Source organism: Leptotrichia sp. SK-5, from assembly GCF_055387215.1.
Genome location: NZ_AP028931.1, coordinates 403,701 through 634,386, shown reverse-complemented (window position 1 = coordinate 634,386; position 230,686 = coordinate 403,701). Strand labels below are relative to the sequence as shown.

251 protein-coding genes, 2 tRNA genes, 3 rRNA genes and 1 pseudogene (1 of these 257 running past the window's edge) are annotated in these 230,686 nt (G+C 30.0%); 85 read left to right on the top strand and 172 right to left on the bottom strand.

Annotated elements, in window-relative coordinates:
- A protein-coding gene (locus tag ACZ5B9_RS03315; RefSeq protein WP_464423349.1) for an OmpA family protein crosses the window boundary here: on the bottom strand, positions 1 to 110 show its 5' end (the start). It extends 343 nt beyond the left edge of the window; 110 of the gene's 453 nt are visible here — the first part of the coding sequence; it begins with the start codon at positions 108 to 110; its stop codon lies off the left edge, out of view.
- Positions 111 to 218: 108 nt separating this feature from the next.
- Positions 219 to 1,229, bottom strand: coding sequence for a YiiG family protein (locus ACZ5B9_RS03310; protein WP_464423348.1), 1,011 nt, complete (start codon positions 1,227 to 1,229; stop codon positions 219 to 221).
- A gap of 244 nt (positions 1,230 to 1,473) precedes the next feature.
- Here ACZ5B9_RS03310 and ACZ5B9_RS03305 point away from each other — a divergent pair, with 244 nt between their 5' ends.
- Positions 1,474 to 1,974 (top strand): TlpA family protein disulfide reductase, encoded by a 501-nt coding sequence (locus ACZ5B9_RS03305; RefSeq protein ID WP_464423347.1) that lies wholly within the window; start codon positions 1,474 to 1,476, stop codon positions 1,972 to 1,974.
- Between the two features lie 364 nt (positions 1,975 to 2,338).
- Here the strand turns inward: ACZ5B9_RS03305 and ACZ5B9_RS03300 are convergent, their stop codons facing one another.
- Genes ACZ5B9_RS03300 through ACZ5B9_RS03290 form a run of 3 tightly spaced genes read right to left on the bottom strand, consistent with a single transcriptional unit; the run spans position 2,339 to position 5,094 of the window.
- Entirely contained in the window at positions 2,339 to 3,304 is a 966-nt protein-coding gene (locus ACZ5B9_RS03300) for an SPFH domain-containing protein (RefSeq protein ID WP_464423346.1), read from the bottom strand.
- A 20-nt stretch (positions 3,305 to 3,324) separates the two neighbouring features.
- Positions 3,325 to 4,011, bottom strand: coding sequence for a PspA/IM30 family protein (locus ACZ5B9_RS03295; protein WP_464423345.1), 687 nt, complete (start codon positions 4,009 to 4,011; stop codon positions 3,325 to 3,327).
- 30 nt (positions 4,012 to 4,041) lie between these two features.
- Entirely contained in the window at positions 4,042 to 5,094 is a 1,053-nt protein-coding gene (locus tag ACZ5B9_RS03290) for a TFIIB-type zinc ribbon-containing protein (RefSeq protein WP_464423344.1), read from the bottom strand.
- Positions 5,095 to 5,428: 334 nt separating this feature from the next.
- On the opposite strand from ACZ5B9_RS03290, the gene ACZ5B9_RS03285 reads away from it, so the two are divergent.
- Positions 5,429 to 5,794, top strand: coding sequence for a hypothetical protein (locus tag ACZ5B9_RS03285; protein WP_036072034.1), 366 nt, complete (start codon positions 5,429 to 5,431; stop codon positions 5,792 to 5,794).
- 169 nt (positions 5,795 to 5,963) lie between these two features.
- Here the strand turns inward: ACZ5B9_RS03285 and queA are convergent, their stop codons facing one another.
- From queA to ACZ5B9_RS03235, 10 genes are all read right to left on the bottom strand, one after another.
- Positions 5,964 to 6,986, bottom strand: a complete 1,023-nt coding sequence (queA, locus tag ACZ5B9_RS03280) for a tRNA preQ1(34) S-adenosylmethionine ribosyltransferase-isomerase QueA (protein ID WP_464423343.1) — start codon at positions 6,984 to 6,986, stop codon at positions 5,964 to 5,966.
- Between the two features lie 99 nt (positions 6,987 to 7,085).
- Positions 7,086 to 8,171, bottom strand: a complete 1,086-nt coding sequence (locus tag ACZ5B9_RS03275; RefSeq protein WP_464423342.1) for a hypothetical protein — start codon at positions 8,169 to 8,171, stop codon at positions 7,086 to 7,088.
- 121 nt (positions 8,172 to 8,292) lie between these two features.
- Entirely contained in the window at positions 8,293 to 9,429 is a 1,137-nt protein-coding gene (prmC, locus tag ACZ5B9_RS03270) for a peptide chain release factor N(5)-glutamine methyltransferase (RefSeq protein ID WP_464423341.1), read from the bottom strand.
- Positions 9,422 to 10,504, bottom strand: coding sequence for a peptide chain release factor 1 (prfA, locus tag ACZ5B9_RS03265; RefSeq protein WP_464423340.1), 1,083 nt, complete (start codon positions 10,502 to 10,504; stop codon positions 9,422 to 9,424). The genes prmC and prfA overlap by 8 nt, the downstream gene beginning before the upstream one ends.
- A gap of 858 nt (positions 10,505 to 11,362) precedes the next feature.
- Positions 11,363 to 11,542 (bottom strand): hypothetical protein, encoded by a 180-nt coding sequence (locus ACZ5B9_RS03260; RefSeq protein WP_464423339.1) that lies wholly within the window; start codon positions 11,540 to 11,542, stop codon positions 11,363 to 11,365.
- A gap of 95 nt (positions 11,543 to 11,637) precedes the next feature.
- A complete protein-coding gene (locus ACZ5B9_RS03255; protein ID WP_464423338.1) occupies positions 11,638 to 12,495 on the bottom strand; it encodes a diacylglycerol kinase in 858 nt (285 codons plus the stop codon).
- 18 nt (positions 12,496 to 12,513) lie between these two features.
- Positions 12,514 to 12,975 (bottom strand): rRNA maturation RNase YbeY, encoded by a 462-nt coding sequence (gene ybeY / locus ACZ5B9_RS03250; RefSeq protein WP_464423337.1) that lies wholly within the window; start codon positions 12,973 to 12,975, stop codon positions 12,514 to 12,516.
- Between the two features lie 19 nt (positions 12,976 to 12,994).
- The gene (locus ACZ5B9_RS03245; protein ID WP_464423336.1) at positions 12,995 to 15,043 is read right to left on the bottom strand and encodes an HD family phosphohydrolase; all 2,049 of its coding nucleotides are present in this window, start codon (positions 15,041 to 15,043) and stop codon (positions 12,995 to 12,997) included.
- Between the two features lie 50 nt (positions 15,044 to 15,093).
- Positions 15,094 to 17,562 (bottom strand): ATP-dependent DNA helicase, encoded by a 2,469-nt coding sequence (locus tag ACZ5B9_RS03240; protein WP_464423335.1) that lies wholly within the window; start codon positions 17,560 to 17,562, stop codon positions 15,094 to 15,096.
- Between the two features lie 154 nt (positions 17,563 to 17,716).
- On the bottom strand, positions 17,717 to 18,340 hold the full coding sequence (locus ACZ5B9_RS03235; protein ID WP_036072021.1) for an MliC family protein: 624 nt from the start codon (positions 18,338 to 18,340) through the stop codon (positions 17,717 to 17,719).
- Positions 18,341 to 18,792: 452 nt separating this feature from the next.
- Here ACZ5B9_RS03235 and ACZ5B9_RS03230 point away from each other — a divergent pair, with 452 nt between their 5' ends.
- Positions 18,793 to 19,650 (top strand): YitT family protein, encoded by an 858-nt coding sequence (locus ACZ5B9_RS03230; protein ID WP_021769295.1) that lies wholly within the window; start codon positions 18,793 to 18,795, stop codon positions 19,648 to 19,650.
- Between the two features lie 115 nt (positions 19,651 to 19,765).
- Here the strand turns inward: ACZ5B9_RS03230 and ACZ5B9_RS03225 are convergent, their stop codons facing one another.
- From ACZ5B9_RS03225 to ACZ5B9_RS03195, 7 genes and pseudogenes are all read right to left on the bottom strand, one after another.
- Positions 19,766 to 19,939 carry a hypothetical protein gene (locus ACZ5B9_RS03225; RefSeq protein ID WP_464423334.1) on the bottom strand — a complete coding sequence of 58 codons (174 nt, stop codon included), beginning with the start codon at positions 19,937 to 19,939 and terminating at the stop codon, positions 19,766 to 19,768.
- Positions 19,940 to 20,636: 697 nt separating this feature from the next.
- Positions 20,637 to 20,711: transfer RNA gene (locus tag ACZ5B9_RS03220), tRNA-Cys, on the bottom strand.
- A gap of 17 nt (positions 20,712 to 20,728) precedes the next feature.
- Positions 20,729 to 21,834, bottom strand: a pseudogene (mnmA, locus tag ACZ5B9_RS03215) (tRNA 2-thiouridine(34) synthase MnmA).
- Positions 21,835 to 21,891: 57 nt separating this feature from the next.
- Positions 21,892 to 22,770 (bottom strand): glycosyltransferase family 2 protein, encoded by an 879-nt coding sequence (locus ACZ5B9_RS03210; RefSeq protein WP_464423333.1) that lies wholly within the window; start codon positions 22,768 to 22,770, stop codon positions 21,892 to 21,894.
- 35 nt (positions 22,771 to 22,805) lie between these two features.
- Positions 22,806 to 24,266, bottom strand: coding sequence for a lipopolysaccharide biosynthesis protein (locus ACZ5B9_RS03205; protein ID WP_464423332.1), 1,461 nt, complete (start codon positions 24,264 to 24,266; stop codon positions 22,806 to 22,808).
- 15 nt (positions 24,267 to 24,281) lie between these two features.
- The gene (locus ACZ5B9_RS03200) at positions 24,282 to 25,262 is read right to left on the bottom strand and encodes a KpsF/GutQ family sugar-phosphate isomerase (RefSeq protein WP_464423331.1); all 981 of its coding nucleotides are present in this window, start codon (positions 25,260 to 25,262) and stop codon (positions 24,282 to 24,284) included.
- A gap of 207 nt (positions 25,263 to 25,469) precedes the next feature.
- Positions 25,470 to 26,813 (bottom strand): ISLre2 family transposase, encoded by a 1,344-nt coding sequence (locus ACZ5B9_RS03195; RefSeq protein ID WP_464422392.1) that lies wholly within the window; start codon positions 26,811 to 26,813, stop codon positions 25,470 to 25,472.
- A gap of 216 nt (positions 26,814 to 27,029) precedes the next feature.
- On the opposite strand from ACZ5B9_RS03195, the gene hisS reads away from it, so the two are divergent.
- From hisS to sufU, 21 genes are all read left to right on the top strand, one after another.
- A complete protein-coding gene (gene hisS / locus ACZ5B9_RS03190; protein WP_464423330.1) occupies positions 27,030 to 28,265 on the top strand; it encodes a histidine--tRNA ligase in 1,236 nt (411 codons plus the stop codon).
- A 26-nt stretch (positions 28,266 to 28,291) separates the two neighbouring features.
- Positions 28,292 to 28,879, top strand: a complete 588-nt coding sequence (locus ACZ5B9_RS03185) for a DarT ssDNA thymidine ADP-ribosyltransferase family protein (protein WP_464423329.1) — start codon at positions 28,292 to 28,294, stop codon at positions 28,877 to 28,879.
- Positions 28,880 to 28,890: 11 nt separating this feature from the next.
- Entirely contained in the window at positions 28,891 to 29,922 is a 1,032-nt protein-coding gene (locus ACZ5B9_RS03180; protein WP_464423328.1) for a macro domain-containing protein, read from the top strand.
- A 31-nt stretch (positions 29,923 to 29,953) separates the two neighbouring features.
- On the top strand, positions 29,954 to 31,735 hold the full coding sequence (gene aspS / locus ACZ5B9_RS03175) for an aspartate--tRNA ligase (RefSeq protein ID WP_464423327.1): 1,782 nt from the start codon (positions 29,954 to 29,956) through the stop codon (positions 31,733 to 31,735).
- 53 nt (positions 31,736 to 31,788) lie between these two features.
- Positions 31,789 to 32,001, top strand: coding sequence for a zinc-ribbon domain-containing protein (locus tag ACZ5B9_RS03170; protein WP_464423326.1), 213 nt, complete (start codon positions 31,789 to 31,791; stop codon positions 31,999 to 32,001).
- Between the two features lie 208 nt (positions 32,002 to 32,209).
- The gene (locus ACZ5B9_RS03165; RefSeq protein ID WP_464423325.1) at positions 32,210 to 32,614 is read left to right on the top strand and encodes a MarR family transcriptional regulator; all 405 of its coding nucleotides are present in this window, start codon (positions 32,210 to 32,212) and stop codon (positions 32,612 to 32,614) included.
- Between the two features lie 353 nt (positions 32,615 to 32,967).
- Entirely contained in the window at positions 32,968 to 33,363 is a 396-nt protein-coding gene (locus ACZ5B9_RS03160) for a YbgA family protein (RefSeq protein ID WP_155282433.1), read from the top strand.
- Positions 33,347 to 33,715, top strand: a complete 369-nt coding sequence (locus tag ACZ5B9_RS03155) for a TIGR02328 family protein (RefSeq protein WP_464423324.1) — start codon at positions 33,347 to 33,349, stop codon at positions 33,713 to 33,715. Before ACZ5B9_RS03160 ends, ACZ5B9_RS03155 begins: the two co-directional genes overlap by 17 nt.
- Before the next feature lie 231 nt (positions 33,716 to 33,946).
- Entirely contained in the window at positions 33,947 to 34,546 is a 600-nt protein-coding gene (locus tag ACZ5B9_RS03150; protein ID WP_455037209.1) for a peptidylprolyl isomerase, read from the top strand.
- Positions 34,547 to 34,564: 18 nt separating this feature from the next.
- A complete protein-coding gene (locus ACZ5B9_RS03145; protein WP_455037208.1) occupies positions 34,565 to 35,767 on the top strand; it encodes an argininosuccinate synthase in 1,203 nt (400 codons plus the stop codon).
- Positions 35,768 to 36,082: 315 nt separating this feature from the next.
- Entirely contained in the window at positions 36,083 to 37,426 is a 1,344-nt protein-coding gene (locus ACZ5B9_RS03140) for an ISLre2 family transposase (protein WP_464422392.1), read from the top strand.
- 188 nt (positions 37,427 to 37,614) lie between these two features.
- Positions 37,615 to 38,490, top strand: a complete 876-nt coding sequence (gene metF, locus ACZ5B9_RS03135; RefSeq protein ID WP_455037207.1) for a methylenetetrahydrofolate reductase [NAD(P)H] — start codon at positions 37,615 to 37,617, stop codon at positions 38,488 to 38,490.
- A gap of 141 nt (positions 38,491 to 38,631) precedes the next feature.
- Positions 38,632 to 39,444: a pyridoxine/pyridoxal/pyridoxamine kinase gene (gene pdxK / locus ACZ5B9_RS03130; RefSeq protein ID WP_464423323.1), complete on the top strand. Its 813-nt coding sequence runs from the start codon at positions 38,632 to 38,634 to the stop codon at positions 39,442 to 39,444.
- Positions 39,445 to 40,083: 639 nt separating this feature from the next.
- Positions 40,084 to 40,974 (top strand): immunity 49 family protein, encoded by an 891-nt coding sequence (locus tag ACZ5B9_RS03125; protein ID WP_464423322.1) that lies wholly within the window; start codon positions 40,084 to 40,086, stop codon positions 40,972 to 40,974.
- A 241-nt stretch (positions 40,975 to 41,215) separates the two neighbouring features.
- A complete protein-coding gene (gene sufC / locus ACZ5B9_RS03120; RefSeq protein ID WP_021768329.1) occupies positions 41,216 to 41,962 on the top strand; it encodes a Fe-S cluster assembly ATPase SufC in 747 nt (248 codons plus the stop codon).
- A gap of 28 nt (positions 41,963 to 41,990) precedes the next feature.
- Complete coding sequence (gene sufB / locus ACZ5B9_RS03115; protein ID WP_455042333.1) at positions 41,991 to 43,403, top strand: Fe-S cluster assembly protein SufB; 1,413 nt, start codon at positions 41,991 to 41,993, stop codon at positions 43,401 to 43,403.
- Positions 43,404 to 43,439: 36 nt separating this feature from the next.
- The gene (gene sufD, locus ACZ5B9_RS03110; RefSeq protein ID WP_464423321.1) at positions 43,440 to 44,567 is read left to right on the top strand and encodes a Fe-S cluster assembly protein SufD; all 1,128 of its coding nucleotides are present in this window, start codon (positions 43,440 to 43,442) and stop codon (positions 44,565 to 44,567) included.
- 89 nt (positions 44,568 to 44,656) lie between these two features.
- Positions 44,657 to 45,739, top strand: a complete 1,083-nt coding sequence (locus tag ACZ5B9_RS03105) for a DNA-methyltransferase (protein WP_464423320.1) — start codon at positions 44,657 to 44,659, stop codon at positions 45,737 to 45,739.
- On the top strand, positions 45,729 to 46,529 hold the full coding sequence (locus tag ACZ5B9_RS03100) for a HinfI family type II restriction enzyme (RefSeq protein WP_464423319.1): 801 nt from the start codon (positions 45,729 to 45,731) through the stop codon (positions 46,527 to 46,529). Before ACZ5B9_RS03105 ends, ACZ5B9_RS03100 begins: the two co-directional genes overlap by 11 nt.
- A 10-nt stretch (positions 46,530 to 46,539) precedes the next feature.
- Positions 46,540 to 47,745, top strand: a complete 1,206-nt coding sequence (locus ACZ5B9_RS03095) for a cysteine desulfurase (RefSeq protein ID WP_464423318.1) — start codon at positions 46,540 to 46,542, stop codon at positions 47,743 to 47,745.
- 43 nt (positions 47,746 to 47,788) lie between these two features.
- Complete coding sequence (gene sufU / locus ACZ5B9_RS03090; protein WP_315289736.1) at positions 47,789 to 48,229, top strand: Fe-S cluster assembly sulfur transfer protein SufU; 441 nt, start codon at positions 47,789 to 47,791, stop codon at positions 48,227 to 48,229.
- A 416-nt stretch (positions 48,230 to 48,645) separates the two neighbouring features.
- Here sufU and ACZ5B9_RS03085 read toward each other — a convergent pair.
- From ACZ5B9_RS03085 to ACZ5B9_RS03055, 7 genes are all read right to left on the bottom strand, one after another.
- Positions 48,646 to 48,722 (bottom strand) — tRNA-Asn (locus tag ACZ5B9_RS03085).
- Between the two features lie 15 nt (positions 48,723 to 48,737).
- Positions 48,738 to 48,850, bottom strand: a 5S ribosomal RNA gene (rrf, locus tag ACZ5B9_RS03080).
- A 62-nt stretch (positions 48,851 to 48,912) separates the two neighbouring features.
- Positions 48,913 to 51,818: ribosomal RNA gene (locus tag ACZ5B9_RS03075) — 23S ribosomal RNA — on the bottom strand.
- Positions 51,819 to 51,933: 115 nt separating this feature from the next.
- Positions 51,934 to 53,445 (bottom strand): 16S ribosomal RNA (locus ACZ5B9_RS03070).
- The 16S, 23S and 5S rRNA genes sit together here with 1 tRNA gene alongside, the layout of an rRNA operon.
- A 331-nt stretch (positions 53,446 to 53,776) precedes the next feature.
- Positions 53,777 to 54,412, bottom strand: coding sequence for a Holliday junction branch migration protein RuvA (gene ruvA, locus ACZ5B9_RS03065; RefSeq protein ID WP_464423317.1), 636 nt, complete (start codon positions 54,410 to 54,412; stop codon positions 53,777 to 53,779).
- Between the two features lie 57 nt (positions 54,413 to 54,469).
- Entirely contained in the window at positions 54,470 to 55,255 is a 786-nt protein-coding gene (murI, locus tag ACZ5B9_RS03060; RefSeq protein ID WP_464423316.1) for a glutamate racemase, read from the bottom strand.
- A 90-nt stretch (positions 55,256 to 55,345) separates the two neighbouring features.
- Positions 55,346 to 56,587, bottom strand: coding sequence for a D-alanyl-D-alanine carboxypeptidase family protein (locus ACZ5B9_RS03055; RefSeq protein WP_464423315.1), 1,242 nt, complete (start codon positions 56,585 to 56,587; stop codon positions 55,346 to 55,348).
- Between the two features lie 508 nt (positions 56,588 to 57,095).
- On the opposite strand from ACZ5B9_RS03055, the gene ACZ5B9_RS03050 reads away from it, so the two are divergent.
- The 5 genes from ACZ5B9_RS03050 to cobJ all read left to right on the top strand — a co-directional run bounded on the left by ACZ5B9_RS03050 (position 57,096) and on the right by cobJ (position 61,948).
- Positions 57,096 to 57,863, top strand: a complete 768-nt coding sequence (locus ACZ5B9_RS03050) for an NUDIX hydrolase (RefSeq protein WP_464423314.1) — start codon at positions 57,096 to 57,098, stop codon at positions 57,861 to 57,863.
- The gene (locus ACZ5B9_RS03045) at positions 57,841 to 58,881 is read left to right on the top strand and encodes a hypothetical protein (protein WP_464423313.1); all 1,041 of its coding nucleotides are present in this window, start codon (positions 57,841 to 57,843) and stop codon (positions 58,879 to 58,881) included. Before ACZ5B9_RS03050 ends, ACZ5B9_RS03045 begins: the two co-directional genes overlap by 23 nt.
- A gap of 49 nt (positions 58,882 to 58,930) precedes the next feature.
- The gene (gene cbiG / locus ACZ5B9_RS03040; RefSeq protein ID WP_464423312.1) at positions 58,931 to 59,950 is read left to right on the top strand and encodes a cobalt-precorrin 5A hydrolase; all 1,020 of its coding nucleotides are present in this window, start codon (positions 58,931 to 58,933) and stop codon (positions 59,948 to 59,950) included.
- Between the two features lie 14 nt (positions 59,951 to 59,964).
- On the top strand, positions 59,965 to 61,032 hold the full coding sequence (locus ACZ5B9_RS03035; protein ID WP_464423311.1) for a hypothetical protein: 1,068 nt from the start codon (positions 59,965 to 59,967) through the stop codon (positions 61,030 to 61,032).
- Positions 61,033 to 61,198: 166 nt separating this feature from the next.
- Positions 61,199 to 61,948: a precorrin-3B C(17)-methyltransferase gene (gene cobJ, locus ACZ5B9_RS03030; RefSeq protein ID WP_021770084.1), complete on the top strand. Its 750-nt coding sequence runs from the start codon at positions 61,199 to 61,201 to the stop codon at positions 61,946 to 61,948.
- 115 nt (positions 61,949 to 62,063) lie between these two features.
- On the opposite strand, the gene ACZ5B9_RS03025 is transcribed toward cobJ, so the two are convergent.
- The 5 genes from ACZ5B9_RS03025 to ACZ5B9_RS03005 form a co-directional block, all read right to left on the bottom strand.
- Positions 62,064 to 62,438, bottom strand: coding sequence for a DUF956 family protein (locus ACZ5B9_RS03025; protein ID WP_315288685.1), 375 nt, complete (start codon positions 62,436 to 62,438; stop codon positions 62,064 to 62,066).
- Positions 62,439 to 62,633: 195 nt separating this feature from the next.
- On the bottom strand, positions 62,634 to 63,551 hold the full coding sequence (locus tag ACZ5B9_RS03020) for a PTS system mannose/fructose/sorbose family transporter subunit IID (RefSeq protein ID WP_464423310.1): 918 nt from the start codon (positions 63,549 to 63,551) through the stop codon (positions 62,634 to 62,636).
- A gap of 18 nt (positions 63,552 to 63,569) precedes the next feature.
- Positions 63,570 to 64,376, bottom strand: a complete 807-nt coding sequence (locus ACZ5B9_RS03015) for a PTS mannose/fructose/sorbose transporter subunit IIC (RefSeq protein WP_021770087.1) — start codon at positions 64,374 to 64,376, stop codon at positions 63,570 to 63,572.
- A 15-nt stretch (positions 64,377 to 64,391) separates the two neighbouring features.
- A complete protein-coding gene (locus ACZ5B9_RS03010; protein ID WP_464423309.1) occupies positions 64,392 to 65,381 on the bottom strand; it encodes a PTS sugar transporter subunit IIB in 990 nt (329 codons plus the stop codon).
- A gap of 249 nt (positions 65,382 to 65,630) precedes the next feature.
- Positions 65,631 to 66,551, bottom strand: coding sequence for a DDE-type integrase/transposase/recombinase (locus ACZ5B9_RS03005; RefSeq protein WP_464422173.1), 921 nt, complete (start codon positions 66,549 to 66,551; stop codon positions 65,631 to 65,633).
- Positions 66,552 to 67,091: 540 nt separating this feature from the next.
- Here ACZ5B9_RS03005 and ACZ5B9_RS03000 point away from each other — a divergent pair.
- From ACZ5B9_RS03000 to ACZ5B9_RS02990, 3 genes are all read left to right on the top strand, one after another.
- Positions 67,092 to 67,310, top strand: coding sequence for a FeoA family protein (locus ACZ5B9_RS03000; RefSeq protein WP_006805216.1), 219 nt, complete (start codon positions 67,092 to 67,094; stop codon positions 67,308 to 67,310).
- A complete protein-coding gene (gene feoB, locus ACZ5B9_RS02995; protein ID WP_464423308.1) occupies positions 67,307 to 69,499 on the top strand; it encodes a ferrous iron transport protein B in 2,193 nt (730 codons plus the stop codon). The genes ACZ5B9_RS03000 and feoB overlap by 4 nt, the downstream gene beginning before the upstream one ends.
- Before the next feature lie 119 nt (positions 69,500 to 69,618).
- Positions 69,619 to 69,792 (top strand): FeoB-associated Cys-rich membrane protein, encoded by a 174-nt coding sequence (locus ACZ5B9_RS02990; protein WP_464423307.1) that lies wholly within the window; start codon positions 69,619 to 69,621, stop codon positions 69,790 to 69,792.
- 354 nt (positions 69,793 to 70,146) lie between these two features.
- On the opposite strand, the gene ACZ5B9_RS02985 is transcribed toward ACZ5B9_RS02990, so the two are convergent.
- From ACZ5B9_RS02985 to ACZ5B9_RS02910, 16 genes are all read right to left on the bottom strand, one after another.
- On the bottom strand, positions 70,147 to 71,205 hold the full coding sequence (locus ACZ5B9_RS02985; RefSeq protein WP_464423306.1) for a tyrosine-type recombinase/integrase: 1,059 nt from the start codon (positions 71,203 to 71,205) through the stop codon (positions 70,147 to 70,149).
- Between the two features lie 53 nt (positions 71,206 to 71,258).
- The gene (locus ACZ5B9_RS02980; protein WP_464423305.1) at positions 71,259 to 71,498 is read right to left on the bottom strand and encodes a helix-turn-helix domain-containing protein; all 240 of its coding nucleotides are present in this window, start codon (positions 71,496 to 71,498) and stop codon (positions 71,259 to 71,261) included.
- 18 nt (positions 71,499 to 71,516) lie between these two features.
- Positions 71,517 to 72,269: a protein rep gene (locus ACZ5B9_RS02975; protein WP_464423304.1), complete on the bottom strand. Its 753-nt coding sequence runs from the start codon at positions 72,267 to 72,269 to the stop codon at positions 71,517 to 71,519.
- A 540-nt stretch (positions 72,270 to 72,809) separates the two neighbouring features.
- The gene (locus tag ACZ5B9_RS02970) at positions 72,810 to 72,962 is read right to left on the bottom strand and encodes a hypothetical protein (RefSeq protein WP_021770117.1); all 153 of its coding nucleotides are present in this window, start codon (positions 72,960 to 72,962) and stop codon (positions 72,810 to 72,812) included.
- 17 nt (positions 72,963 to 72,979) lie between these two features.
- Complete coding sequence (locus ACZ5B9_RS02965) at positions 72,980 to 73,270, bottom strand: hypothetical protein (protein WP_464423303.1); 291 nt, start codon at positions 73,268 to 73,270, stop codon at positions 72,980 to 72,982.
- A gap of 10 nt (positions 73,271 to 73,280) precedes the next feature.
- Complete coding sequence (locus ACZ5B9_RS02960) at positions 73,281 to 73,487, bottom strand: hypothetical protein (protein WP_464423302.1); 207 nt, start codon at positions 73,485 to 73,487, stop codon at positions 73,281 to 73,283.
- Complete coding sequence (locus ACZ5B9_RS02955) at positions 73,453 to 73,620, bottom strand: hypothetical protein (protein ID WP_464423301.1); 168 nt, start codon at positions 73,618 to 73,620, stop codon at positions 73,453 to 73,455. The genes ACZ5B9_RS02960 and ACZ5B9_RS02955 overlap by 35 nt, the downstream gene beginning before the upstream one ends.
- Positions 73,621 to 73,695: 75 nt before the next feature.
- Complete coding sequence (locus ACZ5B9_RS02950; protein WP_464423300.1) at positions 73,696 to 74,496, bottom strand: hypothetical protein; 801 nt, start codon at positions 74,494 to 74,496, stop codon at positions 73,696 to 73,698.
- A 6-nt stretch (positions 74,497 to 74,502) separates the two neighbouring features.
- Positions 74,503 to 74,721: a hypothetical protein gene (locus ACZ5B9_RS02945; RefSeq protein ID WP_464423299.1), complete on the bottom strand. Its 219-nt coding sequence runs from the start codon at positions 74,719 to 74,721 to the stop codon at positions 74,503 to 74,505.
- A gap of 14 nt (positions 74,722 to 74,735) precedes the next feature.
- Positions 74,736 to 75,059, bottom strand: coding sequence for a hypothetical protein (locus tag ACZ5B9_RS02940; protein WP_464423298.1), 324 nt, complete (start codon positions 75,057 to 75,059; stop codon positions 74,736 to 74,738).
- A 20-nt stretch (positions 75,060 to 75,079) separates the two neighbouring features.
- Positions 75,080 to 75,601 (bottom strand): hypothetical protein, encoded by a 522-nt coding sequence (locus ACZ5B9_RS02935; RefSeq protein ID WP_464423297.1) that lies wholly within the window; start codon positions 75,599 to 75,601, stop codon positions 75,080 to 75,082.
- 101 nt (positions 75,602 to 75,702) lie between these two features.
- On the bottom strand, positions 75,703 to 75,864 hold the full coding sequence (locus ACZ5B9_RS02930) for a hypothetical protein (protein ID WP_464423296.1): 162 nt from the start codon (positions 75,862 to 75,864) through the stop codon (positions 75,703 to 75,705).
- A 449-nt stretch (positions 75,865 to 76,313) separates the two neighbouring features.
- Positions 76,314 to 76,487, bottom strand: a complete 174-nt coding sequence (locus ACZ5B9_RS02925; RefSeq protein ID WP_464423295.1) for a hypothetical protein — start codon at positions 76,485 to 76,487, stop codon at positions 76,314 to 76,316.
- A gap of 145 nt (positions 76,488 to 76,632) precedes the next feature.
- Complete coding sequence (locus ACZ5B9_RS02920) at positions 76,633 to 77,379, bottom strand: Rha family transcriptional regulator (RefSeq protein ID WP_464423294.1); 747 nt, start codon at positions 77,377 to 77,379, stop codon at positions 76,633 to 76,635.
- Positions 77,380 to 77,509: 130 nt separating this feature from the next.
- Positions 77,510 to 78,343 (bottom strand): ORF6N domain-containing protein, encoded by an 834-nt coding sequence (locus ACZ5B9_RS02915; RefSeq protein WP_464423293.1) that lies wholly within the window; start codon positions 78,341 to 78,343, stop codon positions 77,510 to 77,512.
- Positions 78,344 to 78,355: 12 nt separating this feature from the next.
- Positions 78,356 to 78,556: a DUF739 family protein gene (locus tag ACZ5B9_RS02910; RefSeq protein WP_018498210.1), complete on the bottom strand. Its 201-nt coding sequence runs from the start codon at positions 78,554 to 78,556 to the stop codon at positions 78,356 to 78,358.
- Positions 78,557 to 78,725: 169 nt separating this feature from the next.
- Here ACZ5B9_RS02910 and ACZ5B9_RS02905 point away from each other — a divergent pair, with 169 nt between their 5' ends.
- A complete protein-coding gene (locus tag ACZ5B9_RS02905; RefSeq protein ID WP_464423292.1) occupies positions 78,726 to 79,376 on the top strand; it encodes a helix-turn-helix domain-containing protein in 651 nt (216 codons plus the stop codon).
- Positions 79,377 to 81,184: 1,808 nt separating this feature from the next.
- On the opposite strand, the gene ACZ5B9_RS02900 is transcribed toward ACZ5B9_RS02905, so the two are convergent.
- The 6 genes from ACZ5B9_RS02900 to ACZ5B9_RS02875 form a co-directional block, all read right to left on the bottom strand.
- A complete protein-coding gene (locus ACZ5B9_RS02900; protein WP_464423291.1) occupies positions 81,185 to 81,472 on the bottom strand; it encodes a type II toxin-antitoxin system YafQ family toxin in 288 nt (95 codons plus the stop codon).
- Positions 81,465 to 81,731: a type II toxin-antitoxin system RelB/DinJ family antitoxin gene (locus tag ACZ5B9_RS02895; protein WP_464423290.1), complete on the bottom strand. Its 267-nt coding sequence runs from the start codon at positions 81,729 to 81,731 to the stop codon at positions 81,465 to 81,467. The genes ACZ5B9_RS02900 and ACZ5B9_RS02895 overlap by 8 nt, the downstream gene beginning before the upstream one ends.
- Before the next feature lie 1,355 nt (positions 81,732 to 83,086).
- Positions 83,087 to 84,157 (bottom strand): tyrosine-type recombinase/integrase, encoded by a 1,071-nt coding sequence (locus ACZ5B9_RS02890; protein WP_464423289.1) that lies wholly within the window; start codon positions 84,155 to 84,157, stop codon positions 83,087 to 83,089.
- An 89-nt stretch (positions 84,158 to 84,246) separates the two neighbouring features.
- A complete protein-coding gene (locus ACZ5B9_RS02885) occupies positions 84,247 to 84,465 on the bottom strand; it encodes a helix-turn-helix domain-containing protein (RefSeq protein WP_464423288.1) in 219 nt (72 codons plus the stop codon).
- A gap of 281 nt (positions 84,466 to 84,746) precedes the next feature.
- Positions 84,747 to 84,896: a hypothetical protein gene (locus ACZ5B9_RS02880; protein ID WP_464423287.1), complete on the bottom strand. Its 150-nt coding sequence runs from the start codon at positions 84,894 to 84,896 to the stop codon at positions 84,747 to 84,749.
- A gap of 123 nt (positions 84,897 to 85,019) precedes the next feature.
- Positions 85,020 to 85,664 (bottom strand): protein rep, encoded by a 645-nt coding sequence (locus ACZ5B9_RS02875; RefSeq protein ID WP_464423286.1) that lies wholly within the window; start codon positions 85,662 to 85,664, stop codon positions 85,020 to 85,022.
- 518 nt (positions 85,665 to 86,182) lie between these two features.
- Between ACZ5B9_RS02875 and ACZ5B9_RS02870 the strand changes: the two genes are divergently transcribed.
- Positions 86,183 to 86,869, top strand: coding sequence for a helix-turn-helix domain-containing protein (locus ACZ5B9_RS02870; RefSeq protein ID WP_464423284.1), 687 nt, complete (start codon positions 86,183 to 86,185; stop codon positions 86,867 to 86,869).
- Between the two features lie 238 nt (positions 86,870 to 87,107).
- Here the strand turns inward: ACZ5B9_RS02870 and ACZ5B9_RS02865 are convergent, their stop codons facing one another.
- From ACZ5B9_RS02865 to ACZ5B9_RS02830, 8 genes are all read right to left on the bottom strand, one after another.
- Complete coding sequence (locus ACZ5B9_RS02865) at positions 87,108 to 88,112, bottom strand: tetratricopeptide repeat protein (protein ID WP_464423283.1); 1,005 nt, start codon at positions 88,110 to 88,112, stop codon at positions 87,108 to 87,110.
- A 176-nt stretch (positions 88,113 to 88,288) separates the two neighbouring features.
- Positions 88,289 to 88,453, bottom strand: coding sequence for a hypothetical protein (locus tag ACZ5B9_RS02860; RefSeq protein WP_464423282.1), 165 nt, complete (start codon positions 88,451 to 88,453; stop codon positions 88,289 to 88,291).
- Between the two features lie 20 nt (positions 88,454 to 88,473).
- Complete coding sequence (locus tag ACZ5B9_RS02855; protein WP_464423281.1) at positions 88,474 to 88,782, bottom strand: hypothetical protein; 309 nt, start codon at positions 88,780 to 88,782, stop codon at positions 88,474 to 88,476.
- Between the two features lie 36 nt (positions 88,783 to 88,818).
- Positions 88,819 to 89,187: a hypothetical protein gene (locus tag ACZ5B9_RS02850; RefSeq protein WP_464423280.1), complete on the bottom strand. Its 369-nt coding sequence runs from the start codon at positions 89,185 to 89,187 to the stop codon at positions 88,819 to 88,821.
- Positions 89,188 to 89,202: 15 nt separating this feature from the next.
- Positions 89,203 to 89,631 (bottom strand): hypothetical protein, encoded by a 429-nt coding sequence (locus ACZ5B9_RS02845; protein ID WP_464423278.1) that lies wholly within the window; start codon positions 89,629 to 89,631, stop codon positions 89,203 to 89,205.
- A gap of 25 nt (positions 89,632 to 89,656) precedes the next feature.
- Positions 89,657 to 90,292, bottom strand: coding sequence for a lysozyme inhibitor LprI family protein (locus ACZ5B9_RS02840; protein ID WP_464423276.1), 636 nt, complete (start codon positions 90,290 to 90,292; stop codon positions 89,657 to 89,659).
- A gap of 57 nt (positions 90,293 to 90,349) precedes the next feature.
- A complete protein-coding gene (locus ACZ5B9_RS02835; RefSeq protein WP_464423274.1) occupies positions 90,350 to 92,398 on the bottom strand; it encodes a DUF262 domain-containing protein in 2,049 nt (682 codons plus the stop codon).
- A 107-nt stretch (positions 92,399 to 92,505) separates the two neighbouring features.
- Entirely contained in the window at positions 92,506 to 92,724 is a 219-nt protein-coding gene (locus ACZ5B9_RS02830; protein WP_464423273.1) for an XRE family transcriptional regulator, read from the bottom strand.
- Positions 92,725 to 92,857: 133 nt separating this feature from the next.
- On the opposite strand from ACZ5B9_RS02830, the gene ACZ5B9_RS02825 reads away from it, so the two are divergent.
- Entirely contained in the window at positions 92,858 to 93,184 is a 327-nt protein-coding gene (locus ACZ5B9_RS02825) for a helix-turn-helix domain-containing protein (protein ID WP_006805233.1), read from the top strand.
- Positions 93,185 to 93,466: 282 nt separating this feature from the next.
- On the opposite strand, the gene ACZ5B9_RS02820 is transcribed toward ACZ5B9_RS02825, so the two are convergent.
- From ACZ5B9_RS02820 to ACZ5B9_RS02785, 8 genes are all read right to left on the bottom strand, one after another.
- On the bottom strand, positions 93,467 to 94,510 hold the full coding sequence (locus ACZ5B9_RS02820; RefSeq protein WP_464423272.1) for a hypothetical protein: 1,044 nt from the start codon (positions 94,508 to 94,510) through the stop codon (positions 93,467 to 93,469).
- A gap of 478 nt (positions 94,511 to 94,988) precedes the next feature.
- The gene (relB, locus tag ACZ5B9_RS02815) at positions 94,989 to 95,144 is read right to left on the bottom strand and encodes a type II toxin-antitoxin system RelB family antitoxin (RefSeq protein ID WP_464423270.1); all 156 of its coding nucleotides are present in this window, start codon (positions 95,142 to 95,144) and stop codon (positions 94,989 to 94,991) included.
- Between the two features lie 95 nt (positions 95,145 to 95,239).
- Positions 95,240 to 95,524: a type II toxin-antitoxin system YafQ family toxin gene (locus ACZ5B9_RS02810; RefSeq protein WP_369715399.1), complete on the bottom strand. Its 285-nt coding sequence runs from the start codon at positions 95,522 to 95,524 to the stop codon at positions 95,240 to 95,242.
- Entirely contained in the window at positions 95,517 to 95,789 is a 273-nt protein-coding gene (locus tag ACZ5B9_RS02805; protein ID WP_464423269.1) for a type II toxin-antitoxin system RelB/DinJ family antitoxin, read from the bottom strand. Before ACZ5B9_RS02805 ends, ACZ5B9_RS02810 begins: the two co-directional genes overlap by 8 nt.
- Positions 95,790 to 95,859: 70 nt before the next feature.
- Positions 95,860 to 97,134, bottom strand: a complete 1,275-nt coding sequence (locus tag ACZ5B9_RS02800; protein ID WP_464423268.1) for an RNA-binding domain-containing protein — start codon at positions 97,132 to 97,134, stop codon at positions 95,860 to 95,862.
- 751 nt (positions 97,135 to 97,885) lie between these two features.
- Positions 97,886 to 98,569 carry a DUF6320 domain-containing protein gene (locus tag ACZ5B9_RS02795; protein WP_464423266.1) on the bottom strand — a complete coding sequence of 228 codons (684 nt, stop codon included), beginning with the start codon at positions 98,567 to 98,569 and terminating at the stop codon, positions 97,886 to 97,888.
- Positions 98,570 to 98,685: 116 nt separating this feature from the next.
- A complete protein-coding gene (locus tag ACZ5B9_RS02790) occupies positions 98,686 to 100,095 on the bottom strand; it encodes an alcohol acetyltransferase (RefSeq protein ID WP_464423265.1) in 1,410 nt (469 codons plus the stop codon).
- 124 nt (positions 100,096 to 100,219) lie between these two features.
- Complete coding sequence (locus ACZ5B9_RS02785; RefSeq protein WP_464423264.1) at positions 100,220 to 101,071, bottom strand: patatin-like phospholipase family protein; 852 nt, start codon at positions 101,069 to 101,071, stop codon at positions 100,220 to 100,222.
- A 283-nt stretch (positions 101,072 to 101,354) separates the two neighbouring features.
- Between ACZ5B9_RS02785 and ACZ5B9_RS02780 the strand changes: the two genes are divergently transcribed.
- Entirely contained in the window at positions 101,355 to 101,792 is a 438-nt protein-coding gene (locus ACZ5B9_RS02780; protein WP_464423263.1) for a Dps family protein, read from the top strand.
- A 153-nt stretch (positions 101,793 to 101,945) separates the two neighbouring features.
- Positions 101,946 to 103,466, top strand: a complete 1,521-nt coding sequence (locus ACZ5B9_RS02775) for a YifB family Mg chelatase-like AAA ATPase (RefSeq protein ID WP_464423262.1) — start codon at positions 101,946 to 101,948, stop codon at positions 103,464 to 103,466.
- Between the two features lie 116 nt (positions 103,467 to 103,582).
- Here the strand turns inward: ACZ5B9_RS02775 and yihA are convergent, their stop codons facing one another.
- The 3 genes from yihA to coaE form a co-directional block, all read right to left on the bottom strand.
- Complete coding sequence (gene yihA / locus ACZ5B9_RS02770) at positions 103,583 to 104,173, bottom strand: ribosome biogenesis GTP-binding protein YihA/YsxC (RefSeq protein WP_464423260.1); 591 nt, start codon at positions 104,171 to 104,173, stop codon at positions 103,583 to 103,585.
- A gap of 26 nt (positions 104,174 to 104,199) precedes the next feature.
- Positions 104,200 to 104,997: an LCP family protein gene (locus tag ACZ5B9_RS02765; protein ID WP_464423259.1), complete on the bottom strand. Its 798-nt coding sequence runs from the start codon at positions 104,995 to 104,997 to the stop codon at positions 104,200 to 104,202.
- Positions 104,998 to 105,535: 538 nt separating this feature from the next.
- A complete protein-coding gene (gene coaE / locus ACZ5B9_RS02760) occupies positions 105,536 to 106,144 on the bottom strand; it encodes a dephospho-CoA kinase (protein ID WP_464423258.1) in 609 nt (202 codons plus the stop codon).
- Positions 106,145 to 106,494: 350 nt separating this feature from the next.
- Here coaE and ACZ5B9_RS02755 point away from each other — a divergent pair, with 350 nt between their 5' ends.
- The 6 genes from ACZ5B9_RS02755 to nadR all read left to right on the top strand — a co-directional run bounded on the left by ACZ5B9_RS02755 (position 106,495) and on the right by nadR (position 111,467).
- Positions 106,495 to 106,896, top strand: coding sequence for an acetyl-CoA carboxylase biotin carboxyl carrier protein (locus ACZ5B9_RS02755; protein WP_464423257.1), 402 nt, complete (start codon positions 106,495 to 106,497; stop codon positions 106,894 to 106,896).
- A 126-nt stretch (positions 106,897 to 107,022) separates the two neighbouring features.
- Positions 107,023 to 108,378 (top strand): acetyl-CoA carboxylase biotin carboxylase subunit, encoded by a 1,356-nt coding sequence (accC, locus tag ACZ5B9_RS02750; protein WP_464423256.1) that lies wholly within the window; start codon positions 107,023 to 107,025, stop codon positions 108,376 to 108,378.
- Between the two features lie 93 nt (positions 108,379 to 108,471).
- Positions 108,472 to 108,867, top strand: a complete 396-nt coding sequence (locus ACZ5B9_RS02745) for an Asp23/Gls24 family envelope stress response protein (protein WP_071123733.1) — start codon at positions 108,472 to 108,474, stop codon at positions 108,865 to 108,867.
- Positions 108,868 to 109,030: 163 nt separating this feature from the next.
- A complete protein-coding gene (gene amaP / locus ACZ5B9_RS02740) occupies positions 109,031 to 109,681 on the top strand; it encodes an alkaline shock response membrane anchor protein AmaP (protein ID WP_021768405.1) in 651 nt (216 codons plus the stop codon).
- Entirely contained in the window at positions 109,681 to 110,091 is a 411-nt protein-coding gene (gene nusB / locus ACZ5B9_RS02735) for a transcription antitermination factor NusB (protein ID WP_021768406.1), read from the top strand. The genes amaP and nusB overlap by 1 nt, the downstream gene beginning before the upstream one ends.
- 263 nt (positions 110,092 to 110,354) lie before the next feature.
- Positions 110,355 to 111,467 (top strand): multifunctional transcriptional regulator/nicotinamide-nucleotide adenylyltransferase/ribosylnicotinamide kinase NadR, encoded by a 1,113-nt coding sequence (nadR, locus tag ACZ5B9_RS02730; RefSeq protein ID WP_464423255.1) that lies wholly within the window; start codon positions 110,355 to 110,357, stop codon positions 111,465 to 111,467.
- Positions 111,468 to 111,681: 214 nt separating this feature from the next.
- Here nadR and ACZ5B9_RS02725 read toward each other — a convergent pair whose 3' ends face one another.
- The 13 genes from ACZ5B9_RS02725 to ACZ5B9_RS02665 all read right to left on the bottom strand — a co-directional run bounded on the left by ACZ5B9_RS02725 (position 111,682) and on the right by ACZ5B9_RS02665 (position 121,243).
- Positions 111,682 to 112,179 carry a ferritin gene (locus ACZ5B9_RS02725; protein WP_464423254.1) on the bottom strand — a complete coding sequence of 166 codons (498 nt, stop codon included), beginning with the start codon at positions 112,177 to 112,179 and terminating at the stop codon, positions 111,682 to 111,684.
- 185 nt (positions 112,180 to 112,364) lie between these two features.
- On the bottom strand, positions 112,365 to 112,862 hold the full coding sequence (locus ACZ5B9_RS02720; RefSeq protein WP_464423253.1) for a ferritin: 498 nt from the start codon (positions 112,860 to 112,862) through the stop codon (positions 112,365 to 112,367).
- Between the two features lie 39 nt (positions 112,863 to 112,901).
- On the bottom strand, positions 112,902 to 113,318 hold the full coding sequence (locus ACZ5B9_RS02715) for a Fur family transcriptional regulator (protein ID WP_021768409.1): 417 nt from the start codon (positions 113,316 to 113,318) through the stop codon (positions 112,902 to 112,904).
- A 206-nt stretch (positions 113,319 to 113,524) separates the two neighbouring features.
- Entirely contained in the window at positions 113,525 to 115,240 is a 1,716-nt protein-coding gene (locus tag ACZ5B9_RS02710) for a sensor histidine kinase (RefSeq protein ID WP_464423252.1), read from the bottom strand.
- 1 nt (position 115,241) lies between these two features.
- Positions 115,242 to 116,831, bottom strand: a complete 1,590-nt coding sequence (locus ACZ5B9_RS02705; protein WP_464423251.1) for a subtype B tannase — start codon at positions 116,829 to 116,831, stop codon at positions 115,242 to 115,244.
- A gap of 219 nt (positions 116,832 to 117,050) precedes the next feature.
- Positions 117,051 to 117,425, bottom strand: coding sequence for a 50S ribosomal protein L17 (rplQ, locus tag ACZ5B9_RS02700; RefSeq protein WP_006805846.1), 375 nt, complete (start codon positions 117,423 to 117,425; stop codon positions 117,051 to 117,053).
- Between the two features lie 53 nt (positions 117,426 to 117,478).
- The gene (locus ACZ5B9_RS02695) at positions 117,479 to 118,453 is read right to left on the bottom strand and encodes a DNA-directed RNA polymerase subunit alpha (protein WP_464423250.1); all 975 of its coding nucleotides are present in this window, start codon (positions 118,451 to 118,453) and stop codon (positions 117,479 to 117,481) included.
- A 30-nt stretch (positions 118,454 to 118,483) separates the two neighbouring features.
- Positions 118,484 to 119,071: a 30S ribosomal protein S4 gene (rpsD, locus tag ACZ5B9_RS02690; RefSeq protein ID WP_464423249.1), complete on the bottom strand. Its 588-nt coding sequence runs from the start codon at positions 119,069 to 119,071 to the stop codon at positions 118,484 to 118,486.
- 28 nt (positions 119,072 to 119,099) lie between these two features.
- Positions 119,100 to 119,489 (bottom strand): 30S ribosomal protein S11, encoded by a 390-nt coding sequence (gene rpsK, locus ACZ5B9_RS02685; protein ID WP_015770205.1) that lies wholly within the window; start codon positions 119,487 to 119,489, stop codon positions 119,100 to 119,102.
- 31 nt (positions 119,490 to 119,520) lie between these two features.
- Entirely contained in the window at positions 119,521 to 119,886 is a 366-nt protein-coding gene (rpsM, locus tag ACZ5B9_RS02680; protein ID WP_021768414.1) for a 30S ribosomal protein S13, read from the bottom strand.
- 193 nt (positions 119,887 to 120,079) lie between these two features.
- Positions 120,080 to 120,193, bottom strand: coding sequence for a 50S ribosomal protein L36 (gene rpmJ / locus ACZ5B9_RS02675; protein WP_015770204.1), 114 nt, complete (start codon positions 120,191 to 120,193; stop codon positions 120,080 to 120,082).
- 21 nt (positions 120,194 to 120,214) lie between these two features.
- On the bottom strand, positions 120,215 to 120,433 hold the full coding sequence (gene infA, locus ACZ5B9_RS02670; RefSeq protein ID WP_006805851.1) for a translation initiation factor IF-1: 219 nt from the start codon (positions 120,431 to 120,433) through the stop codon (positions 120,215 to 120,217).
- A 183-nt stretch (positions 120,434 to 120,616) separates the two neighbouring features.
- Positions 120,617 to 121,243 carry a class I SAM-dependent methyltransferase gene (locus ACZ5B9_RS02665; RefSeq protein WP_464423248.1) on the bottom strand — a complete coding sequence of 209 codons (627 nt, stop codon included), beginning with the start codon at positions 121,241 to 121,243 and terminating at the stop codon, positions 120,617 to 120,619.
- Positions 121,244 to 121,478: 235 nt separating this feature from the next.
- On the opposite strand from ACZ5B9_RS02665, the gene ACZ5B9_RS02660 reads away from it, so the two are divergent.
- Positions 121,479 to 121,703: a heavy-metal-associated domain-containing protein gene (locus ACZ5B9_RS02660; RefSeq protein ID WP_464423247.1), complete on the top strand. Its 225-nt coding sequence runs from the start codon at positions 121,479 to 121,481 to the stop codon at positions 121,701 to 121,703.
- 796 nt (positions 121,704 to 122,499) lie between these two features.
- Here the strand turns inward: ACZ5B9_RS02660 and ACZ5B9_RS02655 are convergent.
- From ACZ5B9_RS02655 to ahpC, 13 genes are all read right to left on the bottom strand, one after another.
- Positions 122,500 to 122,943: a hypothetical protein gene (locus ACZ5B9_RS02655; protein WP_464423246.1), complete on the bottom strand. Its 444-nt coding sequence runs from the start codon at positions 122,941 to 122,943 to the stop codon at positions 122,500 to 122,502.
- 360 nt (positions 122,944 to 123,303) lie between these two features.
- On the bottom strand, positions 123,304 to 124,560 hold the full coding sequence (locus ACZ5B9_RS02650) for a glutamate-5-semialdehyde dehydrogenase (protein ID WP_464423245.1): 1,257 nt from the start codon (positions 124,558 to 124,560) through the stop codon (positions 123,304 to 123,306).
- A 30-nt stretch (positions 124,561 to 124,590) separates the two neighbouring features.
- Positions 124,591 to 125,178: a hypothetical protein gene (locus ACZ5B9_RS02645; RefSeq protein WP_464423244.1), complete on the bottom strand. Its 588-nt coding sequence runs from the start codon at positions 125,176 to 125,178 to the stop codon at positions 124,591 to 124,593.
- A 21-nt stretch (positions 125,179 to 125,199) separates the two neighbouring features.
- Complete coding sequence (locus ACZ5B9_RS02640) at positions 125,200 to 125,985, bottom strand: hypothetical protein (RefSeq protein WP_464423243.1); 786 nt, start codon at positions 125,983 to 125,985, stop codon at positions 125,200 to 125,202.
- A gap of 76 nt (positions 125,986 to 126,061) precedes the next feature.
- Positions 126,062 to 127,204, bottom strand: a complete 1,143-nt coding sequence (proB, locus tag ACZ5B9_RS02635; RefSeq protein WP_464423242.1) for a glutamate 5-kinase — start codon at positions 127,202 to 127,204, stop codon at positions 126,062 to 126,064.
- 83 nt (positions 127,205 to 127,287) lie between these two features.
- The gene (locus tag ACZ5B9_RS02630; RefSeq protein ID WP_464423241.1) at positions 127,288 to 127,431 is read right to left on the bottom strand and encodes a hypothetical protein; all 144 of its coding nucleotides are present in this window, start codon (positions 127,429 to 127,431) and stop codon (positions 127,288 to 127,290) included.
- A 116-nt stretch (positions 127,432 to 127,547) separates the two neighbouring features.
- Positions 127,548 to 128,990, bottom strand: a complete 1,443-nt coding sequence (locus ACZ5B9_RS02625; RefSeq protein WP_464423240.1) for an alpha-amylase — start codon at positions 128,988 to 128,990, stop codon at positions 127,548 to 127,550.
- 27 nt (positions 128,991 to 129,017) lie between these two features.
- Positions 129,018 to 129,770: a 3-deoxy-manno-octulosonate cytidylyltransferase gene (gene kdsB / locus ACZ5B9_RS02620; protein WP_464423239.1), complete on the bottom strand. Its 753-nt coding sequence runs from the start codon at positions 129,768 to 129,770 to the stop codon at positions 129,018 to 129,020.
- Positions 129,771 to 129,992: 222 nt separating this feature from the next.
- A complete protein-coding gene (locus ACZ5B9_RS02615) occupies positions 129,993 to 131,477 on the bottom strand; it encodes a D-alanyl-D-alanine carboxypeptidase family protein (protein WP_464423238.1) in 1,485 nt (494 codons plus the stop codon).
- Positions 131,478 to 131,558: 81 nt separating this feature from the next.
- Positions 131,559 to 132,218 carry an endonuclease III gene (nth, locus tag ACZ5B9_RS02610; protein WP_021769545.1) on the bottom strand — a complete coding sequence of 220 codons (660 nt, stop codon included), beginning with the start codon at positions 132,216 to 132,218 and terminating at the stop codon, positions 131,559 to 131,561.
- 33 nt (positions 132,219 to 132,251) lie between these two features.
- Entirely contained in the window at positions 132,252 to 132,908 is a 657-nt protein-coding gene (locus ACZ5B9_RS02605; protein WP_464423237.1) for a TraX family protein, read from the bottom strand.
- 319 nt (positions 132,909 to 133,227) lie between these two features.
- Positions 133,228 to 133,860 (bottom strand): thioredoxin family protein, encoded by a 633-nt coding sequence (locus tag ACZ5B9_RS02600; RefSeq protein WP_464423236.1) that lies wholly within the window; start codon positions 133,858 to 133,860, stop codon positions 133,228 to 133,230.
- A 34-nt stretch (positions 133,861 to 133,894) separates the two neighbouring features.
- Entirely contained in the window at positions 133,895 to 134,461 is a 567-nt protein-coding gene (gene ahpC / locus ACZ5B9_RS02595) for an alkyl hydroperoxide reductase subunit C (protein WP_021745055.1), read from the bottom strand.
- Positions 134,462 to 134,632: 171 nt separating this feature from the next.
- Between ahpC and ACZ5B9_RS02590 the strand changes: the two genes are divergently transcribed.
- The 4 genes from ACZ5B9_RS02590 to ACZ5B9_RS02575 all read left to right on the top strand — a co-directional run bounded on the left by ACZ5B9_RS02590 (position 134,633) and on the right by ACZ5B9_RS02575 (position 138,117).
- Entirely contained in the window at positions 134,633 to 135,322 is a 690-nt protein-coding gene (locus ACZ5B9_RS02590) for a response regulator transcription factor (protein WP_464423235.1), read from the top strand.
- 85 nt (positions 135,323 to 135,407) lie between these two features.
- Positions 135,408 to 136,097 carry a YoaK family protein gene (locus ACZ5B9_RS02585; protein WP_464423234.1) on the top strand — a complete coding sequence of 230 codons (690 nt, stop codon included), beginning with the start codon at positions 135,408 to 135,410 and terminating at the stop codon, positions 136,095 to 136,097.
- Between the two features lie 20 nt (positions 136,098 to 136,117).
- Positions 136,118 to 137,152, top strand: coding sequence for a Fic family protein (locus ACZ5B9_RS02580; RefSeq protein ID WP_464423233.1), 1,035 nt, complete (start codon positions 136,118 to 136,120; stop codon positions 137,150 to 137,152).
- A gap of 26 nt (positions 137,153 to 137,178) precedes the next feature.
- A complete protein-coding gene (locus ACZ5B9_RS02575) occupies positions 137,179 to 138,117 on the top strand; it encodes an MFS transporter (protein ID WP_464423232.1) in 939 nt (312 codons plus the stop codon).
- A gap of 549 nt (positions 138,118 to 138,666) precedes the next feature.
- On the opposite strand, the gene ACZ5B9_RS02570 is transcribed toward ACZ5B9_RS02575, so the two are convergent.
- The 8 genes from ACZ5B9_RS02570 to ACZ5B9_RS02535 all read right to left on the bottom strand — a co-directional run bounded on the left by ACZ5B9_RS02570 (position 138,667) and on the right by ACZ5B9_RS02535 (position 149,325).
- Positions 138,667 to 139,683, bottom strand: a complete 1,017-nt coding sequence (locus tag ACZ5B9_RS02570; RefSeq protein WP_464423231.1) for an ATP-binding cassette domain-containing protein — start codon at positions 139,681 to 139,683, stop codon at positions 138,667 to 138,669.
- A gap of 34 nt (positions 139,684 to 139,717) precedes the next feature.
- The gene (locus ACZ5B9_RS02565) at positions 139,718 to 140,410 is read right to left on the bottom strand and encodes a GTP-binding protein (protein ID WP_006805894.1); all 693 of its coding nucleotides are present in this window, start codon (positions 140,408 to 140,410) and stop codon (positions 139,718 to 139,720) included.
- A gap of 30 nt (positions 140,411 to 140,440) precedes the next feature.
- Positions 140,441 to 141,667, bottom strand: coding sequence for an ABC transporter substrate-binding protein (locus tag ACZ5B9_RS02560; protein ID WP_464423230.1), 1,227 nt, complete (start codon positions 141,665 to 141,667; stop codon positions 140,441 to 140,443).
- Between the two features lie 240 nt (positions 141,668 to 141,907).
- On the bottom strand, positions 141,908 to 144,535 hold the full coding sequence (adhE, locus tag ACZ5B9_RS02555; protein WP_314292236.1) for a bifunctional acetaldehyde-CoA/alcohol dehydrogenase: 2,628 nt from the start codon (positions 144,533 to 144,535) through the stop codon (positions 141,908 to 141,910).
- 463 nt (positions 144,536 to 144,998) lie between these two features.
- Positions 144,999 to 146,444, bottom strand: a complete 1,446-nt coding sequence (locus ACZ5B9_RS02550; RefSeq protein WP_464423229.1) for a TrkH family potassium uptake protein — start codon at positions 146,442 to 146,444, stop codon at positions 144,999 to 145,001.
- 9 nt (positions 146,445 to 146,453) lie between these two features.
- On the bottom strand, positions 146,454 to 147,812 hold the full coding sequence (gene trkA, locus ACZ5B9_RS02545; RefSeq protein WP_071123757.1) for a Trk system potassium transporter TrkA: 1,359 nt from the start codon (positions 147,810 to 147,812) through the stop codon (positions 146,454 to 146,456).
- Positions 147,813 to 147,838: 26 nt separating this feature from the next.
- Positions 147,839 to 148,807, bottom strand: a complete 969-nt coding sequence (gene hemB / locus ACZ5B9_RS02540; RefSeq protein WP_464423228.1) for a porphobilinogen synthase — start codon at positions 148,805 to 148,807, stop codon at positions 147,839 to 147,841.
- 47 nt (positions 148,808 to 148,854) lie between these two features.
- Entirely contained in the window at positions 148,855 to 149,325 is a 471-nt protein-coding gene (locus ACZ5B9_RS02535) for a precorrin-2 dehydrogenase/sirohydrochlorin ferrochelatase family protein (RefSeq protein WP_464423227.1), read from the bottom strand.
- A 174-nt stretch (positions 149,326 to 149,499) separates the two neighbouring features.
- Between ACZ5B9_RS02535 and cobS the strand changes: the two genes are divergently transcribed.
- Together cobS and ACZ5B9_RS02525 are read left to right on the top strand one after the other, a co-directional pair.
- Positions 149,500 to 150,267 carry an adenosylcobinamide-GDP ribazoletransferase gene (gene cobS / locus ACZ5B9_RS02530; RefSeq protein WP_464423226.1) on the top strand — a complete coding sequence of 256 codons (768 nt, stop codon included), beginning with the start codon at positions 149,500 to 149,502 and terminating at the stop codon, positions 150,265 to 150,267.
- 46 nt (positions 150,268 to 150,313) lie between these two features.
- The gene (locus ACZ5B9_RS02525) at positions 150,314 to 150,913 is read left to right on the top strand and encodes a histidine phosphatase family protein (protein ID WP_464423225.1); all 600 of its coding nucleotides are present in this window, start codon (positions 150,314 to 150,316) and stop codon (positions 150,911 to 150,913) included.
- A gap of 307 nt (positions 150,914 to 151,220) precedes the next feature.
- Here ACZ5B9_RS02525 and ACZ5B9_RS02520 read toward each other — a convergent pair whose 3' ends face one another.
- Positions 151,221 to 153,665, bottom strand: coding sequence for an autotransporter family protein (locus tag ACZ5B9_RS02520; RefSeq protein WP_464423224.1), 2,445 nt, complete (start codon positions 153,663 to 153,665; stop codon positions 151,221 to 151,223).
- Between the two features lie 248 nt (positions 153,666 to 153,913).
- On the opposite strand from ACZ5B9_RS02520, the gene ACZ5B9_RS02515 reads away from it, so the two are divergent.
- The 7 genes from ACZ5B9_RS02515 to gpmA all read left to right on the top strand — a co-directional run bounded on the left by ACZ5B9_RS02515 (position 153,914) and on the right by gpmA (position 160,720).
- The gene (locus ACZ5B9_RS02515) at positions 153,914 to 155,623 is read left to right on the top strand and encodes a DUF262 domain-containing protein (protein ID WP_464423223.1); all 1,710 of its coding nucleotides are present in this window, start codon (positions 153,914 to 153,916) and stop codon (positions 155,621 to 155,623) included.
- Between the two features lie 156 nt (positions 155,624 to 155,779).
- Positions 155,780 to 156,265 carry an HMA2 domain-containing protein gene (locus ACZ5B9_RS02510; RefSeq protein WP_464423222.1) on the top strand — a complete coding sequence of 162 codons (486 nt, stop codon included), beginning with the start codon at positions 155,780 to 155,782 and terminating at the stop codon, positions 156,263 to 156,265.
- Entirely contained in the window at positions 156,265 to 156,636 is a 372-nt protein-coding gene (locus ACZ5B9_RS02505; protein WP_464423221.1) for an HMA2 domain-containing protein, read from the top strand. Before ACZ5B9_RS02510 ends, ACZ5B9_RS02505 begins: the two co-directional genes overlap by 1 nt.
- 33 nt (positions 156,637 to 156,669) lie before the next feature.
- Positions 156,670 to 158,850, top strand: coding sequence for a heavy metal translocating P-type ATPase (locus ACZ5B9_RS02500; protein WP_464423220.1), 2,181 nt, complete (start codon positions 156,670 to 156,672; stop codon positions 158,848 to 158,850).
- Between the two features lie 35 nt (positions 158,851 to 158,885).
- Positions 158,886 to 159,632 carry a hypothetical protein gene (locus ACZ5B9_RS02495; RefSeq protein WP_314114367.1) on the top strand — a complete coding sequence of 249 codons (747 nt, stop codon included), beginning with the start codon at positions 158,886 to 158,888 and terminating at the stop codon, positions 159,630 to 159,632.
- A 50-nt stretch (positions 159,633 to 159,682) separates the two neighbouring features.
- A complete protein-coding gene (locus tag ACZ5B9_RS02490; RefSeq protein WP_464423219.1) occupies positions 159,683 to 159,970 on the top strand; it encodes a hypothetical protein in 288 nt (95 codons plus the stop codon).
- Positions 159,971 to 160,033: 63 nt separating this feature from the next.
- On the top strand, positions 160,034 to 160,720 hold the full coding sequence (gpmA, locus tag ACZ5B9_RS02485; protein ID WP_071123767.1) for a 2,3-diphosphoglycerate-dependent phosphoglycerate mutase: 687 nt from the start codon (positions 160,034 to 160,036) through the stop codon (positions 160,718 to 160,720).
- A 192-nt stretch (positions 160,721 to 160,912) separates the two neighbouring features.
- Here the strand turns inward: gpmA and ACZ5B9_RS02480 are convergent, their stop codons facing one another.
- Complete coding sequence (locus ACZ5B9_RS02480; RefSeq protein WP_464422392.1) at positions 160,913 to 162,256, bottom strand: ISLre2 family transposase; 1,344 nt, start codon at positions 162,254 to 162,256, stop codon at positions 160,913 to 160,915.
- Positions 162,257 to 162,503: 247 nt separating this feature from the next.
- Here ACZ5B9_RS02480 and ACZ5B9_RS02475 point away from each other — a divergent pair, with 247 nt between their 5' ends.
- Positions 162,504 to 163,154, top strand: coding sequence for an RsiV family protein (locus tag ACZ5B9_RS02475; protein ID WP_314292248.1), 651 nt, complete (start codon positions 162,504 to 162,506; stop codon positions 163,152 to 163,154).
- Between the two features lie 77 nt (positions 163,155 to 163,231).
- Here the strand turns inward: ACZ5B9_RS02475 and ACZ5B9_RS02470 are convergent, their stop codons facing one another.
- The 6 genes from ACZ5B9_RS02470 to ACZ5B9_RS02445 all read right to left on the bottom strand — a co-directional run bounded on the left by ACZ5B9_RS02470 (position 163,232) and on the right by ACZ5B9_RS02445 (position 171,320).
- Positions 163,232 to 164,299: a S66 peptidase family protein gene (locus ACZ5B9_RS02470; protein ID WP_464423218.1), complete on the bottom strand. Its 1,068-nt coding sequence runs from the start codon at positions 164,297 to 164,299 to the stop codon at positions 163,232 to 163,234.
- 132 nt (positions 164,300 to 164,431) lie between these two features.
- Positions 164,432 to 165,574 carry a tetratricopeptide repeat protein gene (locus tag ACZ5B9_RS02465; protein ID WP_464423217.1) on the bottom strand — a complete coding sequence of 381 codons (1,143 nt, stop codon included), beginning with the start codon at positions 165,572 to 165,574 and terminating at the stop codon, positions 164,432 to 164,434.
- Positions 165,575 to 165,728: 154 nt separating this feature from the next.
- Positions 165,729 to 166,427: a 2,3,4,5-tetrahydropyridine-2,6-dicarboxylate N-acetyltransferase gene (gene dapD / locus ACZ5B9_RS02460; protein WP_464423216.1), complete on the bottom strand. Its 699-nt coding sequence runs from the start codon at positions 166,425 to 166,427 to the stop codon at positions 165,729 to 165,731.
- A 219-nt stretch (positions 166,428 to 166,646) separates the two neighbouring features.
- The gene (nrdG, locus tag ACZ5B9_RS02455) at positions 166,647 to 167,165 is read right to left on the bottom strand and encodes an anaerobic ribonucleoside-triphosphate reductase activating protein (RefSeq protein WP_464423215.1); all 519 of its coding nucleotides are present in this window, start codon (positions 167,163 to 167,165) and stop codon (positions 166,647 to 166,649) included.
- A gap of 37 nt (positions 167,166 to 167,202) precedes the next feature.
- Positions 167,203 to 169,395: an anaerobic ribonucleoside triphosphate reductase gene (locus ACZ5B9_RS02450; protein ID WP_464423214.1), complete on the bottom strand. Its 2,193-nt coding sequence runs from the start codon at positions 169,393 to 169,395 to the stop codon at positions 167,203 to 167,205.
- A gap of 542 nt (positions 169,396 to 169,937) precedes the next feature.
- Positions 169,938 to 171,320, bottom strand: coding sequence for an MATE family efflux transporter (locus tag ACZ5B9_RS02445; protein ID WP_464423213.1), 1,383 nt, complete (start codon positions 171,318 to 171,320; stop codon positions 169,938 to 169,940).
- Between the two features lie 587 nt (positions 171,321 to 171,907).
- Between ACZ5B9_RS02445 and guaA the strand changes: the two genes are divergently transcribed.
- Positions 171,908 to 173,452 carry a glutamine-hydrolyzing GMP synthase gene (gene guaA, locus ACZ5B9_RS02440; RefSeq protein WP_464423212.1) on the top strand — a complete coding sequence of 515 codons (1,545 nt, stop codon included), beginning with the start codon at positions 171,908 to 171,910 and terminating at the stop codon, positions 173,450 to 173,452.
- Positions 173,453 to 173,606: 154 nt separating this feature from the next.
- Here guaA and ACZ5B9_RS02435 read toward each other — a convergent pair whose 3' ends face one another.
- From ACZ5B9_RS02435 to ACZ5B9_RS02195, 49 genes are all read right to left on the bottom strand, one after another.
- Positions 173,607 to 173,759, bottom strand: a complete 153-nt coding sequence (locus tag ACZ5B9_RS02435; RefSeq protein ID WP_464423211.1) for a hypothetical protein — start codon at positions 173,757 to 173,759, stop codon at positions 173,607 to 173,609.
- 119 nt (positions 173,760 to 173,878) lie between these two features.
- Entirely contained in the window at positions 173,879 to 174,169 is a 291-nt protein-coding gene (locus ACZ5B9_RS02430; RefSeq protein WP_464423210.1) for a hypothetical protein, read from the bottom strand.
- Positions 174,144 to 174,401 (bottom strand): hypothetical protein, encoded by a 258-nt coding sequence (locus tag ACZ5B9_RS02425; RefSeq protein ID WP_464423209.1) that lies wholly within the window; start codon positions 174,399 to 174,401, stop codon positions 174,144 to 174,146. The genes ACZ5B9_RS02430 and ACZ5B9_RS02425 overlap by 26 nt, the downstream gene beginning before the upstream one ends.
- Before the next feature lie 220 nt (positions 174,402 to 174,621).
- Positions 174,622 to 174,975 carry a hypothetical protein gene (locus ACZ5B9_RS02420; protein WP_021770148.1) on the bottom strand — a complete coding sequence of 118 codons (354 nt, stop codon included), beginning with the start codon at positions 174,973 to 174,975 and terminating at the stop codon, positions 174,622 to 174,624.
- Positions 174,944 to 175,294, bottom strand: coding sequence for a hypothetical protein (locus tag ACZ5B9_RS02415; protein ID WP_464423208.1), 351 nt, complete (start codon positions 175,292 to 175,294; stop codon positions 174,944 to 174,946). Before ACZ5B9_RS02415 ends, ACZ5B9_RS02420 begins: the two co-directional genes overlap by 32 nt.
- A gap of 22 nt (positions 175,295 to 175,316) precedes the next feature.
- Positions 175,317 to 175,643: a universal stress protein gene (locus ACZ5B9_RS02410; protein WP_464423207.1), complete on the bottom strand. Its 327-nt coding sequence runs from the start codon at positions 175,641 to 175,643 to the stop codon at positions 175,317 to 175,319.
- Positions 175,644 to 175,787: 144 nt separating this feature from the next.
- Positions 175,788 to 176,780, bottom strand: a complete 993-nt coding sequence (locus ACZ5B9_RS02405; protein ID WP_464423206.1) for a glycosyl hydrolase 108 family protein — start codon at positions 176,778 to 176,780, stop codon at positions 175,788 to 175,790.
- 1 nt (position 176,781) lies between these two features.
- Positions 176,782 to 176,934: a hypothetical protein gene (locus tag ACZ5B9_RS02400; protein ID WP_464423205.1), complete on the bottom strand. Its 153-nt coding sequence runs from the start codon at positions 176,932 to 176,934 to the stop codon at positions 176,782 to 176,784.
- Positions 176,935 to 177,423, bottom strand: coding sequence for a cytoplasmic protein (locus ACZ5B9_RS02395; RefSeq protein ID WP_464423204.1), 489 nt, complete (start codon positions 177,421 to 177,423; stop codon positions 176,935 to 176,937).
- A 9-nt stretch (positions 177,424 to 177,432) separates the two neighbouring features.
- Positions 177,433 to 178,224, bottom strand: coding sequence for a hypothetical protein (locus ACZ5B9_RS02390; RefSeq protein WP_464423203.1), 792 nt, complete (start codon positions 178,222 to 178,224; stop codon positions 177,433 to 177,435).
- Between the two features lie 18 nt (positions 178,225 to 178,242).
- The gene (locus ACZ5B9_RS02385) at positions 178,243 to 179,001 is read right to left on the bottom strand and encodes a hypothetical protein (RefSeq protein ID WP_464423202.1); all 759 of its coding nucleotides are present in this window, start codon (positions 178,999 to 179,001) and stop codon (positions 178,243 to 178,245) included.
- 15 nt (positions 179,002 to 179,016) lie between these two features.
- Positions 179,017 to 179,826 (bottom strand): hypothetical protein, encoded by an 810-nt coding sequence (locus tag ACZ5B9_RS02380; protein WP_464423201.1) that lies wholly within the window; start codon positions 179,824 to 179,826, stop codon positions 179,017 to 179,019.
- Positions 179,826 to 180,134 (bottom strand): phage tail fiber protein, encoded by a 309-nt coding sequence (locus ACZ5B9_RS02375; RefSeq protein ID WP_464423200.1) that lies wholly within the window; start codon positions 180,132 to 180,134, stop codon positions 179,826 to 179,828. The genes ACZ5B9_RS02380 and ACZ5B9_RS02375 overlap by 1 nt, the downstream gene beginning before the upstream one ends.
- Before the next feature lie 86 nt (positions 180,135 to 180,220).
- Positions 180,221 to 181,318, bottom strand: a complete 1,098-nt coding sequence (locus ACZ5B9_RS02370; protein WP_464423199.1) for a baseplate J/gp47 family protein — start codon at positions 181,316 to 181,318, stop codon at positions 180,221 to 180,223.
- A 15-nt stretch (positions 181,319 to 181,333) separates the two neighbouring features.
- Positions 181,334 to 181,813 carry a DUF2634 domain-containing protein gene (locus ACZ5B9_RS02365; protein WP_464423198.1) on the bottom strand — a complete coding sequence of 160 codons (480 nt, stop codon included), beginning with the start codon at positions 181,811 to 181,813 and terminating at the stop codon, positions 181,334 to 181,336.
- Positions 181,814 to 181,815: 2 nt separating this feature from the next.
- Positions 181,816 to 182,280 (bottom strand): DUF2577 family protein, encoded by a 465-nt coding sequence (locus ACZ5B9_RS02360; RefSeq protein ID WP_147002922.1) that lies wholly within the window; start codon positions 182,278 to 182,280, stop codon positions 181,816 to 181,818.
- Between the two features lie 2 nt (positions 182,281 to 182,282).
- On the bottom strand, positions 182,283 to 182,711 hold the full coding sequence (locus ACZ5B9_RS02355) for an XkdQ/YqbQ family protein (RefSeq protein ID WP_464423197.1): 429 nt from the start codon (positions 182,709 to 182,711) through the stop codon (positions 182,283 to 182,285).
- A complete protein-coding gene (locus ACZ5B9_RS02350; protein WP_464423196.1) occupies positions 182,711 to 183,655 on the bottom strand; it encodes an XkdQ/YqbQ family protein in 945 nt (314 codons plus the stop codon). Before ACZ5B9_RS02350 ends, ACZ5B9_RS02355 begins: the two co-directional genes overlap by 1 nt.
- A gap of 3 nt (positions 183,656 to 183,658) precedes the next feature.
- Entirely contained in the window at positions 183,659 to 184,345 is a 687-nt protein-coding gene (locus ACZ5B9_RS02345; RefSeq protein ID WP_464423195.1) for a hypothetical protein, read from the bottom strand.
- 3 nt (positions 184,346 to 184,348) lie between these two features.
- A complete protein-coding gene (locus ACZ5B9_RS02340; RefSeq protein ID WP_464423194.1) occupies positions 184,349 to 187,075 on the bottom strand; it encodes a phage tail tape measure protein in 2,727 nt (908 codons plus the stop codon).
- Positions 187,065 to 187,217, bottom strand: a complete 153-nt coding sequence (locus ACZ5B9_RS02335) for a hypothetical protein (protein WP_156906963.1) — start codon at positions 187,215 to 187,217, stop codon at positions 187,065 to 187,067. Before ACZ5B9_RS02335 ends, ACZ5B9_RS02340 begins: the two co-directional genes overlap by 11 nt.
- Positions 187,218 to 187,261: 44 nt before the next feature.
- Complete coding sequence (locus ACZ5B9_RS02330; RefSeq protein WP_464423193.1) at positions 187,262 to 187,714, bottom strand: hypothetical protein; 453 nt, start codon at positions 187,712 to 187,714, stop codon at positions 187,262 to 187,264.
- A gap of 17 nt (positions 187,715 to 187,731) precedes the next feature.
- A complete protein-coding gene (locus ACZ5B9_RS02325; protein WP_464423192.1) occupies positions 187,732 to 188,160 on the bottom strand; it encodes a phage tail tube protein in 429 nt (142 codons plus the stop codon).
- Between the two features lie 17 nt (positions 188,161 to 188,177).
- On the bottom strand, positions 188,178 to 189,311 hold the full coding sequence (locus ACZ5B9_RS02320) for a phage tail sheath C-terminal domain-containing protein (protein ID WP_464423191.1): 1,134 nt from the start codon (positions 189,309 to 189,311) through the stop codon (positions 188,178 to 188,180).
- Positions 189,312 to 189,362: 51 nt separating this feature from the next.
- On the bottom strand, positions 189,363 to 189,821 hold the full coding sequence (locus ACZ5B9_RS02315) for a hypothetical protein (RefSeq protein WP_464423190.1): 459 nt from the start codon (positions 189,819 to 189,821) through the stop codon (positions 189,363 to 189,365).
- Positions 189,822 to 189,832: 11 nt separating this feature from the next.
- Positions 189,833 to 190,258 carry a hypothetical protein gene (locus ACZ5B9_RS02310; protein WP_464423189.1) on the bottom strand — a complete coding sequence of 142 codons (426 nt, stop codon included), beginning with the start codon at positions 190,256 to 190,258 and terminating at the stop codon, positions 189,833 to 189,835.
- A gap of 12 nt (positions 190,259 to 190,270) precedes the next feature.
- Positions 190,271 to 191,275, bottom strand: a complete 1,005-nt coding sequence (locus tag ACZ5B9_RS02305) for a major capsid protein (RefSeq protein WP_464423188.1) — start codon at positions 191,273 to 191,275, stop codon at positions 190,271 to 190,273.
- Positions 191,276 to 191,295: 20 nt separating this feature from the next.
- A complete protein-coding gene (locus ACZ5B9_RS02300; RefSeq protein WP_464423187.1) occupies positions 191,296 to 191,670 on the bottom strand; it encodes a hypothetical protein in 375 nt (124 codons plus the stop codon).
- A 23-nt stretch (positions 191,671 to 191,693) separates the two neighbouring features.
- Positions 191,694 to 192,644, bottom strand: coding sequence for a hypothetical protein (locus ACZ5B9_RS02295; protein WP_464423186.1), 951 nt, complete (start codon positions 192,642 to 192,644; stop codon positions 191,694 to 191,696).
- Between the two features lie 79 nt (positions 192,645 to 192,723).
- Positions 192,724 to 193,203, bottom strand: a complete 480-nt coding sequence (locus ACZ5B9_RS02290; protein ID WP_464423185.1) for a phage virion morphogenesis family protein — start codon at positions 193,201 to 193,203, stop codon at positions 192,724 to 192,726.
- Positions 193,204 to 193,262: 59 nt separating this feature from the next.
- Positions 193,263 to 193,478 (bottom strand): hypothetical protein, encoded by a 216-nt coding sequence (locus ACZ5B9_RS02285; protein WP_464423184.1) that lies wholly within the window; start codon positions 193,476 to 193,478, stop codon positions 193,263 to 193,265.
- Positions 193,457 to 196,420, bottom strand: a complete 2,964-nt coding sequence (locus ACZ5B9_RS02280; RefSeq protein ID WP_464423183.1) for a phage portal protein family protein — start codon at positions 196,418 to 196,420, stop codon at positions 193,457 to 193,459. Before ACZ5B9_RS02280 ends, ACZ5B9_RS02285 begins: the two co-directional genes overlap by 22 nt.
- 12 nt (positions 196,421 to 196,432) lie before the next feature.
- A complete protein-coding gene (gene terL, locus ACZ5B9_RS02275) occupies positions 196,433 to 197,884 on the bottom strand; it encodes a phage terminase large subunit (protein WP_464423182.1) in 1,452 nt (483 codons plus the stop codon).
- Positions 197,877 to 198,278: a terminase small subunit gene (locus ACZ5B9_RS02270; RefSeq protein WP_147002904.1), complete on the bottom strand. Its 402-nt coding sequence runs from the start codon at positions 198,276 to 198,278 to the stop codon at positions 197,877 to 197,879. The genes terL and ACZ5B9_RS02270 overlap by 8 nt, the downstream gene beginning before the upstream one ends.
- Before the next feature lie 220 nt (positions 198,279 to 198,498).
- Entirely contained in the window at positions 198,499 to 199,026 is a 528-nt protein-coding gene (locus tag ACZ5B9_RS02265) for an RNA polymerase sigma factor (protein WP_464423181.1), read from the bottom strand.
- A 58-nt stretch (positions 199,027 to 199,084) separates the two neighbouring features.
- Positions 199,085 to 199,237, bottom strand: a complete 153-nt coding sequence (locus tag ACZ5B9_RS02260; protein ID WP_464423180.1) for a hypothetical protein — start codon at positions 199,235 to 199,237, stop codon at positions 199,085 to 199,087.
- Entirely contained in the window at positions 199,234 to 200,004 is a 771-nt protein-coding gene (locus ACZ5B9_RS02255; protein WP_464423179.1) for a hypothetical protein, read from the bottom strand. The genes ACZ5B9_RS02260 and ACZ5B9_RS02255 overlap by 4 nt, the downstream gene beginning before the upstream one ends.
- A 160-nt stretch (positions 200,005 to 200,164) precedes the next feature.
- On the bottom strand, positions 200,165 to 200,395 hold the full coding sequence (locus ACZ5B9_RS02250) for a hypothetical protein (protein WP_464423178.1): 231 nt from the start codon (positions 200,393 to 200,395) through the stop codon (positions 200,165 to 200,167).
- A 173-nt stretch (positions 200,396 to 200,568) separates the two neighbouring features.
- Positions 200,569 to 201,378 carry a putative HNHc nuclease gene (locus ACZ5B9_RS02245; protein ID WP_464423177.1) on the bottom strand — a complete coding sequence of 270 codons (810 nt, stop codon included), beginning with the start codon at positions 201,376 to 201,378 and terminating at the stop codon, positions 200,569 to 200,571.
- Positions 201,371 to 201,673 carry a hypothetical protein gene (locus ACZ5B9_RS02240; protein WP_464423176.1) on the bottom strand — a complete coding sequence of 101 codons (303 nt, stop codon included), beginning with the start codon at positions 201,671 to 201,673 and terminating at the stop codon, positions 201,371 to 201,373. Before ACZ5B9_RS02240 ends, ACZ5B9_RS02245 begins: the two co-directional genes overlap by 8 nt.
- 9 nt (positions 201,674 to 201,682) lie before the next feature.
- Positions 201,683 to 202,174 carry a Holliday junction resolvase RecU gene (locus tag ACZ5B9_RS02235; RefSeq protein ID WP_464423175.1) on the bottom strand — a complete coding sequence of 164 codons (492 nt, stop codon included), beginning with the start codon at positions 202,172 to 202,174 and terminating at the stop codon, positions 201,683 to 201,685.
- A complete protein-coding gene (locus ACZ5B9_RS02230; RefSeq protein ID WP_464423174.1) occupies positions 202,174 to 203,238 on the bottom strand; it encodes a nucleoside triphosphate pyrophosphohydrolase family protein in 1,065 nt (354 codons plus the stop codon). Before ACZ5B9_RS02230 ends, ACZ5B9_RS02235 begins: the two co-directional genes overlap by 1 nt.
- 30 nt (positions 203,239 to 203,268) lie before the next feature.
- Positions 203,269 to 203,820 carry an MT-A70 family methyltransferase gene (locus tag ACZ5B9_RS02225; protein WP_464423173.1) on the bottom strand — a complete coding sequence of 184 codons (552 nt, stop codon included), beginning with the start codon at positions 203,818 to 203,820 and terminating at the stop codon, positions 203,269 to 203,271.
- A complete protein-coding gene (locus ACZ5B9_RS02220; protein WP_464423172.1) occupies positions 203,817 to 204,014 on the bottom strand; it encodes a hypothetical protein in 198 nt (65 codons plus the stop codon). The genes ACZ5B9_RS02225 and ACZ5B9_RS02220 overlap by 4 nt, the downstream gene beginning before the upstream one ends.
- On the bottom strand, positions 204,015 to 204,560 hold the full coding sequence (locus ACZ5B9_RS02215) for a hypothetical protein (protein WP_464423171.1): 546 nt from the start codon (positions 204,558 to 204,560) through the stop codon (positions 204,015 to 204,017).
- 8 nt (positions 204,561 to 204,568) lie between these two features.
- Entirely contained in the window at positions 204,569 to 204,793 is a 225-nt protein-coding gene (locus tag ACZ5B9_RS02210; RefSeq protein WP_369713358.1) for a hypothetical protein, read from the bottom strand.
- A gap of 8 nt (positions 204,794 to 204,801) precedes the next feature.
- Entirely contained in the window at positions 204,802 to 205,563 is a 762-nt protein-coding gene (locus ACZ5B9_RS02205; RefSeq protein ID WP_464423170.1) for a P-loop NTPase family protein, read from the bottom strand.
- Positions 205,475 to 206,212 carry a helix-turn-helix domain-containing protein gene (locus ACZ5B9_RS02200; RefSeq protein ID WP_464423169.1) on the bottom strand — a complete coding sequence of 246 codons (738 nt, stop codon included), beginning with the start codon at positions 206,210 to 206,212 and terminating at the stop codon, positions 205,475 to 205,477. Before ACZ5B9_RS02200 ends, ACZ5B9_RS02205 begins: the two co-directional genes overlap by 89 nt.
- Before the next feature lie 107 nt (positions 206,213 to 206,319).
- Positions 206,320 to 206,559: a hypothetical protein gene (locus ACZ5B9_RS02195; protein WP_464423168.1), complete on the bottom strand. Its 240-nt coding sequence runs from the start codon at positions 206,557 to 206,559 to the stop codon at positions 206,320 to 206,322.
- Positions 206,560 to 206,725: 166 nt separating this feature from the next.
- On the opposite strand from ACZ5B9_RS02195, the gene ACZ5B9_RS02190 reads away from it, so the two are divergent.
- Entirely contained in the window at positions 206,726 to 206,983 is a 258-nt protein-coding gene (locus tag ACZ5B9_RS02190; protein WP_464423167.1) for a DUF1883 domain-containing protein, read from the top strand.
- A gap of 16 nt (positions 206,984 to 206,999) precedes the next feature.
- Here ACZ5B9_RS02190 and ACZ5B9_RS02185 read toward each other — a convergent pair whose 3' ends face one another.
- The 5 genes from ACZ5B9_RS02185 to ACZ5B9_RS02165 form a co-directional block, all read right to left on the bottom strand.
- Positions 207,000 to 207,179 (bottom strand): hypothetical protein, encoded by a 180-nt coding sequence (locus ACZ5B9_RS02185; RefSeq protein ID WP_464423166.1) that lies wholly within the window; start codon positions 207,177 to 207,179, stop codon positions 207,000 to 207,002.
- Between the two features lie 189 nt (positions 207,180 to 207,368).
- Entirely contained in the window at positions 207,369 to 207,566 is a 198-nt protein-coding gene (locus ACZ5B9_RS02180; RefSeq protein WP_147002886.1) for a helix-turn-helix domain-containing protein, read from the bottom strand.
- A 107-nt stretch (positions 207,567 to 207,673) separates the two neighbouring features.
- On the bottom strand, positions 207,674 to 207,817 hold the full coding sequence (locus ACZ5B9_RS02175; protein ID WP_464423165.1) for a YHYH domain-containing protein: 144 nt from the start codon (positions 207,815 to 207,817) through the stop codon (positions 207,674 to 207,676).
- Positions 207,818 to 207,887: 70 nt separating this feature from the next.
- Positions 207,888 to 209,477, bottom strand: a complete 1,590-nt coding sequence (locus tag ACZ5B9_RS02170) for a restriction endonuclease (RefSeq protein WP_464423164.1) — start codon at positions 209,475 to 209,477, stop codon at positions 207,888 to 207,890.
- A gap of 14 nt (positions 209,478 to 209,491) precedes the next feature.
- Entirely contained in the window at positions 209,492 to 209,941 is a 450-nt protein-coding gene (locus ACZ5B9_RS02165) for a helix-turn-helix domain-containing protein (protein WP_464423163.1), read from the bottom strand.
- 174 nt (positions 209,942 to 210,115) lie between these two features.
- Between ACZ5B9_RS02165 and ACZ5B9_RS02160 the strand changes: the two genes are divergently transcribed.
- The 21 genes from ACZ5B9_RS02160 to ACZ5B9_RS02060 all read left to right on the top strand — a co-directional run bounded on the left by ACZ5B9_RS02160 (position 210,116) and on the right by ACZ5B9_RS02060 (position 224,789).
- Positions 210,116 to 210,472: a hypothetical protein gene (locus ACZ5B9_RS02160; RefSeq protein ID WP_464423162.1), complete on the top strand. Its 357-nt coding sequence runs from the start codon at positions 210,116 to 210,118 to the stop codon at positions 210,470 to 210,472.
- 1 nt (position 210,473) lies between these two features.
- Positions 210,474 to 210,620, top strand: a complete 147-nt coding sequence (locus tag ACZ5B9_RS02155; protein ID WP_464423161.1) for a hypothetical protein — start codon at positions 210,474 to 210,476, stop codon at positions 210,618 to 210,620.
- A 170-nt stretch (positions 210,621 to 210,790) separates the two neighbouring features.
- Positions 210,791 to 211,039: a hypothetical protein gene (locus ACZ5B9_RS02150; protein ID WP_464423160.1), complete on the top strand. Its 249-nt coding sequence runs from the start codon at positions 210,791 to 210,793 to the stop codon at positions 211,037 to 211,039.
- A gap of 246 nt (positions 211,040 to 211,285) precedes the next feature.
- Entirely contained in the window at positions 211,286 to 211,423 is a 138-nt protein-coding gene (locus ACZ5B9_RS02145; RefSeq protein ID WP_464423159.1) for a hypothetical protein, read from the top strand.
- Positions 211,386 to 211,559, top strand: coding sequence for a hypothetical protein (locus tag ACZ5B9_RS02140; RefSeq protein WP_464423158.1), 174 nt, complete (start codon positions 211,386 to 211,388; stop codon positions 211,557 to 211,559). Before ACZ5B9_RS02145 ends, ACZ5B9_RS02140 begins: the two co-directional genes overlap by 38 nt.
- Positions 211,543 to 211,734: a hypothetical protein gene (locus tag ACZ5B9_RS02135; RefSeq protein ID WP_464423157.1), complete on the top strand. Its 192-nt coding sequence runs from the start codon at positions 211,543 to 211,545 to the stop codon at positions 211,732 to 211,734. The genes ACZ5B9_RS02140 and ACZ5B9_RS02135 overlap by 17 nt, the downstream gene beginning before the upstream one ends.
- The gene (locus tag ACZ5B9_RS02130) at positions 211,724 to 212,374 is read left to right on the top strand and encodes a lambda-exonuclease family protein (protein WP_464423156.1); all 651 of its coding nucleotides are present in this window, start codon (positions 211,724 to 211,726) and stop codon (positions 212,372 to 212,374) included. Before ACZ5B9_RS02135 ends, ACZ5B9_RS02130 begins: the two co-directional genes overlap by 11 nt.
- A gap of 8 nt (positions 212,375 to 212,382) precedes the next feature.
- A complete protein-coding gene (locus ACZ5B9_RS02125) occupies positions 212,383 to 213,324 on the top strand; it encodes a DUF1351 domain-containing protein (protein ID WP_464423155.1) in 942 nt (313 codons plus the stop codon).
- A 12-nt stretch (positions 213,325 to 213,336) separates the two neighbouring features.
- Positions 213,337 to 214,065: a phage recombination protein Bet gene (gene bet / locus ACZ5B9_RS02120; protein ID WP_464423154.1), complete on the top strand. Its 729-nt coding sequence runs from the start codon at positions 213,337 to 213,339 to the stop codon at positions 214,063 to 214,065.
- Positions 214,066 to 214,122: 57 nt separating this feature from the next.
- Positions 214,123 to 214,278: a hypothetical protein gene (locus ACZ5B9_RS02115; RefSeq protein WP_464423153.1), complete on the top strand. Its 156-nt coding sequence runs from the start codon at positions 214,123 to 214,125 to the stop codon at positions 214,276 to 214,278.
- 13 nt (positions 214,279 to 214,291) lie between these two features.
- A complete protein-coding gene (locus ACZ5B9_RS02110; protein WP_464423152.1) occupies positions 214,292 to 214,780 on the top strand; it encodes a hypothetical protein in 489 nt (162 codons plus the stop codon).
- Positions 214,773 to 215,111, top strand: a complete 339-nt coding sequence (locus ACZ5B9_RS02105; RefSeq protein WP_464423151.1) for a YopX family protein — start codon at positions 214,773 to 214,775, stop codon at positions 215,109 to 215,111. The genes ACZ5B9_RS02110 and ACZ5B9_RS02105 overlap by 8 nt, the downstream gene beginning before the upstream one ends.
- Entirely contained in the window at positions 215,108 to 215,302 is a 195-nt protein-coding gene (locus ACZ5B9_RS02100) for a hypothetical protein (RefSeq protein ID WP_464423150.1), read from the top strand. Before ACZ5B9_RS02105 ends, ACZ5B9_RS02100 begins: the two co-directional genes overlap by 4 nt.
- Positions 215,302 to 215,475: a transcriptional regulator gene (locus ACZ5B9_RS02095; protein WP_071124699.1), complete on the top strand. Its 174-nt coding sequence runs from the start codon at positions 215,302 to 215,304 to the stop codon at positions 215,473 to 215,475. Before ACZ5B9_RS02100 ends, ACZ5B9_RS02095 begins: the two co-directional genes overlap by 1 nt.
- Positions 215,476 to 215,483: 8 nt before the next feature.
- Positions 215,484 to 216,533, top strand: coding sequence for a site-specific integrase (locus ACZ5B9_RS02090; protein WP_464423149.1), 1,050 nt, complete (start codon positions 215,484 to 215,486; stop codon positions 216,531 to 216,533).
- 237 nt (positions 216,534 to 216,770) lie between these two features.
- Positions 216,771 to 219,797, top strand: a complete 3,027-nt coding sequence (locus ACZ5B9_RS02085; RefSeq protein WP_464423148.1) for a type I restriction endonuclease subunit R — start codon at positions 216,771 to 216,773, stop codon at positions 219,795 to 219,797.
- Positions 219,790 to 219,972, top strand: a complete 183-nt coding sequence (locus tag ACZ5B9_RS02080; RefSeq protein WP_464423147.1) for a hypothetical protein — start codon at positions 219,790 to 219,792, stop codon at positions 219,970 to 219,972. Before ACZ5B9_RS02085 ends, ACZ5B9_RS02080 begins: the two co-directional genes overlap by 8 nt.
- Positions 219,950 to 221,071 (top strand): restriction endonuclease subunit S, encoded by a 1,122-nt coding sequence (locus ACZ5B9_RS02075; protein ID WP_464423146.1) that lies wholly within the window; start codon positions 219,950 to 219,952, stop codon positions 221,069 to 221,071. Before ACZ5B9_RS02080 ends, ACZ5B9_RS02075 begins: the two co-directional genes overlap by 23 nt.
- Positions 221,071 to 222,180, top strand: a complete 1,110-nt coding sequence (locus ACZ5B9_RS02070) for an AAA family ATPase (RefSeq protein WP_464423145.1) — start codon at positions 221,071 to 221,073, stop codon at positions 222,178 to 222,180. Before ACZ5B9_RS02075 ends, ACZ5B9_RS02070 begins: the two co-directional genes overlap by 1 nt.
- On the top strand, positions 222,173 to 223,969 hold the full coding sequence (locus ACZ5B9_RS02065) for a type I restriction-modification system subunit M (RefSeq protein WP_464423144.1): 1,797 nt from the start codon (positions 222,173 to 222,175) through the stop codon (positions 223,967 to 223,969). Before ACZ5B9_RS02070 ends, ACZ5B9_RS02065 begins: the two co-directional genes overlap by 8 nt.
- 52 nt (positions 223,970 to 224,021) lie before the next feature.
- Positions 224,022 to 224,789 carry an HAD family hydrolase gene (locus tag ACZ5B9_RS02060; RefSeq protein ID WP_464423143.1) on the top strand — a complete coding sequence of 256 codons (768 nt, stop codon included), beginning with the start codon at positions 224,022 to 224,024 and terminating at the stop codon, positions 224,787 to 224,789.
- Between the two features lie 167 nt (positions 224,790 to 224,956).
- Here ACZ5B9_RS02060 and ACZ5B9_RS02055 read toward each other — a convergent pair whose 3' ends face one another.
- Entirely contained in the window at positions 224,957 to 225,364 is a 408-nt protein-coding gene (locus ACZ5B9_RS02055; RefSeq protein ID WP_464423142.1) for a hypothetical protein, read from the bottom strand.
- A 261-nt stretch (positions 225,365 to 225,625) separates the two neighbouring features.
- On the opposite strand from ACZ5B9_RS02055, the gene ACZ5B9_RS02050 reads away from it, so the two are divergent.
- The 4 genes from ACZ5B9_RS02050 (at position 225,626) to ACZ5B9_RS02035 (ending at position 230,603) form a co-directional block, all read left to right on the top strand.
- The gene (locus tag ACZ5B9_RS02050) at positions 225,626 to 226,153 is read left to right on the top strand and encodes a pantothenate kinase (protein ID WP_464423141.1); all 528 of its coding nucleotides are present in this window, start codon (positions 225,626 to 225,628) and stop codon (positions 226,151 to 226,153) included.
- A 156-nt stretch (positions 226,154 to 226,309) separates the two neighbouring features.
- The gene (locus ACZ5B9_RS02045) at positions 226,310 to 226,960 is read left to right on the top strand and encodes an SGNH/GDSL hydrolase family protein (protein ID WP_464423140.1); all 651 of its coding nucleotides are present in this window, start codon (positions 226,310 to 226,312) and stop codon (positions 226,958 to 226,960) included.
- A 132-nt stretch (positions 226,961 to 227,092) separates the two neighbouring features.
- Positions 227,093 to 228,934, top strand: a complete 1,842-nt coding sequence (locus ACZ5B9_RS02040) for an acyltransferase family protein (RefSeq protein ID WP_464423139.1) — start codon at positions 227,093 to 227,095, stop codon at positions 228,932 to 228,934.
- Between the two features lie 1,042 nt (positions 228,935 to 229,976).
- On the top strand, positions 229,977 to 230,603 hold the full coding sequence (locus ACZ5B9_RS02035) for a histidine phosphatase family protein (protein ID WP_464423138.1): 627 nt from the start codon (positions 229,977 to 229,979) through the stop codon (positions 230,601 to 230,603).
- Positions 230,604 to 230,686: the final 83 nt, after the last annotated feature.

The following is a 230,686-nucleotide window of genomic DNA, read 5'->3' as shown; positions in this document are numbered from 1 at the left end:
TTGAATCCTCTTATAACACATTTTTTTTCACTTACAGAACAAGGCCCTCCTAAATGTGCCATTGCATTTATTCCAACTGCCATTACCAAAAATATAATTGCTTTCTTCATTACTATCACTCCTTAATATTTTTTCATTATAATTATAACACATTTTTGCAAAAAAAAAAGAAAAATCTGATAAAATCAAATCTTTCTTTCATAAATTAATTTTAATTATTATTTTTTAGTTTTTTTCGCTAATAATGTATTGTGTTCCTTTATTACTTCATTGAAGTTTGCAAGTACATTTTCTGGTGTTCCTTCCTCAGTCTGTGCAAAGAAACTGTCACTTACAGATGAATGCGAAGCTTTTTCCTTTTTCTCTATTCTTTGGATAAATACATTTACAGATTGCCTAAATTTATTTGCTTTCTGGATAAATTCACTGTGGTCTCCAGGATTATATCCTTCTTTTCCAAGCTGTTTTGTATTTTTTATAGATTTTTCAAATTTATTAAAAAGTTTATCCATTTTTTCTTGAATTTTTTTAAATTTTTTAATATTTCCTTTTACTGTAAAGTCGCTTGCATCAAGTCCTTGCTTATGGATTTCCTTTATAACTTTATCACCTTCTTCAATAAATATAAACTGATTATATGTTATAAATTGTTTTCGTTTATCATAATCTTTTATCATCAGTTTTTTGATTTCATTGGATTTTTTTTCAAAAACTTCTTTATAACTTTTTGTCACTTGATTATATTTATCTAGTGAAGCAAGTAATTCTGTATGCAATGTTTGTGCTTTTGCGTAATTATCTTGTAAATATTGTTTGTTTTTGTAATATGTTTTCATTTCTTCAGCAACTGGTAACATTTTTTCAAGTATTGGAATCATAGCAATCGCCTTTTTATCTAGTTCATCTTTTTTATCCTTGCTTGCTGATAATTCCTTTAATTTATCAATAAAGTTTTTATCTATAGCAATATCTGCTTCAATATCTTCAGTCTGAATATTTTTAAATTGTTTATCCATTCCTGCATCTTCAAAATAATACAACAACCCTTTATCGACATTTAATATCCTGTTGTAAAATCGTATATGTTTATTATATTTATCTTTGTTTTTCTCTAATATGATCTGTTCTTTAGAAACACCACTTAACGATTTTTTCTCTACCTTTCCCGTTTGCCACGATAAAAAAACAATAACCAGCATTATTACTACTATTGCTCCTATTTTTTTCATATACCTTTTTCAATCCTCCTTTATTTTTTAACATCTAATTTATTTTAAAAATTTTTATTAACCATGTTTTAACTTCTTTGAGTTTAATTTCAAATTTATTTCACTACCTATACAATTATAATAATTTTTACAGATAATGTCAAATAAAAATAATATATTTGTAAAAAAAAATTATTTTACATATTCTGAATAATATTATATAATCTAATTAACAATTTTAAATTTATAGAAAGAAGGGATACAAATGAAAAAATTATTAGTTATTATTTCAATGTTTATAGTATTTTTAGTTGGATACGGAAAAACAAAACCTTTTGAGGTAAATATGGAAATTGGAGCAAAGATTCCTAGCTTCGAGTTAAGAGAATTTAGTGGAAAATATATAAAAAGCAGAAAAATATTGAATAATGGTAAACCTACATTATTAGTATTTGCTGCCGAATGGTGTCCACACTGCCACACTGAATTACCAGAAGTTCAAAAATTTTATGATGAAAATAAAGATAGTATAAATGTAGCAGTTATATTTACAAGCAGAAGAACAAATTTAACATCAACAAAGCAATTTGTTGCAGAAAATAAATTTACTTTCCCCGTTTACTACGATGCCAATCAATCACTAATGAAAGGATTTAAAATTAAAAGCGTTCCAACTAACATTGTAATTCAAAATTCAGTTATAGAAAATATTAATGAAGGAATACTGGATTACGATAGTTTAAAACAATTATTCTATATTAATTAGTTTTTTTAATTAAATAATCAAAAAAATAAAAATTAGTAGGTTTTATAAGTTTTTTGAATTCATTATTACAATCATTTTACTATTAAATCTACTAAAATAATTGTAAAACATGATCTAATAACTAGACATAAAAATCAGTTTAAAGATCATGTTTTTTTATGACAAAACAACATAAAATTTATTTTTTTACTTGTATTTAAAACTTTTTAATATCAAACCAATAATAACAAACAATATTATTGTACACTCAAACCTATTTAAAATTAAACTACTAAAATAATCTACATTAATAAAAATATGGACTAATCCTAAAAAATATTAAGAAATATTAGTCCATATAATTTTATGCTCCGAATTATAAAAATCAATACAATTTAGTTCCACATTCTGGGCAGAATTTACTGCCGTTTGTTTTTGTACCGCATTCTGGGCAGAACTTTGGTGCAGCAGCGTTTCCTGCAGATTGTTGACTGTTTTGCATTTGATTTGACTGGTTCATCTGATTTGCCATTTGTTGTCCCATCATCATTCCCATCTGCATACCTGCCATATTTCCAGCCATATTTCCTGCTGCTCCGCCATTTTCCATTGAGTCAGCCATAGACATTTGAGTATATTTATTTACATCTCCAACCATACTTTGTCCTGCCGCCTTTTCCTGCATTCTCTTGACTTCTTCTGGATAACTGAAGCTGGAAATAGAAAAACTAGGAATAGAAAGTCCTATTTTTCGCATTTCAAAGTCCATATCTTCTTTTATGCCATTCCCTATTTCAAATGAATTTACTTGAAGATTGAACATATCTTTTCCTTCTCTTGCTATCCATTTCATAAGAAGCTGATCTAACATTGAAATTACTCTTTCCTTTACATCATCAATGTTAAATTGCTGTTTAATTCCAGCAATTTTATCAATTAATACGTTATGGTTATCAACTTTACAAGCCATTGTACCAAAGGCTCTTATTGGCATTCCTCCTGGAAGTCCTAGAGCTGGAATATTAATGGCGTTTTTAGTTCCCCACTTTACAGTGATTTCTTTTGTATTGACAAAAAGCACTTCTGCTCTCATTCCTGAATTAAATCCAAATTTAAACCCCTTCAATGTTGATAGAAAAGGCACAATTTGAGAGGCAATATCATAACTTCCCTCATTTTCAAACACACCTTCTACTTTTCCATTAAAAAGAAAAATTGCATCCTGTCCAGGTCTTATAATTAATCTTGAACCTTTTTTTATTTCCTTATTTGACCATTTCCAAAAAATCATCTCATCATTAAATTGCTCCCATTCTACTACGTTCGCAAGCTGATTGCCAAATAATCCCATTTTAAACTGCTCCTTTCAATTTATAAACCCATTTCCTTTTTCAATCTTTCCAGTTCTTCATCAACTGCTGATGAACTTTCTGATTCCCCACTGTCATATTTTTTCATAAGATCATCTACTTCATCTTTTTTAGGTGAATTAAGCTCTATAGACGCATTTGCTTCATCTAACATTCTATCTACTTTTTCTTCAATCGAATTAAACGAATCCATTTTTCCACTTATTCCAGTAGAAGATGTCATTGAATTAATTTTTTGTGCAGATTTTGCCATTTTTATTTTGGCTTTTATTTCATTTCTTTTTGCATTAAGTTTTTGTATATCTGATGTAAGTTTATCATGCATTTCTCTCATTTTCAAAGAATTTTCAACCGCAATCATTTTTTCCTTTTCTAAAGACTCCAGCTTTATCCTGATAGACTCCTTCTTTTCCAAGAACATTCTTGCATCTGCTTCATTTCCTGCTTGAAGAGCTTTTTTTGCATAATTTTCCATTTTTTTAATTTCATCTTCACATTCAGCAACTTTTCTCTTCGCAGCACTTTCCTGTGCCATTACAGCAACAGTTTCAGCCTTTACACTACCTAGATCCTTTTCCATATCTCTTAGATACTGATCTATCATTTTTTCAGGATCCTCCATTTTGTCCAATAATGCATTAATATTAGACGACATAATTGTTTTAAATCTTTCTAAAATACCGGCCATTTTTATTCCTCCTAATTATTTTATTAAATTTTATTTATATAAATAGTAAATTATTGCTGCAGCTACAATTATTGCCGCTATCACAGCAAATGCTATCTTAACTGCAGATTTCGGATATTCTCCCACCATTATTCCACTTTCTCCATTTATAAGAACTTGATAGGATTTTCCATTAAAAGAATAAGACATTGTGTATACAGGCAATAATAAAAGTCTATAATATTCATTACTCCAATAAACATCAAATCTTATATTCCTTACTCTGTCATATTTTCTTAAAACATCCGAACTGATAGTATTATAAATTCTATTTTCCATTATTTGCTTAGATTCTTCATATCCTTGCCTCATAGGAACCTTAAAAATTTCAGAATTATAACCTGACAAATATCCTGAAGCAAAATCTATTGTGTCCTCCACATTAAATCCACCTAGATTTCTTATAAGACTGTCCTTTAATGTTCTAGAGGCCCGCATTATTACATTTTCAAATTCATTTTGAACATTTCCTCTTACAAAATACCAGTCTGTAACTATTCTAGTCTTTATCTTCCCATCTTCTTCATAAGTTTCTGTTCTATCAATCCCTCCTTCAGCAGTATACTCACTATCCGCATCAGTATCAAAAGACCAGTATGGAAGATATATGCCTGTAACTTTCCCACTTTGATACAAAGTTTTCAGAACATTTGGGGCAAACCATCTTTTTTTTATCCATTCTGAAAAAAGCTGACCAACTTCTTTTTTATCAATCAAAAAAGGTTTCATTCCATCTGGTTCCAGCACAGATACCGCCTTTTCACTAAGCACAATATTTGAATCGCAGTAAGGACATGTTTGGGAAGTTTCAAAAGTATCCATTTCAATTGTAGCTCCGCAAGAACTACACTCCACAATTGTCTTTCCTTCACTTATTTGATTTTTTATTCTATTTTCATAATTATTTATACCATGTCTTTTGTTTGTAAAATTTTTTAGCAATTCTTCTTCTGTTCCACAATTTTCACATTTCAAATTCCCAGATTTTGGATCAAACCGCATCATTCCGCCACAATTTTTACATCTGAAATCATCACTTTTCATATTAACCACTTCCTTATTTAAATAACACCATTTTTTATTTAAATTTTTCCTAAACAATATAAAAAATTATTTTTTCATTACTTTATATTATACCATAAAAAAATGTAAAAAGTCGTAATAAATAAGACTTAAAAACAAATTATCACTAAATATTTTATTTACGTAAACAATTACAATTTTTAGGAAATAACTCAAAAATTGTATTGTATTTAGCTATTTTGTATGGTACACTTCTATTGAAAGGTAAGCAATATAATTTATGTTAATTAAAAATACATTATATATCTATCTAAAATTAGACTTATTAAATGTTTATTTCAAGGAGGAGTTTATCATGAAAAAATTTAAATTTTTAGCTATATTTTTATTTTCTGCAGTTATTGGATTAGCAGGTATATCTAAATCATCTGCGAGTTCTTCTGATGTAATTAAGAGCCCTGATTCAAAAAATGCAATGTATATACCTAATGGTAATGGATTTACTAAATACATGTCAACTTCAGGATTGTCACAAGATATACTTAATGATATCAAATCTATACTAAATAACATAAAAGGTCAAACAATATATGTAAGAGATTACTCAATGTACCAAAGACTAAAAAGCTTAGGGGCAAGTGATATAACTAATTCATCAGATGAAATAGTCAAAACTGCAAAAGCTAAGTACGGTTATAACATATATATGGTTAGATTTTAGTTATAAGTTGTAATTATTATTTTAGTATTTTAACATAACATTTAATAGTTTATAATTTTAGTAATTTAATTCTACTTAACCAATAACTTTAATTAAATTAAACTGTTTCATTAATTTAGATCTGTAAAGTTTATGAAACAGTTTTTTATTTTTTATCAGAATTAATATTTTAATAAATAAACATCGAATCTCCAAAACTATAAAATCTATACTTTTCTTCAATAGCTTTCTTATAAGCCTCAAAAACAAACTCCTTACCACCAAATGATGAAATTAACATAATTAAAGTAGATTTTGGTAAATGGAAATTTGTAATTATTGCATCAACAATTTTAAAATTATAATCTCCATAAATAAAAATATTTGTATCCCCTTCTGAAGCTATCAGTTTTCCATTTTCGTCAACTGAAGATTCCAATGTTCTTACCGATGTAGTTCCTACTGCAATTACACGATTTCCTTTTTCTTTAGCCTCATTAATAATTCTAACCGTTTCTTCAGGAATACGATACTTTTCACTATGCATTTTATGATCCAGAACGTTTTCCACCTGTACTGGACGAAATGTTCCAAGTCCCACATCCAAAAATACTTCTGTTATAATAACTCCTTTTTCACGAATTTTTTCTAAAAGTTCATTTGTAAAATGAAGACCTGCAGTCGGTGCGGCTACTGATTCCCCCTCTTTAGCATAAACAGTCTGATATCTATCCTTATCCTCCAATTTTTCCATAATATATGGTGGAAGCGGCATTTCTCCCAATTTATCCAAAATTTCCTCAAATCTTCCTTCAAAATTAAATTTTATAATTCTGTTCCCATCTTCCTTTATTTCCAGAAGTTCCGCCTCTAATACTCCCTCCAGAAATATAAGTTTCTGTCCAATTTTTAATTTTTTAGCAGGTTTTAGCAAAACTTCCCACGTATATAAGTCGTATCTTTTTAAAAGAAAACATTCCAGCACAACCCCATTTTCCTTATGCCCAAACAGTCTTGCGGGAATAACTTTCGTACGGTTAATTACTAGAACATCATCTTTTTTTAAATAATCGATAATATTATAAAATTTTTTATGTTCCAATGTTTTTTCTTTTTTATTTAATACTAATAATTTTGAATGATCTCTTGGATTTACCGCATGCTGTGCTATCAGTTCCTCAGGCAGTTCAAAATCAAAATCTGAAATTTTCATTTAATTTATTTCTCCTATTTCTATATTTTCTTTTTTTATTTTTGCTTATTTCAAAGGAAACAGGGAATTTAATAATTCCCTGCCATAATTATTATTCAATTAATATGCTCTTCCAATTTCAAAAGTTTTGTATGTGTCTACTCTATTATACCATCCTTGTAGCCATCTTCTCTCATTTCTTGGAGCATTTCTCACACGTCTTGCCAACACATCTTTAGCAGAGTTGCTAAATTCTACTAATGCACTTTGTCCTACTGCTGTTCCTTTCATATTTTCAAGCACTTGTCTTAATCCCCAAGCTATATTATTGTATGAAGAAACACCTTTCAATCCTTCACCTTTAAAGTTTACGTAATCAATCAACGCATAAAGTCCATTAGGAGTATTTACCATCCTTTCAAATTGATTTCTTAAATTTTCCTTATTGGAAGACGCTTCAATCATTTTATCAAGTGAACCTTTTAACCTGTCATAAATAAACATTACTTGAATATCTCTTGTATTATCAAAAAATGCAATTAATTCTTGAATATCCTTATCACCATTAGCTTTTTTAGCCATTAATTCCGATTTACTGCTCCAAGGCGAATATCTAAATTCCGAAAGTAATTTTGGCAATGTAATACCTTGCTGTTTATAATAAGCAACCATATCAGGCAAGCTATCTCCAAAACCTTTTCTTCCACCACTTGCTTTAAACCAAGTAAAATGTCCTATTCCAAGTGATGGAAAATTTTCTCCATCATTCCAGTCAACTAAATTATTTCTAATCCCGCCTGTTTCATTTTGGAAAATTTTTTCAGCTACAGCTAATAATTGCTCTTTTGATAATTTTACATCAGGCGTACCTTGCTGAGTTTTCCTATTTGCTGTATAAGTAGTATCTACATTTGGACGTTCATAACTTCCACTATCACGCATATTTCTTAAACTTGTATTTACATTTAAGTCAATGCTCTTATTGTTATATTGGTCCTTAATTAATTTTTCCAATTGAGAATTGCTAACATTTGTTCTTGTTGAAGCTACTAATTTTGGTTCAGGTTTTGGCGTATTTACAGTTTCAATTTTTTCTGATGCTGAAACCACATCCTTTATATTCTCACTTCCAAATGATATTATTGAGTATGTTAAGCCTAATAACAATGCTCCTGTCTTTTTAAAAATTCTCCTATCACTAATCATTAATTCATCTCCATTCTTTTTGATTAAATATTTTCTGATGTTTTAAGTTCCTTTTATAAAAATTTTATGGTAAAATAAAAATCTGAAATTATTTAATCCTTTTGTTAATTTTTAATTTTATTTATAATTTCTGCCCCACAACAACTCTATCTAGTCCAGCTAAATCCTCTATAACTTCCACATTTTTAAAGCCTGAACTTGTCATAATTTCAGCAACATTTTTCCCCTGCTTATAGCCAATTTCAAATAATAAATACCCAAAATCAGCCAAATAATCAAGTGCTTTCTGACAAATCTCATAATAAAAATATAATCCGTCATTTTCTGCAAAAAGTGCTTCACTTGGCTCATGCAATAAAGTGTCGTCTGACATAATACCAGCTTCATTAAGGGAAATATACGGTGGATTTGACACTATCATATCAAACTGCTTAAATTCAATATTTTCAAATAAATTTGATTTTAAAAATTTTATATTTGAAACTTTTAGAAGTTCCTTGTTTTTTTCAGCAGTTTCAAGTGCCTTTTCGGAAATATCCACGCCTAATACATAGGAATCCTTTATTTCCAATGCGGCTGTTATTCCTATTATACCACTTCCAACGCCAATATCAAGTATTTTTGGATGAATTTTTAAATTTTTTTCTAAATTTTTATTTTTTAGAATATTATTTTTTAAAATTTCAATCATCTTTTCAACCAAAACTTCAGTATCTTGACGCGGAATTAAAACTCCCTTATCAACGTAAAATTTTCTTCCATAAAATTCCTGTTCATTTAACAAATATTGAACTGGAAATTTTTCACGTCCGATTTTTTGAATAAAATATCTGATTTTTTCGATTTTTTCATCTTCAATTTCATTTCTATACTTTGTAAAAAGCATCATTCTATCGACATTCAAGACATGTGAAAATATAATTTCAGCAATTAGCTTACTTTCATTAATACTATTCTTTTCAAGATATAAAATACTTTTATCAAGCAATAATTTTAACTGCTTTTCAGATTTTTCCATATTTTCAAAATCATTATTGTCAGATATTTTTTTATCATTATTTGTTATATCGTTTAGTTTTTCTCTAATTTTTTTCAAGTCATCTTCTGATAACATACGCTCAAATTCAGCATAAAGCATTATTCTTTCCATTCCCATCACTTCTGAAATTATACTTTCTGCTGTCAACCTGGCGTTTTTTATATTTTTTTTCTCCAAATAATTAACCGATTTATTCAAAATATCCAGTAAATTATTCATTGCTATTTCCAACCTCTTTTAATAATTCTGCCTGTTCATAAGCAATCAGAGCATCTATCATTTCGTCCAAATCCCCATCCAGAACACCTTCAAGTCTATGAAGCGTCAATTTAATCCTGTGATCTGTAACTCTTCCCTGCGGAAAGTTATAAGTTCTTATTTTTTCAGATCTGTCTCCACTTCCAACTTGCGAACGTCTTTCGTTTTCAACTGCGCTTCTTTGTTTTTCGTATTCCATTTCATATAGCTTAGAAGCCAGCACTTTCATTGCAGCCTCTCTATTTTTTATTTGTGAACGTCCATCTTGCGAAGTTACCACAAGTCCAGTTGGCAAGTGAGTAATTCTTACGGCAGAATCAGTAGTATTTACATGCTGTCCTCCTGCTCCGCTTGATCTGTATGTGTCAATCTTTAAATCACTTGGATTAATTTCAACTTCACTTACATCATCTATTTCAGGCAATACTGCAACTGTAATTGTAGATGTGTGAACTCTTCCAGAAGATTCAGTAGCCGGAACCCTTTGTACACGGTGAACTCCGCTTTCAAATTTTAATCTTGAATAAGCTCCATTACCTTTAATCAGGAATGTTACTTCCTTCAGTCCGCCAACCCCAATTTCACTTTTGTCAATGATTTCAGTTTTCCAACGGTTTCTTTCTGCATATCTTGTAAACATTCTGAAAATATCAGCTGCAAATAATGCCGCTTCATCTCCACCCGCTCCAGCACGGATTTCCATGATAACATTTTTATCATCGTTAGGATCTTTGGGAAGTAAAAGTATCTTTAATTCTTCTTCAAGCTGTGGAATTTCTTCTTCGATTGAATGAATTTCTTCAAGCATCATTTCCTTCATTTCTGAATCTTTTTCAGCTTTTAAATCTTCCTTCAGGCTTTCCATTTCCTCTTTACGATTTTTGTAGTATGTATATTTTTGAACAACTTCATCAATACTGTTTAAAGCCTTATTGTACTCCATAATTTTCTTTGGATTTGAAACAACTTCAGGATCCATAAGCATTTCTGTAAGTTCCTTATGCTTTAAGACAACATCGTCTAATTTTTGAAACATAATTGATTTTTCAACTCCTAAATTTTTAAATAATTTTTGAACTTTGTTATGTTGATTTTTTTAATAAAATAACTTTCAACATCAATTATTGTAGCATATTTTTAAATATTTTTCAATTTTTTCTTGTACAAATTTCTATCAATTATTGTATGGTATATTGTATAATCAAATGCAGTACTACTGTAAAATATACTTCTGAAAATACAACTAAAAAATGAAATAAAAAAATTCTATAATAATTAATTCAATCCTTGTTAAAAAAATTTAAATTCAATTTTTAAGTATTTATCTTAAGGACTTTTTATTCAGATTTTGAAAAACTGTTTATTATTAATAAATTTTTTTTTATATTACTATGTTTTTTCTTTTTTATTTTCGTAGGATTGCTCATTGCCGCAAATCCTACAACCTATGGCTAGTCTACGACATTTTTCTGTGCTGACAAAAAACTCGCTATGCTCAGACAGTTTTGCCATCACAGAAAAATGCTCCGACGAATTAATTTATATTAGAATCTGTTTAAAAAATGAAAATTATGTTTTAAGTTTTTAAATTTAGAAAACATTAAATAAAAAATAGAAAAACTATTATTAATCATAGTATTTATAAATAAAATTATAAAAGTCCTTAAGATAAATAATTAATGATTAAAAGGATTTAATTCCATAAATTTTCTCATTTTTACTATTTAAACGGAAAATAGTATCAGATAGAATAGAAATACAATATTTATCCAAAAGAAAAAAGGGCAAGAAATCCTTCTCCTGTATGGAAAGTCCCTGCCCTTTATATCTGTTTTATTCCTTTTTATCCGTCATCATCCATTCTAATATTGTTTCAGTATCTACACTTCATACATTAATATACCCTATTTCCGTATCTATCCTTGCAGTAATACTCACCGTTAGCCCTTTCATAACATTTCTCACCTCTTTCAGCTGCTCTTCGACCTGCATTTTTCCAAATGGCTATATCTTCTGCAGTGCATCCTATAACTGCCACAGCAATAATAACCATCAATAAGATTTTCTTAAACATTGAATATCATCTCCTTTTTATCAATTAAAATATTAAGTTTTATCCTTTAATTAGAAAAATTTTTAATAAATTCGTTATCTAAGACAGAGCTAGTGTTAATTATACAAAATCCCAAATTGCAGCATTACAAACAATATGATAAATGCAACTGAAAATCCAAGCAGTCCACCCACAAGAACTTCCCTTATGCTATGAATTCCAGATTTAACACGGCTCTGTGCTACCAATCCTGCCATAAAAAAACCTAAAATTAATATTCTTATGTCAGATGTCATAAAAAGCAATATTCCAAAAGCTGCAAAAGCTATGGCGCTATGTCCGCTCGGCATACCTCCTTCAAGAGGTGTACCTTTTTGAAAAAAGGATTTTAGGACGATTACTAAAATTCCAACCAGAAGTAATATTAAAAGTGTAATATTACCCTTTCTTCCCGCTATAATATGCAATTTGTTCGTACCATCAAAAACATCTAGCAATTTATCATAAAACAGCAAATATCCAACACAGACTGCATTTATCGCCGCAACCAATACTGCCCCAGCCGCCACATCCTTAGCCAATTTTGCAAGTGGATGCCGTTCAGGAGAAACCAAATCCACAAGCGCTTCAACGGCTGTATTTATAAGCTCCGTAATTATTACAAAGCACACCGACAGCGAAATCACAAGAATCTCCACTTTGCTCGCATTTATCAAAATTGCCAAAATCACGATAACAATTGCCGCAAGTATATGTACTTTCATATGCTTTTCATTCCGTAATGCCGAAATCATACCGTCAATCGCAAAATTAAAGCTGTCCACAAGCCGTTTATCTCTTGCCCGTTCCTTCATTATATCCCAATTATACCTATCTTTCTTATGAAAGAATGAAAATATTGACTTTTTCGCCTTCTTAGTTTCTTTATCTTTATTTTCTCTATTTTTTTCTTCCAATTTTCTACTCCTTTCCATTTCTAATTACAGGTAAATTTATCTGCAATAATTAAATTTACTCAAAATTTCCTCTTCCCGTCTTCTCATAACAACTTTATCTTTATCTTCAATGTGGTCGTATCCGAGTAAATGCAGCATTCCGTGACACAAAACATAATAAAATTCCCGCTCATCAGAATGTCCGTATTCACTAGACTGCTCTTTTACACGCTCGATTGAGATTACAATGTCGCCCAGCATATTCATTGCTCCGAAGTTTTCAGTTTCATTATAAGCAAAAGAAATTACATCGGTTGGAGTGTCTTTTTGACGATATTCACGGTTTATTTCCTGAATTTGCACATTTGTTGTAATTAATAATGATAAATAATATTCATTTTTGTCAAATTCTTCCTTGTATTCATCCTTTAAGATGTAGCTGACAAATTCCTTTATTTTTTCTTCATCAAAAAAATTGTCAATTTGTTCAATATCATAAGTTATATCAATGCTTAACATAATTTTCTCCATTTTAGCTTTAATTTTTTTTCATTTTTTCATCCATTTTTGGATATTTTATTCTTTCATGGTAAACACCTTGCAGTGTATTTATGAATGACTGCACTACAGTTTCTATTTCTCCCAAAGTTAAATCGGAGTCACTTAGCTGCTTGTCTTCAATTTTGGATTTTACTAGATACCTGATAAAGTTTTCAATTCCTTCCTTGCTTTTATTTTCAAGCGTTCTTGTAGCCGCTTCCACCGTATCTGCCAAAAGGATTATTCCTGATTCCTTTGTCTTTGGCTTAGGCCCGCTGTATCGGAAATTGCTTTCCACAACTTCTTCTCCATTTTCTAAAGCCTTGTAGTAAAAATACTGTGTCAGCGTTGTTCCATGATGCTGCAGTATTACATCCAGTATCTCACTTGGCAATTTATTCTCTTTTCCCATAATATATCCATCTTTTGTATGCGAAGTCAATATTAATGCACTTAACGACGGTTTTATCTTATTATGGGGATTGACTCCATCCCGCTGATTTTCCACAAAAAATTCTGGACGTTTCATTTTTCCAATATCGTGATAATATGACGCAATCCTTGCAAACGTGGCATTTGCCCCTATACTTTCAGCCGCTCCTTCCGCAAGAGCCCCAACCATTATACTATGGTGAAAAGTTCCAGGTGCCTTGATAAGTAGCTGTCTAAGTAATGTATGTGAAAAATCACTTAATTCAAGCAATTTCATCGTTGTCAGAATTTCAAAGTAATCTTCAAAATATGGCAACACCGCAAGCGACACCATTCCAGTCAAAATTCCTGAAAATACTGAAAATACTATCATTAACATTATCAAACCAAAGCTTGACTGATTAACTAATCCATAACTAAACGACATCAAAGCTTGAAATATTCCCAAAAAGAAACTAAGTTTTACAATATCACTCCTACTTACAAGACCCGCAGCTTTATAAATTGCAACTAGTGAAACTGCTATTGTTACCAAAAACCATGATTCTTCCCTTGATAGAATGATCATGTTTGAAAATGTCATTATAACTGCATATACTTTGTTTCCTAAAATAGTTGATATAATCGGAAGCATTGCAAATGGAAGTAAATAAATAAAAAATTCATTGTTCAAAAACAAAATATAAATTGTGTTTACAAATATTATTGTAAGAAGCGTCGGATAAAATGCCTTTGATTCCACAACTTTTCTTGCATTTTTTCGTAACAAATAATAAATCAATGTCATAATTAGCGTAAAAGTAGCTACAAGTCCAACAGTTTTTCTAAATTTATCCCCATTTCTTACAAGATTTAATTTTTCGAGTTTCAAAAATGTATCTGAATCAATAATTTCACCTTTTTTTAGAATGATATCTCCTTTGTAAATTTTGATTTCCTTATCTCGTAATGACATCATATTATCTGCAATTTTTTTCTTTGTAGCCGCTTCATTTATAACTAGATTTGGCTTTATAAAGTTTTGCAAGACTTTCATATCAATATTATCTGCTTTTATATCTTTTTTTCTGATGATTTTTGACAAATTCTCCATTTTATAAATTCCGTTGTCATAAATTTCAGATATAATATCTGTCAAATTTACAGAATACTCCACACTTTCTATTCTTATTGCTATTTCCTTAATATCTTCAATTGTAAATGTGTAATTATTTTCTTTTATGTATTTTTCAATTGACGCATCATCAGTCAACTTTCGTATATCACGTAAAAATTTATTAAGCGAAATTATGGTTTGTTTGTTTACATCCTTTATTTTATCAAATTCAGGCTGGGTCGTCTTCATTATCTTTTCTTCAATACTGTCATCCAAAATATCCACAAAATAAGATACATTTTTATACGCTACAATATCCGATTTTGCAACACTTCCAACGACATAATTCACATTTAGCCTTGACATTTCAATAATTATACCAAATATCATAAATGTAATTGTTAAAATAATAAATCTGAACATAAATTTATTTTTGCTAGTGTATTTTATGTCATTATTTTTAGGATTTTTTTCTTTTACTTCAAAAACAAATTCTCGCCCTAATGCACTTACTCTCATTTTCCCTTTCCTTTCCTAAATTTTATAAAACTCCTTTTTATTAAAACTTTCTATTTCATTATTTTTAGAATATCCCTTTTACTTTCAATGACTTTATTTCGTGGTAAAGCTGTCAAAAATTTCTTTCCATACATTTTTTTTATTATTCTATTATCAAGGATTATAATGTTTCCGCTGTCAGTTTTACTTCTTATAAGCCTTCCAACTCCCTGTTTAAACTTAATTACAGCCTGCGGAACCTGATAGTCATTAAACGGATTTTGTCCATTTTTTCTAATATTTTCAATAATCGCCTCAGTTACAGGATCATTTGGCACTTTAAACGGCAATTTTGTGATAATTACTGATTTTAGCTGTTCTCCCTGTACATCGACACCTTCCCAAAAGCTGTCTGTCCCAAATAATATTGGATTTTTAGAATTTTTAAATATTTCTATCATTTCATGCCGTGGAAAATCATTTTGCTTTATAAGCGTATATTCCTTTTCTGAAAAATGTGATTTTAACTGGTTGTACAAAAAGTTCAAAGTACTGTACGAAGTAAATAATAAAAAACAATGTCCTTTTGTACTTTTTATTACCCCTTCAATAAATTCTTCTAAATCTCTTATAAATTCAATGTTTGTTGGATCAAGTGCATCTTCTGGAATATAAACTTTCATTTGTTTTTCATAATCAAATGGAGATTTTACAATTCTTTCATCTATTTTTCTACGATTTTCCTTCATAAGTCCAATACTTTTTTTATAATAGTCAAACTTATTGTCAACAGCAAGTGTCGCTGAAGTAAAAACCATTCTATCCATTTTTGTAAATAAATTATCATTCAGTTCATCTGAAATATCAAAAGGAGTAGCGTATAATTTTACATTTGGACGAATTGTAGTGACATTAGCCCAGTAAACATATCCTTCCTCTTTCCCCTCTAAAATAAACTCAAATTTCTTATAATACTGCTTCAATCTTTCATAGTATCTTGAAAACTCAAATAAAAAGCCTTCTTTGTCTTCTAAATTATAATTACTCACAGTGTTTAAAAACTTGTTAATTCTTATAACTAAATTTCCATAACTTTCCTTAAATTGGCTATTAATTTCAATAACTTCACGAAAAGCCTTATTACTTCGCATTTTCTGCTTATCAATCTTTATCTTGATTTCCCTGTTGTCATTATTTTCTGAAAAAAGATAAATCAATTTATCAAAAATATCTATTCCTTTATCGTAAAATAGGTTCAATTCTGCGATAACATCTTCCTTCAATTCATCAACTTTTTCATATTCTTCACTTGAAAGACTTTGGTTCAGATAAGTCATTAACCTTACAATAGCCCCACCATTGCTGGAATTTATGACACGTCTATTATAAATATTCCCCATAAGCCGTCCAAATGATATTTTCGACGTTTCAAAAGTAAAATAATTTCGAGCCGTATCTTCTATATTGTGAGCCTCATCAAAAACAACAATATCATAATTTGGTAAAATTGAATAATTTGTATAAAATCCTGTCTGATTTCTAATTGCTAAATCTGCAAAGAACATATGATGATTAACAATAAGAAGTGTTGCATCCGCAATATTTTTTCTAGCATTAAAAAAGTGGCATTTTGAATAATACGGACACTTTACTCCTTTACACATATCCACTTCACTATTCACTTTTTCCCAGATACTGTTTGAAATTTCGTATTTTAGCTCATTCCTGTCACCTGTCCTCGTAACATTTTTATCCCAGTCAATAAGATTTCTTATAATATTTTTTTCAGTTTTTTCCTCTTCCGTATCTGTTTCCTTCTCTGTAACATCTATATTGTAAAGTTTTCTCTTGCAAAGATAATTCCCACGTCCTTTCACAATCTGATAATTAAAGTCCTCGTCAATAATTTTCTTTAAAAGCGGAATATCTTTATTAACAAGCTGTTCCTGCAAATTGATGGTATTTGTGGAAACAATTACCTTTAGATTATTTTCAATAGCGTAAAGCAATGTTGGCAATAAATAGGCAATCGTCTTTCCAGTACCAGTACCAGCCTCTACTATAAGTTTCTTATTCTCATTCATGCTATTTTCAATAAACTTAGCCATTTCATACTGCTCACGCCGTACCTCAAATTTTCCAAAATTCTTATGAATAGCACCATTTTCTCCAAAATATTCATCCACATCTATTTTTATAAATTCTTTTAAAGGTACAATCACATAAATATCATCCACAGCATTATTCACAATGTATGAAGCTCCCCCAACTTCTCCATACATGCTGGAAATACTCACATCTTCATCAGAAGGAATTAGCACTCCAGACGGATGATTATGTATTATAACTTCATTTTTTCTCATCATATTTAATAATGCAGCAACAGAACTGGAATTTCCTCTCGCAATAACTTCGACTTCAGAAACTATCCCCTCTCCATTAGGAATCCCACGAAAAAATACTTCATTTCCACCAGATTCACTAATTTCTAGACGCATTTTTTCTATCGTTTTCGCATTAATAAATTCAGCAACTTTCATCTTTCCTCCTATAGTAAAGATTTTACTATATAATAGGCTTTTTTTCAACTTTTCTTTTTAAAAATATAGAAAAAAGCCATTTGATATAATTTTAAAAATTATATAAACAGCTTTTTAAATTAGTTTTTAATTGTTAATTTTAATTTTTTAGGCCTTATTCTTCAATTGAACCATGCCCAGAGTTTTGAAGGCTACAGCTTTTATCTTTTCCATTTTCTGTGTAAACAGCTTCGTTTCCTTTCATATGGATAGAGATATTTCCATTTGAATATCTTTCTCCACTACCAGATGATGCTGAATTTAAAGTGTGAATTCCACCATAACCGTCAGCTACTTTTACTTTGTCTGTTGAAACATTTTCAACTGATATGTCTTGATAACCATCACAGCTGTATTTTCTTAGTAAATTACCGCTAGAACTTTGATTGTTGCTAGTTGAATTATCATTCATTGTCATATAGCAACTTTCATCGCTTCCATTCTTTGTGAAAACTGCATCATTTCCTTTTATGTGAATAGAAACTCCTCCACCTGTATATTCTTCTCCACTACCAGATCTTGTTAATTTCAGATTGTAAACTTTTCCATTTCCATCTGTCAATCTTACTTTGTCTGTAGAAAGATTTTGCACTGTCACATTTCTGCTGCTGCAGCTAAATTTTCTTGTTACATTTGATGCTTTGCTTGAAGATTTTGCTCTTGTTGCTGAAAAACCAATAGAACTAAGAGCCAAAACTCCAACTAAAGCTGTTAAAATCATTTTGTTTGCTGATTTCATAACATCCACTCTCTTTTCTTCAAATTTTTTATTATATGCTCGAACTCCTAAAAATGAAACATATAAATTTTGTTTTAGGAAATAGCCCAAAATTTATTCATTTTAAAGAAATTTGGCTATAACAATTACATTTTTGAAATTTTACAAATCTCTTCTAAAATTTCGAGATTAGTATACCACACTTTTATTTTAATTTCAATTATTTAATAAAAAATTTTTTTAATATTTTTTATCAAAATTTAATTTTAAAGTCCTATAATTTTATTTTTTTCATACACTCAAACTATCTATTTATAATCAAAAATAACACATCAGACTCCAAAGACAAAAATATTTTCAAAATTTGTTCAATAATTAAAGGAAAAAAAAAGTAATATCATGTATAATTCTATACAAAGGGTATACGTTGCCTGAAATTAACGTAAATTTTTTATAAAGGACATTTTATTTTTATGAAAACAAAAACAATTTTTACCTTGATTAAAGAGTATTTTTTAATTGGACTTGGAACTTTTATCCTGGCGTTTGGATTACATTTTTTCTTTTTCCAGAATAAAATAGCAAGTGGCGGAGTAACAGGGCTGGCACTGGTTGTCAATAGTATTTTTAACATTTCAACAGGATTCTTTGTTGCAGTTAGTAATTTTATCCTGTTTACACTTGCGTTTATTGTAATCAGTGGACAGTTTGGTATAAAAAGCATTTATGCTACGGTAATTTTATCCGTTTTTCTTTCGTATTTTGAAAAATTTTACCCTAACTATGCTCTTACTCACGATTTAATTTTAGCAACAATTTTTGGAAGTGCATTATGTGCTTTAGGAATAACAATTATTTATTTTTATGAAGCTTCTACTGGCGGTACTTCAATCATTGCAAGAATTCTTACAAAATATTGCCACATCAGTTACGGAATGTCTAGCTTCATCGTAGATGCAATTGTTACTCTTTTAGCGATTTTCGCCTTTGGAATTGAACTTGGACTTGTGGGACTTTTAAGTGTCTATGTAACAGGATTTATCATTGACAAGTTTATTGAAGGATTTAATTCACGTAAACAGATTATGATTATCACTTCAAACAAGGACATCGTGCTAAACTACATTTTAAAGGACTTTGACAGAGGCTGCACTGTGCTTAAAGCCGTTGGAGGCTATTCTGGAGCTGAAAAGGATATTTTACTCACAATTATCGAAAGAAGACAGTTTATTCAGCTAAGAAAATTCCTAAAAACTCATGATCCAACTTCCTTTGTAACAGTAACTGACACAACAAAAGTTTTTGGAGAAGGTTTCGATCAATTACATTAATTTTTAAATTTTTACATTTTACAAAAAAGAGAAAGCCAATTACAATAATAATTTTATTGCAAGATGGTTTTCTCTAACGCCTATTAACTTTTTTAATAGCTCTTTTTAATTTTCACTATTTGGTATCCTTACAATAAATACTTCCATTTGCTCTTTCATAACATGTTCTACCATGTTCAACACTTCTCCGATGTGCTTCTTTCCACTCATTACTATCAAAAAGGCTACAACTAACAGCACTCATTCCAAAAATTATCATTAATATTACTCTAACTAGTCTTGTTGGCATTTTCAACAGCTCCTTTTTCAATCTTTATTCCCTATTTATTAAAGTATACCTTTAGAATTAATAAAAATTAATTTTTTTCTTTTATACTTCTAAATGTTTTTTCTTATTTTATTTAATAACAGTTTTTTTTAACGCAAGGGCATCAGACGCCATGCCCTTGCATCCCCGCTCTCGAATTTCAATTTTACAGCAAAAGACAAAACTCGCTTTTAACAAAAGTTATTTTAATCTCATAAAGTTATTATTAATTTAAATGAAATAGAAAAGCTCAAACAAATTGTCTTTTACTGAAAAATTAAAATCTCGGAAATTTATAATAAATGTTTTAGTTTCAATAAACCGATTTAGGATTTTTTCTATTAGATTAATTTTTATAATTGAATTAAAATGTCGTGATTTTTTGGGAATAAAAATTATTGTCTGAGCTTTTTCAAAATATTAAAATGGTAATTATTTGAAGAAATAAAAATAACTTTTATTAAAAAGCGAGTTTAATTTTTGTTTTCAAAAAATGTTTAGACGAGCCAGGAGTGCAGAGGAAATGGCGATTGATTTCCTCTGCTTTAGAAAAAAGAAAAAACATTTATTAACCAGTAAAATGTTCAAAATTTATAATATAACTTCTAAAATTTTAAAAATAAAAAAAATAACCACATTGAAGTAGTTATCAAATTAATTATTATCAGTAATTAGTTAATGGAGGCGACAACCGGATTCGAACCGGTGTACAAGGTTTTGCAGACCTCTGCCTAAGCCCCTCGACCATGTCGCCACTTGACTTTGATAAGTTTACCATATTTTTAGAGCTTTGTCAAATATTTTTATTTCTCCACCACCAACAATTTGTCTAAATAAAATACAATGTGCTGTCCTTCTGAATTTTCGTGAGTTTTTTCATCAAACTCAAAAATTATCCTATTTGCATTACTTCCTTCACTTTTCAAAATTTTCAGCTCTCCTGTCAACCCTTTTGAAGAAAATCTTGGACGTGCAGTTAATTTTTTCCCAATTATTTCTTCTAAATCATAATGAAATTTACAATTTATCACTTCTATTTCCTTTATTAGCAATTCCTCAAAATCCCCCACAACAACCTCATTCGTTTCAGGTCGAAGTTCCAGTACAAAAAACGGCTTTCCTAAATTAAGACCCAGTCCACGCCGCTGCCCAACTGTATAAAACTGATAACCTATGTGCTCTCCAATAATTTTACCATTTTTATCCACAAAATTTCCTTTTTTTACATCATTTCCAAGCACTTTTTTCAAAAATGGAATATATCCGTTGGGAGCAAAGCAGATTCCTTGGCTGTCAGGCTTGTTATGAGTATGAATGCCATTTTGTCTTGCAATTTCACGAACTTCTGATTTTTCGTATTCAGCAAGCGGAAACAAAAACCTTTCCACGACATCCTTATCCAGCCGATAAAGCATATAAGTCTGATCTTTTCGGTTATTTTTATCCCATAAAAGCATATTATTCTCGCTAACTTTTGAATAATGCCCTGTTGAAATGTATTTTATCCCCATTTTATCAGCAAATTCTACGAGTTTTTTTATTTTTACCTTTTCATCACAAATTACACAAGGTGAAGGGGTTTTTCCAGCATTGTACATTTTTATAAAATAATCCATTACATCCTTTTTAAATTCTTCCACGACATTTAGGACATAATGAGGGATTCCCAATGTGTAGCAGGTGTATCTGGCATCATTTATATCATCAAGGGAACAGCACGTTTTTCCAGGATTTTCCGAAAGTTCATCAGGCAAATGCTTTAATGTAACCCCTATAACTTCATAGCCTTGCTGTTTCAACAAAAGAGCAGCGACAGAACTGTCTATGCCGCCACTCATTCCAACTACTACTTTTTTATCATCTAATTTTTTGTTCATTTCGTATTTCTTTCTCTTTTCTAAATTTTTAATTTATATATTCCCAAACTCAAAATCTTATTTTTTATTTTTCTCTTTTTGCCACATATATTCCCCAATTCCTAAAGCAAAAATTAAAAATAATTTATTTTTATTTTCTTTAAACATTTTTCCAAATTTATATCCTGCTGCCCTGCAAAATTTGTAATAAACAGCATTATTTAGAACTTTCTGCTTAAAAGATAAATTCTGGGAATTGATTTCGTTATGATAAAGTGCCTGTCCTTTTGGATTTCGCAGCAGTAAATTATTGTATTTTGCTGTCAATCCATCTTCCTGATATTCCTTTATCTCAATTTTTTCATTCACATAAGCCATCTTATATTTTTCACAAATTCTGTTATATACAACAGCTTCTGTAATAAATTTCTCATCATCAAAAACTGGAAATTTATATTTTTTTATAATTTCAGTCCGAAACATAAGCCCTTTGTCGCCCTTAACTCCGTATTTATTGTAAATATCAAACTGTGTTGAAACCATCTCTTTTTCTGGAAAACTAGAGCCTATAACTTCTCCATCTGGATAAGTTGATAAATACCCCATTCCTGCAATATCGCTATTTTTCTCATATTTTTTCCAATATTTCAAAATAGTTTCAAGTCCATTTTCAACATATTCATCATCAGAATCAAGGCATATAAAAAGCTCTCCATTTGCTTTATCAGTTGCAAAATTATACGCTCGCTGTTTACCTCCGTTTTCCTTAAAATAATACTTTATATCCAGCTTTTTTTCACTCAAAAATTCTTCTACTTTTTCTTTAGTTCCATCAGCAGAGCCATCATCTACAATAAGCCATTCAAAGTCTTTAAAAGTCTGTTTTTGAAGTGATTTATACAATTTTTCAAGCAGTTCTTTTCGATTAAAAGTTGGTGTAAAAATCGTAAATTTCATTTTTTATTTCCCCTTATTTTCCAAAACTTTAAAATTTAACGTTTTATAATTTTTCCTTTTATTCCATTTACAAGATTTGCAATTTTAGCGTAAACTTCCCTATTTACAAGCAATTTCGTAACTATCGCCAAATAAACTATTTTCAAGCCAAATTTCATCCACGAAAGCTGATCATTTGACAAATAGAATATTACAGGATTCACAATAATTATGAAATATAAAAACAATTTTTTATAATTAAACGAAATCTTATATTTTTTCCTTATAATTATCATTTCCATTATCGCTCTAAATAAAAAAGCAAGTAATGTTGTCCATGCTGCAATAATAGGCCCAATTTCTGGAAATTTCGGTATAAAAATTATATTTCCAACCAAATTAAATATCATTGCAAACATTGTAAAATAAAAAATGTATATACTGTCTTCGTGAAAATGGAAAAAATAATCAAGGCAAAATAGTGCCTGAACGACAATTCCAGCTAGAATTAAAGGCATATAATTTATCGCCTGATAATAACTTTTTGGAAATATCAATTTTATCCCTTCTGGAGCAAACAACTGTGCGATTACACAGGCAAAGGAAATAATCGCAATAAAGTTTTCCACACTTCGTGTTATTCTCGGATTTGTCCTATCCTCCTTCATCGCCTCATAAAACTCTGGCGTCCAGCTGTTTACAAAAGAACCTGTAACAACCGACAAAACCCTTCCCCCAGTAAATGCGAGCGTATAACCCCCAACTACCGCAAGAGAAACAAATTTTGCCAAAACAAGCCTATCGCTCAAATTCACAACCTGATCCGTAAGCTCAATAAAAATCAGCGGTAATCCATTTCTTAGCGAATATTTCACATAATCAAAATTCAGTTTAAATCTAAATTTCCCAAAATAATCCTTAAAATAGAATAAAAATACTATAAGCAGTGCAATTAAATTTGCAAACTGGTTTCCAAAAACTCCCCATTTTAAGTATTTTATAAAGTAAATTGCCAGAATATAAGTTGTGAAAAGGCTTACAACACTTCCTATCGCCACTTTCATATACATTCTCTTCATTCTGAACAAAGTTGTCGAAAGATTGTTAAAAGCATTCGTTGTAGCAATTAAGACGCTGACAATTATCAAGGGATAATAACTTACCTTGCTTAAATCAACTATGTATGAAAATAGTTTTTTGGCTACGGGTGTAAATAAAAAAATATAAGTAAGTATATTAAAAACTACTATAATCAAAGTTGATGAAAACATATAGCTTCCAAACTCATCTTCACTTTCCTTCAAATCTACATATTTCTTCATCTGAGCATTATAAAGCCCCAGCCCCAGAATTACAGTAAATAATGAAGTAATCGGAGCCAATGTTCCCACAATCCCAAATTCTTCCTGTGTCAATAGCCTCGTTATTATTGGCAAAAATATAAACGACCCCATCTTTGTAACCAAATTCATAAGAGAATAAACCATCGTCCCCTTCAATAAATTCTTATTATCCATTCAAAAAAACTCCCCTTATCTTAATCCTATTAAATCATGTACCCGTATCAAGCCTACAACATTTCCATTTTCTACGACTGGTAATACATTAATCTGGCTTTTTCTATTTTCCATCAGATGAAGCGCATCGAGAGCCATCGCATCCTTTTCAATCGTTACTGGTGTAGAAATCATAATATCAGAGGCAACATAATCAAAAAATTTCTCCTTATGTTCCAATGCACGCCGAATATCTCCTTCTGTTATAATTCCAAGCAGTTTGCCATTTTCAAGTCCTGTGTCCGAAATACACACAGCTCCTAATTTTTTCTTTGTAAGAAGCATTAATACATTCTCAATTTTCTCACCTTCTTTTACAACTGGCAATTCATCTCCAATGTGCATTAAATCTGAAACATGTAATAATAGCCTTTTTCCAAGGCTTCCTCCCGGGTGATATTTGGCAAAGTCGTTCTCTGTAAAATTCTTTAATTTCATAAGGCATACGGCAAGGGCATCTCCTGTTACAAGTGTTGCTGTAGTCGAACTCATCGGAGCCTGCCCTAGCGGACACGCTTCCTTTTCTACTCCAACATTTATCGTAAGTTCTGCATATTTTCCCAACATAGAATCAGGATTTCCAGTAAATGCAACTATTTTTCCTCCAATTTTTTTTATTGGAGCTAAAATGCTTAATACTTCATCAGAATTTCCACTATTTGAAATAGCAATTACCACATCTCCATCACTGATCATTCCCAAATCACCATGAAGTGCTTCTGCTGCGTTTATAAATACTGCTGTTGTACCAGTTGAGGCAAGTGTCGCTGTAATTTTTTTACCAATTATTCCTGACTTTCCAATCCCTGTTACAACAACTTTATTGTTGTTTTTCAATTCTAAAATCATTCGGACTAATTTTTGAAAATCATCTCCTAGCTTGCTTTTTAATTTTTCCAGTTCTGCAATTTCAATATCAAATACATTTTTAGCTTCCTTTAAAATATCTATTTCCATTTTTAGTTCTGCTCCCTTTTTTCAATCAATTTTATTTATTATTCTGCTTTGTTCTTCTTAATTAAAAGTATAACATAATTTATTTGTTTTATCAAAAGGAATATTCACAAAATATTATTTGAATACTTGAAGATAAATTCAAAGACAGAGTAAAAAATATAGGGGCAGTCATTAAATACCACAACAAATCTTTTTTGACTGCTTTTTTTAAAATATTTTACTTTGTGATATTTCTTTCAAAACTTCCCTAATCGGACATTCTCCTCCTCTCAAATATGGCATATTTGTGCTTTTTCCTGTTTCATTAACAATTTCTGGCAAGCATTCCATCTCTATTACCTTTTCTAGTGAACCCATTCTTTTGCCGCTAAAGTACAATTCATACGCCTTTTCCCTATCTTTTCCATAGTTTGCAAAGAAAGTGTGGTATAACGCTCTTGCTTTTATCTTTCTTCTTGAAAATGCTTTTGGCCTGCTTGATAGAAATCTTGAGCATTCGTGGGATACTAGGGCTTCCGTCCTTGAGCCTATGTAGTCCTCCTCCGTATATATTCTTCTTATCTTCTCATACTGATTAAACAGCATCTTCATCTGGTCTTTTCTTCTCTGGCTTACATTCTCCTTTTCCTTGAAATTTTCATAAAAATTCTCAAGTTCTGCAAAGTTATCTTTCTCAAACCACCTGTAAAGATTTTTTGATATTTCCTTGTCCCTTTTAGAAATTTCAGCTATGGCTTTTACTAAATGGAACTTGTCATAGATGTGTATTGGCTTGTAAATTCCAAGTTCTCTTACAAAGCTGTCTATCCATATTCCTCCATCAGAGTTCACAATTAGTTTCTTTTTGTCCATATTGTATCTTTTTTCAAGATAGTTAAGTACATACTCCGACACTTCCTCAAGCGATACGGATGTAGGAAACATTATTGTGTGCTTGTCAATGAGTTTGTTCCTGTCTGTGCAGATTTCCTCAATTCCACGATGTATTACAACCATCCTCATATATGTATTTTTACTTCTTCTACACTTCATATGGTCTTCATCAATCTCCATATATACTGGCGAATTGTTGTCTCTTTCAAATCTTTCAATATCAAGTTTTGGCATTTGAAAAGAATTGACAAGATTATACACGGTAGCCCTTGAAACACCGTAAGTTTTTGCAAGAAATGAAGCTGTAGTATGCTGATATTCAAAAAGTATAGTAAAAATCATCTCCTCAGAAAGCCGTCTATACCGCTTAAGTCCAATTTTCTCATCAATGTAATAGTGAATGCCTGTTTTCTTGTCTACATATTTTCGACGTTCAAAAGTTACATCCCCGAAGGCAGTGGTAACAGTTCTTTTAACAAATCCTTTGCTTTTAAACTTATTTTTTCTTTCGTTAGAATGAAAGAAGTAATCATCAACTCTTTTGACATAAACTCTAAACAGCGTTTCAAAGGCCTTCGAGACAAACAGCTTAAACTGCTGCTCAAACGGAAGTCTGAAAGAAAAAATATTTTTAAAAAAAGTCTTTACAAGTGAAGAAAAATTTGATATTCTAATCATAGAGGGAACCACCTTTCGATAGGATTTAGGGATTATATTGTAACTGGTTTCCTCTTTTTTGTTAATTTGAAATTTAATTAAATTTATTTGCCCCTATATTTTTTACTCTGCCTAAATTCAAAATAAATGTTGATAATAACTTATATTTTTTGATATAATATGAGAAGATAAATTTTTAATTGCTAAAATTGCATGTGATGAAAGGACAAATTAAGAATGATTAGTGTTTTAAAGGGAATGAAAGATAGATATTCTGACGATGTAAAAAAATATGACTTAATTGTTGATACAGCAAAAAATGTATTTGAAAAATATGGATTTGAACGAATTATAACGCCTATTCTGGAAGAAACTGAGCTTTTTAGACGTGGTGTTGGGGATGAAACAGATGTTGTTTCAAAGGAAATGTACGAATTTGTAGATAAAGGTAATAGAAATGTTACGATGCGTCCAGAAGGTACTGCTGGAGTCGTGCGTGCCTATTTGGAAGCTGGTTTCCACAAATCCTCTCCGATTGTAAAATGGTTTTATCATGGTCCAATGTACCGTTACGAAGCCCCACAAAAAGGAAGATTCAGAGAATTTCACCAAATGGGTATTGAAATGTTTGGAGTCTGTTCTGCTTACCTTGATGCAGAAATCATCCGAATGGGATGTGAATTTCTTGAAAAACTTGGAATTAATGGTTTAGTTGTGGAAATAAACAGTCTAGGAAATATTGATTCAAGAAAAAAATACATTGATGATTTAAAAGCATTTATGGAAAAAAGGCTAGATAAACTTAGTGACGACTCAAAACGAAGATACACAACAAATCCTCTAAGAGCCTTGGATTCAAAAGACAAAGGCGATCAGGAACAATTTATCAATGCTCCAAAATTATACGATTATCTTGATGAGGAAAGTAAAAATTATTTTGAAGATACAAAAAAATATCTTGAATTAATGAATATTAATTATGTAGTAAACGACAAACTGGTGCGTGGACTTGACTACTATTCAGACACAGTTTTTGAAATAAAATCTAATAAATTAGGCTCACAGGCAACTGTGCTGGCTGGAGGACGTTACGACAGACTCCTTGAAATACTTGGAAATGCAAAAGTCCCAGGAATAGGCTTTGCCGCTGGAATGGAAAGAATTGCAATGCTTATGGATGAAAATTTAATTGCTAAAGAAGAAAACAAGATTTACGTTATTTATTTTGACGAAACAAAAGAATATTTTGTAAAAATAGTTGAAGAACTACGAAAAAATGGAATAAAAGTCAACTTTGACTACAATCCAAAAAGTTTTGGAGCTCAAATGAAAAAGGCAAACAGAGAAAATGCTGAATTTGTGCTGATTTTAGGAGAAGACGAGCAAAAGGAAAATGTTGTTACGATGAAAAAATTTAGTACTGGAGAGCAGGAAAAATATCGATTGGAAGAAATTATTGAAATAATAAAATAATTTAAATAAAAAAGAAAGGAATGTTTATGTGGATACATCATTTAACACATATAGAAAATTTAAAAAGTATATTGGAAAATGGACTAAAACCTAGAAATGAACTGAAACAAAATGAATTTAAAAATACAGCTAATAATGAAATAATAACTAAAAGAGAAGAATATAAATCATTAAATGATTATATTCCGTTTCATATTAATAAACTCCAAATAACTTATCGAATACCGTATAATTATGTAGTTTGTAAAAATGAAGGAAATGAGAATATGATTTTTTTATCATGCAAAACAGAAAATCTATTTTCTGATGAAATTATATATCAACTTTATCATCCAGTTTCAAATTATAAATGTGAATATGTCAGTAATAATGAAAAAGAATTTATAAAAAAATTGGAAGAAGAAGAAAATAAATTAAAATATGAATATAATTTTAATTATAGTAATCCACGTGTAAAGGAATTTTTAATGTCAGAAATTTTAGTGAAAGGTATTCTTTATTTAGATAATAATTGGAAAATATATGTGTATTCCAATGAAATAAAAAATAAAATAAAAAATCATATAGAAAATAACAAAATCGATGTCCTAGTAAACCCAACTATTTTTTCATAAAGGAGGTTAATATGGAAATTAGAAGAGGAAATATATTTGAAAGCGAGACACAGGCTTTAATAAATCCAGTTAATATAGAAGGAGTTATGGGAAAAGGACTGGCTTATCAATTTAAAATAAAATATCCAGATAATTTTGAAAAATATAAACAAGCCTGTTTAGAAAAAAAAATTGACATTGGAAAAGACTTAATATATACTGAAGAAAAAAATAAAATAATCATTAATTTCCCAACTAAAAGAAGTTGGAGAGAAAATTCAAAAATAGAATATATTGAAGCTGGATTAAAAAAATTAGAAGAATTATTAAGACAATTAGAAATAAAAAGTGTTTCTCTTCCACCAATTGGAGCTGGGAATGGAAAATTAGACTGGAATAATGTTAAAAAGGAAATTGAAAAATTTGATACAAAAGTTTCAAAAGATATTAATATCATTGTTTATGAACCTACTTTAGAAGAAATAGAACTCAATAAAGGACATTATTTAATAACATATACTCTTATTAAATGTAATAAAATGAAATTAAAAAATGAAATTACTGATTTAATATTACAAAAATTAATCTATTTAGGAGATAAAAAAAATTATTTTAAATTTAAAAAAGATTTAAAAGGACCATTTTCAAAGTTAATAAATATACAATATCAGAAATTGAAAGAATACTCTAAAATAAATAATAAGAAACTTACTGAAATTGAAAAAGAATTATTGAAAAGTAAGATAACTGATAGTTTACAGGAAGAAAAAAATAATATAAAAAAAGCTATTAGATTGTATATTAATATGAAAAATTTTTATTTAATATCTTCAAAAGAAAAGGAAAAAATAGAAGATAAAATAGAATTATTGGCAACTATTATTTTTATTTTAAAAAATGAGAGTAGTGGTATAACAATTGAGGAAAGTTATGAAAAACTTAAAAATTGGAATAAAAGAAAGGAAAAGAAATATTCATATGAAGATATAGAAGAAATGTTTATTTTTTTAGAAAAAGAAGAAATTTTAAAAAGAGATATCTTCAATAAATATTTGATTAATTAAAGCGAACAGTAGTAAGAAAGGAATTTTAAAAATGTACAGAAATTATAAATTAAATGAATTAAGAATGGAAAACGTCGGAGAAGAAGTTATCTTATCTGGATGGGTTTCAAAAGTTAGGGATTTGGGGCATTTCACATTCATTGATTTAAGGGATAGATATGGAATTACTCAAATTTTGGTAAATGAAGAAGTTTCAGGAAAAGAGCTTTTTGAAGAAGCTAGAAAATTAAAAAATGAGTGGGTTATAAAAGTTACTGGAAAAGTTGCTGAAAGAAGCAGCAAAAATAAAAATATTCCTACTGGAGATATTGAAGTTGAAGCAAAAAATATTGAAATTTTGAGCCGTTCTAAGCAATTACCGTTTGAAATTGATGAAACAGGAAATCTTAATGAAAATATGCGTCTAACTTACAGATACCTCGATATAAGACGTCCAAAAATGTTAAATAATATTATAAAAAGAAATGATATGCTGTTTTCAATTAGAAAATTTATGAATGAAAATGGATTTTTAGATATTGACACTCCTATTTTAGCGAAAGCCACTCCCGAAGGAGCAAGAGATTTTGTAGTTCCAAGCCGAATAAACAAAGGTGACTTTTACGCTTTGCCACAATCTCCACAGCTATTTAAGCAAATCCTTATGGTATCGGGTGTTGATAAATATTATCAGCTTGCAAAATGTTTTAGAGACGAGGATTTAAGAGCCGACAGACAGCCTGAATTTACACAATTGGACTTGGAAATGTCTTTTATTGAACAGGAAGATATTTTGAATGTAACAGAAGCACTTGCAAAACGAGTATTTAAAGATGTTACAGGCATTGAAATTAATGAAAATTTTGAAAGAATGAGTTATGATGATGCAATGAATTTTTATGGTTCAGATAAGCCTGATTTAAGATTTGACATGAAATTGATTGATTTATCCAAAGAAACACAAAATTGTGGATTTGGAGTATTTGAAAACTCAATAAAAGATGGTGGCAGCATAAAAGCAATTGTTGCTCCAAATGCTGAAAAATTTTCAAGAAAATACATCAAAGATTTAGAAGACTTTGTAAAAACATATTTCAAAGCAAAAGGACTAGCTTATATCAAAATTAATGAAAATGGTGAAATTAATTCTCCAATTGCCAAATTTTTTACAGAAGAAAAATTAACTGAAATGACTCAAAAATTAGGAATCAAAAATAACGAAATCGCTTTAATTTTAGCTGATAAATATAAAATTGTCCACGACGGACTGGGAGCATTAAGACTAAAACTTGGAGAAGAGCTGGAATTAATTAACAAAGATTCTTTCAAATTCCTATGGGTAATTGACTTCCCAATGTTCGAATGGAGCGAAGAGGAAAATAGATATAAGGCTCAACATCATCCATTTACTTCAATAAAACAGGAAGATAGAAAATATCTTGATTCAAATGAACTTGATAAAATAAAGACAGATTCCTACGATATGGTTCTAAACGGTTATGAAATCGGTGGTGGAAGTATCAGAATTCACGAAGAGAAATTACAGGAAAAAGTATTTGAAAAATTGGGGCTTAGCAAAGAAGAACAGCAAGAAAAATTTGGCTTCTTTCTGGAAGTGCTAAAATACGGTGTACCGCCACACGGAGGTCTTGCCTTTGGAATCGACAGATGGCTTATGGCAATGCTAAAAGAAAATTCTATAAAAGAAGTAATCCCATTCCCTAAAACAAATAAAGGACAGGATTTAATGACTGGAGCTCCTGCTGAAATTGAAGAAAATGTACTTGCAGATGATTTAAGATTGAAATTATTAGAAAATGAAAAAGAAGATTAAATCGTACTACAAATAAACATAGATACTTAAACTCGAAAGGAGAATCCTACAAAATGATTATAATATTTGGAACAAAAAATAAAATAAAAAATCTAGGTGTGGTAGGAAGTTATGAATGTTCTCGATGCCACAATGTATCAGATTTACAATTCATAAGCACACAACAATGGTTTACGCTTTTTTGGATACCTGTTTTCCCAATAAGCAAAAAGCAGGAACTTATGCAATGTCCGATTTGTCACCAAGCCTATGAAGTTCCTAAATAACATTACTAATAAATATTTATCCAAAAACTGTTTCAGTACTGTAAATGAAGCAGTTTTTTGTTCCCTAAATATATATTTACTGATTAAGGTTAGATGTCTTTTAATAAAAATTTTTATTTTTTACCTAAAAAATAGAAAAATCAAAGAAAATATGATATAATATTATAGACAAATTATAATAGAAATAAAATCAAGGAGGAAATTTATTATGAAAAAAAGTATGTTTGTATTGTTTATTATGTCTATGGCGGCTTTTGCAGGAGGTACAGAAATAAAAAAAGTACATACTAAAACTGCAAAATTAGAAAAAGATTCATATTGTAATATTCCGAAAGTGTACAGTGATTTTAAAAAAATTAATGAAAAAGATTACCGAGTTGATGTAGATTTTGAAAAATGTGTATTTGATGGGGAAACTTATGAAAATGTAAAAGTTGGCGTGTTAATTCAAAATGTTGAAAAAACTGAAAAATATTTGAAAAAATACAAATACATGCATTTAAAAGCAGGTAAAAACCTAGTTTATAATTCAAATGATAACAGCTACTATTACAATGGTTCTTGGGCATTTAATAATGATAAAACTTATCCAACAGTATTCGATGGTAAATAATTTATAAATAAATTTAGGACGGCAGTTTTATTAAATTGCCGTTTTTGTAATTTTTGAAGTTAGATTTTATAGCAAAACTTCTTTAAAATCAAACTCAAAAGCTATGACTATTTTACTCAAATCCTAAATTTACCAAAATTTTTAGTAGTTCAATTTTAAATGGATTGGAATATACTTAATAAATTATTTTCACGACAAACGCATGAAGATTAGATTAAATTTTTAATACTCGCAAACATAGAAAAAATAGCTATTAAAAAAATTAACTAACGAAAAATTGAAATGAGAACATAGATGAAGTTAATGCTCATATATGATTTGAATATCTTGAAAGAAGGGCTGATGTGAACCACATGAATAAAAAAAAAGAATGCGAAGAGTTATGGGCAAAAAATAAATATTATGTGTTAAGCAAATCGCATAAAGTATACTTGGAAATAAGAAATTATTTGAAAGAAAAAGAAATTGATATTGTATTTATTAATGAAAGAATACAAAAAGTAAGGGATATGAAAGAAAGTAAAAAAGATTTTAGTAATGCAATTCTTCATTTATGGGGATATTTCAAAAAAAAGGCAACGAAGATCGAAAAACAAGGATTATTTAACATACTGGAAGAATATATGGGAGGAAGAAGTAATCAGAAATCGCTAATTGAATATATCAATACTTTACTAAAGAAATATCCAAATAAATATTTGCAAGAATCTACTTTATTAACAGGAGAAAACGATGAGACTATGGCATGAACAAATTATTCATTTATTGCCTAAAAACCAGCTTCTTGGTCAACATAGAGAATGTTGTGCGCTTAGGGGAAATGGATGGAAAAAGAAACATAAAACAGTAGATTATGTGTTTTTATATTCTCCATATTATTTATTTGTTTATCATTCATTGGTTATGGATGAAATGGAAAAAAGAGGGTATAAAGTTTCTAAAGAATGGAGAGATAAGAATTATAGAGGAAAGAAAGCAGAAAATTATAATAATCTTGAAGAAAAAATTATAAATAGCCCAATTTACAAAGAACATGATAATGAATATTTAGTTGAGTGTATCGAAAATTTGCAAAAAAAAGGGATTAAATTAGAACTATAAAAGTTTTGATTGTTTTAACTACTACAACTCATTGTCCTGCAGGGGAGACACAATCTAATGATTCATGTAATAATTTTTAAATAACAAAAACAACTGTGAAAAGAGAATTATTTTAAAATCTTATTCAAAAATCCTCTACAATATGATAAAATGTATTTAGATTTTTAAAGCTAGATTTAAAGCTAATCTTTCTTTAAAACATAAAATATATATTGAAATGAAAGGAGATGTATGATTAAAAGAGTATCATTACTAATGTTATCAATTTTAATGATGATGACTGTTGCTGTGCAATCATACAGTAAAGAGTATAAAATGAAAGTGAAGATTATTACTGCAAAAGGTGATGTTAATATTAATTTATTACCTGACAAATCGCCTGTAACTGTTGCTAATTTTGTAAACTTAGCAAAAAAAGGATATTATGATGGATTGAAATTTCATAGGGTTATTGATAACTTTATGGCACAAGGAGGAGATCCGACTGGAACAGGAATGGGAGGACCAGGATACCGATTTGAAGACGAAGTTAATAATGGACTGAATTTTTCTAAAGCTGGTAAACTAGCTATGGCAAATGCTGGATCAGGAACAAATGGAAGTCAGTTTTTCATTACAACTGTACCAACAGAATGGTTAAACGGTAATCATACAATTTTTGGAGAAGTTGTGTCAGATGCTGATTTAGCTGTTGTAAAAAAATTATCTAATGGAGATATAATGACAAAAGTTGTAGTTGAGGGAGATGTTGACGCTTTCTTAAAAACTCAAAAAACTCGTGTTGACAGCTGGAATAAAACATTAAAACAAAATTTTCCAAATAAATTTTAATTGAAGGGAACAAAAAAAATGGCAAAAGAAAAAGTAGTTTTAGCATATTCAGGTGGACTTGATACATCAATTATAATACCTTGGCTAAAAGAAAATTATGATTTAGAAGTGATTGCATGCTGCGTTGATGTTGGACAGGATGAAGATATGGAAGCTGTAAAAGTAAAAGCTATCGAATCTGGGGCTTCTAAAGTTTATGTAGAAGATAAAAAAGAAGAATTTGTAAAAGATTATGCTTTTCGTGCTTTAAGAGCAGGGGCAGTTTATGAAAATAAATATTTACTGGGAACTTCATTTGCAAGACCATTAATTTCTAAAGCATTGGTGGATGTTGCCCACAAAGAAGGAGCTACGTATATTTGTCACGGATGTACTGGAAAAGGAAATGATCAGGTTAGATTTGAAACTGGCGTATTTTCATTAGATCCAACATTAAAAATTATTGCACCTTGGAGACTTTGGGATATTTCTTCAAGAGAAGATGCAATTGACTATGCACAAAAAAATGATATAAAAATAACTGTAACAAAAGAAAAAATTTACTCAAGAGATCAAAATCTCTGGCATATTTCACACGAAGGCGGAGATATTGAAGGGCTTGAAAATGAACATAAGGAAGATATTGTCTATATGATGACAACTCCACCTGAAAAAGCACCAGACAAGCCAACATACATAGATATTACATTTGAACAAGGCTGGCCAGTAAAAGTTGACGGTGAAGCATTGGAGCCAGTGGAATTATTAAGAAAATTGAATAAAATTGCTGGAGAAAATGGTGTTGGAGTAATTGACATTGTTGAAAATAGATTGGTTGGAATGAAATCAAGAGGAATTTATGAAACACCAGGCGGAACATTGCTGATGGAAGCACTAAAAGAGCTTGAAACTTTAATTTTTGACAAAGATACTTTTGAATTTAAAAAACTTGTTTCTCAAAAATATGCAAGCATAGCTTATTCAGGACAATGGTTTACACCACTTCGTGAAGGGCTTGATGCTTTTGTTGATGAAACTTCTAAAAATGTAAATGGTACAATAAAACTGAAATTATACAAAGGAAGTATAAAAATTGCTGGAAGATTTACTGATTTTGCATTGTATGATGAAGAAATTTCTTCATTTGGTGCAAGTGAACTTTACAGTCACAAAGACGCAGAAGGATTTATAAAATTATTCTCACTTCCAAACAGAATTAGAGCTTATAAAAAACATAAATAAAATTAATTGAAGGATTCCTGAAATAACAATTTTGGGAATTCTTTTTTATTTTCGTAGGATTGTTCATTGCTGAAAATCCTTATCTTGCAGTAAAAGTTTATTAATTTATTTTATTAAAGAAAAATATTTATCATAGATTTCAAATTTTTAAATGGATTGACTATAACTAAAATTTATTACAAATAAGAATTAAAATATATAGTGGCAGAGTAAAAAATATAGGGGCAAATAAATTTAATTAAATTTCAAATTAACAAAAAAGAGGAAACCAGTTACAATATAATCCCTAAATCCTATCGAAAGGTGGTTCCCTCTATGATTAGAATATCAAATTTTTCTTCACTTGTAAAGACTTTTTTTAAAAATATTTTTTCTTTCAGACTTCCGTTTGAGCAGCAGTTTAAGCTGTTTGTCTCGAAGGCCTTTGAAACGCTGTTTAGAGTTTATGTCAAAAGAGTTGATGATTACTTCTTTCATTCTAACGAAAGAAAAAATAAGTTTAAAAGCAAAGGATTTGTTAAAAGAACTGTTACCACTGCCTTCGGGGATGTAACTTTTGAACGTCGAAAATATGTAGACAAGAAAACAGGCATTCACTATTACATTGATGAGAAAATTGGACTTAAGCGGTATAGACGGCTTTCTGAGGAGATGATTTTTACTATACTTTTTGAATATCAGCATACTACAGCTTCATTTCTTGCAAAAACTTACGGTGTTTCAAGGGCTACCGTGTATAATCTTGTCAATTCTTTTCAAATGCCAAAACTTGATATTGAAAGATTTGAAAGAGACAACAATTCGCCAGTATATATGGAGATTGATGAAGACCATATGAAGTGTAGAAGAAGTAAAAATACATATATGAGGATGGTTGTAATACATCGTGGAATTGAGGAAATCTGCACAGACAGGAACAAACTCATTGACAAGCACACAATAATGTTTCCTACATCCGTATCGCTTGAGGAAGTGTCGGAGTATGTACTTAACTATCTTGAAAAAAGATACAATATGGACAAAAAGAAACTAATTGTGAACTCTGATGGAGGAATATGGATAGACAGCTTTGTAAGAGAACTTGGAATTTACAAGCCAATACACATCTATGACAAGTTCCATTTAGTAAAAGCCATAGCTGAAATTTCTAAAAGGGACAAGGAAATATCAAAAAATCTTTACAGGTGGTTTGAGAAAGATAACTTTGCAGAACTTGAGAATTTTTATGAAAATTTCAAGGAAAAGGAGAATGTAAGCCAGAGAAGAAAAGACCAGATGAAGATGCTGTTTAATCAGTATGAGAAGATAAGAAGAATATATACGGAGGAGGACTACATAGGCTCAAGGACGGAAGCCCTAGTATCCCACGAATGCTCAAGATTTCTATCAAGCAGGCCAAAAGCATTTTCAAGAAGAAAGATAAAAGCAAGAGCGTTATACCACACTTTCTTTGCAAACTATGGAAAAGATAGGGAAAAGGCGTATGAATTGTACTTTAGCGGCAAAAGAATGGGTTCACTAGAAAAGGTAATAGAGATGGAATGCTTGCCAGAAATTGTTAATGAAACAGGAAAAAGCACAAATATGCCATATTTGAGAGGAGGAGAATGTCCGATTAGGGAAGTTTTGAAAGAAATATCACAAAGTAAAATATTTTAAAAAAAGCAGTCAAAAAAGATTTGTTGTGGTATTTAATGACTGCCCCTATATTTTTTACTCTGTCATATATAGTTAAAAAATTTACAAAACCAATTTTTTGTAGTACAATATAGAAGAATTGGTTAAAAATAGATAAAATTTGAAAAATAGTAATAAATAGATAAAATTTTTTAATATAGGAGGTTTTAATGAAAATAAAAGATATGTTTGAACAGAAGGAGCATCTTATTTCCTTTGAGATTTTTCCACCAAACAAAAATTTTTCGCAGGAGAAATTAAAAGAGGTGACGGCTGAACTGGTTGAATCCAAGCCTGATTTTATTAGCGTTACATACGGTGCAGGCGGGCAGACTAAAGGTGGAACTATTGAAATGGCTTCTCACATTAAAAATAATTTAAAAACAGAAGTTTTGGCTCATTTAACTTGTGTTGGAAGTAAGAAAAGTGAAATTAACGATTATTTGCAGGAAGCAAAAAGTAAAAATGTAAAAAATATTTTGGCACTTCGTGGAGATGTTCCGCAAGGAGAAACAGAAGATATTTATAACAAGGGAGATTATAAGTATGCTTCTGAACTTATTAGTGACTTGAGAAAAAACAGTGACTTTGATGATTTTTCAATTGGTGGTGCATTTTATCCAGAAACTCACTATGAAAATAATGATTTGGTTGACCTGTTTCATTTAAAGAATAAAGTTGAGGCTGGAACAGATTTTTTAACTTCTCAAATGTTCTTTGATAATGATACTTTTATAAAATTTAAAGAGCAGGCAGAAAAACTAGATATAAAAGTACCTTTAGTTGCAGGAATTATGCCAGTTACAAATGCAAAACAGATAAAAAGAATTATAGAGCTGTCCAAATGCTCTGTACCTCACAAATTAGATAAATTACTGGAAAAATACGGAGATAATCCAGAATCTATGAAAAAGGCTGGAATAATGTACGCAAGTGAGCAAATCATAGAATTATTGGCTTATGGAATCAAAGGAATTCATATTTATACAATGAATAAACCTGAAATAGCAAAAGAAATTATGAAAAATATTGAATTTGCAAGATAAATTTTAAATATTTATTTAACAAATTAATTTTTGAAATGTTTTGATTGTATAGATGTTTTTATCATATTATTTTTTATAAAAACAAGGGTTATTGATAATTTGAAACTGAAATAATTAAAATATAAAACAGGAGGTAACAAAATGTCTATAAAAAAAGTATTAACAATTGCAGGATCTGATACAAGCGGAGGAGCTGGTATACAGGCGGATCTGAAAACGTTTCAGGAAAGAGGAGTGTATGGAATGAACGCTCTGACAGTTATTGTTACAATGGATCCTAAAAATAGCTGGGCTCACAAAGTTTTTCCAATTGAATTGAATGTTATAAAAGAGCAAATTGATACAGTTGTAAATGGAATTGGAGTGGATGCATTAAAAACTGGCATGCTTCCTACAGTTGAAATTATTGAATATGTAGGTTCTATTTTAAAAAATTGTAAAAATCCAGTTGTTATAGATCCCGTTATGGTATGCAAAGTGAGCAGCGGCTCTACTGAAAATCTTTTCCCAGAAAATGTAGTTGCCATGAAAAATCATTTATTGCCTTACGCAACTGTTGTTACTCCAAACTTATTTGAAGCCGCACAGTTAGCTGGAATGGAAAAAATTGACACGCTTGAGGAAGCAAAGGAAGCAGCTAAAAAAATATGTGACTTAGGTGCAAAAAATGTTGTTATAAAAGGAAGAAAATTTTTCGCTGGAGAAAAATCAATTGATTTCTTATACGATGGAAAAGATTTTGAATTTTTTGAATCTGAAAAAATTGATACAGAATGGAATCATGGTGCAGGATGTACTTTCTCTGCCTCAATCACAGCAGAACTGGCAAATGGTTCCACAGTAAGTGAAGCAGTCTCCACTACAAAAAAATTAATCACAGAAGCCTTGAAACAGTCCTTTAAATTAAACGACTATACTGGACCTTTAAATCATAAGGCATTTGCTTTAAAATAATAAATAATAAGAATATATTTTTTAAAAAGTATTCTCTTTGGAGTAGGTGTTTAAGGGGATACTTTTTTTGTAAAATTTTAACTTATCATAAATTGCAATATTAAATGCAACATTTTTTTATCTAAAAATCAAACAGGAGAATATAAATAATGGAAAAAATTAGTCTTGAAGAATTGAAGGATTTGTTATTAATACTAAACTCTTTTGAAAATAGGAATAAATTTTTATAATAGCTATTTCATAGCCATTCAACTAATTACTATGTTTTTGTAGGATTGCTCATTGCCGCAAATCCTACAACCTATGGCTAGTCTACGACATTTTTCTGCACTGCCAAAAAACTCGCTATGCTCAAACAGTTTTGCCAGCACAGAAAAATGCTCCGACGGATTAGTTTATGGTAGACTCTGTTTAAAAAATGAAAATTATATTTTAATTAAAAATATTAGTTTTTTATCCTTTTTTAGAAAAGTTTTTAATAAATTCGCTGTTTAAATGGGGTTTAGTATAAAAAAACAAATAAATGTTCAGCGATTACAAAAGAAGTTTTTTAAAAATGATAAGGAAACATACAATGGAGCGATGTGATTTTTCAGATTAAGAAAATAATAAAAATTAGATTGGAAATGAGGAATATAAGTGAATATTTTAATTGATGAACAAAAGTTCAAAGAAAATTATGAAATTTTATCTGATTATAAATTTGATTTTGAAATGGAAAAAAGATGTATAGATTACATTAAAAATAAAAAGGGAAATCAGTTATCCTGTATGAGAACATTATCATCAGGGTATAAAGTACTTGCTTCAAAAAATTTATTGATAGAAAATAATTTAAATTCTTTTAGGTTAAACTGTCATATTTCAGAAAAATTAAAAATTTTAGGAACTTCTAAAGAATCAAGACTTTATAAGGCTAGCTATAGTTTATTTGGATTAATTATGTCAAATAATAAAGAATGGATAAGTTTTTTAAAAAATAATTTAAACTATATAACTTCAAATGATTTTAATTCAAAAGAGAACACCTATATAAAATCAAAAGATTTACATCGAAATTCTTTTTTATCAAAAACAACTATTTTAGCACTATTAGGAGATTTTGAAGAAGTAGAAAAAAGAAGCAAAAAATATTTGGAAGAACCATTAACTAAAAGTTATTATGCATATACAAAATATGATTTTATGTTTTTTGAAGCATTAGTAAATAAAAATACAGAAAAAATGAAACGAGCAATACATAAATTATTAGAACCTAAAATAGCTAAAAAAATTCTTTTTGATACAGATATTAATTATAGTTTTTATTTGAATATTTATGTATTAATGTATTCTAAAATAGCATTATCACATGGATTTGACTTGGGAATTAATGATAAAACGGCTCCTAAAAATTTAATTGATAATACTTCATTACAAAATTATGAAGAACCATACGATTTTATGAAAAAAATAGATTTGGTAACATTGACACCTGAAAAATGGATAGAATGGACAGAAGATTATTCAATAATTGTACCAATTACTTAATTTAAATATTAAAATATAAATTATCATATAGAAAAATATAAATAAATTATTTTCATAATTGATTTTATTACAATTTTTTGATAAAATATATAAGTACAATTTGATTTGATAAACAAATAAATTTATGATAAAATCAGTTTATGAAATAATTAAAAATTGATATGTTTCACTCAAATTTTTGGTTTGATTAAGTTTAGTGAAATTTAGATATATTTAGAAAAATTTTGGAGGTAAAATTAACATGAGTTTGTTAGAATTGAAAAACGTAAAATCTGAAGTAGAGGGGAAGGAAATCTTAAAAGGACTGAACTTGACTATAAATAAAGGAGAAGTTCATGTAATTATGGGGCCTAATGGAGCAGGAAAATCTACACTTGCAAGTATTCTTGTGGGACATCCAAAACATGAGCTTGTTGATGGGGAAATTATTTTGGATGGAGAAAATATCAATGAAGATGCTGTAGATGAGAGAGCTAAAAAGGGGATTTTCTTATCATTTCAATATCCGGAAGAAATACCGGGACTTACAGTAGAAGACTTTTTGAGAACAGCAAAAGAATCTGTTACTGGTGAAAAACAGTATTTGATGCAATTTCACAATGAACTAGTAGAAAAAATGGAAAAACTTCACATTAATCCCGAATATGCAGATAGACACTTAAATGTCGGATTTTCTGGTGGAGAAAAGAAAAAGAATGAAATTTTACAGATGGCAGTTTTAGAGCCGAAATTGGCTATTCTGGATGAAACTGATTCTGGACTTGATATTGACGCAACAAAAGTTGTATTTGAAGGTGTTCAAAAATTAAAGACTAAAGATACAGCTTTACTTATAATTACACACTATGATAAAGTGCTGGATTATCTAAAGCCTGATTTTGTTCATATTTTGATGAATGGAAAAATTGTTAAGACAGGTGGGCAGGAATTAGTTGAAAGCATTGAAAAAGATGGTTATGCTAAAATGAAGGAAGAATTAGGATTATAATTAATACAGAATAGAAAGTGTGGGAATAATGGAAAATAGAAAAAAAACATATGTTGCAGACATTGAACGTGGTGTCTATGATATAAAAGACGAAGGACGTTATAAATATAAGGCTGAAAAGGGACTTACTCCTGAAATTATCAAAAAAATTTCAGAAAGAAAAAATGAGCCTGAGTGGATGAAAGAATTTAGATTAAAGGCATTAGAAGTTTACAATTCAAAACCTATGACTGACTGGGGTCCAGATTTATCGGATCTTGATGTAAATGATATTGTGCATTATTTGGAACCTGATTCGGCACCTATGAATGAAAACTGGGATGATGTACCAAGTTATATAAGAGATACATTTGACAGACTTGGAATTCCTGAGGCTGAAAAGCAGTCACTTGCAGGAGTAGGAGCACAATATGATTCGGAAGTAGTTTATCACAGCATTCATAAAGAATTGAAAGAACAAGGTGTAATTTATACAGATATTGAAACTGCTATGGTAGAATATGAAGACATGCTGAAGGAATATTTTATGACATTAATTACAGTTAATGATCACAAATTTGCGGCATTACATGGAGCAGTATGGTCTGGAGGATCATTTATCTACGTTCCAAAAGGAGTAAAGGTAAATATGCCTTTACAATCATATTTTAGATTGAATGCACCTGAGGCAGGGCAATTTGAGCATACGCTTATTATTGTGGACGAAGGAGCTGATTTGCACTATATCGAGGGATGTTCTGCTCCAAAATATCAAAAAAATGCATTGCATGCAGGAGCGGTTGAATTATTTGTAAGAAAAGGGGCAAGATTAAGATATTCAACAATTGAGAACTGGTCAAGAAATATGTACAATCTTAATACAAAAAGAGCAATAGTGGAAGATGATGGAGTAGTTGAGTGGATTTCTGGATCATTTGGATCAAGAGTTTCGATGCTTTACCCAATGAGTATTCTAAAAGGCGATCGTTCAAGATGTGAATTTACAGGAGTTACATTTGCAGCAGCTGGACAATATTTGGATACAGGATGTAAAATTATTCATCAAGGAAAACAGACAAGTTCGACAGTTCACTCAAAATCTATTTCAAAAAATGGTGGAACGGCTTTTTACAGAGGACTTTTAAAAGTGTTGCCAGAAGCAACAGGATCAAGATCGACTGTAGAATGTGAATCACTAATGCTGGATAATCTGTCAAGTTCAGACACTATACCAATAATTGATATAAATAACGACAGCGTAGATATTGGGCATGAGGCAAAAATTGGGAGAATAAGCGATGAAGCGATATTTTACCTTATGTCAAGAGGTATCAGCGAGGATGAGGCAAAAGCAATGATTGTAAGAGGATTTGTTGAGCCAATTTCTAAGGAATTGCCACTTGAATATGCTGTAGAGCTTAATAAATTGATAGAGCTGGAACTTGAAGGAACTATTGGATAATTTAAAGACATTGCTTAAAAAACGAGAGGAGTAAAAATGTTAGAAAAATCAAGCATACAAAATCTTGATAACAGTGATTACAGATTAAAAATTTTTGAAGAATATAAAACACTTGAAAAAGTTAATTGGAAAAGGGTTGGCTATAAATATGAGGAGCCTGAAACTTTTAAGGAATTTAATAATCTGGAAGTTAAAAATGAAAATCAAGATGGAGTTGTTATAAAAAATATAAATGATTCCCTGCAAGAACTTGAAAGTTTGAAAAACGATAATGATTATGGATTGGGAGATTTTTTCAAGAAACAGAACTTTGCTTTTTATAATGAAGGGAAATATTTGAAAATAAAAGAGAGAAAAACTGTTGAAAAACCAATTTACTTAAATTATCGTGCAAATAAAGAAAATAATTTCCTAGTCGACTACAATGTTATTGAAGTGGAAGATTTTGCAAAAGTTACAGTAATAATTACTTATGATTCAGAAGACGATACACCAGTTTATCACAATGGAATTATAAAAGTGTTTACAGGGCGAAATGCAGAAGTAAAAATTATAAAAATACAAACTTTAAATACAAGCAGTTCTAATTTTGAATCATCTAAGATAGAAACTTTGGGACAAGGGAAAACACAATATTACAGCGTTGAACTAGGTGGAAAGATTAATGCAATAAGCCATAAATCTTATCTTGAAGAAGATTCAGCAGAAGTTTATGTATGGCCTGCATATCTTGCTGATGAGGATAGAAAACTGGACTTGGAATATTCAGTAGTATTCCGTGGTCGTAGAACTATTGGAGAACTTCAAGGAAGAGGGGCTGTAAAAGATACGGCTAAAAAGGTATTTCGTGGAAATCTTTACTTTAAGCAAGGTTCAAGCAAGTCGGAAGGACGTGAAGGAGAATTTGCAATTCTGTTAAATGACAAAATAAAGGCTGATTCAATTCCAACATTATTCTGTAGCGAAGATGATGTTATTGGAGAACACGCTGCTTCTGTCGGAAAAGTTGATGAATCAAAATTATTTTATTTAATGAGCCGTGGACTTTCTGAAGGAAGAGCAAAAAAATTGATAGTAGAATCTTCATTCCGTCCAATAATGGATAACATTGATGATGAAAAGTTAAGGGAAAAATTATTTGAAGAACTGGAAAGAAGAATTTAAAATAAAAAATATGAATTTGAAAAATTACCCACAAAGTGATATAATTTTTTATTGCTTGTGGGTAAAATTTTAATTAAGGAGAATAATGAATGTATTTAAAAAAAGTATTAAATACTATTATAAAAGGAGATACTGTTGAAGAATTAAAAAAAATTCCAACTGAATCAATAGATTTTATTTTTGCAGATCCTCCCTATTTTATGCAAACAGAAGGAGAGCTGTTAAGAACTGATGGAACAAAGTTTAATGGGGTAGAGGATGAATGGGATAAATTTGATTCGTTTTATGAGTATGATAATTTCTGTAATAACTGGTTAAAAGAATGTAAAAGAATATTAAAAAAAGATGGAAGTATTTGTGTTATAGGATCTTTTCAAAATATATTTAGAATCGGATATTTAATGCAAAATTTAGAATTTTGGATTATAAATGATATTATTTGGAATAAATCAAATCCAGTTCCTAATTTTTCTGGCACAAGATTATGTAATTCACATGAAACAATGATTTGGTGCAGTAAAAATAAAAAAAGTAAAATAACATTTAATTATAAAACAATGAAACACTTAAATGATGGAAAACAGGAAAAAAGTGTGTGGAACATACCTGTTTGTAATGGAAATGAAAGATTAAAAGATACAAATGGAAATAAGCTGCATTCAACTCAAAAACCAGAAAAACTATTGTATAAAATTATTCTAGCATCAACAAAACCAAATGATGTAATACTAGATCCTTTTTTCGGGACTGGAACAACTGGAGCAGTAGCAAAACAACTTGGAAGAAACTATATAGGAATTGAAAAAGAAGAAAAATATATAGAAGGAGCAAAAATTAGAATAAATCAAAAAGAAGTGATAATTGATAAAATTTCTAATTTAGAGTTAGAAACAAAACCTCCAAAAGTTCCTATGAAAAAATTATTAGAAAATGGCTATATTCAAAAAGGACAAAAGCTGTATTCAAGAGATAAAAAACAATTTTGTGAAATTCTTGAAAGTGGAAATGTTTTTGATGGAATAGAAGAATTATCTATACATAAAATGAGTGCAAAATTTTTGAATAAAAAAAATAATAATGGATGGAATTACTTTTTTTTAAATTATAACGGAAAATATACAGAGTTGGATAAATTAAGATATTTATATGTGGAGGAAAATGATGCAAAATAAACTAGATGAATTAATAAACAATTCAATTATAGAAATAATAAATCATTCAAAAAGCAGTAAAAAATTAAAAGAATTGAAAAGTAAACATCTAAAAAAATTACATTTTATTCCACAAAGATATAGAATATTTGGTGGAATACTTCAAAGTATGAACATTCAATTTGGAAATTTTATAGAAGTTTTGATGACTAAATTAATAGAAAATGAAAAAAAGTATGAAATAGTAGAAAAATATAACGGAAAAAGAAATAATAAATTTCAAATTTTATCTGCAAAAGATAGTTTAATTGATGAATATATAACAAAATGTCAAACCGAAGAAATAATTCTAGAAGATGAATTTTATAAATTACAAAAAAAATTAAGCAAAAAATATTTTAACGGAACAATGATACAAGTAAAACATGATATTGACTTAGTATTTAAAGATAAAAAAACAGGGATTATTTATTATGTAGAAATAAAATATAACGATGATCATGATACAGGAAAGTTTGTAGATATTAATAGAAAATTTATAAAAACTTACGCATATTTATTAACAGAATTTAATATAGAAGATTCTTCAAAAATAGTTCCCATCTTATTTTATTTTAATAATAAAAAAATGAAAGGAAATAATTATATTCCAGAAAAAACTAACATAAGAAGAGGAAAAAAATTTTTTAATGAATTCTTATCTATCCCTTATGAGATTCTTGAAAATTATCTATTAGAACTATCTGAAAAACCAGAAAACATAGAAAAATTTGATAACTTATATAACTTTGTTATGACAGAAGATTACTAAGGAGGGAAAAATGGACTACAGAAAAGAATTTCCAATATTTAAGAACAGAAATAATCACTATCTTGATACAGCCGCAACTTCACAAAAGCCAAAAAGAGTGCTGGATAAAATTATGGAATATTATGAAAAATATAACGGCAATCCAGGACGTGGTTCGCATACTTTGTCCATGGAAGCCTCAAACTTGATGACAAATGCACGTAAAACTGTACAGAAGTTTATTAATGCAAAATATCCTGAAGAAGTGATTTTTACAAAAAGTACAACTGAATCAATCAATTTAATCGCCTATTCTTACGGGCTGGAATTTATAAACGAAAATGATGAAATAATTCTAGGAATTTCAAATCATCATGCAAATATTGTCCCTTGGCAGTTTGTGGCTAAAAAGAAAAATGCTAGGATAAAATTTGTTTATCTTACTGAAAATGGACAATTTGATATTGAAGATTTTAAAAATAAATTGTCAGATAAAACAAAACTTGTGGCTATTTCCGCTGTGGTAAATGTTACAGGAGTTATTCAGCCCATAAAGGAAATTATTGAAATTGCACGAAACAAAAATAAAAATATACGCATTCTTGTGGATGCTGCACAATCTATGCTGCATTTTAAACACGATGTTCAAAAATTGGATGCAGATTTTCTTGTATTTTCAGGACATAAATTATTTACGCCAATGGGAATTGGGGTTATGTACGGAAAAAAGGATATTCTTGACAAAATGCCGCCTTTCTTATATGGTGGAGATATGATTGAATTTGTAACAGAGGAGGAATCAACGTTTGCGCCGCTTCCAAATAAATTTGAAGGCGGGACTCAGAATGTGGAAGGGGCAGTAACTCTGGAAGAGGCAATTAATTTTATTGAAGAAATAAGTTATGAGAAAATTAATGAAATTGAAAATTCTCTTACGGAAATTGCTTTAGAAAAATTAAAAAAGCTAGATTTTGTGGAAACATATTTTACAAAAGATGTTGAGCGTGCTGGAATTATTGCCTTTAATGTAAAAAATGTGCATTCTCACGATGTGGCATTTATACTTGACTCGTATAATGTGGCAGTTCGTTCAGGGCATCATTGTGCACAGCCTTTAATGAAGTATTTAGGAGTGCCTTCGTGCTGCCGTGCAAGTTTTAGCATTTACAACAATGAAGAGGATATTGATAAACTTATAGAAGGGCTTTTAAAAGTGAAGGAAGTTTTTGAATTATAGGAAAAATAAATAAAAAGAAAAAAATTTGAAAAGGAGGTTTAATATGAATTTAGAAAAAATATACCAGCAGACAATACTGGAATACAGCAGACGTAAGGAACTAAACCGTGAAATTGAAAATCCGACATTTGCAGAACGTGGGCATAATCCAAACTGTGGAGATGACTTGACGCTTGAAATAAAAACTGATGAAAATGGAGTAATAACAGATGCCGCTTTTATTGGAAGCGGATGTGCAATTTCAACAGCTTCTATGGCTATGCTGATTGACTTAGTAAAAGGGAAGACAATGGAAGAAGCAAAGGAAAAAGTAAATTTGTTTTTCAAAATGATGAAGCAGGAAGAAAAACTGACAAGTGAAGAAAGCAAAAAATTAGGAGATGCTGTTCTTATGGAATATGTGGCTCAAATGCCTGCAAGAGTAAAATGTGCGACACTTAGCTGGCATTCCTTAAAAGTAATTGTAGAGAAAAGTGAAAAATAGAAAAAGGCTGTTAAAACAGCCTTTTTTGTTAGACCAAAAAATTTATAATTATTTCTTTTAGATTTCTACTACTCTTTATTATCTTATCTTGTTCTATAGCTACTCCCGAATATTGCGATGATACATTTGCAAACTTTTCTTTTCCTTTAGATAATTTGAACATTGCGTGGAACTTTATAATTAATCTCTAAAGAGAAACTTTATTTACAGTTTGTAATACTAAATTTCAATTTTTTAAAACATAATATTAATTAAATTTATATTCTAAAACCATTAAATATTAAAATATTTCTTCTAATTTTTTTACCATATTAAAAATGTCAAATAAACACAAAAATTTATTACTAGAAAAAATTAAAAATTAAGCTAAAGTATAGAAAATCTAAATATTTTTAAATATTTTTAACAAAAAAAAATGGCGTCCCCGGTTGGACTCGAACCAACGGCCCTCTGATTAACAGTCAGATGCTCTAACCGGCTGAGCTACGGAGACACGCAAAAGAAAAAAGTTTGGCAACTGCCTATTTTCCCGGGACGAATCCAAGTATCGTAGGCGTAAACAGACTTAACTGCCGGGTTCGAAATGTAACCGGGTGTATCCCTGCTGCTAGCATCACCAAACTTCAAAAAACTAAATTGTCAAGTTAAGACAATGAGAAATAAATAGCAGCAGTAAAAGATTAACTAAAAAGCAGATGTAATATTAGTACCAGTCAGCTGAACGCATTGCTGCGCTTACACCCCTGGCCTATCAACCATGTGTTCTCCATGGATACTGCGAATACTCATCTCAAAGTCGGCTTCTCGCTTAGATGCTTTCAGCGATTATCCGTTCCAGACGTGACTACCCAGCCATGCCACTGGCGTGACAACTGGTACATCAGAGGTCTGTCCAACCCGGTCCTCTCGTACTAAGGTCAGATCTTTTCAGTATTCAGGCGCCTGCAGTGGATAGGGACCGAACTGTCTCACGACGTTCTGAACCCAGCTCGCGTGCCTCTTTAATGGGCGAACAGCCCAACCCTTGGGACCTTCTCCAGCCCCAGGATGAGACGAGCCGACATCGAGGTGCCAAACACTTCCGTCGATATGGACTCTTGGGAAGTATCAGCCTGTTATCCCCGGGGTAGCTTTTATCCGTTGAGCGACGGTCCTTCCATACGGAACCGCCGGATCACTAACTCCCACTTTCGTGCCTGCTCGACCCGTCAGTCTTGCAGTCAAGCTCCCTTATGCGTTTGCACTCTTAGGCTGATTTCCATCCAGCCTGAGGGAACCTTTGAACGCCTCCGTTACTCTTTGGGAGGCGACCGCCCCAGTCAAACTGCCCATCTAGCACTGTCTCCGTTACCGGATTAGAATTTCAACGGCATATGGTTGGTATTCCAACGGCGACTCGGCTGAAACTGACGCCTCAGCTTCACAGTCTCCCAACTATCCTATACACACACAGCCAAAACCCAATGCCAAACTACAGTAAAGCTCCACGGGGTCTTTCCGTCCTACTGCAGGTAGCCGGTATCTTCACCGGCATTACAACTTCACCAGGTCTCCAGCCAAGACAGCTCCCAAATCATTTCACCATTCGTGCAGGTCGGAACTTACCCGACAAGGAATTTCGCTACCTTAGGACCGTTATAGTTACGGCCGCCGTTCACCGGGGCTTCAATTCGGAGCTCTCACTCCTCCTCTTAACCTTCCGGCACTGGGCAGGTGTCAGCCCATATACGTCGCCTTTCAGCTTAGCATAGACCTGTGTTTTTGGTAAACAGTTGCTTGGGACTCTTCACTGCGGCCTGTTTCCCCTTGAGGCGTTTCTCCTCTCAGGTATATCAGGCACCCCTTCTCCCGAAGTTACGGGGCTATTTTGCAGAGTTCCTTAGCTAGAGTTATCCTGTCGGCCTTAAGTTTCTCACTCTGTCCACCTGTGTCGGTTTACAGTACGGGCACTACTTCTCATCGATAGAAGTTTTTCCCGGCAGTGTAGGATCTGTGACTTATGCCAATGCACTTCCCCGTCAGGTCTCACATTTAGACACGCGGATTTTCCTGCGTGTCCATGCTACGCCCTTAGAAAGACTATTCCGTCAGTCTTCTCACATACCTTCCTGCGTCACTCCGTCTCTCAAGCGATAATAGTGGTACAGGAATATTAACCTGTTTTCCATTCGCCATCACAATTTTGCTTATGCTTAGGTCCCGACTTCCCCAGGGCGGACAAACCTTCCCCTGGAAACCTTGGACTTCCGGCCGGCGGGATTCTCGCCCGCCTTCTCGCTACTCATTCCTGCATTCTCACTTCTGATACCTCCAGAATGGCCTTGCGGCATTCCTTCAACGGCCTACAGAACGCTCTCCTACCAGGCGTGCAGGCACGCCTCCGCAGCTTCGGTTTATGTCTTAGCCCCGTTACATCTTCGGCGCAGATACTCTCGACCAGTGAGCTATTACGCACTCTTTTAAGGCATGGCTGCTTCTAAGCCAACCTCCTGGTTGTCTGTGAATATCCACCTCCTTTCCCACTTAGACATAATTAGGGACCTTAGCTGGCGGTCTGGGCTGTTCCCCTCTCGTCCGCGGACCTTGTCATCCGCGGACTCACTCCTGACTATTAATATATGGTATTCGAAGTTTGCTTGATTTCGGTAAGCAGTACGCCCCCTAGACCATACAGAGCTCTACCCCCACATATCTTAACGTCAAGGCTGCACCTAAATGCATTTCGGAGAGAACGAGCTATCTCCTAGTTCGATTGGCTTTTCACCCCTAGACCTGCCTCATCTCCCAACTTTTCAACGGCGGTGAGTTCGGCCCTCCACTGAGTCTTACCTCAGCTTCAGCCTGGACAGGCCTAGATCACTAGGTTTCGCGTCTATGACTAGCGACTTGACGCCCTGTTAAGACTCGGTTTCCCTTCGGCTCCGCTTTATTAACCTTGCCACTAATCATAACTCGCAGGATGATTAACCAAAATCCACGCAGTCACACATAAAGTGCTCCTACCGTTTGTAAGCACACGGTTTCAAATTCTATTTCACTCCCTTGCTCAGGGTTCTTTTCACCTTTCCCTCACGGTACTCTTCACTATCGGTCAACAGCAGTATTTAGCCTTGCGTGATATGGTCCACGCTGATTCACGCCAGATTCCTCGTGCCTGACGCTACTCGGGTGCTTCCAGTCACTATATGTATTTTATGTTCTACAGGACTATCACCTTCTTTGGTTCAGCTTCCCAGCTGATTCTACTTACATACATACAGCTTAAACATTATGACAATCCGTTGATGGAAGTCCCACAACCCCGTGCCAGCAATGCTGTCCGCTTGGCACTGGCACGGTTTAGGCTTTTCCCCGTTCGCTCGCCGCTACTTAGGGAATCGTTTTTACTTTCTTTTCCTCCCGTTACTTAGATGTTTCAGTTCACGGGCTTACCGTTTTCACGCATGCCCTCCAGGCATGCAGGTTTTCCCATTCGGAAATCCGGGGATTAACGATTATGTGCATCTTCTCCCGGCTTATCGCAGCTTATCACGTCCTTCATCGGCTGTTGTTGCCTAGGCATCCTCCGTGTGCCCTTGTTAGCTTTTTATCCAGAATAACTTTTACTCCAGTTTCATTGTAATCTTTTACCTACTATTCATTTCCCATTGTCCTAAAGACTATAAAGATATACGAAGAAGCAGTGTAATGAATTAACTCCTTAGAAAGGAGGTGATCCATCCGCACCTTCCGGTACGGATACCTTGTTACGACTTCACCCCAATCACTGTCCACACCTTAGATGCCTTCCTCCTTGCGGTTAGACCGGCAGCTTCAGGTGCAGACAACTCTCGTGGTGTGACGGGCGGTGTGTACAAGACCCGAGAACGTATTCACCGCAGCATTGCTGATCTGCGATTACTAGCGATTCCAGCTTCATGAAGTCGAGTTGCAGACTTCAATCCGAACTTGGACCGGCTTTAAAGATTCGCTTGGCGTTGCCGCCTTGCAGCTCTCTGTACCGGCCATTGTAGCACGTGTGTAGCCCAGATCATAAGGGGCATGATGACTTGACGTCATCCCCACCTTCCTCCTGCTCTTCGCAGGCAGTCTCGCCAGAGTCCCCAACTTAATGATGGCAACTAACGATAGGGGTTGCGCTCGTTGCGGGACTTAACCCAACATCTCACGACACGAGCTGTCGACAGCCATGCACCACCTGTCTCTACGTTCCCGAAGGCACTGCCTGTTCTCACAGGCATCCGTAGGATGTCAAGATCTGGTAAGGTTCCTCGCGTTGCGTCGAATTAAACCACATGCTCCACCGCTTGTGCGGGTCCCCGTCAATTCCTTTGAGTTTCAGCCTTGCGGCCGTACTCCCCAGGCGGATTACTTATCGCATTTGCTTCGGCACGGACACTCTTCATGCCCACACCCAGTAATCATCGTTTACGGCTGGGACTACCAGGGTATCTAATCCTGTTCGCTCCCCCAGCTTTCGCACTTCAGCGTCAGTTGCCGTCCAGTGAACTATCTTCATCATCGGCATTCCTGCACATATCTACGAATTTCACCTCTACTCGTGCAGTTCCGTCCACCTCTCCAGCACTCTAGCCAAACAGTTTCCAGGGCAGGCTTGCGGTTGAGCCGCAAGTTTTCACCCCAGACTTGTCTGGCCGCCTAGATGCCCTTTATGCCCAATAATTCCGGATAACGCTTGCGACATACGTATTACCGCGGCTGCTGGCACGTATTTAGCCGTCGCTTCTTCTGCAGGTACCGTCACTTTCTTCTTCCCTGCTGAAAGCACTTTACAATCCGAAAACCTTCTTCGTGCACACAGAATTGCTGGATCAGGGTTGCCCCCATTGTCCAATATTCCCCACTGCTGCCTCCCGTAGGAGTAAGGGCCGTATCTCAGTCCCCTTGTGGCCGTTCACCCTCTCAGGCCGGCTACCTATCATCGCCTTGGTGAGCCGTCACCTCACCAACAAGCTAATAGGACGCAAAGCTCTCCCGCAGCATCTCTTTTCATTGCCAGGCACATGCGTGCCGGCAACTGTATCAGGTGTTATCAGTCGTTTCCGTCTGTTATCCCTGTCTGCAGGGCAAGTTCTTTACGCGTTACTCACCCGTCCGCCTTGGCTAGCCTGTGCAAGCACAGATTTGCCAAAGACTTGCATGTGTTAAGCATTCTGTCAGCGTTCATCCTGAGCCAGGATCAAACTCTTCATTCAATATATTTTACATATATTTAAGTTTCACCTTTATCTTGACGAGAATCTTGTTTTACAACAAGAGCTCTTGACTGTTATTTATCTTTTACACATTATTGCTTCTTCTATTCCTATCTCAATTGTCCTGCGACACGATTTCGTATCGACAAGATATATATTATCATAACTGAATTTATTTGTCAACTACTTTTTTTCAAAAAATTTGTGTTTTTGAATATTTTTATTCGTAGTCTATTTTTTATTTCTTAGAAAGTGCTTTAAAATCTAATTTTAATTTGTATTCTGTGAAATATTTTGTACTTTGAAGTTTTACATTCTTTCCAAGTCCTTTTTATTTTTGAATTTTTTGTAAAATCATTTTTATAGCTTCACTTATATCTTTCACTTGGACTAATTCCTTATCTGTTATCCATTTAGAAACATCACTATTTATGTATCCTAAAGATTCTAAAGCTAACTTTAAATCTTCTTTCATTAGTAGTAATTTTGGATTTGAGGTGTTTGATGTTATTAATTTACCTGATGATATATCACTGATTTCTTCTATTGTTTCTGTTAAATCTAGTTTTTTTACTTTATCTTTTAAGTCTAAAATTATTTTTTGGGCTTTTTTTATTCCTAGCCCTGGAACTCTTGTAAAAATCTTTGACTCATTTTCATTTACAATGTCTATAATTTCTCGTGTATTAAATGTCGATAATATTGCAATTCCAAGTTTAGGTCCTACACCGCTTATACTTATTAGTGCCTTGAAAAGTTCTCTTTCATTTTGGGTTTTGAAACCATATAATGAAATATCATCTTCCTTTACATTTGTATAAATGTATAATTTTTCATCATTTCCAATGTTATCTAATTTTTCAAACGTTTTTAAGGATACATATACTTTATACGCCAAACCATTTATATCTAAGGCTACATAATCAATTTTTTTGATTGTTAATTTTCCAGAAATATATTCAAACATTTATTTCCTTTCTTTATAATATATTATAACTATTTCTATATAATATAATTTCTATTATTACAATTTAACGAGCTCTACTTTTTTAATATTTTTTTCTAAAAACATAATACCGATTTCTTTAAATTTTTCCTGTCCATCAGTTACATAATAATTTACTTCTTCATTTTTAAGAGCATCGTTTTTTAAAAATTTATTTTTTTGTAAAATACTTTTTAAATCTAAAGCTGTTTCTTTTGCTGGATCTACTATTTTTATATTAGGATAAATTTTACTAATTGCATCTTTTAACAAAGGATAATGAGTACAACCTAATATTAATGTGTCGATTTTCTCTTCAAAATCATCAAGATATGTTTTTATTATTTGGTTTACTAATTTTCCACTTAAAATCCCTTCTTCTACGGCTGGTACAAAAAGTGGACAAGCTTTCTGAAAAACTTTTACTTTTGGATTAAAAAGCTTTATTTCTTCTATGTATTTTTCTGATTTTATTGTCGCTTTTGTTCCTATCACTCCAATTTCGTTACTTTTCGTAGTGTTTATCGCCGTTCTTGCACCTGCTTCAATTACTCCTATAATAGGAATTTTAAATATTTCCTTCAACTCCTTTAAAGCTAGTGCCGTTGCTGTATTGCAAGCTACTACGATTGCACTCACATCTTTTTCTAGCAAAAATTCAACTATTTCTTTTGAATATCGAATAATTAATTCTTTTGTTTTTTCTCCATATGGAACTCTTGCAGTATCTCCAAAATAATATATTTTTTCATTTGGCAGGACTTTTCTAATTTCTTTTAATACTGTTAGCCCCCCAATTCCAGAATCAAATACACCAATTGACATTGTACTTCCTTTCTTTGTATATTCAAAATTGTTTATCTATTAAAACAATAAAATTGAGCCGTTAAAAAACAGCTCTATTTTTATTTTAGTTTATTTCATAATTAATTCTCCGCTGTAAGTTAATGTTCCATCAGTTGCAACATATGTCCCTACTACTTTTCCTACACTTTTTTTATTAACTCCTGAATTTAAATTTATTGTATAATTTAGATTTGGACGTTGTGTAGCAGTTATTTCAACATCCTTTGTTGGATACAAGTTATATTTACTATCTCCTATTGTTGCTATTGCTACTACATCATTTTTACTTATGATTTTCATTTTCTTAGCTGAATTTTCATTATTGTTATTCTTTTTAAAAATCATATTGAAAAATTGTTCTATTTTATTTCCTTTTGTTTGAGAATGGTTTTCTGTATTGCTATTATTATCGTTTGTTTGATTATTATTGGCATAAGTGTTAGTTGCTATATTTGTTTTTCGTGCATAACCATTTGTATAATAATTATTTATTTCTCTTGCTCCTATGGCGTTTCTATCTTTTGCTCTGTTTGATCCTAAAATAATAGCTATCATTCTATCGTTTCCTCTATTTGCGGTTAGAACAATGTTTGACCCTGCTGCGTTGTGGTATCCTGTTTTTATTCCATCCACTCCTAGTACATTTCCTAAAAGTGCATTTGTTGAAGTTACCTTTGTATTTCCGTTGTCTACATAATCTGTCTTATTTTTTGAGAAGTTCAAGTATTCACTATAATCTTTTAGTGTTATTTGAGCAAGTTTATACAAATCTTTTGCATTTCCTTGATCCATGCATGAACCTGTATAACTAGGTGGCAATCCATGTGGAGAACAATATCTAAGAGAATTTAATCCATAACTTCTAGCTTTTTCATTCATGGAATGTACAAAATTCGAAACATCCCCTCCAACATACTCTGCAAGAGCGTATGCAGCATTATTTGATGATTTTATAATTGTTGCCTTTAACAAATCTCTTACTGTATATTGCTTTCCAGCAGTTAATTTTATTCCATATGGAACTGAAGCAGCTTTTGCTGAAACTGTTACTTTATCATCATATGAAATTTGTCCGTTTTTTATTTTATCCAATGTTAATATTGATGTCATAATTTTTGTTACTGAAGCTAATGGACGAACATCAGAACTATTGTCCTCCTTTATAATATTCCCATTTACATCTCCGATTAACAGCGCTTTATAATCCTGATAATCTTCACCATCAGCAAAAGAAAATGCTGATATAGCCAAAAATACCATAGAAAATAATAACTTTTTACTTTTTCTCCCAATTTTTACTTTTTTTCCCATTTTACTTTTCTTTCCTCTTTTCATTTCTAAATAATTTTACTAAATCGTATTATAACATTTTCATATTAGTTTTTCATTTGTAAATTTTTGAATAAAACTTGTTTAAACTAATTATACCTTACAAATATTTAACTATAAAAACTAAATATTCCTTGTTTAATAGTGATTCAAAGTGTTTTAATATTATTAAATATATATTCGTTAAATTTTTATATATATTGAATTCAGTTTTAAAATGATGTTATTATATATTTTTTATATTAGTATAAAATTTAAGTTATAATTTAGAAAATTTTATTATTAAATTATACAGATTTAATTCGCATTTTCAGATTATTTTGAACAATATAATATTATTTTTTTATAAAGTAATTTGAAATCATTACAAAAATTAAAAGTATTTTTTCAAAAAATATGTTATAATTACAAAAGATATAAATTCAGAAAAGAGAAAGATTATAAAATAAATAGATTTTAATTGAAAAAGAATTTATGAACAGGAGAAAATATGATTACAACATTGTGTTATCTTGAAAAGGATAATAAATATCTGATGTTACATAGAAATAAAAAGGAAATAGATATAAATAAAGGGAAATGGCTTGGTGTAGGAGGAAAGCTGGAAGATGGGGAAACTCCTGAAGAATGTCTGAGAAGGGAAGTCAGGGAAGAAACAGGATATGAACTGAACAGTTTTGAGTACAGGGGACTTGTGATTTTCAACTATAATGCTGATGAGCCACTGTTTATGTATCTTTATACAAGTTCTGATTTTAATGGGATACAGAAGGAATGTGATGAAGGGGATTTAAAATGGATTTCAAAAGATGAAGTTCTTAATCTTAGGCTATGGGAAGGGGATAAGATTTTTCTGAAACTGCTATTTGAAAACTCTCCATTCTTTTATCTGACTTTAGATTATGAAAATGATGATTTAATAGGGTCAAAATTGGAATTTAAGCAGGAATACAGTTCTTTTGAGGTTTTTGTACCGGAAAAATATGTAGGGAAAATTGTGGAAAATCTGCAGAGATATTCTTTATTGACAGAAGGGTTTTATGCTGATGTCTATTCTACATCTGATACGATTGGGCATTGGAAAACTCTGGAAGGTGGAAGTCCTTTTGATGGAGAAGCGGGAAAATCAAGTGTTGCAGATGAAAAAATAATGAAGTTCAGGGTAAAAAGAGAATTTGAGGAACTGGCATATTATCTGTTAAAAGAGGCTCATCCTTATGAAACGGCGGTAATTAATGTGTTTAGGATGGAAGTTTAAAATTTTTTTTAGAAAAATTAAAAAAGTAGGAAGGAAAATTGGCTATGAAAAAAATAATTCTCGCAATTACAGTTTTTTAACAATAAATTTTGGCTTGAATGCGTATACTTTGAGGGAAAATGTTCAGGAAACGCTTTCAAAAAGAGGAGTGAAGCAAAGTATAATTGATGAAACATCGGACTTTTTGTTAGATTCAAGAGGTAAAATGTCTATTGTTCCACAGCAAGATGAAATTGACAGTTTGATTGACAGAGCAGAAACGTTGCTGAAAAAAGATAAAAATAATATCGTGATTAAGCAATATTTATCGTCAATGTATTTGAAAAAAGGTGGAAATAAGAATAATTTAAAGGCACAAAAAATAAATGAAGAAAACTTAAAAGATAAAGGAATTACTGATTTTGATAAATGGAGTTCAACAGGACTGTATTATTACCAAATAGGAGAAAAGAAAAAGGCTCAAGAATATTTTGACAAAATTAAAGAAAAATACAAGGAAAAGCCTGCCGTTTATAATTTAATTGAAATAGTGATGATGGATATTGATGTATTAAGAGATAGCCAAAATTTTAGCCAACTTATCGTAGATACTGCAACTAATGAAAAAAAGATGAAAGAAATTCAGGAAATATCTAAAAAACAAGTTGAAAAAATGAAAATAGTTAAAGATTTCTTTCAATCAGAAGAAAACAAAAGAGAATTTGGTGTTGTAGATGAATTAGTTTACTCTTTTGATTTGTTATTAAATTTTTCGAAAATTAATGAGATAATGCAAAAAGATTTGAAACAGGATGGAGAATTTAAAATAAAAACTATAAAAGAAGCAACTGATTATTATTTAAAAAATGTTGCAAATAATGAAAAAATGACAGAAGATTCAATAAAATACAATATTATATTGGAAAATATGTATTTGAGAATAATGGTAATATTAGTGTCAGATGATGAAAAAGAAAGTGCAGAATTTTCAAAAAAATTAGAAAAAAGTAAACTTTATAGAATATTTGAAAAACTGTAAAAATAAGTATAAAAAATTGCTTAAAAATCAAATATGAAAAGGAGAAAAAATGAGAACAGCGATTTACTGTGTAAGTAAAACTGGTTATAAAACTTGTTTAAAAGTAAAAGAAAATGTATACAATAATTTACATATTTACGTATCAGGAAGAGTAGCTAACTTGCTAAATCTTGAAAATGAAAATAATGAAGATTTAATTATAATAAATGAAAGAGTGCCAATTTTACTGGAAAAGACATTTAATAAATATGATTTACATATATTTGTTGCAGCGACTGGGGCAGTTGTGAGAATTATTGAAGGAAAATTTAAAAGCAAAGATACTGATCCTGCAGTTATAACGATTGATGATCACGCTAATTTTGTGATTTCATTGCTTTCGGGACATCTTGGAGGGGCAAATGAAGAATGTAAAAAGATTGCTAGTGGAATAGGAGCAATTCCAGTAATTACAACAGCATCTGATGTTGGTGGAAAAATAGCAGTCGATACATTATCACAAAAAATCAAAGCCAAATTAAATGATTTAGATGGAGCAAAGAGAGTAACTTCGTTAATTGTAAATGGAGAAAATGTAAGCCTTCATTTACCAAAAAACATTGTAAATCATTATGAAAACAGTGCTGGAGCAATAATTGTGTCAAATAGAAAAAATATTGAAATCTCAAAAATTATTCCGCAGAATATTTTTATTGGTATTGGATGTAAAAGAGGAGTTAGCAAGGAACACATTATCGAAAAACTGAAATATGCAATGGATAAACAGAATTTAGAGCTTTCATCTATAAAAATGGCAGCATCTGCCTGGGTAAAATCTGATGAAATTGGGCTTATTGAAGCGATGAAGGAGCTTGATATCCCAATAAAATTTTTTGAAAAGGAAGAAATTTTGAAACTGGAAAATTTGATTGAAGAAAAATCAGAATACGTAAAAAAAACTATTGGAGTTTATGGAGTTTCTGAGCCTTGTGCATTTCTTGCTTCCAGCGGGAAAGGAACATTTTTAGCAAAAAAAATAAAGCTGAATGGTATGACATTGTCGATTTTTGAAGAGGAAATTGAAAATTAAGAAAGGAAATAACCATGAAAAAAATACTTTTATTATTAACATTATTTTGCATATTAACCCTAAATTTAAATGCTTTAACAATGAAAGAGAAAATTCAGCAGGATTTATCAAAAGTTGGGGTGAAACAGGAAATTATTGATGAAACTGTGAAATTGGATAAAGAAACTGGAGAGGGATTTACAACGAAAAACGAAGATGGGGAAGTATCAACAGAAGATAGAGATAAATGGGAAAAAATTTATTTAAAGGATAAAAGAAATTACGTTGCTTTGGAAAGATTAATAGAATTCTATTTTTTGACTAGAACAGAGAATGATCCTAAAAAAGAGAAGTATATTTCAGAATATTTGAAAACAAATATTTCTGAAGATAGAAAAAATTTCTTTTTGGGAAAGAATTTTTGGATCAGCTCAAAAGAAAAAACTGAGAAAAATAAATATTTTGAAAAAGTTAAAAGTATTAGTAATAATCAGTATTATTTGAAAGTAATAGATTTTTTTGAGTATTTATCAAAGGAATCAAAAAATATAAATCAAGATAATAATTTAAAAACAGTTAAGCCAAAAATAGATGAAATAATGCAAAAAATGGAGGAAATTGATAAAATACTTAATAATAAAGATTTGAGGGAAAAATACAGAATTTCTGATGAAGAGGCGTATTCTGATCAACTAATTTTTTTTATGGCTGGAGGTATTCTAAAAGCAGTAGCAGGTGATACTGAAGGAATGGTCAATGATTTTATAAATAAAATTGCAAATAAAAAGATTTCTAAAGAAGTGGCAGAATATAATAAAAATAAAGAAATGATGACTGTTATGACAATTCAGATGACAATGGCTTTGAAAGGATTTTTTGGAGAAATGTCAGAAAAAGAAATTACAAAACTTGAAAAATTGACAAAAAAACTTCAAGATACTGAAATGTTTAAAAGAATTATGGAAAATTCTGAAAAAGAGGAAACTATTGAAAGCGATATTCATTTAGAAGATAAAAGAAAAAAATTTGAAACATTTTCAGATGATGAGCAAATAAAACGAATTGTTGCTCAAAAAAATTTGACTATATCGAAACAAGAATAGACAAGGAGAAAAAGATTTTTGATTGGACATTTGGATGTAGTGGATTAAATTGTAAACTTATTTTTTTAGGAAAAAATAAGAAATCTTGAAGCATTAGACATATATAATAAGATTGTAAATTAATTTTTTAATTAATTAGATAATAAAATTTAGGAGGAGAGAAAAAATGAACAAAAAAGGAAAAATTTATGTAGTAGGAATTGGGCCAGGAAAAAAGGCAGATATGACTTTTAAGGCTTATGAAGCAATGGAGAAAAGCGATATAATCGTTGGGTATAAAACTTATACTGACTTGATTAAGGAATATTTTCCAAATACGGAAATAAAAAGTTCAAGTATGATGAAGGAAGTTGACAGATGTATTGAAGTTTTGGAACTTGCAAAATCTGGTAAAAATGTTGCTTTGATTAGCAGTGGAGATGCTGGAGTATACGGTATGGCTGGAATAATGTATGAAGTTATTGATGAAAAGGATGATGTGGAAATTGAAGTAATCTCAGGAGTTACAGCAACAAACGCTGCAGCCGCAATCGTTGGAGCACCAATTATGCACGATTATGTAACAATTAGCTTAAGTAATCTTTTAACAGACTGGGAATTAATAAAAAAACGTCTGGAACTGGCAGCACAGGGTGATTTTATTATAAGCTTATACAATCCAAAAAGTAAAGGAAGAACAACACAAATTGTTGAAGCACAAGAAATTATGCTAAAACACAAATCAAAAGATACTCCTGTTGCAATTGTAAGAAATGCTGGACGTGAAACTGAAGAGTATGAAATTACAACGCTTGAGAAAATGCTTGATTCTGAAATAAATATGCTTACAATTGTACTAATTGGAAATTCAAATACCTTTGTGAAAAAAGGGAAAATGATTACACCTAGAGGGTATGAGAAAAAATATGAATATTAATACTTTTTAAAAAACTAGTAACAAAATTTGACAATATTTATAAAATAAAAAAATTGGACTATCGAAAAAATATTAAGTTAGTCCATTTTTATTTTATCTTCTATTCTATTTTCCTTTATTTTTTTTTTAACCATTCAAATACCCTTTTTAGTGATAAGACAGGTTTATTTCTTACAATTTTTTCATTTCCTAAAAAATCACGCATTGTCTTTAATGTTTTTCCAGCATTTTTTACAACGAAATTATATGAGCCAGCACTTTTAGTATCTATAAAAAAACCACGAATATACTTATCTTTAAAAAAAATCTGTGCTCTTACTCTTATAATTTCTTCCCAAGGAATCTGAATATAGTCTTCAGGATTACGGTTATTATAAAATTCAAAAGCTTTATCGCCTACGAGTATGTTTCCATTTTTATTTCCGATCATTCCTGATAAAGAATTTGCCTTTGTTGTGAATAAGACTTTTGTATTCATTGAAATAGCCACTTTTATTCCTCATTTCTATAACTTATTTATTATTAAAACTTCTACAGTCAAACAATAACTATAAATAAACAATCTGTTTTTAAAAAATTTCAAGTGTAAAATTAGAAAAAAGTTGGCTTTTTAGTTCCAACTTATTTCCTCTAAATAGATTTTCTATTTATTTAAAATTGAATTTTTAGTAGTCATTCCTTATTTTTAGAATATTCCAACTAAGTGTCCTAAAATTCCCACTGCAAATAATCCAAAGATAATTACAATTGGACTTACTTTTCTCTTAAGCAGCCACATACATAAGAAAGTCAGTAATAAAGCTGCTAATCCTGGTACTAACTGATTTAAGTTGTCTTGTAAAGTTGTTACTTTTTCAGGAGAAAGAGATAATCCGCCTGCTATATCTCCAAGAATTTTTTGTAACTGAGTACCATCTACAGAGCCTTTTGGAAATTCTATGTAAGCTCCTTTTGCTAAAGGAACTTTTGATACAACCATTGGGAAATTAATTGTTGTCCAACGTTGAACTAGTATTCCCATAACGAACATTCCTAAAATAGATGCTCCTTTAGTAATTGTCTGTAATAAACCACCTGACAAGTCTTTTGTAATTTCAGCACCTTTTTGGTAACCAAATTCTTGAGTATACCATAAGAAAGCCACACGAATTACATTCCATACAATGAAGAAAAATAAAGGAGCTATAAGTGATCCACCTGCCGCCAATGAAGCAGCAATTTCTCCTAAAATAGGACGTACTGTAAACCAGAATACAGGATCTCCAATTCCTGCAAGTGGTCCCATCATTCCAACTTTTACCCCTTGGATAGCTGCATCATCAACTGGAGCTCCATTGGCCCTCTCTTCTTCCAGAGCTAAAGTTACTCCTAAAATAGGTGCAGCAATGTATGGGTGAGTATTAAAGAATTCCAAATGTCTTTTTAGTGCTGCCGAAGCATCATCTTTATTTGGATATAGTTTTTTTAATGCAGGAATTATAGCATAAGCCCATCCTCCATTTTGCATACGTTCATAGTTCCAAGAACCTTGAAGAAATTGTGAACGTAACATTATATTAAAACGATCTGATTTTTCTAATTTTACTTTCTTATTTTCTGCCATTTCGTATTCCTCCTTTAATTAATAGTCATTTAAAATGTCACCTAACGGATCTCCAGAAGAAGATGCTCCTCCGTCTCCTCCACCGTTACCTTTGTTGTTTGTAACATTTAAGTAGATAATAGCCGCAGCAACACCGATAATTCCTGTAGCAATTAATGTAAGCTCTTTTACTGGCGCTAATGCAAAACCTAGGAAGAAGAATGGCCATACTTCTTTATTTGCCATTAAGTTAATAACCATTGCGTACCCTACCGCTACAACAAATCCACCACCAATAGCCATTCCTTCAGTAAACCATTGCGGCAATGAACTCAATGCTCCTTGAATAACATCTGAAGGAACAAATAATAGTAACAAAGCAGGAATAGCAATACGTAAACCTTGACACGCAAGTGCTATCATATGCCATAATTCGACACCTTTGAAGTTACCTTTTTCTGCTTCTCTATCAGCCTGGTGAACAATAACTACTGATAAAGTACGAACAACCATAGTTAAAACTAGTCCCGCAGTTGCAAGAGCGACAGCTGTTCCAATTACGGTACCTTGATCTTTAAAATTATTTTTTGCAAAAATTATAGCTGAAGCTACAGAAGCAAGAGCTGCATCAGGTGCAACAGCTGCTCCTACATTTGCCCAACCTAAAGCCATTAATTGTAAAACTCCACCTAGCATAACACATTCTTTTATGTGTCCTGTCGCAACTCCAATTAACGAACATGCAATAATTGGCTGATGGAATTGGAACTGGTCAAGGATACCTTCCATTCCTGCTAGAAATGCGACGATTAATATTAAAATAATTGATAAAATATTAAAATCCATAATAACCTCCTAAAATTAAAGTTTTAATCCTTCATTTTGTTTTTCTGAAATTAATTTAAATAAATCTGCCTTCTTGTCGGCAGCAACTTTTCTTACATCAAACTGCACACCTAAATCTCTTAATTTTTTGTAGGTGTCAACATCTTTTTGATCCATTGAAAGCACATTGTTTACCATAACTTTTCCAACACTATGTGCCATTGATCCTACATTTAACTCTTTAATATCTACACCTTTTTCGATTACATACAGTGCATCCTGAGGATTTTCAAATAGCAATAATGCTTTTGTATTTCCAAATCTTGGATCTTTTGAAATAGCTACTAATTTATCAAGTGGAATAACGTGTGCACGTACACCTGGAGGTGCCGCCTGTTCGATTAATTTTTTACGTAGTTCATCTTTTGAAACTGTATCTGAAACTACAATTATTCTATTTGGATTTGTCGCTTTTGTCCAGCTTGTTGCAACTTGTCCGTGTAACAGACGTGTGTCAATACGGGCTAGAACAAATTTTATTTTTCCATCTCCGATAACTGTTCCTTCTGGAATTGCTCCTTTTGGCGTGTCATCTTGAGCCGCTGCTTTTGCTGCTGTTTCTTTAGGCTGTAATTCTTCAGGACGAACCTTGACTTGATCTCTTCCTTCCGGAACAATAGCTTTTGCTACTTCGTGAGCTGTATCTAAATCTTCTCTTTCTGATAAAGCTGCTAATAGCATTGGCAAGTTAAGTCCTGCTACAATTGCTCTTTTTTCAGGTGCTTCTTCAAAGAAACGATTTGATTGGTTGAAAGGGCTTCCTCCCCATAAGTCAACTAAAAACAGAACTTCTTCAGTTCCTAGTTTGGCAATGGCATCTTGAATTTTTTTATATAAGTCATCTGGTCCTTCACTTGGCATAAATACAACTGATTCTAGCAATTCCGCCTCACCTAGAATCATTGAAGCCGACTGCTTTATACCAGCCGCAAATTCACCATGACTTGCAACGATAATTCCTACCATTTTGAACCTCCTTTTAGATAAAATATATTTTTTATGTTTTCACTTTATGAAATTTTAATGTTCCTAATTATTTCTAGTAATTGTTTTACTAAAATTAAAAGTGAATAACCTCATAATATGAGTGTACCACATTTTTTTAGATTTGCAAGCATTTTATAAGAAATTTATATAATAAAATTTGTATAGATGTCAAACATTTGTTACAAAAATATATTAAAAAAAATATTTCTTTCCTAATGTATCTTTAACCTACTGATTTTCCTTGTACTCTTTTAATACTTCATTTGGACTCTTAAAGCCCAGTACTTTTCTTGATATGTTGTTGTATCTTGTATTGTATTTCCTTATTGCCCTTAACAGTTCTTCCTTGCTTTTAAATTTCTTGTCCCCATAGTACTTGCTGTCAAGCCTGTGGCTTCTTTCCACTTTTCCATTCTCCCATGGCGAATATGGACGGGTTGTCACGTACTCTATCCCCTTCTCCTCCAGTTTCACCTCAAACAGCGTTTTCTTATCACTTTCAGAATTTGTGAACTCTTTCCCATTGTCTGTCTGAACTTTCTTTATGTCAAATCCCAGCTCCCTTTCCAAGTTCTCTAGAAACTTTGCGGTCTGATAGGTGCTTTTTTCATCTGCTATCCTTAACACTCTTTTTCTTGTATATTCATCTAATGCCGTTATTTGATAATACTTCTGGTCACGTGTGCCAAACTGTATGCATTCTTCCGGAACATATTTTATGTCTATCTGTACTCTTTCCCCAGGGTACTTCGCCTGTTCAGCCTTCTTTTTTCTTTTATGCGGCTTTTTAATGTTTTCTTTGGCATTGCCCTTCATTTTCCTTATTATCCTGCACATTGAATCGTATGTACGGCTGTAGCCTTCCTTTCTCGCTTTGACATAAACTTCTGCCAGCCCTTCATAGCCAAATTTCCTGTATTTTTTCATAACCAGTTCTATTTCTTCCTGCGTGTGCTGGTTTGGGTGGCTTTCAGGTCTTCTGCTTTTTGGCAGAAGAGACTGGACTGTGCCGTCGTATCTGTCTCTCCAACGTTTTATCTGCTGACGTGATGTTTTATATTTCACTGCTGCCTTTGAATTATTATTATGTTTTATTGCATACTCAATTGCCCGTTGACGAACACGGTATATTTCTGATATACTACTCATATGAAAGGTTTCTCCTTAATGTGGTTTTGGTTGGCTTACATTATATCAGAAACCTTTCTTTTTTTGTATATTCTTGTCACATATGTATTATCTCACAACATATAAGAAATTTATATAATAAAATTAATGGATATTGATTTTTAGTAGTTTTTTTTATAATTTATAATATTGAAATCAATATAACTTAATGTCAAAAACATTTTTACTATAAAAAATAACAATTTAAAAAACTTACCTATTTATTCTCCTTATGAATTATTCAATTAAATATAACTTAGCTATATAAATATAGTAAAACTTCCATACCTTTTTTTTATTTATTATAATTTATTTTTTTATTAGAAAAATACTTGCATTATTTTTTAAAAAATTATAAAATGATTTGATAACAAAAATATTCGATTATCACAGTATTCGTTACACTTTTGAAATAATTTTAAAGTGAATCCTTAAAAGTTTATCAAAAAACTTATTTTAAAATTATTTTAAATAAAAAAACTTCAGAAATCAAAAAATAACAATGAGAGGAGATGGACTAAAATGACTCTAGTGGAAGGAAAGATTGGAGAGAAATTTTTGCTAAAAGATATTGATGAGAGGACATTGGATACACGGTTATTAAGTCTGGGAGTTTGCAGAGGCGACGCATGTACAATAGAAAATATTGCAAATGGAAATATTTTAATAAAGACAGTGGAAACAAAAATCGTAATCAGTACAAATTTAGCAAATCATATTCAAATTGAGGTGGTAAAATGATAAATGTAGCATTTGTCGGAAATCCTAACGTAGGAAAAACCGCTTTAATTAATCAAATCTCACATGCAAGTTTAAAAATAGGAAACTGGCCAGGGGTAACAATAGAAAAAAAGGAAGTTTTTTTTAAGATAGGCAATGAGGATATAAAACTTATCGATTTGCCGGGAATTTACAATTTATCAATAAATACTCCTGAAGAGCGTGTTTCAAGAGATTTTTTACTAAATGAAAAAGTTGATGTAATAATCAATGTTATGGATTCGACATCGCTTGAGAAAAATATTTATTTAACAGCTCTATTAAAGGAACTTGGCATTCCAATTGTTATAGCGCTTAACTTTGAGGATGAATTTAAAAGGATTGGCTATAAGCTGGATATGGACAGATTTCAAAAGCAGCTTGGTATCCCAGTAGTCTTTACAAGTGGAAAATCTGGAAATGGCGTAGATAAGCTTATGGAAAAAGTAGTTGAAATTTCAAAACAAACTTCATCAGAACATAAACAGCACAGACTTTTGTTTGAGAAAGAAATTGAAAGTAATATTGAAACTTTGAAAAATAAACTAAAAAATGAGAAATCCTATGAAAAAATGCTGAAAAGATACCCTCTTGACTGGCTTGTTATCAAAATTTTAGAAAACGATACAAATGTAATAGCAAGAATAAAAAATGAATTTGGAATCAACTTGTTAGATGTCGGAAGTCTTGAAAAGAAAAATCTTGAGGAACATTACGGAATTGAGCCTGAAGATGTATTGGCAAGGGTAAGATACGGAATTGTGCGTGGAATTATTTCGGCAAACTTAACAAGAGGTACTGGAAATAAATTTGCATTGACGGATAAAATTGACAAGATACTTTTAAATAAATTTTTTGGTGGAATTGCATTTCTTGCTATAATTTATGCAGTGTTTGTTATTGTATTTGATGGAAGTTCACCATTTATTGACTGGATTGACGGGTTTTTTAGTGATTTTGTAATAAAATATGTAGGACATGCTATTGAAGGAGTACCTGACTGGCTAAGCAGCTTTGTGCTGGAAGGAATTCTTGCTGGAGTAGGTTCAGTCTTGACATTTGTTCCACTTATGTTCTTTATATACTTTTTCATGGCAATTCTTGAAGAAAGTGGTTATATGGCACGTGTAGCGTTTATTCTGAATAAAATGATGACAAAAGTTGGGCTTTCTGGAAAAGCATTTATCCCAATGCTAATTGGATTCGGATGTACAGTTCCTGCAATTTATTCAACAAGAACATTAGAAGATGAGAAAACAAGAAGGCTGACAGGAGTTATTGCCACTTTTATGTCTTGTGGAGCAAGACTTCCTGTTTATTCACTGCTTGCAGCAGCATTTTTCAGTAAACAGGCGGCCTTAGTTGTAGTTTCAATTTATCTTTTCGGAGTATTTATGGCTCTTTTTGTGGCATTTATATTAAAAAGGTTCAATTACTTCAAGGGAAATAATACGGAACTCCTAATAGAACTGCCTCCATATAGATTACCAAGCGCAAAAGTTGTATGGAACAATATGAAATCAAAAACTTTTGCCTATGTAAAAAAAGCAACTACAGTAATTTTAGGAATTCTACTGGTTATCTGGTTTTTCCAATATTTTCCAAATAAAGGAGATGCCGAAAATTCTTATTTAGGACAAGCGGCAAAAGTTGTGCAGCCTGTTTTCAAGCCAACTGGCTTTGGTGACAGATGGGAACCTGTAGCTTCCATTGTACCAAGTATTATAGCAAAGGAAACTGTTGTGGGATTTTTAGGGCAAATTTTGTTGTCGGAGGAAGAAGACGAGCAACAGGAGTATAATTTTGCAAATGATTTAAAAAAGCAAGGAATTGGTCTAGGAAATGCTGTGCTTGATTCTATAAAATCTTTGGGACACATTGCGACTTTCAAAATTTCAACATTGAAAATGAAAAGTCAGGAAGATCTTGATGAAGATGCTGGAGGAAATATCGTTCCAGCAATTAGAAATCTATGGAATGATAAATATGGTCCAATAAGAGCTTATTCATTTATGCTGTATGTTCTTCTTGTAGTGCCGTGTGCTGTAGCAATGGGAGCATTAAAACAGGAATTTGGCTGGAAATTATTAGCATTTCAGGTATCAATGCTATTAATTTTACCTTATGCTGTATCAGTACTGTTTTTTAATGTCGCACGATTATTTGTATAATTTCAGAATCATTGAATTATTATAATTCAAATATATTTTTAGATTAAAATATAATTTTAAAATGATATTTATAAATAAAATTTATTATTAATCATGCAATCTTGAAAGGATGTCAAAACATGGTAAAAACAATCATTGTTGCTGTAATTACAGCTATAATTGTGCTTGCAGTCTTTAGAAAAATATATAAAGATTATAAGAAAAATAAAAATTTTTGTGGAACAGATTGTTGTAGCTGTTCAGGCACTTCAACCTGCAATTCACACAGAGAAACAGAAGATTATAATGAATAATGCAACTCAAGCATCACCATCTCACAAAGATAAAACAAAGTTTTTAAAAACTTTATTATAAGAGTTGTCCTGTATAATCATATCTGACCAATAGAAAAAGTGAAAACTTTTTTCTTCAAAACTCCTTTTTAAATATGCTATCACAAGGGTAGCATATTTTTTTTGCCATTTTTTTACAAAGCAAGGTAATACAGTACCAAAAAGGTATTCAGTTACCTTTTTCATTTTTTAATATTTTTTATTTATTTGTGATTTTTCCAAAAAAGGTACTCATTTACCTTGCCCGTTGGTCTCCCGTTGGTCCCCAAATTCATTGCCTACAAATTATCAGTTTTATTGATTCAATTAATGGTTTTAATTTACATCATTCAAAAATTTGATGTTATCCATTGATACAGTCAATTCCTCGATGTCTGATTGAATATAATATTCATTTGTAGTGCTTATGTCCTCGTGTCCTAGTATATCGGTTATTACAACGCTATTTATTTTCTGATTGTTCATAAAGGTTGCCAATGTCTTTCGGCAATCGTGTGGCTTATGATTCATTTCCAACTCTTCCAGCGTCTTATAAAACTTTTCTCTAAAGTAATTTGTACGTATCGGCTTATTTTCTTTTTTCTTTTTCTCAAATACCCATTTTTTATTATATAACAAATATTCAGTTGGACTGCTCTCATATAGTCCTTTCACTAACTGAAATATATCCTTGTGTATCGGTATTTGTCTATGTCTCCCTTTTTCCGTCTTGTTTCCGCCGTTTATAATTCTACGCAGCAAGTCAACGTTTTCTTTTTTCAGTTCTGTAATTTCGCCTATTCTCATACCTGTGTAAATCATAATTAAAATATAGTCTACCCACTGTATACCAATATTGTTCCATAGCTTTTGAATTTCATAGCCTGTAAACACATTCTTTTGCCTTTTACTGCTTTCCTTTGGCAATCTTATAAACTTCGCTCTGTTCACTGTCATTATTTCAAGTTCCATAGCATAGTTGCCTAGCACTGTCAAAAAGTTTTTTGTGATCTTCTTTGTTGCTACACTGCAATTAAGATTGTTTACAGTGTCTTGCATTTGTGGGCTTTTTATTTCCCTAAATATCAGACTATGTAACGGCTTACATCTTTTAAAGCTGTTCTCGTAGCCCTTTATCGTGCCAACTGCAACCAGTCCTTTTTGATTCTCTATAAATAATCTATACAGCCCCTTAAATGTCATTGTGCTGTTTTCTACATCATAAGGATTGTATAAATATTCATTCAGCACTTCCATTGCCTGTTTTCTTGTTTCATAATAGCCCAGCGATACCCTTTTCTTTGTTTTCCAGTCCGTAACTCTTACCCTGTACGGCTTTCTTTTCGTGGTTTTTGTTATACTTCCAGTACCATTTGCATTTTTTATTCTTTTCATTTCTTCCACCAATCCAAAAATCTAGCTAATAGGCACTACTCTGCCCTATAATTTTAATACCGTTTTTTACAATAGTCAAAAAATATTTTAATCAGTTCATTGTCCGTTAGTTCTAATAACTCTTTTATTCTGTATATTTCCGACTGTGTAAAATAATTTTTTCCGTTTATTTTTTTATTAAGTCCACTTTCCGATATTCTTAATTCCTTAGCTAATTTCTGGTAATTTAATCTTTTCTCCCTTATCTTGTGTTTTAATACAATGTATTCCATTCTTTTTGATTTCAAGTTCAATTAAATCACCCCATTTTGTTATTTGAATATCCCTGAAGCAGTAAACAGCCTTTTCCTGTCGTTTATCATTTCAAAAAAGGCCCGAATTTCCATGTCATCAAGTTTCATTATCCGTTTTTTTCCTACAATTGTTACATATCTTAATATTTTTTCTATGTCCTCATCTGTATCTTTCACTATCTTTACATCAACAGCATTCTTAATTTCCTCCTTTTTCCATTTTTTCCAAGTCTTTTCCAATTTTCCTGTTTCCTTTTTCCTAATCCAATGCTTTTTAAAGTCTTCTCTAACCCCTAATAACAAATGAATATGCGGCAATAACTTTCCTGTATACTTATTATAGGAAATTTCAACTATTTTTATATAGCCCAGCATTATTGCCTGTATGCTCCTTTTTCTTACAATTTTTGCCACTATGTCGTTATTTTCAGTAACTTCATCTCTTAATTTCGATAAGTCGCTTATTTCCCTGCCGTTAAATGTCATTAGGATATATCGGATTCCCTTTTGTTCGTTTATTTTTTCCTTTAGCTTTAAATAGGACTTGAATTTTTTGTTTTCCCTGCATAAAGGGCAAGTTTGACGCTTACACCTTGTTACAAAGTTTATTTCTCCAGCACTGTATAAAAGTTCGTTGTTTATACAGTCTATTATTTCATCAACTTCATTTGTCTTCCTGTATTCCTCTATGATTTCCAATATCTCTATTATCCTGTCCGTTTCTTCTTCCGTGTATCTATATTTTTTTGGATAATTTCCCCTTTCACTCATTAATTTCACTTCCTTACCCAAATGTTAAATTCAGCGTGCATTATCCCTCTCTTTTCTCTATAATTATTTTTCTTTGTGTATGTCTGTATATAATCAATAAATTATCATTGCTTTTCTTTGAATTATATAGATTATTTTGTATTCTAAGCCTTTATTTATGCTATCTAGGTTATATCTTTGAATGAAAAATGATTAAAAATGTAAAATTCATAACCCACATTACTATATATAAGTAAAGGGAAAAATTTTTGCTTATTCAAAATTACGTATTTTTTTTAACCTTGTATTAATCTTACATTTTTGGCTGTTATGGTATCTAACTTTACATTTTTATTTGCTGTTTTTTACTTCAAAAATGTATAATTTGTTATGGTATTTAATATTACATTTTTATTCTCTTATCATTTAAAGATTGGGGCCTAAAATTTTGATTGTTTTAACTGCTGTGATATGGTATAATTGATATATATAAATACACCAAAATAATTATGATTGCTTGTTATAACACTCCCCCCTTTTTTGTGAAATAACAGGCATTTTTTATTTCTTGTTCTTTTTCTTTGGATCATATTCTTGCTGTGATTTTCCATAATTCAGTTTGCCACACTTCTTGCATTTGGCAGCATAATAAATACAACTGTTTTCTATTCCAAATAAGAACGTTCCACAATGCTTGCAATATACTGATTTCATATTTTCTCCTTTCGCTGTTATGATAATGGTTTCTCTGTTTCCTTTTCCATTTCATCAAAGACTTTCATTATTTGTTTGCTTTCGTCAATAAGTGCCTCAAAAACAACATTGTCTATTGACACCTCTAACAAATCGGTTACTTTATCTACTATTTGAATTATTTGTTCACTAGGTATTTGCAATTCGCCTAAAAACTCAACAAATGCCACTGCCTGTATTTTCCGTTCTTTTTGTGTTTCAATCCACTTCTTTTTTCGTTCTTTATTTGCTGTTGTTACGACTTTTCTTAATATATCTATTTTATCCATTCTATCCCCCTTAATTATATGCTAACGCCGTTATTTTTATGCCAAGTTCCATTAATTCGTATATTGATGTCAAATGTCTCTCATATAGCTTATAATCGTCTATTTCCTTATCCAATTTCTTTAATACGCTTTCTATATCCTCGTTATAATTCCTGTGTTCCTTTATTTTTTTTATGTTTTTCTTAACACTCGGCATTTTCTTTTCGTATGCTCCCATTATCCTTGCCCCCTATTCTTTTGTCTGTTAGATTTTTTAACTCAATCAATACTTTTTCCATTTCTTCCACGCTTAATTGTTCAAATGCTTTGATTATCGTCTTTGCTCTTTCGCTACTGTTTGCTTTCTCCATTTTTAATTTTCTCCTATTTTTTAAAATTTAAAGCCTAAAATTACAATTATCTTGAAAAATTAGGCTATTTTTTCATTATAATTGATTCTGATTTTCGGATAGGCCCAGCTGTTCCTGCTCCATTAATTCAAATCCTTTTTGTGTCGCCTTGTCTATTTCGCTTATAAACAAGCTCCGTACTTTCCTAAATACTTCCGTTGCCTTGTCCCTGCAATCTTGATATATCAAGTAATGTGGTACGTTCTTAGATATGTTTTCAATGATTGTAACGTTTATAATCGTTTCCAGTTGCTGTAATAAATTCAATTCCTGTGCATTCATCTCATCCCTTTCAGGCTTTGCCTTATATCCCATTATCCTGTATGCTATCATTGTATAGTTTGCAAAATATAGCTTCCATTTTTCCTTTGGCACGTTTCCATATTCCAGCAATCTCTGTATTGTGCTTGTTTCCAAGTTCCTTAATGCCTTACCCATTACTCTAACTTGTAGCCTTTCACGTTCTAAAGCCTTTTTGAGTTCGTTCTCCAAATGTTCGATATAATCAATAACCTTTTCACGGACTGTGGCACTTTCTCTCAATAATACTTGCTTTGCCTGTGATAAGGTTAATACAAACATTTCTCTTTCACGATTATTTTTATCTAAGTATTTGCTAAGGGAAATATTTCCCTGTGCTATTTTATTCTTAAATTCTTTTCTGATAATTTTTAACAAGTCATTATGCCTTAATTTTGAATATCTGCCACTCAAATTTTCTTTTTTTGTCAATGTTCCTGCTTTTGCTTTCTCCTGGTACTCTTTTTCTCTAAATTCATTAATCTTTTCCAATAATTCCCTGCTTGTTATCATTTCGTTGTTTCCTGTCAATTCCATTTTCTATCACTCCATTTCCATTATTGCCACTTGCTTTCCTAATTTAAAAAACTTTTCTTCTAAATCATTAATCAGTCCTACCAATGTATCACTAGCAGTATTATTATTTTCCAATTCATTAAAAACAATGTCCCATTTTTCCTTATTTTCTAGCTCAAATTTATAATTAGCCCACTCTTTTATTCCCTCTTCCATTGATTCTTTTCTTACTTTCATTTCTTCCATTTAATCCACGCTCCTTAATTTGATTTATCCAATATTTCTTTTATTGTTTTTTCTTCCTCTGTAAATACATCAATTACAACTATGCTTTCACGTATAACATTCTCAATATCCATATTACTGATGTTTTCCCTGTATGCTTTTTGTAGATCTTCCTTGACTGTTATTTCTTCCCTTGCTACCTGTATAGCTGTAAACAGTTCAATTAATTTTTCTTTTACTTTTTCATTCTTAGCAAGTTTTAGGCTTTCACGTTCTGCGTATCTCTCTTTTTGCCATATTTCTTCCCTTATCTCGTCTGCCTTGTCGCCTAATATTTCTTCTCTTATTTTCTTTTCCATTTATTCCGTTCTCCTATTGTCTAATATCCCATTTTCTCCAATATCCCTATTGATATTCTCTCTTTTACTGACGTATCTGTTATATTATCCAGTAGCTTTAATGCTATTTCTATATTGTTGCTATCCTGCTGTAGCCTTGTTTCTATCTCATTGCTTATAAAGTATTCTGTTATTTTGTCCTTAAATTCCCTTAATTCCTTTATTTTTTTGAGTAATTCCTCTAAATTTTTCTGATAGTATATTGCTGTGTATGTTAATTGATTACTTAAAATGGCATTTTCTCTTTTTAATACTTTTATTTCTTCATTTCTTAATACACTTCTACCTTTGACTGTCGATAATTTAAGGCTTATATCATACCCAACCAGCTTGTTTAATTGCCTTGTGATTAATATAGGTACACCGTGATAAGTTAGTTTGTTATCCAGCGTTATTTCGTTTCTTATGCTTTCCATTTTCCTTGTCATCGGTCTTTTGCCCTGCAGTTCTTTTCTCATTCTTTCAAATTCATTGATATATGCAACATTTAAGTAAAATGCCACAGGTACTGAAGCATTATATCCTCCAATTAATTGTGCTATACCTTTTTGTGTGATCAGATAATTTCTATAATCTTTTCCTCTGTTTTTAAAAGTATTTTCTATTAAAATTCGTGGCTTAAAGTTAAGCCGCCAAATTGTTTTACATAATTGTCTATTTTTGTAAGTAAATTTTTATGCTCTACTCCCAGTTCCTCTGCTACTCTGTTACTTGTTGTTACTAAGATTCCTTTTACATTTTCCACGTTTACCTTAATCATTTCCATAATTATTTCACTCCCTTAATCATTCTTTTTATTCTGTTAATCATTCTATTTCGGGCCTTTTCCCTTGCTTTGTCGCTGTTTTTGTTTACCATTCCTATAGCTTCAAATTTGTGTTTCATTCCTTACCACTCCATTTCAATATTAAATTTTCTGTGTATCTCCGTTTTCGATGTATCAAAAAATTATTAAGCCCAACGCTTAACCTAACAATCAAATTTATTCGTGTATTTTCTTATTGCCTAGAAATGTATTTTATATGCCTGTTTACTTGTTTTATGATATGTGTTATAATTGTCTTGAATTTTTTCGATTATAAATTTTAGGTATAAAAAAATACTACAAATTCCTTTGCATTTTTAAGAAGTTTGTAGTATAATCTACTTGCTTAGGGTGGATTATACCACAAAAAACTCTGTAATTGTCTTTTTTTAGATACTTATGGAGTTTTTTTATCTTTTGGTAATGATTATTTGCCCTTTTTCTTCGACAAGTTCAAGCCTTATTTCTCTTTCGTCCTGTGTTACTCCTAAAGCTCTTAAAAATGGTACTGGTATTCTTAATATTGCTCCTGTTCCATTTCCACTTTTACCATAAGACACTTTTAAATCTCTTTTCTTTTCCATTTTCATTCTCCTTTGTAAGTATCTTACAATTATTATACTACGTAAGATACTCATTGTCAAGTTATAATTTACATTTTTTTCATAAATTACATTACAAACTTCTCAAGTATGCTATTTGATTGTGATTGTCCGCGTTAATTGGCTGTTACATCAGGCCCAATTGTTTCTGATTTTCATTGATTTTGTATATATTTGGCATATCCAGTTTCATAAATTGCATTAATTGGTAGCCAAGTGCTTTGCATTTTCCGTAAATATCTTTATAAAACAACTGCTTTTCCATACTCTCAAATATAACTTTTGAAAATAAGTCCTCTAGCTTTTTGATATGTAGCAATGTTTCAACGTCGACCGTTTCCCTTGTTCCGTCCTCTACTCCTGCAAGTCTATTTACAAGCCTCGAATATACGATATAAAGCCTGTCAGCATTGTTGCTCCCTTGTGATTTTGCATAAGGTATTAATACAGCTATTGCGTCCGTTTCCTTTCGCCTTGTGATTTTCCCTTGCTTTCTAGTGAGTAGCCATTCATTATTTTGCCTGTTCCATAATGCCTGCCTTAACATCTGATTTTGTTTTTCCAGCTTTTCAATATAATCAAATACTTTTTCTCTTACTTCTACACTTTCCTTTGTCAAAAGTCTTAACGATTGTTTCAAAGTCAAAATATACATTGGGTAAATTTTCCCCCTAGAAGTCTTATAATTTGACAAGGAAATTTTTCCTTGTGAGATTTTTGTATTAAATTCTTTTCTTATGATTTTTAATAAGTCGTAATGTTCTAGTTTGCTTTTATTTTCTTCTATCCTAAACTTATTGATTAATTCCAATAATTCCAAGCTTGTGATACTTTCCTTAGGCTCTTTGCCTATCCTTGTTACTAATTCATTCATTTTTATTCGCTCCTATATCAATTTTTTTGGACTGTACTGTGTATTCCAGTCATAGCTAAGTAAATTTTCCATCAATTTATTTTCTCCACTTATGGGGAAAAATACGACGGCTAAACTTTCAGCTGTCGGATCAGTTCAATAACAAAACTTCATTATTCCCCAGTCCTGTATTTTGATTGATTCCGTCCATTATAACCCTTACGCTTTCAGGGTATAGCCTTGTTACCACTTTTAATAAGTCCTTGCCATAATCATTCGCTATTGCATAACTAAGGACGCTTTTAAATCTGTTCTTTGGTCTTACTGTATTGTTATAATTTTTCATTCTAGCCTTTAAATCAATGTGATAATGCTCCTTAAATACCCTGTAAATTTCATTGAATTTACTCCCATAATTTCCCCCTCTAACTCTTACGACCCTGTTTATAATGTCCTCTATCTGATAAGGCTGTAAATCTCCGTTAAGCCCTTTGATTATTTCCCTCTGTGCCTCGTTCTCTATTCTTAGCCTTTCGTTTTCAAGCTCTGTTTCAAGTGCCATTTTCAAGGCTTCTATCTTAGTCAGTTGCTTAGGCTGTATCTGCCCAGTTGTTACAATGAAATAACTTTTCACTAGCATTCTTTGAATTTTCCAACTCAAGTCATCTGTAAAACTCTTAACTAGCATTAAATACCCACTTTCTGTAAATATAGGTATTTCTTTCACATTGTTTGGTATAAATTCCTGAACGGAAATTTTTCGTTCAGAAATATCGTTTTTATTTATAAGAAAATAATCTTCATTCAAAATAAACCTATCTCTATTGTTATTAAAATTCTTTGTAACATCATTTACTTCTCTTTCGTGCAATTTCGCCACATCATAGGACGTTATCACTCTTTGCCCTTTGTATTCCTTAGTTTCAATCTCAACTCCATTGATTAAGATTTTGTTGTTTCCTGTCAATACCGCTAATTCTTTCATTTCTTTTCCCCCTTATTCGTTTATAAAGATTTCTACTACTTCATCATTGGTTAAATTAAAGATTTTTTTCATTCTAGCGATTTCCTTATCTTTAAAACCTTTTCCATTGATTTTATTTGTAAATGCTGTTTTTGATAATCCTATAACCTTTGAAAAATTATCATAATTGAAACTGTATTCTTTCAATTTTCCCTTTAATTTGTTGTTTACCATTTTTACCACGCTCCTAAAAGTAATATTTTATGTTACCTAATTCTAAACAATAGTAACATATATTGTTACTTTAGTCAATATATTTTTTATAGTAAATATAAAAAGTTGCTTTTTTTGTTACTTTTTGATATTATATTATTATAAAACTAATAATTAATATGGAGAAGAAATGAAAAAAGAAGAAGAATTTATTGATTTTGAACATTTGGGAAAAGCTGTTAAATTTTTCAGAAAAATAAAGAAAATGACACAAAAAGAACTGGCGGAAAAACTAAATAAAACTCCCTATACAATAAAACGATATGAAAAAGACGGCAAAATACCTTTAGAAGTAGCGAAAGAGCTTGTTGAAATATTACATATTCCCAAGTTATTGCTTGCAGGTTTTATTATTGATATTCCAGGATTATCTAATGAAATTTTAGATACAGAAACACAAAAAGAGCTTTTTTTTGATAACGATAAAGAAAAAATGGAAAAAGAGAATCGTGAAGGTATATTAGAGCAATTAATCACTAGTTTTGGTTATAAAACCTATATGAATGCTGATACTTTGGGAGAAGAAAATGATTTTTATATTAGAAGAAATGAAGAAAAATATGCCACTTCATTAGATAATTTTGGTTGTATTTTAGAAAAAATTATTGATATTGTTGAGTATCATTTTAAATTAGAACTATCAAATTATAAAGTTGAAGAACTTCCACCAGACGATAACGAACCTGTAATACCTGCCGAAAGTTTGAAAAAATTTTTATTTGATAAAATGAATGAGGCTTTATATAGAAGTACTAACAAAAAAGAAAAAGACACCGATTAATCAAACGGCAAAACTTCTGCCATCTCATTGTGATGGCGTCCACCAAAATGACACCATAGTTAAACGACTGGGCAAATCGCCTACCCATATTTAAAGGACTGGGTGAATTGTCTACCCCTATTAATTAAAATGTTAGGGGAGTAGTTAAAAGCGACACCCTTTGAAGTGAATAGATAAAATCTACTGTGTTATCTTGTTAGCCAGTGTATAAAATTTATATATCAGATAACGGGCTATGTTAAATATAGGTCGTGAATAATCATTGAATACAGCCAATAGGGATAAACTCCCCTTTGGTTGTTTTTATTTCGCCACAAGTGGCGAAAATGATTTTATACCAGCAATTTTCCTTGTAACTTTTTACAGCATAAACTAAGTGATAACCCTGATACGAAAATTTTTCGTAGCGTGAATAATAATTTTTTTTGTTACCTAGTGAAACACAACCCCATATAATCCAAATACAAGCCCATACACGCTTTCAATTCAATTCCTTGGTATTTTTCCTTGCCTAACTTATCAAAATACTTCCACAGCTTGTTTTTAAGCTCATGGCATTGTGAAACTTACAGGCAATTAATTTACATTTGGGCCTTTTGAAAACTCTCTATAATTCCCGAATAGCTTGTAAAAATTAAAAAATAAAACATTTTTTTAATGTTGCTAGAAATTAAATTGTTGGCTTTTGTCTAGTTTTTATATACGTACTGCATAAATCTAACTTAGGGAGTTTTTTTATACCCTAATTCAAATTTAGTGTTTCCTAGAATTATTTTTACAACAAATCAGCAAGTTAAGATTATTTCAAATTTTAGTATTTTTTAGTAATTTATATTTTCTATTTCTCAATTTATTCATAAGACGTTCACAGACGAACGTAAAAGGGGTATCACGTTTGTTAAATTAAATTTTGGTATTAATCTATGGCTAGGGTATAAATCTATCTTAAATCGCTTAATTTTCATTAAAAATTTATTTTTATTTTTAATTTTTACAGGCTATTCGCGTTTTTATAGGCTGTTCTAACAATAGGCCCATTTGTTATTAGCTGTTACTTAAATTTAAGTAGTAGCTCCAGCGTTCTTCTTTGTGAAGAACGTAGGTAAAATATTTTACTCACATCATTTTTGAATAGGTCTGCTAAAATTTTAGCCAACCAAAATAAAATTTAAGGCGTCGTATTTATGTAGTAATTTGTAGTATTTTTTACTTCCTGGATCTATTAAGAAAATCAAAATGTTAAGTTTTGTTAAGTTTTTACAATTCCTTATCCAGTGTTATATTTTAAAATCAATTCTACGAGCCATAGAGTACCCACCACGTTCATTTGTAAAACTTTTGGTATTAATTGACTTAAATAATCGCTTATATCGAATATATGAAGTTCATAATTATAATTTTATCTGAAATGTGAAAAGTAATTTGTAAGTTCATTCTTAAAATCAATTTTAAGGTAGCTAGCGTTTCGCTCACGTTCGTTTACAAATTTTTTGATATAAAACTATGGTTAAGACGTAAAATGTTCTCAAATCGCTTTAAATTTATTAATAATCAAAACTATCTTATACTATGTCGTTTTTATGTCCGTTTTTAGTAAATAGTAAAATCACTTATAAGCCTTTAAATAAGCCATTTACAGTTATTTCTTTAAGTTCAAAATCGGACACGACACGGCTTTTAAAAATAGTGCTGTGTGTACGTTTGTTGGGACTCGCCAGACCCACAGGGCAAAAAAATCTCTCCAAAGTACCTTTTCATTTTTGCATAAAAAAATCACAGCTAAATTAATAACTGTGATTCGATTATCTTTATTTAAAAAGGTCGCTGTGAGTTCCTGTATTAGTCAACAATAATATTAATTCCTTGTCGATTATCCTATACACTAGTAACCAATCAGGCGTTATATGGCATTCACGATGACCTATATAGTCGCCTTTTAATGCGTGGTCTTTATTTTTTATAGGCAACTTTTCTCCATTAGATAACATCTTAACTATCTTCTCAAGCAATTTTATATCATACCCACGTTTCTTTATTAGTTTCAAGTCTTTAGAAAACTTGTTTGTATATTTAACAATGTATTTATTTTTATTCATCTCTTAAAATATCCTCAAACATTTCTTCAACATCGTTGTAACCTTTACTTAAATTTTTTCCTTGTTCTGCATCTTTTATTGCTTGATAAACTTCATCTTTATATTTTGCTTGCCCTACATAAAAAGGCAACCCTCGTTCTCTTATTGCCTGTTTTAAAAATATATTTATTGCTGTAGTTAAATTCATTCCTAAGTCCTTGAATAACTCTTGGGCTTCTTTTTTTGTTTCTTCGTCAATATTTATAGTCGTTGCACTCATTTTTATCACTCCTTAAATATTTATATTATATATATATTATACACTTAAAATATATAAAAAGCAATAAAAAAAGTCTGAAATTTTACATCAGGCCCATTTATTCAAGTTAAATTATAATTTTATTTCCAACGTTCGCTCGTTTTTAACGTTCGTTGTCTCATTTTTTGTCATAACCAATCATTATTTACACTATCCTTTAGCCCTTATAATCTCTATCCTACAATGTATTTTGAACGTTCCAACGTTCGTTCGTTTTTGGTTGTATTTTTTCCATATTTTTCCATTTTTTTGTGATACCTTGTTGCCTATCCAAATACTTATAATTTCTGCTTTAGTTTATATCTTGCACCAATTTTATTTTTGGTGCAAATTCCATTGATTTGGTGCAACTTACTGAAAATTTTTGCAATTTACCTTTAGCCAAATTGTTGCAATCTATCCTATTATTTATCTATATTTCAATATTGTTTGCACCATTTTATAATTTGGTGCATTTATTCATTATTTGGTGCAAATTTTTCTCAAAAAATCTCACTAAACTTAATTTTTGGTGCAACGTAATTATGCCATTATCATTATATTTCTGTATGATTTGTAACCATTAAAACTGGTTGCGTTTTCGGTTACTTTTGGTTGCATTTACTGAAAATTTTTGCAAATATTTTCATTTTCGGTTGTTACCTTTAACCCTTATTATTGCTGTATTCTTTAGCATTTTGCAACCATTAAAACTGGTTGTGTTTTTGGTTACTTTTGGTTGCATTTCCAATTCTAAATGGTTGCATTATTAAATTTTTATGGAGTAGTACCATTATGATACACTACTAGCCTTTGGATTGGTAACATAATTATACCATATTTTACACAAAAATTGAATCAGCTGCAAAATAATTTACATCAAAAAAGGACTACTCAAATTTGAATAATCCTTTTTTTATTAGCTAGATTTTTTTGTTTTAAAATTGCAAAAGTAGTGGTATTTTTATTGGTACTCGCAAACCCCCATAAATAGCGACTTCATTTTTTTACTTTTCGAGGTTGGTCTCCCGTTGGACCCCAAATTAAATTTTATACCCATTTTTACTGGCTTTCTCTTAAAAAAGAAGTTTTTTCTTCAACTCCTTTTTAAATATGCTATCACAAGGGTAGCATATTTTTTTATAGCTATTCTTCCTACTAAGACAAATAATACGGTATTTTGAGATAATTTTTTTTGAACTGCTAAACATTACCATATTTTGTTATATTTTTTTAAAAGTTTGGGAAAATAACCATTTACCTTATGCGTTGGTTACCTGTTGGTTACCTTTTTTGATATATTCAAAGTATGATTTTTAGACTTTTAAATAATATTTTTATACTACATCCTTTAGAAAATCTATTTTGTTAATTGATTTTTTTAATTCCTGTTCATCTTCTTTTTTAATATAATAATCTATTGTTGTATTTATACTTTCGTGTCCTAATATATCTGTTATTTGAACTTCATTTAATTGATATTTTCTCATAAAAGTTGCCAGCGTTTTTCTGCAATCGTGAGTTTCGTGTTTTTCTATCCCTAATGTTTCAAGTGTTTTATAAAATTTTTCACGAAAATAATTTTCTCGAATTGGCTTATTTTCATTATTTTTTTTCTTAAATACCCAATTCTTATTGTAAAATAAATAATCTGTAGGACTATCTTTATAAAGATTTTCTATGATTGGGTAAATATCATCACGAATTGGGATTTTTCTATTCATTCCTTTTTCTGTCTTATTTCCACCAAATATGATTCCATTTATCAAGTCAACATTCTCTTTTTTTAAATTGACAGCTTCCCCAATTCGCATTCCTGTATAAATCATAATTAAAATGTATTCTACCCAATCAATTTTAATATTATCCCACAATTTTTTAATATCATAGCCAGTAAATATATTTATTTTTTTAGGTTTGCTTTCTTTTGGTAGTTTTATATGTTCCGCTCTATTTGTAGTTAGTATTTCCATTTCTATAGCATATTTATAAAGTACACTTAAAAACCCTTTAGTAATACTTTTTGTTCCTTTGCTACAATTTAAACTATTTATAAGACTTTGTAATTGTGGAGCTTTTATATCCCTAAATATCAGGTTATATAATGGTTTACATCTCTTATAACTGTTTATATAAGATTTAAAAGTTGCCTTAGCAACATTTTTTTCTTGAGCTTCTTTAAATAAATTGAATATTTCCTCAAATGTCATTGTATGTGTTTCTAAATTGTAAGGATTAAATAAATATTCATCTAATTTTTGCTGTGCTTCCTTTTTCGTTTTATACAGTCCTAACGATACTCGTTTTTTTGTTACTGAGTCTGTAACTCGTACCCAGTAAGGTTTATTCTTTTTAGTTTTTGTTATACTACCTCTACCATTTCCTTTCTTAGTTCTATTTTTTGCCATTTCTTCCCCATTCTAAAATCTAGCTATAGGGCAGTATCATTCTACCCTATAATTTTAATATTATTTTTCTTTCATTGCAATATATTTATTTAAAAAAATATCTGTATTAATTCAGAATTTTTTAATTTCAATATCCTTTTCAACAAAAATATTTCTTCCTGTGTAAAAAAATACTTCCCATTTATTTTCTTATTAAATCCACTCTCTGAAATTCTCATTTTTTCAGATAACTTTTTATAACTCAATTTTTTCTCTCTAATCTTCTCTTTCAAAATATTATACATTTCTTTTTTTAATTCTAAATTCAATTAAATCACTCTCCATTTCATTTTTAAAAAACTTATTTATTTTTTTTGAAGAGTGTGATAGAATAAAAGTGCTTACGAGGGGCTTTTGTTAAGTCCTTCCTTTTATTTTTATCAACACTCATTCTACTTTCAACTCCTAACTAATTTACTTAGTAATTTAAAGCATTTTTTCAATGCTCCTGTCTTGATTTATAACTATTTTTTACTTAATTATCGCGTGTATTACCTAACTTATCTGTGTAAATATCCTTTAAAATTTCATATATAGGTTTCACAATTCTTTACTTTTTCGAATCTTTTAACTCTTTTAGCCTATATTTCCACAAAGGACAATTTTTATAAGGGCAATTTATAACTTTTTGCTTATCATCATCCCAGCACTCAAGACAATGCTTTTCAATGGACTTCTTCATATCATCTTTTTCATCCATTTTTTCCTCCTTTCTCTGATTTTATTCTGTTTTTATCAGTTTTTTTTCTCCAAATAAAAAATCTCTTCTTATTCATAATTTCTAAATGAATTTTCAAAATATTATGATTAGAAAATAAAGTGCCTAATTCTTTTTTTTCGCAATTGTCAAATAATTTATTGTTTTTTCTAGTTTTTTTTGTGTTCCAACTTTCTTTAATTCTACATTAGCATTAAATCCTTTGGATTTTTTCCATTCTTGAGTAATTAGTTGTCTTAATTCGTTTATTTTAAAATGTTTATATACTCCTTTTATAACAAACAAAACAATGTGTATATGTGGAAGTGAATCATAATTAGTATACTTTATTTCAGTTACTTTAAAGTATTCTCTCACAATCCTTTTCATAAAGGGTCTATTTAACAACTTTTTCAAATTTTTGTTGTTATCGTCTATTTCTTTTATTATTTTATTTGCTTCAATCTCAACATTATTACCATTTAAAGTTAAGCAAAACACCTCGTACTCTTTCATCAATTCAAAGGCCCTATCTTTAAAATTATAAAATTTAATTGCTTTATTTTTTAAATTACACACAGGACAAGCTGATTTCTTACATCTGAAAATTCTATGAAGCCATTCAGAATGATTATACCAATATAAATACTCATTATAGCAATTTTTTATGTTCAATAATCTCTTTTCTGAAATAACATCTTTAAACTCTTCTTTTTCATATATTTTAATGCCTTTCTCATAATACTCAATATACTTTTCTTCTTTGTTCAATTATTATCATTCTCCTTTCTAAATTCAATTCTCATTTTTTCTACCCCTTCTACTTACAAAAAACATTGTATTTCATTTATAAAAATGTTTTGTTTTTTCTTTTTCTCTATACTACTATTTAATAATAGAGAAAAAAATAATTTTTAACATCTTATAAAGTCTTAAAATGTCATTTTTTTATAAAAAATACTACTATTTACTCTTGTTGTAAACCTATTATACAATTTTTTTTATGATATTTCAACCTAATTTTTTTAATTTTGTATTTTTTTAGATGTAAAATTTTAAAATATCATTTTTTGTCAAAAAAATGAATAAATTTAATAAAAATAAATGAAAAAACATCAGAAAATCAATGATATTAAAAAATATAAAACATCTTATAAGATGTTTAAATGTACAATTTATTATTGTTAATTTTTTATATTTCTATATTTTATAAAAATAGTACTTTTATCATTGTTTTTAACATAATTATATAGTATAATATGTATAATTAATAAAATAAGAGGTATAATATGGATGAAAAAAATAAAGAATATAATGTAGAAATAGGGACTATAATACGAAATCATAGAAAAAATAAGAAAATTACACAAATAAAGCTTGCTGAAAGAGTAGGATTGGGAAAGGTTAGTATTCAGAAGTATGAATCTGGAGAAAGAGCTGTGCCATTTAATGTTTTGGTCAATATTTTTAAAGAGCTGGATATTGATATAGATGTGTTGAAAAAATTTTTTAAAAATGAGGAAATTAGTGATTTTAAAAATATTCTTTCATCTTTACTATTAGGCGAAGAATCAAAAAAAAAATTAAAACAAATATTACTTTTTATTGATTATTTTGAATCTTTAGGATTTTCATTTTTTATAACAAATACTTTGGATAATGAAAATAACTTAAGGTATGGAACTCTTGAGGATTTTATTAGAAATCCAAAAGTTGCAATAGTTAAAGCTCCAAATAATAATTATTTTAATATTGGCATTAAGGATTTTTTGCGTTTTTTAACTCTGTATTCTACCAATAATATAAAAAATTTGTATAGTTTTTTAGAAATTTATCATTTGGATAGAAGTGATACTATTAATGACCCTTCTGAAATAGATAGAATGCAAGACCTTTTTAGTGAATATCCTTTAACTCAAGAAAGTAATTTTGAAGAAATTTTAGAAAAACTGGATAAAAAAAATAAGGGAGTTTAATTTTGCTCCCTTTTTTATAACCAAGACTTCTTCTAAAAAATATAGACTTTTGATTGTTATTTTTTTTATATTTATATTCAGCTATAATTTTATATTGTGATTCTGAAATAGTAGATAAATCAATAATTCTATTATTATAATGTCTTTTGATTTCAGATTTAAAATCTGAAAATACCAAATTAAAAACTATAAAAGTTGTTACAAATAATATTTTTTTCATAAATTTCTCTTCTATTTTTTAATATCCATTTTGTAACAATTTTCTATAAATTTCTTGAGCGTCTTCATTTCCTAAATCTGCTGCCATTTTGAAATATTTTTTTGCATTCGGATAATCTTTTAATTTAATAGAAAGAAAACCTAAATTTATTATTGCAGGTGTATATCCTCTTTCTATTGCTTTTAAAAAATAAATTTTTGCTTTATCGTATTTATTTTGCGTAAGATATAAAGAACCTAAATTATTGTATGCAAAAGAATCATTTCCCTCAATAGCTTTTAAAAGTAATTTTTCAGCTTCATCATATTTTTTTTGCATTGCATAAATCGCACTTAAATTTGTCATTGCTTCTATATTTCCCTTTTTTGCAGCAATTAAATAATTTTTTTCAGCTTCTCCATAATTCTCTTGTAAATGATACATTTGTGCTAATTTTAATCCAACAAATCCAACTGTATATTCTGCAGCTTTTTCAGATATTGCCTCTTCAGAAATATAATTCAAATATATATTTTTTCCATCAATGCTAGAAGATATAATAAATGTATTATCACTAGAAAAATTAAGTTTAGTAGAATTTTTCATTTTTTGATTTATATTTTTCAGTAAATCTATATTTCCTCTGTTAGCCTTGAGCCATTTTTCAAATGAGTTTTTATCAATATATATATTTGGATAAATTTTCATCTCATCTTTAGTTGGATAACTATTTGGTGTGTATATATTATTTTCTTTATCCGTTAGTTTAAAATCTGAAGCTTTTAAATTTATGATATTGTCTTTCATAGTAATATCAGTTAATGTTAATTCTAAATTCTTGAAATAAGTAGTATCTATACATACTGACATACCAAATTCTTTAAGTGTTACAGAATTATCACAGCCCGTTGTTAAATCTTCCTTTCCAGAAAATGTCCCATCATACCAAGCATACCATACTTCATTAACTACTCCACCTGTGTATTTACCAGCTAAAAGGTTAAAAGACATTAATATTGTTATTATTAGAACTATTTTTTTCATAATTTACCTTCTTTCTTTATTATTTTTGGGTTTTAATGACCTGCTTTTGTTAATTTTATATAATTTTGTTCAGATTTTTTTGTTAGTTTTGTAATATTCTTACATTTTGTCTCATTTTTAATCTATTATATTAAATTCTACCATTCTACAATTTTATATATTTCTTTTGAACTATTTTATTTAATTTTTGAATTTTTTCTATTTCTTATATTTTCATCAGAAACTAAATCACTTTCCAAAACAATTTTCCATTTACCATTAATTTTTTCAAATACTAAATATGAAGGATAATAATTTATTCCTGTTTTTGTTGTAACTTCTTTTATAAACGATGCTCTCACTTGCTTATTTGATATTTGTTCTACTTACCTCTTAATACTTGTCCATAAACTGGATTTCTTTCAAAAAATTTCTTTTGGTCTTTAATATAATAATCTCTTGATACTGTTGTTTGATAATATTCAATTTTATCTGCTAATATTTTTTTTAATGTATCAAAATCTGCATTGCTAGAAGCCTCATTCCAAATGTATACCATTTCTTTAATTTCGTCTTTTATTATTTTAGTTCTTAATTGACTATTTTGATAATAAGAATTTTTTTCATCAAAATATCCTGCCTGTATCACAAATGATAATACAATAATTCCTAGTAAAACAATTTTTTTCATAAATTTCCTCCTAAAATTTTCATTTTTTTAATCAAATTATCTTATATCAACATTTCCAAAATATTGAAAAGACACATAATAACCATCACTTGTATCATAAACATTCATTATTACACGACTTCCAGGCTCAAAATAAATTCTTTTGGAATCGCTAACTGGTTTAGAAAGTCTTAACCTGTCAAATCCGTGATATGTTGTTATTACTCCATAAAAATCTTCTCCATCAATCACACATTTCTCGTGTATTCTCATAATGCCGCCATTTTCTGCTTTTTGTAAAAATCCACCCCTTCCAGAGCACCATCCACTATTTATTATTATCTCTTCACTAGAAACTAAATTTGAATACATAGAAAAACTATTCATTCCTATAGCCAACAACATACTTAAAATAAATTTTTTCATTCTAAATCTTCTCCTTTAATTTATTAACATTCCTAAATTATTCATCAAATTATAAAAATTAATTCTAACTTTATTTGAGTAATAATCATTGTTAGTATTTTTAATATCTCCCATTTTTATTTTATTACATTTGGCTATATAATATGAATTTATATTTTCCATCTCTACAGAAGACTTGCTCCACCCAATATTTCTCAACATTGTATCGGTTACTACTAATCCTTCTGCCACATCGTTAAATAATTCTTCACTATTTTGTCCATACATTTCCATTTCCGTAAATCCTAGAGTATTTAAATAATAATAACCTCCTATAGCTTGACAAATCTCTGTTTCGCCAAAAATTCTATCATCCAGAATTATTCCATTAAGATTCCGTATCTCAGAATATCCAATACTTGATATTGCAAAAATACACAATACTAAAAATACAATTTTTCTCATAAAAGTCTCCTTATAAATATTATTTCTACAATCCATCATACCGTCTCGCCAGTTCAATAGCTCTACTTTTTATCGTATCAATTTCACTATTTACAATTGTTACAGCTGCACCCATACATCCATTCATCTCACTTGCTATAGAATCCATTGATTTCTCACGCTTTTTTATCCAAGCTCTTTCTTCATTACGAAGTGCTATTTTTTGAGATTCTGGATATTTTGACATTAATAATTTGTAAATTTGATTAAGTTCATTATCCCATTTTTTATGTAAAATTTCTCGATATCCGACATATTCTGTACAAGAATTTGTATTATCAAGAGTATATCTATCTAATTTATTTTCAACAGGTCTCATTCTATTTATCATCGCTTTTTCATAAGATGGTTTTGGAGCATTTATTTTTGCTTTAACTACTTTTGGCTCTGTTTTTACTTCTGCTTCTTTTTTTGTATTAGGTTGAGATTGTACTGATTTTACAGAAGCCATATTTTGTGTTTCCACTTGCCTTTTCAGTTGTTCCTCTCGCTCTGTTTCTAATTTTATAATTTTATTTTGCATATTAAGGATATAAAATACTCCACTTAGAAATATAATTGTAGATAATCCAATTATTACTCCAATTAAAATTTTTAATGTTTTGCTATGGTTTTCATCCATTGCTTATATCTCCTTCCTGATTTTTTTGTTTACCTAAAATACTTCATAACTTAATTATCACTTTCTTTTCAAAACAAAATATATTTCATCACTTAATTCAAAATTAGCAGCTATTATATCTGCATAACTTAAAATTGCATTTGCATTTAAATTACTTTCAATATACAAATCATTACTAATTTCTATTGGTTGTCTAAGTTTAGAAATTGAATTTGAGAGTATAACTCTTTCTTTTGTTTGAAAATTAGGATTATAAATTAACTCTTTAAATATATCAGAATCCAAATTATACAGTTCAATACATAATTTTTCTAATAACCCTTTCCACGATTTTACAGGATATGGAATACTGTCAATTATTAGTTTATCAGGTTTTTCTCCTGTTACATTAATACTTGAATTTAATAAATATTCTTTTCCGTACTCTATATTATTTAATTTTTGTATTTTATAACCTGCTGGAATACTCCAAATTTCTTTTGACTTTTCATATAACTGTTCTGCTCTATTTTTAATTTCATTATCTGTCCATACTTGATAATTGTTTATATTTCTTGTTATTTCAATATTTGATTTTTGATAAAATTCTTTTTTAGTTTTAAAATTCTTATTATAACGTAATAAATCATTCTCTATTAGCGATGAATTTCCTATTGTTCCTAGATATTCTAAATGAGTATTTTCAAATTTTTTCTCTCCCAATTCTAATTTCCATTCAGAATTTAAATTTTCAGGCATAATATATTCTATATTTAAACTAGAAGTATCATTAATTACATTATTAGAAACTTTTTGTTCAAGCTCCTTAAGAGTATATTTGAGTAGTTCTTTATTCTTTTCAAAATTATATTTTATAAAATTTAATTTAAATTCTTCATCTCTAGGAAATATAGTTTCTAATCTTCGCTCCATCAAGTTTTTTTCTATTTTAAAATATATATCCTTTTCATTTTGATTTTCTAATATTTTTTTGGGTATACTTGCAAAAACTTTATTAATAGAACTAGTTTTATATCCACAAATTGTCCTTCTAAATATATAAGATATTAGCAAATCTATTATTTTTAAAAGTTTATCCTCGTCTAATTTTTTATAATAATAAGTATCTTCAAATATTGAAAGTAATAGTGGATAAACAGTTGTGTTTTTTAAGTATTTAAAATGCTTTAATTTTTCATTTATTTTTTCATTATTTGAATTTGCATTTAAAAACCAATTATAATATTTTGAATAGGTAACAAGTTCTTCTAAAACAGCCTCTTCATTCAACTCTTTTTGAATCCTCATATATTCTTTAAAATCATCGTAAACTTTATTTTTGTTTGCAATTTTTCCAGTTTTCATTGTTAAAAAATCTCGAATAAAATCAGATATTTTCTTATTTGTCAATTCTATCTCAATTTTTAACCAGAAATTTTTATATAATACTGTCTGTTTTTCGTATTCAGAGTTCATTAATAAATAATTTCGTATTAAATCAGCTTGGGTAAGTGATAATCCTGTCGAATTTAAACTTTCAAATATAAGTTGTGGATTTTCTGATTTTTTATCTTTTTCTAATTTTATAGTTACTAATTCAATTTTATATAATGCTGAGTATATTTGTTCTGCTGAATAGTGAGAATTTTCTAGTAACTCTTTAAAAATTTTATAATTTCTACAAACATTTGAATTTGAGGAATCATCATTATTATCAATTAATTGTTTGTATGATACACTATCACTTTCAATAGGTTTTAAACGTATTCTTATATTATCTGGAGATTTTTTATTTATTAGATATTGTTCCCATATACTTTCTTTTGTATCTTCTGAAATTATTTTTTCTTGTAAGGCTTTTAATAATAATGAAATAGAAGTTATTCTTTGTTGTCCATCTATCAAAACATATTCTTCATAATCCCTTTCTATTTTTGTTAATACATATACAACAGTTCCTAAAAAATGTTCAATTTCTTCATTATGTTTAATTATATTTTCTATATCAGTAAACAATTTTTTACAATTTTCTTCTTGCCAATCATAATTTCTTTGATATACAGGGATATTAAATGTTTTTTTTCCTTTTCCAATAAAATCTAATATTCTTATTTTTTTTGCTTCCAAATTTATCACTCCGTTAATCTATTTTATTTTTATTATTTTTAATTTTAAGTATCTATACGCCAAAACTTATGAGCTTGTATTTTTTTATTTACCTCCTTTAATCTTTTTTACCAAAAAGCAAATAAATTATTAAAAAAAATATCTAAAAACTCAATATCACTCAACCTATACTCTTTCCTAATAAATTTCATTTCCTCAATAGTAAAATTACTACTTCCGTTTATTTTTCGTGAAAATGCTGAAGGAGTTATTTTTAGTTTATGTGCCAATGTTTTATTGTTATCTCCGTGTAAACTCATTTTTGATTTTAAAAGATTTTTTCTCATTTTAAATCTCCTATCTTTTGCTAATTGGTAAAATAATTATACCATAAATTAAAATTTTGTCAATACAACTTCAATTAAATTGATAAAATATCAATTTTATGGTAAAATTTATTGATTTTAAAGGAGAATTACTATGGAAAATGTAGGAAAAAGATTAAAGAGTTTGAGAGAAAAGTACAAATTTTCTTTGGAGGAAGTGGCACAAAAGATAAAATCATCTGCTGGAGCTATTTCACGATATGAAAATAACGAAAGAAAAATAAATAGTGAAAGTTTAATTAGACTATCCAACTTATACAATGTTTCGCCTGAATACATATTATACGGTATAAATAAAGATTCCAGCAATTTAGAATCATCTATTATATCGTTCTTTAATAATGAAAATATAGATTTTAAAGAAAAAGAAGAATTGTTCAATAAGATTCAAAATGCCTTTTTTAAAGAAAAGTTTAAATAAAATTTATTGTATTCAAAGCTATAAAAATAAAATTAAGAAAATAGTGATGTGTTTTCTAAAAATAGATTTTAAATTTGGACCTGCTTTTTTGAGTGAGACCCTTTTGTTATTCGCTCGTATATCCGTGTAACAGCCTTGTAGCGTTCGTTAAAAAATTTTTTGGATAAATACCTTACCTTGAAATGAAAAAGTCTACCAAAACGATACTGTTTGATTTTTTAATTTATAAAAAATAATTTTAAAAAAAATCACAGCTCAATTTATAACCGTGATTTTAATTTTTTATTCCTCTGTATTATTTATATATTTACCTATTGTTGTAACAAATTCTCTTGCGTCTAGGAAATAATTTGGGTACGCTTTTCGTAAGTTCTTTAAGTTCTCAACTGATACTGATACAACGTTATTTGTGTCCTCTTTGTATTCACGTTCATACATCAAATAATCTCGACTTATATTTTCTTCAGGTACTTGAATATATCTTATGCTATTGCCCTTATAATCCAATATCAATATCAAATAGCCTTCTCCTGTGATTTCTTCAAGCCGTTTGGTTATAACTCGTAAACTGCTTAAAGTTTTCAGTATATTAAATTCTCTGTTTAATTCTCTCAACTTATCCAGTTCTTTTGAAATTTCTGAAATATCTTTGTTCAATTCAATGTATTCTATCAGTTTGCTTGATAATTTAAAAAACTCCCTATAATAAATGTCTCCCCCACCTGTCTTTAAAGATTGCTGTTTTATGCTGTCTATTATTTCAACTGAAGTAGCCCATTGATGCTGTAACTTCGTTCTTATCTGCAATTCTATCTGATACCCTTCAAGCCTCTTTTCCTTTTTCCCTTGATACTTAAATATCTGATGTATTGACCTGTAGCCGTCCTCCTTTGGCTCTAAGATATAATTTTTTTCCCTAATAAATAAAAAATTATTCTTGTCTTTTTGTTTATAAACTTTATTTTTTAAATAATTTGCCACTTCCTCTGTATCCTTTATATTAGGCAATATTATTCTTGCTCCTGCCAAGTCCTGCATTCTTCCCAATCGTAGCTCTGGAAATCTTTTAAGTTTCCCTATTATTGATGGCAACCTTTTTAATCTTTGAGAAATAATTATTGAATTTCTATTATTCGATAATTTTATTTTCTTGTTATTTATAATACTTCTCAAGCTCCATACAAAACTTTTTATTATTTTTGAATGTTCAGCCCTAAAATCTGATAATTTCTGCAAATCCGCAATAGTTTCAGTATTTTCAACTATTCTTTTGCTTATCCTGTTTAATTCCTTTTTAGATACTTCCTTATCATTAATATAAACCATAATATACTCCTTTCTTTCATATCATTATTTATATTGATCTCCTTTATGTGTATTAATTTATCCAAAAATTATGTATAAAAAAACACCACTATAATAGTGGCTCTGTGGCTGGCGTTCTTACATAACGCTTAAACTTTCATTCAGTTATCACAGATATACAGCATAAATATTCTTATCTGCAATCTAATTATACATTATTTGTTGTACTTTTACAACAAAAATTTAAAATTTTTTTAACAATTAATAAACAGGTTAAATTAATGGTTGCTAATTTTCTCAAAAAAAATTATTTGTATTTCATAGCCATACTAAGTAGAATCAAGAAAATGGTGCTATGCTTATAGGGAGGCTTATCTAATACAGCTTTATCTATCCATCGTATAACCGTGTATCAGCCTTGTGGCGTTCGTTTAAAAATTTTTTTGAAATGCCTTGCCTTGAAATGAAAAAGTCTACCAAAACTATACTATTTCATTTTTTAGTATTCCTTACAAACTTCCAAATCGTACTCTTCCGCTATTCTCTCCATTAAAGTATCTTTTATCAGTTGGGAAATAGAAAATCCTTTTGTCTTTGCATAATTTTTAATAATATTTTCTTCTTCATTATTGAATTTAATTGAAATTACTGCCATAACATCACTCTCCTTTAATGTTTACATTATAAATAAAAAAATTCAAGCAATAAAAAGTCATAATAGAACTAATAATTGCGATTTCAACTCTTTTATTAAAATAAATTGCTAGGAGTTTTTGTTTCCGTTGATAGCAATATCAATTCTTTGTCTATCACTTTGTACACTAATAACCAATCAGGTGTTATACAGCACTCACGATAGCCTAAATATTTATTTTTTAAAGCAAAGTCTTTATTTTTTGCAGGTAACTTTTCTTTATTGATTAATATTTCAACTATCCTTTCAAGTAATTTCATATTATATCCACGCTTTTTTATTAATTTTAAATCTTTAGAAAATTTATTTGTATATTTCAAATTATATTTATTTTTATTCATCTTTCAAAATGTCCTCTATCATCTCTTTAGCACTGCGATAGGATTTACTTAAATTTTTACCTTGTTCCACATCTCTCATAGCTTGATAAACTTCTTCCTTATATTTTGGCTGTCCAACATAAAAAGGTATTCCCTGCTCTCTTACTGCCTGTTTTAAAAATATGTTTACTGCCGTAGTTAAACTCATTCCCATATCCTTAAATAATTCTTGAGCTTCTTTCTTTGTTCTGGCATCTATTTTTATACTTGTACTAACCATTGGCATAAAATAACTCCTTTGAATATTTTTTACACATTTATTATACATTAAAATTTTCAAAAAACAATATATTTTTTCAACTATTTTTTAATTGATATTTTGTAGAACGCCCTTTTCCAACTTGCTTAATGATACTTTTGTTTATTAGGCTATTTATTGAACGGATAGTTTTTGATTTATTGAAATTACATAGTTCTTCAATTTCTTTTCTGCTTAATTTATCATATTTTTTAAGGATTTCAAAAACTTTTATTTCTCCATTTACTAAGCTACTAGGTGTTGTTTCAATAGTTGGTAAAGTTACCCTTATGCTGTTTTCATCTATTTCAAAAATTGGCTTTGTAAAACTTTCTCTATATTCATATTTTATTCTCATTACTCCAGTTCCAAATTTTTCAATTATTCTTAACCTATAAAAAATATTTGATATAATGGGATTCCTTAAAATTGAAATATATCCTTTCATATACTCATTTTCTGATATTCCTTGTGGTAAACTTCCTGGAGAAATAATTTCAATTTTATCATTTGACATCACTATTTTTATATTTGAATTTATATCCCATATTCTATGTACTATTGCATTAGCAAGAGCTTCTCTAAAAGCTTCTTTTGATATTTTTTCTTTTTTGATACGCTTAAATCCTATTATTTCCTCATATTCATAATATTTTTCAAATATACTGATAGTCTCAAAGTATTGTTCAAGTATAGATTTTTTTTCAATGTTTTCTTTAAATAATATTTTATTTATATTTTCTCCAAAAACAATTATATCTATTCCTGAGAATTTTCTTGTGTTATTATCTGCGAAAAGTTCAGCAGCAATATTAAATTTTTTATTCTTATACAAATTTAAAGTTTTCAATATATCCAAATTTAGCTCTTTAATCTCTATTATTTCTTTCAATTTCTTTTCTAAAAATTTAAATTTTAAATCAGTATTTTCAATTTCAACTTCTTCATAATCTAAATTACTTCCTTGTAAAACTAGTCTGTTCAGCTCAACTCTATCCACTTCAACAGTTGAAGTATCATTTCTTTTATAGGCTTTACCATTATAATAATATGGAGGAAAATTTCCTCTTCGTATACTTAAAACTATACAGTCTTTACCTTCAATTTTCTCAATTTCCAATGTATAATCAGGTTTAGGCTTAATGCTGTCATTAATAGTATTTTCAATATTAAGTTTAACATCTGTTATTTTTTCTAACCCTATGACTTTTCCATTGTCATCTATTCCAAAAATTATCTTCCCACCACCATAATTAGAATAAGCAGAAACAGTTTTTAAATAACTTTTTGATATTTTTTCTTTAAATTCTAAATTTTTATTTTCTTCTCTCATTTCAACCCTCTTTATTTTTATATCAAATTTTTCAATACTTATTATACTTTATTCTCAATATTTTTGCAACGAAAAGCTTTTCGTTCCATTTATCGTTTCATTTTGCAACGAAAAAATCTTTCGTTTCAAATTATTATAAAAATATCACTTAAATATTTGTTTTAAAGTCAAGAATTTTTGCTTTGTAATTTTTTATAACAATTTACAAATAACTTATAATAAATGGTTGCTAATTTCTTTAAAAAAAATTGTCTGCATTTTAAAGCTCTGCTAAGTGAAAGCAGGAAAATGGTGCTATACTTATAGGGATGGCTTTTTAATAATCCTCTTTTACTATTCATATAACCGTGTATCAGCCTTTTAACGTTCGTTTAAAAATTTTTTTGATAAATACCTTGCCTCAAATAAAATAAGTCTACGAAATTGATATAAGTTTGAATTTTTAATTTTGGAATTAATAAAAAAAGATTATCCGTATTTAAGATAATCAATTTTTATACTATAGCTAGATTTTTTATTTTAGTTTGTAAAATGATAATAAATGTCTAAAAAATAAAGGCTATTTTAATTATTTTTTGATGTTGGTTACTCGTTGGTTACTTATGTATATTTTATCCCCATTTTTACTGACTTTTTAGCTAAAAAAGAGTTTGTTCTTCAACTCCTTTTTAAATATGCTATCACAAGGGTAGCATATTTTTTTATATTATTATATTTTATGAAATCAAATAATATAGTATTCTGAAAATAATTACCTGTGTAATCTGCGTTTAAACTCTTCCTTGTAAGATTTATAGGCATATCTTAGCATTATGCTTAAAATAAATAACGGAATAGATGAAAATATGCTCCATGTCATTTTTTTACTTATAATTAGTTCTAAAATCAAAAGAAATATTCCAACAAAAAAAATAAAAAAATTTAGTATCTTTAATTTGTCACTCTTATGCTTATCCCAGACATACGAAAAAATAAGGCTGATAAGATAAAGAGCAAAAACAATGGGAATCCCAAGTCTAAGGCTCCAAGTGAATTTTTCATCTCCAAAATCAAGCAAAAGAAAGTAGGCAATAAAGCCACTTAGCAATAAAAATAGATTTGTTCTCATTCTGTACGAATCTAAAAAAACAAATAATCCTAAATCAAATATTAGAATAGATGGAATTGCATAATAACCCCATTCCAATTTTCCATACATTATCATATTTTGAAAAAGAACTTCCAGAATCGAAATTATTGAAATTGTAAAAAATGATAAAAATACAGCCTTTTTAACTTTCTTCATTTTCATTTCATACAAATTTATATTAATTGTCGGATATTCCTTCATAAATTCCTTATCTTCCAGACCCTCTAATTCAGGAACAGGCGTTTCACACAGCGGACATCTTTGTGCTCCATCTTCCAATTCCACTCCACATTTTATACAATACATACTTATCCTCTTTTTTCTATAATAATTCTACTTTAAAACTGAACTCAAAAATTGTGCTATTTTTTTCAAAATGTAATTTTCATCCATATTAATTTTGAAAAATTTCAATTAAATATTTAAAAATAATTAGTAATAATCTTGGATTTTATTCCTCTCTTTCTTAAATAAACAAAAAAATCTCTTTCAATATCATAATTTGCAGTCAAATTTCCAAAATTTACATAAACCTTGTTATAGTCACTTATAACTCCCATCTTGATTTTGCACCTTTTGCTTGGTGGCGGTAAAAATCGGAATCCCTTTAGATATTTTTCATACTTTTTATTAACTTTAAAAATTCCTAAATTTGAAAATCCTGTTGTATAGCCCCGTTCTCCGTAATAATCAAATATAAATGGGAAAAACATGCATTTTATCAAATATGGAACAGACTTTATTATTATATTTTGCATTGGATTCATTGCCTTGTATATACTTTTGTAAAATTCTTTTTTTGTAATTTTTAGGGCAAAATAATTATCCAGATAGGTTATGATTTCAGAGAGGGAATATGCACCCAGACTTGCGTCCACGCTAGGAGTTATGTTTATAAAAAAATTTCTGTATGTAGTTTCTTCAAAAATTTTTCGCAGATCAACTGGCACTCCAATAACAATCGGATTTTTTGCTTGAGAATACCTATCCAGCAAAATTTTGAAATATACTGAGAGAAGGTACTTCCCAATAGTAGTCCCATATTTTTTACTCTCTTCCTTCAGGCTTTCCACATCAATTTCTCCAGTTGTAATATGGTACTGCCCCTTTTCCAGTATTTTCATTGGCAAGTGAAATGCCGACTTTATCGTAGTTTCCTTGCTCACTTTCCTCATATACTTTTCATAAAGGTCGACATACTCGTTTTTTTGAGAATTTTTCAACACACTGTCATTTCCCAGTAATTCTCTTGTTTTTTCAAAAAAGTTTTTTTCAGATTTTTTATTTTCAAAATCTTTTTCATTTTTATTTATCTTTTTCCCAAAATTAATTATTTTATTTATTTTCTCAATTTCTACTTCCTTCTTTTTTTCAGTCTTTTCAATTAAATTATCCTTTTTATCTTTTTCAACATTTTCCCAAAAATACTTTTTCTCCAAATATTCCTCAATCAAATCCTGAAAAAATAACGCCGCACCTTTTCCATCGGTCAAAAAATGTGCTATTTCTATCGATAATTTATTATTAAAATAAATGATTCTCAGTGGATTATCCTTCTGTATATCCGTACAAGGATAAGTTTTTTCCTCCTCAATCATAAAATGAGCCTTTTTCTGCTGCAAATAATTCCAAAAAATTCCCTTTTTCAGCTCCGAATTATAAAACGGATATTTCTTCTCAAGCGAAATCGCAACTTTTTGCAATATTTCCAAGTCAATATTTTCAGAAAACAATGCTGAAAGCCGAAAACAGGTTGTTCTTCCCTCACTAATTATTGAAGAATATGTTTTTGCAAAAGCGTCCAGCTCATACCATATTTTTTCATTTTTCACTTTTTTCCTCTTCTATTTTATTGATTTTTAACAAAGTATCATTTAAACAAACTTTCTCAATATTTTACTTCTACAAATTCAATTCTTATTTATAAATGCTCAAGTTCAGATAATCAAAAAATTATTACCCTTCCAAGTATTTTTTCAAATTTTCATAATTTTTTTTCGCTGTTTCATAGCCGATACTATACACTTCCAAAAGTTTCTTCTTATTTTTCTCAATTCTCCCAAGTGTCAGTTCCACTTCTGGACGAATCACAAAAATCTCTCCTTTTGCCTCCAGCTCATCAATGTAATCAAGCACTTCATTATATCGGATATATCTTGTATTCATAAGTTCTACAAATTTAGGAAACTTTTTATATCTTATCCCAGTAATTTTACCCAATGCACTTTGTTTTTTTCTATAATTTTTATCACGTGTCAAGACAACCACATTTTTTGTATTTCCATTTTCCATAGACTTTTTAATTGGTATTGAATCAGAAACTCCGCCATCTAGATAAACATTTCCATTAATATTAACCATTCTGGCAAGTAACGGCAAAGAGCTTGAAGCCCTTACATAAATAGTATCCTTGTCAAAATCTTTTACTTCCGGATATTCCGCTTCTCCAGTCTCACAATTTGTAATTACTACCTGAAATTTTGTCTTATTTTTCATAAACGCCTCATTGTCAATTGGATTCAATTTATTCGGAATCTCATCGTAAACAAAGTCTACTCCAAATAAATCTCCAGTAGTAATCAAGCTGTATAAACTGCAATATCTTTTATCATCCAAATAATCTACTGACACATTAAACGCTCTTTTATGCTGTTTTGCTAAATAACTGCAGGCATGACAAGCCCCAGCAGATACGCCTATGCAACTATCAAATTCAATATTTTTTTCCAAAAAGAAATCCAGCACTCCTGCCGTAAATATCCCCCGAAGTCCTCCACCTTCCAATACTAACCCTGTTTTTTCTTTCATTAATTTCATCCCTTTCAATATTAATTTTTTATTTTCTCCTATTATACACCCTTTGACTGTATTTTTCTACTTTTTTAATAATTTAATTTTTACTATTCAAATTTTTAAAATAAATTATTAGAAAAAATTGATTTCTATTAATTGTCAAGGTATAATTAAAATGTAAGTTTACAAGTATTATACTAAATTTGAAAAAATGTGTTGACAACCTAACTATATTTTGGTATAATAAATTTGTAATTATTACAAATATATAAATATTATAAATTAAGGAGTGATAAAAATGTCAAAAACAATTGAAAAATTAAATCTTTACTTAGCTAACTTGAATGTACTTTACAGAAAGGTTCAAAATTACCACTGGAACATTGTTGGTGCTGGATTCTTTGCTGTTCATGAAAAATTGGAAGAATATTATGATGCGATAAATGAACAAATTGACGATGTAGCTGAAAGAATTTTATCAATAGGAGGGCGTCCTTTAGGAACATTAAAAGACTATCTAGCAGTTACAACTATTAAGGAAGCTGAAAATAAAGAAATTTCTATTCCAGAAGCAGTAGCTGATGTGAAAAAAGAATTTGAAGCAATGTTAAAATTAGTGAAGGAAGTAAAAGAGGCTGCTGATGAAGAAAACGACTACGGAACATCTGCATTAGTTGACGAATATATCAGTACATACGAAAAAAACTTATGGATGTTAAACGCATATTTAAAATAAGATTTTTATGAGAAAATTACCAAACAAAGTCATTAAAATTACCTATTATATATATTTAGAGAAAATCTTTTTACAGATTTTCTCTTTTTTATTTACAAAATATATAAAAAATGTTATAATTAATTATTAACAAAAAATTAAAAAGGTGGGGTTATGGCAATAAGTTTATTTAGTTGCAGCTATATGGGTGTGGATACTTATGTTGTGGAAGTGGAAGTTGACCTGTCTAGAGGGCTGCCTGTGTTTAATATAGTTGGAATGGGAGATCAGGCGATTTCCGAGAGCAAGGAGCGGATTAGGAGCTGTTTTAAGAATGTGGGGTTTGAGTTTCCTGTCAGACGTGTGCTGGTGAATTTGTCGCCTGCAAATATCAGGAAAAAAGGCAGTCATTTTGACTTGAGCATATTTTTAGGCATACTTGCGAATACAGGGCATATTTCAAATATAGACATATTAAAAAAATATCTAATTTTAGGAGAAATTTCCCTAAATGGAAAGATAAAATCAATAAATGGAGCAATAAACGCCACAATTTTAGCAAAAGAAACAGATTTTAAAGGTGTTGTTGTCCCAATGGAAAATTACAATGAAGCAAAACTGATTTCAGGTGTAGAAATTATTCCTGTTGATGAAATTACTGAACTGCTGGACTTTTTGGAAGGAAGAACTAACGTGGAAGCATTATGTAAAAAAGCTGTTGAAATGAACACTCCAAAATTGGAAAAAAATGAAAATTTAGATGAAACTGTTGATTTTTCAGATGTAAAGGGACAACTGCTCGCAAAAAGGGCTTTAGAAATTGCAGCCGCTGGCGGACACAATGTATTTCTAATAGGCGATCCTGGTTCAGGCAAGTCAATGCTTGCGAAAAGATTTAATACAATTTTACCTGATATGCCTGAAGAAGAAATAATAGAAACGACAAAAATTTACAGTATTTCAGGAATGCTGAGCCAAAATGAGCCAATAATACGTAAACGTCCTTTCAGAGCTCCACATTATTCCGCTACACAAGTGGCTCTAGTAGGCGGCGCAAATAGAGTTGGGGAAATCACGCTGGCATTAAACGGAATATTATTTTTAGATGAAATTGGAGAGTTTGAAGGAAAAACATTGGAAACTTTAAGACAGCCTCTGGAAGATGGAAAAATAGTTATTTCGAGAGCAAATTTCAGCGTAACCTATCCAGTAAAAAACATTACAATAACTGCCTCAAATCCTACTCCAAGCGGATATTTCCCTGATAATCCACTCTGCAACGACAGTTTGCATGAAATAAAGCGTTATCAGAAGAAGTTTTCAGGACCGCTTCTCGACAGAATGGACTTGTATGTAGAAATGCACCAGTTGAAAAAAGACGAAATTTTTGACGAAACTTTATCAGAAAAATCAAAAGATATTCAGGCAAGGGTAATAAAAGCTCGTGAAATTCAAAGGCAACGTTTTAATTCAAATACTTTGAATAAAGATATGAACAAAAAACAGTTAAACAAATATTGTAAAATAGATGAAGAAAGCGAAGAAATTATGAAATCTGCGATCGATAATTTAAAATTATCAGTCAGAATGTTTGATAAAATCTTGAAAGTATCTAGAACTATAGCAGATCTGGATGGGGAGGAGAACATAAAAAAGGAACATTTATTAGAAGCACTTAATTATCGCAGAAAATAAATAGTACTAAACTTATTTAAATTAGATTTGACTTTTTTACAATTTATGAAAATAAAAAATGTGTAACTATTCAAATAAAACTGAGTAATTACACATTTTTATATCTCTTTAATTTCTTATTTTTTCTCATTAATCCGTTCTTCTATGAAATCAAGCAATTCTTTTCTTCCAGTATTTTTTAATGAAGAATAAAAAAATACATCTTCATTTTTAAATACAAGTTTTTTCTTAATCTCCTTTAACTGCTTAAATTTTTCATTATTTGACAATTTATCAGCCTTTGTAAAGATTATATAATATTCAATTTCAAAATGTTCCAGCCATTTTAACATTTCCATATCTTCATTTGATGGAACTCTACGCAAATCAAGCAATAAAAATACTACTTTTTCACGTTTTGACACAAGATAGCTTTCTATCGTTTTTCCCCAATTCCTTCTCACAGCCTCAGGCACTTTAGCAAACCCATATCCTGGCAAATCTACAAAATGAATTTTATCATTTATCAAAAAATAATTGATTAACTGAGTCCTTCCTGGCGTTTTACTTGTTCTTGCCAGATTTTTTCTTTTTGTGAGTGAATTTATAAGTGAAGATTTCCCCACGTTTGATCTTCCGATAAAAGAAAATTCCACAGTATTATTAAATTCTGGATAATCTTTTTCCACAACTGCCGATTTCACAAACTCTGACTTGTTTATTTCCATATTTCACCTATTCTTTCTTAAATTTTCTAATTTTTAAACTCATCCTTCGCATTTTCCAATGAAGTTTCTTCTGGAATAAAATACCAAACTCCATTGATCATTCTTCCATCTCCATTAATTTCATACTGCTCAATTTTTTTATTTAGCAGAAATGCTGGCAATACTGATAATCCTTTAATTGGATTTACTGCAATATCCATCTTTTCTTTTGCATATCCGTAAACTTCTGGAATATATTTCCATCCAGATGGTGCGACTAATTTTTTTACAATTCCCTGAATAACCTGTCTTTGACGTTCATCACGCTTAAAGGCTGTATCACTTTTTCTATGTCTTGTATAGGCAAGTGCCATTCTCCCTCTCAAATTATAGACTTCGCCTTGATTAAAGTGAAATACTTCCTGATCAAAATAGTCCTGATTAAAAGTATGATTTGAAACAACATCCACTCCATCAATTAAATTTGTCAAGTTCATAACATCCTCAAATCTAAACCTTACATGATAATTAATTTTTGTATCAAGAAAATTTTCTACAGCGTCAATAGTACATTGCACGCCTCCAAAATGATGCGAATGCGTAATTTTATCCTGCTTATAATTTTCACAAGGAATTTCAGCGTACGTATCACGTGGAATTGAAATCATTTTTATCTGCGCCAGATAAGGAACAACCCTTATAACAACCAGACCATCGCTTCGAGAACCTTCTGTTGGCTGATTAGCATACGCATCTACTCCTATTATAAGAATGTTAAATGGCACAGAAAGCCACCCTATAAGTACTACTAAAAATATTCCCAGTATTATAAATATTTTTTTCATTTTTTCACCTCTTAATTTTTACATTATTTATACTTTTACAACTTTTTGAATAATATATTTAAAATAAATTTATTTAATACATAAATTGCAATATTAATTGCGACATTTTACCAAATTTTTATAATAGACTTGTTCAGCAACTTTATATTTTTTATCTCTGATAAGAGGTCTTGCTCCCTTCAGAGTAATATTTATCTCATTACATTTTCAAATTCAACATAGTTATCGAAAAGGTTTAATAGGGTTTTTCAATAGTTAATTCATAATCATTCAATTTTTTCTATTTTATTTTCGTAGGATTGCTCATTGCCGCAAATCCTACAACCTATGGCTAGTCTACAACATTTTCCTGCACTGACAAAAAACTCGCTATGCTCAAACAGTTTTGCCAGCACAGAAAAATGCTCTGACGAATTAATTTATGCTAAATTCTATTTAAAAAATAAAAATTATATATTAAATTATTTGAAAATATTGGGTTTATATCCTTTATTAAAGAACTTTATAATAAATCTTACTCTTACAAATTATTTCAAAGTTAGATTTTATTTTCAAATTCTACTTTTTTCAAAAACTCATCAATTTTTCTTTCTAAATCCTGAATATTTCCGTCATTTTCAATAACGTAATCACTTCGTTTCTTCTTTTCATCCAAAGACATCTGTGAATTTATAATATTTAAAGCCTCTTCTTCACCACGTCTGTCCCTGTCTAAAATACGTTGCACTTGCGTACTTTTTTCTGCACTGACTAACAAAATATAATCAAATTCCTTTTCCCACTGGACTTCAAAAAGAAGCTGAATTTCCACAAAAACTATCTTGCTTTCTTTTTTATATTCTAAAATTTTTTCTCGCATAGCACGTAAAATTTCTGGATGCATAATGGAATTTAAAATAAGCCTTTTTTGCTTATTTCCAAAAATAATTTTCCCTAACTTTTCACGTGAAATACTATGTTTCCCAAAATTATCACTTTCTAAAATTTCCTTTCCAAAATTTTCCACAATTTTTTCCACAACCTTAGGAAATTTAATAACTTCATGAGAAATTACGTCCAGATCAATAACTTTATACCCTTTTCTTTGCAAAATCTGGCTAACTGTACTTTTTCCAGTTCCAATTCCACCTGTAAGTCCAATAACCATTTTTCTCCTTTACGCTTCCTTTCCACAATAAATTTTTTTTTAACTATTTTATTTTTACAAATTTATTATTATAAAATTTTAAAATATAATGTATTTTATACCTTTTTTCATTTATTTGCAACAATTTTTATTTTATAGTTTAAAATTTATTTCTTGTATTAATTTGCTTGTTTGAGGACAAAAATTGAAAAATTTTAGAGAAATAATAAAATTTTACAAGAAAATATGGTATAATAAAGGTAAGATTTAAAAAAAGAAAAAATTGAAAAAATGCTTGCAATATGATAAAATTACATATACAAAGTTTTTATAATAATGCAAAGATTTGATTTATAAAACGAGGAGGAAATATGGAACTTAAGGATATTCAGGAATTGATGCAAGTTCTAAAAAAAGAAGATCTAGCAGAAATTAAAGTAAGATACGGAAAAGTAAAGCTTACATTAACAAATTCTGAAACATTAAATACTGTAAACAATCAAAGATCAACATCAAAAAAAGAAGAAAAAGAAACTCTAAAACCTGCATTACCCGTAGAGGAAATTATTACATCAGGTAATGTTGGAAAAATAAAGTTATTAAGCTCAAAAACAGGAACAGTGGTAAAAAAAGGACAAATTCTTGCTAAAGTTAATACAATGGGAATTGATAATGAGGTAAAATCAACTGTAAATGGTATTTTAACAGAAATTCTTGTTGCAGACGGTTCAGCTGTGGATTTTGCAAAAGAATTATTTAAAATTGAAGTGTAAATTATAGTTTTTCTTCTAAAATACAGACTTTATAATTAAAAATAATCAGATTTAATTTTTGAAGTCCGTTTTTGGAAAAGTGATTGTAATATATAACAGAAAATCTTTTAGGAGGATAGAATATTAATGTTCAAAAAAATATTAATAGCAAACAGAGGAGAAATTGCTGTTAGAATAATCAGAGCAGCAAGAGAATTAGGAATAGCAACTGTTGCAGTTTATTCAGAAGCTGACAAGGAATCACTTCACGTAAAGCTGGCTGATGAAGCTATTTGTATTGGAACTGCAAGTAGTGCAGATTCATACTTAAAAATACCTAATATTATTTCAGCAGCACAAATAACAGGAAGTGAAGCCATTCACCCTGGATATGGTTTTTTAGCAGAAAATCAAAGATTTGCTGAAATATGTGACAAAAACGAAATTGTCTTTATTGGACCAAAACCTGAATTAATCAATATGATGGGAGATAAAGCAACAGCAAGGGAAACAGCTATCAAGCATAAAGTTCCTATAACAAAAGGTTCTGATGGAATTGTGCCAAATGTAGAAGAGGCAAAAAAAGTCGCACAATGGATAACTTATCCCGTTATGATAAAAGCCACTGCTGGTGGTGGTGGTAAAGGAATGAGAATTGCCCAAAACGAAAAAGAACTAGTGGAAAATTACACTGCTGCACAAAATGAAGCAAAAGCTGCATTTGGAAATCCAGATGTCTACATTGAAAAATATGTTGAAGAACCAAGACACGTTGAAATACAAGTTGTTGGGGATAAATTTGGAAATGTCGTTCATTTAGGAGAAAGAGATTGCTCTATTCAAAGACGACACCAAAAATTAATAGAAGAATCCCCATCAGCAGGAATTGATTCCAAAACACGTGAAAAAATGGGTAAATTTGCAGCAAAATTAGCTAAAGGTATTGGTTACGATAGTGTTGGAACATTGGAATTTCTCGTTGATAAAAATATGAATTTCTATTTTATGGAAATGAATACCAGAATTCAAGTAGAACATACAGTAAGTGAAGAAATTACTGGGGTTGACTTAATAAAAGAACAAATAAGAGTAGCTGCAGGAGAAAAATTAAGTATTTCTCAAAAAGATATAAATATCAATGGACATGTAATAGAATGTAGAATTAATGCGGAAGATTCTGAAAATGGATTTTTACCTTCATCTGGAATACTGGAAACATATATTCCATCTGGAGGAATTGGAGTAAGATTCGACTCACACTCTTATCAAAATTACGAAATCCCACCTTACTACGATTCAATGATAGCAAAACTTATCGTAAAAGGTAAAAACAGAGAAGAAGCTATTGCAAGAATGAAACGTGCTTTAAAGGAATTTATTATAGAAGGTGTTGACACAACTATACCATTTCACTTAAAAGTACTTGATAATCAAGACTTCAAAAAGGGAACTATCTATACAAATTTTATTGAAACACACTTTAAGGAAGCACTTGGCAAATAATTAACTTTGTTAGTAAACAAGTAATAATTTTATAAATCAATTAAAATCAAATTATTAAATATTTGATAAAAACAAAAATTAGGAGGAATTAAAATGAACGAATTAGGAAATGTAAATATATCACAGGAAGTAGTAGCAACAATTGCAGAATCAGTAGTATCAGAAATCGAGGGAGTAAACAGCCTTGTGGGTGGAACTTCTAAAAATGAAATTGTTAAATTTTTCCAAAATGTATCTTCAGGTGGTAAAGGTATTGAAGTAGAAGTTGGAGAAACTGAATGTACACTAGATTTATACATTGTAGCAAAAATGGGACACAAATTACCTGCATTAGCTGGAGAAATCCAAACAAAGGTAGTAAAAGCAATTACTGAAATGACAGGACTAAAAGTTCAAGAAGTTAATGTTTATATTCAAAAAATTGTCAAAGAAGACAAGAAAGAAGTTGTTCAAACAGCTGTAGCAGAAACAGCAGAAATTGAAGAATAATAAAAATCATAATATACTCAAACTCTGTAAAACTTATCTAAAATAAATTATTCAGAGTTTGGGTAAACTCTAAAAGAAAGGAGAGACTGCCCAAAACATACTATTTTTAATATTAATTCTAACATTAATAACAAATATGGTATATTTTTGACAGTATATATTAATGATTGTAATATTAGGATTTTTGGCAAAATTATCTGTTATACTCGGATTTATTGGAATCGCGTTTTCAAGTATATCAGATATGCTGTTTAAGACTGATTATTTAGGACAGCTTGATAATTTTATTGATTTAAATAGTTTAAATTTTAAAATTTTAGTTGGAATACTATCAATTATTTATTTAGTCATATTTTTACTTTCTTACATTAACAAACTTACAAAATATTCTCAGAATAGAAAAGTTAAAAATAAAAATGGAGAACTTGAAGTTTCCATAAAAACAATAAATGAAACATCAAAAGACTTTTTAAGTGGATTGGAAATTATAAAAAACTCAAAAGTGAAATCATATCCGAGTGGAAAAGCAGTCATTATAGAGGCCACTGTGGACACTTACAACGTCGATAATCTCAATGAAAAATTAATAGATATTCAAAATAAATTATCTGACTACATTTTTCAAGCAACTGGGATTACCGTGAAAAAAAGTAAAGTAAAATTGAAAAAAGTTTTAGGTGAAACAATCATTGAGAAAAAAATCATTGATTCTCCAGCTGTTCAAAAGGAAGAAAATAATAATAACGAAAACACAAATTTAAAAAACGAAAATGAGGCACAAAATGAAACTTCCCCATCTGGAAAGGAAAATTAATGACACGAAGAGGAATTAGAGAAGAAATATTTAAACTTCTTTTTGAATATGAATTAATTGACAACAATATTGATAAAAGAATAAATGATGTAATTAATGAAGAAAATTTTAAAAAAGATGAAGAAATTGACTTTTTAAGAAGTTATGTTACAGAAATAATTGAAAATCAGAATATTCTAATTGAAAAAATACGGGAAGTGCTAGACGGTTGGACTTATGAGCGTTTGGGAACAATAGAAAAAGTTTTGTTAAAAATATCTTTTTATGAAATTACTATAAAAGATATAGGATATGAAATAGCGATTAATGAAGTTCTTGAAATTGCAAAAAAATATTCCTACAATGATACCAAAGACTTTTTAAACGGAATTCTTGCAAAATTAGTACAAAATATTAAAGACGAAAAATAAAAATAATGTAAGAATATTTCAAGCAAAACAAATAATAAGCAAAAAACTTCTGTATTTATATATGGAAGTTTTTTTGTATATAGCAATTCTAGTTTAAAATTACAGTAAAAGGTAACAGTATCTATAACTATAGCCAATAGATTACTTTTTACATATTTTACTTCAATTTTTAAGTAGATTGACTATAATTTTAAATTTTGTAAACTTAGTATTTAAAAAATTTGAACATACTATAAAATTAAACTAGAAAAGGAAATAACACAATGAAAAAAATAGGAATAATTATAGGAAAATTTTTCCCTCTTCACATCGGACATGTAAACTTTATTCAAAGAGCCAGTGGGATTGTAGACAGATTATACGTTGTGATCTCATATTCTGATGATGCCGATGATTTACTTACTTCTAATTCCCGTTTTGTAAAGGAAATTACACCAAAGGATAGATTACGTTTTGTAAAGCAGACTTTTAAAAACCAACCTAATGTCTCATCCTTTTTACTGGATGAAAATAACTATTCCCAGCAAGGTGACAACTGGCAGGAATGGGCAACAGCTTTAAAAAATGAAATTGAGAAAAGAGAAAAACTGGAAAATAAAAGAGAAATAGACTGGCAAAATGATGTAATTTTCATAAGCAATAGAGATGGGGACAAGGAATACAATCTAAAGCATTTTGGATCTGAAACTAAATCAATTGACAAAAATTATATTGAATACAACGTAAACTCAAAGCAAATACGTGAAAATCCAAGTAAATACTGGGAATTTTTGCCACGTGAAGTAAGGGAGCATTTAATTCCCATTATTACAATTTGTGGAGGGGAAAGCAGTGGAAAAAGTGTAATGATAGACAAACTTGCAAATGTTTTTAATACAACTTCCGCTTGGGAATATGGACGTGAATATGTTTTTGAAAAATTAGGTGGAGATGAGGAGTCATTGCAATATTCTGACTACGAAAAAATCGTTTTTGGACATCAGTCAAATGTTTTGTATGCCGCTAGAAACGCTAATAAATTTGCATTAATTGATACAGATTATATCGCAACTCTGGCTTTTTGCCTAACTTATGAAAAACGGGACAATCCGATAGTTCGTGAATTTGTCCAAAATTACAGATTTGACTTGACGATTTTACTTGAAAATAATGTTGCTTGGGTAAATGATGGGCTTCGTTCAATTGGCGACAATGATAGACGTGAAAAATTCCAGAATTTATTGAAGAAATTGTATAAAGAATACAATATTCAATATATTACAGTAAAATCAAGCAGCTATGAAAAAAGATATTTAGCTTGCAAGCATATTATAAAGGCATATTTAGACGGTGCTGATAATTCACAGCTTCAGGAAATAGCAGATACTTTTATATAAAAAAATAACCTATTACTAAAATTTGTTTTAATACTTAGTAAATAGGTTTTTTTATTTCTCAAATTTTTTATTTTTCTATTTTTTAAATTTCAATTTTAAGTTTTTTTGAAAAAACAGCTAAATACTTTTATCGTGCCCTCCTTAAATCGTGCATACTTAGCCATTTTTGAAAAACCACTTTATAATTATATAATTTAACAAATTATATATCTAATTATTCTCTTGTCCCCATTTCCTTGTCTAATAAATATAACGTAGCACTGTTATTATCAACATCAAGTGAAACAATCTTGTCAATTATTTTTTGAGCTTGTTCCTCTTCTTCTTCCTGCTCTTCAGCAAACTCATTTAAAAATACTTCTGCCCCATAATCTCCCAATTCTCTAGCAAGCTTGTGAATATTTTCAATTGAGGCTGTAACAGCTTCTTCATGTGCAAGAGCAGCTTCAAATACTTCTCTTACTGATGTAAAGTCCATTTTAGGCTTATCTAATCCCAAAAATTCAATTTTTCCATTTCTTTTTAATACATACTCATAAAATTTTTTTGAATGTTCTATTTCCTCTTTTGCTTGATTTCCCATCCAGTTTGCAAAACCTTCTAATGCTCTTTCGTCAAAATATGCAGCCATAGCTTGATACTGATAAGCCGCTGCTAATTCCATATTTATTTGATTATTTAATAAAATTTCTAATTCTTTATTTAATTTCATATTTTCTCCATTTCTATTTTTTGTTTTAATAATTTATTTCTAATTTTTCTTTTCTAAACATTTTTCGCAAGTACCTTTTATGTAGAAATGTATTTCATCAATTTCCACATTACCCAATTTTGATAAATCAAATTTTGATAAATTTACGTCAAAATCTATTATTTCTCCACAAATTATACATTTAATTATTCTCTTGTCCCCATTTCCTTGTCTAATAAATATAACGTAGCACTATTATTATCAACATCAAGTGAAACAATCTTGTCAATTATTTTTTGAGCTTGTTCCTCTTCTTCTTCCTGCTCTTCAGCAAACTCATTTAAAAATACTTCTGCCCCATAATCTCCCAATTCTCTAGCAAGTTTGTGAATATTTTCAATAGAAGCTGTTACAGCTTCTTCATGTGCAAGAGCAGCTTCAAATACTTCCCTTACTGACGTAAAGTCCATTTTAGGCTTGTCTAGACCAAAAAATTCTATTTTTCCATTTCTTTTTAATACATATTCATAAAATTTTCTTGAATGCTCCATTTCCTCTTTAGCTTGATTTCCCATCCAGTTTGCAAATCCCTCCAAAGCTCTTTCATCAAAGTATGCAGCCATAGCCTGATATTGATAAGATGCAGCTAGTTCCATATTTATTTGATTGTTTAATAAAATTTCTAATTCCTTATTTAATTTCATATCTTCTCCATTTCTATTTTTTATTTTAATAATTTGTTTCTAATTTTTCTTTTCTAAACATTTTTCGCAAGTACCTTTTATGTAGAAATGTATTTCATCAATTTCCACATTACCCAATTTTGATAAATCAAATTTTGATAAATTTACATCAAAATCTATTATTTCTCCACAATTTTTACATTTGAAATGTCCATGATCCTCCGTCACTACATCGTATCTCACCTCGTTTTCTTCAATAATAATTTCTTGAATAATGTTATTACTGACAAATATATTTAATGTGTTATACACTGTAGTTTTTGATAAAGTAGGCATTTCAGGAGATAAATTCTGAAAAATATCGTCGACTGTTGGATGTGTATGATGATCCAGCAGATATTGAAATATTTTCATTCTTTGTACTGAAGGTTTTATTCCATTTTTCTTTAAATAGTCGCCAACGTTTTCTATATGCATATTCCCTCCTAAATTATTTATATCATTTTTTATTTAATTAATTATATTTACCTTTCCTTTGTACCCATTATAATTTTATACTCTTTTCTATATTTTGTCAATACATTTATTTATTTTTATTCTCAAAGTTATTTTTTACAGTATTTCAAGACACTTAAAACTTTTTTATAATTAAAATAAAATAACAATAATTTTAAAAATCTCAGTTACTGCGAGTCATTTAGCGGAATTAAAAATGTGAATACGGTTTTAATATTAGGCACACTTTTTACAAAAATTTCAATATTATGCCGTAAAGCTATTTCTTTTGCAATTGCAAGTCCTAATCCCATTCCATTTTTATTTTCCTCAGTATTTGACTTGTGATAACGGTTAAAAATTTCTCCAATATTTTCAGAATCAATACCTCTTCCACTGTCACATATTTTAAGCTCGTACTTTTTATTCTCTTTTTTTAACAAAATATCAACTTTCTGATTTTCATTAGAAAATTTTATTGCGTTATCCAGCACAATTATTATCATTTGCCGAATCCGCTGATAATCCCCAACAAAAAGATACCTGTCTTCTTCAATTGCATTTTCAGCAGAAAAATTTATTTTCACACCTTTTTTAGTTGAAATCTGTTTCATGCTTCTCACAGCGTCATTTATAATTTCAAATAAATTTATTGTACTTTTATCAATGGAAAAATCTGTATTTTGAAGTTTCGTCAAATCTATCAAATCATTAACCAGCCTTTGCAGATGAATACTATCTGATAAAATCTGTTCGTTATAATCCTTTAACTGCTCAGGATCACTTATAATTTCGTCGCAAATGGCTTCTATTGAACCACGAATCACTGTAATCGGCGTTCGCAGTTCGTGAGAAATATTTGCAATAAAATTTTGCCGCATTTTTTCAAAACGTTCACTTTCTTTTGAGCTTTTATCTAGTTGAAGTGCCAGTTTATCAATACTTTTTGCAAGTTCCCCAATTTCATCGCTCTGTTTTACCTGCGTTGTTACTTCATAATTTCCCTTTGCCAATTCTGTTGTTGTATCACGAATTTTATTAAGTGGCTTTGTAAAGCTTATGGAAAGCCAGACCGCACTGATACTTGCAAGGATTAGAGCCGCCAAGATACTGAAAATAAGAGTATAAATACCACTTTTTAATGCCGAAGACATATATTTGACTGGAGAATGAAGCAGCACGACTCCTTCAATTGTTTCACCGTTTTTTATTGGAACTGCTACTGTTATTGAATTTTCATTTAAGTAATCATTAAAATTTTCTGTCGTAGTTGCTTCTCCAGAAATAGCTTTTTTAATAGTTTCTTCTGCATTTGGAGGTAATTTCAGATATGAAAACGGTTGTCCCCTTTCGTTTCTTCCCTGCACAATATTTCCTGTTTTTGCATCCACTATCCAGACTTCTCCCATCGCAATGTCCTCAATCATTCGCATACTTCTAAAAATTTTAACATTATTATCCTTCTCATCGACAATTCTATGTCTATGAAAAAGTTTTTCATCTAATAATTTTTTAGAATTTTTTTCTTCTGGATTTTTTTTAGTTTCATTTTTTCGGATATTTTCAATAACATTATTTTCAAATACTTTTCCATTTATATTTCCTACAATTTTAGGTTTTTCTCTTCTAACTGGCTTTTCAGAAGAAGTTTCCTTTGATGGGGGTTTCCTGTCTTTATTCTCAAGATTCTCATTTCCGTCTTCAAACCACATTTTTGAAAGAGTTGTTGAAATCTTATAAGCTCTTTCAACCAAATCTTTCTTATGCAAACTAACAGTATTTTGAATATAAATATATCCAAAAATGCTCCCAATCACAATGGAAAATAACAAAAGCGATAATCCAAAATATGAAAGTAATTTTATGAATATTTTATTTTTAAATTTTATGCCTTTTATTTTCACACTATCTTCCTTCTGCTACAACCTTATCCATCCAGCTAAATAACTCATCTAAATCATAATCTCCAGAATGTGGAGTTGCCCAAGGCGATGCAAAATCAACTTTTTTCCCAAGATTTTCGAGTTTTATAGCAAGTATCGCAGGTATTGCAAGTGAAGTATCCTTGTCAACCGCACCATGTCTTATTCTCCAGTATTTTACTTTTGAATTTGCAACATAGTTCATTGGATTCATTATTTTTATTATTTTTTTGTCCGCCATTGTCCCATTTACTGTGGAATGTTCCAGCATGTATTCCGTAAAATGCTTATTGTTCGTAGTTTCATCTCCAAACTCATTATTTTCTCCAGTTGATAAATCTACATTGTCAAATGCCCCCGGCGTTTTCTGTCTACCCATATAAGCCACATATTTATCATAATCTAAATCTATAACTTTCCCATTTTTTATTGTCAAAAATTCAAATTCCGATAAATCAGTCCCTTTCTTCAAAGCGACATTTGCAGAATCAATGTAATATTGCTTAATCTGCTCCTTAAAACTTCCATTTCCATTTTCATCCAATGTTAAAAGTTTTCCATTTTTACCCTTTAATTTTAGACTATTTAAATAAGCAGGAAACATTTTCTTCAAATCATTTGAACGTAAAATCTCAGCATCAGTCAATGTACCCTCAGTATATTTTCTTTCCACATTGTAATCTAACATTGAAACATCTATCTTTTTATACGTTTTTACATCGTTAAACATCCATTCGTAAGCTGTATTCGCATTATCCAAGTTAGTTATTGGACAATAAGCTGACACAGCGTAAATATCATCTCTTGCATTCAATGCACCAATTTCCTTTAGATACGGTTCATAATCCTTATTATTCCCAGTTGCACCAAGCAAAGCTGAAACTGCTCCTCCAGCACTTGTCCCATTGGAAATAATCCTATCCGCTCTTCCTGGCATTCTAGTATCATTATATCGCAAATATCTCACAGCCGCTTTCAAATCTACAATTACAGCAGGTGCCTTTCCAGTATACTTCCCATCTTTTTCCAAAGTTCTACCTCTAGCTCCAGGACTTGCCACGACATATCCATTTGATAACGCGACTAATGAAGCATCAGACTTTCCATCTCTTCCATTTCCAGGCACTCCAGCCGCTCCAGGCATATATCCTCCTACTGTATTTGGGAAAAATATTGGTGCAGTTTTTGCATTGTATTTTCCAACTGATTTATTTTTAAAATATTCTTCTGGAATATAGATATTTATAGTCTGATAAGCAATATCAACTGGTTTTGCAACATAAACTATATTTTCATAAGCACGATAAGTAACTGTTTTCCCATTAACAGTCGCTGTTTTCACCGTATAATTTTTATTTACATCAAAATTTAAATTATAACCATTTTCTGTTTTATTTGTTATCGTATCTTCGGTTATTACTTTTTTATTCATAGATGCTCCTATTTGTGGTTTTTTATCTTCATTCTTATTTACTTCAACATTTTTACTAGAATCTACTAATCCTTTTTTATTATCAGCAGCCATTGAAAAAGCCGAAACCAATAAACTTAAGATAATTAATTTTTTTCTCATAAATTCTCCTTTTATTTTACTACATTTTATTTTTTAACAAAAACCTTATAATATTTCCCACTAGAGTATATAGATTTATTATAAATCCTATTTAATAAAGTATCTTAACTCTTTACCAGAAAATAAATAAAATATCTTTTCGATTTTTTTAGTGTACTATAAATAAAAAATAAAAAAGGACATAAGTATAAAACCTATGCCTTTTAACTATTATAATCATTATACTAATTCAATAATTGCCAATTCAGCTGAATCTCCACGTCTAACAGCTGTTTTGATGATTCTTGTATAACCACCATTTCTTTCAGCATATTTAGGTGCAATTTCATTAAAGATTTTTGCAACTGCTCCTTCATTTCTTAAAAATGCAAAAGCCTGTCTTCTCAAATGCACTCTTCTTGCCGCATCAGTCGAATTATTATATTTTTTCCCTAAAGTAATTGCTTTTTCAGCAAATTTTCTTAATTCTTTAGCACGAGTTACTGTTGTTTCAAGTTGCTCATGTTCTACTAAAGAAATTGTCATATTTTTAAGCATGGCTAATCTATGGTCAGTTCTTCTACCTAGTTTTCTATATGATTTATTATGATTCATTTTCCCTCCTCGTTTAAGATTTTATTCTAAATTCTAGTTTAATTTTTATATGATTATTCATCATTACTTGCGTTATCATCTAAATCATAACCAAGTTCTTTCATTTTATCAATAATTTCATTTAGTGATTTTTTCCCTAAATTCTTAATTTTCAATAATTCATTATATGTCATTGAAGTTAAGTCTGAAATTGTATTTACTCCTGCTTTTTTCAAGCAATTATAAGAACGTACTGTAAAGTCAAGCTCTTCAATTTTCATATCTTCAATATTATTTTCATTTTCAGCATCAGCTTCTGCCAATTCATCCTCACTATCTCTGTATTTGCTCATACTGTTTCCAATATTTGTAAATGGCTCCAAATGCCAAGTTAGTAACTCTACTGCATAAGATAAAGCATCTTTAATTTCGATACTTCCATCTGTAGCAATTTCCAAAATTAACTTGTCATAATTTGTAACACGTCCAACCATCGTATCTTCAACACTATAATTTACTCTCTTAATAGGTGTATAAATCGCATCAACTGCCAAATATCCTATTGGCCATCCATCAGTATTAATTTCATCAGAAACTACAAATCCTTCTCCAGAATCAACAAGAAATTCTATGTCAATTTGTCTATCAGTTGTAACAGTCATAATAACTTGTTCAGGATTTATAATTCTTAATCCAGGTTCTACATGGATATCTGCTGCTGTAATTACAGCTGGTCCTTTTACTGAAAGTGTCATTTTCTTTTCACCAGGCTCATCAGCTTCAACTACTATTTCTTTCACATTTAAAATAATATCTGTAACTGCTTCTTTTACACCTTCTATTGTAGAAAATTCATTTAACACACCTTCAATTTTAATTCCTTTTATTGCAGTTCCTGGAATTGATGATAACAATATTCTTCTAAGTGCGTTTCCAATAGTATTTCCATACCCTCTGTATAAAGGTTCTAGTGTGTACTTTGCTGTATAATTATCTTCTTTTTCTTCAGTTAATCTTACATTTTTAGCTATTTTTTCAATATTTAACAAGCTAATTCATCTCCTCCGATTAAAATATTATTATCTAGAGTAGAACTCGATAATCATCGCTTCGTCAACTTCAAAGTCAACTGCATCTCTTCCTGGATTTTCTAACACTTTAGCTATCAAAGCTCCTTCTTCAAGTGATAACCATCCTGGAACTGTTTTTTGTCCAACAGACTCTTTAATTAAAGCTAATTCTTTAGAATCTTCTTTAACAGTAATTACATCACCTTGTTTTACTCTATATGATGCAATATTTACTCTTTTTCCATTAATTAAAATATGTCCGTGACTTACGATTTGTCTTGCTTGTCTTCTTGTAGCACCAAATCCTAATCTGTAAATTACGTTATCTAATCTTCTTTCAAGATATTGAAGTAAAAGTTCCCCTGTTACTCCTTCTTTTCTTGTTGCTTCTTCATATAATTTATAAAATTGTTTTTCCATTACTCCATAAACAAATTTTACTTTTTGTTTTTCTCTTTGTTGTGTTCCGTATTCAGTTAATTTTCTATTTGCATTTGGTCTAATATTTCTATTTGATTTTTTGTTTACCCCTAAAACAATAGGATCTAAACCAAGATTTCTACATCTTTTTAACACAGGCTGTCTATCTCTTGCCATTTATCTTTTTCCTCCTTAGTTTATAAAATTACGGTCTTCTCTTTTTAGGTGGTCTTGCACCATTATGAGGTACTGGAGTTATGTCAACTATTCTTGTTACTTCTAATCCAGTAGCCTGTATTGATCTTATAGAAGCTTCTCTTCCAGATCCAGGTCCTTTTATTTTGATTTCGATTTGTTTCATTCCGTTTTCAATTGCAACTTGAGCTGCTTGTTCAGCTGCTATTTGAGCTGCAAATGGAGTTCCTTTTTTAGTTCCTTTGAACCCTGAAGTTCCTCCTGATTTCCAAATTACTACTTTACCTTCTGAATCTGTTATAGTAACAACAGTATTGTTAAAAGTAGAATGTATATATGCGATTCCATTAGGAATATTTTTTAGTTTTTTCTTTTTTGAAGTTGCTGGTCTTTTTGCCACTTATGGTTTCCTCCTTTAACTTAATAGTTTATTATTTTTTCTTAGCAATTGCCATTCTAACTGGCCCTTTTCTAGTTCTTGCATTTGTTTTAGTTTTTTGTCCTCTTACAGGTAATCCATTTCTATGTCTTAATCCTCTGTAACTCTTAATGTCAAGTAGACGTTTGATGTTAAGTCTAATTTCTTTTCTTAACTCACCTTCAATTTTGTACTCTTCTACAGCGTTTCTCAATTGTGCTACTTGTTCTTCTGTCAAATCTTTTACTTTAGTATCTCTGTCGATACCAGTTGCTCCTAAAATTTTGTTTGAAGTGCTTCTACCAATTCCAAAAATGTAAGTCAAAGAAACTTCTACTCTTTTATTTCTTGGAATATCTACTCCTGCTATTCTAGCCAAATTTTTTCCTCCTCGTTTTGATATTTTTAATCTTCTTCAATATGCCCTCACATACATAATATAAGGAATAAGCTCTACAGCTAAACATACCTTTACAATCTTTATTTAAATATCCATAGTGTCTTTGTATCTCATTTAATCTATATATATTTTAATAAAAATGTTTTTAGGTTTATTAATCTGTTTTTTCAAATTATCCTTGTATTTGTTTGTGTTTAGGGTTTTCGCATATTACTCTTACTTTTCCGTGACGTTTAACAATTTTACATTTGTCACAAATAGGTTTTACTGAAGCTTTTACTTTCACTAAAAACCCTCCTTCCAACTGTTATTTTTTTCTATATACAATTCTGCCTCTTGACAAGTCATACGGAGAAACTTCAACCGTCACCTTATCTCCTGGCAAAATTTTTATATAGTTCATTCTCATTTTCCCTGAGATATGTCCTAAAACTTCGTGTCCATTTTCAAGCCTTACTTGAAACATTGCATTTGGTAATGCTTCAATTATTTCACCTTCCAGCTCAAGAACATCCTGTTTTGCCATAAATAATCACCTCGGATCCTTTCTATTATAACAAAAAAATAAATAAATGTCCAGTTTTTTTGCATTTATTTTTGACATTTAATTTTACATAAAAAGCAAAAAATAACTAACACTTTTTATTTACCTTATCATAATACAGTATTTGTACTCTTTTGTCAATTATTTTTATTTTACATCTTTTTTCTATTTCTTAACACTTCTAAAAATTCTATACCCCGCATTAATTTCTAGCGTTTCACAATTGCCAAAAACTTCTTCCAGCTTTCTCTGTGTACTTTTCGCTCCGTGCTTTGTCTGAATTACACAATAAAATTCTCCATTTTTATTTAAATGCTCAAAACTTTGTTCATAAATTTGAAAAATTGTTTGCTTTCCAGCCCTAATTGGTGGATTAGACAAAATCACATCAAACTTTTCAGAAATATTATCAAACACAAAAGACTTTCTCACTTCAAAATCATCATTTTCATCCTTTACAACTTCATTTTTTAAAAGATTTTCTGTTGTAAGCTCCAAAGCCCTTTCATTCACATCTGAAGAAACAGTTTTAATTTTTGGGAAAAATGCTTTCATTACAACTGATACAACCCCGTATCCACATCCAATATCCAGCACATCAAACTTTTGACTTTTTTTATCCAGATTTTCTCTTAAAAACACTTTTAACATAACATCAGTCCCAAAATCTACTTTCGTTTTTGAAAACACCCCGTTATCTGTCACAAATTCAAATTTTTTATTTTCTATTTCATATTTTATTATTTTTCTATCTGACTTTACTTCCTGTTTTTCTGAAAAGTAATGATTCATACATTTTCACCTCGTTAAATTTTCTATTTCTCGTATTATTATATCATATTTTTCACAGTTACATAGTCAAATTTTATCTTACAAATTTTTTTCAAAAACAACTTTATCTCAAAATTATTGCATATACAAAATTCCTTGCATTCTTTTCAATTTTTTTATATAATAAATTTAACACAAAGCTTTTAATTTAAAATTTTGTGTATAAATAAATATAAAATTTTATGGAGGTTCTGAAATGATTAAAAAAATTGTTGAAATAGAAGGAATGCACTGTGAAAACTGTGCTAAAAAAGTAGAAGATGTTTTATACGGACTGCCAGAAGTGGAAAATGTGGAAGTAAACCTTTCTAATAAAAATGCAAAAGTTACTTTAAACGAAGAAGTTGACGATTTGCTGATAGCGGATGTAATTAATGGTGCTGGACATTATAAAGTGAAGGATGTTACAGAAATTTCTTAATCTTTTTTATTAACTATTTATTTACAAAAAATTAAAAAAATTATTTTAAATTGAGTTGATTTTTTTATTATAAAATGTTATAACAATGATGTAAAAGAATGAAAATTCTCATTGTAATGTACAAATCAAAAGAGAGCTAACCCCCAAAGTAAGCTCTCTTTTTTCGTTATTTCCAAAATTCTTGAATTAAAATTATTACTATCTGTAATAAAATTATAACTAATACTAACCTCCATTTAAAAATAGGAATAAATTTTTATAATAGGGTTGTTTAATAGCTAATTCATAATCATTAAATTATTTTTTATTATTTTTTAGATATCTTGATTAATAAATATTTTTTCGTATTATTATGTTTTTTCTTTTTATTTTCGTAGGATTGCTCATTGCCGCAAATCCTACAACCTATGGCTAGTCTACGACATTTTTCTGCACTGACAAAAAACTCGCTATGCTCAGACAGTTTTGCCAGCACATAAAAATGCTCCGACGGGTTATTTATACTAGAATCTGATTGAAAAATGAAAATTATATTTTAATTATTTGAAAATATTAGATTTATACCCTTTATTAGAAAAGTTTGTAATAATTTCGTTATTTAAATGGGGTTTAGTATAAAATTTTTATTAATAGCGTACACATAACTATAACATCTCCTTTTTCACGGATTGCTAAAATTATGACATTTTTTATTATATTTTCATATACTTTTTTATTTTTTTAAGGAATCTAAAATTTTTTATAACAAAAAAGATGATATTGAACAATTTTACTGATCTTTATCATCTTTTAAATTTTATATAAATTTTTTATCTAACTCATTTATTTTTTCTACGGATTCATGCTGATATTCTTGAATTGATTTCATTAACTCTTTAAATTCATTTTCATTATATTCTTTTATTGAGCCATCCGAATTTTCACACCCTTTATTTTCAACCTGATACATTCTCTCAAAAAACTTTATCAATAATTTTTTAGTATTGTATAAATATTCATAATCAAAATCAGAATAATTATCTGAATGGATATACTCAAAAAGTTCATTTAAAAAATTTTCTTTAGTTTCATAATCTTTTAAATCGAAGATATCTCCCAAATTAAATTTTTTTTCAAACTTTCCTTTAATATTTTGAGTTTCAACTCTCCACTCATTATTGTCTTTTGATTCAAATGTAATTTTGATATGTTTTAATTCGTTTGAATGCATTAATTTTAAATTCAAATCATATTTTTTCATAAATTCCTCCTAAATTTTAAAATTTTAATTTATAATTATATTTCTTATTAAAAGTTCTCTATCATATATTCATAATCAATTTTCTCTTTGTAACGAATATCTTACTCCAATATACATTCAGATTCATCCACATGACTTATTTTATCTTTTATAGTTAGTTCATTTTTGTTGATAAATTCATAACTTTTCTATCTTTTTTTTATACAAAATACTATTTTATTATTTTTAAATTCACTTGTTAATAAATCAATACAAACAACACCATACCAACATTTGTTATTATCCTTTGTGTTTCAATACATTTTCCAACATGTATTTCTCACTATCAGACTTTTTCATAAATTTATATTATTTTTCTTACTATTCCCTTATTTGACCTTCTCCCCTAATCACATACTTCGTTGTAGTCAGTTCTCTAATTCCCATAGGCCCACGAGCATGCAGTTTTTGTGTAGAAATTCCAATTTCTCCACCAAAGCCGAATTCTCCTCCGTCAGAAAATCTTGTTGACGCGTTTAAATAAACGTTTGCTGAATCTACTTCGTTTAGGAATTTCTCAGCATTTTCTATAGATTTTGTCAAAATTGAGTCGGAATGGTGCGTTCCATGATTATTTATGTATTCAATTGCTTCTTCTATGTTTTTAACTAATTTTAGTGACATTATTAAATCCAAGTATTCAGCCCCAAAATCTTCTTCTGTTGCCAATTTTACATCATTTCTGTTTCCAACAATTTCTAGTGCTTCTTTGCTGTACCTTAACTCTACACCATCTTTTAAAAGCATTTCTGTTAATTCTGGCAAGATTGCTTTTGCGATATTTTCGTGAATAAGTGTTGTTTCGATGGCATTACATACGCTTGGACGTTGGACTTTGGCATTTTCGATGATTGGTAATGCCTGTTTTATGTCAGCTGTTTCGTCCACAAAGATGTGACAGATTCCTGCACCTGTTTCTATCATTGGAATTGTTGCGTTTTCTATGATGAATCTTTTTAATCCTTTTCCCCCTCTTGGGATAATTACATCAATATACTTGTCTGCACGGATTAAGTCCTTCACAAGTTCCCTTTCTGGCTTTTCTACAAGCTGAACTGTATTTTTTGGCAATCCGTGAGCATCTGCAACTCTATTTAATAAATTATTCAAATAAATATTTGAATTTAGGGCATCTTCTGACCCACGTAAAATTATCGCATTTGAAGATTTTATTGCAAGTCCTGCCGCATCTACTGTAACATTTGGACGAGATTCATAAATCATTCCGATTACTCCGAGCGGAACTCTCTTTTTTGCAATATTCATTCCATTTTTATGATTCCATCCTGTAACGACTTCTCCAATTGGATCTGGAAACATAGCCATTTCACGCAGACTTTGAGTCATTCCTTCAATTCTGCTGTCTGTAAGCTCCATTCTATCCAACAAGGAAAATGCCATTCCATTTTTCTTACCATTTTCCATATCTGTTTTATTCGCAGCCTTTATTTCTTCTTTTTTATTTATCAATTCATCTGCAATTGCAAACAATACATCATTTTTTGTTTTTGTTCCAATTTTCAAAAGTTCCCTTGAAGCGGCTTTTGCTTTTTTCCCAAGTTCTTCTATATAATTCATACTTACCTCATTTCTTAGTTTATCTAATTTCTAAAAAATATCGCCAGCTTTTCTATTCCTATCCCTCATCTTTTTTATTTTTCTCGTTCTAAATATAGCTATTATAAACATAACTGCAGAAATAGTTAAAAAAATCCAGTAAATTATTAAATATCGCCTAGCCCAGTCAATATTAAAAATATTTGTCATAACTTCCATTAAAATATCAAAAAATTTTGTATCTGGATATTGCTTTTTAAAAATTAATGTTAAGTTTAACACTTCTGACAAATATATTGCCAAATATGAAAAAATATATATAATAACTACACTAAAAATAGTTATTTCTAATTCATCATACAGATTGTTAAATTTACTCTTTTTCACTTTTCCAATTTTTTCTGATTTATTCCAGCTATTAATTTCTCTAATTTTTTCTTTCTTTTTCTTTCCAAAAAAATTTCCAAATATAACTCCAATATCTATAATTCCCACACCTAAAAACATCACTATAATATGTCTTATATTATTTTGAGCCGAAAAAAAATAAAGTACAGTTGCAATTATAAAGCTTAAAAATCCACCAAGAAATGTGTATAATTTATTTTCATTTTTATTAAAAATATTTTCACTCTTCACTTACTTCTCCCTTTCATTTTTTCACTCATTCGCTCCGAAAGTATTAATTATTGTTTCTAATAAATTTGTATTATGAATCAACGCTTTATCTGACAAATACAATATTTTATTTCCAGCTTTATCTGTTATATTTATTCTTCCAGCCATTGTGCTTATATTATAGTCATTCCAATTATAAACTTCGTTATCCAAAGTCAAGGATTCTCTTGAAACCTTTATTTTCAATGCTTGTTCCAATTTTTTGGCTATATACTTCTTAGGAGCTAATGCCATTACAGATTTTTTTGGATTGTTAAATAAAAATTCAACTGGTTCACCATTTTCTATTTTTCTCATAGCTTTTGGATAGTTAATTTTCACAAAATCTTGCTGAAACAAGTCAAAGGCATTAGATGGATAACCTGCCGCCGCTATATTTTTCCAAGTTCCATTATTATCTTTATACCATATTCCCAAAAATGTATTTGGTCTCATTATATTCGGAATAAAAAAATATTCCAAATTTTCATAAAGAATTTTTTCATTTTTTCCAATAGCAAATCCATCTTCATAAAAAGATATTTTTTCATATTTCCTTATTATAAAATACGGCAAAACATAAGCAAATATTATTAAAAATAAACCTATTAATGTTATTGCTATTATAGCGCCTAGAAGTTTCCCTCTTTCAGCAGCATCAGACAGATTTTTCACAAAAAGTTTTATAAATATTATCAAAAAAAAGTTAAACAGTAAAAAATTTGCCAATGTAAGCATTTTAAGATAAAGCTTCATTCCTACTATTTTTTTAGGTTGTTCGTAACTCATAAATCGTCCCGCTTTCTATTTTATTAAAAGTTTTTGATTCTTGTACGCTAAATACTTTAAATAAAATTTATTATTTTTATTTTCTAATAACCACATTATCAATATGAATCACAGCTTCATCATATTTGTAGCCCAATATTTCCTCTATATTTTCACTTTTTATGCCTTTTATAAGGTTTATTTCCTCTGATGAATAATTTGAAATTCCAGTTGCGATAACTTTTCCTTCTAAATCTTCTATTTCGATAACTGCCCCCTTGTCAAAATTCCCTTCAACAGACTTTATTCCAACTGACAATAAACTATTTCCATTTTTTAATGCTACTTTTGCACCATTGTCAATTATTAACGAACCTTCCTTATTAGGTCCGTATGCCAGCCAGTATTTTCTTAGACTAATTTTTTTATTTTTTTTCACAAAAAGTGTTCCTATATTTTCTTTTTCAACTATTCTAGTTATATTTTTAGGATCATCTCCACTAGCAATTACAAGGCTTGTTCCAATTTTTGTTACCATTTCCGCAGCGATGATTTTTGTTATCATTCCGCCAGTTCCAAATTTTGAACCTTCTGCACCTGCCATCTGTTTTATATCTTCATTAATATCACCAACCATATGAATCAGGTTTGCATCCTCATGTTTTCTAGGATTTTTATTATAAAGCCCGTCAATATCCGATAAAATTATAAGTAAATCAGCGTCAATTAATCCAGAAACAAGCGCTGACATTGTATCATTATCCCCAACCTTTATTTTCAAAGCATTGGACACAATTGCATCATTTTCATTTATAATTGGTATAATTTTCCTTTTCAAAAAAGCATTACAAACATTTCTCATATTCAAGTATCTTTTTCTATTGGAAAATTCCTCTTTTGTCAACAATAATTGTCCGATTATCTTATTATGCTCTTTAAAAAGAGTTTGATAAATTTGCATAAGTGAAACTTGCCCAACTGCTGACAGCATCTGCTTTTCCGCCAAAGTTTTAGGCTTTTCACTTATATTAAGAAGTCCCATTCCAGCTCCAACTGCACCAGAAGTTACAAGTATTACATCATACCCTTTATCTTGTAAATTACTTAGTTCTAGTACAATTTTCTTTATCTTTTCAATATCTAGATGACCATCCTCTGTTGTAAGTGTAGAAGTTCCAACCTTCACAACTATCCTCTGTATATTGTCTAAAATTTCTTCTCTTGTATTACTATTTCTCATTTTTTCTTATTCTCCTGTTTAAACATTTCTATGTAGCTCATTTTTTAACGTAAGGGCATTAACCATGCCCTTACAACCTTAAATTATTTTTTCAATTTATTACAAAGATTTGTATTCAAGCAAGTATATCCTCCAGCAACTGCTCCTGCTCCCAATGCTACTGCCGTACAAGAACTCAAACTCATCATTAATGCAATTATTGCTCCTATAACTTTAATTTTTCTCATTTTCTTTACCTCTCAATCTGGTTTTATTTAAATTAACCTAAAAAGATTTAATATATTTTAACTTTTTAAATTTATTTATTTCTTTGACAATAATAAATAATTTTAGTATTTTAGTCTTAACTTTTCTGTATCCAAACAGAAATTTTTTCACTTTCAACTTTAAAGTTAGCATTTCCTTCCTCATCTATTACAATGTCTTCATATCCACTACCTGTAACTTCCTGCCAAACTTGTCCAGCTCGCTCTTTTCCAAGCTCGATTTGTATTTCTTCTTCCTCTTCAGAATTTGAAAGTACGGCTACACAGCCCGTCCATTCATCTCTTCCTGTTCTTTGAATTGCAATTACATTTGGATTATCCAGATGATTTATTTGTTCTCCATAAGCATGTATTCTCCGTACTTCCAGAAGTTTGTCAATTATCCATTGATGCGGGCTTTTTTCTCCTCCCACTCCGTAGTAATCGCCATAAAACAGGCATGGATAGCCATCTTTTGATAATAATATTATAGCATACGAATGAGGAATAAACCAGCTGTCAACTTGTGATTCTAAAGCACTTCCCTTTTGTGAATCATGATTATCTACAAATGTTACAGCTGCCATCGGATTTGTTGTTACTATCGTATGTTCAAAAATTTCTCTTAAATCATAATCCTTTTTCTTTTTAGAGGCATCATACATATTAAAATGAAGTCCAACATCGAATAAATCAGTCTTATACCCAACATTATCCAGATATTCCTTCAACTTTTCCAAATCATTTCGCCAGTATTCTCCAACAGAATAAAATTCTTCGCCATAAGCTGCTCTTACTTGTGTCAAAAATTCAGCTATAAACTCATCTTTTATATGTTTTACGGCATCCATCCTGAATCCGTCGATTTTTAATTCATTTACAACCCATTTACCCCATCGGATTACTTCCTCACGCACTTCAGGATGTGAAAAATCAATATCAGCATTCATCAAATAGTCATAATTTCCAAGTTCAGAGTCAACTCCCTCATCCCAGTCCTTATTTTCTCCAACAATTTTATAAATTGCAGTTTTACCAGTTTTATTATCAAAATCTATTCCATCAAAAAGATTATAATTCCACTTGAATGCAGAATATTTATCATTTCTTCCAGGAAAAGTAAACTTTGTCCATCCTTCTATTTCAAAAGGCTCGGTTATTTCCACAGTTCTGTCTTCAGGATCAACTTCTATCGCCAAAAAATTCTCTGTTTCATCAGCTCCGCCCTTATGATTCAAAACAGCGTCCAAATATACATTTATATTGTATTTATGAAGTTCTTCTATTGCTTCAATCAGTTCCTGCTTTGTACCATATTTCGTTCTGACAGTTCCTTTCTGGTCAAATTCCCCTAAGTCCCATAAATCATAGGCACCATATCCCACATCAAATTGTGAAGTTCCTTTATATGCTGGCGGAATCCACACTCCGCTTACACCAATTTCACTTAAATGCTTTGCATCATCCTTTAATCTTTGCCAATGTTTCCCATCATTGGGCAAATTCCACTCAAAGTACTGTATCATTACTCCGTTTTCCATAATTTCCTCCTTTTTACAATATTTTACTTATTTTAATGTTATTCCATTTTCAGTTATAAATTTAACAACTTCTTTCAAATCCTCTTGTGTATCCACTCCTATTACCTGCGACTTAGTTTCTAAAACTTTTATTTTATATCCATTTTCAATAAATCTAAGCTGTTCAAGCGATTCTATTTTTTCCAAAACACCTTCTTTTAAATTTTTCAGTTCATTTAAAAATTTCGCTGTATATCCATAAATTCCAACATGTTTAAAATATTTAATATTTTGGCTATTATTCTTATCACGCTCATAAGGAATTACTGAACGGCTAAAATAAATGGCGTTATCATTAAAATCTGTGATAACTTTTACATGATTTGGATTTTCAATTTCATTTTGAGATTTCATTTCCTGCTTTAATGTAACAATTTCTGATTTTTCATTTCTGTAATTATTTGCTAAAATATTTATTGACTCAATGTCAATTAACGGCTCATCTCCCTGAATATTTATAATAAAATCATAATTTTTATACTCACTTTTGTTTATAACTTCTATTATTCTGGAAGTTCCATTCTGATGATTTTCTGATGTCATAACAATATTTCCTCCAAACTTTTCTACAGCCTTAAAAATCCTCTCATCATCTGTAGCGACAACAATCTCATCAATATCCGCATTTTTTGCTCTTTTGTAAACCCATTCAATCATTGCATGTCCGCAAATATCCTTGAGTGGTTTCCCTTCAAACCTGCTGGACGCATATCTTGCTGGTATCACTCCCAATATTTTCATAAATATATTTCTCCTCTTTTTCAACAATTTTATAAATTTATAATAATACTCTTTTAAAACTAAACTTAAAACTATAATGTCTAAATATTAAATTTTTTCAATTTTAAATAAGCTTGGATATATTTTACCATATTTTTATTTAAATTACATTATATTTATCAGATAAACAAAAAAAAGAGCCATTTAATTTTCTAAACAGCTCAACTTTTATTCTTAAAATTTTTATGCTAATCCAAAAGTTATAAATCTCAATATTTTTCCAAATAATGATAATTGTTTATAATCATTTTGTGCTACAATATCAACTGTTCCCACAACTTTATCATCATTTGATAACACTTCAAGCTTCCCAATTACATCGCCTTTGGCAATCCCTTCTTTTTCAGCGGTAACTTCTAAATCTTTTATTTTAAATTTATAATTTGTATTATCAAGTTGATACACATTACTCGATAAAATACCTTTTATTTCTTTTTTTTCTGCATTTTTAATTTTAAATTTGCTTCCGATTTCTTGTCCTTCTTTGTAAACTGGTATCATAAGTCCTTCTAGCTTTGTAAATTCTTGCTTTTGATCTTCGGTTCTTGCATCATCAGTTTTGTTTCCAAGTGTAACTGATATAATTTCCAAATTACCAATTTTACTCGAAACAATCATATTATACCCAGCTTGTGCATGAAACCCTGTTTTCAATCCATAAATTCCAAATTTATCAAGTAAATGATTTCTATTGTTATAGACTACATCTTCTCCTTCTGAATTTTGCAATACAAGTTCAGATTCTTTCATCCATGCTCTTAATCTTTCATCTCTTACAGCTCTTCTTCCAAGCAAATACATATCATAAGCTGTTGAAATATCCATATTTTTATTAGTCATCGAAGTCGGCAATCCTGCTGGAGTATAATAACGTGTATCATTCATTCCAAGCTCTCTTGCTTTATCATTCATTAATTTTACGAAATTATCAAGATTCCCTTTTGAAATATGATGTGCCACCAAATATGCAGCATTATTTGCTGAATAGATAATTTCTGCACGAAGCAAGTCTTTTAATGTATAGCAATCTCCAGCTTTAGCATTTAACCAGCTTCCTCCCATATTTACTATTTGTGGTGTAAAACATACTTTATCATCTAATTTTGCGTTACCTCTATCAACTTGATCAAGTGCTACAAGAATATTCATAACTTTTGTAAGTGACGCAATGGGATGTTTTTGTCTTGACATTTTTTCCTTCAAAACATTTCCATCTGTCGTTGCAATAAATTTTATAACTTCACCATAATAGTGCGAAACTCCTTCATGCTCATGTTCTATTGCCTGCACAAGTTTTTTCTTTGGTACTGTTTTATCATTTTTTTTAGCTGTCTTATTTTTATCATTTTCTTTTTCTTTATTATTTTTTGAACCTGTTTGATTCTCAAAATTTTCACCAATTTCTTCAGACTGTAATGTATGGTTTTTCTTTTTACTATGTCTAGAATGCTTTTCATTTCCCCGTTTTGTTGCCTGCTCAATTTCATTAGATCCTGTATTTTCTTTTGCAGTTGAGCTTGTTGAACTTTTAGACTTTTCTTCTCTAACAGTAACATTACTTTCTTTTGGAGACACTGTACCTGTTTCTTGCTCTCCTTCCGCATAAACTAAAGCTGCAAATAACGCTAATACTCCCAAAACCAAAACTCTTTTTACTTTCTTATACATTCTTTTCCTTTCTATCTATATTTCTTTTTAAAAATTATTCAATTATCTAACAATCTAAAAATTTTTTCTATGATTAATTTCTTAATTACCAACTTTGCTATTTTTCAAATTATCTAAATTATATTTACAATAATCTCGAATTTCACATATATCACACTTAGGTCTTCTAGCAACGCATTTATCCCGTCCATGTAAAATCATATAATGTGAATATACAAACCAATGCTTTTTAGGAAGTAGCTTCATTAATTCCCGCTCAATAATTTCAGGATTGTCACTTTTTACAAATCCTATGAGATTTGACAATCTTTTAACATGAGTATCTACAACAATTCCTTCTCGAATATTCCACAGTTCCCCTAAAACTACATTTGCTGTTTTTCTCCCTACACCTGGTAACTCTATTAATTTTTCCAGTTCTTTTGGAATCACATCGTTATATTTTTCCAACATCATTTCAGCATTTAATTTTATATTTTTTGCCTTATTTTTATAAAATCCAGTCGATTTTATATATTTTTCCAGCGTTCCCAAATTCATTTCTCTTATGTCTTTTGGATCTCTTACAACTTTAAATAGTTCCTTTGTAACAATGTTTACTCGTGCATCAGTACACTGAGCTGACAAAATTACTGCGACCATTAGTTGATAAGGAGTTTCAAATTCCAAAGCAGCTTTTGGAACACCAAATTTTTTTTCTAATATTGGGAATACTTTTTTCAATCTTTCCTTTTTTGTCATTTTACCTCTCCAAAACTTATAAAATTATTTTTTCTAAAAAAACTTTATTATCCCTAAAATAAAAAAATGTATTGGATAAAATAAATAAAAAAAGTATTTTATGTTTCTTCCTTTTTCCCCATTATACAAAAAAATAAAAATTAATGAAATTAATGAAAAAATCTGTGTATGAACAATTTGAAAAACATTTGGAAAAACCAGATTAAAAATATTTAAAGTGAGAAAACCGATTAATATTTTAAGATTATTATTCCTAAAAATATTAAAAATCATTATTAATAGAATTCCATACGCACCATAATCAAGATTAATTTTCTGAGAAAAATACAATATAAATATGATTAAAATAGCTTTTATAATTTTCATAAATGGTTCTTTTATCCAGCTCTTTTTTAAATTTAAAATACAAATTGTAAAAAGTCCCAAAAATAATGTAAAAAATATATTTATATCCCTACCATCTGCACATAAAATAAAAAGACCCTGAATAACTACCGCAAAGCAAAATAATCGCAGCAAATACTTTTTCAAATTCCGAGTATGTACATACCCTTCATTCAACGTAAAAGCAAATATCGGAAAGGAAAGCCTTCCAATAACTCTCAGAATCTCACTTCCACCAATCATAACCTGATAATGATCTACAAACATCGTGATTAATCCAATTATTTTTAATATAAATAAACTCAAATTATCTCCTAAATCCAATTATTTACATTTTAAAAATTTTTATTCTTTAACTTTTAAAAACAATAAATTTAATTTAACTTTAAAAAACTATGCTTTTATTATTTCTAAAAGCCTTTATTTTAACAAATTTTATAAAATTCATTATATTTAATCATATCATTTTTTCAATCTAATTTCAAGAATTTTTTTGTCAAAATAAAAAGAGACTGTTTCATAAAATTAGTCTTATGAGACAGCCACTTTTTATACAAGTTTAATTTTTTCTCCCAAATTTTTAGATAAATCAAGTTTCTTTATTTTGTTTTTATGTTTTGTATAATTACGCGTTGGCAACAAGCGTTATTAATTCTTCAATAGTTTTTGCACCAACTGATTTTTGCTCTCCATTTATAAATACAACTGGTACCGCCTGAATATCTTTTTCTTTTGCTTCTTCAAAAAATACTGCACTGTCTACCATTGTTGTTGTAATGTTTTTATTATTTGCTGAAATTAGGTTTAAAGCTTGAACTACATCTGGACAATGTGTACATGATAATGAAATAAATGTTTCAATGTTTACAGGCTTATTAACTGATTCAACTTTTGAAAGCTGCTCTCCTTCCAGTTTTTTTCCAAGTCCTGCAAGTCCCAAAACTGCTAGAATAAAGCTGTTAAATTCATGTCCTCCAGGAATACCTGAAAAATTAATCCCAGTATTTTCCCCATCTTTTAAAATTGTAAAAGATGTTGGACGAGTAAGGTTTGCTTTTTCTAAGTCAGCCTTATCATTGTCAAATGATTTTTTTACATAGTTCACTTTTCCAGAAATTGAATCAACTTCTTGTAAGAAGCTATCTAATTCAGCTGATTTTTCGCTATCATTCAAAAATGAGACTAATTCAATGTTTCCATTAATTTTATCAAAATAACCTTTTAACTGTTCTACAATATTACTATCTAATAAAGCCATTTTACCTCCTTCTAATTTATTAAGTTTAAAATTATTAAATTTTACCTACTAAATCTAATCCTGGTTTTAAAGTAGCTTCTCCTTCTTTCCATTTTGCTGGACAAACTAATCCTGGGTTATCAGCTACGAATTTTGCAGCTTTTGCTCTTCTTACTAATTCTGATGCATCTCTTCCGATTCCTTCGTCATTTACTTCATAAGCAACGATTTTCCCTTCAGGATTTACGATAAATGTTCCTCTGAATGCAAGTCCACTTTCTTCGTTTAATACTTCAAATTCTCTTGAAATAGCTTTTGTAGGATCTCCGATCATTGCATATTTAACTTTTCCGATTGCTTCTGAGTGATCGTGCCATGCTTTGTGAGTAAAGTGAGTATCAGTACTTACTGAATAAACATTAAATCCTAATTTTTCCAATTCTTCTCTATGGTCTTCTAAATCTTCCAATTCAGTTGGACACACAAATGTAAAGTCAGCTGGATAAAATACGAAAATATTCCATTTTCCTAACATATCCTTTTCAAAGTTTACTTCTTTAAATTCTTCGTTTTGATAAGCTTGAGCTGTAAAATTTTCAATTTTTTTTCCTATTAAAGACATAATTTCCTCCTAATTTAATAATATTATTGTTTTTAATTTGAAATCATTACAAATATTTCTTGATTACATTATACCATAAAAAATTATTTTGTCAAATAAAATTTAATATTTGTATTTCAAAGAAATTATGATAAAATTTTATAAGAATAAAAATAAAAAGAGAGGATAAATATGTATAAAGTATTAATTGCAGACGATAATAAACAAATTGTTTCTATACTGTCAGAATACTGTAAAAAAAATAATTTTACTGTAAGTACTGTATTTGATGGGGAAGCGGCGTTAAAGGAAATTGAAGAAAATGAGTTTGATATAATACTTCTGGATGTAATGATGCCAAAAAAGGATGGTTTTGATGTATGCAGGCAAGTGCGTACTTTTTCAAATGTTCCAATTATAATGATTACAGCACGTGGAGAAGATTATGAGAAAATAATGGGACTGGAAATAGGAGCAGATGATTATATAGTAAAACCTTTCTCGCCAGGAGAAATAATTGCAAGAATAAATGCAATTTTACGTAGAATAACACCTAAAAATGATGAAAGTACAAAAATTTTTTCATTTGACAATCTTGAAATTGATTTGAATAATTTTACGGTTAAGATAAATGATGAAATAATTTCGTTGACTAAGAAAGAAATAGAGATTTTATGGACTTTGGCAACAAATCAGAACAAAGTTTTTACAAGAGAAAATTTGCTGGACTTGATATGGGGATTTGACTATTTTGGAGAAAGCCGTACTGTTGATACGCATATAAAAAGGCTTCGTGCAAAACTTGACAATTATAAGCATGAGAAATGGAATATTAAGACAATTTGGGGAGTTGGCTATAAATTCGATATTTTAGAAAAGTAGCTTTGTTAATAAATATTATAAAATTAAATCATTGGATAAAAAATACGAAGTTCAAAAAAATAAAAAAGGAGTGAAGTTTTTTAAAATGGGTAAAAGAATAAAAAAGATTTTTTTTAATGGAGAGGAGTATCCACCAGAGACGTTTAGATTAGGAATGATGCTATGCATGGTTGGGGGATTTATGGATGCATATACTTTTGTTACACGTGGAAAGGTACTTGCTAATGCACAGACAGGAAATGTTGTTTATCTTGCTATAAATTTACAAAGGGGAGATTTTGGAAAAGCCTTTAATTATTTTATGCCTATTCTGGTTTTCACATTTGGAATATTATTTACTGAATTTATTAGAGTGAAATTTGAAAAACATAGAATTTTTAGATGGCAGCAGATTGTTATATTTTACCAAGTTATAATAATGTTTTTTATTTCATTCATTCCAAGCGGAAATTGGAATATTGTTGTAAATATGATTATGTCGTTTATTGCCGCAATTCAATATCAAGGATTTAGAAAAATCAGGGGACTGGCAGGAGCGACAACAATGTGTACTGGGAATTTACGAAGTGGAATGGAGAACTTGTTTAAATATATAAATACAGAAAACAAGTCTTATTTACAGAATTTCTGGATATATTTGGGATTAGATGGATTTTTCTTTATCGGAGCAATGCTTTGTGTAGTTTTAGTAAAAATATACGGTATAGGAGCGTTGCTTGCTTGCTGTATTTTATTGGTTGCGGTGTTTATTATAATGTTTAAGGACACTATTTAGGAAATAGGAGGTATTTAAAATTGAATAATTACAAGCCGCCTTTTCAAATAACTGAAAAAATGACAGTATTAATAGGTGAAATAAGTGAAGAAATAGGAAGAATGTCTATTTTTCAGGAAAAAATTTCAAATCCACATTTAAGGAGAGAAAACAGAATAAAAACAATTCATTCTTCGCTTGCTATTGAACATAATTCTCTCTCGCTGGAACAAGTTACAGCCATATTGGACGGAAAAAGAGTTTTAGGAAATCCTAATGAAATAAAAGAAGTAAAGAATGCTTATGAAGCGTATGAATTATTAACTAAGTTAAATCCATTTTCAGTAAAGGATTTATTGAATGCTCACAGATTGATGATGAATGGGCTGGTTAAGGAAAATGGTAAATTTCGTTCTCAAGGGGTTGGTATTTTTGCTGGAAGAAAAGTAGTACATATTGCTCCGCCAGCAGATTTAGTGCCTAAGCATATAAGCAGTTTAATTTCATGGTACAAGACTTCTTCTGTACATCCATTGATTAAAAGTGCTGTTTTTCATTATGAATTTGAATTTATCCATCCATTTTCAGATGGAAATGGTCGTATTGGAAGAATGTGGCATACTTTACTGCTTGGAAAATGGAAAAAAATATTTTTTTGGCTTCCAATAGAGGAATTGATAAAAAAAGAACAGAAAGAATATTATGATACTCTTGCAATAGCTGATAAAGAAGGTGAAAGTACAATATTTGTAGAGTTTATGCTCAAAATTATAAACGATAGTTTAAAAGAAATTAAAACTTCTGAAAGAATAACCGACCAAGATAACGACCAAGTAACCGTACAAGATAGCAATCATAATAAAAATCCAGTTAAAAAATTACTTAGTGTCCTTGGAGATAATGTTTTATCAGCAACAGAAATTATGGAAAAATTAAATTTAGTACATAAACCTACTTTTAGAAAAAATTATTTAAATCCTGCCTTAGAGGCAAAATTGATTGAAAGGACAATTCCCAACAAACCTAACAGTAAAAATCAGAAATACAGGAAATCGGAAAAAATTATTAAAAGATAAAATGGATTGGAAAGGTGGTAAAAATAATGAATCTTATAGATAAAAATACCAAAGTTTACTATATTAGCACCTTTTTACTATTTTTAGCTTCCACAATGCCACATTCCATTCTGACTGTACTTTTTCTAAAAAAAGGCTTGTTAATGTCGCAGATTGTGTTAATGCAGTCTTTTTTTAACCTTTCAATGATTATTTTTGAGATTCCAAGCGGAGTAATTTCAGATTTATATTCACGAAAAAAAGTCTATATTTCATCATTGCTTACATTGATTATAACTTTTTTCCTGATTATATTTTCCAAAAGTTTATTTTGGTTATCAGTCGCATATACAATATATGGATTGGCAAATGCACTGGAAACTGGAACAATTGATGTAGTTTTAATAAATAGTTTGAAAAATGATGAAGCTGGATTGCAAAAATTTTTAAAATATCAAAAGCAAATTTCGACTTTTTCCTCTATTTTAGGTTCAGGAATAGGATTTTTACTTTATTTTAAGATAGGTGTAAATATTTATTTTATTTCTATTATTTTGATACTTATCAATATATTGCTAACAACTTTATTTTTTTCAGATGAGAATGAAAAAGCAAATGAAAATATAAACTTTCAAATTTTTAAAATGCATATAGCTGAGTGCATTTCTGAATTGAAAGAAAAAAGAGTGATGAAATATTATTTTATATTTTTTGGAATTATACAAATTTTTATTCAGAGCCATTTTCAGTTATGGCAAAAACTTTTTTTAGATAAAGGAATTGGAGAAAAGAATTTTTTTGTAATGTATGTACTGTTTCAAATAATTGTGATTATTGCATACAATATAAATATTCTGCTTATAAATACGAAGAAATTGTATTTTTTATTAATTTTAATATTTTTAATGGCAATAACTGTAATAATATTAAAAAATAATCTGATATTTACAGGAATATACCTAATATTATGTACAATTTTTTTATAATTAACTACTATTTTGAATTTCACTTTAATAAAATCCTGTCAAAAGAAAAAATAAGTGCAATAACTTCAATGAAATCATTTTTTTCAAGGATTTTTTCATTCGGAACGTTATTTGTTTCCAGTTTATTATTAAGAAAAATTAGCGTTGTTAATTTATTTGTGATAAATGTTACAGTTGTTATTTTTGTGGTTATGTATTTAATTTTTAGAATTAATAAATCTGTTCGACAACCTTGAATAAAGAATAATATCAGGGCATAAAATAATACTGGTTGTGGAAGTGTTAAATAATGTTGAAGGAATAAAATAAGCTCATATTAGCCCATAACGAAAAAATTTTACATCAGGCAGGACATTCTTGTACAAAAACAAACGCTATGGCTTAATATCACGTAATATGAACTTTATCTTCATTCTTAATCAACTTCTCAAACTCTCCAGTTGTTCCAGTTCATTCTATTCTCTATTTAAAAAGGGAGAAAATAAACAAATTCTGAATATTTCTCCCTAATTTACTTTTATTATTAATTTTTAAAAACAAATTTCTTGATTAAAAATCACTTTTTAAAATTTCCCCTTTTCTCAAATCACTTCTCATTTTTTGAATAATATCATCCATTTCATCCAGTTTTTTCAAAATTTTCTTTTCTTCAGGGCTTGTTGTAATAATTTTACTGATTCCACCATTTTTTATTATAATTCGTTTATCTGCTATTAGTGCCAATGTTGGGTCGTGTGTTGCCATTAATACGATTTTGTCAGATGAAACAAGTAATTCCAAGGCTTTTTTCCTGTCAATTCCTGCATTTTCGATTTCGTCAATTAGGACAATTGGAGATGAACTTAAAATGGCTGTGTCGGCAATCATTAAAGCACGGGATTGTCCACCACTTAGGGCTGTGATTGCAGTAGTTAAGTCAAATTGCTCTCCAGCCAGATTGTTTGCGGCGGTAATGATTTTTTCCACAGTTTCGTCAATGTTTTCAATCATTCGGCTTTGAGCGTGCAGCTCTAGAAATTCCTTTACTGATAAATCCATAACGAAGTTCATGTTTTGTGATAATTGTGCGACTAATTTGTTGTTTGAGGAATAACGCCATTTTTTGTCTGGAAGTTCACCGTTTATAAGTATTTGACGCTGTGTTGGAGTGTCTTTCTGGGCAGTCCATTCGATGTCGGCAAGAAGTCTTGATTTTCCAGAACCTGTAGGCCCAACAATGGAAATAATTTCTGATTTATGAATATCAAGACGCTCAAATCCCTCTTTATTCCCAGATTTATCTTGCCCAGCGACAATTGTAAGCATATCAATCGAATTTTCCTCTTCCATTCCCAAAAAAAGTTTCATCTGCTCAATGTAGTCAACAAGACTTTCCTCAATTTTTTCCACATCCAGTGCAAAGTCCTCAATTTTATCTTCTGCAAAAGTTACGATGAACTCGTGAAATGTCTTATCCTGAAAAGTTTCCACAGGCAAGTTGTTTTCCGTAAAAAAGTTTTCTGCGAAGGGATATTTCTTGCTAAGTTCACTAATAGTCAATTTATTTATTAAATCGTTATTTTTCATATTTTTTCCTTTTTTATTATTTTTATCTATTTTTTTATTGCTGTAAATTCATTTTTCGGACATTACCCATCTGATATTTTTCACCGATTCTCTTCTCTCCTAAGCAGTAAGAGCAAAGTGCCGATGGCATTGGAAATCTAAGTTCCATTCCTTGAACGCTGTCTATTTCCAGTTCTTTTTCATAAAGAAGTGTACTTAATTCGTACGCTCCCTGTCCAGTAAGCCCATTAACGTGCATTGTTACAGCCTTTGGATTTACGGAGTTCACACGTGAGGCAAAAACTTCACGTTCAGCTTGTGAAACAATATCTCCTTTGGTAATAATCACAATATCAGCTGCTTTTAATAATGGTCCAATCTTTTTAGGCGTATTAATTCCTGATAAATTGTCAATTACACAGACTCCCTTGATGTCCTTGATATATGGCGAACATCTGTTGCAAAGTCCTGCCGATTCTGTAATTAATATTGAAAGTCCAAGACTATTTCCCCATTGCACAACTTCCTCGATATTTGATACGAAGAAATGGTCTGGGCATAAAGCTCCTGAAATTCCTTTTTTTACTGGGATTCCTGCTTTTGCGTATAATTTGTCATCATCTGTGTAAAGACAGTCGAATTTCACTACTCCAACTGACATTCCTTGTGATTTTAAGGCTTCTACTGTTTTTAGAATAACGCTTGTTTTTCCTGATGATGGTGGGCCTGAAAATATTATTAAATTCATAGTTATCTCTCCTTTTTTATTTTTTAAATTTTATTGTGCAAGGCTTTTTTGCACATCATTATTAAATTCATCTTCACATTCACGAATAATTTTTCCAATATCATGGCTATAGATGTAATCCCAGCCAATCCATTTAAAATTCTGATGTTCTTCTAAATGGTTATCCACATTTGGATTTGTTGACGGGAATTTTCCATTTGCAGAAAAAATTGTTCCAATTTCATTTGACATAAATAAGTCCATAAATGGCTTGATTTTATCTGCCTTAGATTTTTTTGTAATCATAAATATTGGGCTTAGCAAAGCTCCATCTTTTGGCCATACAGCCTCCAAATCCCCTGTTCCGTCAATCATCTGCGAAAAGAAGTATGGAATAATGCTGACAGCAGGGGCTTCTGGTGTTCGAGTTCTAGCTTTTACCATTTGAGCTGGATGCAAGCTCTTTTTGTATGAATGTGCCAATTTATGTATCCCATCCATTCCAAAATCTTTGTAAAGATTTGCAAGAAGGGCATTAAACAAGTCTAAATCAGCCATTGGCAATGCAACTGAATCTTCAAATTCTTCATTTAATAAGTCTGCCCAAGTTTCCGGTGCTTTTCGATTTCCTAAAGAAGTCTTGTTTACTAAAAATATTGCTGGCACGACTCCCATTATTGCGTAACGCTTTTTAGGATCCCGCAAGTCAATAGTTTCGTTGCAGAAATCTTTATTCATATTTTCAAGGTGTGTTTCAAAAATACCATTTTCCATGTACTGCCCCATCAAATTTTTATCAAAAAACAGCTCAAATCCAGCCGAAAGAAGCACATCCGAAACTTTATCAGGATTTCCTGTCTTAACTTTTTCTACAACCCAGTCAAGCCCTAAATTTGCTGATTTCAAGGTATATGAAATAGTATAATCATTTTTTTCATTCTGCTCATTTACCCAGTCTTTTATACCTTCCAAAAGTGGGATTCTGATAGGGCAAGGCAGTACTCCCTCGATTATTAAGTCACTATTTTCATCAGCTTTGCTTTCATCCAGTGAAACATCAATATCTGCATCTTTTTGCAAAAATGTTTCCAGCTTTTCAATAAACAGTTCCTGATTAAGTTTTTTTGACATAAGAGCCATTTTCAAAGTAATATTTTTCCCCATAACCTCAAGCATCTGTTTATTTTTTAACTGTTCAAATCCATTTGCAATAAAAAAATCCAAAGCTTCAGGATATTTATTTATAATTTCATAAAGTGTATCATCTAAACTAAACATATTAATTTTCTCCTTAAATTAAATAAAATTTAAAATATTAAAAAGAGTCTTATGTGAAAATTAAAATATTTTCTGACTCTTTTTAATAAGTTTTGTAAAATTGTCCAGTATAAAAAATTATAACATAAAATAACAAAGAAAAAGTGTAATGTTTGTTACATGAATTAAATAAATTTTATAAAAAAAGACTATCTCAAATTTATAAGACAGTCCTTTATTTTTAATCTATTATTGTTTTAATTAGAATCCTAAAATTTTTGCTACTCTTTCTTTTTCATTTTCCCATTCTTTTCCATAGTAAGCCTTCAAGTAAATTTCTCTTAATTCTTCCATTAGCGGATATCTTGGGTTAGCTGGAGTACATTGGTCATCGAAAGCATCTAGTGACATTTCGTCTACAGCTTCCAAGAAGTCTTTTTCAGGCACTCCCCATTCTTTAATACTTGCTGGAATTCCTATTTTTCTATTTAATTCATTAATTCCTTTAATTAAATTTTCTACTTTTTCTTCTTTAGTATTTCCGCCAAATCCTAGATAATCGTTCATTTCAGCGTATCTTTGCATTGCATCAGGATATCTATATTGAGGGAATAATCCCATCTTTGTTGGAGCCTCAGCTGCATTGAAACGGATAACTTCTTCAAGAAGCATAGCATTTGCGATACCGTGTGGCACGTGGAATTTTCCTCCAAGTTTGTGTGCAAGTGAGTGGTTTATTCCTAAGAATGCATTTGCGAAAGCCATTCCTGCAAGACATGAAGCATTTGCCATTTTTTCTTTTGCTTTAATTGCTTTTGAACCTAATTCTACTGATTCTGGTAAGTATTTGAATACAAGCCTAGCTGCTTCTTTTGAATAAGGTTTTGTGTATTCTGTTGCCATAACTGAAACATAAGCCTCAAGAGCATGTGTAAATACGTCAATTCCAGAAGCTACTGTAAGCCCTTTTGGCATTGTAAGCATAAGTTCAGGGTCATTAATTGCCACGTGTGGTGTCAATGCATAGTCTGCAAGAGGATATTTGATTCCAGTTTCATCATCTGTAATTACTGAGAATGGCGTTACTTCCGAACCAGTTCCAGCTGATGTTGCCACTGCAATAAATTTCGCTTTTTTACCCATTTCAGGAAATTCAACGATTCTCTTTCTAATATCCATAAATCTCATTGCCAAATCTCTAAATCGAAGTTCTGGATGTTCGTACAATACCCACATAATTTTAGCAGCATCCATTGCAGAACCTCCACCAAGAGCAATAACAACATCAGGATTGTATTCAAGCATTGCTTTTGCTCCAGCCTGAGCTGAACTTAATGTCGGATCCTCTTTTACTTCTGAGAATATTCTATAATCGATATGTATACTATCAAGTACTTTTGTAATATGTTCTGTATATCCTAATTCAGCCAATACTTTATCCGTTACGATAAATGCTTTTTTGTGACTTCCTTTCAATTCTTCTAAAGCTGTCGGAAGCGATCCGTATTTGAAATAAATTTTTTCAGGAACTTTGAACCATAACATATTTTCTCTTCTTTCTGCAATTGTTTTTACATTTAATAAATGTTTTACTCCTACGTTTTCTGACACAGAATTTCCTCCCCATGAACCACATCCAAGTGTTAATGATGGCTCTAATTTAAAGTTAAATACATCTCCGATTGCTCCAAGTGATGCTGGCATATTGATTAGTGTACGTCCTGTTTTCATCAATCTTCCAAATTTATCTATTTTTTCTTTTTCAGCTAAATTAATATATAATGAAGATGTATGTCCTAATCCTCCAAGTCTTACCAATTCATCAGCTTTTTTAAGTCCATCTTCAAAATCTTCTGCTTTATACATTGCAAGCACTGGAGATAATTTTTCGTGTGCAAAAGGTTCTTCTGTTGCAGTAGATTCTACTTCTCCAATTAAAACTTTTGAACTTTTTGGAATTTCAAATCCTGCCATACCTGCAATAACGTATGCACTTTTTCCAACTACATCAGCGTTCAAGTTTCCATTTATAAACAATATTTCTCTTACTTTGTTTAATTCTTCTTCATTAAGAATATAAGCTCCTCTGTTTAAAAACTCGCTTCTAACTTTATCATAAATTTCTTTATCTATAATTACAGACTGCTCTGTGGCACAAATTACCCCATTATCAAATGTTTTAGACATTAAAATATAGTTTGCAGTCATTTTTATATCTGCTGATTTGTCAATTACAACTGGTGTATTTCCAGCTCCAACTCCAATCGCAGGAGTTCCTGATGAATATGCAGATTTAACCATTCCTGGTCCACCTGTCGCAAGTATCAAGTCAGCACTTGCCATAAGTTCTCTTGATAATTCCACACTTGGTTCATCAATCCATCCAATTATATCCTTTGGTGCTCCATATTTTACTGCTGTTTCCAATGCAATTTTAGCTGTTTCAATTGTTGCCTGTTTTGCTCTTGGGTGTGGTGAAAATATGATTGCATTTCTTGTTTTTAATGATATTAATGTTTTGAACATTGCTGTTGAAGTCGGGTTTGTTGTTGGTACAATACCTGCGATAATTCCTATTGGAGTTGCAATTTTTTTAACTCCATAAGATCTGTCGTCTTCCAACACTCCACAAGTTTTTTCGTCTTTGTATTTATTGTAAATATATTCAGAAGCAAAGTGATTTTTTATAACTTTATCTTCCACAATTCCCATTCCAGTTTCTGCCACTGCCAAATTTGCCAGCGTAATTCTTTCATCATTCATTTTTTGAGCCACTTTTCTAAAAATCTTGTCGACTCTTTCCTGATCAAATGTCGCAAATTCTTCCTGAGCTTTTCTAACTCTTTGAATAAGTGCCTTCAAACTTTCCAAATCTTTAACTACTGCCATTTTTCCTCCTATAAATAAAGCATATATTTTGTTACATTCCTTATAAATTATATAATACTCTATTTTATCAAAAAACTCAAGTGTTTTTTTTCACTTTCTCATTATAATTTATATTTGTATAACAAAGTAAGGTAATTTTTGGTGAATAAAAACGATTAAATACATTTATGTATTTCTTTCGTCAAAACCTTTATAACAAATATATTTTATAAATTTTTTCTAAAGTGAGTGTTAGTGAGTTAGTTTTCATAGTAACCAAGGTTTATCAAAATAAATTAAAAGTCCTACAAGAATCAAATAATGATTTATAGGGGACTTGGTATGTTTAATTATACTTTCTTTTTTATATTTGTTAAGCAAAAAATAAAAAACAAAAAAGGAAGCAGAATCGGAAAAATCCTACTTCCACACACATTAATAACGTTGTTTTGTTTTTTGATTATGATTTTCATTATATCATAAATTATTTTAATTTCCATGCTGTTGGAGAAAATAATATTAACATTGGGAAAATTTCCAGCCTTCCTGCCAACATTCCAAAACTTAGGATTACTTTTGAAAAATTATTCAGTTCAGCAAAGCTAAATGCTGGACCTACTTTTCCTAGTCCTGGACCGATATTGTTGAATGTGGCTGCAACGGCACTGAATGCTGTCATAAAATCATCCACTGAACAGGAAATTATTAGTAAAATTCCTCCAAAAACAAGAGCATATACTAGAAAATATACTGCGATGCTTTTTTGCATTTTCACATTTACTGCCTTATCATCATATTTTACTGTAACTACACGATTTGGGCTTATCATTTGGACTATTTCTGCAAAGTAGATTTTTACCATTAACACTACTCTCGATATTTTCAGTCCCCCAGCGGTAGAGCCTGCACATGCACCAAAAAACATTAGTATCAACAAGATAACTTGTGAAAATAACGGCCATTTTCCGAAGTCGGCTGTGGAATATCCTGTCGTTGTAATAACCGAGGAAACAGAGAAGAATACATCTCTTATGCACTTCCAGATTGAGCCATATGTTTGATATATATTAAAAACTATTAATGCGATTGCTCCAAAAACTATTAACAAATAATATTTTAATTCTTCATTTTTAAATACATCTTTTACTTTTCCAATTAAAATAAAATAATAGATATTAAAGTTTACTCCAAAAACTAGCATTCCAATTCCTAAAACAATTTCAACATAAGGGTTGTTATATGGTAAGATACTCCCATTTCTTACCCCAAAACCACCTGTTCCAGCCGTACCAAATGCAAGAAGCGAAGATTCAAACAAGTCCAGCCCACCAAACATTAATAAAATTATTACAGCAATTGTCATTACAATATAAATTTTATAAAGCATTCTGGCTGTTGTTGATAATTTTGACACTAACTTTCCAAATGTCGGACCTGGAACTTCTGCCTTCATTACGTGAACTGAAGTGGCAGAACTGGGAAAAATTGCAAGTGCCAGAACTAGCACTCCCATTCCTCCGACAAAGTGAGTAAAACTTCGCCAAAATAAATTGGAATGGCTAATTTTACTAAGATCAGTTATTATACTTGAACCAGTCGTCGTAAAACCGCTCACAATTTCAAAAAAGGCATCTATAAACGACGGTATTTCTTTTGTGAATACAAACGGTAATGCTCCAAACATAGACATTAAAATCCACGAAAGTGAAACAATTATATAGCCTTCTCTTCCTTGAATCCGCTGATCTTTAGGAAGTTTTGCTGAAAGCAGAAAGCCAGTTGCCAGAAGAAGAAGTATTACAGAGCCGTAAGCAATTTTATATTTTGTGCTTTCATTGTACAAAAAACTTATAATTAGAGGTAAAACCATTAATCCAGCTTCAAGTATAAGTATTTTTCCGATTATGTAACCTATCATTTTTTTATTCATTTTTACTCCTTAAACTCGCTCAAGTATATCGTCAAAATCTTCTATTGAAGGAATTGTCGAAACTATCATCACGCTGTCATTACTTTTTATCATATCATTTCCACCTGGAAAAATCATTTTTCCATTTCTCAATATGCTTGCAACCAATGTTCCTTTTTTTATTTTCAAGTCTTTTAACGGAATATCAATAGCGGCACTATTTTCATTAATTTCAAAAGTAATAAGTTCAACTTTATTTTCAAGTCTGTATAATAAACTCATTGTAGAACTTCGCATATCGGTTCTTGATCTTACAACACTTATTATCATATCAGAAATAACTTTTTTAGGTACGACTGTTGAAGTCCCTGTGCTGCTTTCCAATATTGGAAGCAATAAAGTCCTGTTCATTTTTGTAATCAATTTGGCATCTGTTATAGAATTTACAAACATTGAAATAACGGCATTTTCCTCATCGCTGTCAGTAATAATTACAACAGCATCATAATTTTTTATACCTTCCTGAATCAAAAATTCCTGATCTGCTTCATCTCCCCGTATTACAATAGCTTTTGAATATGCTTCACTCAATTTTTCAGCACGTTCTCTGTCGTTTTCAATAACCTTAACTTTATTTTTATTTTCCAGCAGTTTTCTAACCAAATAGTGAGAAATTGTCCCGCCTCCAATAACTATTGTTGACTTTATTTTTAAATTGCTTTGTTCAATTTTATCATAAAATTTACGTACTGCCTCAATAGATCCAGCAATATAAATAATATCGCCTTCAAGAATTGTAAAATCTCCACTTGGTATAAATATTTCGTTACCTCTCTTAACAGTACAGATTATTATCTTGTCTTGTGAATCAAATTCCAGATATTTTAACTGCGTTCCGTTCAAAAAGCTATGTTTTTCGACTCTTATTGAAATAAAATTTGCTTTCTGTCCAAAAAAATTCTCCACACTTAATGCTACTGGAAACATCAGTTTATTGGCAATATTTTTTGCTGATTCAAATTCAGGGTTTAACATAAGTGAAATTCCCAAATTTTCTCTTACAAACTGCATATTTGAACTGTACTCAGGATTTCTTACCCTTGCTATCGTAAATTTTGCTCCTATTTTTTTTGCAATAATTGAGGAAATTATATTTAACTCATCGGACTCTGTCGCCGCAATAAAAATATCGGCACTGTCTGCACCAGCTTCTAACAACGTTTCGTATGAAGCTCCATTTCCAACCATTCCCGTTATATCATAATTTTCCATAAGTTTATTTAATACTTTTTCCTCTTTTTCAATTAAGATTACGTCGTTTCCCACCTCTGACAGTTCGCTGCAAAGTGATTCACCAACGACACCAGCTCCTGCTATAACTATTTTCATACTTTATACTCTCTCTTTTTTATTTTTTATTTTTCCAAATATTTTGCAATTTCCTTTGCGTAATATGTAATAATGGCATTTGCTCCAGCTCTTTTCATCGCATACATCTGTTCCATCACTATTTTCATTTCATCAATCCAGCCATTTTGAGCCGCCGCCTTTACCATCGAATACTCTCCAGAAACACTATAAGCCACAATCGGCACTTCAAAAGCATCATTTACTTTTTTTATTATATCAAGATATGCCATTGCTGGCTTTACGATTATAATGTCTGCTCCCTGTCGCAAGTCTTCACTGACTTCATCTATTGAATCCTTTGAATACTGAAAGTTCATTTGATAAGACTTTCTATCCCCAAACTGAGGCGCTGAATCTGCAGCATCTCTAAAAGGTCCATAAAATGCTGATGAATACTTTACTGAATATGCCATTATCGGAATATTTTCAAAATTATTTTTAGCCAGAACTTCAGCAATTTTTTCCACACGTCCGTCCATCATATCTGAAGGAGCCATAATATCTGCTCCCGCTTTTGCATACGAAAGTGCTATTTTTCCGATAACTTCCAAAGTTTCATCATTTTTTACGTAGCCATTTTCATCAAGTATTCCACAATGTCCGTGACTCGTGTACTCACAGCAGCAAATATCACAGATTACAAGAAAATTATCATGATTTTCCTTTATAAATCTGACTGCATTCTGAACAATTCCATTTTCATTATATGCTTCTGTAGCGCAAGCATCCTTGTTTTTAGGAATTCCAAATAGCAAAATCGAATTTATCCCCAATTTTACCAGCTCATCGAGTTCTTCCGAAAGCCTGTCAATAGAATATCTAAAGATTCCTGGCATTGAAGGAATTTCACTTTTGATATTTTCTCCTTCCTCAATAAAAATTGGATAAATCAAGTCCTCCTTTGCAACATACACATCTTTTACAAGATTTCTTATTACTTCATTTTTTCGTAACTTTCTATGTCTTTTAAACATTTTTGCTTCACCTTTTTTCATTTTATTATTTCTAAAATTTAAAATATTTATTTTTCTATTTTATCAAGAACTTTTTGAATCTCACTTTTCATGGCACGTGAACGCTTGCAGTTTTTCCCGCTTGTAGAAATTGCAATTTGAAACTCACTATTTTTCACAATTCCTCCAAACATTGCATTCATCTTGATTTTTGAAGATACGTTGTTAATAAGCATTCCATTGGAATCACAAACATTTGCTATATTTTCATTTAATTCCTCATTGTCTGTAGCTGCGATTACCAAAAAATATCCTTTTACAAGCTTTTCAATCTTGGCTTTATCATTTTCAATTTTTTGATTATTTTCAATCTTAATATTTTCCAGCTTCAACAATTTCTCTTCCACAACATTTTCAGTCACGACTGTAATATCCGCTCCATATTCTAAAATTTTCTCAATTTTCTTAGCGGCAACTTTTCCTCCTCCAATTACTAGAACTTTCTTATTTTCCAAATTTATAAACAATGGAAACCACATTTTAATACTCCTTTCACTTTTTATTTTCTGACAATAGAATACCACATAATAAATATAAAAACAAGGTATTTACAGAATAATATTTTTTTCATTATAAAGTATCAAAATAACGTGATTTTTTTCAACAAAAATGATAAAATATAAAAAATCTAAAAACAAAAATGGAGAAAACTTATGAAATACATAAAAAATTTTTTTGAACAATTTATTATTTTAATCCAATTTATGACTCGTATTCCTATTCCGATAAAAGTAGATTATAGCGAAAAAAAGCTAGGAAAGTCCATCAAATTTTTCCCTCTAGTTGGATTAATTATTGGATTAATTTTATATTGTACAAACTTTTTAATTGCAACGTATTTAAAAAACATTCTTTACAGCAAAACAATAATCGCTGTAATTTTAATAATTGTGGAAATTATGACTGTTGGAATAATTCATATTGATGGGCTTGGCGATACTTTTGACGGTCTTTTCAGTTATGCTAAGAAAGAAAGAATGCTAGAAATTATGAAAGATTCAAGAATTGGAACAAATGGAGCTGTAGTTTTAATTTTATATTTCATTACAAAAATAGCCCTTATCTCTGAAATTATAGCAATAAATCCTAAATATTTAATAATTTTTCCAATAATTGCAAGGTTGTCAACCTCTACAAACGCTGGACTTACAGATTACGCCAGAAAATCTGGAATGAGCAACGCCATAATTTCTGAAAATGGAATTTTTGAAGTAATTTTTTCACTTGTTTTAACCAATATCCTAGTATTTTTTATAATTGGCTCGAAAGGTACTGTTACTGTATTTGTTGCACTTTTATTTATAATTCTGTTTATGCTGAATGTACGCAAAAAAATTGGAGGGATAACTGGTGATACAATGGGAGCTTCTCTTGAGCTGACTTCGATTTTAGTTTTATTTTTAGGAATTATTTTACGATAAATAAAATAGGATAAGTAAGAATAGTAAAAAAGAAAGGAAAAGCGAAATGACAGAAATTTTATTTATAAGGCACGGGGAAACAGACTGTAACAAAAAACATTTATATTATGGGCATTTGAACCCTAGTTTGAATCAAACAGGAATAAACCAGTTAAAAAATACGAAAAAGAAACTTGAAAAAATGAAGGAAAAAATTGACATAATATTTTCAAGCGACTTAAAACGATGCCGAGAAAGTCTAGAACTTTTAGAAATTGACAAAGATATAAAACAGCATTTTTCTGAAAACCTAAGAGAAATGAATTTTGGAATACTTGAAGGAAAAACTTACAAAGAGATTGAAGAACAGTTTCCACATTATGTCAATGAAATGAAAAATAACTGGAGAAATTTTAAGGCAGAAGGTGGAGAAAGCCTTTCTGATTTGCAAAAACGAAGTGTAGCAAAAATTAATAAAATAAAGAATGAATATAAAAATAAAAAAATACTTGTTGTCGCTCATGCTGGTGTAATTCAATCCTTAATCAGTTATTATTTATTCAATAATCTTGACGGCTATTGGCAATTCAAGCTGGATAACGGAAGCATTACAAAGATGACTGTTATGAATGATGAATTTGTTTATTTTAATTATATTAATAAATAAAATATTAATTTTTCATATTTTTATTTTTAATATTCATCTTAATTTATTAAAAAATAATTTTAATCAATTAAATTTATGTTATAATATATTAACTCCGAATGTTAAAAGGTGAATAAAGATGAGAGTAAAAGAAACTATCAAAATTCTTTTACTAATTTTACTGGAAGTATTGAGATATTTAATTAAAAAATTTCTGTAAAAGGAAAAGAGAGTGTTGCACCACTCTCTTTTTTTATCTCCAAATGTTAGTTAGTTTTATGGAATAATCATTTCACATAAGTTATTTTAAATCAACTAAATTTTTTTATTAAAAAGTATGTTTAAATCCTATTGTTCCTCTAAATCCAGAACGTCTTGAATTACCAAACGACTGTTCGTATCTTGTGTCGATGTATAAATTGCTTTTTTGTCCTAATGGTGCTTGTGCTCCTAACCCTATTTCTCCCCAAGTTGTACCAAGTTTTTCGGTTACTTTGTCAGAACCTATGTTTGTATATTTATTTTCATATTTTGTAAAATCATGCCAAATATTTGCTACAACATAATATGTATTTGTTCGCCCCTCATCTGAATTTCCATTATAAGAAAGTTTGATTCCTGTTCTTCCACGTAATCCATTTCTATTATCCTGACTGACTTTTCTCAATCCATCATTAAATGACTTTGTGTTCAAATATTGATATATTAACTGTGCTTGTGGTTCAATTACCCATGTCCCAGCTTTTCCAATTCCAAATGATTTTCCAGCTTCTCCTGAAAATAACAATCCGTATCCTCTTTGTTTTACATTAAAGTCATCTCTTGATTTATATTTATTTTGTAAATATGAAATTTGTCCCACTAAATCATAATATGAGCCATTTTCTGTATATTTTGTTTTTGTAATACCTAATGAAATACTTTCCGCTTTTCCTTTACCTGTATATCTATCATCAGAAATTCTTCCATTTTCAGCACGGTATCTGTCAAAAAAATCTGCACTTGTCCTATTATATGAAATATAACCACCTAATAAATGGTTATTCCCATTTCTATCCTTATTTATTTTAAAGTCATGCCCTAGCTGCACTCCATAAAGATTACTTTCGTATTCAAATCTTCCCTTACCTTTTTCGCTCATGCCACTACCGTAAATTCTTGTCCATAACTGTCCTTTATCAGCTGACATCTTTTCTAAATCTAATATTTTATTTTCTCCTCTTCTTTCATATAAAGTTCCAACAGAAGAATAACCCATTTCCATATTTACTTTTGGCATTAACACATAGGCCGACACTGGCTGTGCCATAATATAGATTGGACGACTCGAACCTGAACTACCAGTACCAGCTCCACCAATCACTCCAGCAGTGGCTCCAGAACTTCCAAGAGGTGCAATAGTCCAGTAGTATTCCCAAATACCATTAACTTGTCTACTCGCAAGTTGAGCCTCCGCAGCTCCAGCTGTTCTCGCTGTTCCAGTAAATGTAGTTGGTGTAGAATTTCCAGCTACTTTTACAACTGGTACACTGTTTATACGTTGTGATAATTGTTGTACATTTCCTGGAATGTAATTATCAAATTGATTTTCTTCTGGAGTGTCATCAATATAAACTGGTACTACCTTTGTTGTCCCTGTAGCATTTCCCGTAATGTAAACTAAATCTGATTCTGAATTTGTTCCATTTTCATCTCCTGGAGCATTCCAAATAGTATTCATTTCAATTGTACCGTTATTTCCGTGATAATTTCCTTCTATAGTAAGTCTATCTCTGTTGGAATCATTTTTTAATTGAATAAGCCCGCTGTTATTTAGAGTTCCATCATTATTAATTCCATCGGATGTTAATTTTATATAATAAATTGAAGTTACTCCATCACTTTCTGTAACATTATTTTCATCAAATGATATAAAGGAATTACTACCTATATTTAATGAGTTAAGTGTTGCTCTTTGTTCAGAAATTGAATTATTTTTACTTAATCCCCAATATGCTCCACCTATTAAATTTACATTTAAAACAGATTTTCCATGTTTTGTCATTAAACCTAATATTTGCGTTCCTCCATCACCTTCAGTACCATCATCTATTCCATTAACTGTTAATTCTGAATAAACTCCATTTGTTTCATCAGCTTCAACTTCAACTACCCAACCACTATTATTTGAATGAATTTGTGATTTAGAACCATTACTACCAATTAAATTAAGTTCTGCATTTTTTATGCTCTTTCCATTTTTTGCTTCAACTTTCACAGTAGATTCTGTCGAATTTCTTGGTGCCCATATAAACACATCTTTTAAAGTTACTTTTTGATTTATAGCACTAGAACTTACACCAGTAATTGGATCTGTTACTGTATACAAAATTGCTTCTTTTGACGGAAGAATAGATATTTCAACAGAATCTCCGCCTATACCCGTAGCTGTTGCCTCAAATTCTGTATTTGAATTTGTGACTGTTATTGCAGTTCTAGGTGTAAACAAAGGCGCTTGCGTTGTCGCATCAATATCTCCATATCCTTTCAAAGTAAATTTTTTACCCTCACTAATTCTAAATGCTCCATGTGAATTGTATGAATTAGAAAAATTTAAAATTTCTCCATCTCCTGTACCTGAATTTACAATGTATTCTCCATTTGCATTTGGAGTTATTGGCATTGCCGTTCCCAGTCCGCCTGTCATTAAAAATGTTATTAGCAGCATTTTTGTGTATTTGTATTTTTTCTTTAAAATTCTTTTTAAAAATCTTTCCGTTTCTTTAAATAGCATGCTCTCTCCTTGTTCAATTTTTAAATATTAACTATATGTATAAAATTCGTAATATTTTAACATTTTTTATTTTTTCTGTCAATTTTTATTTTAATAATATATTAAAAATCAAAATTAAACTAAACAAGGATAAAATCACTTTCTAAAACTTTAAACTTCATTTTATATGTTACTATGGGAAAAATTATAGTTGAAAAATAATCTAAAAATAGTGTATAATTTATAAAAAGAACGAAATAGGAGGCGTTATGGTTGCAACAATACAAGTTAATAAGCAAAGCATAAAGCAGTTACTAGAAAGTGGTAAAGATCAGACGTTTTTAATACCTGAATATCAAAGACCATATTCTTGGACTGAAAATGAAACTAAAACGTTATTTTATGATTTATTAGAATTTACGGAAAATGAAGCTAAGAGAGCTAATGAAATAGAAGGTACATATTTTTTGGGAAGTATTGTTTCCTATGAAAATGAAGATGGTGAACAGGAAATTATCGACGGACAGCAAAGAATAACTTCCTTATTTTTACTTTTACGGGCAATTTATACAAAATTAACTTCTTATGAAAACAAAACTATAGAACAGGAAAATTTTATAAGACAAATTGAGCCAGCGTTGTGGAAGCAGGCAAAACTTACTGGAGAAGTTGATTATACTAGTGTTTTGATTACTTCCAGAGTTATTGACAATGAAGGAAATAAAATTTTACAAAATATTTTGGAAAGCGGGATTGCTGATCCTAAAGCAACTGATAATTATTCCAAAAACTACATTTTATTTCAGAAACTATTTGAAAAGCTTTGTGAACTCAGTCCAACATTAATGCTGGAATTTATTTATTACACGCTAAACAGAGCTGTTGTTTTCCCAATAAAAACAGATTCGCAAGATGACGCTTTAAGCGTATTTTCTACTTTAAATGATAGAGGATTGCCTCTTTCTGAAGCAGATATTTTTAAGGCAAAAATGTATAATCGAATCAAAAAAGAATATAAAAAATTGTTTATTAAACAATGGAAAAATTTAAGCGAACGGGCAATTTATGCTAAAGAAAATGTAAAACAATTGTTTTATTATTATATGTTTTATTTAAGAGCTTCTGAAAAGGATGTCGCAACAACTACACTTGGACTTAGACGTTTTTATTCAAAAGGCGGATTTACACGGCTTTATAAATCAAACTTATTGAAACATTTGGATCAAATTTTGGATTTATGGGTAGTTATGAACAGACGTGAATCAATTGATGAAAAACCTTGGACAGAAAATATACAAATTATAAAGATTTTGGATACTTTATCTGCTTATCCAAATGAATCTTGGAAATATCCTGTTGTTGTCTACTATCTAGCTCACGGAGATAAAGAAAACTTCGAAACATATTTCTTGAAATTTTTACGAAAACTGTTTTTAGAATTGACTGCAAATTACCTTGTAACACCTAGCGTTTCAGCTGTAAAATCTGATATTTTAAAATTAAATGTAGATATAATCGACAATGTTTCTCCAAAGATTGCATTCAAAAATATTCCAATTTCTGTACTTCAAGAAAAAGTAAAAACACCAAACAAAAATCTTGTACGTATGATTTTGAAAATGGTTGTGTATAACAATCAGGATGAATTACTGCCTGAAAAATGGGAAGTTGAGTATATTTTACCACAAAAATGGAGCAACCGTTTTTCAGAAAGCATTGAAAATAAGCAAGTTAAAGAATATATAAACTACATAGGGAACAAGATTCCTTTCGAGAAAAAATTATCAATTAAAGCTTCTGAAAACTTTTTTGACAAGAAAAAAGCAAGTTATGAAAAATCTAAAATTAAATATGTACGTGAACTAATCCCAGCAGACAAGACTGACTGGACTTTTGAAGACATTAATATGAGAAACAAAAAAGTAGCAGAAGAACTTGTTAAATTGTTTATTACTTGGAATGGGGAATATGAATTTTAAATTTAATAATTTTTTAGGATAAGGGTGTTAAAATGCCCTTATTTTTTTGATAAAATTATTTTAAAGTCTGTTTTATTTTATTTAATTTGATTATATTCTTGTAATTTAAAATAAAAAGGTGTATAATAATTTATAAAAATATTTAAGGAGTCGGCTATGTTACAAAATTTTTATGGCGTTATTCAAGTAAAACATTACCAGAATGGACGGTTGAGACTTCAAACAGATGCGTTAAAAGAGAATGAGGCGTTAGAACAGGAATTTTTAAATAATATGCGTCAATTATCGGGAATATATTCAGTAAGCGTTAATTCCATTCTTGGAAGCATCTTAATTTATTTTGATGAAAAAATCATTGAGAGTTCGTTTTTGTATTTAATCGTTCTAAAATTGCTCCATCTGGAAGAGGAAGCCTTAAAAAATAAACCCGGAAAAGTAAAAGAATTGTTAAAACAGGCATTTGAATCTATTGATATGGCTATTTACAATAAAAGTAGAGGTTATCTGGACTTAAAGACATTAGTTGCAGGAATTTTTGCTTTTTATGGAATTAAAAAATTAAGACAAATTCCAAAATTGCCTACAGGTGCCACTCTATTATGGTGGGCTTTTATTTTTTTATCAGAAGGGAAAAGAAAATAATGTTGGAAAATTTATTTAAGACTACATATCTGATGTTTAACCAGATAAAGGTTGTACACAGTATTCCTGGCAGATTAAGGCTTTCTGTCCCGAATTTGTCAAAGATTCCAGAAGAATTAAAAAAATATGATTATCGGGTTACAGAACTTATTTTATCAAAAAAAGGCATAAAAAGTATTGAGTATTCGTATGTGACAAATAAAATTCTGCTTTACTATGATGTAAAATTAATTTCAGAAAAACAAATACTGGACTGGCTGAACAAAGTATGGAAAACTATGATTAATCATTCTGAATTATATGAAAATAAATCCTTAAAGGAAATAGAAGATAATTTGGATACTTTTTATAACATAATTAAAGAACTTTAATTATTGCCAAAATGAAAAAAGAAAGGGATTTTTATGTTAAATAAAGATTATTTGCTGGACTGCAAGATTTTACACGAAATTCGTGGAAGAATCAGAATAAAATCAAGAGCTTTAAAATATCTTGGAATTCATAAGGAAGAGATAACAAAGCAGCTAATGCAGGTTCATTATATCCAAAGTGTCGAAATTTCAAGTATTACAGGAACTATTCTTGTTTATTTTGACAATTTCTCATTAACTGGTGAAAACCTGATATCCTTACTTCAAAATACATTAAATACATATCTGGTAGATATATATAAAAATGAAAAAAAACAAGTATCAAACAAATATGTAATTGAAAGACGTCTGCAGGAAGAATCTCCACAGGAAATTCTTAAAAACATTGGTGCTGCTGTACTTTTACTGCTACTGCCAAATCCAAAGACAAAATTAACAGGAATCAGGAGGCTATTTAACTACAAAACTTTATCAACAGTTTCTTTAGCCCTGCCTGTTTTAAAAAATGGAATTTATTCTCTTATTCAAAATAAGCGTCCCAACGCAGATACTCTAAGTTCTACAGCTATTGTCAGCAGCATTATTTTAGGAAGTGAACGAACAGCTTTGACAATTATGATTTTAGAAAAATTTGCAGAGCTTCTGACTGTTTATACAATGAAAAAGACACGTGGCGTAATTAAAGACATGTTAAGTGTTGGAGAAAACTATGTCTGGAAGCAGTCTGATGATGGAAATACGGCCAAAAAAGTTCCAATTGAAGAAATTAGCAAGGGAGATTTTATACTTGTTCAAACTGGGGAAAAAATAAGTGTGGATGGAACGATTGAAAAAGGTGAGGCGATAATTGATCAATCGGCAATTACTGGGGAATATATGCCTGTTACGAAAAAGGCTGGAGAAGAAGTTTTTGCAGGAACGCTTTTAAAAAGTGGAAATATTACTGTAAAAGCTGAGAAGGTTGGAGATGACAGGACAGCTTCCAGAATTATAAAATTAGTGGAAGATGCCGCTTTTAACAAGGCTGATATTCAATCTTACGCCGATACATTTTCTGCACAGTTAATCCCGCTTAACTTTCTGCTCGCCGGAATTGTCTATGTTTCAACGAAAAACTTGCAAAAAGCTCTTAGTATGCTTGTAATTGACTATTCATGCGGAATAAGGCTGTCAACAGCAACAGCATTTTCAGCTTCAATTAATACAGCAGCTAAAAATGGAATTTTGATTAAAGGAAGCAACTATCTAGAAGAACTTTCAAAATCTGACACAGTAATATTTGACAAAACAGGTACAATTACCGAAGGAAAGCCTAAAATTCAAACGCTAAAGACTTTTGGAAAAAATATGAAAGATAACAGAATGCTTGCACTGGCTGCAGCAGCTGAAGAAACTTCATCACATCCTTTAGCAAGTGCAATTTTGAATGAAATTAAAAATAGAGGATTAAAAATTCCAAAACATAAAGAATCCGTTATTAAAGTTGCAAGAGGGATAGAAACTTTTGTAAATAAGGATATTATCCGTGTAGGAAGCCTGAAATACATGGAAGAGAATGATATTTCACTAGAAGTGGCAAGTGATATAGTGAAGGGAATGCAAAACCGTGGAGAAATTGTAATTTATGTGGCTAAAAATAATGATTTAATCGGTGTTATCGGTGTTTCGGATCCGCCTAGGGAAAATATAAAAAAGGCAATGAATCGGCTAAGAAATCAAGGAATAGATGATATTGTACTCTTAACGGGAGATTTGAGACAGCAGGCTGAAACTATCGCTTCAAGAATGTCAATGGATAGATACGAGTCTGAACTGTTGCCTGAGGACAAGGCTAAAGATATTTTAAAATTCCGTTCAATTGGTTCAAAAGTTATTATGATAGGTGACGGAATAAACGACGCTCCTGCCCTTTCCTACGCAAATGTAGGAATAGCTCTAGGAAGTTCACGTACCGACATTGCGATGGAAGCTGCTGATGTTACAATAACTTCAGACGACCCATTACTAATACCAGGTGTAATTGGTTTAGCAAAAAACACTGTAAAAATAATAAAACAGAATTTTGCAATGGCAATTGGAATAAACAGTTTTGCCCTTGTATTAGGTGCAACAGGACTTCTGCCTGCAATATACAGTTCAATTTTGCATAACTCTATCACAATTTTAGTAGTTGGAAATTCATTGCGGCTATTAAAATACGATGTTAATAAATAAAAATTTTTGTGTTTTTGAAGGAGTTTGAATAAGATATGAAAAAACTAACCTTAATAATACTGCATAAATTACCGAATCGTGTCAGATTCAAAATTTCACACGATATTGCCAATACAAAAAAATTTTTTGAAACAGTAAAAGTTGAAACTAAAAATACAGCTTTACGGTATAATCAGACTATAAATACTTTGCTCGTTACATTTGAGCCTGAAGAAATTTCAATAGATGAAGTAATTTACCGAACTGCGACTGCCTTATCAGTTGAACATGGCATGACTTCAGTAAAACTTGTTGAAGATTTTGAAGAAAAATCAATAGATTTACTGTCTGTTTATTCTGGAGCCGCAATATTACTTTCGTTTCTGTATGGGCTTGGCAAAAGTAAAGTCGAAAAATTACAAATTGGCATAAATAACTTTACAGCAGGGCTGACAACCGCAGCAATTATCGAGCATGCTTACAGGGAAACACAGCGTAAAGGTTTTTTTGACATTGAAATATTGCCTGCATTATATTTGCTCAAATCGTATCTGGCAAACAGATCGGTTACAGCGATAGCACTTATGTGGTTTACAACTTTTGGACGGCATCTTGTATTAAATAACTTTTCCAACAAGGAAGTAAGAATTTATCGTTTAAAAGCTGATAATGGAAAATCTCATTATGTTGTAGATGTAAGAAATGATAATTCTATTGAAAATCTGAGTGATTTGATAGATCACATATTTTTCAATAACAGGGCAGGCAATGAGCCAGATGACAAATACATTGCTTTGCAATAAAAATTAATAAATGATAAAATAATAACAAATAAAAATTTGGAGGTATAAAAATGATAAAATTTGGAAACATTAAAAAGGAACATTTAGTAGGAGCAGCAATCGGAGTAGGAGCTGTAGCAGTAGGTTATTACCTGTACAAAAAAAATCAAAATAAAGTTGACAGTTTTTTAAGAAAACAAGGAATAAACATAAAAACATCTTCAGAAGCGACTTATGACAATATGAACCTTGAAGAATTGATGACAACAAAAGAACATCTTGAAGATTTAATCGCTGAAAAAGAACTATCTACAAACACAACTGCTGCAGAAGTAGTTGTAGAAACTGAAACAAAATAGTAAAATAAAGTCGCTTTTTTATTAGTTCAAATATAAAACGACTTTATCAAAAGGAGGAAAACAATGAAACTAGTATTAATTCGACACGGTGAAAGCCAATGGAATTTGGAAAATAAATTTACTGGATGGAAGGATGTTGACTTGAGTCCAAAAGGAGTGGAAGAGGCAAAGGCTGGCGGTAAAGCCTTAAAGGAAATGGGATTAGTTTTTGACATTGCTTACACATCTTATTTGAAAAGAGCTATTAAAACTCTTAATTACGTTTTGGAAGAACTGGATGAATTATACATTCCAGTTTACAAATCTTGGAGATTGAATGAACGTCATTACGGAGCATTACAAGGATTAAACAAAGCTGAAACTGCTAAAAAATATGGAGACGAGCAAGTCCTTATCTGGAGAAGAAGCTTTGATGTTGCCCCGCCTGCAATAGACAAATCAAGCGAATATTATCCAAAATCAGATAGAAGATATGCAGATTTATCTGATTCTGAAGCGCCACTTGGAGAAAGCCTTAAAGATACCATCGAAAGAGTTCTGCCTTACTGGCACTCACATATCTCAAAAAGTTTGCAGGAAGGAAAAAATGCTATTGTAGCAGCTCACGGAAACAGTTTGCGTGCTTTAATAAAATATTTACTAAATATTTCAGATGATGATATTTTAAAACTGAATTTAACAACAGGAAAACCTTTAGTATTTGAAATAAATAAAGATTTAAAAGTATTGTCATCACCAAATTCATTCTAATCTTAGTAAAAATAAAATCTTTTAAGCAAGGGCAAACTAAAGTCCTTGCGTTTTTATTTTATATTTTTAAAAAATTTTAATTACAATAAAAAAAATAAAAACAATTTCTAACTAAAATATATAATGAAGGCAGAGTAAAAAATATAGGGGCAGTCATTAAATACCACAACAAATCTTTTTTGACTGCTTTTTTTAAAATATTTTACTTTGTGATATTTCTTTCAAAACTTCCCTAATCGGACATTCTCCTCCTCTCAAATATGGCATATTTGTGCTTTTTCCTGTTTCATTAACAATTTCTGGCAAGCATTCCATCTCTATTACCTTTTCTAGTGAACCCATTCTTTTGCCGCTAAAGTACAATTCATACGCCTTTTCCCTATCTTTTCCATAGTTTGCAAAGAAAGTGTGGTATAACGCTCTTGCTTTTATCTTTCTTCTTGAAAATGCTTTTGGCCTGCTTGATAGAAATCTTGAGCATTCGTGGGATACTAGGGCTTCCGTCCTTGAGCCTATGTAGTCCTCCTCCGTATATATTCTTCTTATCTTCTCATACTGATTAAACAGCATCTTCATCTGGTCTTTTCTTCTCTGGCTTACATTCTCCTTTTCCTTGAAATTTTCATAAAAATTCTCAAGTTCTGCAAAGTTATCTTTCTCAAACCACCTGTAAAGATTTTTTGATATTTCCTTGTCCCTTTTAGAAATTTCAGCTATGGCTTTTACTAAATGGAACTTGTCATAGATGTGTATTGGCTTGTAAATTCCAAGTTCTCTTACAAAGCTGTCTATCCATATTCCTCCATCAGAGTTCACAATTAGTTTCTTTTTGTCCATATTGTATCTTTTTTCAAGATAGTTAAGTACATACTCCGACACTTCCTCAAGCGATACGGATGTAGGAAACATTATTGTGTGCTTGTCAATGAGTTTGTTCCTGTCTGTGCAGATTTCCTCAATTCCACGATGTATTACAACCATCCTCATATATGTATTTTTACTTCTTCTACACTTCATATGGTCTTCATCAATCTCCATATATACTGGCGAATTGTTGTCTCTTTCAAATCTTTCAATATCAAGTTTTGGCATTTGAAAAGAATTGACAAGATTATACACGGTAGCCCTTGAAACACCGTAAGTTTTTGCAAGAAATGAAGCTGTAGTATGCTGATATTCAAAAAGTATAGTAAAAATCATCTCCTCAGAAAGCCGTCTATACCGCTTAAGTCCAATTTTCTCATCAATGTAATAGTGAATGCCTGTTTTCTTGTCTACATATTTTCGACGTTCAAAAGTTACATCCCCGAAGGCAGTGGTAACAGTTCTTTTAACAAATCCTTTGCTTTTAAACTTATTTTTTCTTTCGTTAGAATGAAAGAAGTAATCATCAACTCTTTTGACATAAACTCTAAACAGCGTTTCAAAGGCCTTCGAGACAAACAGCTTAAACTGCTGCTCAAACGGAAGTCTGAAAGAAAAAATATTTTTAAAAAAAGTCTTTACAAGTGAAGAAAAATTTGATATTCTAATCATAGAGGGAACCACCTTTCGATAGGATTTAGGGATTATATTGTAACTGGTTTCCTCTTTTTTGTTAATTTGAAATTTAATTAAATTTATTTGCCCCTATATTTTTTACTCTGCCATATAATGAAAAAAGTTTGCTTATTTATGAAATATAGTATATAATATATTGAAATAACTTCAAAATTGAGATTAGAAATTAAATCCAATTTTTTAGCTAAAAACAAAAAACAAAATTTTTGAGGTGATTATAAAAATGAGAAAATTAACATTAATTTTTATGACATTGATTTTATTTAATCTGTCATTTGCAAAAGAAAAGATTGACACAACTTTTACATTTCAAGGGTTTTCACCAACATCTCCAAGTGTTGTAAAAACTACCAAAAAAATAAAAGTCATAGGAAAATCAAGAATTTCTTATCCATCATTTTTAGGGAGAAATTCTGACGTTATAAAAAATATGAATGCAATTATGCATAAGTTTATTTCAGCTTATAAATCTACAAAACATATTAGCTATAATACTACTTATGAGATTACAGCTGACAATAGCTCATATTTGAGTGTTTTATTTACAATTAATATAACAGACATTGACACAGGACAAAAAACAAAAGTTTATAATGCCATTTCGTACAACTTAAAAAACGGAAGATCATTACAACTTAAAGACTTATTCACAAATGGATTTAATGAAGAATTAAAAGGAGTTATTAACAACAGATTTAAACAATTTGGATTACCACAAATAGATAGCTTTGATGCTATTGCTAAAAATCAAAACTTCTATTTACAAAATGATTCTTTAGTAATATTCTATAATAAAGGTGAAGCTACAAACTTTGCTGATGGTGAAGTATTTATTCCATTCTTATTAACTGATTTAATTGGAATCTTAAAATAATTTAGATAAAAAAAGAGTAATTAAAAATACACTAGAAAATAAATTTTACTTTATTAATAGTGTATTTTTTATTTGTTTTATTTTGTTGCTTTTTCTATGATAATTTCACGTTTGTAAGTATCCATTGTAGCTTTTGCTCCAATTGGAACAGTTATAAATGGCCTTACATGTCCAGATTTAAAGTTTTTTACAATCGGAATATTTAATTGTCCAAAATTATCATAAAAAACCTCATCAATTGTCATATCCGTTGGATCTGACTGTTTTGGATTTTTAAAATCTCCAATAATAATTCCTTGCAATTTATCAAATTTTCCAGCTAGTTTTAATTGTTTTAACATTCTATCCACTCGGTAGCTAGCCTCATTTGTTTCTTCTAAAAATAATATTTTTCCATCTGTATTAATCTCATGATCTGTTCCAAGCGTTGCAACTACAAGAGATAAATTTCCTCCTGTGATTTTACCAGTTCCACGTCCACTTTTCATAATCGTGTAAGTATCATCAAACCCTAGTAAATTATACGATTCATTACTTGTAAATGCTTTGTTAAAGGCATTTTCAGTAACTGATGGAATGTTTTTTAAATTATCTGACATAGGTCCATGAAATGTTACAAGTCCTGTTTTTTCATTGATTGCTAGCAATAATGTCGTATTGTCACTAAATCCTGAAATAATTTTTGGATTTTTTTTGATTACATCATAATTTAATTTATCTACAATTCTTATTCCACCATATCCTCCACGCACAGCAAAAATTGCATTAATATTAGGATTTGCAAACATATCATTTATATCCTTTGCCCTAACACTGTCAGTCCCTCCGAATCCATACCATCTCGAATAAAATGACTGTCCGTAAACCACATTAAAACCACGGCTTTGCAAATATTCAATTTCTGCATTACTATTTTCACTAGTATAGTTTGCAGGTGCAATTAATCCAATTGTATCTCCTGGTTTTAATCCTTTTGGAATAATAACTTCATTTGTTGTGTTATTTTTTGAATTTTGAGTATTCGATGATTTTGTAGGAGTATTTGCTCTTACAGCTTCTCTTACTGTTTTATAGCTTGTCGCATTTAATGCTAAACTACTTATTATTAAGCCTATTAATATTATTTTTTTATTTATTGTTCTCACTTCCTTTTTTTATAAATTTAAAACTTTTTTACAAAAATTTCAAAAAAATAGGCAATTTATCCTAACATTTAAAGTTAAGATGCCTTGCCTAATTATATCAGATAATTTTGTAGTTTACAATTTTTATTTTATTTATTTCATTGCTTGAACTTGTTTCAATACTTCTGCTGCTCCATTTACTTTATTGTTTACAGCTTCTTGTAAAATTTTAACTGCTTCAGCTTTTTTGCCTTGTCCTGCATAAACTTGTCCTAAAATAAGTTTTGCACTGTTATCTTTATCTTCAGTTATTGCTTTTTGTAAATATTTTTCAGACAACGCTGCTACTCCTACACTTCCAAAATAAGTTCCAATTTGTTTGTTAGTAACTTTTGGTGTTGATGATTTTAATTGGTTATAAGTAGAAGTTATTTTTGCTGTGTTATTTTGTACTTCATAAATTCCTAATAATAAGATTTTTGCACTTACATTTTTAGGTTCTGCAGTCACTGTTTTTGCTAAATATTCTTCTGCTTTTGTTGGATTATTTTGTTGCAAGTAATAAGTTCCTAACATTCCTAAAATTTGTCCATTTTTACCTTTTGCAGCTGTGTTCATATCTAATAAATATTTTTCAGCTTCTGCTGGTTTTTTCTCATTTATAGCAATTTCAGCTAGTAAAATTCCAGCTCCATTTACACGGTCACTTGCTCCAGTGTATGCTTTTTGTAAATATGATTTAGCTTGAGCTAGATTATTTTTTGTTAAGTAATATTGTCCAATATTGTAATTTACTTCTGCTACAAAGTCTTTATTTGCAGATTGTACAGCTTTATTGTATCTTGCAGTACCTTTTGATTGTTCATTGTTGTCAAAATAGAAAATAATTAGACTTGATGTAATGTCTGCATTTTTTCCACCTGTTTTTTCATCTGTCCAAAGAATATATTTTTCAGCTTCAGATTTATTTTTTTGTTGAATTCCTACTAAATATAATAATCTTGCAGCTTCCACAGCCTCATCACTTGTACTTTGTCCATTTCCCCATGCGGCTTGTAAATAAGGTTTAGCTTTAGTTACATTATTTTCTTGCAAATAATATGCTCCCAATTCTAAGTTTGCTTTTTGTGCGTATCCTGCGTCACTGCTTTTTGCCACACCTTCCAATACTTTTACGGCTTCAGCAACTTTTTTTTGCCCTGCTAATTTTACTGCATTTTCATAATCTGATTTTGCATCAGCAAATGAAATTGCTCCTGTTACTAAGATTGCTCCTATTAGTAATAATTTTTTCATTTTTCCTCCTAATTATTTTTTATAAGCTATATTCAAAACTATAGATATTTATTATTTATAAATTATTTTACCATTTTCAAATTTGATTTCACTTATAAAATAGTATAAATATATTTAATAAAACCTTTTTTATTTTTATTTTTCTAAAAAAATACTAAATATTTCTCAATGCGTCAACTAATTCTGTTTTTGATGCTGTCTTTGCATCTACCCCTTTTATAATTCTAGCTGGAGTTCCAGCTACAACTACACCTTCAGGAACATTTTCCGTAACAATCGCTCCAGCTGCAACAACTGAACCTTTTCCTATTCTTACACCTTCCAGCACAACTGCATTTGCTCCAACAACAACATCATCTTCAATAACCACTGGATCTGCTGAAGGTGGCTCAATAACTCCTGCAATTACTGCTCCTGCTCCAATATGGCAATTTTTACCAACTTTCGCACGTCCACCAAGTACAGCATTCATATCAATCATTGTTCCTTCACCGATTTCAGCACCAATATTTATTACAGCTCCCATCATAATAACAGCTCTGTCCCCGATATTCACTTTATCACGTATAAATACTCCTGGTTCAATTCTAGCATTAATATTTTTAATATCAAGCATAGGTACACCAGAATTCCTTCTATCATTTTTTAAATAATAGTTTGTCAAATTATTTTCATTAATAATTTTTTCAATTTCTTCCCAATCACCAAATACAACTTTTAATCCTTCATTTCCAATTACTTTACACGAATAAGAATTTTTTATTTCTTCATCTGTATAAAGTTCCACAGGTGTTGTTTTTTTGGCATCGGCAATATATTGAATAATCGCCTTTGATTTTTCCAATTCTGTCATTTTAATCCTCCATTTTTATTTTAGTTTTGTAATAACTTTATCTATGTAGTTACAATTATTAATTCATTTTTATATTTACTAAAATTATAACTTCTAATTAACACACTTCCCGTATTTTATCATTTTTTTATAATTTTTACAACTATAACTTTAGTTTTTACATGAAAAAAAGAACTTTTATTACAAAAGTTCACTAACAAAAAAAACTTTTTTCCAAATTCAAATAAAAAAATCTTCTTTTTTAATAATTCTCTGATTACTGCTCCCTCTAAACTTTAAATTAGGATCATACAGCTCTTTCACAAATCGCCCATCCACCAAAACATCCACATACTCAAGGCATTTTCTCCGAAGTTCATCTTCTTGCACCTGCTCCAGCGTATACCCTGTATAAAGCCAAATATTCTTTTTCGTTTTTTCCTTCAAAAATTTCAGAACTTTTAACATATCCACTGGATTAAAAAGAGGATCTCCACCACTTATTGTTATTCCATCAAGTAACGTATTTTCATTTATTTCTTTGGCAATTTCTTCTAATTTTTCATAAGTTAGCACATTTCCGTGTTTCGGATTCCATGAATATTCATTATGGCAACCAGGACAAGCGTGGGAACAGCCAGCAAAATAAAGTGAATAACGAAGTCCCTCACCGTCAACAATTGTCTCTTTATAAGTCATTAAAAGTCTTAATGTAAAATCATCTTTCAAATTTTTTTCTAGCACCTCGACTTTTCTCACTTTATTTTACCTCTTCCTCACAAATCTTAAAATTATTCTATCTTACTCCGTGTTTTACCCTGTCATGCTCTTCAGCTTGCTTTGCACTGTTCCAGCTATCTAAATCTCCTGTGAGATAGCCTGTTATTCTTCTGATTCTGGAAATATTATGGCTTTTGCAAATTGGACATTCATCATAAATTATCGCTTCGGTTCCGCAATCTCTACATCTGTCAACAGGGTGATTTATTGATCCGTAGCCAATTCCTGTATCTTTCATTACTTTTACAATTTTTAGCATAACACCCATATTTTTACGAGCTTCCCCATCCAGTTCCACATAAGTGATATGCCCACCTTTTGTTAATTTATGAAATGGTGCCTCTTTCCTTATTTTATCAAAAAGACTGATTTCCTTTTTTACATCAATATGAAATGAATTTACGTAATAATCTCTGTCTGTGACATTTTTGATTACTCCAAAATCATTTTTATCAATACGTAAAAATCTTCCCGCTAGACTTTCTGCCGGAGTTGCCAAAATCGAATAGTTCAAATGATATTTATCTTTAAACTCATCTGCAACTGTTCCCATTTTTTCAATCGTATCGTAAAGCACTTTATAGGCAATTTCGCTTGTTCCGTGTTCTGTATCAAATAAAGCGTACATTGCGTTTGCTCCACCTACAAATCCTATCGAAAGTGAACCTGAGTTTATCGCTTCTGCCACTTCCTCGTTCCCGTCTTTTAGACCAAGTCCCTTCCACAGGTTGTTGCTTCTCATAAATGGAAATTGTTTTGCCAAAGCTGTTTTTTGGAAATTATACCGTTCGTAAAGCTGTTCTCCTGCAAGATAAGTCAGTTCCAATACTCTTTTTTGGAATTCCTTTGTCAGTAATTCTATTTTTTTATTATTTTTTTCTTCCTCATTTGCAAATTTTTTAGCTTTTTCCATTTCTGAAATTTCATTTTCCACATTTTTTCTTGTTAAAATCGCAACTCTAGGAAAATTTATGCTCGTAAATGATAAATTTCCACGTCCAAGACTGCTCTTTTCACCATTTATGTTTTCAAAGACACGTGTACGGCAACCCATTGTTGCAATTTCATATTTATATTTTTCAGGATCGTCTATTCTCCATTTTTCATGTTTATTAAATTCTGAATCTAAAAATACAAAGTTCGGAAACAGTCTTCTGCTCGAAGTTTCACAAGATAACAGCAATAAATCAAAATTTGGCGCTTCAAACTTTATTTTTTTATCTTCCAGTTCATTTTCATAAGAAATTTTTTGATTTTTTACACTTTCCAGTGCCTCATCAAAATCACTTTGAGCTAAATTATAATCATTTTCAGTGTAATTAAGTCCTTCCTTCACTTTAAAAATCTGTATTGGGAAAATTGGAGTTTCATTTTTTCCAAGCCCGCTGGATGTCGCCTTTAACAGTTCACGAATTACCATTCGCCCTTCTTCTGAAGTGTCTGTTCCATAATTTATAGAAGAAAATACGACTTGATTCCCTCCACGTGAGTGCATTGTATTTAAATTGTGTAAAAATCCTTCCATTGCTTGATAAGTTTCATTTTTAGTATCTTCATAGGCTTCCACCAGCAATTTTATCAAATCATTTTTATTTATTTTAAAATATTCTTCAAGCAATTTTATTTCATTTTCATTGCATTTAATTGATGAAATATTTTTTAGCAGAAATTCTTTTGCATTATTTTCAAATTCTTTTGTAATTTCTACTCCATTTCTAATTTCAGCAAAACTCAAGATTCTTCTTTTTAAGTGTCGTCTAAATGATTTTAACACACCTTTTGCCATGTAAAAATCAAATGCGGGTATTGCCTGTCCGCCATGCTGCTCGTTCTGGTTTGTCTGAAAAATAATTGTAGCAAGAGTGGCATAAGTAGAAATGCTCTGTGCTTCCCGAATATATCCATGCTTAGTATAAAACCCCTTTTCAAACATATCTGCCAAGTCATACTGCAAACAAGTCGTAGTCTTACTGGAATAAAAATCCAAATCGTGAATATGAATAAAGCCTTTTTCATGAGCTTCCTTGAATTTTGGAGATACCAAATTTTCCAAAGCATAAATCTTTGACACTTCACTTGCAAACTTCATCATTTGTCCAGCTGGAGTCATTGAAGACATATTGGCATTCTCATTACATGTGTCATTGCTCTCAACATTCACTATCCCTGCTATTATATTTTTCAAATTTTCTGTCAATTGTGGTTGCATTTCTATTCCTCCCTCATTCTCTGTACCCAGTTTCCTATCTCTATAAAATTTACAAGCTATCAATTCCCAGTCCCCTTTTTATTATCAATAATCCAAACATATTTTTAACAAAAAACACTATATATAGTTAATATAACATAATGATAACACAATATTTTGTGTTTTTCAAGTTTTATAAAAAATATATATACTTCCATAAAAAGCCAATTTTACAAAATTTTTTCATTTTTTATCCCATTGTTTTTGATAAAAAAAATTTATTTATTTTCCTTTAATCATATATTTTATAAATTTTTTAACTCAAATTTTCTACATTTTCAAATACAATCTAATTTTTCTTCAATCTAAAATTTTTCATCAAAAGTTACTGGGATAATCTAAATGAGATAGAGATAATGATGAAAGAGGTATAGAATACTATAAAACAGCTAATGGTTATTATTGCTGCAAGGACAAATATGGGAATATAGTTTATTAATGTACAATTTTGTAAGAATAATTTAATCTGTGTGAAAGTGGAATTTTAGAATTCTGCTTCTTTTTTATTTATGTCGTTTAATTTTTCTTTTCATAATCTCATTTTGATAAAGTTTTTTCAGATAAAAAATTGTCAAAATTCCAGCAACAATTTCTGCCATTGGAAAAGCAATCCAAACCCCGTTAATTCCCATTATTCCAGCAAGTAAATATGAAAGTGGAAGAATAACAATTAATTGACGAGTTAATGAAACAATAAGGCTAAATATACCTTTACCCAAAGCTTGAAATGTTCCACTTGAAACAATCGAAAACGGTGCTATCAAAAACGCAAAACTAATTATTCTAAGTGCAGGAATCCCAATCGAAAGCATATTATCTGAAGCATCAAACAATTTAAGAATTGGAACAGGCAAAGTTTGACAAAGAACAAATCCAGCAAACATAATACCAAATGCATAAATATTTGCCAATTTTACAGCTTTCAAAAGCCTTTTTATTTTCCCGGCACCATAATTGTACGAAACAATTGAAATAACCGAATTGTTCAGCCCAAAAACTGGTAAAACAACAAAACTTTGCAACTTAAAATAAACTCCAAGTACAGCCGTCGCTGTCGTTGAAAATGAAGCCAAAAGATTATTTAACTGAAATATCATAAATGACGCTGCAGACTGCATAACTATTGACGGAAAACCAATTTCATAAATATTCGCAATCGTCTTAAAATGTACCGCAAACTTTTTGATAGCAAAACGAACTTCGTGATTTTTCTTAATATTAAAATACAAAGCCATTAGCATTGCAACAGTCTGCCCAAAAATCGTAGCCACAGCCGCACCAATAATTCCCATTTTTGGAAATCCTAAAAGTCCAAAAATAAAAATCGGATCAAATATAATATTTATAATCGCCCCTGTACTTTGGGTAATCATCGTATAAATCGTTTTTCCCGACGCAATTAGCATTCTCTCAAAAGTAATTTCCAAAATAATCGAAAAGGCAAAAATCGAACAAATACTCAAATACTGAATTCCATAAGTTTCAATAAGTCCTGAAGCCTTTTGAAACTCAAAATAAAATTTCGCAAAAAATAGCCCAAAAATAGCAAACAAAATGGAATTCAAAATTCCTAAAAATATCCCATTATGCACAACCCGTGTTACACCTTTTTCATCTTTTGCTCCCAAATATCTCGCAATCAAAGCTGTTATCCCAACACCAACTCCAGTTCCCGCCGAAATCATCAGATTCTGAGCAGGAAACGACATCGAAACTGCAGTAAGTGCCTCTTCATTAATTCTAGCCACAAAAAGACTATCCACAATATTATAAAATGCCTGTACAAACATCGAAGTAATAAGTGGCAACGACATATTAATTATAAGTTTATTAATTGGCATTGTCCCCATCTTATTCTCTAATTTCACTTTTTTTGCAATATCCATCAAAAATGTTCCTTTCTAAAATTTTTCATTATCATTAAAATTTTTTTTAAGTTTTCTCTTAATTATAAAAGTCTAATTTTTTTATTTCAAAAGTTTTTACATTTATTATATCTTATAAATTCACAAAATTCAATATTTTCATTTTTTAACGACATTTAGTATTAGATTAGTTTATTTAATAACAGTTTTTACTATTTTTATTATATTTTTTCCTTATTTTTTACAGGATTGCTAATTGCCACAAATCCTTATCTTGCAATAAATGTTTATCCTGATAATTAAAATTGTAGCAAGATTGCTACGCAATACTTATGGCTAGACTCCGACTTTTATTTTATTTAACCTTATGAAATTAAAATAACTGCTATTGCAAAAAAGGGCATGGCGTCTGATGCCGTTACGTTAAAAAAACTAAATATAAATGAAATCCAAGAAATAATCATTATTAACCAAAATAACCTTATTGAATAATTGAATAATGAGAATTAAATTTTATAAAAATATATAGAAAAAACTTAAAAATAATGCTAAAATATTTACATAAAATTATGTTTTATAAAAGAAAATTTAATAGATAGAGGTGGAAAGTGAAAGAGAAAATTATTATTATCGATTTTGGTTCACAGTATAGCCAATTAATTGCCCGAAGAATTAGGGAGATGGAAGTTTATTGTGAAATTGTGCCTTTAATTGATATTGAAAAAATAAAAAATGGAGAAGAAAAGGTAAAAGGTATCATCTTTTCAGGAGGTCCTGCTTCAGTTTATGAAAAAGATGCTCCAACTGTAAATCCTGAAGTATTTAACTTAAATCTCCCTATTTTGGGCATTTGCTATGGAATGCAATTAATTACACACTTAAATGGCGGAAAAGTTGAAAAAGCTGATTCAAGAGAGTTTGGGAAAGCTGTATTAGAAGTAGAAAATAATGATAATCCTTTGTTTACAGGAGTAAAAAAATCTTCTAACATTTGGATGAGCCACAACGACCACATCACAGAATTGCCAACAGGCTTTGAAATTATTGCAAAAACTGATTCATCAATCGCCGCAATTACAAACAACAATGGAATTTATGCACTTCAATTCCATCCAGAAGTAGTCCATTCTGAATGTGGAACACAAATTTTGGAAAATTTTGTATTTAATATCTGTAAATGCGAAAGAAACTGGAAAATTTCAAGTTTTATTACTGAAAAAACAAAATTCATCAAAGAAACTGTTGGAGATGAACACGTACTGCTTGCCCTTTCTGGAGGAGTGGACTCGTCAGTTGCTGCAGTTCTGATTAACAACGCAATCGGACACCAGCTTACTTGTATGTTTGTAGATACTGGTCTTCTAAGAAAAGATGAAGGAAAAAAAGTTCTTGAATACTACAAAAAGCACTTTGATTTAAATATTGTTTTCGTTGATGCAAAAGACAGATTTTTAAACAAATTAAAAGGTGTAGACGAACCTGAAGCCAAGAGAAAAATCATCGGAAACGAATTTATCGAAGTCTTTAACGAAGAAATTAGAAAACTTAAAGGACAGGAAGGTGCAAAATTCCTAGCACAAGGAACAATCTATCCTGATGTAATCGAATCTCAATCTATAAAAGGCCCTTCTCACACAATAAAATCTCACCATAACGTAGGAGGATTGCCAGAAGATTTGCAATTTGAATTACTTGAACCTTTAAAAGAGCTATTTAAAGACGAAGTACGAAAAGTAGGACACGAACTTGGACTACCTGACACAATTATAAAAAGACACCCATTCCCAGGTCCAGGACTTGGAATCCGAGTTATCGGAGAAGTAACTCCTGACAAAGTAAAAATCCTTCAAGAAGCCGACGATATCTTCATCACAGAATTAATGGCACAAGGACTTTACGACAAAGTAGATCAAGCATTCGTAACATTATTACCTGTAAAAACTGTCGGAGTAATGGGCGACCAAAGAACTTATGAATACGTAGCAGCTATTCGTTCAGTAAATACAATCGATTTTATGACTGCCACATGGTCAAAACTGCCTTACGAATTTCTTGAGGAAGTGTCAAACAAGATTATAAACAAAGTAAACGGAATAAACAGAATTGTGTATGATATTTCTTCTAAGCCACCGGGGACTATTGAGTGGGAATAATCAATAAAATTAATTTTAATGCGTTTTTTATTTACTTTGACAACATCAATAAAATATAAAAGTACTAAAAAGGTACTAAAATTCAAAAAGAGGCATATTTCAGCCTCTTTTACTTTATCCTATATTTTCTATTATAAATTAGAACATCATTTTCTTATTTGTCAATTTTCATTTTTTCCTTTATTGCTTTAGAAATTTTTAATTTCATTTCTTTCAATTCTGTTAAATTTAACTCAGCAAGTTCTGAAATTTTTAATTCCTTTATATTTTGTAATTTAATTTCTGATATTTTATTGTTATTTTTCATTTTATCTCCTCTTGATTTTTTCACTAAGGTTTGATAAAATAAATGCGGTTAAAGGTTCTTAAAATTAACCTTGCCTTATTGGTGTACCACCACCAATAGGGCTTTTTATTTTATCATATTTAGTTGCTATTTTTCTCCATTTCTCTATAATCACTTAAAGTATTTGCCATTACAGTTTGTACAATTTCATTATCTTTAGATAGTATTGTTTCTATTAAATCATTTCTATATTTATTTAAAATATCTAACATTTCAATACTTCCTGTCATTTTTAATCCTGTTTCCAGCACTCCTAGTTCCCAGTCTATATATTTTTTAGCGTCATTTCCAAATTCCTTTTTTACTTCACTTACTAAAAAATGTCTATAATCCTTTTTTGTAAAATTATTTTTTTGTTTTATTTTTCTCATTTTTCCTCCTATTTTTCTTTAAATATTTTTCTATTAAATCAGCAACAAGTTTATTTTTAGTTATTCCTTGTTCCTGTGCTTTAATTTCTAATTCATCCCACTTTTCTAATGGAAGCGATATGGATTTTGAAGTATATTTTATTTTACTTTCCGTTTTTTTTCTTCCTACATTCCATTGAGGAGTTTCTCCTTTTTTCACTCCACGAGACTTTACTGCTTTTTCTTTTTCCATTTTTGCTCCTTTCCTTAGATTATTATACAACATATTTTATATTTCATCAATAACTTTTTTACAAACGATATATCGTATTTTTTATTAAAAAATACTACTATATAATAACCCATAAACTCTTATAAAATATCTATTTTACGAATATAGCAATTTAAACTTTTCTCATATTTTTTCCTATATTTTACAAAAAAAGATAGCCATTTCTGGCTACCTCTATAATTTATTTTCCTTTGTTTGTGTCACTCATCTTTTTGTTATAGTAATACAGTATTATTAATGATATTACTATGCTCAACATAACTATTATAATATTTTCTATCAAAGATTTTTCCCTTAACGACTCTATTAAAGATATTTTTTGTGTCTTGTTTTCCAGTATCAATTTTTCTATATTTCTTTTGTACTGCCAATCTCTCTGGGCTACAGACAAAATTGAACTGATAGTATAAAGCACGATTAATTTCACTATTCCTTTGTTTGCAAAGTTTATTTTTTGGCTTTCCTGAAAATCTTTATGCTTTTTATCTTTAAATATCAAATCCCTAATCGTCTTTTTTGTCCCAGCTATCGCCATTATTCCCACCACCTAACCATTTATCAATAAGCCTATCCAATGCCTTAGGCACTTTATCCTCAAGAACTTCAATTATCAGTTCCACAAAATATCCTACAACAATTATCAGTAACATCACTACAATATCTATTTCAGGAATCTTTTTTAAGAAACCTAAATACATTAATACATATAAAGCCAATGCCATTATTCCGTACAGAAGCCTAACCGCTATTGGATTTATTTTCAAGTGATTGTTTACCCTGTACAGTAAATTCCCTAATGTTCCTAAAATTAGACCATACGCTATAAATACCACATCTACCAAGTAATTTTCCATTTCTGCTCCTTATTTCTGAATTTTAAAGTATGTTTTTGTTTCCTGTTTTTTCTACATCGAAAATTTGTTGTAATATAACTTTTAAGTCAAATGTTTTTCTAGCTTCCTTTAAGACTTCTGTCAAAACTTCTTCGCCAATTTCTTCGGCAAAGTTAGGAATAAATTTTCTGTCAATTGATTTTTCTTTTTCCAATAATTCTTCTAATTTGTCCCAAAAGCCTTCATACACTTGATTAAATTTTTCTGCTCCAGCTTTTCCTTTCGCAACTATTTCTGTTTTGTAAATTAAAGTCTTCCCTAATTCTAAAATTTTTCCTGTCAAATATATTTTTGCTACTAATTTATCCATTTTTATCTCTCCCTTTTCTTATTTTATCAATATCAATTTTAAGCTAGCCAACAAGCCCTACAATCAATTTTTGCTTGCTAGCCAACCTATTTATCAAAAAAGTTTTTTAATGCTTGTATTCGGCTTATATCAAAGCCATTTTTATTAATCCTCAAGTTGAAAATGTGGTGTATCTTTCTTTTTCCAGTTTCCGCCCCATCCGACGTTAATGTTCTTCGATTTTGCAACTGCCAAGATGTGATCTGCAACATCTTTCAATCTTTTAACATCGTAACCTTCCTGCTCTGAAAATTTTCGATAACTTCCGTTTTCATAAACTCCTGTTAAAAATATATCAACTGCATGTCCAAATCCATCACTTTTAATTTGATGATTAGATTTTGAAGTAACACCATTGGCATATGTTACAATTTTCCCTGGTTTAGTCCTTCCTAATGCAAATAATGCTTTTTGTTCTTCTGTTGTTCTTGCTCCACTCGTAATTCTAAAATCATACGGACTGTTTTCAATGGCAGCTTTCATTACTTCAACAAGTTTCGGATGTACTTTTTCCATTTTGTCCAGACTTGATTGAGTGAAAGAATATTTTTTATTCTCTGTTACTGTATTTTCCTTATCCCAGTCTTTCAAATATTCTTCCTTTCTCTGAACTCTGTTTAACCAGCCTGTCAAAAATCTTTCTTGTGTGTTGTCAGCTTCAACTTTACCTTTGTAATAAATTCTCTGCAAGTTGTGATAAACTTCCAAAAATCTTTCAGGATCTGCTGTATTCAATGCTTCCAATGTTTTGTTTCCAATTATTCCATCTACATCAAGATTTGCATTTGTCAATTGATTTATGGCAATCTGTGCGTTTTTTGTTCCATTTCTGCCGCTATTTACAGCCCAGTCGCATATAGATAGTGCCACTTTATCATTTACAACTTTATCCAGCTTGTTTCCTAAGTAATATTTTTTTAGATATATATTTTTGGCAAAATCTATTTTTAAATCTTGCATATCTCCCTTATATCCATATTTTCTTGCTTCTTCTTCTGTAATTCCATACTTAGTTTTTCCACCTTTGTCATGCTTGTCATCTGAATAACCTCCTTCGACTCTTAGCAAATAGTCGAATATTCTTTCAAATCTGTCCATACTAAATCACTTCCTTTTTCTCATTTTTCTTTATATCTTTTTCTGCTATTTCAGTTATCAGAACAATATTGTCCTCTTTAAACATAGCATCTGTTACTTTCAATAATTTTCCTTGCTCCATAATTTCAATTCCAATCAAATTCCTTAACTCCATTCACTCCACTTCCTTTTCGTCTATCAGTTCCATATTTTTTAAATACTTATACAACTTTACAGGGCTGAACTGATAGCCAACCCTATCCTTTAATGATTTACCTTTATAGGTCAATGTGAACTGCAAAGCGTAATCGATTGCATTAAGGCAAAACTCACTGCAAAAGAATCGATTATCATCCTGCACCTTGTCAGCATAGAAAAATTGCCCTAAAATTCCTAAATAATCATAGCCCTTGCCTTGAGCCGTTCTAAAAAACTCAATCACATCTTTGGGATCGATATTTTTATCAAGCTCGTAAATTTCCATATTTTTCTGATACTCAAACTTCCTTGTCCTAACTCCTCCAGGATTAGATAAAAAAATTTGACCATTGTAGATAAATTCACAGTGAGAGTATTTACCTAGTGTCCATAGTGCTATTAAATGCCCTATCAGTCTCTTGGGCTTGTGGAAACATATATATAGCTTGTCTTTTTCTAACTGCATAGAAACCTCCTATCCTTGCTTTATTTCACTTTCAAACAGTTTATTGTATTCTGCTTCGGCGTCAAATGTTTTCAGCTCCTCAACTGTCTTGTTTTCCAAACTGTGCGACAATGTTGTCTCGGCAACCATTGAAGTAGTCGTGTGCTTTCTCATTATCTCACTCATTTCAATAAATTTTTGGACCGAAACATTCACATACTTTTCGGATCCGTCCTCGGTATAGAACTTCCAGTTACTGTACTCTACATTCATCAAATCAGCCATAACTTGAGTGAAGTCCAGTTTTGCACCTTTGGCTATTTTGCCCATAAGCCCAAGAATGAACCTGAGAACTAAGCTGAACAATATTTTGGTTATATTACTTTGGTCTATTGTCCTGTTATGCTGTAAATACTTTATCCCTTTTACTTCAAACTCAAAGGGCTTCTTTTCCCTTTTAATTCTCAGTTCATAAAGCTCCTGTTTCAATTTTTCAATCTTCTCTTCCTTCTTATACTTGATTTGGTTATCTTCTATGTACTCAAATTCAGATAATTCAACTGTCTTGATTTTTCCGTTTTCTATCAGCTCATTTTCAGCTAAAGTATATTTTCCAGCCTTGTACAACTCTTCTTTTGTAGATTCTCTTAATTTCCCTTTTTCTAAAACTGGATTTTGGTATTCAATTTCTGAAAAAATATGATTTTCTTTGTTAAAATCTGGGAAAAATAAATTCGGCTCTTTTTCAAAATCTTCTAAATTAGTAATAACTGGTTTAGCTATTACTTTAAGACTTTTTTTATCATAAATAACGATGTTCATTTTTTATTTTCCTTTCTATTATTTTGCTAAAAAACTGACATTGAAATATAAGTAGCCTGATAACTTGATGTTTGACATCAGAATTACACGTCCATCAGTTTCTACGTTGAACACACAAGCCTGTCCTACGCTTGTGTTTCCTGAAAAGCTTGTCCGATTTCTGGGTCTGAAACCGTCTGGCAGTGTTAAGATTACATTGCCCTCGGTTCTCCCATTTAGCCTTTCGTTATCGTCTATGTTCAAGAAGACTATTCCAGTCTTCTTGTATAATGTTGCAGAAGAAAAGCCAGCAATCTGACTTGCATTTAAAGTTCCTGGTATAACTTCGTATAAATTTTCTAATTTGTCTGAAAGTGGCTTGTTGGAGATAGCTCTGAATTTTGAGCTTTCGTTATAAGTCAGGTTAGTATTTTCTATACACTCGTAATAAAATTTAGTCACGCTATCAAAATAAAATTTCCCTTTTACTTTGTTACCGGTATCCTGTATGTTTCCGCCAAATTCTATCCCCAGAATTTCGGCTAAGCGGTTGCCTTCGAGGGTTGTGCCTGTTTCTGTCCCAAGCTTTACAATCCCTTTTTTTTCACTCGTTGCACTAGAAGTTTGATTATCCAAATGCTCCAACAGTTCATATAATTTCATAAAATTTCTTGAAACTTTTCTTAAATCAGCAACTGTATCTAATTGGAACAGTTCAAATAATTCGTTTTGAGTAGCCGCAGGTATAAAGGTATTTTCATTTATATTTTTTATTAAATCTAGTGTTGTTTGTTTCATTTTTTCTCCCTTCATTTAATATACAATTTTTATGTCGTACCAGATTGGTATAACTTCATAAATCAATTCCAGCCAGTAATCTAAATATTCTTTATCTACAGTGCTAGAACGAAAATCTACAATGTACTGAAAATTATTTTTATCATTCGTTATTGTTACATCGTCGTTATAGATAAAATATAGTTTCATTGTATCTTTGAAATTCTGTAAAGTGGTTGCACGCCTTAAAATACGTTTGGAAATGATTCTGTTTATTTTAAAAATTGTTGATAAATTTTTACTTGATATTAATTTATAATGTTCTTCAAACTCTTCTAAGACTTCATTTCTTGCCGTTATAAATCTTCTGTTTTTTACTAATGTTCCAATTATAAATTCCAGTGATTTTAATTCAAGATCCGCAAAATGAAATACATCTTGTATAAGATTTGAATTTCTGAATATTCCCGGAAGGGAATTTATCATACTGTTGTAGTAATCATTTTTAGCAAGATTGTATATAACATTAGCATAATCATTGTCGTACGAAAAAATTAACGGGAACTTTTTTTCAGTAATTTTTTGTGTAAAGTTTACATAATCATCCAATCCAATGAAAAATGAAAAATCACTCACTTTATAATTTAATAATTCTGATACTGTCATTTCAGATAATTTATTCGTATGTTTCACAAAATTTGCTACTTTAGGATTGCTTTTTATTAAAGCAAAATCATTATTTCTACCATCATTTACGAAATCTTTTACATAGAAATTTGATAATTCGCTTATATTAAAATTATCTTTTATATATTCAACTGACTTCTGGTGTACATTTTTTACCATTAATTTCTAAATCCTATCACATAAAAGTTTTTTGCTATTTCATACTGCATTAAAGCGTAAATTATTACCTCATCTCTTGCGTCAAAAGTAGCAAAATTTATTAAATTTCCACCAGTCAATGAATCATATATTCCAATTCCTATAATACGCCCCCAATCTTCCCTTGCTTCAGGAAATTTCACAGAAGCCACGTTACTTGTTTCGTTTGATGAAGTTGAAGCAAAATTTATAGCTCTTCTGGCATATGAAGCTGATACAAGTTCTGTTGCATTTTCTTTTCCATTTGCTCCCGTTGTTATAGCCGTCAAAAGCCCCGCATAATAGTTTTGCCTTCGAATAAATTGTTTAATATTTTTGCTTTTGCAGCCATTGTAAATCCGCTCATTTTATCCTCCTAATCCAAAGTTTTTAATGTTACGTTCAAGACACTTGCTAAATCGTCGTCATCCAATACAACATCCTCTTTTGTGTTATTAATGTCTATATTTGATATTTTCTTAAATGCTTTTATTTCCAGCAATTTATCAATTATTTCTGCATAATAAATTCTATTTTCCTCAAATAATTTATCCAAAAACACTTGATTTAAAGTGTTTTTTGTAAGTTCAATTGCACTTTCTTCGTTATATTCCTTATTTAATACAGCTTCAAACGTAAGATTTATACTTTTTCCCTTAATTGTCTTTATAGTAAATTCGGCATCCGTTATAATTTCATTATCCAAATACGTTTTTATCGCATTCAGCTCTTCATCTTTTAGTTTTATATCTGATTTGCCGATTCCAATAATCTTAGCTGTCCCCTTGCCATTCCATCTCGGAATTATTCTTAATTTTTTGATATTTTCAAAATTAGCTAATATTATTTCTCTTATCATATTTGCGTTATAATTCACACTTGGACTAGATAATATCTTTCTCCTGCGTTCTCGCAACTCCTCATCAGTTTCTTGATTTGATCCGTTTGAAATATTATTAAGATTTTCAACCTTTTCAAGTCCTGCATAATTTCCCAAAAATTTATTTATTTCTCCTATTCCGCAATTTCCTATTTCTCCGGCTATATTTGCAACTACATTAACATCACTATAGCCAATTGTTCCTGTTGATTTATATGCTACTATTTTGGTTTCTATGATAGTGTATGTACAGTTATTGCTACCAACCACCATTCCGTTTTCAATTAATGTCCCGCTTATTCCGTGAACTCTAACAGTTCCTGTTGCAGCGTTTGCTTTTTTTCTAAAAATATAATCTTCACTACAAATACTATCAAGGTGCAACCCTTCAGCAGTAGCAACATTATAATTTTTTGACATTTCCTCATATAGTTTTTGCTGTACAATCAGTTCTGTTGAAAACGCCCTTACAATATCTGCTGTAAAACTCCCAACAACATCGCTATACTTGATCATAAAACTTCCGTTAAAAATATTATTGACAAGTTCGTTTATATCTTCCTCATAAACATCTATATCTTTCCTTGTAACCATAAATACCTCCTTTCACTATAAAAGATTGTCAAATTCAAAAGTTTCACTAATATTAAGAGTTCCTTCCTCATCTTTTAGAATTACATCAAATTCAAATGTCAATCTATCCTCTTTAAAATCTGAATAATAATTGCTGATAGACTTTATATATTCGTGTTCTTTAAGTGCAGTTAATATTTCACGTTTTATTTCACTCTGTGCATAATCCTGATAAAGTGGATTTATTCCACGATATTTATTTATTCCAACTCCAAAAGGAAACACATCCTTGTAATAAACTCTCCAAGCATTTTTAGTAACGATTAAGCACTTTATAATCCACTGCTTTACAATTTCTTTCTTTGTCGTCAAAAGAACAGGTGTCCCTTTTTCATAAACAAAATCGCCTTTTTTAAAATCCCATTTTAAATCAAAATAAATATCAGAATTGTCATATTCAATATTTTTGGTACTAGAATACGTATCAAGGGCTGTAATTGCTGAATTAGGTAGCATTTCTACTCACCTGCCTTATAATAATAAGCCTTGTCTACCAAATAAAATTTTTTCTGATTTTTAAATTCGTTTAATATGACCTCATCACCAACCTTTAATTCATCAGTCCATTTATTTGTTCCACTGGCTTTATATGTTCCTTTTGCTTTTATTTTGTTATGAATATTTCCACCAGAATCTTGATTTTCACTATCAGTTACATCTATTTCAATATCTCCCTTAACTTCAAATTCTCTAGTATATCCAGCCACTTTCTCCCAAGCTACAACAATTCTGTCTGCTTTTAATATTATTCTTTCATCAATTTGAACTTCCAAGTTTGGAGGTGCTTTTACAATTTTTCCTAAGAAAGGACCATTCCAGTCAGGATTGTCAAAGTTCTTCCTTAAAATTTTAGCTAAATTATCGAATGCCTTGCTAGGCTCAGAATATTTTGCCTCATCAGGTTGCAATACTTTGTCTTTCATGCTTATTCCTCGCTTTCTAATTCTTTTACCAGTTCCAAAGTTAAACTCATAAAATAAATATTTATCCCATAAAAGCTGTACTTTTGGTTAAAATTATGATTAACGCTTTTAACTTCAAATATCCCAGCAATTCCTGTACTGTTTTTAGGAATACTCAATAAATCTCCAGCACGCAAAACAGGTATTCCTGGAACAGTTAGAGTAAAAGTTTTCTCAAGTTTATTTTTCTCTTTTAAAACATTTGTTGCTTTTATAGGCTTTTTTTCTTTTTGCTTTTTTGTACTCTTTTTAGGTGTTTTAGAATTTTCGGATTTTTTATTTTTCCCAGAATTCTTTTTTTCATTAGTTTTTTTACCTTTAGTATTTTTTGGTTCTTTGTCATCTTTTTTACTTTTTCTATCACGCTTTGAATTTCTAGTTTTTCCAGCCATTATTTTTTACCTTTCTTAGCTGTATTTTTGTTACGTTTTGAGTTTTTTGTATTCTTACCTTTATCATTTTTCTTATTTTTATCGTCCTTCTTATCTTTTCCATTCTTTTTACTATTTTTATCCTTGCTTCTACCTTTTTTAGCTGATTTATCTTGATTATTTTTCTCCTGTTTAACAACATACTGCAATAATCCATATTTTTTAATATTTTCGTTATCTTTCGCTGTATCAACCTTATTCATTTTTTCATCATCACCATCAACTACAATTATGCTATTTTTCATATTTTCAAAACTTGATGTATAGCTTGCGTCTTTAATAAAGTTAAAAATATTTACATATCCATTTCCAACATATACTTGGTATTCTTTGGGCTGTATTTCTCCATCCAAGTATTTATCACTATTTCTCTTGGAAAAATGGAAAGCATTATCTTTAAAGTAAAAATGCCAGTTTTCACCTTTATCCTCTTTTATTGTTTCTATAATTTTTTTTATTATATCTGCAATAGTTTCTTTATAATAATACTCATCTATTTTCACATCACAGTTTTCTATAGTTCCAACAGGCATATCAAACTCTTTGAGCATTTTTGATACACATTCTCCTGCTGGAAGTTTATCAAATTGAAATATTTCAGAAATACGTGATATATAAAAACTTGGATCATATGCTGTAAACTTAGGACCTTTATTATTAACACTAATTTTAGGGATAATACCTTGAAATATTAATGTATCAGCATTATCATAGAGTTCCACAAAATAAGCCCCCTTATCCAAGTCAATCGTATGATATGGCATATTTTCTCTGTAATTGTAAGCCAGCTCAAATTCCATTTGAGCTGTTATATTTTCAATACTGCTTGAAAGTTGTATATTATCTTTTACAATGCTTGTTAAATCATATCTTTTTTCATCAGGATCTGTTACAATTATTTTCATACTTCATCCACTCACCTTGTAAAATAATTTTTCTTCTGGATTATCAGCTTCTGTGATATCACTAAACTCTGGATATTCCTCAAATTCAATTTCAAAGTTCAATGTTCCTGTAACATCAAAATTGGCTTCAAATTTATTCACGGTTGCTAAAAAATTCAAATCTACAGGATTTAAAATTGATGTCAATGTTCCTTTACCCAATTTTCCAACTAAAATTAATCTTATAGGTTTATCCGACATCTCTAGCGATTTAAACAGTAAAAAAGTAGTAAAGGGATCTAACAAATGATGTGTTGCAAAATTATATTTCTGTTCTGGAATAATAGAAGAAAAAGCCAAAGACTGCAATTTATTTTTATTTTTGAGCTTTAATATACCGTTTACTGTGTCAATGCTTTCCCAGCCACCAATGCTTTTAAACTTCAGTTCACTTGGAGGTACTGGGAATAAATAAAACTCTTTTAGTTCCGCCATTTTATCATTTATTTGAGAAAAAATAGGATTTTGTCCGCTTACGCTGTTTATCTTATCTGATAGCATCTTTTTGGCTTTTTCAATGAAATTATTATCCCCTAATTTTTGATTTAAAAAATCAATTGTATTAAAAGAATTACTGCCCAAAAAATTCAAGTCCTTATAATTTACACTTTCATCAAATTTTATATACACTTTATAATCTAGTAACCCCATAACCTATCCTTTCTGCAAACTTGCTGCAATTTTATTCGCTATTGCATCTCCACTTGGAGCAGCAGGCACATTCACATTAATTTTTATAGCATGGATTGCTCCCACAACTTCTCCTAATTTTCCAACAATAGCACTTTTAGTTGCCGCCATTTCTGCTTTCAGTGCACTCATTTCTGCTTTCAATTCACCAAGCAAACTGTTTCTAGTAGCATCTTGTGGATTACCTTTAATGTCACTGCTAACTTGTTGAACTGCTTGTTGAACATTGCTAAATGCCGATGGATCAATTTTCATTTGGGTATTTGACAGACTAGCTGGATCAATAGGAACTTTTACCGTTGGATCTAATTTTATAGTTTGGGGCTGTGCAGGTGTTGCCACTTGCGGTACTTGTTGCATACTCATACCTGCAAGTTGTCCGTTCGCTCCCATTTGAGCCATTTGGGTGTTAATTTGAGCATTTATATCAACCTGTTTTTCAGTCGGTTTTGCAGCTTCAGCATTCAATTCTTCCATTCCTTTTTTTACTTCATTTATTGCTTCAGTAGCTTGTTTTGCATCATCTTTTCCAAATAATTTTTTAAAAAATCCACCAACTTTTGAAATAATTTTTCCAAAGAATAAGAAGGATTCTGTGATTGCTCTTACTGCAAATCCAAGCACACCTCCAATTATTTGTGCTAATCCAACTAAAAGAGGCATTATAAATTGCAATGCTCCACCTACAACACTTGCTATTGTGCTAAAAGCACCTGAAATTGTACTTGCAAAATTTTGTCCCTGTGAGCCAGCAAGTCCAGCAGCACTCATAAAACTTCCTAACAAGTTAATAATAACTCCAAAAACAGCATTAAATATTGCTCCTGTAACTGATACAACAGCACCTATATAAGAAAATGCAACCGTCAATATATTTCCAATTCCTTGAAACGTCGCACTAAACTGACTTCCATTTGACTGTATAGTTTGAAAAAAACCGCTGATACTACTAACCCAACCACTTATAAGAGGCATTAACGAACCACCTAAAGCTGAAAACGAATCTATCAAAGTAGGCAATACTCCCGTAATCCCTTGAAGCATTTGAGAAGCCATTGGAGTAAGTGTTTGTCCTGCTTGAATCATTGTATTATGCATTCTTTCTTTTATTTTTCCCATATTTGCTGTTATACCTTGGTCCATTTGTGCAAATGCTGTATCAGTAGCTCCTTTTGAATTTTTCATATCCTGCATATTTTTGGTAAATGATTCTGTATTTTCTCCCGTTAATGATAATGCAAAAGACCCAGCCTCTACACTTCCAAAAAATTCATTGATGTTTTTACCTGTTTTCTTAGCATGAGTCTCCAATGCCTGCATTGCAGTCTGTAAATTTCCGCCTTTCGCTATAAACTCCTGAAACGATTGTCCTGTTGCTTTCTTAAATTCTTTAGACGCTACTGTTGATCCTTTGGAAAATTCACTAAATGCCGCTTTCATCTGCGTCATAACTACGCTCGTTGGTGTCCCTTTTGCTGTCAAAGTTCCAATTGCAGCTGATACATCACTAAAATTAACGCCCAATGCACTTGCAATAGGCGATACTTGAGCAATACTGCCTGCCACTTCTTCAAAACTCGTTTTACCATTTTTCACTGCCGTAAAGATTAAATCACTCGCCTGTGCCGCACTTATGGCATCCTCTCCCCAAGCGTTTACTACAGAACTTAATCCGTCTACTGCTGTTGTAATGTCAGTTACCCCAGCAATCGCCCCTTTTTGAGCAACTTCTAAAAATCCTTTAACCTTTTCCTGTGATACTCCAGCAGATAACGCCTGATACATTGCTTCTGATATCTCGTTTGCACTTTTACCGTATTTATTTGATAAGTCTATAACATCGTTGCTCATCGAATCCATTGCTTGCTTTGAAATCCCTGGAAGCATTGTAAAAACTTTATTCATTCCTTGTTGAAATTCAGCCGAGGCTTTCAATGCCTTCACACTAAATGCAGCTGTTGCTGCGGTAACCGCTCCAATAGCAAGGACTAACGCACCAACAGGACCTGTCGCAAGTCCTGCAAGTCCACTAACTGCACTACTTATAGCACCAAGTCCACCACCAGTAACACTAGCCGCAGATACAACATTAAAAAGATTTTTTAATTTAGAGCCTATATCACTGATTTTTCCGCCAATACTTTCTCCCAAAAATGAAAATGCCTTTTTACCAGCCTCTCCTACTTTTTTCAACGGACTAAGCAATCCACTAAATTTATTCCCAATTTTACTTATAGTATCTGGTATTTTATTTCCTAAAGATTTTGATAATGTTTCTCCCACATCTCTTCCAAGCGTGTTCAATTTCTCGAAGGCTTCTGCTGTTTTATCACTACTCTTACCTAAATCTTCAGCACCGTCCGCTGCCTTTTTAGAACTTTCAGATAATTTATCAGCACTTTCAGAAGCCTTGGTGTTACTGTCGCCTAATTTTTCTACATCGTCTCCAGCTTCATTTGCAGCGTTCGCAACTTCACTTAAGCTATTTTCTAGCTCATCATTTCCGCTGGTTGCTTCTTTAACAGCATTCGCTACACTTTCCAAGCTATTTTGCAAAGTTTCGTTACCACTTGTACCTTGTTGTGCTCCCTGTGCTAGTTTTCCAAAACTTTCGGATAACGAATTAAAATGAGAGATAGCACTTTCTATTCCGTCTACATTTACCTGTATTGCTATAACATTATCCGCCATATCCCATCACTCCCAACCTTGCATATTCGTTAAATTCCTCACGTTTCTGTTCCTGTGCAATTTCATAAGCGACTACATAATAATGCCACATATTTTCATTCTCTATATCTGAAAAATCCTTTGGTGTCCAGCCTTTTTGCATATAATAAAATATTGCATTAAGTTCAACATCCGTCTTGTTTTTATCTATTTTTTTTTTAGCTCAACAATATTAGGATTTTTGTTTTCGTTAAATAATTCAGTTTGTTTATTCACGACTAGCATAAATATTTCTAAAATTTCTTCGTTATTAAAAAAATCTTTGAATACTGATACTCGACTTTGAACATTCAATTCTGCCATCAATTCTCCAGAAAGTTCTATAAAGTTTGGCTCTATAAAAGTATCAAATAAATATTCACATATAATAGAATTTGATTTTGTGATTTTTTCAGTAAATATCCGCTGCATTTCCTTTTTAGCAATACTAAAGTCAGTAATGCCCATTTTGGTGCATAAATTTACAAATTCCTGAAAATCAGGAACCTTTAACTTAAATTTAGTATCTTTGTAACTTTTTAAAGCAAATTCTATTGTTGATTTTTCTTCTCTGTATTTACTTGCTTCTTCACGTTTTTTCAGCAATTCTTTTAAATCCATAGTTTACTCCTTTCTTTCTAAATTAACTCAACAGCTTTAAGTTTTATTGGAAGAAATCCAAATTTTAGCTCTTCATTCATCTCTTCTCCACGTTTAGCTTCCAAAGAAAATCCATCTTTATTCCAACACTCCGTAATTCTTATAGCTTCCGCTCCTGCTACATCAGGATCATCTATTTGGAAATATAATTCAAAATATACTTCGTTTCCTTTAGCTAATTTTGTAAATTTTTTGAACCAATTTGAGTTTAATTTATATCTTTTAATAACACCTTCTCCACTAGCTCCAACCATTTTTTCTCCTTTTTGTCCTCCGGGGAGCCATACGTCTTTTCTTTCTATTTTTGTTTCTATTTTCACCTCAGATACTTCTGCAAATACCTGCCCATCAATCATAAGAGTACCGTGCGAGCCAGAAATTACCTGATTTGCCTTAAATATATCCATTCTTTATCATTCCTTTCCTAACTTTGAATTATCGCTTTTCCATAAAAGTCTTCCATACAATCAAGCGGCATAAGTTCGTCGCATTTCGCATAAACAACATCAACCGTATTTATTCTACGCAATCTTGCCTCACTCATTTTATCCACTTCGTCTCTTGATATACCTTTTTCTGTCATTAAATACAGCTTGTGCTGCTCCACATCAATATCAAAAGTATTTGAATAATCTGGATCAAGTATTCCCTGATTCATAAGACTTTGAGTATAAGCATTAACCGCATTCAAAAAAGCAATTTTATTTAAATAACCATTTAATCTTGCACCCTTATAGTCATTCCAAGATTTTTTCAAGTCTTCAGTAATTATAAATAAACTTCTTACAACTTTAACTTTACTAAATCTACGCTGTTTTTTTGTGTCAGGTGTTATAAATGAAGTAACTCCGCGATTAATTACATAGTAGCTAATACCGCTGTCGTCACGTTGAACGCTAACCGCGATTTTACCTTTTTTTGTAATTTTACCTGGTTCTGCTGGAATATCACATTTATCCAAGAATCCCATTTTCATATTTGTAATACTTCTTGAAATAGGACACCCTGCCTCTAGACTTGCTATAGCCAATGCAAATTCCTTATCACTGTATTCATGCCCATTTACAACTGCTCCTGTTATTCCATTATTTATAATAGCGTGATGATCTGGCACTTTATCGCTTGCTACAAACGTAAAAAAATGTGCCTGATTAAAGTCTAATGCCAATTTACCAAGTTCTGTATTATGTCGACTTTTTGCATAGCTAATTAAATCATCTGTCTCGCTTTCGGTAGCTTTTGGTATAACAATGCTGTCAACATCATTTTCTAAATCACTTAATATGTCAGTTATTTTTACGCTATCTCTAGCGTCTTCTTTCACTCTACGAACTATAACCTTATATGGACTTCCTACAAACGCCAAATCTTTTAAAAGATTGTAATTGTCATTATCCCAGTCTGTCTGCAATACGTCTCCTCTACTGACATAAATGTATTTTTCTGTGTCTTTTGTACTATCAAACAGTACCACGCCAACAACACCCTGTTCACTTCTTGCTATTGCAGTTCCTGCTCTTTCTTCAATTTCCAAAACAAATTTTGGACTTCCATTCATTTCCAATCCTCTCCTTTGTCAAAAAGACTGAAATTATCCAGTCTTATGTTATTATTTCCCGTTATTCAGATATATATGCTCAATAGGTTTGTATTTCTCTTTATTGTCAATTACATACTTTATTGGAAAAGATGTATCAAATACCCCCGTTATTAAGCATACCCTTAATGTTTCTTTTTTCTCTTTCGCTCTCAGTTCCCCAAACTGCATTTCCATTTTAGGTGCAAAAAATATTTTTTTATTCTCATCTAAATCCTGTATTTTCTTTTGAATATCTAATGCCTGTAAAATAAAACTTCCTAAATCATCTTGTACTTTAGGCTTTATGATATAAAAATTCAGTGTAGCATTGTAATGTTTTGCATTGCTAATTGTGATATTGGATATTTCACATATTACAGAATTTATTACAAAATCTTCCGCTTCCAAATCATCTGTTATATAAAATTCATAGTCAGGATAATCTTTTTTTAACTTTTCTTTAAATTTTTTAAATACTACATCAAACATCTTATCAACTCCTAAAACCTATAAATTCTGCCGTATCTATTATCATTCAAAAGACTTAAACCACTGTTCTCGGAACTTCCTTTTAAACTTTCCAACAATTTATAAAGCGTATCTCTTTTATCTTCTGATATTTTCTCTTTTTCCAAACTTTCGTATATTTTCCAAGCTACATAAAGCTCCTGCAATATTCTTTTTGTATCAGAATCTAAAAAACTATACTTCTCTCCGCCTATAAATACCGTTACAAAAGTTTTACAATCTGGTATAAGCTGATTATCAATATAGTCAATAAATTCTTGTGCCGTTCTTTTGGAATATCTGCAAACTTCAATTGCTACCACCTTTGGAATATATGGCACTTTTTCAAATAGTTTTTCATCCAGCTTTGTATCAGAAGTAACTCCATTTTCAGAAGCTACTCCCACTTTTTCCAACATTTCTACCACCTACTATTTTGAATTAGGCACGATAGCAATACTATCTGTATTAGAAATTTCGTATCTTACAATAAAATCTTTAATAGCAACTACTGGTGCAAATGCTGATTTACAAAACATTTTAGCTCTTGCAGTCTCTTTATTAGCGGCTGTTTCATCTAATATTTCCTGTCCAACAAATACAAAAGGTTTTCCTGTTGCATCTACTGCTTCAAGTGCTGCATATACAGGAACTAAGGCATTATCATTTGACAAATAAATCATATTGTCAGTTGCTATATCTCTACCATTAAAGTCTTGAGCTGTTCTCAATTTAGAAATTCTTTGACCTAATAAATCTAAATAAACTTGCTTTTCGTCAGCAGACAGCCCGATTGAATTTGAATAAGCCTTTGCAATCTCAATAAACTCATTATTTTTAATTAACTTGTCAAATAAAGTTCTTCCCAACTCAATTCTGTCTGGCATTACCCCGTTTTTTCTTTCGTAATCATCAATTATATCAAAGAAAAAAGTAACCCAGTTATCAATTTTTTTAGCATCTTTTGCAATTGCTCTATCAAATTTAAAATCAATTTCAGTTTGTGAGTTTGCTTGAATATACTTTCCTTGTAAGAAAGCGTTTGCAGCCATTTTTTCTTTAGTTTTTAAAATTGCATTTTTTAATTTTAAAAGTAATCTATCCTCTTGATATTTTTGAGGATCAACCATTTGTCCGTTAATAAATGTTGCCGTTCCGTTATTCATAATAGGTTTTAATTCATAAGAAGCAGCTACAATATCAGGCGTAATTGCAATACTTTCCATTCCATTCACCTTTATAAAAGGAATTTCACTGCCTCTTTCAATAATACTTGCTTCTACTAAATAATCATTTAAATCTTTCAAAAGAATAGTTTCATTATCACTCATATATTCTGGATTCGCATTTTCAAATCTATCCAAATAGTGCGTTTGCACTTTTGGCTGCACTACGGCAAATAATGCCATTAATTTTAATTGAATATCACTTAACATCTTTTATCATCTCCTATTTTTTATTTTTTTATATTATCAAATCTAACGTTGATACCATATTTATCTAAATTATCTAGTGCTGCGTAATCGGTTTCAGTTACTCCAATTACAAGAGTTCCATCAATATCACTAGCCCTTACAACTTGTATCTTTAAATCCTCACTTGTTGCATCTACATCTTCATCTATACCAACATAGAAAGTTTTCGGCAATTTGCCTCCAGGCGTACCAGATTGATACTTTTTATATTTCCCAGTAGCTGTATCATAAATTAATGCTTGTCCATACTTTATAACTTCACCTTGTGCCAATGTTACCGTTTTTCTTGGTATAAATTCATTCAGTACAATGTCTTTTTTTTCATCTTTACCTAAAAATTTAACTCTATTTCTCATTGTTATTACTCCTTTACTTTAAATTATTTTAAGCCATTTCTAGCCTTATATCCTGCTATTTCATCAGCTATCATTTGCTGCTGTCTTGAGATATTATCATCATTGCTGCCAAATTCTAATGGTTTATGTCCGCCATAACTTGGTAAATTTTCAAATAACTTAGATAAAATATCACTTGATTTTACTGTTTGACTATTACCATTTTCAGAAAATTCAATAACTCCGTTATTACTAGCCAAAGACTGTTTAACAAACTCTTCAATCCCTAATTTCTTTAAAGCAGGAGTTATTTTATTAGAATTTTTTAACATAAATTCTTTTATTTCTTGTTCTCTTGCAAATTCTTTTTTAACTTCTTCTCTGATTTCATCTTCTGTTTTTTCAGGCTCTTTATCTTTAGGAATTTCAATTTTTTGTAATTCCTCTTTTGGTAGTGTTTTTAACACTTCATTGACTGCCTTTATCTTATCTTCGCTATCTGATTCCAATAATTTTTTTAATATTTCATCAAAATTCATTTCACCATTTCCTCCATCATTATTTTTATTATTAGTAAATTCAATTATATTTTTTTGGTTAATCCAATCCATTTCAAAGCTCTGTGAAAACTCACCGTTTGCAAAACTCCCGCTATTACTTACAGCAGGTTCTACTCCTACAGGCAACGCTCCTACACGTGTTATTTCTCCATTTTCTATTTCTACAGATAACCTATCTACTTTCCTATCTTTAAACTCTCCTCTATTAAATATCTCGACATCATTGGCGATTATTTCGTCATCTTTTACAGAAATATTTTTAAACTTACCGATAACAGGTATTTCATTTCTAAGCATTCCCAGTTTTGTAAATTCACTTGTATGAAACGGAATTACGTCCAATTCCTTTTTATTATTTATAAGATTAGATAATTGCTCATTACTCCATTTCCCTTTTGTTCCATAATCCCCAGCTTTAAATAATACAAATGGCATTTTATTCCTCCTTTCTTTTAAAATTTCTATATAATAAAAAATTCGGCTATTAACCGAACTTAAAATTTATATACATAGTTTATAAAAACAATTTCTTATTTACAAAATAATCATTAATGATTTTTACCAAATCTTGTTTGTTCTTATCACTTACGCCACTAAACTGACGCTTAGGAATGGTGACAGACTTGGCAAAATATTTATCTTTTCCTATTTTCCAATGTAGAGCCTTGACATTTTTAGCTTTGATAACTCCACCTTCATCATGAACCTTTGCGTAAATTAAATTACTAAATACAGAAACACTATTTCCCTCTATTTTAGCTATTCCCAAAGAACCTTTAAGTGCTCCTGTATCACTTAGGATTTTTCCTTTTCTCAACTTTAATTTTTCCCAAGCATTCCCTTCGTAATCAGTTTCAGTATCAAATCTTTTACGCATTTCATTTTCCATATAGAACGCCACTTCTTCAAGCATTTCATTTTTATTAATGCTCCTCAGTTTTCCCTTAAAACTTGTACTTACACTATCGAGATTGGTTGTTATACTAATTCTCATAATAATTCCTTTCATAAAAAAATCACAGCTAAATTAATAACTGTAATTAGCCTTTCTTGTTATTCGTATGTGCACTCTTTCTCTTCTTCCTCTGTTAAAAATCCCTCACCACTAAACTCAAATACTTCAGCAATTATTGCTTCCGCTTTCTCTTTTGGTGTCATTTTATCAAATCTCGCATTTCTTTCTTCCTGAGTTTCTTCTGGCTCAAAACCTCTCTCTTCAGCTCTATTTAAAGCCTCTTCCAAATCCTTTATAAATTTTTCTTTTGCCACTCTTTCCACGACCTTTCTATAAATTTACCTACTTTTCTTGAAATTTCTCGTGGTTTTGGATTATTTTTATATTCACTCCATGCTTCAGCTATAAATTCCTCGACTTTTACAGTTGCATATTTGGAAAGATTTTTTGATATTACCGTTTTATTGGTTTCAAAATATTTTTTTACATCTTTGGATTTAGAAATACCCAGTAATTTATCAATTTGATGTCCAAACTCATGATCAAAAATAGATTTCATCGTATCACAGCCAACAGGTTTCCATCCGTTAGTTACTTGTCTTTTTCTTTCAGCAATAACATTGTCATAATTATTATAATAGTTTGAGTTCAATGATATTCCAGCATACTTGTTTACTATTTTTATAATTTCGTTCTCATCTGGATTATTTCCTAATCTAGTAACATGAAAAGATTCCGCTGTTCGATTACTTTTTATATTCAATTTTCCTAAAACATAATCAAGCAATTCTTTAGTTCCTTTTGCCAATTTATTATTCTTAGCATAATTTTTTAATTCTGCTTTCAATAATTCATTTCTCTTTTGCATACTTCCAACGAATTTAATTTGTTCTGCAACTTCTGGATATTTATTTTTCATAGCTGCAAGCCCACGATTCCACTCATTAGCACAACGTACATCAATACCTGTATAATCAGCTTTAACTCCTAATACTTTTTCAGCATAATTATTTGCTTCTTTTACTGTTTTTATTGTATCAATTATACTACTGTTGCCGTCTTTTTTCAATGGTTTAGTAAGTACAAAATCAGGAATATCATATTTATCGGCAAATGTATCTACTTTTTGTTTATAATTCTTTTCAAGCGTTGCTATATACTCATTATTTCCAATATTACCAGCAAAACTTCCTACATCTTGGTTTATATCTCCGTTACCTACAACTTCATCAGGATTTACCTCATCCGCTGTCAAAGATACTGTGTAGCACCTACAGTTAAATCCGTTTGGTGGAAAATATTTATCGGCTTCAGGTGTTCCTATCTTAAATATTTTCCCATTCAGCTCCCTTGTATGTTCCTGTTCTCTGCCGTCCAACGTTCCACAATATTGATAATATGGATAACGTTCCTTGTATTTATCCATTTTCATATATATTCCAGCATTATAAGCATGATTCATGTTAGTTCTGAATACTGTTTTCAAATATCCCTCATTTAATGTTAACCCACTCTGAGATAAAATGTTATCCACGTCTTTTTTCCACTCTTTAAACGTTTGACCATTTTCAAGAGTATTTGACATTTGTTTAAAAATCTTTTCAGTAACATTTACATCTGTGATTTTTTTAATCCAAAAGTATTTTTGTCGTGCATACTCCATTTCGTTTTCGATATCATTATACAAAGCAGGATGTTTTTTCAAGAAATTATCAAGTGCTGCATTTCTTGTTGTAGTTCTAGTATTTGAAAATTCCACAATTTCATTATCAATCATAACAGCGTTATCAAATCCTTGCAACATTGACATTAACAACATATCTTCTAGTGTATTATCATAATCAAACTCCAAATTATATAAATCAGAAATATCATTTGCCTTTTCTATCTTTTCACGAATAGCTTTTAATACATTTTTTTGCCATTTCTTAAAATTGTTATCAATAAATTTATCAAATCGTACTTGATTTTTCTCAATCAACTTACGTTTTTGATTTATTTTGTTAATATTCAGTTTTTTTTTAGTCTTGGCAAATTCTAAATTGCTACTTTCTTTTTCAACTTCTATTAAATCAGCTTCCTTGACACCTAATATCTCGGCTATTTTGGTTTTTGTAAAGGCATAACCACTTTCAGATATTTTCACTATATAATTTACTTTTTCTGATATAGTTTTCGTTCTTTTATCTTCCAGTTCAAGAGTTTCTGTTTCATTTATTTCCTCCACAAATTTAAAGTAAAAGTTCCCTGAATCATATCCATAAAGCTGTGCATCTATCTCTATTAACTTTTGAATCCAGTCCCTAATTTTTTTAACTTTGGATTCTATCTTATAATTCTGTTGCTCCTTATGAACTTCCCCCAATGCTCTGTTCCCGCTATTTCCGTCCACTCCAACAACAAGCGTACTTCCAAGTAAATATCTTTGCACCGATTTCGCTTTTTCGTTTAACAGTTCCTGGTAAATTTCAGGCTTCAAATCATCCAGCTTTATGAATTTTATAAAATCGTCCAATGATTTTTCTCCAGCACTTGGGACAGCCAGCACATCCTTACCTTTTGCAGCCTTTAAATCCTTAGCCTGTGCTTCCACATCTTTTTGTCTTGCCTTAACAACTTCTGGTGGATCTGTTTCGGTGGATGGCTCATAAGCAAATACTGTAATTATATCTCCATATTTTTCAATAATTGCATTTAATTTCGATTCCAGCCTTTCCTTAGCTGTAAATACAGGAACAAGTGGCAACAAATCCGTGCTCCCTTGCAAATTATCTAACCGCTCTTCATTAACGCAAACTAAAAAACGGCTAGGTTCACTCGCAATCGCAATTTCGCTATCACGAGTTTTAACAACCCAACCGCTATCTTTATCATGCTTTATATACTTGTTTGGCAACAATATTAAATCTTTAATTACTGTATTTCCTACGTTATCTTTATCATATATTATTTCAAATATTGATTTCTTATATATTTCAGCTCTCAAAATATTTTCCAGTAACTTTGATATATTAAGATTGTTCAAACGTCGCTGAATGTTCTCGGCAACTTCCACATATTCTGGTACATCTGTTTCAATTTTCCACTCTTTAGATGTAACCGTTTGTGTCATAAGCTGTAATGCCTGAGCAATATCCATATCCTTTAACATTTGTTCCAATAATTTATCATCAATGTTCTGTTCTCCGCTTGAAACTGAACCTAATGATATTATCTCTTTTACTAACGCACTTACTACGTTTTCCCTGATACTCACGTTTCCTCCTTTCTATACACTTATGAATTTTCTAATATATCTTTTTGAATTTTGTATTAAATCATTTATAACAATTCCAGCATAACTGCATACATCGACAGCATCATCGTGTACAGCGTTCGGAAACTTTAACAACTGCTCTTCCAATTCCAACAATTTTTCCAACTTCTTATTAAAAAACACTTTGCCATTTTCAAACATAACTGAAATGTTTAATGCTCTAGTCATCTTGTCTGTATCTGCTTTTAATTCTTTTAACGGCATACCTTCACGTTTTGCCTGCTGCATTATTCCTATACCGCTACTCTTACTCTCTATCGCTTGGAATCGTAAATTATATTTATGTCTATACTGCTTAATTAAATTCCATTGGTCTGGTACTTCTAATCTTTCAAGCATTAAATCAACTAAATATAAATTCCATTCCCTGTCGCAAGCAAATGTTGCTATTGCCGTAAAATCATTATTTTTATGTGTACTCATTGCTGTATCTATAGTTTGAAAATAAAAGCAGTCTTTGATATTAACATTTTTATCATCGGCTATAATAAAATCATTTTTCACATCAAAATATTTAAAATACTGACGCTTAAACAATCCCCCATCTTCAACTTGCGGCTTTTGCTGATACAATGCTGAAAATTCACGGCTTCCTATTGCTTTTTTTATATTTTCCAGTTCACTAATTCCATATCGTTCTTCCCATAATGGCTCGCCTACTTTTCTTCCAAGAATATCATTTTCTTCTGCAATAGCTGGTAAAACGATGCTTTCAAAAGTTTCTCCAGTCCCATTTTCCATTTCCTTGACTATTCTGCCAACTAAATCATCTTCATGCCATCTGGTCTGAATTATTATTATTCCACCTCCAGGTGCTAACCTTGTACGAATAGTTGATTGATACCAAGCCCAAACCTTATCACGCTGTAATCTGCTGTTTGCGTCTTCCCTATTTTTAAACGGATCATCTATAATTGCAATATGTGCCCCTTTACCTGTTGCACTTCCACCTACTCCTGTACTGACAACAGCCCCTCTGTGTTCTAAAATCCCCCAGTTATCACCAGCACTTTTATCTCTATCTATAACAGTGTTAAAAATTCCTGTACCGCTTTTGCTATGCTCTCTATAAGTATCTCTAGCTATTTTCCCAAAATCTCTTGCCAAATCCATTGAGTAACTTGCAATTATAATTTCAAAATCAGGATTATTCCCAATTACCCAAGCTGGGTATTTTTTAGTCATAGTTTCAGATTTTGAGTGTCGTGGTGGCATGCTAATAAATAATCGTGGACTTTTACCACTCTTAACATCTTCTACAAATTGCTGTGCTTTATCCGTCAAAAATTGTATGTGACTTGCATTATTATATCTTCCGTTTCCGTCAAAAATAAGAAAATCCAATAAATTTCTACGAGATAATTCCTTAACAGCTTCTAATCTTATCATTTCCATTTTATCCATTCTTACCACCAGCTAATGTTCTTAACTCCTCGGTAGTAAGCCCTGAAAGCGGATTGGTATTCACTTGTCCAGATAACTGCATTTTCTCGATATATTCGCCGTCCATTTTATTTAAAATGTCTAATGCTTTTAATCTATCCTGTACCTTTTCATTTCCATTTTTAATAACTTCTGTTAAAAACTCTCGTCTCTCAATCGCTGTCATTATTCTGCTTGTTTTTGTTTTTTCCTGTAATTCTTTTATATATTTTGATAACGTAGTATTTTGTAGTAATTTTGGTGCATTTTGTCTTGCATACTTTTCTTTATACCCTGCCTTTATTGCCGATTCAGTAGCATTTCCACTAGCTACATAAAACTCACAAAAAGACTTCTGTCTTGCATTTAATTTCAATGCTACCACCTCCTTATTTGCAACAAAAAAAGACTGTTCCATTTTCAGAAACCAGTCTTGTCGTATACTTCTTTAATTTATCCTGCTCGCCACACTACGAACACATCACTATTTATATAAAATCAAGGATTCAATGACAAGTACCTTAACTCATACTCTTTCATCTTAACATATTATAACATATTAAAAATTATATACAATATCAAAAAAGTATCATTTTTCAATTTAATATATTTTTTATCACATCATCTGAAAATATAACTAGTTGTAACTGTCTAATCATTTTATTTTTATATCTTTTTGCAGTTATAACACTTATATTTAATTTTTCAGCTATATACTCAAATGTTAATTCATCAAAGTATTTCATTTCTATTATATCATAGTGCTTGTTGTTCCTAATCGTGTCCAAAGCCCTCTCAACCATATTAACCACGTTTTCTATCCTTGCGATTTCTTCCTGTAATTTCTCTATCTTGTTTTCCACTTTCTCCAGTTCAGATAAATACACCTTACTAGCCTGCACATTAACTTCCATTTTCTTTTTCTGAATTGATATACCCTCTTTTTTCAAATCCTCTATAAGCATATTTTTAGAATCAATAGCACCTTTCAGTAAAGATAACTCGGATAATAATTTTTCTGTCTTTTGAAATGGTGTTAGTTGTTTCTCTGTTTTTATTTCCCTGTCATTTTTCATTTTTTCTATTATTTTATCTGCTATTCTGTCTATGTCTTTTTCGTTCATTTAATTTTATTTTCCTTTCCGTTTTTTGTAATCAAAAAGACCAAACGAATTGGTCTTTTTAATAATTAATTTTATTTTTTTTAATATGTCCTTCCCACATTTTTTCTAAAACTTCAGAAGTAAGTTTTTCTTCTCTTACTACATTAGGTAATCCTAAAATTATATATTCATTATATTTAGATGTCTCAGTATACCCATAATTTTTAATCATTTTTTTAATCCATTTATCATTTGTTTAGTTTCCACCAAGTTAATAAATAATATGTCAAAAAAATTATTTTTATCAATTTTTTCATTCTTATTAAATATTTTTTTATAAACCATATCTAGATAAATTTCTAAAGTTACTTTTATCATAAAACTAGATTGATTTTTTATATCTGATTTTTGAATATTTGTTATCAATTCTTCTTTTAACTTTTCTTTTTTAGATTTCAATTTTTGTTTTGTTCGTCTATCAAGTTCTTCTGTTCCGTTATAAAATAATAAGATTTCTTTTATTATTTTTTCTAAATATTCATTTACAAATTTTTTATCTTCTTCCAAAGTTTTTGTATTTCTATATTTTAATAAGTCTTCAAATTTTCTTTCAAAAGTTTTTTCAGAAACGAAAATATCTTTAAATATTATTGCTATTTGTATACAGAAATACATTATACATTTCATTTCATATTCTTTTTTTTCTCTTTTATAAAATTTCTCGTTTCCAACCTTTTTTATATTTTTTAATTCATAGAGAGTCATATCCATTCCTTTTATTTCCGTTTTAATAATAGAGATTCTTGAAAAATTTTTGCACAAAAAATCTATAATATTTCTTGTTTTTTCATTAGCTTTTAATTCTAATAATGTATACATAGAAATCGAAAATTTCCATCCTCTTTCTTTTGAATAATTTAGCATTTCTTTTAATTTAGGTATATTATATTTGCAATCTATAAATACATTCGTATCTAAAAATAGGTATTTTTCTTTCATAATTCCTCCTAAAATAGTACTTTTGCATATTATACACTATCTCTAAGAAAAAATAAATAAAAATATTTCCATACTTCAAATAAAACTTAAAAAAAATAAATGTTTTAGTTTTACCATAGTTAATATTCAACTGTCATTGTCCTAATTTCTAAAACTTTTTCTAAAAAACACATTTCTTCAATTTATGATTTTCTTCTATATCCTCGTACTTCATTATCGGCGATACCTCATATATACTGCCATTTTCAAATTTTAGATACACTTTTTCACTTGATTTAGATTTTAACTTTTTAACAACTTTATATTGCCTGCACTCTTGTTGAAATTTCTCGTAATATGTACTACAACTTATAGTTATTACTAAAAGTACTGTTAATAATAATTTTTTCATTTCAAATCCTCCTAATTTATCGTTTTCCCTACACCGTCCAAACGTTCTTTATACCATTTTGCTGACATCAGCAATTTTCTAATCCAATTGACTTTTCACGACTATCATTTTTTCTTATAAACACTACATTTCAAGCTGTTGTTACAGCTAAAACGACTTTCTGTGACTGAACTTTATTTTTCTGTAAATCCTTTAAAATGCCCTTTATATATTTTCTTCAATTCCTTAACTTCTTCATCTGTCTTTATTTCAAAAGGCTCTATATTCAACTCTTTCAATTTTTCCATTAATTTGTTTCTACCACCACCAACTCCGTGATCTACTCCTATATGCCACTCCATTGATAAAGGTAAATAACTGTTCCCTACACCTTTGTCGTATTTATAACCGCCTAATGCTCCAGCACTTTTTGAAATATGTGCTAATTGTGCATTTGGCTTTCCTGTAATAACACATATTTTCTTTTTCAACATCCAGTACACCCAATTCCTGTTTTCCTGTTGCCTGTATAGTTCGTGTATCTCTTGCCACATATCAATATCATTCTGCAAAAAATAGTCAAAAAGGAAATTGGTAAATGCCACAGCCTCGACATTACTCATTAATTTAAGTGCCAAGCTAAAAGTATCATTCAGTTTGATAAACAGCATTTGAATTTCATCAGTTACAAAATCCATTAAATCGTTTGTGATTATATTGATTTTGCTTTCTTTTGTGTAATTCTTGTCAATTATGTTTCCGATTCTGTCTTTCAGCTTGCTTTCCATATTTCTGAAAGGCTCATATCCCTTTATATTCTTGCCACTATGCCTGATATAAAGTTTTTTCAAGTCTTCCTTTGCCTTGTATAAAAAATAATCAGAAATGGCAGGCTTTTGCTTGCTAGTCTGCCAATTTATATCCACGCCTTTTAATTTGTAGGCATAGCAGTCTATGAACCAGTAAATCAGTTTTTGGTTTTCCCTACTCATTCTTTTAGACATCCAAGTTTCCTTTCCGCCAAGCGTGCCTAAAATTTATATATCCTACAAACCTTTTCTTTTTAGTTTCCTCGTTAGGTTCGTACTCTTTATCCGAATTTTGGATTTTCTGGCGACTTTTAACTATGTTATTAATTGAATATCCGTCGTATATTTTTGTCGCCTGATTTTGTGTTATTATTCCGTCCTCAACTAATATTAAGCACATAACAAATGTATCTGGATTTTCAGCGTTCCGTGTTTCAGGATAATCATTTAAAATTGCCCTCACTCTATCTTTTGCCAATCTTTTTCCCATTATTGCCTCCTAGTTGAACAAACTATCAATTTCATATCTGTAGCTTGTTCTTTTCTTTTGTTGAAATAACTGTTTTCCAAGTTGTCTCACTTCATCTATGCTGATACTTTTCTTACTTGTCATTTTGTAAAATTCATCAAAATTGTGAATATCTATTGCATAAGTTTCTGACAAATCTCTAAAATTAAGTATCATATACGCTTTTACATTCTTTTTCTTTGCCTCAAGTCGTAAATTGTACAAAAATGTCTGCTGTTCATCAACCGTGTCTTTTATATTTGTGAATGGCATTGATTTGCCTAAAAAACTTTTCAGCTCCACAAGGACGAGCAAGCCGTCCCTGAAGAGTATAAAATCACATAAGTTTTTATTTTTAAATCTAACCATCTGCCCGTTAACAGTCCCTGTTGTTCCGTCTTTTAGTCTTTGTAAAAAGATTTCATCAGTATTAACACTATTTTTAAAATCTTCCTCAAATTTTTTCCCTGCGTTTGTTGCCATTATTTAACAACCTCCGCCTCTTGAATTGTTGCAAGTGTTGCTCCGTATATTCCGTCTTTTCCTTTTTTTATGATTGTTATTTTCCCTCTGTCAATCAATTCTCTTACTATTTCTGTACATTCAGTTGGATGTATTTTTGTACCAGACTGCACCTCTTTTGACCTATAGTAATATGGCTCATTCTTTTTCACAAATTCAAAAACCTTGTTTTCCTTTCTAGCTTTCTCCTTTTCCTCACGGCTCTGTTTCTTGCTTTCTGCAACGCTAAATGATTTCGCTGGGGAATTTATTGGCTGTTCGTTTTTTTCTTCGCTCACGCCTTTCTGTGTCGCTTTAGTGGTTTTATATTCAATCTTGTATGTTCCGTATTGTCCTTTCTCAATTCTTTCAACTGTACGATTGATTTTAAATTTAATCATTCTTATGATTTTTTCAATCATTTCAGTTTTAAAAATTTTAGTATTGTCAACTAAGCCTTTAATAACGTTTTTAATCATTTTTACTTTGTTTACTTGTAGTGCTATAACAAAGCAGTCGGCTATTTCTTCAATCATATTACTGTTGTCTTTATAAAATGATTTACGCCAATTTTTGTGAGCTTCCTGTAGCTCTTCGATTTCCTCGTAAAGTTTCAACAGCTGCGGCTCTGCTCCGAAAAATCTTTTTATTTTTACAAGTTTTTCTCTATCTTCCCTATTCAGTAATAATTCCTTTGAATTTTCTCCAAATAATTTTTCTGAATTTATTTTTTTGATAATATTTCTTGAAATTTCATCAAGTTTATTCATATCATCAATATCCGTTATTTCAAGCATTTCATTCAGTCTTGTGCAATATTCAGATTCTGTTACATTTTCCCTTTGTGAATCAGTCAAGAAATTATTATATATAATTACTGAAATCTTATCATTTGCAAACTCGATGTTTAATTTTAAGTCCGAACGTTTAAATACAAACTGAACTTTCTTATCTTCCACATTCTTTTTAATTAATTTTGCATTCTCTAAATTGTATGCTCCTTTACAGCTGTTTATCATATAGTCTACTACGTTATTTCCTAACATTTTATTTCCTCCTGATTTTATATATATAATTTATATTTCGTCCCCAAAACTATCCCAATTTTCCCTTTCGTTTCTTGCAAATAATTCTATTTTTTCGGTATTTGGAAACATTTTTTCAATTATCTCGTAAGCTATTAATGGCTTTTTAGAGTGTTTTGTTGACTTTTCTCTAAAAACTGTTGTAAATTTACCTCTCATTTCAGAAATTGGTTTTAATATATTCCTTTTTTTATAAAACCATAGAAGATATTCGTGGGAATATCTAATTGTAAATGCTGGAGCAATGCCGTTTTGCTTGTCCCAAATCAATCTAGCGTGTAAGCTATACCCAAGTTCTTTCATCATATTTTCACAATCAAATAGAAACTCATCAATAGTCCATACAAAGAAATTATGTTTTTCTTCTGCTTTAACGTTAGAAAGAATATTTTTGATTTCTTCAATAGAAAGAGTCTTATAATCCAAGTTCCTTGACTGATTTGGACGACTTTTTCTTAATCCACCTTTTTTCTTTTGCCAAGGTGGATCGGCATAAATTACAGAATACTTTTTATTATTGTTTTTCAAATCTTGTATTATCATTTCTCCCCTTTCGTCTTAACTTTCATCATTTTCTCAATCTGTCTGATTCTTTTGTTATTGTCTTCTATCTGAACACCATTTTGTTTTATTTCTTCTGCCATTTCCATCATTTTCCTGTTTAGTATCGCATTTACCTCTCTTAAGCTGTCGTTTTCAATGCTTAGCCTGTCTTTTTCTCTTTTTAAATTTTGCATTTATCCTCCGTTCTTTACGAAACAATATTCTACAAATTCTCTATTTATTGTTCGTTTTTTTATTTTTATATCAAATCCTTTTTTTCTTAAATTTCTAATCTGCTGAAATACTGCTTGTTCTGTTCTTTTTAATTTTTTAGCAATTTTTTTTAGCTCGATTGGCTGATTTCGAATTATTATTCTGTTTTCTTCTTCTGTCCATTTTTTAGATTTATTCTTAACCAACCACTTTTTTTCTAAACAACAAGTACCGTTTGTGTATCTTAAAAAATCAGAGATTGAGCCAATGCTCCTGTTAAATCTTTCAGATATTCCATTTTTTTGACATCCACTCTCCCATAATTTTAAAATCTTTTCATTCTGTTGCTTTCTTTCTTGCCGTTTTTCTTGCAATTCTAATTTAAAATATTTAATTGCAGCATTATGACAAGATGTGATACTTCGCCCTAATGTCTTCGCAATTTCCTTATACGAAAGTTCTTGTTCCAGCCTTAATATTTTTAATATTTCGAGTTCTTCCGTCGTCCAAGGGGTATATTTTCGCATTTTTCCTCCTAAAATATTTCTTCCTTGAATCCATGTTTCTTTAACCAGTTTCTCGAAAATTCTTTTTCTTCGTTTGTGCAGTTTGGTAAATTACATATTCCTTTGTGTACTCCTGCCCAAAAAGCCAAGTTATTTCTCGGCATATTTTTGTTATGTTTATGCATAAATTCTTTTATTTTGTCCATATCGTAAGTCAATAATACCTTCTTTAATTCGTCTTGATAACTGTTCATTTATCCTCCTAATAATATTTATCCCAAATTTCCTTGCACTCATCTATCCGTCTATCTTCCCATTCAAATTTGTAATATTTGCATCTTCCACGTATTCGACTAAATAGTTTTGCACTTCCGTTTATTCTCATAAAATCCTTTAGCTGGTCATCATTTAGATTTGTGTTTATAATAAACGATATTCTGTGCTTGCATAAGTAACTAAAAAACTTATAAAGTTCCTGTTTCATCCAGTCTGAAATCATTTCATTTCCTAAATCGTCAAAAATAACCAAATCAGCTCTTTCAAATCTGTCTAAAACAAAATTTTTATTGACATTCGGATTTTTAAAATTATCTGCTTCTTCATCCAAAAGTGCCTGTAACGACGTTTTATAAACCACGTATTTATCGCAAAGTTCGTGGTAAATGCAGTTAGTATAATATGTTTTTCCTGTCCCTTCATCCCCTGACATATATATCCCTGAACCAGTGCCTTTTATGTATTTAAAGTTTTTGCAGAAGTTATAAAACGATTTTCTAAATTCTTTTTCTGTTTTATTTATTACTTTAGAGTTTTTGAACCGATTATCTATTTCGTCATCTTCAACTTTAGATATTTTTTTGAAAATCGGAATATCTGAAACTCTATTTGATTTTTTAAACTCACTTCTAGTTACGGTTTCTGCCATATATGATTTATTACCAGCCGTCATTTGATCTGTCAATTTTGACATTGTGCTTGTCTGCAACTTTTTGGCTGTTATTTCTCCAAGACTTGCTATTGCCATTGTTATTTCCTCCCTGTTTTTTATCTAGTGGAAAAATATCTTTCCAGCTGTTTATAGTCGATTTATTTAATATTTCTATTGCTAATTGCTCATTATTCCCTGCCAACCTATAGAGCTTCATCAAAATTAAATCCTCTGCTGGTTTTGATAGAGGTTCTTTTTTACCAATTCTCATAATTTTAAAATCTGAAAATGCTTTTTCAAATTCTTTGCCCTTATATAAATATATATTATTAATTTTATTATTAATACTTGTATTATTCTCCTCAATGTTTTCATTGATAGGGGTATCAACATTTTCATTGATAGGCTCTAAATCTTTTTGTTGATAGGTATCAACGTTTTCATTGATAGGGGTATCAATTTTTTGATTGATATAGATACGTCTTTCAATGATCTCTTTAGTGCCTTTTTTGTAAATTAAAACCGTCTTTATATAGCCCTGTTTTTCTAAATTGTTAATCCAAGCTCCAACAGTATTTTTATGCACTTCGTATAATTTAGAAAAATACGAATTTGTTGCATAACAATATCCGTCTTTGTTTGTCAAAGATGAAATTTCTGTATATAAAATCTTTTCCATAGGTTTTAAATTCTTATCATACCTCACATTCGCTGGCAATATGCCGAAATAGTTAGGTTTTTCCATTTTATTTTCCTCTCCCTACATATTGTATTTTTAACATCTTTATGCTATAATAATTATGTAGTATTTCATAAGTTTCTTTTCAAGCACTTTTTGAAGTGCTTTTTTTGTTACTTAAATTTTTCCAATTTCAATCTTTTCTGATCTCGAATTATAAAATATCCTTGACTGTTAAGATATATTTCGTTTATCGTAGTCCTTTTTGTTCCTGAATCAAATAGCAATACACTTGCTTCAGTTACTTTGCCGTGCCTTTTGCTAATCCTCTTAATCTTTTCCCTGTCCCCTGTTTCTTCTAAAATATGCAAATTTCCATATTTCAGACATTTTTTTAAAAATTCTTTAAACATTTTTTCCTCCTTGAAAAACACCAAAAATTGTGATATGCTAACTATGTTAGCATTATCATACAAAGAGTGCTAACAAAATAGAATAAATTAAATTTGAAATTATATATTTAAAGTTTTACTTGCCGGTATCTTCTAAAATATATAATTTAGAAAGGAGAAGATTATTTTGAAATATTTACTTTTTGATTTAAAACACTTATCTCAAGGTAATATTGTAGAAATCAGCCTAACAGGAACAGAATGTGATGTTATGCTTGTCAATTACACTAATCTATCAAATTATAAAAATGGGAAACGTGTAAAATATTATGGTGGACATTATAAACAGTCTCCAGTTAAAATTCTTATTCCACATTATGACCATTGGTACGTAATAGTAGCAAACGGCAATGTAAAAGCTAGTGTTTCTGTAATAAAACCTTAATAATTTGCGGGGAGAATTATTCCCCGTTTACCTTATATCCTTTTTCTAATCTATCCATAACTTCTAATTCTTGATTGACCATGATATAACCTATCTTATTTCCTTGTGGATCAACTATAAAAACACAAACTCCTTTTAATGCTTTGTCATTTTCTATTTTATCTTTTGTTTTCAGACATCTATTTGCTTTATCCATCTCACACCTCCTTCCTTTTCTTTTTGAATTGTAATTTAATCATTATTAAAATAATTACATCTTTAACGAAAGGAGTAATTATTATGGAAAATAATGATAAAAAATTAAAAGAAATTATTGAATTAATTAATTTGATTATTATCTTAAAAAAATCAAATAACAACTAATCCGTTTCCTTTTAACAACAAATTAATCAAAAAAATTTAATTTTCTAAAAATTTGCTGGATTTGTTTTTTCCTATCCCATTTAAAAAAATTATAAATTGCATTTCTTGAACACCCAATTTTTTTAGAAAATTCATCTATCGTCAATTTATTCTTTTCTATCAAATATTTAAATCTAGCAAATTCAGGGTGTTCATTTGATTTTTTATATTTTCTAGCCATACTATCACCTCGTTAAAACTATATCACATCTGTTGTTAAATGTCAACGAATATAAAAATTTAATTTTACGTAAAAAAAGAGCCTTTTTAAAAGCTCTTAAAAAATTATTATTTTTTCTTATGGCAATGATATTCACCGGTTTTACGGTTTGTATGGCAACCTTTACTATTCGTTCTTCCTTTATGTGCAAAACTTACAGTAGATAGTAAAAATGTTGTCAATAAGATAGATACAACTTTTCGTCTCACCATTTATCCTCCTTCTAATAATTTAATGAACCAAAATTAACCCCTCATTTATATAAAAAAATTAATAAATACTTTATTTTCCTTCTTTCAAATCAATTCTTACATTTTTATAATTATGTTTTTGCAATAAACTTAATAAATTATTTCCATTTATCAATGTCAAAGGTTTATCTTTGACAAATTCATAAGAATCCACTCCAAAATCTGATGTAGTAACCAAAATACCTTTTGTAGCCCCTTCATTATGAACTGCTCCATATAAATCTCGAACTGCTGATATTCCTACTAAATTGTTATATCTTTTTGCTTGTATTATGTATTTTCCGCCTTTGATTGGATCAGGGTCAAACATTATTGCATCAACCCCACCATCTCTGCTCGCTTGTGTAGTTTTTACTTCTACTCCATCATTTTCAAATTCTTTTTGAAACAATTCTCTTATTAGGTGTTCAAAATCTTTCCAATCAATATTTGCTATGTTTATACCCTCTATTTTATCACCTATTTCAACATTATCAATAAATCTTTTATCTTCTGTATTTATATTCAATATTGGAGCAACAGGAACTAAGTCATTTAAGTTAGGTTTTGAAATACCTTTTAATTTTCTAAAACAAGTTTTATAATCAACTTGTTCTAGATTTATAACATCAAAATCTTCTTTTTTAGTTTGTAGACTTAATAAACAAAAACTTTGTTCATTTCCAGTTGCTTTATTTATATTTTCTATCCAACCATTAAATACTATTGATTTCACACTATCATTTTCAACTTTTGAATACAATATTTCTACAATTTTTAAAACCAATCCATACAATAATTCATTATACACTTTTTCTTTTTGTTTCTCAGTTATATACGTCTCATTAAATTCATCCCGTGATTTTACATAAGTCATATTTTTTAAATCTGGTATCACATCTATATTCGGCAAAACATAATCTAACACTAATATTTTACTCAACTCGTTATACTCTAAATCATAATCTCCTTCCAAACCTTCATATGGAAATTCTATTGCATCCAAAACTAATTCAAAATATGTTTCAACTGCGTCTTGTTCATTTTTATTATATCTATCATTTAGTTCTTCAACACTTTTATTGTATTTTTCACGTTCATCATAAAAATTAATTTTTCTTTTTTTCCAAATTTCTAATTCTTCATTAAAAGCTTTCGCATTTTCTTCATTGGCTATTTTAGCACTTTCACATTTTACTTTCCATTCTCTTAATTCTTTTTCATATTGCATTTCTTTCTTTCTTTTAACAGAAGGAATTATTCTTGACATAAAAGTTTCTTTATATTCTGGTTTAGGAAATACAATTTTGTCGGATTTTTCTGGACGTTCTTCATCAAATGTATCTTCTCTAATCTGATCCAACAAACTAATTTTATTTTTTATACGCATATGTTTAGCTATTTCTAAAAAAGTATTTCGTTGATTTTCAGCACTTTCTTTCATTTTTTTAGCATAGTTTTGATTACTTTCTACATATTCTTTCTGTAATTGTTTTTGATATTCTTTTTCAGCTTTTGCTTGCTCCCTCTTCATTGTATTTAATTTTTGAATTCGTTCTCTTTCTGCACGTTTTCTACTTCTTTCCGCCTCGCGTGCAGCCTGTTTTAAAATAGTAGTAAAACTTTTTCCACGTCTTGCCATATTATCCCTTTCTTTTATAATTCATCTATTTTTTCTTTTACTTTTTGTATCAAAGTCTCCGCTTCCTTATAGTCGCCATTTTTTAATTTTATATATTCAATTTTTTCCACCATTTCATTTAAAATATTCTTTTGACTTTTAATATCTAATAATTTTAATAAATTTAACATTTCATCATCAATTTTATAATCTTCTATTTCATCACTCCTTCCATCTTCATTATCCATATACCCAATTATTTTATATAACTTACTCAAATCTATTCTATAAAAAGCGGATAAAGCTTTCAAATAAAAAGGATTAGGCTTTTTCTTTTGTCCATTTTCAAGCATAAATATTTCCTTTTTATTCAAATTTGTGTATGCTGCTACCTGCCCATACGAATAATCTTTACTTTCTCTAACTTTTTTTAAGTAATCTCCTAATTCTTTTAATTGTTCGTCTTTTATTCTAAAATCTGACATAACTATCATCCCTTTTTTCTATAATTATACAATATTTTTGTTGTCATTTGATAATTTTTTTGAAAAAGTGTTGACATTTAACAACAAATGATATATAATATCTATGTAAATAAAATTTTACAAAAAAATTTTACTTAATTCGTTGTCAAATGTAAACAAGAGGAGTTGAATAAAATGAGCTACAGTGAAGGATTAAAATACGCAGAAGGAGCAGAAAGAGCAAGAAAAAAAATAATAAGAGAATGGGCAGAAGAAAATTGTTTTGGTTATCCACAACAAGGCATAGCAAAAATGGAATACTATGAAAGCGGTTTTAAAGAACTGAAAAAGAGAATTCCTGATGTAACAGAAGATGAAATAAAAGGTTTTGAATACGACGGAATATATGATGAATATGAATTAAGCCCATCAGAGTACGGAAACGAAGATCTGGTAAAGATTATGGAAAAATCAGATATGATTCACAACGTATCAAAAATAAAATGTGTAATTGCAGGAAGAAAAAGAAAATTTAATTTAGGAGAGATGTAAAATGAAATTTGAAGCATTAGCAATTGTAAACAGCAACAACGAGAAAGTAAAAAAAGAAAGAGAAGCTAAGAAATTAAAAAACAGGATTAAAAGACTATTTAACAAAAAACAACCAAAGCCACTACTCTTTAATCAGAACTGGAAATAAATTGATGTTTTACCAAGCCTATAACAATTACTGTTGTGGGTTTGGATAAGATATTAATAAACAAGATTTTTACAGCCTTTAAAAGCAAGTCTGGTAACAAAAAAAGCATATCAATATATCAAATTAAACTTATCTATAATGCTGTTAAAAATCTAAAATTAGGAGGCTAAATGGAATATAAAAAAGAAGAAAAGCAAGCAATAGAGGAATTTAGAAAACTTAGAGGAAACAATCCACAAGTTTCAGTTACAATTGAACTTGCAAGCCACGGATTCTGGTTAAGAGGATTCAAGAAAACACAAGAGTACTTTAAGCCTGTAAGATATTCAGACTGTGAGGTTTCTTGTATTTATGGAAAAGAAGATGTATTGCAGAAAATTAAAGAATTTAAGTTAAAAATAAAAGAATTAGGAGAGTGATTAAAACGTATAAGAAATTAATAAAAGAACTAAATAATTTAAAAACAGCTGAACTAGGACAGATTGCAAAAAAGTAAAATCAATTTTTAGCAAATACTATTCTGTTGAGGCTTACACATTAGACAAAGACAAAAGAATACTTGAGCTAGAAACAAAAGACAAGAACATAATCAAAGTTAAATTCAAAAAAATAGCAAATAAGAATAAATTTAAAATAGTAAATTGTGAAATAGAAAGAGAGGAGATATGAGCATAAGAGAACAACTTGAAAAAGAAATGGATCAAGAAAAAATTAAGGAACTGGAGGAAAACAGCATTGATAACAACAAAGGATATGATGAAATGGATGATTTTGATACTGACATCAATTTGGATTCAGATTGAAGTTATCAGAGTTAAAGGGCATTGGATAGCAGGAGGCAATGTGGCGTTTCCGTTTTTGGTGGCTATATTGCTGTGGTATCTGCCTAGTAGATTTAAAGATTTTAAAGGAGGATTTAAAAATGTGGATAAAAATTAAAAGTGATTTATATAATTTAGCAAATTTTCATACAATATCGAAAAATAAATTTAAAATAGAGGTTTGGTGTCCTGATGAACTTCTTAATATTCATTTTGATACACAAGAAGAATGCGATAGAGAATTTGAAAGAATCGAACAAATATTGCTGGAGGGGAAAATAGATGCAATATAGAGAAATAAGTTATAAAAACGAAGAAGAGTGGCACGGAATAAGGCAAAAGCATATTGGTGGCTCAGATTGTTCAATAATAATGGGGCATAATCCCTATAATGAAGATATACAGGAATTGTGGCGAATCAAAACAGGAAGAGAAAAGCAAAAAAATATAAGCGATGTTCCAGCAGTAAAAAACGGAATATTGCAAGAGCCACATTTGAGAGGGATTTTTGAATCGCAATATCCTGAATTTGAAGTTAAGACACTTGATAAAACACTTGTATCTCTAAAATATCCGTTTATGGCTGCAAATTTAGATGGTGTATTAAAAAATAAAGCAAGCAAGGAAAAGGGAGTGCTGGAAATAAAAACGGCACGATGCATGAACTGGAAGCAGTTTGAGAGAGATTGGAAAGATGAAGTGCCATTACATTATCATTTACAAGTTCAGCACTACTTAGCTGTGACTGGCTGGAAATTTGCAGTTTTGTTTGCAAATATAAAGTTAGAATGGACCGATGAAAGCATTTTGAAAAAGTTTTATATTGAACGTGACGAGGACGACATAAAGGAAATTATAAAAAAAGAAATATGGTTTAATTCATTTGTAATTAATGACATTGAGCCACCATCAAAAAGAAAATTAGCGATATAGGAGGAAGAATGGGAACACAGGAATTACAAGTAATTGAATTTGAAATAACTGAACTTGTACCAGCGAAAGTAACAAGCAACATTGACGACTTGAAAAGCTTTATGGAAATTGTCAAACAAAAATATGAAGGATGGATTATCACAGAAGATGATATTGATATAGCTAAATCAGAAAGAACTAAATTAAATAAACTTGAAAGAAAAATAAGTGATGAGAGAAAGAAAATACAGAAAAAGGCAAATGCTGATATTGAAACACTTATTGAAAATCTTAAAACTTATGAAAAAGAAGTAAAAGGAATATCAAACTTTATTGGCGAACAGCTTAAAGGATATGATGAAAAAATAAGGGAAGAAAAGAAGGTTGAAGTACAGAAGAAAATAAACAATATCTTTACAAGAAATCCTGGACTGAAAATTTTCCTTGAATGGAACGATAAATGGCTGGATAAATCATTTACTTTCAAGAAAATTGAGAATGAAGTGCAAAAGCAATATGATGAACTGGAGAAAAAACAGGATTTCATAAATTCGCAAATTGAAAAAGCAAATGCAGAAATTCAATTTATGATTACATTTGAAAGTATGAAATTCTTAATGTCTGAAGACTACAATACAATTACTGAAACAATTGAGAACAAAAAGAATGAAATAAAACAAACTGAAGAAAATCTAAGGCAAAAAGCTGAAGAAGAAAAACAAAGAGAACTGGCTGAACTTGAAGCAAAAAAAGAACGTGAAAAAGAGGAAGCAGTCAAAAACGCACAAATCAAGGCTACACAGAAACAAAACAACGAAGACAAAGAAACCCAAAAAACAGCCGTGAACAGCAAGTATTACGATATTACATTAAGATTTCCAAAAGCTCCAAGCCAATTTCTGAAAGACTTTAAAGAATTGGTGGATAGTTACGGATTGGAATATATAAAAATAGAAAGCAAACAAATTTAGGAGGATATAGAAATGGGAAGACTAGGAAACGAAAAACACAAAAATGATGATAAATTAATGGTATTTAGAGTAGGAAATGATGAAGTAAAATTAAGTAATAATCTTGTAAAAAGATATTTGATAAATGGACAGGGAAATGTAACAGATCAGGAAATTATGTATTTTATGAAACTGTGTAAGGCAAGAAATTTAAATCCTTTTGTCAAGGACGCCTATTTAATCAAATATACTGATAAAGACCCTGCAACAGTGGTTGTTGCAAAGGACGCTATCGAAAAAAGGGCAATACAACATTCGCAATATAATGGTAAAAAAGTTGGGATATATGTGGAAAATAAAGAAACTGGAGAATTAATAAAACGTGAAGGCTCTATATTTAGAAAAAATAAAGAAGAATTGGTTGGGGCTTGGTGTACTGTTTATCGAAAAGATTGGGATAACCCTGTTACTGTTGAAGTGAATTTTGATGAATATATAGGAACTAAAAAAGACGGAACACCAAACACAAACTGGAAAAATCGACCAGTTACAATGATAACAAAAGTAGCAAAAGCACAAGCATTAAGAGAAGCGTTTATTGAAGAATTAAGCGGAATGTACGAAGCGGAAGAATCAGGAGTAAATGCAAGCGAATTAGATAATACACCAATTCAAGTAGATGAAAATGAAACTTATGATAAAAGCGATATTGATGACGCTGAAATTGTTGAAGAAAATGATGATAGCGGAGATCCGTTTTAAAAAAAGCAAGGGTTAATTGAGGGTACTTTTTGTAACAAAAAACAGGAGGAGAAAAATATGCGCAAAGATAACATTTTGAGACGAATAAACACTATAATTTCAGATTTAAAATCAATTGAAAGAAAAGTTGAAAACAACGAGATGGAAGCATACGATTTAGAAAAATTATATAGAGAACTTGATAATTTCTTATATATAATAAATCAATTTTAACAGGAGGATTAAAATGGAAAGAGACGATGTATTGGAAATAGAATTTATGACCGTCTGGGATAAATGGGCTTGGAGAATTACTAAGCAGGATGAGGAAGTTTTCCCAAGAGACGACTTTTGTGATGACACTTTGGGCGTATACTGTAACGGCAACCCTGAGTTTATAAAGGGAAGGAACGACTTATTTATATTAAGTGACGAATCGGATACCGAAATAGGCATAAATATTTGTGATGAAGAGCAAAAGAAAATGATTGAGGAAAAAGTTAGATTAATAAATAAAAAATACGGAAAAAGCTGGAGAGCTGAAAAAAGCGGAAAGTATTACTGTATTGACAGCACCTTTGATATTGATAAAAAATATGAAAATTTTAAGGATGAGGATGAGGAAAGATACACTTTCGGAAACTACTTTAAAACAGAAGAAGAAGCAGAGAAGTATGCAGAATATATGAAAAAATGTAGCCTTGAATGGCACGAAAAGAGGGAAGAAAATGAGTAGAGAAATAAAATTTAGGATTTGGGATAAAATAAACAGAATGTGGTTAAGATGCTTTAATGTGAATCTTTTTGATATAGGGGACTTGCCAAATGTAGAACTAATGCAGTATACAGGGCTTAAAGATAAAAATGGCAAAGAAATTTACGAGGGGGATGTGGTAAAATTAGTGCATTTTAAAGATGGTAGAAAAAAAGAAACTGGGAAAGTGATTTTCTTGCATAGTCAAGCAGGTTTCGGAATAATTAACAGGGATGGTAACGAATACCCTTTGTTTAGAAATACTGCTAAACAGATTGAAATAATAGAGAATATTCAGGAGAACAAGAGATGATAAAACACGCCGAAATTTACAAAATCAAAATCGAAAATGAAATAAGGTATGTGGCAAAAATGTATGTCACTTATAGAGACGAAATGATAGATAGTTTTAGCAGCAGCTGTTTAGAAAAAGTTGTTGAATATTTAATAAACAAAGAATACGTTATAACAAATTATTTTGATATGACGGAAACGGAGGGATAATGAAAAAATGGTTCTATGAATACAATGATGTTATGAGGATTATGAACGTCAAAGAGGGTAAGGCTTATGAAATTATAAGGAAATTAAACGAAGAGTTAAGGGAAAAAGGATTTTTGACACAGCGAGGAAGAGTAAACATTAAATACTTTAATGAACGTTACAATATAGGATAGTGATTTTTATGCCAGCATATAAAGATGAAAAAAGCAAAAAATGGTATGTTTCTTTCTATGTAAAAGAAAATGGAACTTCTAAAAAAGTTAAAAAAATGGGATTTAATAAAAAGCAGGAAGCAATGGAATACGAAAGAAATTATATAAACTCTTTTGTATCTGATACCGAAATAATATTTGAAAATTTGTGCAAATCTTATATAATTGATTTGGAAAATAGGCTAAATTTAAATACAATGGAAACAAAAAAATATCTTATCAATAAAAAGATATTACCATTTTTTCAGAAATACAAGATAAAAGAAATAACGCCTTTAATGGTTAGGAAATGGCAAAATGAATTAATGAAAAAAAATTATGCTCAAACTTATCTAAGAACTATTAATAATCAACTTGTTGCTATATTGAATTATGCTGTCAAATTTTATAATTTGAAAAAAAATCCTTGTTTAGCAGCGGGAAATATAGGGAAAAAGAATGCTGATGAAATGAATGTATGGACGGTACAAGAATTTAACCAATTTATAAAGGCGATTGGACATAAAAAAGAATCTGTGGTTGGATTCAATATATTATTTTATACTGGTATTAGAATAGGTGAACTGTTAGCATTAACAATATCAGATATAGATTTTAAAAAACATAAGATAAGGATAAATAAAAGTTTTCAGAGAATAAATAAAACGGATATTATAACTCCTCCGAAAACTCCCAAATCTAAAAGAATCATTGACTGTCCTAAATTTGTTACTGATATGATACAAAGTTTTATTAAAATGTTGTATAAACCTACTCTAAAGACTAGATTATTTGAGGGGTTCACAAAACATAAATTTGAAAATGATATAAATTTTTATGCACTGAAAGCTAACTTAAAAAAAATTAGAGTCCACGATTTAAGACATTCACACGCAACTTTCTTATTATCAAAAGGTGTTAATATAGTATCAGTCTCAAGAAGACTTGGACACGAAAAAGTATCAACCACTTTAGATATATATTCACACGTATTAAAAGAAGACAATGATTTAATAAAAAACATACTAGATAATTTATGAAAAACGGTACTAAAAAGGTACTGTTTTTTTGTAAAAACATTTAAAATTTAAAATTTTTAATTTTTTTTGGTAAAATAAAAGCAAGTAAAAATAAGTATTTAAACTAAAAAAAGAATTAAAGTTGTAGAGTGGGAGTAGATAAAATAAAGTATATTAAATACTTATTTATATAAATTCAAGAAAATTTTTTTCAAACAAATATTAAAGTTAAATAATTTATATAGAGGATTATTAATTATGAAAAATGAAAAACAAATAGAGAACAAACTTATCAAAAAATTGATAGATTTAAAATATGTTTATCGTGAAGATATTAGAGATAAATTTTCCTTAAAAGAAAATTTCAGAAAGCATTTTGAAAGATTGAACCGAGTAAAATTAAGTGATTCTGAATTTATAAGATTATATGATAGTATAATAAATCCAGATGTTTTTGAGAATGCAAAAAAGCTTAGAGAAATAAATACTTTTAAAAGAGACGATGATACGCCTTTACAATATACTCTTGTGAATCTTAAAAACTGGTGCAAAAATGAATTTGAAGTAATTAATCAGCTACGTATTAACACAGAAAATAGTAACCATCGTTATGATGTAATTTTGCTTATTAATGGTATTCCAGTAGTTCAGATTGAATTAAAGACTTTACAAATCACACCTAAAAAAGCAATGGAACAAATAGTGAATTATAAAAATGATTTGGGAAATGGATATACAAATTCTCTGCTTTGTTTCATTCAGCTTTTTATTGTTAGCAATGAAACTAATACCTATTATTTTGCCAATAATCGCAAGGAGCATTTTTCATTTAATGCAGATGAGAGATTTTTGCCTATTTATGAATTTGCAGATCAGAAGAACAACAAAATAACCAATCTATATGAATTTGCGAATTGTTTTTTACCTAAGTGTACTATTGGAGAACTTATTAGTAGATATATGGTTTTAGTAGTGAGTGAGCAAAAATTGTTGATTATGCGACCATATCAGGTTTATGCTGTGAAGGCTATTGTGGATTGTATTGAGGAAAATCGAGGTAATGGATATATTTGGCATACTACAGGTAGTGGCAAAACTCTTACATCATTTAAGACATCAACACTTTTGAAAGATAATCCAGATATTGAAAAGTGCTTGTTTGTTGTGGATAGAAAAGATTTAGATAGACAGACTCGTATAGAATTTAATAAGTTTCAAGAAGGATGTGTGGAAGAAAATACAAATACAGAAAGTTTAGTTAAGCGTCTCACATCTGATGATTATAAGGATAAAGTGATAGTTACTACCATTCAAAAACTTGGACTTGCACTTGATGATGATAGTAAGCGTAATCAAGAAAAAAGAAAAAGAGGCGAATTGACTTTCAAAGAAAGGCTACTAAAGCTTCAAGATAAGCGTATGGCGATTATTTTTGATGAATGCCATCGTTCACAATTTGGAGATAATCATGAAGCAATAAAGACTTTCTTCCCCAAAGCACAATTGTTTGGTTTTACGGGTACACCAATTTTTGAAGAAAACTCAAATTATAAACAAGTCGATGGAACAATTGGTTCTTATAAAACCACAAAGGATGTATTTGAAAAGGAACTTCATTCTTACACTATCACAAATGCGATTGATGATGGCAATGTTTTACGTTTTCACATTGATTATTTTAAGCCTGATGATACTCATATTGCAGCAAAAGCAGATACAAAGATAAGCAAAAGGAAAATTGTAGAAGCTATTTTGTCCAAGCATGATGCGGCAACATATAGTAGACGGTATAACGCTATTTTTGCAACAGCAAGTATCAATGAAGCAATAGAGTACTATGATTTATTTAATGAGATACAGAAAGAATACTTAGATTTAGATGAAGGTTTTATTCCATTGAATATTTCTTGCGTTTTTTCGCCTCCGGCTGAAGGCAATAAAGATGTGAAACAACTGCAAGAGGATCTTGCACAAGAAAAAGAAGATAATAAACAAGAGCCAGACAAGAAAAAAGAAGCCTTAAGGAGAATTATTGACGACTATAATTCAAAATACAAAACAAATCATACTATCAACGACTTTGATTTGTATTATCAAGATGTACAAAAACGGATAAAAGACCAACAATATCCAAATGCGGATTATCCACATGAAAACAAAATAGATATTGTTATTGTTGTAGATATGCTTTTGACAGGCTTTGATTCTAAATATTTAAATACTTTATATGTAGATAAAAACTTGAAGCAACATGGATTGATTCAAGCCTTTTCAAGAACTAATCGTGTGCTTAATGCCACTAAACCTTATGGCAATATTATTGATTTTAGAGGACATGAAGATGAAGTTGATGCAGCGATTAGATTGTTTTCAGGAAAAGAAAACAGCGAAAAGGTTAAAGAAATTTGGCTTGTAGATCCGGCTCCTACTATGATTAAAAAGTTGGGAAAAGCAGTAGATGAACTTGAACAGTTTATGAAGGCACAAGGACTTGAGTGTAAGCCTGAAGCAGTAACTAATCTTAAAGGTGATACGGCTCGTGCCATGTTTATTGATAAATTTAAACAAATACAGAAACTCAAAACCCAACTTAATCAATACACAGATATAAAAGAGGAGCAAGTAGCTACTATTGAGGCTTTATTACCAGAAGATACAGTTCGAGCATTTAGGGGGGCATATTTAGATATTGCAGGAAGATTAAAAGATGAACAGGAAAAAGATAGTCATAATGTATCTCCTGAAGTAGAGCAATTGGACTTTGAATTTGTGTTATTTGCATCTGCCGTTATTGATTATGATTATATTATGGCACTTATTTCTCAATATACTCAATCAAACGTGCCGAAGAAAGAAAAAATGACGAAAAAAGAATTGATTGATTTGATTGCTTCTACTTCTAACCTTATGGATGAAAGAAAAGATATTGAAGAGTATATAGAAGAGCTTGATAGATTTATTAAGTCTTCAAAAGAGAATAAAGGCTTAAGTGAAAAGGAAGTAATGGAGGGATACCAGAAATTTAAATCTGAAAAAATTTTTAAGAAGCTGATTTCCATATCTGAAAAGTATGGGATTGAGTCTGGCTCTTTAGAGGCTTTTGTTAATGGAATTATGGAAAGAATGATTTTTGATGGAGAAAAATTGATTGATTTACTTGAACCTCTGAATCTTAGTTGGAGAGAACGAACACAAAAAGAATTGGAGCTTATGGATGACTTAGTTCCGTTATTAAAGAAAATGGCAGATGGACGAGAGATTGTGGGGTTAAAAGCGTATGAATAAAAATATTAAAGGTGTAATTCCTAAATGGAGATTTGAAAGTTTTGATAGTTATCCAAAGTGGGATATCAAAAAATTGGGTTGCCTCATGGAACCAATTAAAGAGCGTGCTGGAGATAAAAAATATGTTCTTATGAGCGTAAGTAACATCTGGAGTGGGACTTATTCCACAGGTTGAAAAATTTGGGAGAGAAATAGCAGGAAATTCATATAAAAATTACTATGTAATTCGGAAAAATGATTTTGCATATAATAAAAGTTCAACTAAAGAATTTCCAGAAGGATATATATCAATGCTCAAAGAATATGAAGAAGCTGCGATTCCAAATAGTATTTTTACTTGTTTTAGAGTTATTGATGATGAATACGAACCTCTATTTTTTGACCAACTTTTTAACACGAATTATCATGGAAAATGGTTAAGAAAATATATTGAAATTGGAGCCAGAGCTCATGGAGCATTAAGTATTGACACTAAGCATTTGTGGAATATGCCTGTTGCTGTGCCAAAACTACCAGAACAACAAAAAATTGCGAATTGTTTATCTTCTATTGATGATCTTATTTCTACCGAAGAAAAGAAATTATCATTGCTGAATGACTATAAAAAAGGCTGGATGCAAAAGCTATTTCCAGCAGAAAGAAAGACAGTTCCAGAATGGAGATTCACGGAGTTTCAAAATAATGAAGAGTGGGAAACTGCGAAGCTAATAAATATTGCAGATTATAGGAGAGGAAGTTTCCCACAGCCATATGGTCTGGCAAAATGGTATGATGAATTTAATGGAATGCCTTTTATTCAAGTATTTGATGTAGATGATAATATGCGATTGAAAGCAACTACAAAAAATAAAATTAGTAAATTAGCTTCAAAACAAAGTGTATTTATTGGAAAGGGAACTTTAATAGTAACTTTACAAGGCTCGATAGGTCGTGTTGCTATTACACAATATGATGCATATATAGATAGAACATTGCTATTATTTGAAAAGTTTTATAGGGATATTGATAAAGTTTTTTTTGCATATATTATTCAACGGTTATTTGAAATAAAAAAGCAAAGTGCTCCAGGCGGAATAATAAAAACAATTACAAAACAAGCTTTGAGCGAATTTACAGTTAAACTACCAGAAAGACCTGAACAAGAAAAAATTGCCGATTTTTTATCTGGGATAGATGATCTAATAAGTACTCAAACAGATAGAATCGAAGCATTAAAACAACATAAAAAAGCATTAATGCAAGGATTATTTCCTGATATTGAGGAGGTATTGTAATGGACTATATTTCAGATGAAAATGTCAAAAATCTGGCACAACAACTTATTAAGATCAATGAAAACATTATATTGATTTTTGCATTTAATGGTACTGGTAAAACAAGACTTTCAGTAGAATATAAAAATGTTACTAAAAAAAAGAACGATGGAAGTCATTCGGGTGTGTACTACAATGCTTATAGTGAAGACTTATTTATTTGGAATAATGATGCGAAAAACATAGGGGAATCTATTAAGTTAAATATTATATATTCCAATCTTAATCAGTATCATTCATCGATTGATGAAGAAAAACTTAGAGAAAAGCTTTCAGCCTATAAACCAAAATTTGACTTTAAATTTAACTTTAATAGCGATATTGCTCTTGGAATTGAATCAATTAGTTTTTATCCTTTGACAGAAGAAAATGAACTGGATCCAATAAAAATTTCTCGCGGGGAGCAGCAGATTTTTATCTGGTGTTTATTCCTTACTATGTTTGATATTCAAGGTTGGACAGGTCAGCAAAATAGTCATTTTTTTATTGATGATCCTGTTTCAAGTTTAGACGATCATAATATTTTTGTAACAGCATCAACAATAATGAATCTAATTGAAGATCATTATGATAAAAGGAAGATAATAATTACTACTCATCATGTGGGCTTTTTTTCGATTTTAGTAGACTGGTTAACAAAAGGTGAAAAAGCATCTTCATACAAAAAGAAGACAAAGATGTTAATCTTAAAAAATTCAAATGGTAAATTGAATTTTATTTCTTGCAAAAAAGATGTATTTTTATATCATCTTGAATTATTGCAAATTTTGAAACACGCAATTGATGATAAAAAATTGTTTGCTTATCATTTCGCAATATTAAGACAGGTTTTGGAAAATATTTCTTCTTTTCTTGGTGTCGGTAGGATATCATATGTGCTTGAACAGATTGGAATAGAAGATGTTGATGATGTAGCAAGAATAGTCAATACATTATCTCATAAAACCGTTTTTCGTTACGAAGCTAAGGAATTGGTTCCGGATAATGAGGAAATATTCTTAAATATATTCAATAAATTGCAAAATAAATATAATTTTATACTACATGTGCGAGGTGTTAATAATGAATGACGTAAAACAAAAACAATTAGGATCAGCCCTTTGGGGAATCGCCGATAAACTTAGAGGCACTATGAATGCGGATGACTTTCGTGACTATATGTTATCCTTCCTCTTTTTAAGATATCTTTCAGACAATTATGAAACTGCGGCAAATAAGGAGCTTAGCAAAGACTATACAGATTGTGAGAAAGAAATTGAAAATATAAAAAATAGTGGAAACATAGATAAGGTTATAGCTGAGTTAAAATTAAAGATAACAGATTATTTTAATACATTGCCTGTAAGTAAGCTACCCATAAAGGAAAATGAGACAAATCACGAGATTATTAAAAGAGTAAGACAAAATCTTGTTGATGAATATGCCAGTTTACTTAAAAGTCAGAAGATAACTCCTTTGAGTTTATGGTATATCAATAATTTGGATCAAGTATCCTTTTTTGAAAAGCAGATGCGCAAAAAGGTTCATTTTGTCATTAAGCCACAGTACTTATGGAGTAATATTTATGAGTTATCTCGAACACAAAATAATCAACTTTTGAAGACTTTGCAAGCTGGTTTTAAATTTATTGAAAATGAATCGTTTGATAGTACATTTCATGGACTATTTTCAGAGGTGAATCTTGATTCGGATAAATTAGGTAAAAATTATCAATCACGTAATGAAATGCTTTGCTCAATAATAACAGAAATTGCTGAAAAACTTGACGAGTTTACTAATGAGGTAGATTTGTTAGGTAATGCTTATGAGTATCTCATAGGACAATTCGCAGCAGGTTCGGGTAAAAAAGCTGGAGAATTTTATACCCCACAGCAGATTTCTAATATTCTTTCTAGAATTGTTATATTGGATAGCCAAAAACCAGAATTAGGAAAAAGAAAATTTATTAATAATTTGTTGGATTTCGCATGTGGTTCCGGTTCATTACTTATCAATGTAAAGAAACATCTTGAACCGAATAGTATAAGCCAAATATATGGACAAGAGAAAAATATAACAACATATAACCTTGCACGAATGAATATGCTATTACATGGGTTTAAGGATTCGGAGTTTCAAATTTTTCATGGTGATTCTCTACTTAATGATTGGTCGTTGCTGAATGAAATGAATCCAGCAAAAAAATTAGAGTGTGATGCTGTAGTAGCAAATCCTCCTTTTAGTTATCGATGGAAACCAGACGATACACTTGCTGAAGATTTTCGTTTTAAAAGTTATGGACTTGCACCAAAGTCGGCAGCTGATTTTGCATTCTTGTTACATGGGTTTCATTTTTTGAGTAAAAATGGAACAATGGCGATTATCCTACCTCATGGAGTATTGTTCAGAGGGGGTGCAGAGGAGAAGATAAGGACAAAACTTTTGAAAGATAATAATATTGATGCGGTAATTGGATTGCCAGCTAATTTATTCTTTTCGACAGGAATACCGGTTTGCATTCTTGTATTGAAAAAATGCAAGAAACCTGATGATGTGCTATTTATCAATGCAAGTGAATATTATGAAAAAGGGAAAAGACAAAATGTTCTTTTGCCTGAACATATAGACAAGATTGTTGAGACATATCAGTTCCGTAAGGAAGATGATAAAAAATACTCTCGACGTGTATCTATGGAAGAAATTGAGAAAAATGGATATAACTTAAATATTTCTCGATATGTTAGCACAGTTCCTGAAGAAGAAATCATTGACATTGAAAAAGTAGCAAAACAACTAAGAGAAATAGAAGATGATATTAAAACTGCAAAAGACAAGCATAATAAATTTTTAGAAGAGCTTGCTCTTGAACAACTACCATAGTTTTTTATAACTTTAAAAATATGATTTTGATAAGACTTTATGTACAAAAGATATGCAGGAATATGGATTTATCCCTTCAATAGATATGAATTCATCTGAATTTTGGAAAGAAGTGAAAGATTTAACAGATAGAGAAAATATGGATGGAATTCTTGCATATATGTTTAAAATGGTCGAAAAAGCAAAGGAAAAAAAAGTTTCTATTTCTTATGAAACATTCAAAAAATTAGGAAAAGGTATTAAATATTTTGATGGTGTGACTACATGGTTTGAACGTATCAATGAGTACGGAAAAAATATTGGAGTTCGTATTGAACATTATATTGTTTCTTCTGGAATAAAAGAAATAATTGAAGGTACTGAAATTGCTCAATATTTTAAAAAAATTTATGCTTGTGAATTTATGTATGATTATAACGGAAGTATACAATGGCCTAAATTTGCAATAAATTATACAGCTAAGACTCAATTTCTTTTCCGTATAAACAAAGGTGTCTTAACAATTGATACTGAAAGTGCAGATAAACTTAATAGATTCACTCCTGAAAATGAAAGAAGAATTCCTTTTCAAAATATGATATATATTGGTGATGGACTTACTGATGTACCATGTATGAAACTTGTAAAATCTTATGGTGGACAGTCTATAGCTATTTATAATCTGGAAAAAGGTAAAAAAGCAGCAGAAGAACTCAAAAAAGCAGATCGTGTAAACTTTATTGCACCCGCTGATTACGAAATTGACAGTGAAATAGAAATTATTGTAAAAGCTATAATAAAAAAAATTCAGGCTGTTGAAGAAATGCAATCTTATTATTAATTTTAATCTAAAAAATTCTTATTATATAAAAACATAACCTTTCAAACTTAAATTTAAATTCCCAGTTTTTCAGATTATGTTTTTATTTTTTATTATAATTGTTTAATATATCATACTAATTTTAATATTTAAATAACGCTCTTGCAAATTGTACTCAAAGTTTAATTTTAACCTTCTTCTTCAAAGTACATCATATGTCCGTAAAAATAATCAAGTGCTTTAATTTTTCTTATTCCACTTGGAAATAATTTACAGTTATTAAAATACCAATATCCTACTTCACCAATATATGGATCAGAACCTCCTGGCTGAGAACCTTGTGGAGTATAGTTTCCTCTTTTTTTAATAAGATTTAACAGAGCTTTATTTAAGTCTGGTCTCTTTCCATCATAAATGTCGGGATAATTAACATAAGTTCTTCCTATATTTTGACATATAGAGTTTTTTCCAAATAAGGTAGTAAAATGTCCTCTTATATAAGCTCCTTCACTTTTGGTTATGTTTATATCTTTAGGGTAAGCATAAGTTGTTGTACAGGCACAAATAAAGATAAAACCTAGTAACAATTTTTTCATAACAAATCCTCCTCCTAAATTTTGATACATTAACTAGTATCTTTCATTATAAAGATACCCTATTTAATACAATTGTCAATCTACTTTTTGAATTTATTTTTAAAATTTTCAATAAAATTATTATAAGTATTTTATTTTTTTATAAACAGTATTTCATTTACTGTAAAAAATTCTTGACATATGAAAGAAAATATTATATAATCAGAATATAACAAAACGGAATTTTGTTTACTTTTAAAATTAGATTTGGAGGAATTAGATATGAAAAAAATTTTTTTACTTATAACAATACTAGCTATAGGTGTACTATCTTGCGGAAATAACGACAAAGAAAATTCTGCCACTGTACCTGAAAATAATACACAAAATGTTCAAAATGTGGAACAACCACAACAAACTGAAAATAAGGAAATATCCAGTAATGAAAATTCAAGTTCAGATGGAGAAGGCAATTACGCAAAAGGGATGGATGAAGAGTATACGACAGATGGTGATTTGCATGAAGAGAAGTTTTTGAATAAAATATTTGGTTACACAGATACATCTGAAAGCTTTAAAATTCAAAAAGACAGTCAAGGATATTTTTTGACAAGATATGTAGACGAATCTTCAGAACAGGATAATTCTGGTTCAAGAAAAGAAGAAATAGTAAGATTGAAATTAGAAAGAGGCACAATTCTTCAAGAAGTAAGCAATGAACCTCTAGCTTATGCTTATGATACAAAATTAAAAAAAATGGTATTTTTAAACCCAGAGAATAATTATAGAATAATAATGGCAACTGATTAGATTGAAATTTTCTCCATATTTTTTACTAAAAAAATCATTTTTAAAAAAATTTGACAAAAGAAAAATAATGTCTTATAATATTATGTTTAAAAGTTTTTTTGAAAAAAAGTTTTATAAACAAAAATTATAGTAAAAAATACAAAAGGGAGAAAGATTATGAAAAAATTATTTTTATTTTTAGTAATATTAGTTTTTGGTTCTGGAATTATCATTGCCAAAGAAATATTTAGTGGGAAAGTACCTGAAAATATTGTATTTGTTGGAGATTCGATAATGAATAGCAGTAAAAAATATATTGGTCCTAACTTCAAAAATCCTTATTTTGATACAAAAATATCACGTCAATTTTCAACACTTCCAGGGATTGTTACTAAATTAGCAGAAGAGGATAAATTAAAAACAGTATTAGTTGTACATCTTGGAACAAACGGAAAATTTACAGATAAAGATTTTGATTATGTTATGGAAATGGCAAAAGGGAAAGATGTATTCTTTATGAATACTGCTCACAAAGACCCTTGGGAACAAGAAGTAAATAACAAATTAAAAGAAAAAGTTGCACAATATAGTAATGCTTACCTAATTGACTGGTACTCTTATGCGAAAGGTAAAAATGAATATTTCTATAAAGACAGAACTCATTTAAATGATAACGGACAAAAATATTATGCAGACTTTCTAACTAACGAAATTAAAAAACATTATCTTGGAGAAACTGGAAAATCTGAATCTGCAAAAGATAATTCTTCAAATATAGCCAAAGCCCAAAATATTCAATTAAATAAAATAACTAATTTGACTAAATAATTTTTATAAAACTACTTTAATTTCAAACTAAAAAAGTTAAGCTGTATTATTTCATACAATTTTAAAAAGTTTGTTTTAAGGTAGTTTTTATTTTACAAAATACAAATTTTAAAGAAAGGAATTTTCTTATTTATGAAAAAAGAAAGAATACAGAGTTTAGATATACTAAGGGCAATTGCACTTATACTTATCTGTGTTTATCATTGGTTTTCCTATAAAGGAACTTACATCGGTGTTGTTATATTTTTTGCACTAAGTGGATACTTGGTTACAAGCGGGCTTCTTTCGAGAGATTTTACAATCTTTTCAGTAATTAACCGAAGACTAAAAAAAGTTTATCCAAGTTTGTTAATTGTAATACTAGCTTCAACTATTGCATTATATTTTGTAAACAACGGACTTGAAATGAAATATAAATATAGTGCGATATTTTCCATATTGGGATTAAACAATATTTATCAGATTTTTTCAAAAATGTCCTATTTTGACAATTTTGGGATTATATTGCCGTTAACGCATATTTGGGCTTTATCATTTTTAATACAAATGTATATATTTTTCCCATTTTTAGTACAAGGACTTAAAAAAATGAAATTAAAAAATAATACAATTGGAATTATTTTTTCAGGAATTGGGATAATTTCTGCTTTAATAATGGCTTTCGTATTTTATACAACTTCAAAATCTCCAGAAGGAGCAGATTTTTCAAGAATATATTATGGAACTGATACAAGAGCCTTTGCATTCTTCTGTCCCGCTGCAATAGCGTGTTTTTATACAAATAGGGAAATAAAAAGTGATACTGAGAAAAAAATTATATATATTTTAGGAATCTTAGGGTTATTTTCATTAATTTTCTTTTGTTTTGGACTAGATTACAGAAGTGCTTACAATTATTATGGACTAATGTTTTTATCAAGTATTTTGATAGGATTTACAATTGTTTTATTCTCAAAATCTGAATTGCAAAAATTCAATCTTTCAAAATATAAAAAAATCTTTAATCCAATAATAAGATTAGGACAACATCAATATCAATACTATTTGTGGCAATATCCAGTTATGATATTTGCACGTGAATATTTTAAATGGACAAAACTATCCAACACTCAGCAATTTTTTATTCAAATTATTGTTTTAGTGGCAATTTCAGAATTAAGCTACTTTTTATTTGAGAAAAAAAGTATAAAATATATAAGCTACCCTGTTTTAATTTCTATTTTTGCAATTTTAATATACTCTCCAATTTATGAAAATAAAGATTTGGAGGAAATGAAAGCAGCACAGGCTGCAGCAGCTAAGGCAACTACAGAAGATACTAAACCTTCTCAACCTACAACTACTCCAGCAGCAACACAAACTGGAAATTTAACAATGGACGAACTTCTTAATGCAATAAATACTCCATCAAAAGGTATTGAAGAAGAATCAAAAATTCAAGATGAAATTTTGCAAAAATATCCTAATGATGAACGGGAAATATTATTTATCGGAGATTCTGTATTGGATATGACAAAAGTTGACTTAAAGAAAAAATATCCAAACGCAATTATTGAAACAAAAGTTGGACGTCAATTTTATGAATTACCAAAGATGTTAACAAATTATGCTCAGAATGGAAAATTAAAAAAAATTATAGTAATTGCACTTGGAACAAATGGTACAATTTACGAAAAGGATATGAAATCCGTTTTGGAAACATTAAAGGGACATGATATTTACTTTATAAACACAGTTATGCCTGATCCATGGCAAGATAGTGTTAATGCGGAAATTAAAAAGGCAAGTGCTGAGAATCCAAATATAAAGGTAATTGACTGGTATTCATACTCAAAAGGTAAACAGCAGTATTTCTACAAAGACGGAACACATCCAAAACCTCATGCAGCCAAAAGATATATTAACTTGCTTTACTCTGTATTAAGCAAAGATATTTTAAATTCAGCTTCAAATACAAATACAAGTACAAAGTAAATAATTTAACAAAAGTTATCTTATATTAATATCCATTTTGAACTAATCTAAAAAGTTAGATATACAATTTAACTACACAGTAAGGATTGATTTCTGTATAAAGCAGAAGTTAATCCTTTTAATTTTTTCTTTACTAGGATTTTAAAAAAAATATAGTATCTAAAATTAATTTTAAAAAGTGCTTCTCTTATACATATTTTTATTTTAAATTCATTATTGTCTTTCTGCTTCTAATTTTTGATATATTTTTATTGTTTACTTTATTTGATTATTTAATAAATTAGTATTATTTCTCGTTTAAAAATAGGAATTAATTTTTATAATAGGCTTGTTTAATAGATAATTTATAATCATTAAATTATTTTTTAGATATTTTGATTAATAAATATTTTTTCATAATCTTATGTTTTTTCTTTTTATTTTCACAGGATTGTTCATTGCCACAAAACCTTATCTTGGAGTAAAAATTTGGAATAATTTCGTTATTTAGTATAAATAGTTTTGATATCATTTAAAATTTAATAAACATTGAAATTTTTATTCTTTTTTAAGTGATAATAAAATATAAAGACCTAGAATTAAGTACAAAATTATTCTAAAACTTTTTTCAATATTATGTTTAAAAAAAGAAATAAAAAAGTGTTGAAAAAGTTTATTCAATATGATATAAAGTATTCGTAAATTAAAAATTAAGTTAATTTTTAGAGAATAATATTTTAAATTATACTCGATTTTTTTATTGAACTATTAAACTAAATTTTTGGATAAAAGCTATCATTAAATGAAAAATTTTTGAGATTTGAGTAAAATATCCATAACTTTTGAGTTTAATTTCAAAATATTATTATAATAATTAAAAAGTGTAGAAAGGAGAATACGACTAAAAAAAATTAATACAGCATACTTTTGAAAATAAAAAATTGAAATTATTTAAATGGTTTTAAAATTAAATTTATAAAAACTAGATAAATGTAATATCCCATTTAATATTACAATTTATCTTATAAATAAAAGGTTATTATAATTGGTCGTAAAAAGAGAAATGAAAGAAATATTGAACTTGTATATTGTTAGGCATGGACAAACTGAGTGGAATGTGCTGGAGAAATTTCAAGGGCAGTTAAATTCACCTCTTACAGAGAAGGGAAAAGATCAAATTAGAAACACAGCCTTGAGTCTTGCAAATATTGACTTTAAAGCCATTTATACAAGTGAACTGGAAAGAACAATTGAAACAGCTAAAATTCTTTTAGAAAATAATAATGTGGAAAAAAAGAAAAATCAACATGAAAAATTGAAATTACAAAAATTGAATGAATTAAATGAAATTTATTTTGGTAAATGGCAAGGGATGAGTTTTAAAGAAATCTTTGTAAAATATCCTGAAGAAGCTCATAATTATTTCTATGATGTAAAAAATTATTGTGCAAAGAATGTCCAAGGGGAAGAGTTGAGAGATGGGCTAGAACGATTTTTACAAGGATTGAATAAAATTACAGAGCAAAACAGTAATGGAAATATCTTAGTTATTACACATGGAACAGTTTTAGAATTGTTTTTTAACTATATCGAAAATAAGAAATCACATGCTCTGGATGAAAGAAAATTAATTGGTAACGGAGAATATAAAATTTTTGTTTACAAAAATGGAAAATACACTATGAAGTAATTTTTTTAAATTTATGAAAATAGATTATTTTAACTTTTGTGAAAAATACAAAGAAATAGAAATTTTGAAAATTTTATAATACT

Bases quoted from the DNA above. Each gene is read 5' to 3' on its own strand.
- ACZ5B9_RS03310 (WP_464423348.1), bottom strand. From the start codon at position 1,229: ATGAAAAAAATAGGAGCAATAGTAGTAATAATGCTGGTTATTGTTTTT.
- ACZ5B9_RS03305 (WP_464423347.1), top strand. From the start codon at position 1,474: ATGAAAAAATTATTAGTTATTATTTCAATGTTTATAGTATTTTTAGTT.
- ACZ5B9_RS03300 (WP_464423346.1), bottom strand. From the start codon at position 3,304: ATGGGATTATTTGGCAATCAGCTTGCGAACGTAGTAGAATGGGAGCAA.
- ACZ5B9_RS03295 (WP_464423345.1), bottom strand. From the start codon at position 4,011: ATGGCCGGTATTTTAGAAAGATTTAAAACAATTATGTCGTCTAATATT.
- ACZ5B9_RS03290 (WP_464423344.1), bottom strand. From the start codon at position 5,094: ATGAAAAGTGATGATTTCAGATGTAAAAATTGTGGCGGAATGATGCGG.
- ACZ5B9_RS03285 (WP_036072034.1), top strand. From the start codon at position 5,429: ATGAAAAAATTTAAATTTTTAGCTATATTTTTATTTTCTGCAGTTATT.
- queA (WP_464423343.1), bottom strand. From the start codon at position 6,986: ATGAAAATTTCAGATTTTGATTTTGAACTGCCTGAGGAACTGATAGCA.
- ACZ5B9_RS03275 (WP_464423342.1), bottom strand. From the start codon at position 8,171: ATGATTAGTGATAGGAGAATTTTTAAAAAGACAGGAGCATTGTTATTA.
- prmC (WP_464423341.1), bottom strand. From the start codon at position 9,429: ATGAATAATTTACTGGATATTTTGAATAAATCGGTTAATTATTTGGAG.
- prfA (WP_464423340.1), bottom strand. From the start codon at position 10,504: ATGTTTCAAAAATTAGACGATGTTGTCTTAAAGCATAAGGAACTTACA.
- ACZ5B9_RS03260 (WP_464423339.1), bottom strand. From the start codon at position 11,542: ATGTTTAAGAAAATCTTATTGATGGTTATTATTGCTGTGGCAGTTATA.
- ACZ5B9_RS03255 (WP_464423338.1), bottom strand. From the start codon at position 12,495: ATGGAAAGGAGTAGAAAATTGGAAGAAAAAAATAGAGAAAATAAAGAT.
- ybeY (WP_464423337.1), bottom strand. From the start codon at position 12,975: ATGTTAAGCATTGATATAACTTATGATATTGAACAAATTGACAATTTT.
- ACZ5B9_RS03245 (WP_464423336.1), bottom strand. From the start codon at position 15,043: ATGAGAGTAAGTGCATTAGGGCGAGAATTTGTTTTTGAAGTAAAAGAA.
- ACZ5B9_RS03240 (WP_464423335.1), bottom strand. From the start codon at position 17,562: ATGAAAGTTGCTGAATTTATTAATGCGAAAACGATAGAAAAAATGCGT.
- ACZ5B9_RS03235 (WP_036072021.1), bottom strand. From the start codon at position 18,340: ATGAAATCAGCAAACAAAATGATTTTAACAGCTTTAGTTGGAGTTTTG.
- ACZ5B9_RS03230 (WP_021769295.1), top strand. From the start codon at position 18,793: ATGAAAACAAAAACAATTTTTACCTTGATTAAAGAGTATTTTTTAATT.
- ACZ5B9_RS03225 (WP_464423334.1), bottom strand. From the start codon at position 19,939: ATGCCAACAAGACTAGTTAGAGTAATATTAATGATAATTTTTGGAATG.
- ACZ5B9_RS03210 (WP_464423333.1), bottom strand. From the start codon at position 22,770: ATGAAATTTACGATTTTTACACCAACTTTTAATCGAAAAGAACTGCTT.
- ACZ5B9_RS03205 (WP_464423332.1), bottom strand. From the start codon at position 24,266: ATGGATAATAAGAATTTATTGAAGGGGACGATGGTTTATTCTCTTATG.
- ACZ5B9_RS03200 (WP_464423331.1), bottom strand. From the start codon at position 25,262: ATGGAAATAGATATTTTAAAGGAAGCTAAAAATGTATTTGATATTGAA.
- ACZ5B9_RS03195 (WP_464422392.1), bottom strand. From the start codon at position 26,813: ATGATTAGAATATCAAATTTTTCTTCACTTGTAAAGACTTTTTTTAAA.
- hisS (WP_464423330.1), top strand. From the start codon at position 27,030: ATGATTAGTGTTTTAAAGGGAATGAAAGATAGATATTCTGACGATGTA.
- ACZ5B9_RS03185 (WP_464423329.1), top strand. From the start codon at position 28,292: ATGTGGATACATCATTTAACACATATAGAAAATTTAAAAAGTATATTG.
- ACZ5B9_RS03180 (WP_464423328.1), top strand. From the start codon at position 28,891: ATGGAAATTAGAAGAGGAAATATATTTGAAAGCGAGACACAGGCTTTA.
- aspS (WP_464423327.1), top strand. From the start codon at position 29,954: ATGTACAGAAATTATAAATTAAATGAATTAAGAATGGAAAACGTCGGA.
- ACZ5B9_RS03170 (WP_464423326.1), top strand. From the start codon at position 31,789: ATGATTATAATATTTGGAACAAAAAATAAAATAAAAAATCTAGGTGTG.
- ACZ5B9_RS03165 (WP_464423325.1), top strand. From the start codon at position 32,210: ATGAAAAAAAGTATGTTTGTATTGTTTATTATGTCTATGGCGGCTTTT.
- ACZ5B9_RS03160 (WP_155282433.1), top strand. From the start codon at position 32,968: ATGAATAAAAAAAAAGAATGCGAAGAGTTATGGGCAAAAAATAAATAT.
- ACZ5B9_RS03155 (WP_464423324.1), top strand. From the start codon at position 33,347: ATGAGACTATGGCATGAACAAATTATTCATTTATTGCCTAAAAACCAG.
- ACZ5B9_RS03150 (WP_455037209.1), top strand. From the start codon at position 33,947: ATGATTAAAAGAGTATCATTACTAATGTTATCAATTTTAATGATGATG.
- ACZ5B9_RS03145 (WP_455037208.1), top strand. From the start codon at position 34,565: ATGGCAAAAGAAAAAGTAGTTTTAGCATATTCAGGTGGACTTGATACA.
- ACZ5B9_RS03140 (WP_464422392.1), top strand. From the start codon at position 36,083: ATGATTAGAATATCAAATTTTTCTTCACTTGTAAAGACTTTTTTTAAA.
- metF (WP_455037207.1), top strand. From the start codon at position 37,615: ATGAAAATAAAAGATATGTTTGAACAGAAGGAGCATCTTATTTCCTTT.
- pdxK (WP_464423323.1), top strand. From the start codon at position 38,632: ATGTCTATAAAAAAAGTATTAACAATTGCAGGATCTGATACAAGCGGA.
- sufC (WP_021768329.1), top strand. From the start codon at position 41,216: ATGAGTTTGTTAGAATTGAAAAACGTAAAATCTGAAGTAGAGGGGAAG.
- sufB (WP_455042333.1), top strand. From the start codon at position 41,991: ATGGAAAATAGAAAAAAAACATATGTTGCAGACATTGAACGTGGTGTC.
- sufD (WP_464423321.1), top strand. From the start codon at position 43,440: ATGTTAGAAAAATCAAGCATACAAAATCTTGATAACAGTGATTACAGA.
- ACZ5B9_RS03105 (WP_464423320.1), top strand. From the start codon at position 44,657: ATGTATTTAAAAAAAGTATTAAATACTATTATAAAAGGAGATACTGTT.
- ACZ5B9_RS03100 (WP_464423319.1), top strand. From the start codon at position 45,729: ATGCAAAATAAACTAGATGAATTAATAAACAATTCAATTATAGAAATA.
- ACZ5B9_RS03095 (WP_464423318.1), top strand. From the start codon at position 46,540: ATGGACTACAGAAAAGAATTTCCAATATTTAAGAACAGAAATAATCAC.
- sufU (WP_315289736.1), top strand. From the start codon at position 47,789: ATGAATTTAGAAAAAATATACCAGCAGACAATACTGGAATACAGCAGA.
- ruvA (WP_464423317.1), bottom strand. From the start codon at position 54,412: ATGTTTGAATATATTTCTGGAAAATTAACAATCAAAAAAATTGATTAT.
- murI (WP_464423316.1), bottom strand. From the start codon at position 55,255: ATGTCAATTGGTGTATTTGATTCTGGAATTGGGGGGCTAACAGTATTA.
- ACZ5B9_RS03055 (WP_464423315.1), bottom strand. From the start codon at position 56,587: ATGGGAAAAAAAGTAAAAATTGGGAGAAAAAGTAAAAAGTTATTATTT.
- ACZ5B9_RS03050 (WP_464423314.1), top strand. From the start codon at position 57,096: ATGATTACAACATTGTGTTATCTTGAAAAGGATAATAAATATCTGATG.
- ACZ5B9_RS03045 (WP_464423313.1), top strand. From the start codon at position 57,841: ATGTGTTTAGGATGGAAGTTTAAAATTTTTTTTAGAAAAATTAAAAAA.
- cbiG (WP_464423312.1), top strand. From the start codon at position 58,931: ATGAGAACAGCGATTTACTGTGTAAGTAAAACTGGTTATAAAACTTGT.
- ACZ5B9_RS03035 (WP_464423311.1), top strand. From the start codon at position 59,965: ATGAAAAAAATACTTTTATTATTAACATTATTTTGCATATTAACCCTA.
- cobJ (WP_021770084.1), top strand. From the start codon at position 61,199: ATGAACAAAAAAGGAAAAATTTATGTAGTAGGAATTGGGCCAGGAAAA.
- ACZ5B9_RS03020 (WP_464423310.1), bottom strand. From the start codon at position 63,551: ATGGCAGAAAATAAGAAAGTAAAATTAGAAAAATCAGATCGTTTTAAT.
- ACZ5B9_RS03015 (WP_021770087.1), bottom strand. From the start codon at position 64,376: ATGGATTTTAATATTTTATCAATTATTTTAATATTAATCGTCGCATTT.
- ACZ5B9_RS03010 (WP_464423309.1), bottom strand. From the start codon at position 65,381: ATGGTAGGAATTATCGTTGCAAGTCATGGTGAATTTGCGGCTGGTATA.
- ACZ5B9_RS03005 (WP_464422173.1), bottom strand. From the start codon at position 66,551: ATGAGTAGTATATCAGAAATATACCGTGTTCGTCAACGGGCAATTGAG.
- ACZ5B9_RS03000 (WP_006805216.1), top strand. From the start codon at position 67,092: ATGACTCTAGTGGAAGGAAAGATTGGAGAGAAATTTTTGCTAAAAGAT.
- feoB (WP_464423308.1), top strand. From the start codon at position 67,307: ATGATAAATGTAGCATTTGTCGGAAATCCTAACGTAGGAAAAACCGCT.
- ACZ5B9_RS02990 (WP_464423307.1), top strand. From the start codon at position 69,619: ATGGTAAAAACAATCATTGTTGCTGTAATTACAGCTATAATTGTGCTT.
- ACZ5B9_RS02985 (WP_464423306.1), bottom strand. From the start codon at position 71,205: ATGAAAAGAATAAAAAATGCAAATGGTACTGGAAGTATAACAAAAACC.
- ACZ5B9_RS02975 (WP_464423304.1), bottom strand. From the start codon at position 72,269: ATGAGTGAAAGGGGAAATTATCCAAAAAAATATAGATACACGGAAGAA.
- ACZ5B9_RS02970 (WP_021770117.1), bottom strand. From the start codon at position 72,962: ATGAAATCAGTATATTGCAAGCATTGTGGAACGTTCTTATTTGGAATA.
- ACZ5B9_RS02965 (WP_464423303.1), bottom strand. From the start codon at position 73,270: ATGGATAAAATAGATATATTAAGAAAAGTCGTAACAACAGCAAATAAA.
- ACZ5B9_RS02960 (WP_464423302.1), bottom strand. From the start codon at position 73,487: ATGGGAGCATACGAAAAGAAAATGCCGAGTGTTAAGAAAAACATAAAA.
- ACZ5B9_RS02955 (WP_464423301.1), bottom strand. From the start codon at position 73,620: ATGGAGAAAGCAAACAGTAGCGAAAGAGCAAAGACGATAATCAAAGCA.
- ACZ5B9_RS02950 (WP_464423300.1), bottom strand. From the start codon at position 74,496: ATGGAATTGACAGGAAACAACGAAATGATAACAAGCAGGGAATTATTG.
- ACZ5B9_RS02945 (WP_464423299.1), bottom strand. From the start codon at position 74,721: ATGGAAGAAATGAAAGTAAGAAAAGAATCAATGGAAGAGGGAATAAAA.
- ACZ5B9_RS02940 (WP_464423298.1), bottom strand. From the start codon at position 75,059: ATGGAAAAGAAAATAAGAGAAGAAATATTAGGCGACAAGGCAGACGAG.
- ACZ5B9_RS02930 (WP_464423296.1), bottom strand. From the start codon at position 75,864: ATGGAAATGATTAAGGTAAACGTGGAAAATGTAAAAGGAATCTTAGTA.
- ACZ5B9_RS02925 (WP_464423295.1), bottom strand. From the start codon at position 76,487: ATGGAAAAGAAAAGAGATTTAAAAGTGTCTTATGGTAAAAGTGGAAAT.
- ACZ5B9_RS02920 (WP_464423294.1), bottom strand. From the start codon at position 77,379: ATGAATGAATTAGTAACAAGGATAGGCAAAGAGCCTAAGGAAAGTATC.
- ACZ5B9_RS02915 (WP_464423293.1), bottom strand. From the start codon at position 78,343: ATGAAAGAATTAGCGGTATTGACAGGAAACAACAAAATCTTAATCAAT.
- ACZ5B9_RS02910 (WP_018498210.1), bottom strand. From the start codon at position 78,556: ATGGTAAACAACAAATTAAAGGGAAAATTGAAAGAATACAGTTTCAAT.
- ACZ5B9_RS02905 (WP_464423292.1), top strand. From the start codon at position 78,726: ATGAAAAAAGAAGAAGAATTTATTGATTTTGAACATTTGGGAAAAGCT.
- ACZ5B9_RS02900 (WP_464423291.1), bottom strand. From the start codon at position 81,472: ATGAATAAAAATAAATACATTGTTAAATATACAAACAAGTTTTCTAAA.
- ACZ5B9_RS02895 (WP_464423290.1), bottom strand. From the start codon at position 81,731: ATGAGTGCAACGACTATAAATATTGACGAAGAAACAAAAAAAGAAGCC.
- ACZ5B9_RS02890 (WP_464423289.1), bottom strand. From the start codon at position 84,157: ATGGCAAAAAATAGAACTAAGAAAGGAAATGGTAGAGGTAGTATAACA.
- ACZ5B9_RS02880 (WP_464423287.1), bottom strand. From the start codon at position 84,896: ATGGATGAAAAAGATGATATGAAGAAGTCCATTGAAAAGCATTGTCTT.
- ACZ5B9_RS02870 (WP_464423284.1), top strand. From the start codon at position 86,183: ATGGATGAAAAAAATAAAGAATATAATGTAGAAATAGGGACTATAATA.
- ACZ5B9_RS02865 (WP_464423283.1), bottom strand. From the start codon at position 88,112: ATGAAAAAAATAGTTCTAATAATAACAATATTAATGTCTTTTAACCTT.
- ACZ5B9_RS02855 (WP_464423281.1), bottom strand. From the start codon at position 88,782: ATGAAAAAAATTGTTTTACTAGGAATTATTGTATTATCATTTGTGATA.
- ACZ5B9_RS02850 (WP_464423280.1), bottom strand. From the start codon at position 89,187: ATGAAAAAATTTATTTTAAGTATGTTGTTGGCTATAGGAATGAATAGT.
- ACZ5B9_RS02845 (WP_464423278.1), bottom strand. From the start codon at position 89,631: ATGAGAAAAATTGTATTTTTAGTATTGTGTATTTTTGCAATATCAAGT.
- ACZ5B9_RS02840 (WP_464423276.1), bottom strand. From the start codon at position 90,292: ATGGATGAAAACCATAGCAAAACATTAAAAATTTTAATTGGAGTAATA.
- ACZ5B9_RS02830 (WP_464423273.1), bottom strand. From the start codon at position 92,724: ATGAGAAAAAATCTTTTAAAATCAAAAATGAGTTTACACGGAGATAAC.
- ACZ5B9_RS02825 (WP_006805233.1), top strand. From the start codon at position 92,858: ATGGAAAATGTAGGAAAAAGATTAAAGAGTTTGAGAGAAAAGTACAAA.
- ACZ5B9_RS02820 (WP_464423272.1), bottom strand. From the start codon at position 94,510: ATGGTTTATATTAATGATAAGGAAGTATCTAAAAAGGAATTAAACAGG.
- relB (WP_464423270.1), bottom strand. From the start codon at position 95,144: ATGGCAGTAATTTCAATTAAATTCAATAATGAAGAAGAAAATATTATT.
- ACZ5B9_RS02810 (WP_369715399.1), bottom strand. From the start codon at position 95,524: ATGAATAAAAATAAATATAATTTGAAATATACAAATAAATTTTCTAAA.
- ACZ5B9_RS02805 (WP_464423269.1), bottom strand. From the start codon at position 95,789: ATGCCAATGGTTAGTACAAGTATAAAAATAGATGCCAGAACAAAGAAA.
- ACZ5B9_RS02800 (WP_464423268.1), bottom strand. From the start codon at position 97,134: ATGAGAGAAGAAAATAAAAATTTAGAATTTAAAGAAAAAATATCAAAA.
- ACZ5B9_RS02795 (WP_464423266.1), bottom strand. From the start codon at position 98,569: ATGTATTGTATAAAATGTGGAGTGGAATTGGAAGATGGAGCACAAAGA.
- ACZ5B9_RS02785 (WP_464423264.1), bottom strand. From the start codon at position 101,071: ATGAAAGAAAAAACAGGGTTAGTATTGGAAGGTGGAGGACTTCGGGGG.
- ACZ5B9_RS02780 (WP_464423263.1), top strand. From the start codon at position 101,355: ATGTCAAAAACAATTGAAAAATTAAATCTTTACTTAGCTAACTTGAAT.
- ACZ5B9_RS02775 (WP_464423262.1), top strand. From the start codon at position 101,946: ATGGCAATAAGTTTATTTAGTTGCAGCTATATGGGTGTGGATACTTAT.
- yihA (WP_464423260.1), bottom strand. From the start codon at position 104,173: ATGGAAATAAACAAGTCAGAGTTTGTGAAATCGGCAGTTGTGGAAAAA.
- ACZ5B9_RS02765 (WP_464423259.1), bottom strand. From the start codon at position 104,997: ATGAAAAAAATATTTATAATACTGGGAATATTTTTAGTAGTACTTATA.
- coaE (WP_464423258.1), bottom strand. From the start codon at position 106,144: ATGGTTATTGGACTTACAGGTGGAATTGGAACTGGAAAAAGTACAGTT.
- ACZ5B9_RS02755 (WP_464423257.1), top strand. From the start codon at position 106,495: ATGGAACTTAAGGATATTCAGGAATTGATGCAAGTTCTAAAAAAAGAA.
- accC (WP_464423256.1), top strand. From the start codon at position 107,023: ATGTTCAAAAAAATATTAATAGCAAACAGAGGAGAAATTGCTGTTAGA.
- ACZ5B9_RS02745 (WP_071123733.1), top strand. From the start codon at position 108,472: ATGAACGAATTAGGAAATGTAAATATATCACAGGAAGTAGTAGCAACA.
- amaP (WP_021768405.1), top strand. From the start codon at position 109,031: ATGATTGTAATATTAGGATTTTTGGCAAAATTATCTGTTATACTCGGA.
- nusB (WP_021768406.1), top strand. From the start codon at position 109,681: ATGACACGAAGAGGAATTAGAGAAGAAATATTTAAACTTCTTTTTGAA.
- nadR (WP_464423255.1), top strand. From the start codon at position 110,355: ATGAAAAAAATAGGAATAATTATAGGAAAATTTTTCCCTCTTCACATC.
- ACZ5B9_RS02725 (WP_464423254.1), bottom strand. From the start codon at position 112,179: ATGAAATTAAATAAAGAATTAGAAATTTTATTAAATAATCAAATAAAT.
- ACZ5B9_RS02720 (WP_464423253.1), bottom strand. From the start codon at position 112,862: ATGAAATTAAATAAGGAATTAGAAATTTTATTAAACAATCAAATAAAT.
- ACZ5B9_RS02715 (WP_021768409.1), bottom strand. From the start codon at position 113,318: ATGCATATAGAAAACGTTGGCGACTATTTAAAGAAAAATGGAATAAAA.
- ACZ5B9_RS02705 (WP_464423251.1), bottom strand. From the start codon at position 116,831: ATGAGAAAAAAATTAATTATCTTAAGTTTATTGGTTTCGGCTTTTTCA.
- rplQ (WP_006805846.1), bottom strand. From the start codon at position 117,425: ATGAATCATAATAAATCATATAGAAAACTAGGTAGAAGAACTGACCAT.
- rpsD (WP_464423249.1), bottom strand. From the start codon at position 119,071: ATGGCAAGAGATAGACAGCCTGTGTTAAAAAGATGTAGAAATCTTGGT.
- infA (WP_006805851.1), bottom strand. From the start codon at position 120,433: ATGGCAAAACAGGATGTTCTTGAGCTGGAAGGTGAAATAATTGAAGCA.
- ACZ5B9_RS02665 (WP_464423248.1), bottom strand. From the start codon at position 121,243: ATGAATCATTACTTTTCAGAAAAACAGGAAGTAAAGTCAGATAGAAAA.
- ACZ5B9_RS02660 (WP_464423247.1), top strand. From the start codon at position 121,479: ATGATTAAAAAAATTGTTGAAATAGAAGGAATGCACTGTGAAAACTGT.
- ACZ5B9_RS02655 (WP_464423246.1), bottom strand. From the start codon at position 122,943: ATGAAAAAATATGATTTGAATTTAAAATTAATGCATTCAAACGAATTA.
- ACZ5B9_RS02650 (WP_464423245.1), bottom strand. From the start codon at position 124,560: ATGAATTATATAGAAGAACTTGGGAAAAAAGCAAAAGCCGCTTCAAGG.
- ACZ5B9_RS02640 (WP_464423243.1), bottom strand. From the start codon at position 125,985: ATGAGTTACGAACAACCTAAAAAAATAGTAGGAATGAAGCTTTATCTT.
- proB (WP_464423242.1), bottom strand. From the start codon at position 127,204: ATGAGAAATAGTAATACAAGAGAAGAAATTTTAGACAATATACAGAGG.
- ACZ5B9_RS02630 (WP_464423241.1), bottom strand. From the start codon at position 127,431: ATGAGAAAAATTAAAGTTATAGGAGCAATAATTGCATTAATGATGAGT.
- ACZ5B9_RS02625 (WP_464423240.1), bottom strand. From the start codon at position 128,990: ATGGAAAACGGAGTAATGATACAGTACTTTGAGTGGAATTTGCCCAAT.
- kdsB (WP_464423239.1), bottom strand. From the start codon at position 129,770: ATGAAAATATTGGGAGTGATACCAGCAAGATATGCGTCCAGCAGGTTT.
- ACZ5B9_RS02615 (WP_464423238.1), bottom strand. From the start codon at position 131,477: ATGTATAAGAAAGTAAAAAGAGTTTTGGTTTTGGGAGTATTAGCGTTA.
- nth (WP_021769545.1), bottom strand. From the start codon at position 132,218: ATGACAAAAAAGGAAAGATTGAAAAAAGTATTCCCAATATTAGAAAAA.
- ACZ5B9_RS02600 (WP_464423236.1), bottom strand. From the start codon at position 133,860: ATGGCTTTATTAGATAGTAATATTGTAGAACAGTTAAAAGGTTATTTT.
- ahpC (WP_021745055.1), bottom strand. From the start codon at position 134,461: ATGTCTTTAATAGGAAAAAAAATTGAAAATTTTACAGCTCAAGCTTAT.
- ACZ5B9_RS02590 (WP_464423235.1), top strand. From the start codon at position 134,633: ATGTATAAAGTATTAATTGCAGACGATAATAAACAAATTGTTTCTATA.
- ACZ5B9_RS02585 (WP_464423234.1), top strand. From the start codon at position 135,408: ATGGGTAAAAGAATAAAAAAGATTTTTTTTAATGGAGAGGAGTATCCA.
- ACZ5B9_RS02575 (WP_464423232.1), top strand. From the start codon at position 137,179: ATGAATCTTATAGATAAAAATACCAAAGTTTACTATATTAGCACCTTT.
- ACZ5B9_RS02570 (WP_464423231.1), bottom strand. From the start codon at position 139,683: ATGAAAAATAACGATTTAATAAATAAATTGACTATTAGTGAACTTAGC.
- ACZ5B9_RS02565 (WP_006805894.1), bottom strand. From the start codon at position 140,410: ATGAATTTAATAATATTTTCAGGCCCACCATCATCAGGAAAAACAAGC.
- ACZ5B9_RS02560 (WP_464423230.1), bottom strand. From the start codon at position 141,667: ATGTTTAGTTTAGATGATACACTTTATGAAATTATAAATAAATATCCT.
- adhE (WP_314292236.1), bottom strand. From the start codon at position 144,535: ATGGCAGTAGTTAAAGATTTGGAAAGTTTGAAGGCACTTATTCAAAGA.
- ACZ5B9_RS02550 (WP_464423229.1), bottom strand. From the start codon at position 146,444: ATGAATAAAAAAATGATAGGTTACATAATCGGAAAAATACTTATACTT.
- trkA (WP_071123757.1), bottom strand. From the start codon at position 147,812: ATGAAAATAGTTATAGCAGGAGCTGGTGTCGTTGGTGAATCACTTTGC.
- hemB (WP_464423228.1), bottom strand. From the start codon at position 148,807: ATGTTTAAAAGACATAGAAAGTTACGAAAAAATGAAGTAATAAGAAAT.
- ACZ5B9_RS02535 (WP_464423227.1), bottom strand. From the start codon at position 149,325: ATGTGGTTTCCATTGTTTATAAATTTGGAAAATAAGAAAGTTCTAGTA.
- cobS (WP_464423226.1), top strand. From the start codon at position 149,500: ATGAAATACATAAAAAATTTTTTTGAACAATTTATTATTTTAATCCAA.
- ACZ5B9_RS02525 (WP_464423225.1), top strand. From the start codon at position 150,314: ATGACAGAAATTTTATTTATAAGGCACGGGGAAACAGACTGTAACAAA.
- ACZ5B9_RS02520 (WP_464423224.1), bottom strand. From the start codon at position 153,665: ATGCTATTTAAAGAAACGGAAAGATTTTTAAAAAGAATTTTAAAGAAA.
- ACZ5B9_RS02515 (WP_464423223.1), top strand. From the start codon at position 153,914: ATGGTTGCAACAATACAAGTTAATAAGCAAAGCATAAAGCAGTTACTA.
- ACZ5B9_RS02510 (WP_464423222.1), top strand. From the start codon at position 155,780: ATGTTACAAAATTTTTATGGCGTTATTCAAGTAAAACATTACCAGAAT.
- ACZ5B9_RS02505 (WP_464423221.1), top strand. From the start codon at position 156,265: ATGTTGGAAAATTTATTTAAGACTACATATCTGATGTTTAACCAGATA.
- ACZ5B9_RS02500 (WP_464423220.1), top strand. From the start codon at position 156,670: ATGTTAAATAAAGATTATTTGCTGGACTGCAAGATTTTACACGAAATT.
- ACZ5B9_RS02495 (WP_314114367.1), top strand. From the start codon at position 158,886: ATGAAAAAACTAACCTTAATAATACTGCATAAATTACCGAATCGTGTC.
- ACZ5B9_RS02490 (WP_464423219.1), top strand. From the start codon at position 159,683: ATGATAAAATTTGGAAACATTAAAAAGGAACATTTAGTAGGAGCAGCA.
- gpmA (WP_071123767.1), top strand. From the start codon at position 160,034: ATGAAACTAGTATTAATTCGACACGGTGAAAGCCAATGGAATTTGGAA.
- ACZ5B9_RS02480 (WP_464422392.1), bottom strand. From the start codon at position 162,256: ATGATTAGAATATCAAATTTTTCTTCACTTGTAAAGACTTTTTTTAAA.
- ACZ5B9_RS02475 (WP_314292248.1), top strand. From the start codon at position 162,504: ATGAGAAAATTAACATTAATTTTTATGACATTGATTTTATTTAATCTG.
- ACZ5B9_RS02465 (WP_464423217.1), bottom strand. From the start codon at position 165,574: ATGAAAAAATTATTACTAATAGGAGCAATCTTAGTAACAGGAGCAATT.
- dapD (WP_464423216.1), bottom strand. From the start codon at position 166,427: ATGACAGAATTGGAAAAATCAAAGGCGATTATTCAATATATTGCCGAT.
- ACZ5B9_RS02450 (WP_464423214.1), bottom strand. From the start codon at position 169,395: ATGCAACCACAATTGACAGAAAATTTGAAAAATATAATAGCAGGGATA.
- ACZ5B9_RS02445 (WP_464423213.1), bottom strand. From the start codon at position 171,320: ATGGATATTGCAAAAAAAGTGAAATTAGAGAATAAGATGGGGACAATG.
- ACZ5B9_RS02435 (WP_464423211.1), bottom strand. From the start codon at position 173,759: ATGAAAAATAACAATAAAATATCAGAAATTAAATTACAAAATATAAAG.
- ACZ5B9_RS02430 (WP_464423210.1), bottom strand. From the start codon at position 174,169: ATGAGAAAAATAAAACAAAAAAATAATTTTACAAAAAAGGATTATAGA.
- ACZ5B9_RS02425 (WP_464423209.1), bottom strand. From the start codon at position 174,401: ATGGAAAAAGAAAAAGCAGTAAAGTCTCGTGGAGTGAAAAAAGGAGAA.
- ACZ5B9_RS02420 (WP_021770148.1), bottom strand. From the start codon at position 174,975: ATGGCGATAGCTGGGACAAAAAAGACGATTAGGGATTTGATATTTAAA.
- ACZ5B9_RS02415 (WP_464423208.1), bottom strand. From the start codon at position 175,294: ATGGAAAATTACTTGGTAGATGTGGTATTTATAGCGTATGGTCTAATT.
- ACZ5B9_RS02410 (WP_464423207.1), bottom strand. From the start codon at position 175,643: ATGGATAAATTAGTAGCAAAAATATATTTGACAGGAAAAATTTTAGAA.
- ACZ5B9_RS02405 (WP_464423206.1), bottom strand. From the start codon at position 176,780: ATGGACAGATTTGAAAGAATATTCGACTATTTGCTAAGAGTCGAAGGA.
- ACZ5B9_RS02400 (WP_464423205.1), bottom strand. From the start codon at position 176,934: ATGGAGTTAAGGAATTTGATTGGAATTGAAATTATGGAGCAAGGAAAA.
- ACZ5B9_RS02395 (WP_464423204.1), bottom strand. From the start codon at position 177,423: ATGCAGTTAGAAAAAGACAAGCTATATATATGTTTCCACAAGCCCAAG.
- ACZ5B9_RS02390 (WP_464423203.1), bottom strand. From the start codon at position 178,224: ATGAACATCGTTATTTATGATAAAAAAAGTCTTAAAGTAATAGCTAAA.
- ACZ5B9_RS02385 (WP_464423202.1), bottom strand. From the start codon at position 179,001: ATGAAACAAACAACACTAGATTTAATAAAAAATATAAATGAAAATACC.
- ACZ5B9_RS02380 (WP_464423201.1), bottom strand. From the start codon at position 179,826: ATGGTAAAAAATGTACACCAGAAGTCAGTTGAATATATAAAAGATAAT.
- ACZ5B9_RS02370 (WP_464423199.1), bottom strand. From the start codon at position 181,318: ATGGTTACAAGGAAAGATATAGATGTTTATGAGGAAGATATAAACGAA.
- ACZ5B9_RS02365 (WP_464423198.1), bottom strand. From the start codon at position 181,813: ATGCTACCTAATTCAGCAATTACAGCCCTTGATACGTATTCTAGTACC.
- ACZ5B9_RS02360 (WP_147002922.1), bottom strand. From the start codon at position 182,280: ATGAAAGACAAAGTATTGCAACCTGATGAGGCAAAATATTCTGAGCCT.
- ACZ5B9_RS02355 (WP_464423197.1), bottom strand. From the start codon at position 182,711: ATGGCTGGAAAAACTAGAAATTCAAAGCGTGATAGAAAAAGTAAAAAA.
- ACZ5B9_RS02350 (WP_464423196.1), bottom strand. From the start codon at position 183,655: ATGAAAATAATTGTAACAGATCCTGATGAAAAAAGATATGATTTAACA.
- ACZ5B9_RS02345 (WP_464423195.1), bottom strand. From the start codon at position 184,345: ATGGGGTTACTAGATTATAAAGTGTATATAAAATTTGATGAAAGTGTA.
- ACZ5B9_RS02340 (WP_464423194.1), bottom strand. From the start codon at position 187,075: ATGGCGGATAATGTTATAGCAATACAGGTAAATGTAGACGGAATAGAA.
- ACZ5B9_RS02335 (WP_156906963.1), bottom strand. From the start codon at position 187,217: ATGCAAAAAGGCTGGACACCAAAGGATTTTTCAGATATAGAGAATGAA.
- ACZ5B9_RS02330 (WP_464423193.1), bottom strand. From the start codon at position 187,714: ATGGATTTAAAAGAATTGCTGAAAAAACGTGAAGAAGCAAGTAAATAC.
- ACZ5B9_RS02325 (WP_464423192.1), bottom strand. From the start codon at position 188,160: ATGGATATATTTAAGGCAAATCAGGTAATTTCTGGCTCGCACGGTACT.
- ACZ5B9_RS02320 (WP_464423191.1), bottom strand. From the start codon at position 189,311: ATGAATGGAAGTCCAAAATTTGTTTTGGAAATTGAAGAAAGAGCAGGA.
- ACZ5B9_RS02315 (WP_464423190.1), bottom strand. From the start codon at position 189,821: ATGTTTGATGTAGTATTTAAAAAATTTAAAGAAAAGTTAAAAAAAGAT.
- ACZ5B9_RS02310 (WP_464423189.1), bottom strand. From the start codon at position 190,258: ATGTTGGAAAAAGTGGGAGTAGCTTCTGAAAATGGAGTTACTTCTGAT.
- ACZ5B9_RS02305 (WP_464423188.1), bottom strand. From the start codon at position 191,275: ATGTTAAGTGATATTCAATTAAAATTAATGGCATTATTTGCCGTAGTG.
- ACZ5B9_RS02300 (WP_464423187.1), bottom strand. From the start codon at position 191,670: ATGAGAAATAGAGTTAAATTTTTAGGTAAAGATGAAAAAAAAGACATT.
- ACZ5B9_RS02295 (WP_464423186.1), bottom strand. From the start codon at position 192,644: ATGCCATTTGTATTATTTAAAGCTGGGGATTATGGAACAAAAGGGAAA.
- ACZ5B9_RS02290 (WP_464423185.1), bottom strand. From the start codon at position 193,203: ATGAGAATTAGTATAACAACCAATCTCGATAGTGTAAGTACAAGTTTT.
- terL (WP_464423182.1), bottom strand. From the start codon at position 197,884: ATGGATAAAATGGAAATGATAAGATTAGAAGCTGTTAAGGAATTATCT.
- ACZ5B9_RS02265 (WP_464423181.1), bottom strand. From the start codon at position 199,026: ATGAACGAAAAAGACATAGACAGAATAGCAGATAAAATAATAGAAAAA.
- ACZ5B9_RS02260 (WP_464423180.1), bottom strand. From the start codon at position 199,237: ATGATTAAAAATTATGGGTATACTGAGACATCTAAATATAATGAATAT.
- ACZ5B9_RS02255 (WP_464423179.1), bottom strand. From the start codon at position 200,004: ATGAAAGAAAAATACCTATTTTTAGATACGAATGTATTTATAGATTGC.
- ACZ5B9_RS02250 (WP_464423178.1), bottom strand. From the start codon at position 200,395: ATGAAAAAATTATTATTAACAGTACTTTTAGTAATAACTATAAGTTGT.
- ACZ5B9_RS02245 (WP_464423177.1), bottom strand. From the start codon at position 201,378: ATGTCTAAAAGAATGAGTAGGGAAAACCAAAAACTGATTTACTGGTTC.
- ACZ5B9_RS02240 (WP_464423176.1), bottom strand. From the start codon at position 201,673: ATGGGAAAAAGATTGGCAAAAGATAGAGTGAGGGCAATTTTAAATGAT.
- ACZ5B9_RS02235 (WP_464423175.1), bottom strand. From the start codon at position 202,174: ATGGCAACAAACGCAGGGAAAAAATTTGAGGAAGATTTTAAAAATAGT.
- ACZ5B9_RS02230 (WP_464423174.1), bottom strand. From the start codon at position 203,238: ATGTTAGGAAATAACGTAGTAGACTATATGATAAACAGCTGTAAAGGA.
- ACZ5B9_RS02225 (WP_464423173.1), bottom strand. From the start codon at position 203,820: ATGATAATACAAGATTTGAAAAACAATAATAAAAAGTATTCTGTAATT.
- ACZ5B9_RS02220 (WP_464423172.1), bottom strand. From the start codon at position 204,014: ATGCAAAATTTAAAAAGAGAAAAAGACAGGCTAAGCATTGAAAACGAC.
- ACZ5B9_RS02215 (WP_464423171.1), bottom strand. From the start codon at position 204,560: ATGCGAAAATATACCCCTTGGACGACGGAAGAACTCGAAATATTAAAA.
- ACZ5B9_RS02210 (WP_369713358.1), bottom strand. From the start codon at position 204,793: ATGAACAGTTATCAAGACGAATTAAAGAAGGTATTATTGACTTACGAT.
- ACZ5B9_RS02205 (WP_464423170.1), bottom strand. From the start codon at position 205,563: ATGGCAATAGCAAGTCTTGGAGAAATAACAGCCAAAAAGTTGCAGACA.
- ACZ5B9_RS02200 (WP_464423169.1), bottom strand. From the start codon at position 206,212: ATGGAAAAACCTAACTATTTCGGCATATTGCCAGCGAATGTGAGGTAT.
- ACZ5B9_RS02195 (WP_464423168.1), bottom strand. From the start codon at position 206,559: ATGTTTAAAGAATTTTTAAAAAAATGTCTGAAATATGGAAATTTGCAT.
- ACZ5B9_RS02185 (WP_464423166.1), bottom strand. From the start codon at position 207,179: ATGGATAAAGCAAATAGATGTCTGAAAACAAAAGATAAAATAGAAAAT.
- ACZ5B9_RS02180 (WP_147002886.1), bottom strand. From the start codon at position 207,566: ATGGCTAGAAAATATAAAAAATCAAATGAACACCCTGAATTTGCTAGA.
- ACZ5B9_RS02175 (WP_464423165.1), bottom strand. From the start codon at position 207,817: ATGGTGAGACGAAAAGTTGTATCTATCTTATTGACAACATTTTTACTA.
- ACZ5B9_RS02170 (WP_464423164.1), bottom strand. From the start codon at position 209,477: ATGGCAAGACGTGGAAAAAGTTTTACTACTATTTTAAAACAGGCTGCA.
- ACZ5B9_RS02165 (WP_464423163.1), bottom strand. From the start codon at position 209,941: ATGTCAGATTTTAGAATAAAAGACGAACAATTAAAAGAATTAGGAGAT.
- ACZ5B9_RS02160 (WP_464423162.1), top strand. From the start codon at position 210,116: ATGAGCTACAGTGAAGGATTAAAATACGCAGAAGGAGCAGAAAGAGCA.
- ACZ5B9_RS02155 (WP_464423161.1), top strand. From the start codon at position 210,474: ATGAAATTTGAAGCATTAGCAATTGTAAACAGCAACAACGAGAAAGTA.
- ACZ5B9_RS02150 (WP_464423160.1), top strand. From the start codon at position 210,791: ATGGAATATAAAAAAGAAGAAAAGCAAGCAATAGAGGAATTTAGAAAA.
- ACZ5B9_RS02145 (WP_464423159.1), top strand. From the start codon at position 211,286: ATGAGCATAAGAGAACAACTTGAAAAAGAAATGGATCAAGAAAAAATT.
- ACZ5B9_RS02140 (WP_464423158.1), top strand. From the start codon at position 211,386: ATGATTTTGATACTGACATCAATTTGGATTCAGATTGAAGTTATCAGA.
- ACZ5B9_RS02135 (WP_464423157.1), top strand. From the start codon at position 211,543: ATGTGGATAAAAATTAAAAGTGATTTATATAATTTAGCAAATTTTCAT.
- ACZ5B9_RS02130 (WP_464423156.1), top strand. From the start codon at position 211,724: ATGCAATATAGAGAAATAAGTTATAAAAACGAAGAAGAGTGGCACGGA.
- ACZ5B9_RS02125 (WP_464423155.1), top strand. From the start codon at position 212,383: ATGGGAACACAGGAATTACAAGTAATTGAATTTGAAATAACTGAACTT.
- bet (WP_464423154.1), top strand. From the start codon at position 213,337: ATGGGAAGACTAGGAAACGAAAAACACAAAAATGATGATAAATTAATG.
- ACZ5B9_RS02115 (WP_464423153.1), top strand. From the start codon at position 214,123: ATGCGCAAAGATAACATTTTGAGACGAATAAACACTATAATTTCAGAT.
- ACZ5B9_RS02110 (WP_464423152.1), top strand. From the start codon at position 214,292: ATGGAAAGAGACGATGTATTGGAAATAGAATTTATGACCGTCTGGGAT.
- ACZ5B9_RS02105 (WP_464423151.1), top strand. From the start codon at position 214,773: ATGAGTAGAGAAATAAAATTTAGGATTTGGGATAAAATAAACAGAATG.
- ACZ5B9_RS02100 (WP_464423150.1), top strand. From the start codon at position 215,108: ATGATAAAACACGCCGAAATTTACAAAATCAAAATCGAAAATGAAATA.
- ACZ5B9_RS02095 (WP_071124699.1), top strand. From the start codon at position 215,302: ATGAAAAAATGGTTCTATGAATACAATGATGTTATGAGGATTATGAAC.
- ACZ5B9_RS02090 (WP_464423149.1), top strand. From the start codon at position 215,484: ATGCCAGCATATAAAGATGAAAAAAGCAAAAAATGGTATGTTTCTTTC.
- ACZ5B9_RS02085 (WP_464423148.1), top strand. From the start codon at position 216,771: ATGAAAAATGAAAAACAAATAGAGAACAAACTTATCAAAAAATTGATA.
- ACZ5B9_RS02080 (WP_464423147.1), top strand. From the start codon at position 219,790: ATGAATAAAAATATTAAAGGTGTAATTCCTAAATGGAGATTTGAAAGT.
- ACZ5B9_RS02070 (WP_464423145.1), top strand. From the start codon at position 221,071: ATGGACTATATTTCAGATGAAAATGTCAAAAATCTGGCACAACAACTT.
- ACZ5B9_RS02065 (WP_464423144.1), top strand. From the start codon at position 222,173: ATGAATGACGTAAAACAAAAACAATTAGGATCAGCCCTTTGGGGAATC.
- ACZ5B9_RS02060 (WP_464423143.1), top strand. From the start codon at position 224,022: ATGCAGGAATATGGATTTATCCCTTCAATAGATATGAATTCATCTGAA.
- ACZ5B9_RS02055 (WP_464423142.1), bottom strand. From the start codon at position 225,364: ATGAAAAAATTGTTACTAGGTTTTATCTTTATTTGTGCCTGTACAACA.
- ACZ5B9_RS02050 (WP_464423141.1), top strand. From the start codon at position 225,626: ATGAAAAAAATTTTTTTACTTATAACAATACTAGCTATAGGTGTACTA.
- ACZ5B9_RS02045 (WP_464423140.1), top strand. From the start codon at position 226,310: ATGAAAAAATTATTTTTATTTTTAGTAATATTAGTTTTTGGTTCTGGA.
- ACZ5B9_RS02040 (WP_464423139.1), top strand. From the start codon at position 227,093: ATGAAAAAAGAAAGAATACAGAGTTTAGATATACTAAGGGCAATTGCA.
- ACZ5B9_RS02035 (WP_464423138.1), top strand. From the start codon at position 229,977: ATGAAAGAAATATTGAACTTGTATATTGTTAGGCATGGACAAACTGAG.